General features: G+C 53.0%; 203 protein-coding genes, 5 tRNA genes, 1 other RNA gene and 13 pseudogenes (2 of these 222 cut by a window edge). 104 read left to right on the forward strand and 118 right to left on the reverse strand.

Translation table 11 applies throughout. The annotated features are described in order from the left end of the window. Both A4S02_RS10885 and htpG read left to right on the forward strand, forming a co-directional pair. Nucleotides 1-238: the 3' portion of an N-formylglutamate amidohydrolase gene (locus A4S02_RS10885; RefSeq protein WP_070323788.1), read on the forward strand. 689 nt of this gene lie to the left of the window's left edge; only the last 238 of its 927 coding nucleotides appear in the window; its start codon lies beyond the left edge, outside the window; its stop codon occupies nt 236-238. Nucleotides 239-343: 105 nt separating this feature from the next. Continuing rightward, nucleotides 344-2,221 carry a molecular chaperone HtpG gene (gene htpG, locus A4S02_RS10890; protein WP_070323789.1) on the forward strand — a complete coding sequence of 626 codons (1,878 nt, stop codon included), beginning with the start codon at nt 344-346 and terminating at the stop codon, nt 2,219-2,221. Between the two features lie 264 nt (nt 2,222-2,485). Here htpG and A4S02_RS15300 read toward each other — a convergent pair. From A4S02_RS15300 to A4S02_RS15305, 4 genes and pseudogenes are all read right to left on the reverse strand, one after another. Beyond that, a pseudogene (locus tag A4S02_RS15300) lies at nt 2,486-2,608 on the reverse strand (transposase); the annotation flags it as partial. 184 nt (nt 2,609-2,792) lie between these two features. Next, entirely contained in the window at nt 2,793-4,178 is a 1,386-nt protein-coding gene (locus tag A4S02_RS10895) for an IS1380-like element IS1380A family transposase (protein WP_070323790.1), read from the reverse strand. 283 nt (nt 4,179-4,461) lie between these two features. Next, on the reverse strand, nt 4,462-5,847 hold the full coding sequence (locus A4S02_RS10900; protein WP_070323791.1) for an IS1380-like element IS1380A family transposase: 1,386 nt from the start codon (nt 5,845-5,847) through the stop codon (nt 4,462-4,464). 93 nt (nt 5,848-5,940) lie between these two features. Then, a pseudogene (locus tag A4S02_RS15305) lies at nt 5,941-6,620 on the reverse strand (IS5 family transposase); the annotation flags it as partial. A gap of 158 nt (nt 6,621-6,778) precedes the next feature. Here A4S02_RS15305 and A4S02_RS10915 point away from each other — a divergent pair. Next, nucleotides 6,779-7,603: an IS5-like element IS12528 family transposase gene (locus A4S02_RS10915; RefSeq protein ID WP_082246791.1), complete on the forward strand. Its 825-nt coding sequence runs from the start codon at nt 6,779-6,781 to the stop codon at nt 7,601-7,603. Then, entirely contained in the window at nt 7,604-8,098 is a 495-nt protein-coding gene (locus A4S02_RS10920) for a DUF2501 domain-containing protein (RefSeq protein WP_070323711.1), read from the forward strand. A 76-nt stretch (nt 8,099-8,174) separates the two neighbouring features. Here A4S02_RS10920 and mazG read toward each other — a convergent pair whose 3' ends face one another. Beyond that, complete coding sequence (mazG, locus tag A4S02_RS10925) at nt 8,175-9,152, reverse strand: nucleoside triphosphate pyrophosphohydrolase (RefSeq protein ID WP_070323792.1); 978 nt, start codon at nt 9,150-9,152, stop codon at nt 8,175-8,177. A gap of 72 nt (nt 9,153-9,224) precedes the next feature. Here mazG and argC point away from each other — a divergent pair, with 72 nt between their 5' ends. Next, nucleotides 9,225-10,145 (forward strand): N-acetyl-gamma-glutamyl-phosphate reductase, encoded by a 921-nt coding sequence (gene argC, locus A4S02_RS10930; RefSeq protein ID WP_070323793.1) that lies wholly within the window; start codon nt 9,225-9,227, stop codon nt 10,143-10,145. Between the two features lie 37 nt (nt 10,146-10,182). Continuing rightward, complete coding sequence (locus A4S02_RS10935; RefSeq protein WP_070323794.1) at nt 10,183-10,914, forward strand: SDR family NAD(P)-dependent oxidoreductase; 732 nt, start codon at nt 10,183-10,185, stop codon at nt 10,912-10,914. 103 nt (nt 10,915-11,017) lie between these two features. On the opposite strand, the gene A4S02_RS10940 is transcribed toward A4S02_RS10935, so the two are convergent. Further along, nucleotides 11,018-12,436: a Hint domain-containing protein gene (locus A4S02_RS10940; RefSeq protein WP_070324252.1), complete on the reverse strand. Its 1,419-nt coding sequence runs from the start codon at nt 12,434-12,436 to the stop codon at nt 11,018-11,020. Nucleotides 12,437-12,705: 269 nt separating this feature from the next. On the opposite strand from A4S02_RS10940, the gene A4S02_RS10945 reads away from it, so the two are divergent. The 3 genes from A4S02_RS10945 (at nt 12,706) to A4S02_RS10955 (ending at nt 16,521) form a co-directional block, all read left to right on the forward strand. After that, entirely contained in the window at nt 12,706-12,966 is a 261-nt protein-coding gene (locus A4S02_RS10945; protein ID WP_070323795.1) for a hypothetical protein, read from the forward strand. A 94-nt stretch (nt 12,967-13,060) separates the two neighbouring features. Then, complete coding sequence (locus tag A4S02_RS10950) at nt 13,061-14,365, forward strand: HlyD family secretion protein (protein ID WP_070323796.1); 1,305 nt, start codon at nt 13,061-13,063, stop codon at nt 14,363-14,365. Further along, nucleotides 14,365-16,521 (forward strand): peptidase domain-containing ABC transporter, encoded by a 2,157-nt coding sequence (locus A4S02_RS10955; protein WP_070323797.1) that lies wholly within the window; start codon nt 14,365-14,367, stop codon nt 16,519-16,521. The genes A4S02_RS10950 and A4S02_RS10955 overlap by 1 nt, the downstream gene beginning before the upstream one ends. Before the next feature lie 15 nt (nt 16,522-16,536). On the opposite strand, the pseudogene A4S02_RS10965 reads toward A4S02_RS10955, so the two are convergent. Next, nucleotides 16,537-17,673 (reverse strand): annotated as a pseudogene (locus A4S02_RS10965) (MDR family oxidoreductase). A 225-nt stretch (nt 17,674-17,898) separates the two neighbouring features. Between A4S02_RS10965 and A4S02_RS10970 the strand changes: the two are divergent. Both A4S02_RS10970 and A4S02_RS10975 read left to right on the forward strand, forming a co-directional pair. After that, nucleotides 17,899-19,221, forward strand: a complete 1,323-nt coding sequence (locus A4S02_RS10970) for a hemolysin family protein (protein WP_019088758.1) — start codon at nt 17,899-17,901, stop codon at nt 19,219-19,221. Further along, nucleotides 19,218-20,513, forward strand: a complete 1,296-nt coding sequence (locus A4S02_RS10975; protein ID WP_070323799.1) for a histidine-type phosphatase — start codon at nt 19,218-19,220, stop codon at nt 20,511-20,513. The genes A4S02_RS10970 and A4S02_RS10975 overlap by 4 nt, the downstream gene beginning before the upstream one ends. A 49-nt stretch (nt 20,514-20,562) precedes the next feature. Here the strand turns inward: A4S02_RS10975 and A4S02_RS10980 are convergent, their stop codons facing one another. After that, entirely contained in the window at nt 20,563-21,429 is an 867-nt protein-coding gene (locus A4S02_RS10980; protein ID WP_070323800.1) for a glycosyl transferase, read from the reverse strand. A 218-nt stretch (nt 21,430-21,647) separates the two neighbouring features. Here A4S02_RS10980 and A4S02_RS10985 point away from each other — a divergent pair, with 218 nt between their 5' ends. Beyond that, nucleotides 21,648-22,091 carry a glycine zipper family protein gene (locus A4S02_RS10985; protein ID WP_019088761.1) on the forward strand — a complete coding sequence of 148 codons (444 nt, stop codon included), beginning with the start codon at nt 21,648-21,650 and terminating at the stop codon, nt 22,089-22,091. Nucleotides 22,092-22,195: 104 nt separating this feature from the next. Here the strand turns inward: A4S02_RS10985 and A4S02_RS10990 are convergent. The 10 genes and pseudogenes from A4S02_RS10990 to trpB form a co-directional block, all read right to left on the reverse strand. Further along, nucleotides 22,196-23,864: pseudogene (locus tag A4S02_RS10990) on the reverse strand (OprO/OprP family phosphate-selective porin). Nucleotides 23,865-24,027: 163 nt separating this feature from the next. Next, a complete protein-coding gene (pstS, locus tag A4S02_RS11000; RefSeq protein WP_082246822.1) occupies nt 24,028-25,062 on the reverse strand; it encodes a phosphate ABC transporter substrate-binding protein PstS in 1,035 nt (344 codons plus the stop codon). A 73-nt stretch (nt 25,063-25,135) separates the two neighbouring features. Next, the gene (locus A4S02_RS11005; protein WP_070323802.1) at nt 25,136-26,443 is read right to left on the reverse strand and encodes a sensor histidine kinase; all 1,308 of its coding nucleotides are present in this window, start codon (nt 26,441-26,443) and stop codon (nt 25,136-25,138) included. Between the two features lie 19 nt (nt 26,444-26,462). Continuing rightward, nucleotides 26,463-27,152, reverse strand: a complete 690-nt coding sequence (gene phoB, locus A4S02_RS11010) for a phosphate regulon transcriptional regulator PhoB (protein WP_019088766.1) — start codon at nt 27,150-27,152, stop codon at nt 26,463-26,465. Nucleotides 27,153-27,374: 222 nt separating this feature from the next. Further along, on the reverse strand, nt 27,375-28,664 hold the full coding sequence (locus A4S02_RS11015) for an adenylosuccinate synthase (protein ID WP_003623768.1): 1,290 nt from the start codon (nt 28,662-28,664) through the stop codon (nt 27,375-27,377). 65 nt (nt 28,665-28,729) lie between these two features. Then, nucleotides 28,730-29,914 (reverse strand): ATP phosphoribosyltransferase regulatory subunit, encoded by a 1,185-nt coding sequence (locus tag A4S02_RS11020; protein WP_070323803.1) that lies wholly within the window; start codon nt 29,912-29,914, stop codon nt 28,730-28,732. A 52-nt stretch (nt 29,915-29,966) separates the two neighbouring features. Next, on the reverse strand, nt 29,967-31,445 hold the full coding sequence (locus A4S02_RS11025) for an ATP-binding protein (RefSeq protein WP_070323804.1): 1,479 nt from the start codon (nt 31,443-31,445) through the stop codon (nt 29,967-29,969). After that, nucleotides 31,442-32,695, reverse strand: a complete 1,254-nt coding sequence (locus tag A4S02_RS11030; RefSeq protein ID WP_070324253.1) for a TIGR03862 family flavoprotein — start codon at nt 32,693-32,695, stop codon at nt 31,442-31,444. The genes A4S02_RS11025 and A4S02_RS11030 overlap by 4 nt, the downstream gene beginning before the upstream one ends. 33 nt (nt 32,696-32,728) lie before the next feature. Then, complete coding sequence (gene trpA / locus A4S02_RS11035; RefSeq protein ID WP_070323805.1) at nt 32,729-33,562, reverse strand: tryptophan synthase subunit alpha; 834 nt, start codon at nt 33,560-33,562, stop codon at nt 32,729-32,731. Beyond that, complete coding sequence (gene trpB / locus A4S02_RS11040) at nt 33,559-34,878, reverse strand: tryptophan synthase subunit beta (protein WP_003623779.1); 1,320 nt, start codon at nt 34,876-34,878, stop codon at nt 33,559-33,561. The genes trpA and trpB overlap by 4 nt, the downstream gene beginning before the upstream one ends. A gap of 187 nt (nt 34,879-35,065) precedes the next feature. Here trpB and A4S02_RS11045 point away from each other — a divergent pair, with 187 nt between their 5' ends. The 3 genes from A4S02_RS11045 (at nt 35,066) to rho (ending at nt 38,324) form a co-directional block, all read left to right on the forward strand. Then, nucleotides 35,066-36,256: a magnesium transporter CorA family protein gene (locus A4S02_RS11045; protein ID WP_026019317.1), complete on the forward strand. Its 1,191-nt coding sequence runs from the start codon at nt 35,066-35,068 to the stop codon at nt 36,254-36,256. Between the two features lies 1 nt (nt 36,257). Next, nucleotides 36,258-36,791, forward strand: a complete 534-nt coding sequence (locus A4S02_RS11050; protein ID WP_070323806.1) for a hypothetical protein — start codon at nt 36,258-36,260, stop codon at nt 36,789-36,791. A gap of 234 nt (nt 36,792-37,025) precedes the next feature. Beyond that, nucleotides 37,026-38,324 (forward strand): transcription termination factor Rho, encoded by a 1,299-nt coding sequence (gene rho, locus A4S02_RS11055; protein WP_070323807.1) that lies wholly within the window; start codon nt 37,026-37,028, stop codon nt 38,322-38,324. A gap of 61 nt (nt 38,325-38,385) precedes the next feature. On the opposite strand, the gene A4S02_RS11060 is transcribed toward rho, so the two are convergent. Beyond that, nucleotides 38,386-38,679 carry a sulfurtransferase TusA family protein gene (locus A4S02_RS11060; RefSeq protein WP_070323808.1) on the reverse strand — a complete coding sequence of 98 codons (294 nt, stop codon included), beginning with the start codon at nt 38,677-38,679 and terminating at the stop codon, nt 38,386-38,388. A gap of 159 nt (nt 38,680-38,838) precedes the next feature. Between A4S02_RS11060 and A4S02_RS11065 the strand changes: the two genes are divergently transcribed. The 4 genes from A4S02_RS11065 to A4S02_RS11080 all read left to right on the forward strand — a co-directional run bounded on the left by A4S02_RS11065 (nt 38,839) and on the right by A4S02_RS11080 (nt 42,541). Continuing rightward, nucleotides 38,839-39,327 carry a Fur family transcriptional regulator gene (locus A4S02_RS11065; RefSeq protein ID WP_006116856.1) on the forward strand — a complete coding sequence of 163 codons (489 nt, stop codon included), beginning with the start codon at nt 38,839-38,841 and terminating at the stop codon, nt 39,325-39,327. Beyond that, nucleotides 39,324-40,172: a GNAT family N-acetyltransferase gene (locus tag A4S02_RS11070; RefSeq protein ID WP_019088774.1), complete on the forward strand. Its 849-nt coding sequence runs from the start codon at nt 39,324-39,326 to the stop codon at nt 40,170-40,172. Before A4S02_RS11065 ends, A4S02_RS11070 begins: the two co-directional genes overlap by 4 nt. Nucleotides 40,173-40,236: 64 nt before the next feature. Beyond that, the gene (gene lnt, locus A4S02_RS11075) at nt 40,237-41,883 is read left to right on the forward strand and encodes an apolipoprotein N-acyltransferase (RefSeq protein WP_070323809.1); all 1,647 of its coding nucleotides are present in this window, start codon (nt 40,237-40,239) and stop codon (nt 41,881-41,883) included. 163 nt (nt 41,884-42,046) lie between these two features. After that, a complete protein-coding gene (locus A4S02_RS11080) occupies nt 42,047-42,541 on the forward strand; it encodes a helix-turn-helix domain-containing protein (RefSeq protein WP_070323810.1) in 495 nt (164 codons plus the stop codon). A gap of 41 nt (nt 42,542-42,582) precedes the next feature. Here the strand turns inward: A4S02_RS11080 and A4S02_RS11085 are convergent, their stop codons facing one another. Beyond that, nucleotides 42,583-43,407, reverse strand: coding sequence for a DUF2076 domain-containing protein (locus A4S02_RS11085; protein ID WP_070323811.1), 825 nt, complete (start codon nt 43,405-43,407; stop codon nt 42,583-42,585). Between the two features lie 75 nt (nt 43,408-43,482). On the opposite strand from A4S02_RS11085, the gene A4S02_RS11090 reads away from it, so the two are divergent. From A4S02_RS11090 to A4S02_RS11100, 3 genes and pseudogenes are all read left to right on the forward strand, one after another. Continuing rightward, nucleotides 43,483-44,529 (forward strand): glycine--tRNA ligase subunit alpha, encoded by a 1,047-nt coding sequence (locus tag A4S02_RS11090; protein ID WP_208858884.1) that lies wholly within the window; start codon nt 43,483-43,485, stop codon nt 44,527-44,529. Between the two features lie 4 nt (nt 44,530-44,533). After that, on the forward strand, nt 44,534-46,594 hold the full coding sequence (gene glyS, locus A4S02_RS11095) for a glycine--tRNA ligase subunit beta (RefSeq protein ID WP_070323812.1): 2,061 nt from the start codon (nt 44,534-44,536) through the stop codon (nt 46,592-46,594). Nucleotides 46,595-46,816: 222 nt separating this feature from the next. After that, nucleotides 46,817-47,777, forward strand: a pseudogene (locus A4S02_RS11100) (DMT family transporter). Between the two features lie 9 nt (nt 47,778-47,786). On the opposite strand, the gene A4S02_RS15320 reads toward A4S02_RS11100, so the two are convergent. The 9 genes from A4S02_RS15320 to A4S02_RS11140 all read right to left on the reverse strand — a co-directional run bounded on the left by A4S02_RS15320 (nt 47,787) and on the right by A4S02_RS11140 (nt 57,572). Beyond that, nucleotides 47,787-47,957 carry a DUF1328 domain-containing protein gene (locus tag A4S02_RS15320; RefSeq protein WP_003623804.1) on the reverse strand — a complete coding sequence of 57 codons (171 nt, stop codon included), beginning with the start codon at nt 47,955-47,957 and terminating at the stop codon, nt 47,787-47,789. Between the two features lie 132 nt (nt 47,958-48,089). Further along, the gene (locus tag A4S02_RS11105) at nt 48,090-48,848 is read right to left on the reverse strand and encodes a hypothetical protein (RefSeq protein ID WP_019088781.1); all 759 of its coding nucleotides are present in this window, start codon (nt 48,846-48,848) and stop codon (nt 48,090-48,092) included. 121 nt (nt 48,849-48,969) lie between these two features. Further along, nucleotides 48,970-50,547 carry a bifunctional phosphoribosylaminoimidazolecarboxamide formyltransferase/IMP cyclohydrolase gene (gene purH / locus A4S02_RS11110; RefSeq protein ID WP_070324255.1) on the reverse strand — a complete coding sequence of 526 codons (1,578 nt, stop codon included), beginning with the start codon at nt 50,545-50,547 and terminating at the stop codon, nt 48,970-48,972. Nucleotides 50,548-50,645: 98 nt separating this feature from the next. After that, the gene (gene trmB, locus A4S02_RS11115; protein ID WP_019088783.1) at nt 50,646-51,383 is read right to left on the reverse strand and encodes a tRNA (guanine(46)-N(7))-methyltransferase TrmB; all 738 of its coding nucleotides are present in this window, start codon (nt 51,381-51,383) and stop codon (nt 50,646-50,648) included. Between the two features lie 18 nt (nt 51,384-51,401). Then, entirely contained in the window at nt 51,402-52,589 is a 1,188-nt protein-coding gene (metK, locus tag A4S02_RS11120; protein ID WP_070323814.1) for a methionine adenosyltransferase, read from the reverse strand. A gap of 188 nt (nt 52,590-52,777) precedes the next feature. Then, nucleotides 52,778-53,557, reverse strand: a complete 780-nt coding sequence (dapB, locus tag A4S02_RS11125; protein ID WP_070323815.1) for a 4-hydroxy-tetrahydrodipicolinate reductase — start codon at nt 53,555-53,557, stop codon at nt 52,778-52,780. Between the two features lie 6 nt (nt 53,558-53,563). Continuing rightward, nucleotides 53,564-54,706: a molecular chaperone DnaJ gene (dnaJ, locus tag A4S02_RS11130; protein WP_019088785.1), complete on the reverse strand. Its 1,143-nt coding sequence runs from the start codon at nt 54,704-54,706 to the stop codon at nt 53,564-53,566. Nucleotides 54,707-54,861: 155 nt separating this feature from the next. Further along, nucleotides 54,862-56,766 (reverse strand): molecular chaperone DnaK, encoded by a 1,905-nt coding sequence (dnaK, locus tag A4S02_RS11135; protein ID WP_070323816.1) that lies wholly within the window; start codon nt 56,764-56,766, stop codon nt 54,862-54,864. 209 nt (nt 56,767-56,975) lie between these two features. After that, the gene (locus tag A4S02_RS11140; RefSeq protein WP_070323817.1) at nt 56,976-57,572 is read right to left on the reverse strand and encodes a nucleotide exchange factor GrpE; all 597 of its coding nucleotides are present in this window, start codon (nt 57,570-57,572) and stop codon (nt 56,976-56,978) included. A gap of 194 nt (nt 57,573-57,766) precedes the next feature. Between A4S02_RS11140 and A4S02_RS11145 the strand changes: the two genes are divergently transcribed. After that, complete coding sequence (locus A4S02_RS11145) at nt 57,767-58,480, forward strand: response regulator transcription factor (protein ID WP_003623821.1); 714 nt, start codon at nt 57,767-57,769, stop codon at nt 58,478-58,480. Between the two features lie 9 nt (nt 58,481-58,489). After that, the gene (locus A4S02_RS11150) at nt 58,490-60,292 is read left to right on the forward strand and encodes an ATP-binding protein (RefSeq protein WP_070323818.1); all 1,803 of its coding nucleotides are present in this window, start codon (nt 58,490-58,492) and stop codon (nt 60,290-60,292) included. 20 nt (nt 60,293-60,312) lie between these two features. Here A4S02_RS11150 and A4S02_RS11155 read toward each other — a convergent pair whose 3' ends face one another. Further along, a complete protein-coding gene (locus A4S02_RS11155; protein ID WP_019088789.1) occupies nt 60,313-60,711 on the reverse strand; it encodes a RidA family protein in 399 nt (132 codons plus the stop codon). Between the two features lie 264 nt (nt 60,712-60,975). On the opposite strand from A4S02_RS11155, the gene rapZ reads away from it, so the two are divergent. Then, complete coding sequence (rapZ, locus tag A4S02_RS11160) at nt 60,976-61,956, forward strand: RNase adapter RapZ (RefSeq protein WP_070323819.1); 981 nt, start codon at nt 60,976-60,978, stop codon at nt 61,954-61,956. Nucleotides 61,957-61,981: 25 nt separating this feature from the next. Here the strand turns inward: rapZ and A4S02_RS11165 are convergent, their stop codons facing one another. Next, nucleotides 61,982-62,590: a YqgE/AlgH family protein gene (locus tag A4S02_RS11165; protein ID WP_070323820.1), complete on the reverse strand. Its 609-nt coding sequence runs from the start codon at nt 62,588-62,590 to the stop codon at nt 61,982-61,984. Nucleotides 62,591-62,704: 114 nt separating this feature from the next. Between A4S02_RS11165 and A4S02_RS11170 the strand changes: the two genes are divergently transcribed. Both A4S02_RS11170 and A4S02_RS11175 read left to right on the forward strand, forming a co-directional pair. Further along, on the forward strand, nt 62,705-63,622 hold the full coding sequence (locus A4S02_RS11170; protein ID WP_070323821.1) for a polyphosphate kinase 2 family protein: 918 nt from the start codon (nt 62,705-62,707) through the stop codon (nt 63,620-63,622). 6 nt (nt 63,623-63,628) lie between these two features. Then, nucleotides 63,629-64,132: a DUF3465 domain-containing protein gene (locus tag A4S02_RS11175; RefSeq protein ID WP_070323822.1), complete on the forward strand. Its 504-nt coding sequence runs from the start codon at nt 63,629-63,631 to the stop codon at nt 64,130-64,132. A 93-nt stretch (nt 64,133-64,225) separates the two neighbouring features. Here A4S02_RS11175 and clpA read toward each other — a convergent pair whose 3' ends face one another. Together clpA and clpS are read right to left on the reverse strand one after the other, a co-directional pair. Next, nucleotides 64,226-66,571 (reverse strand): ATP-dependent Clp protease ATP-binding subunit ClpA, encoded by a 2,346-nt coding sequence (gene clpA, locus A4S02_RS11180; RefSeq protein WP_019088794.1) that lies wholly within the window; start codon nt 66,569-66,571, stop codon nt 64,226-64,228. A 166-nt stretch (nt 66,572-66,737) separates the two neighbouring features. Then, nucleotides 66,738-67,115, reverse strand: coding sequence for an ATP-dependent Clp protease adapter ClpS (clpS, locus tag A4S02_RS11185; RefSeq protein WP_003623838.1), 378 nt, complete (start codon nt 67,113-67,115; stop codon nt 66,738-66,740). A 314-nt stretch (nt 67,116-67,429) separates the two neighbouring features. On the opposite strand from clpS, the gene A4S02_RS11190 reads away from it, so the two are divergent. From A4S02_RS11190 to ggt, 3 genes are all read left to right on the forward strand, one after another. Beyond that, entirely contained in the window at nt 67,430-68,578 is a 1,149-nt protein-coding gene (locus tag A4S02_RS11190; protein ID WP_070323823.1) for a D-alanyl-D-alanine carboxypeptidase family protein, read from the forward strand. 124 nt (nt 68,579-68,702) lie between these two features. Continuing rightward, nucleotides 68,703-69,503, forward strand: coding sequence for a type I methionyl aminopeptidase (gene map / locus A4S02_RS11195; protein WP_019088796.1), 801 nt, complete (start codon nt 68,703-68,705; stop codon nt 69,501-69,503). A gap of 6 nt (nt 69,504-69,509) precedes the next feature. Beyond that, nucleotides 69,510-71,330 carry a gamma-glutamyltransferase gene (gene ggt / locus A4S02_RS11200; RefSeq protein WP_070323824.1) on the forward strand — a complete coding sequence of 607 codons (1,821 nt, stop codon included), beginning with the start codon at nt 69,510-69,512 and terminating at the stop codon, nt 71,328-71,330. A gap of 2 nt (nt 71,331-71,332) precedes the next feature. Here the strand turns inward: ggt and A4S02_RS11205 are convergent, their stop codons facing one another. Then, nucleotides 71,333-72,382, reverse strand: coding sequence for a lysine-2,3-aminomutase-like protein (locus tag A4S02_RS11205; protein WP_070323825.1), 1,050 nt, complete (start codon nt 72,380-72,382; stop codon nt 71,333-71,335). A gap of 20 nt (nt 72,383-72,402) precedes the next feature. On the opposite strand from A4S02_RS11205, the gene epmA reads away from it, so the two are divergent. The 3 genes from epmA (at nt 72,403) to A4S02_RS11220 (ending at nt 74,924) form a co-directional block, all read left to right on the forward strand. Then, the gene (epmA, locus tag A4S02_RS11210) at nt 72,403-73,428 is read left to right on the forward strand and encodes an EF-P lysine aminoacylase EpmA (protein ID WP_070323826.1); all 1,026 of its coding nucleotides are present in this window, start codon (nt 72,403-72,405) and stop codon (nt 73,426-73,428) included. 91 nt (nt 73,429-73,519) lie between these two features. Beyond that, nucleotides 73,520-73,930 carry a hypothetical protein gene (locus tag A4S02_RS11215; protein ID WP_006116827.1) on the forward strand — a complete coding sequence of 137 codons (411 nt, stop codon included), beginning with the start codon at nt 73,520-73,522 and terminating at the stop codon, nt 73,928-73,930. Nucleotides 73,931-73,982: 52 nt separating this feature from the next. Then, nucleotides 73,983-74,924 carry a fasciclin domain-containing protein gene (locus A4S02_RS11220; protein WP_070323827.1) on the forward strand — a complete coding sequence of 314 codons (942 nt, stop codon included), beginning with the start codon at nt 73,983-73,985 and terminating at the stop codon, nt 74,922-74,924. A gap of 100 nt (nt 74,925-75,024) precedes the next feature. On the opposite strand, the gene A4S02_RS11225 is transcribed toward A4S02_RS11220, so the two are convergent. The 4 genes from A4S02_RS11225 to A4S02_RS11240 form a co-directional block, all read right to left on the reverse strand. Then, complete coding sequence (locus A4S02_RS11225; RefSeq protein ID WP_070324541.1) at nt 75,025-75,450, reverse strand: YjjA family protein; 426 nt, start codon at nt 75,448-75,450, stop codon at nt 75,025-75,027. 161 nt (nt 75,451-75,611) lie between these two features. Next, nucleotides 75,612-76,184, reverse strand: a complete 573-nt coding sequence (locus A4S02_RS11230) for a thiamine phosphate synthase (protein ID WP_070323829.1) — start codon at nt 76,182-76,184, stop codon at nt 75,612-75,614. A gap of 44 nt (nt 76,185-76,228) precedes the next feature. Further along, complete coding sequence (locus A4S02_RS11235; protein ID WP_019088804.1) at nt 76,229-77,143, reverse strand: class I fructose-bisphosphate aldolase; 915 nt, start codon at nt 77,141-77,143, stop codon at nt 76,229-76,231. Then, the gene (locus A4S02_RS11240; protein ID WP_019088805.1) at nt 77,140-77,670 is read right to left on the reverse strand and encodes a hypothetical protein; all 531 of its coding nucleotides are present in this window, start codon (nt 77,668-77,670) and stop codon (nt 77,140-77,142) included. Before A4S02_RS11240 ends, A4S02_RS11235 begins: the two co-directional genes overlap by 4 nt. Before the next feature lie 55 nt (nt 77,671-77,725). Here A4S02_RS11240 and A4S02_RS11245 point away from each other — a divergent pair, with 55 nt between their 5' ends. The 5 genes and pseudogenes from A4S02_RS11245 (at nt 77,726) to A4S02_RS11265 (ending at nt 79,952) form a co-directional block, all read left to right on the forward strand. Next, nucleotides 77,726-78,028 carry a hypothetical protein gene (locus A4S02_RS11245; RefSeq protein WP_019088806.1) on the forward strand — a complete coding sequence of 101 codons (303 nt, stop codon included), beginning with the start codon at nt 77,726-77,728 and terminating at the stop codon, nt 78,026-78,028. A 6-nt stretch (nt 78,029-78,034) separates the two neighbouring features. Next, nucleotides 78,035-78,361: pseudogene (locus tag A4S02_RS11250) on the forward strand (cell division protein ZapA); the annotation flags it as partial. 21 nt (nt 78,362-78,382) lie between these two features. Continuing rightward, nucleotides 78,383-78,538: non-coding RNA, 6S RNA (gene ssrS / locus A4S02_RS11255), on the forward strand. Then, nucleotides 78,525-79,112, forward strand: coding sequence for a 5-formyltetrahydrofolate cyclo-ligase (locus tag A4S02_RS11260; protein WP_070323830.1), 588 nt, complete (start codon nt 78,525-78,527; stop codon nt 79,110-79,112). Before ssrS ends, A4S02_RS11260 begins: the two co-directional genes overlap by 14 nt. A 24-nt stretch (nt 79,113-79,136) precedes the next feature. Further along, nucleotides 79,137-79,952: a TIGR00282 family metallophosphoesterase gene (locus A4S02_RS11265; RefSeq protein ID WP_070323831.1), complete on the forward strand. Its 816-nt coding sequence runs from the start codon at nt 79,137-79,139 to the stop codon at nt 79,950-79,952. 36 nt (nt 79,953-79,988) lie between these two features. Here A4S02_RS11265 and A4S02_RS11270 read toward each other — a convergent pair. From A4S02_RS11270 to A4S02_RS11285, 5 genes and pseudogenes are all read right to left on the reverse strand, one after another. Beyond that, nucleotides 79,989-80,288: pseudogene (locus A4S02_RS11270) on the reverse strand (NUDIX domain-containing protein); the annotation flags it as partial. A gap of 279 nt (nt 80,289-80,567) precedes the next feature. Next, on the reverse strand, nt 80,568-81,608 hold the full coding sequence (locus A4S02_RS11275) for an IS110 family RNA-guided transposase (RefSeq protein ID WP_012813095.1): 1,041 nt from the start codon (nt 81,606-81,608) through the stop codon (nt 80,568-80,570). A gap of 56 nt (nt 81,609-81,664) precedes the next feature. Continuing rightward, nucleotides 81,665-81,799 (reverse strand): annotated as a pseudogene (locus A4S02_RS15545) (ADP-ribose pyrophosphatase); the annotation flags it as partial. Continuing rightward, entirely contained in the window at nt 81,793-82,671 is an 879-nt protein-coding gene (locus tag A4S02_RS11280) for a TIGR01459 family HAD-type hydrolase (protein WP_019088809.1), read from the reverse strand. The pseudogene A4S02_RS15545 and the gene A4S02_RS11280, both read right to left, overlap by 7 nt. Then, nucleotides 82,668-83,741 carry a quinone-dependent dihydroorotate dehydrogenase gene (locus A4S02_RS11285; RefSeq protein WP_070323832.1) on the reverse strand — a complete coding sequence of 358 codons (1,074 nt, stop codon included), beginning with the start codon at nt 83,739-83,741 and terminating at the stop codon, nt 82,668-82,670. The genes A4S02_RS11280 and A4S02_RS11285 overlap by 4 nt, the downstream gene beginning before the upstream one ends. Before the next feature lie 177 nt (nt 83,742-83,918). On the opposite strand from A4S02_RS11285, the gene A4S02_RS11290 reads away from it, so the two are divergent. The 4 genes from A4S02_RS11290 (at nt 83,919) to A4S02_RS11305 (ending at nt 88,687) form a co-directional block, all read left to right on the forward strand. Further along, the gene (locus tag A4S02_RS11290) at nt 83,919-84,536 is read left to right on the forward strand and encodes a hypothetical protein (protein ID WP_070323833.1); all 618 of its coding nucleotides are present in this window, start codon (nt 83,919-83,921) and stop codon (nt 84,534-84,536) included. Between the two features lie 252 nt (nt 84,537-84,788). Next, nucleotides 84,789-85,868: a DNA polymerase IV gene (gene dinB / locus A4S02_RS11295; RefSeq protein WP_070323834.1), complete on the forward strand. Its 1,080-nt coding sequence runs from the start codon at nt 84,789-84,791 to the stop codon at nt 85,866-85,868. A 258-nt stretch (nt 85,869-86,126) separates the two neighbouring features. Next, nucleotides 86,127-87,620, forward strand: a complete 1,494-nt coding sequence (locus A4S02_RS11300; protein WP_070323835.1) for an amino acid permease — start codon at nt 86,127-86,129, stop codon at nt 87,618-87,620. Further along, nucleotides 87,617-88,687 (forward strand): hypothetical protein, encoded by a 1,071-nt coding sequence (locus A4S02_RS11305; RefSeq protein ID WP_070323836.1) that lies wholly within the window; start codon nt 87,617-87,619, stop codon nt 88,685-88,687. The genes A4S02_RS11300 and A4S02_RS11305 overlap by 4 nt, the downstream gene beginning before the upstream one ends. 75 nt (nt 88,688-88,762) lie before the next feature. On the opposite strand, the gene A4S02_RS11310 is transcribed toward A4S02_RS11305, so the two are convergent. Both A4S02_RS11310 and A4S02_RS11315 read right to left on the reverse strand, forming a co-directional pair. Then, nucleotides 88,763-89,533 carry a glycosyltransferase family 2 protein gene (locus tag A4S02_RS11310; protein ID WP_070323837.1) on the reverse strand — a complete coding sequence of 257 codons (771 nt, stop codon included), beginning with the start codon at nt 89,531-89,533 and terminating at the stop codon, nt 88,763-88,765. Further along, the gene (locus tag A4S02_RS11315; protein ID WP_070323838.1) at nt 89,530-91,080 is read right to left on the reverse strand and encodes a CgeB family protein; all 1,551 of its coding nucleotides are present in this window, start codon (nt 91,078-91,080) and stop codon (nt 89,530-89,532) included. The genes A4S02_RS11310 and A4S02_RS11315 overlap by 4 nt, the downstream gene beginning before the upstream one ends. Nucleotides 91,081-91,409: 329 nt before the next feature. Between A4S02_RS11315 and A4S02_RS11320 the strand changes: the two genes are divergently transcribed. Continuing rightward, nucleotides 91,410-93,260 (forward strand): HAD-IIIC family phosphatase, encoded by a 1,851-nt coding sequence (locus tag A4S02_RS11320; protein ID WP_070323839.1) that lies wholly within the window; start codon nt 91,410-91,412, stop codon nt 93,258-93,260. An 83-nt stretch (nt 93,261-93,343) separates the two neighbouring features. Here A4S02_RS11320 and A4S02_RS11325 read toward each other — a convergent pair whose 3' ends face one another. From A4S02_RS11325 to A4S02_RS11350, 6 genes are all read right to left on the reverse strand, one after another. Continuing rightward, nucleotides 93,344-93,826: a hypothetical protein gene (locus A4S02_RS11325; RefSeq protein WP_019088817.1), complete on the reverse strand. Its 483-nt coding sequence runs from the start codon at nt 93,824-93,826 to the stop codon at nt 93,344-93,346. Between the two features lie 230 nt (nt 93,827-94,056). After that, nucleotides 94,057-96,801, reverse strand: a complete 2,745-nt coding sequence (locus A4S02_RS11330) for a M16 family metallopeptidase (protein ID WP_019088818.1) — start codon at nt 96,799-96,801, stop codon at nt 94,057-94,059. 43 nt (nt 96,802-96,844) lie between these two features. Next, nucleotides 96,845-97,510 (reverse strand): 2OG-Fe(II) oxygenase family protein, encoded by a 666-nt coding sequence (locus A4S02_RS11335; RefSeq protein ID WP_019088819.1) that lies wholly within the window; start codon nt 97,508-97,510, stop codon nt 96,845-96,847. 216 nt (nt 97,511-97,726) lie between these two features. Continuing rightward, complete coding sequence (uvrB, locus tag A4S02_RS11340) at nt 97,727-99,973, reverse strand: excinuclease ABC subunit UvrB (RefSeq protein ID WP_070323840.1); 2,247 nt, start codon at nt 99,971-99,973, stop codon at nt 97,727-97,729. Between the two features lie 68 nt (nt 99,974-100,041). Beyond that, entirely contained in the window at nt 100,042-100,494 is a 453-nt protein-coding gene (locus A4S02_RS11345) for a hypothetical protein (protein WP_070323841.1), read from the reverse strand. 111 nt (nt 100,495-100,605) lie between these two features. Continuing rightward, nucleotides 100,606-101,589, reverse strand: a complete 984-nt coding sequence (locus A4S02_RS11350) for an aldo/keto reductase (protein WP_003624799.1) — start codon at nt 101,587-101,589, stop codon at nt 100,606-100,608. 132 nt (nt 101,590-101,721) lie between these two features. Between A4S02_RS11350 and A4S02_RS11355 the strand changes: the two genes are divergently transcribed. Beyond that, nucleotides 101,722-102,219, forward strand: a complete 498-nt coding sequence (locus A4S02_RS11355; protein WP_019088822.1) for an NUDIX hydrolase — start codon at nt 101,722-101,724, stop codon at nt 102,217-102,219. A gap of 15 nt (nt 102,220-102,234) precedes the next feature. Here the strand turns inward: A4S02_RS11355 and A4S02_RS11360 are convergent, their stop codons facing one another. The 8 genes from A4S02_RS11360 to A4S02_RS11395 all read right to left on the reverse strand — a co-directional run bounded on the left by A4S02_RS11360 (nt 102,235) and on the right by A4S02_RS11395 (nt 109,907). Then, a complete protein-coding gene (locus A4S02_RS11360) occupies nt 102,235-105,192 on the reverse strand; it encodes a glycosyltransferase (protein ID WP_070323842.1) in 2,958 nt (985 codons plus the stop codon). 106 nt (nt 105,193-105,298) lie between these two features. Next, nucleotides 105,299-105,814: a disulfide bond formation protein B gene (locus A4S02_RS11365; protein WP_019088824.1), complete on the reverse strand. Its 516-nt coding sequence runs from the start codon at nt 105,812-105,814 to the stop codon at nt 105,299-105,301. Continuing rightward, a complete protein-coding gene (locus A4S02_RS11370; protein ID WP_070323843.1) occupies nt 105,811-107,157 on the reverse strand; it encodes an alpha,alpha-trehalose-phosphate synthase (UDP-forming) in 1,347 nt (448 codons plus the stop codon). The genes A4S02_RS11365 and A4S02_RS11370 overlap by 4 nt, the downstream gene beginning before the upstream one ends. A gap of 3 nt (nt 107,158-107,160) precedes the next feature. Continuing rightward, nucleotides 107,161-107,904, reverse strand: coding sequence for a trehalose-phosphatase (gene otsB, locus A4S02_RS11375; RefSeq protein WP_019088826.1), 744 nt, complete (start codon nt 107,902-107,904; stop codon nt 107,161-107,163). A gap of 184 nt (nt 107,905-108,088) precedes the next feature. Beyond that, nucleotides 108,089-108,676 (reverse strand): DUF2155 domain-containing protein, encoded by a 588-nt coding sequence (locus A4S02_RS11380; protein WP_070323844.1) that lies wholly within the window; start codon nt 108,674-108,676, stop codon nt 108,089-108,091. Then, on the reverse strand, nt 108,673-108,894 hold the full coding sequence (locus A4S02_RS11385; RefSeq protein WP_019088828.1) for a hypothetical protein: 222 nt from the start codon (nt 108,892-108,894) through the stop codon (nt 108,673-108,675). The genes A4S02_RS11380 and A4S02_RS11385 overlap by 4 nt, the downstream gene beginning before the upstream one ends. A 50-nt stretch (nt 108,895-108,944) precedes the next feature. Continuing rightward, entirely contained in the window at nt 108,945-109,490 is a 546-nt protein-coding gene (gene mlaD, locus A4S02_RS11390; protein WP_070323845.1) for an outer membrane lipid asymmetry maintenance protein MlaD, read from the reverse strand. Between the two features lie 48 nt (nt 109,491-109,538). Further along, nucleotides 109,539-109,907, reverse strand: coding sequence for an NADH:ubiquinone oxidoreductase subunit NDUFA12 (locus A4S02_RS11395; RefSeq protein ID WP_019088830.1), 369 nt, complete (start codon nt 109,905-109,907; stop codon nt 109,539-109,541). 209 nt (nt 109,908-110,116) lie between these two features. Between A4S02_RS11395 and A4S02_RS11400 the strand changes: the two genes are divergently transcribed. From A4S02_RS11400 to A4S02_RS11425, 6 genes are all read left to right on the forward strand, one after another. Next, entirely contained in the window at nt 110,117-111,673 is a 1,557-nt protein-coding gene (locus A4S02_RS11400) for a TSCPD domain-containing protein (protein WP_070323846.1), read from the forward strand. A gap of 76 nt (nt 111,674-111,749) precedes the next feature. Further along, nucleotides 111,750-112,214: a RidA family protein gene (locus A4S02_RS11405; protein WP_003624824.1), complete on the forward strand. Its 465-nt coding sequence runs from the start codon at nt 111,750-111,752 to the stop codon at nt 112,212-112,214. A gap of 19 nt (nt 112,215-112,233) precedes the next feature. Further along, nucleotides 112,234-113,382 (forward strand): GNAT family N-acetyltransferase, encoded by a 1,149-nt coding sequence (locus A4S02_RS11410; protein WP_070323847.1) that lies wholly within the window; start codon nt 112,234-112,236, stop codon nt 113,380-113,382. Between the two features lie 118 nt (nt 113,383-113,500). Then, entirely contained in the window at nt 113,501-114,415 is a 915-nt protein-coding gene (locus tag A4S02_RS11415) for a bifunctional methylenetetrahydrofolate dehydrogenase/methenyltetrahydrofolate cyclohydrolase (protein WP_070323848.1), read from the forward strand. Then, a complete protein-coding gene (locus A4S02_RS11420) occupies nt 114,412-115,161 on the forward strand; it encodes a methylenetetrahydrofolate reductase (RefSeq protein WP_019088834.1) in 750 nt (249 codons plus the stop codon). The genes A4S02_RS11415 and A4S02_RS11420 overlap by 4 nt, the downstream gene beginning before the upstream one ends. A 60-nt stretch (nt 115,162-115,221) precedes the next feature. Then, entirely contained in the window at nt 115,222-117,324 is a 2,103-nt protein-coding gene (locus A4S02_RS11425; protein WP_070323849.1) for a hypothetical protein, read from the forward strand. A 65-nt stretch (nt 117,325-117,389) separates the two neighbouring features. Here A4S02_RS11425 and A4S02_RS11430 read toward each other — a convergent pair whose 3' ends face one another. Together A4S02_RS11430 and A4S02_RS11435 are read right to left on the reverse strand one after the other, a co-directional pair. Continuing rightward, nucleotides 117,390-117,887, reverse strand: coding sequence for a kinase inhibitor (locus tag A4S02_RS11430; protein WP_019088836.1), 498 nt, complete (start codon nt 117,885-117,887; stop codon nt 117,390-117,392). A gap of 19 nt (nt 117,888-117,906) precedes the next feature. Next, complete coding sequence (locus tag A4S02_RS11435; RefSeq protein WP_003624836.1) at nt 117,907-118,119, reverse strand: hypothetical protein; 213 nt, start codon at nt 118,117-118,119, stop codon at nt 117,907-117,909. Nucleotides 118,120-118,288: 169 nt separating this feature from the next. Here A4S02_RS11435 and queA point away from each other — a divergent pair, with 169 nt between their 5' ends. From queA to A4S02_RS11470, 7 genes are all read left to right on the forward strand, one after another. Beyond that, entirely contained in the window at nt 118,289-119,371 is a 1,083-nt protein-coding gene (gene queA / locus A4S02_RS11440) for a tRNA preQ1(34) S-adenosylmethionine ribosyltransferase-isomerase QueA (RefSeq protein ID WP_019088837.1), read from the forward strand. Next, nucleotides 119,368-120,528: a tRNA guanosine(34) transglycosylase Tgt gene (gene tgt / locus A4S02_RS11445; protein ID WP_070323850.1), complete on the forward strand. Its 1,161-nt coding sequence runs from the start codon at nt 119,368-119,370 to the stop codon at nt 120,526-120,528. The genes queA and tgt overlap by 4 nt, the downstream gene beginning before the upstream one ends. Before the next feature lie 12 nt (nt 120,529-120,540). After that, complete coding sequence (gene queG / locus A4S02_RS11450) at nt 120,541-121,641, forward strand: tRNA epoxyqueuosine(34) reductase QueG (protein WP_070323851.1); 1,101 nt, start codon at nt 120,541-120,543, stop codon at nt 121,639-121,641. Further along, nucleotides 121,638-121,883 carry a ribbon-helix-helix domain-containing protein gene (locus tag A4S02_RS11455; RefSeq protein ID WP_019088840.1) on the forward strand — a complete coding sequence of 82 codons (246 nt, stop codon included), beginning with the start codon at nt 121,638-121,640 and terminating at the stop codon, nt 121,881-121,883. The genes queG and A4S02_RS11455 overlap by 4 nt, the downstream gene beginning before the upstream one ends. Before the next feature lie 79 nt (nt 121,884-121,962). Beyond that, a complete protein-coding gene (locus tag A4S02_RS11460) occupies nt 121,963-122,790 on the forward strand; it encodes a TerB family tellurite resistance protein (protein WP_070323852.1) in 828 nt (275 codons plus the stop codon). 244 nt (nt 122,791-123,034) lie between these two features. After that, nucleotides 123,035-123,883, forward strand: coding sequence for an MlaA family lipoprotein (locus A4S02_RS11465; protein ID WP_070324256.1), 849 nt, complete (start codon nt 123,035-123,037; stop codon nt 123,881-123,883). 27 nt (nt 123,884-123,910) lie between these two features. Then, a complete protein-coding gene (locus A4S02_RS11470) occupies nt 123,911-124,537 on the forward strand; it encodes an MlaC/ttg2D family ABC transporter substrate-binding protein (protein WP_070323853.1) in 627 nt (208 codons plus the stop codon). Nucleotides 124,538-124,594: 57 nt separating this feature from the next. On the opposite strand, the gene A4S02_RS11475 is transcribed toward A4S02_RS11470, so the two are convergent. The 3 genes from A4S02_RS11475 to A4S02_RS11485 form a co-directional block, all read right to left on the reverse strand. After that, complete coding sequence (locus A4S02_RS11475; RefSeq protein WP_019088844.1) at nt 124,595-125,098, reverse strand: GNAT family N-acetyltransferase; 504 nt, start codon at nt 125,096-125,098, stop codon at nt 124,595-124,597. A 122-nt stretch (nt 125,099-125,220) separates the two neighbouring features. Then, nucleotides 125,221-126,900 (reverse strand): energy-dependent translational throttle protein EttA, encoded by a 1,680-nt coding sequence (gene ettA, locus A4S02_RS11480; protein WP_070323854.1) that lies wholly within the window; start codon nt 126,898-126,900, stop codon nt 125,221-125,223. Nucleotides 126,901-126,979: 79 nt separating this feature from the next. Beyond that, nucleotides 126,980-127,053, reverse strand: a tRNA-Ile gene (locus tag A4S02_RS11485). Between the two features lie 156 nt (nt 127,054-127,209). Between A4S02_RS11485 and ppa the strand changes: the two genes are divergently transcribed. From ppa to A4S02_RS11505, 4 genes are all read left to right on the forward strand, one after another. Then, the gene (gene ppa, locus A4S02_RS11490) at nt 127,210-127,737 is read left to right on the forward strand and encodes an inorganic diphosphatase (protein ID WP_019088846.1); all 528 of its coding nucleotides are present in this window, start codon (nt 127,210-127,212) and stop codon (nt 127,735-127,737) included. 158 nt (nt 127,738-127,895) lie between these two features. Then, on the forward strand, nt 127,896-128,714 hold the full coding sequence (locus A4S02_RS11495) for a DODA-type extradiol aromatic ring-opening family dioxygenase (protein WP_070324257.1): 819 nt from the start codon (nt 127,896-127,898) through the stop codon (nt 128,712-128,714). 82 nt (nt 128,715-128,796) lie between these two features. Beyond that, entirely contained in the window at nt 128,797-129,405 is a 609-nt protein-coding gene (locus A4S02_RS11500; protein WP_019088848.1) for a YceI family protein, read from the forward strand. Nucleotides 129,406-129,554: 149 nt separating this feature from the next. Then, nucleotides 129,555-129,631, forward strand: a tRNA-Asp gene (locus tag A4S02_RS11505). Nucleotides 129,632-129,730: 99 nt separating this feature from the next. On the opposite strand, the gene A4S02_RS11510 is transcribed toward A4S02_RS11505, so the two are convergent. Both A4S02_RS11510 and A4S02_RS11515 read right to left on the reverse strand, forming a co-directional pair. Next, nucleotides 129,731-130,258 (reverse strand): carboxymuconolactone decarboxylase family protein, encoded by a 528-nt coding sequence (locus A4S02_RS11510; RefSeq protein WP_003625645.1) that lies wholly within the window; start codon nt 130,256-130,258, stop codon nt 129,731-129,733. 203 nt (nt 130,259-130,461) lie between these two features. Further along, a complete protein-coding gene (locus A4S02_RS11515) occupies nt 130,462-131,004 on the reverse strand; it encodes a peroxiredoxin (RefSeq protein ID WP_019088849.1) in 543 nt (180 codons plus the stop codon). 180 nt (nt 131,005-131,184) lie between these two features. Between A4S02_RS11515 and A4S02_RS11520 the strand changes: the two genes are divergently transcribed. The 3 genes from A4S02_RS11520 to A4S02_RS11525 all read left to right on the forward strand — a co-directional run bounded on the left by A4S02_RS11520 (nt 131,185) and on the right by A4S02_RS11525 (nt 133,075). Beyond that, complete coding sequence (locus A4S02_RS11520) at nt 131,185-132,147, forward strand: hydrogen peroxide-inducible genes activator (protein ID WP_070323855.1); 963 nt, start codon at nt 131,185-131,187, stop codon at nt 132,145-132,147. A gap of 108 nt (nt 132,148-132,255) precedes the next feature. Further along, nucleotides 132,256-132,381, forward strand: a complete 126-nt coding sequence (gene ykgO, locus A4S02_RS15325; RefSeq protein WP_003625637.1) for a type B 50S ribosomal protein L36 — start codon at nt 132,256-132,258, stop codon at nt 132,379-132,381. 4 nt (nt 132,382-132,385) lie between these two features. After that, nucleotides 132,386-133,075: a tetratricopeptide repeat protein gene (locus tag A4S02_RS11525; protein WP_070323856.1), complete on the forward strand. Its 690-nt coding sequence runs from the start codon at nt 132,386-132,388 to the stop codon at nt 133,073-133,075. A 15-nt stretch (nt 133,076-133,090) separates the two neighbouring features. On the opposite strand, the gene A4S02_RS11530 is transcribed toward A4S02_RS11525, so the two are convergent. After that, a complete protein-coding gene (locus tag A4S02_RS11530) occupies nt 133,091-133,972 on the reverse strand; it encodes a prephenate/arogenate dehydrogenase family protein (protein WP_204251365.1) in 882 nt (293 codons plus the stop codon). Nucleotides 133,973-133,979: 7 nt separating this feature from the next. Further along, entirely contained in the window at nt 133,980-135,071 is a 1,092-nt protein-coding gene (locus A4S02_RS11535) for a flippase-like domain-containing protein (protein WP_082246823.1), read from the reverse strand. A 191-nt stretch (nt 135,072-135,262) separates the two neighbouring features. On the opposite strand from A4S02_RS11535, the gene hpnA reads away from it, so the two are divergent. The 7 genes from hpnA to A4S02_RS11570 all read left to right on the forward strand — a co-directional run bounded on the left by hpnA (nt 135,263) and on the right by A4S02_RS11570 (nt 143,489). After that, a complete protein-coding gene (gene hpnA / locus A4S02_RS11540; protein ID WP_070323858.1) occupies nt 135,263-136,258 on the forward strand; it encodes a hopanoid-associated sugar epimerase in 996 nt (331 codons plus the stop codon). A 10-nt stretch (nt 136,259-136,268) separates the two neighbouring features. Then, nucleotides 136,269-137,465: a glycosyltransferase gene (locus A4S02_RS11545; RefSeq protein WP_070323859.1), complete on the forward strand. Its 1,197-nt coding sequence runs from the start codon at nt 136,269-136,271 to the stop codon at nt 137,463-137,465. 113 nt (nt 137,466-137,578) lie between these two features. After that, entirely contained in the window at nt 137,579-138,439 is an 861-nt protein-coding gene (hpnC, locus tag A4S02_RS11550) for a squalene synthase HpnC (protein ID WP_070323860.1), read from the forward strand. 98 nt (nt 138,440-138,537) lie between these two features. Continuing rightward, a complete protein-coding gene (gene hpnD, locus A4S02_RS11555; RefSeq protein WP_070323861.1) occupies nt 138,538-139,416 on the forward strand; it encodes a presqualene diphosphate synthase HpnD in 879 nt (292 codons plus the stop codon). A 21-nt stretch (nt 139,417-139,437) separates the two neighbouring features. Beyond that, nucleotides 139,438-140,736 carry a hydroxysqualene dehydroxylase HpnE gene (gene hpnE, locus A4S02_RS11560; RefSeq protein WP_070323862.1) on the forward strand — a complete coding sequence of 433 codons (1,299 nt, stop codon included), beginning with the start codon at nt 139,438-139,440 and terminating at the stop codon, nt 140,734-140,736. Nucleotides 140,737-140,803: 67 nt separating this feature from the next. Continuing rightward, on the forward strand, nt 140,804-142,774 hold the full coding sequence (shc, locus tag A4S02_RS11565; protein WP_070323863.1) for a squalene--hopene cyclase: 1,971 nt from the start codon (nt 140,804-140,806) through the stop codon (nt 142,772-142,774). Between the two features lie 4 nt (nt 142,775-142,778). Further along, nucleotides 142,779-143,489, forward strand: coding sequence for a phosphorylase family protein (locus tag A4S02_RS11570; RefSeq protein ID WP_070323864.1), 711 nt, complete (start codon nt 142,779-142,781; stop codon nt 143,487-143,489). 7 nt (nt 143,490-143,496) lie between these two features. Here A4S02_RS11570 and A4S02_RS11575 read toward each other — a convergent pair whose 3' ends face one another. The 7 genes from A4S02_RS11575 to A4S02_RS11605 form a co-directional block, all read right to left on the reverse strand. Continuing rightward, complete coding sequence (locus tag A4S02_RS11575) at nt 143,497-143,823, reverse strand: hypothetical protein (RefSeq protein WP_228142383.1); 327 nt, start codon at nt 143,821-143,823, stop codon at nt 143,497-143,499. Beyond that, a complete protein-coding gene (locus A4S02_RS11580) occupies nt 143,801-145,330 on the reverse strand; it encodes an efflux transporter outer membrane subunit (RefSeq protein ID WP_019088862.1) in 1,530 nt (509 codons plus the stop codon). The genes A4S02_RS11575 and A4S02_RS11580 overlap by 23 nt, the downstream gene beginning before the upstream one ends. Nucleotides 145,331-145,339: 9 nt before the next feature. Then, nucleotides 145,340-146,251 (reverse strand): HlyD family efflux transporter periplasmic adaptor subunit, encoded by a 912-nt coding sequence (locus A4S02_RS11585; protein ID WP_003625609.1) that lies wholly within the window; start codon nt 146,249-146,251, stop codon nt 145,340-145,342. A gap of 26 nt (nt 146,252-146,277) precedes the next feature. After that, nucleotides 146,278-146,472, reverse strand: coding sequence for a DUF1656 domain-containing protein (locus A4S02_RS11590; protein WP_070324259.1), 195 nt, complete (start codon nt 146,470-146,472; stop codon nt 146,278-146,280). Nucleotides 146,473-146,494: 22 nt separating this feature from the next. Continuing rightward, nucleotides 146,495-146,989: a MarR family winged helix-turn-helix transcriptional regulator gene (locus A4S02_RS11595; protein WP_070323865.1), complete on the reverse strand. Its 495-nt coding sequence runs from the start codon at nt 146,987-146,989 to the stop codon at nt 146,495-146,497. 133 nt (nt 146,990-147,122) lie between these two features. Beyond that, nucleotides 147,123-147,548, reverse strand: coding sequence for a phage holin family protein (locus A4S02_RS11600; protein WP_003629184.1), 426 nt, complete (start codon nt 147,546-147,548; stop codon nt 147,123-147,125). A gap of 39 nt (nt 147,549-147,587) precedes the next feature. Next, nucleotides 147,588-147,890: a hypothetical protein gene (locus A4S02_RS11605; RefSeq protein ID WP_070323866.1), complete on the reverse strand. Its 303-nt coding sequence runs from the start codon at nt 147,888-147,890 to the stop codon at nt 147,588-147,590. 74 nt (nt 147,891-147,964) lie between these two features. Here A4S02_RS11605 and A4S02_RS11610 point away from each other — a divergent pair, with 74 nt between their 5' ends. The 10 genes and pseudogenes from A4S02_RS11610 to A4S02_RS11660 all read left to right on the forward strand — a co-directional run bounded on the left by A4S02_RS11610 (nt 147,965) and on the right by A4S02_RS11660 (nt 158,242). After that, nucleotides 147,965-149,080 (forward strand): ATP-binding cassette domain-containing protein, encoded by a 1,116-nt coding sequence (locus A4S02_RS11610; RefSeq protein WP_019088865.1) that lies wholly within the window; start codon nt 147,965-147,967, stop codon nt 149,078-149,080. Nucleotides 149,081-149,115: 35 nt separating this feature from the next. Next, nucleotides 149,116-150,225: an extracellular solute-binding protein gene (locus A4S02_RS11615; RefSeq protein WP_070323867.1), complete on the forward strand. Its 1,110-nt coding sequence runs from the start codon at nt 149,116-149,118 to the stop codon at nt 150,223-150,225. Further along, nucleotides 150,207-150,644 (forward strand): spermidine/putrescine ABC transporter permease, encoded by a 438-nt coding sequence (locus A4S02_RS11620; RefSeq protein ID WP_070323868.1) that lies wholly within the window; start codon nt 150,207-150,209, stop codon nt 150,642-150,644. The genes A4S02_RS11615 and A4S02_RS11620 overlap by 19 nt, the downstream gene beginning before the upstream one ends. Next, nucleotides 150,641-151,096, forward strand: coding sequence for a YcgN family cysteine cluster protein (locus A4S02_RS11625; protein ID WP_070323869.1), 456 nt, complete (start codon nt 150,641-150,643; stop codon nt 151,094-151,096). The genes A4S02_RS11620 and A4S02_RS11625 overlap by 4 nt, the downstream gene beginning before the upstream one ends. A gap of 65 nt (nt 151,097-151,161) precedes the next feature. Then, a complete protein-coding gene (locus A4S02_RS11630; RefSeq protein WP_019088869.1) occupies nt 151,162-151,839 on the forward strand; it encodes a M48 family metallopeptidase in 678 nt (225 codons plus the stop codon). A 71-nt stretch (nt 151,840-151,910) separates the two neighbouring features. After that, a tRNA-Leu gene (locus A4S02_RS11635) sits at nt 151,911-151,997 on the forward strand. Between the two features lie 87 nt (nt 151,998-152,084). After that, nucleotides 152,085-153,410, forward strand: coding sequence for a DUF6538 domain-containing protein (locus tag A4S02_RS11640; RefSeq protein WP_157885557.1), 1,326 nt, complete (start codon nt 152,085-152,087; stop codon nt 153,408-153,410). Nucleotides 153,411-153,467: 57 nt separating this feature from the next. After that, a pseudogene (locus tag A4S02_RS11650) lies at nt 153,468-154,756 on the forward strand (IS1380 family transposase). Nucleotides 154,757-155,102: 346 nt separating this feature from the next. Further along, nucleotides 155,103-157,511 carry a type I restriction endonuclease subunit R gene (locus tag A4S02_RS11655; protein WP_265733685.1) on the forward strand — a complete coding sequence of 803 codons (2,409 nt, stop codon included), beginning with the start codon at nt 155,103-155,105 and terminating at the stop codon, nt 157,509-157,511. Between the two features lie 2 nt (nt 157,512-157,513). Next, a complete protein-coding gene (locus A4S02_RS11660) occupies nt 157,514-158,242 on the forward strand; it encodes a M48 family metallopeptidase (RefSeq protein WP_070323872.1) in 729 nt (242 codons plus the stop codon). Nucleotides 158,243-158,399: 157 nt separating this feature from the next. Here A4S02_RS11660 and A4S02_RS11665 read toward each other — a convergent pair whose 3' ends face one another. Next, nucleotides 158,400-159,323, reverse strand: a complete 924-nt coding sequence (locus A4S02_RS11665; protein WP_157885558.1) for a hypothetical protein — start codon at nt 159,321-159,323, stop codon at nt 158,400-158,402. Between the two features lie 153 nt (nt 159,324-159,476). Here A4S02_RS11665 and A4S02_RS15330 point away from each other — a divergent pair. After that, nucleotides 159,477-159,713 (forward strand): annotated as a pseudogene (locus tag A4S02_RS15330) (transposase); the annotation flags it as partial. A gap of 83 nt (nt 159,714-159,796) precedes the next feature. Continuing rightward, the gene (locus A4S02_RS11675) at nt 159,797-160,837 is read left to right on the forward strand and encodes an IS110 family RNA-guided transposase (RefSeq protein ID WP_012813095.1); all 1,041 of its coding nucleotides are present in this window, start codon (nt 159,797-159,799) and stop codon (nt 160,835-160,837) included. Between the two features lie 562 nt (nt 160,838-161,399). Here A4S02_RS11675 and A4S02_RS11680 read toward each other — a convergent pair. From A4S02_RS11680 to A4S02_RS11690, 3 genes and pseudogenes are all read right to left on the reverse strand, one after another. Continuing rightward, nucleotides 161,400-162,422: an IS110 family RNA-guided transposase gene (locus A4S02_RS11680; RefSeq protein ID WP_070323524.1), complete on the reverse strand. Its 1,023-nt coding sequence runs from the start codon at nt 162,420-162,422 to the stop codon at nt 161,400-161,402. 261 nt (nt 162,423-162,683) lie between these two features. After that, a complete protein-coding gene (locus tag A4S02_RS11685) occupies nt 162,684-164,069 on the reverse strand; it encodes an IS1380-like element IS1380A family transposase (protein WP_082246824.1) in 1,386 nt (461 codons plus the stop codon). Nucleotides 164,070-164,162: 93 nt separating this feature from the next. After that, nucleotides 164,163-164,390: pseudogene (locus tag A4S02_RS11690) on the reverse strand (transposase); the annotation flags it as partial. Nucleotides 164,391-164,556: 166 nt separating this feature from the next. On the opposite strand from A4S02_RS11690, the gene A4S02_RS11695 reads away from it, so the two are divergent. The 5 genes and pseudogenes from A4S02_RS11695 to A4S02_RS15345 all read left to right on the forward strand — a co-directional run bounded on the left by A4S02_RS11695 (nt 164,557) and on the right by A4S02_RS15345 (nt 168,145). Beyond that, a complete protein-coding gene (locus A4S02_RS11695) occupies nt 164,557-165,381 on the forward strand; it encodes an IS5-like element IS12528 family transposase (RefSeq protein WP_011251455.1) in 825 nt (274 codons plus the stop codon). Nucleotides 165,382-165,606: 225 nt separating this feature from the next. Beyond that, nucleotides 165,607-166,020 (forward strand): RNA polymerase-binding protein DksA, encoded by a 414-nt coding sequence (gene dksA / locus A4S02_RS11700; RefSeq protein WP_070323874.1) that lies wholly within the window; start codon nt 165,607-165,609, stop codon nt 166,018-166,020. Between the two features lie 71 nt (nt 166,021-166,091). After that, nucleotides 166,092-166,166, forward strand: a tRNA-Thr gene (locus tag A4S02_RS11705). Nucleotides 166,167-166,475: 309 nt separating this feature from the next. Then, nucleotides 166,476-167,234, forward strand: a pseudogene (locus A4S02_RS15340) (IS5 family transposase). Nucleotides 167,235-167,389: 155 nt separating this feature from the next. Next, a pseudogene (locus A4S02_RS15345) lies at nt 167,390-168,145 on the forward strand (IS5 family transposase). A gap of 275 nt (nt 168,146-168,420) precedes the next feature. Here the strand turns inward: A4S02_RS15345 and A4S02_RS11730 are convergent. The 6 genes from A4S02_RS11730 to A4S02_RS11755 all read right to left on the reverse strand — a co-directional run bounded on the left by A4S02_RS11730 (nt 168,421) and on the right by A4S02_RS11755 (nt 175,880). After that, on the reverse strand, nt 168,421-169,512 hold the full coding sequence (locus A4S02_RS11730; RefSeq protein ID WP_070323875.1) for a glycosyltransferase family 4 protein: 1,092 nt from the start codon (nt 169,510-169,512) through the stop codon (nt 168,421-168,423). Nucleotides 169,513-169,608: 96 nt separating this feature from the next. Next, on the reverse strand, nt 169,609-169,863 hold the full coding sequence (locus A4S02_RS15960) for a hypothetical protein (RefSeq protein ID WP_208858885.1): 255 nt from the start codon (nt 169,861-169,863) through the stop codon (nt 169,609-169,611). A gap of 148 nt (nt 169,864-170,011) precedes the next feature. Continuing rightward, the gene (gene tyrS / locus A4S02_RS11740) at nt 170,012-171,280 is read right to left on the reverse strand and encodes a tyrosine--tRNA ligase (RefSeq protein ID WP_070323877.1); all 1,269 of its coding nucleotides are present in this window, start codon (nt 171,278-171,280) and stop codon (nt 170,012-170,014) included. Nucleotides 171,281-171,399: 119 nt separating this feature from the next. Continuing rightward, nucleotides 171,400-172,857, reverse strand: coding sequence for a metalloprotease TldD (tldD, locus tag A4S02_RS11745; RefSeq protein ID WP_070323878.1), 1,458 nt, complete (start codon nt 172,855-172,857; stop codon nt 171,400-171,402). A gap of 125 nt (nt 172,858-172,982) precedes the next feature. After that, nucleotides 172,983-173,678: a histidine phosphatase family protein gene (locus A4S02_RS11750; RefSeq protein WP_070323879.1), complete on the reverse strand. Its 696-nt coding sequence runs from the start codon at nt 173,676-173,678 to the stop codon at nt 172,983-172,985. Nucleotides 173,679-173,732: 54 nt separating this feature from the next. Then, a complete protein-coding gene (locus tag A4S02_RS11755; RefSeq protein ID WP_070323880.1) occupies nt 173,733-175,880 on the reverse strand; it encodes a GMP reductase in 2,148 nt (715 codons plus the stop codon). 201 nt (nt 175,881-176,081) lie between these two features. Between A4S02_RS11755 and rfbB the strand changes: the two genes are divergently transcribed. The 7 genes from rfbB to A4S02_RS11790 all read left to right on the forward strand — a co-directional run bounded on the left by rfbB (nt 176,082) and on the right by A4S02_RS11790 (nt 184,187). Then, nucleotides 176,082-177,140, forward strand: a complete 1,059-nt coding sequence (gene rfbB, locus A4S02_RS11760) for a dTDP-glucose 4,6-dehydratase (RefSeq protein WP_070323881.1) — start codon at nt 176,082-176,084, stop codon at nt 177,138-177,140. Continuing rightward, entirely contained in the window at nt 177,137-178,048 is a 912-nt protein-coding gene (gene rfbA / locus A4S02_RS11765) for a glucose-1-phosphate thymidylyltransferase RfbA (RefSeq protein ID WP_070323882.1), read from the forward strand. Before rfbB ends, rfbA begins: the two co-directional genes overlap by 4 nt. A gap of 48 nt (nt 178,049-178,096) precedes the next feature. Then, nucleotides 178,097-178,669: a dTDP-4-dehydrorhamnose 3,5-epimerase gene (gene rfbC / locus A4S02_RS11770; protein ID WP_019089127.1), complete on the forward strand. Its 573-nt coding sequence runs from the start codon at nt 178,097-178,099 to the stop codon at nt 178,667-178,669. 2 nt (nt 178,670-178,671) lie between these two features. Then, nucleotides 178,672-179,577, forward strand: a complete 906-nt coding sequence (gene rfbD, locus A4S02_RS11775; RefSeq protein ID WP_070323883.1) for a dTDP-4-dehydrorhamnose reductase — start codon at nt 178,672-178,674, stop codon at nt 179,575-179,577. Nucleotides 179,578-179,658: 81 nt separating this feature from the next. Then, nucleotides 179,659-180,633: a glycosyltransferase family 2 protein gene (locus A4S02_RS11780; protein ID WP_208858886.1), complete on the forward strand. Its 975-nt coding sequence runs from the start codon at nt 179,659-179,661 to the stop codon at nt 180,631-180,633. 234 nt (nt 180,634-180,867) lie between these two features. Then, entirely contained in the window at nt 180,868-183,513 is a 2,646-nt protein-coding gene (locus A4S02_RS11785) for an FtsK/SpoIIIE family DNA translocase (RefSeq protein ID WP_208858887.1), read from the forward strand. A gap of 71 nt (nt 183,514-183,584) precedes the next feature. Beyond that, nucleotides 183,585-184,187, forward strand: coding sequence for an RluA family pseudouridine synthase (locus A4S02_RS11790; RefSeq protein ID WP_249023656.1), 603 nt, complete (start codon nt 183,585-183,587; stop codon nt 184,185-184,187). Nucleotides 184,188-184,208: 21 nt separating this feature from the next. Here A4S02_RS11790 and A4S02_RS11795 read toward each other — a convergent pair whose 3' ends face one another. The 6 genes from A4S02_RS11795 to A4S02_RS11820 form a co-directional block, all read right to left on the reverse strand. After that, nucleotides 184,209-185,303 carry a glycosyltransferase family 4 protein gene (locus A4S02_RS11795; RefSeq protein ID WP_070323886.1) on the reverse strand — a complete coding sequence of 365 codons (1,095 nt, stop codon included), beginning with the start codon at nt 185,301-185,303 and terminating at the stop codon, nt 184,209-184,211. Between the two features lie 56 nt (nt 185,304-185,359). Then, a complete protein-coding gene (locus A4S02_RS11800) occupies nt 185,360-186,031 on the reverse strand; it encodes a glutathione S-transferase (protein ID WP_070323887.1) in 672 nt (223 codons plus the stop codon). A gap of 24 nt (nt 186,032-186,055) precedes the next feature. Next, a complete protein-coding gene (mnmA, locus tag A4S02_RS11805) occupies nt 186,056-187,138 on the reverse strand; it encodes a tRNA 2-thiouridine(34) synthase MnmA (protein WP_070323888.1) in 1,083 nt (360 codons plus the stop codon). Between the two features lie 27 nt (nt 187,139-187,165). After that, the gene (locus A4S02_RS11810) at nt 187,166-187,480 is read right to left on the reverse strand and encodes a ferredoxin family 2Fe-2S iron-sulfur cluster binding protein (protein WP_070323889.1); all 315 of its coding nucleotides are present in this window, start codon (nt 187,478-187,480) and stop codon (nt 187,166-187,168) included. A gap of 77 nt (nt 187,481-187,557) precedes the next feature. Beyond that, entirely contained in the window at nt 187,558-188,721 is a 1,164-nt protein-coding gene (locus A4S02_RS11815; protein WP_070323890.1) for a cysteine desulfurase family protein, read from the reverse strand. A 7-nt stretch (nt 188,722-188,728) separates the two neighbouring features. Continuing rightward, nucleotides 188,729-189,913: a cysteine desulfurase family protein gene (locus A4S02_RS11820; RefSeq protein ID WP_082246830.1), complete on the reverse strand. Its 1,185-nt coding sequence runs from the start codon at nt 189,911-189,913 to the stop codon at nt 188,729-188,731. A gap of 447 nt (nt 189,914-190,360) precedes the next feature. On the opposite strand from A4S02_RS11820, the gene A4S02_RS11825 reads away from it, so the two are divergent. Continuing rightward, the gene (locus A4S02_RS11825; RefSeq protein WP_003623374.1) at nt 190,361-191,026 is read left to right on the forward strand and encodes an alpha/beta hydrolase; all 666 of its coding nucleotides are present in this window, start codon (nt 190,361-190,363) and stop codon (nt 191,024-191,026) included. Nucleotides 191,027-191,094: 68 nt separating this feature from the next. Here the strand turns inward: A4S02_RS11825 and A4S02_RS11830 are convergent, their stop codons facing one another. Further along, nucleotides 191,095-191,865 (reverse strand): RNA methyltransferase, encoded by a 771-nt coding sequence (locus A4S02_RS11830; RefSeq protein ID WP_070323892.1) that lies wholly within the window; start codon nt 191,863-191,865, stop codon nt 191,095-191,097. Further along, complete coding sequence (cysS, locus tag A4S02_RS11835) at nt 191,862-193,232, reverse strand: cysteine--tRNA ligase (protein WP_070324263.1); 1,371 nt, start codon at nt 193,230-193,232, stop codon at nt 191,862-191,864. Before cysS ends, A4S02_RS11830 begins: the two co-directional genes overlap by 4 nt. A 136-nt stretch (nt 193,233-193,368) precedes the next feature. On the opposite strand from cysS, the gene A4S02_RS11840 reads away from it, so the two are divergent. Next, nucleotides 193,369-193,443 (forward strand) — tRNA-Thr (locus tag A4S02_RS11840). 45 nt (nt 193,444-193,488) lie between these two features. On the opposite strand, the gene A4S02_RS11845 is transcribed toward A4S02_RS11840, so the two are convergent. The 6 genes from A4S02_RS11845 to tsaE all read right to left on the reverse strand — a co-directional run bounded on the left by A4S02_RS11845 (nt 193,489) and on the right by tsaE (nt 203,505). Further along, nucleotides 193,489-194,826 carry a bifunctional folylpolyglutamate synthase/dihydrofolate synthase gene (locus A4S02_RS11845; protein ID WP_070323893.1) on the reverse strand — a complete coding sequence of 446 codons (1,338 nt, stop codon included), beginning with the start codon at nt 194,824-194,826 and terminating at the stop codon, nt 193,489-193,491. 7 nt (nt 194,827-194,833) lie between these two features. Continuing rightward, entirely contained in the window at nt 194,834-195,739 is a 906-nt protein-coding gene (gene accD, locus A4S02_RS11850; RefSeq protein WP_070323894.1) for an acetyl-CoA carboxylase, carboxyltransferase subunit beta, read from the reverse strand. A gap of 183 nt (nt 195,740-195,922) precedes the next feature. Beyond that, nucleotides 195,923-196,249, reverse strand: a complete 327-nt coding sequence (gene trxA, locus A4S02_RS11855) for a thioredoxin TrxA (protein ID WP_019089112.1) — start codon at nt 196,247-196,249, stop codon at nt 195,923-195,925. A gap of 127 nt (nt 196,250-196,376) precedes the next feature. After that, a complete protein-coding gene (addA, locus tag A4S02_RS11860; RefSeq protein WP_070323895.1) occupies nt 196,377-199,952 on the reverse strand; it encodes a double-strand break repair helicase AddA in 3,576 nt (1,191 codons plus the stop codon). After that, nucleotides 199,949-203,038: a double-strand break repair protein AddB gene (gene addB, locus A4S02_RS11865; RefSeq protein ID WP_070323896.1), complete on the reverse strand. Its 3,090-nt coding sequence runs from the start codon at nt 203,036-203,038 to the stop codon at nt 199,949-199,951. The genes addA and addB overlap by 4 nt, the downstream gene beginning before the upstream one ends. After that, the gene (tsaE, locus tag A4S02_RS11870) at nt 203,035-203,505 is read right to left on the reverse strand and encodes a tRNA (adenosine(37)-N6)-threonylcarbamoyltransferase complex ATPase subunit type 1 TsaE (protein ID WP_070324264.1); all 471 of its coding nucleotides are present in this window, start codon (nt 203,503-203,505) and stop codon (nt 203,035-203,037) included. Before tsaE ends, addB begins: the two co-directional genes overlap by 4 nt. 378 nt (nt 203,506-203,883) lie before the next feature. Between tsaE and A4S02_RS11875 the strand changes: the two genes are divergently transcribed. Then, nucleotides 203,884-204,666, forward strand: a complete 783-nt coding sequence (locus A4S02_RS11875; protein ID WP_019089109.1) for a response regulator transcription factor — start codon at nt 203,884-203,886, stop codon at nt 204,664-204,666. 120 nt (nt 204,667-204,786) lie between these two features. Here A4S02_RS11875 and glmM read toward each other — a convergent pair whose 3' ends face one another. The 16 genes from glmM to secA all read right to left on the reverse strand — a co-directional run bounded on the left by glmM (nt 204,787) and on the right by secA (nt 222,292). Further along, nucleotides 204,787-206,145: a phosphoglucosamine mutase gene (glmM, locus tag A4S02_RS11880; RefSeq protein WP_070323897.1), complete on the reverse strand. Its 1,359-nt coding sequence runs from the start codon at nt 206,143-206,145 to the stop codon at nt 204,787-204,789. Between the two features lie 133 nt (nt 206,146-206,278). After that, on the reverse strand, nt 206,279-207,313 hold the full coding sequence (gene folP, locus A4S02_RS11885) for a dihydropteroate synthase (RefSeq protein WP_070324265.1): 1,035 nt from the start codon (nt 207,311-207,313) through the stop codon (nt 206,279-206,281). Between the two features lie 76 nt (nt 207,314-207,389). After that, nucleotides 207,390-209,327: an ATP-dependent zinc metalloprotease FtsH gene (ftsH, locus tag A4S02_RS11890; protein ID WP_070323898.1), complete on the reverse strand. Its 1,938-nt coding sequence runs from the start codon at nt 209,325-209,327 to the stop codon at nt 207,390-207,392. A 137-nt stretch (nt 209,328-209,464) separates the two neighbouring features. Continuing rightward, nucleotides 209,465-210,778, reverse strand: coding sequence for a tRNA lysidine(34) synthetase TilS (gene tilS / locus A4S02_RS11895; RefSeq protein ID WP_070323899.1), 1,314 nt, complete (start codon nt 210,776-210,778; stop codon nt 209,465-209,467). Nucleotides 210,779-210,786: 8 nt separating this feature from the next. Further along, nucleotides 210,787-211,551, reverse strand: a complete 765-nt coding sequence (locus A4S02_RS11900) for a tol-pal system YbgF family protein (RefSeq protein WP_070323900.1) — start codon at nt 211,549-211,551, stop codon at nt 210,787-210,789. A gap of 117 nt (nt 211,552-211,668) precedes the next feature. Then, nucleotides 211,669-212,151 carry a peptidoglycan-associated lipoprotein Pal gene (gene pal / locus A4S02_RS11905; protein ID WP_019089103.1) on the reverse strand — a complete coding sequence of 161 codons (483 nt, stop codon included), beginning with the start codon at nt 212,149-212,151 and terminating at the stop codon, nt 211,669-211,671. Between the two features lie 323 nt (nt 212,152-212,474). Beyond that, nucleotides 212,475-213,839: a Tol-Pal system beta propeller repeat protein TolB gene (gene tolB, locus A4S02_RS11910; RefSeq protein ID WP_070323901.1), complete on the reverse strand. Its 1,365-nt coding sequence runs from the start codon at nt 213,837-213,839 to the stop codon at nt 212,475-212,477. A gap of 23 nt (nt 213,840-213,862) precedes the next feature. Beyond that, entirely contained in the window at nt 213,863-214,870 is a 1,008-nt protein-coding gene (locus A4S02_RS11915; protein ID WP_019089101.1) for a hypothetical protein, read from the reverse strand. A gap of 31 nt (nt 214,871-214,901) precedes the next feature. After that, nucleotides 214,902-215,333 carry a protein TolR gene (gene tolR / locus A4S02_RS11920; RefSeq protein ID WP_006115643.1) on the reverse strand — a complete coding sequence of 144 codons (432 nt, stop codon included), beginning with the start codon at nt 215,331-215,333 and terminating at the stop codon, nt 214,902-214,904. A 3-nt stretch (nt 215,334-215,336) separates the two neighbouring features. Next, a complete protein-coding gene (gene tolQ, locus A4S02_RS11925) occupies nt 215,337-216,077 on the reverse strand; it encodes a protein TolQ (RefSeq protein ID WP_099046897.1) in 741 nt (246 codons plus the stop codon). 98 nt (nt 216,078-216,175) lie between these two features. After that, nucleotides 216,176-216,589 (reverse strand): tol-pal system-associated acyl-CoA thioesterase, encoded by a 414-nt coding sequence (gene ybgC / locus A4S02_RS11930; protein ID WP_019089099.1) that lies wholly within the window; start codon nt 216,587-216,589, stop codon nt 216,176-216,178. Then, entirely contained in the window at nt 216,586-217,662 is a 1,077-nt protein-coding gene (ruvB, locus tag A4S02_RS11935; RefSeq protein WP_019089098.1) for a Holliday junction branch migration DNA helicase RuvB, read from the reverse strand. Before ruvB ends, ybgC begins: the two co-directional genes overlap by 4 nt. After that, a complete protein-coding gene (ruvA, locus tag A4S02_RS11940) occupies nt 217,659-218,267 on the reverse strand; it encodes a Holliday junction branch migration protein RuvA (protein ID WP_070323902.1) in 609 nt (202 codons plus the stop codon). The genes ruvB and ruvA overlap by 4 nt, the downstream gene beginning before the upstream one ends. Next, entirely contained in the window at nt 218,264-218,770 is a 507-nt protein-coding gene (gene ruvC / locus A4S02_RS11945; RefSeq protein ID WP_003623340.1) for a crossover junction endodeoxyribonuclease RuvC, read from the reverse strand. The genes ruvA and ruvC overlap by 4 nt, the downstream gene beginning before the upstream one ends. 6 nt (nt 218,771-218,776) lie before the next feature. Next, nucleotides 218,777-219,526, reverse strand: coding sequence for a YebC/PmpR family DNA-binding transcriptional regulator (locus tag A4S02_RS11950; protein WP_019089096.1), 750 nt, complete (start codon nt 219,524-219,526; stop codon nt 218,777-218,779). Between the two features lie 39 nt (nt 219,527-219,565). Further along, the gene (gene secA / locus A4S02_RS11955) at nt 219,566-222,292 is read right to left on the reverse strand and encodes a preprotein translocase subunit SecA (RefSeq protein WP_070323903.1); all 2,727 of its coding nucleotides are present in this window, start codon (nt 222,290-222,292) and stop codon (nt 219,566-219,568) included. A 226-nt stretch (nt 222,293-222,518) separates the two neighbouring features. On the opposite strand from secA, the gene A4S02_RS11960 reads away from it, so the two are divergent. The 5 genes from A4S02_RS11960 (at nt 222,519) to A4S02_RS11980 (ending at nt 228,875) form a co-directional block, all read left to right on the forward strand. Next, on the forward strand, nt 222,519-223,439 hold the full coding sequence (locus tag A4S02_RS11960; RefSeq protein WP_070324266.1) for a peptidylprolyl isomerase: 921 nt from the start codon (nt 222,519-222,521) through the stop codon (nt 223,437-223,439). Between the two features lie 75 nt (nt 223,440-223,514). Further along, complete coding sequence (gene argJ / locus A4S02_RS11965; RefSeq protein WP_070323904.1) at nt 223,515-224,762, forward strand: bifunctional glutamate N-acetyltransferase/amino-acid acetyltransferase ArgJ; 1,248 nt, start codon at nt 223,515-223,517, stop codon at nt 224,760-224,762. Between the two features lie 60 nt (nt 224,763-224,822). Further along, nucleotides 224,823-225,452 carry an RDD family protein gene (locus tag A4S02_RS11970; protein WP_026019354.1) on the forward strand — a complete coding sequence of 210 codons (630 nt, stop codon included), beginning with the start codon at nt 224,823-224,825 and terminating at the stop codon, nt 225,450-225,452. Between the two features lie 47 nt (nt 225,453-225,499). After that, nucleotides 225,500-228,130, forward strand: a complete 2,631-nt coding sequence (locus A4S02_RS11975) for a mechanosensitive ion channel family protein (protein WP_070323905.1) — start codon at nt 225,500-225,502, stop codon at nt 228,128-228,130. Next, nucleotides 228,123-228,875, forward strand: a complete 753-nt coding sequence (locus A4S02_RS11980; RefSeq protein ID WP_070323906.1) for a 2OG-Fe dioxygenase family protein — start codon at nt 228,123-228,125, stop codon at nt 228,873-228,875. Before A4S02_RS11975 ends, A4S02_RS11980 begins: the two co-directional genes overlap by 8 nt. Nucleotides 228,876-228,904: 29 nt before the next feature. Here the strand turns inward: A4S02_RS11980 and A4S02_RS15870 are convergent, their stop codons facing one another. After that, nucleotides 228,905-229,069, reverse strand: coding sequence for a hypothetical protein (locus A4S02_RS15870; protein ID WP_167542414.1), 165 nt, complete (start codon nt 229,067-229,069; stop codon nt 228,905-228,907). 166 nt (nt 229,070-229,235) lie between these two features. On the opposite strand from A4S02_RS15870, the gene A4S02_RS11985 reads away from it, so the two are divergent. Further along, nucleotides 229,236-229,652, forward strand: a complete 417-nt coding sequence (locus tag A4S02_RS11985) for a hypothetical protein (protein WP_019089089.1) — start codon at nt 229,236-229,238, stop codon at nt 229,650-229,652. Nucleotides 229,653-229,715: 63 nt separating this feature from the next. On the opposite strand, the gene A4S02_RS11990 is transcribed toward A4S02_RS11985, so the two are convergent. Next, nucleotides 229,716-230,633: a DnaJ C-terminal domain-containing protein gene (locus A4S02_RS11990; RefSeq protein WP_070323907.1), complete on the reverse strand. Its 918-nt coding sequence runs from the start codon at nt 230,631-230,633 to the stop codon at nt 229,716-229,718. Continuing rightward, on the reverse strand, nt 230,630-230,686 hold the final stretch of the coding sequence (locus A4S02_RS15875) for a hypothetical protein (RefSeq protein WP_019089087.1). Its footprint extends 114 nt past the window's final position; 57 of the gene's 171 nt are visible here — the last part of the coding sequence; its start codon lies beyond the right edge, outside the window; its stop codon occupies nt 230,630-230,632. Before A4S02_RS15875 ends, A4S02_RS11990 begins: the two co-directional genes overlap by 4 nt.

Below are 230,686 nucleotides of genomic sequence, written 5' to 3' on the forward strand. Positions count from 1 at the left end.
GTTGCAGAGCTTGGGCTTTCGCACTACGCGCAACCACCCTTATGCCGGTGGTTATATTACCCGCCATTACGGCAGACCACAGCATAACTTGCATGCCCTACAAATTGAAATGCGCAAAAGCTTGTACATGGAAGAAGAAACCCATATCTGCCACGAAGGCTTTGCACCGCTCTCCAACACGCTGGCAACACTTACGGAAAAACTTCTGAAACTCTTTCCTGCTTCCCACGGTTTATAGAAAAGAAGCATGCGTATTATCTAATGGGGTAGATATTGAAAACACGGCGCAACCACCACATCTGATAGTCACATAAAAGCAAACAATGCATTACAGGACGTAAACATGACAGAAACAACCCAGAACACCACACCCAATGCCGAAACGCGGGAGTTTAGTGCAGAAGTCGGGCGGATGCTGGATCTGGTTGTCCACTCTCTCTATTCTGAAAGAGAAATTTTCCTGCGCGAACTTGTGGCCAACGCAGCAGACGCTACAGACCGCAGACGCTTTGAGGCCCTGACAGACGGTGCCCGCGCCCTGCCAGAAGATGCTAAAATTCATATCAACCCGGATAAAGATGCCCGCCTGCTGACCATTACTGATGATGGTTCGGGCATGACCAAGGAAGAACTTATTAACAACCTTGGCACCATTGCGCGTTCTGGCACCCGCGCCTTTGGCCAGCAGCTTGAAAACGCTAAACCGGAAGATCGCCCTAGCCTGATTGGTCAGTTTGGTGTGGGCTTTTACGCTGCCTTCATGGTGGCGGATAAAGTGGATGTTGTATCCCGCCGCGCTGGATCTGATGAAGCATGGCGCTGGACTTCTGATGGGCGTGGTTCTTACACACTGGAACCCGCCACGCGTGATAAGCCGGGCACGGATATTACCCTACACATCAAGTCCGACGCTGAAGAGTTTCTGGACCCTACCCGTCTGCAAACCATTATTCGCAAATGGTCAGATAACATTGCATGGCCTGTCACTATCCTGCATGACGGCAAGGAAGAAACAGCCAATGAAGGTAAAGCACTTTGGTTAAAGCCCAAAAGTGAAGTTACAGAAGAACAGCTTGAAGAATTCTATCGCCATCTGACCCACAACTTCGACAAACCGTGGGATACGTTGCACTGGCGCGCGGAAGGCACCATTGAATTTGCGGCCTTGCTGTTTATTCCTTCCATGCGGCCTTTTGAATTTGCGGAACAAACACGTGAAAGCAAGTTGCGCCTACATGTGCGCCGCATGTTTATTACCGATGAAGCCGAAATTCTGCCGCCGTGGTTACGCTTTGTACAAGGCGTTGTAGATACGGAAGATCTGCCGCTTAATGTTTCGCGCGAAATGTTGCAGGCCACCCCTGTTCTGGCCCGTATCCGCAAGGCTGTCACCAGCAAGGTGATGGGTGAACTCAAAACCCGCGCCAAGGATGCTGAAAGCTACGCCGAATTTTGGGAAAACTTTGGCCCGGTTCTGAAAGAAGGCATGTGGGATGATCCCGCACACCGCACGGAAGTTGCCGCACTCAGCCGCTTCCGCTCTAGTGCTATAGATGGTCTGATATCTCTGGATGACTATATCAGCCGCATGAAGCCGGAACAGGATGCCATTTACTATGTAACGGGTGATAGCGCAGAAGTGCTGGCGGCATCTCCGCAGATTGAGGGCTTCAAGGCACGCGGGGTGGAAGTGCTGCTGCTGTCTGATCCAGTTGATTCTTTCTGGCCAGAACGTCTGGGCACGTATGAGGGCAAAGCCCTGCGCAACGTGGCACAGGGCATGACTGATCTGGAAAAATTTGGTGCGCCAGAAGAAACGTCTGCCGAAAAGGCAGACATGGAAGCCCTGATTCCAGCCCTGAAAGACGCGCTGGGCGAAGATGTTTCAGACATATGCGCAACAGACCGTCTGGTTTCCAGCGCAATGGTGCTGAGTGCGCCAGAAGGTGGGCCGGATCTGCAACTGCGCAAACTGTTGCAGCGCAGCGGACAGAATATGCCAGAAGCTGCACCTATTCTGGAACTCAACCCAGCACATCCTATCGTGCATACACTGGCACAAAAGGTAAAAGCTGGTGAAAAAGTGGATGCCTTAGCCCATATTCTGCTGGATGTTGCCAGCATCCAGAATGGTGACACACCTAAGGATGTAAATGCCTTTTCTCGCCGCCTGATGGAATATCTGGCGCAGGGCACACAGCCAGAAGGCCCAAAGGCCTAAGGTAACCGCTTCACAAAATATTTATATGTTTCAAAAAGGCCCGGTTCTGCCGGGCCTTTCCTTTTTATAAAACAAGATTTTCAAAAACTTTTTTACAATAACAGCTCAACAAGATCTGGCCGATTACAGTAGAACAGAACTTTTCCCGCTCTGGCGCATTCTAGTAGGCAGAACCCGCTATTGAGCTTTTATTACAAAAAATAGCGGCACTTTTTGAATAAGACCTGTTGTATGGAAAATTTTGAAAGGGCTATCTAGGGCCTGTTAGCACTTGATCCAGTCTGCGGCTGCAGCGATGTGTATGACGGCCAGGAACGACGCTGCGGTTTTCTCGTATCTGGTTGCAACAGCACGCCACTCCTTGAGACGGGCCCAGAGGTTCTCGACGCGGATTTCTCACACTTGAGGCAATTTCGGGTCATTTTGTAGAATTCAGTCATCCCACAGGAGCCCGATCTGGAATATTGACGATATTCTGCTTCTGGCGGCGGGTTCTGAACGCAGTGAGGGTGTCACGGCCTGAGAAGGCAGTGTTGGTGGAAGCTATGTGGTCTGTGCACTGTCTGTTTCTTCAGATGGCCTGCCGGAGCCTTCGCAATCGTGCATGAGCGAGGGCGAATTCATGCTGACAGAGGAACATGTCCGGCATGGACAGGACAATCCGACGGACGCTGAGCGTGACACGTGTCGCGATTTTGAGCAGTCGTGCGCGTATGGTGCCACAGGTCGCCGTCTCCAGGCTGGTCTGGCCAAGGGCCAGTCTTTGCAGAGCGGTCAGCAGGACATAGGCTGCGGCCGAGAACCACAGCCGGAGCTGGTTGGCCCGGATGGTGTGGGACGAGGTCCTGTCTGAGAACAGATCCATCTGGCATTCCTTGATGCGGTTTTCCATATCCCCGCGTGCGCAGTAAATCTGTTCGTAGAGATGGCGGGGGTCGGACATTCCCTGCGGTAGCGTGGTGACAATAAAGCGATGATAGCGGTTGCCGTGGCGCCATTCGGCCTTGGCCACGACCCGCCTGCGGCGCGTCCAGCTGTCCTTTGTGATCCAGTCAAAGGAGGCAAAGCCGCGCGCCGCTTTGCCTGTCGTGGCGGCTTCGTCACGAACCTCAGCGGACAAAGAGGCAATCCGGTCATACAGGCGGGTGTTGCCTGCAAGCCCAAACAGGAAGTCAACGTGGTTGTCTTCGCACCATGTCATCAGACTGTCCCGGGCGAAACCGCTGTCCCCACGCACCAGGATACGCACCCGGGGCCAGCGGCTCCTGATCTGCTCCACGATCCGGCGGATGTCTGCCAGTGCTTCCTTCCCCGGGTCCCTGTCTGCCGTGCGCAGGGTAGCGCTGAGGAGATGGTCCCCGCAGAAGATGTATAACGGCAGATAGCAGTTATGGCCGTAATATCCATGAAAGGCCCGGCCTTCCTGATGGCCATGGATACGGTCATCGGTGGCATCCACATCCAGAACGATCCGGGCGGGTGCGCGCTCATGCTGGTCCATGAAAAGCGTCACGAACAGGGTAGCCAGGGCCTCATGATCAGCAATGATGCGGCAGTAACGATCTGCCTGCTGCCCACTGCGCTCTAGCCGGTTCAGCGTGGATTTTCCTGCCAGTGCCGCACAGTTGGCCCGGCTTCCTGACAGACGTCCCGATACCAGACCAAAGATCAGGTCATGCCGCAGGGCATCGTGATCATTGAGATCTTCATAGCCCAGTGCCAGGCCCATGATCCGCTGACGAACAAGGTCTTCAACCCGGTATTCCACAAAGCCGGGATGCCGCTTATCGCGAAAACAGGCAGCAAAGCGGCGGCTGAGACCCAGAATGTCATCAGCCTGCTTCACCAGAATGACGCCCCCATCCGAACTCATGCGACCCCCGTCAAAACGGGCCACAACACGCCGTCCACAGGAGGCTGGAAACTCATACGCGCCTGCGCTACACTCTGTCTGCATCGGGTTCGTTTATTGCTTATGAAAAATTATTTTGTACAAAACAGACTTTTTCATAATCTAACCCGATGTACAACCCTTCTGTGAGATTTCCGCGTCGACGCGGATTTCTCACACTTGAGGCAATTTCGGTTCATTTTGTAGAATTCAGTCATCCCACAGGAGCCCGATCTGGAATATTGACGATATTCTGCTTCTGGCGGCGGGTTCTGAACGCAGTGAGGGTGTCACGGCCTGAGAAGGCAGTGTTGGTGGAAGCTATGTGGTCTGTGCACTGTCTGTTTCTTCAGATGGCCTGCCGGAGCCTTCGCAATCGTGCATGAGCGAGGGCGAATTCATGCTGACAGGGGAACATGTCCGGCATGGACAGGACAATCCGACGGACGCTGAGCGTTACACGTGTCGCGATTTTGAGCAGTCGTGCGCGTATGGTGCCACAGGTCGCCGTCTCCAGGCTGGTCTGGCCAAGGGCCAGTCTTTGCAGAGCGGTCAGCAGGACATAGGCTGCGGCCGAGAACCACAGCCGGAGCTGGTTGGCCCGGATGGTGTGGGACGAGGTCCTGTCTGAGAACAGATCCATCTGGCATTCCTTGATGCGGTTTTCCATATCCCCGCGTGCGCAGTAAATCTGTTCGTAGAGATGGCGGGGGTCGGACATTCCCTGCGGTAGCGTGGTGACAATAAAGCGATGATAGCGGTTGCCATGGCGCCATTCGGCCTTGGCCACGACCCGCCTGCGGCGCGTCCAGCTGTCCTTTGTGATCCAGTCAAAGGAGGCAAAGCCGCGCGCCGCTTTGCCTGTCGTGGCGGCTTCGTCACGAACCTCAGCGGACAAAGAGGCAATCCGGTCATACAGGCGGGTGTTGCCTGCAAGCCCAAACAGGAAGTCAACGTGGTTGTCTTCGCACCATGTCATCAGACTGTCCCGGGCGAAACCGCTGTCCCCACGCACCAGGATACGCACCCGGGGCCAGCGGCTCCTGATCTGCTCCACGATCCGGCGGATGTCTGCCAGTGCTTCCTTCCCCGGGTCCCTGTCTGCCGTGCGCAGGGTAGCGCTAAGGAGATGGTCCCCGCAGAAGATGTATAACGGCAGATAGCAGTTATGGCCGTAATATCCATGAAAGGCCCGGCCTTCCTGATGGCCATGGATACGGTCATCGGTGGCATCCACATCCAGAACGATCCGGGCGGGTGCGCGCTCATGCTGGTCCATGAAAAGCATCACGAACAGGGTAGCCAGGGCCTCATGATCAGCAATGATGCGGCAGTAACGATCTGCCTGCTGCCCACTGCGCTCCAACCGGTTCAGCGTGGATTTGCCAGCCAATGCTGCGCAGTTTGCCCGGCCTCCTGACAGACGGCCCGAGGCCAGACCAAAGATCAGGTCATGCCGCAGGGCATCGTGATCATTGAGATCTTCATAGCCCAGTGCCAGGCCCATGATCCGCTGACGGACAAGGTCTTCAACCCGGTATTCCACAAAGCCGGGATGCCGCTTATCGCGAAAACAGGCAGCAAAGCGGCGGCTGAGACCCAGAATGTCATCAGCCTGCTTCACCAGAATGACGCCCCCATCCGAACTCATGCGACCCCCGTCAAAACGGGCCACAACACGCCGTCCACAGGAGGCTGGAAACTCATACGCGCCTGCGCTACACTCTGTCTGCATCGGGTTTTCTTATAGCTTACGAAAATTTCTTTTACACAAAATAGACTTTTTCATAATCTAACCCGATGTACAACCCTTCTGTGAGATTTCCGCGTCGACCAGGTGCCGACACCGATAGACCCATCTGGGGCAGGCAACCGGCGCATCGCGTCGTTTTGCGGGAATGGCCGGTCGGGCTCCCATGTCCCAGATACGTTCACGGAAGGCGTCCGAGGCATAGCCCTTGTCCGCCACCACCCACAAAGGAATGGCGGGAAGGCTATCGAGCATATCTGGAGCCAGCGGCAGTTCATGGGCCTGGCCGGGCGCCAGGGCAAAACCAACAGCCTTTCCATGCCCGTCTGCTATCACGCAGACTTTTGTGCCATAGCCGCCGCGAGAGCGGCCAAGTGCTTCACGATGGTCTCGCTCTTCAAAAGAGCCCCCTTTTTTGGGGCTCCCGCCGCCTTGTGGTGAGCTCTGATATTCGTGCCATCCAGAAAAGTCATGCCGAGTGCTACTCCCTGTTGTTCCTGAACCAGTGCGAGCAGGCGTTCCCACACACCCAGCTTCGCCCAGCGGATGAAAAGCTGCGCCGCTCGCCACCATGGACCCAGTTCAGCGGGGATGCTCCGCCATTTCGCGCCATTCTCATGACGCCAGAAAATTGCTGCTATCGTACGCCGCAGATCATGTGGCGGCGTCTTGCCCCTTGGGCGAACCGCCTCAATCAGAGGTTCCCAGATCGCCCATGTCTCGTCCGTAAAGGTGCCTGTTCTGTCTCCTTCTTCCATCCCTACAATATGGGAAGAAATTCAAGATCTAACAGGCCCTAAATGTTCTCCACCAAAAAAACAATAATGGCTGCAAGCTGTATTCTGGGGCTTAGAGCCCTTTTGGAAATTCGCTATGATAGGTTTTCAAGAGGTTTTGAGCGTGATTCAAAGGCAGGATGTGGACGCCAGCACAACGAGGCCGCATGGCCGGAATTACACGCAAGACGAAACGCTATCCGTCTGATCTGACAGATGAGGAATGGGAGCGCATAGCGCCTCTGATGCCCCCTGCGAACCGGCGTGGTCGGAAACGGACAACCGATTTCCGTGAGATCATCAATGCTCTGCGCTATCTCGTGCGCTCAGGCTGCGGTTGGGAGATGCTTCCGGTTCATTTTGGCCCATGTCAAACGGTTTACTGGTGGTTCCGCAGGCTGATGCGCCGTTTCCTGTTCCAGACCATTCATGATGTCTGTCTGATGCTCGATCGTGAAGCGACAGGACGCGAAACCAGTCCATCGGGTGGTGTCATTGATAGCCAGAGTATCAAGGCACCCCACGCAAAGACACGTGGTTATGACGCAGGCAAGAAGATCGTCGGTCGGAAACGTCACATCGCAGTTGATACGGATGGCCGCCTTCTCCTGGTCCAGCTGACAACAGCCGATATTTCGGACAGTGCAGGAGGACAGATGATCCTTGATGCCATTCGCAAACGCTGGCCTTGGGTGAAGCACCTGTTTGCCGATGGAGCCTATGACCGCCTCCAGTTGATGGATAAGGCCACTTTTCTCGACTTCACAGTCGAGATCATCCGGCGGTCAGAGACAGCAAAAGGGTTTGAAATCCTGCCGCGTCGGTGGGTTGTGGAACGGACCTTCGGTTGGATGATCCGCTGGCGTCGCCTTGTGAAGGACTACGAACAGCGGATCGACGTCGCAGAGGCCATGATCCACATCGCCATGGGAAGCCTCATGCTACGCCGAAACGCTCATCCGTGAATTTCCAAAAGGGCTCTAAGTGCTGCAGGTATGGCACAAGCACAGAACACGCCTTCCCACCTTCCAGCAGGCACCACATTTCCGACCGCTCCTGCAGATGCCCTTCCGGTAACAGATCCGGCTCATCCGGCTTCTGCCCCTACTTATGGCGCACAGGTTGTGGGGAATGTTTCGGGCACCTCTACCACAGCCACCCCCGGCGTTTTGGGAGAAGGCGGCCTGCCATCAATAGAAAACGCAAGCACTGGCAATGTGGCTGGTCTACTTTCCTATTGCGTGCATAAAAATTATGCCTCTGGCACAACACCACGCAGTGTAGCCCGCAATCTTTCCAAACGCCCAGATGTGCGGAACGATCAGGGATATTCTTTAGGGGGGCAAGGGTTGCTACAAAACAGCACATCCAAACCCTTTGATATTGCCACGCTTGAGCTTTCCAAGCGTGTAAAGTTGTGCAGCGACCTTACAAAAAAAGGCCAAAGCCTGACAGACTAACATCCTTCCATGCTTGGGGGCAGGTATAACTGCTTGCCCCACTTTGATGGATACGCCAGGCGTTTCCTCGCTGGCGTTACTTTTTGTTTTCTACTTTTTTGATATCCTTCCAAATACCATCAAGCATTTCCACGCTTTGGTCTGGCATGGAAAGTCCCTGTTCCGCCAGAACGGCCTCTACCCCTTCAAACCTGCGGGTGAATTTGTCACACGCTTGGCGCAAGCAGGCTTCCGGGTCTAGCTTCAGCCGCCGTGCCAGACTGGCAATAGAAAACAGAACATCACCCAGTTCATCCTGCATGCGCTCACGGTTGCCAGCTTCCAGTTCAACAGAAAACTCTTCAATCTCTTCATGAACCTTGGCTACCACACCAGAAAGATCTGGCCAGTCAAACCCCACGCGTGCAGCGCGCGCTGCCAATTTGGAGGCACGCAATAATGCAGGCAATGCTGGCGGCACACCCGCCAAGGCACCCGGCACTGCTGCCCCTTTGCCATTTTGCCCGACATTACGCTGCCGTTCCTTCTCCTTCAACGTTTCCCACAGGCCGGGAATGTCCTGCTTTGGTTGCTGCGCATCCGCTACGGCATGATCTTCCAGAACATCGGCACCAAACACCACATGAGGGTGGCGGCGGATCATCTTTCCCGTAATCATGCGGGCTACGGTTGCAAAATCAAACCGCCCCTCTTCCTGCGCAAGCTGGGCTTGATACACAACCTGTAGCAGCAGGTCCCCCAATTCATCGGGAAACGCATTCCAATCCTTTTTCTGAATGGCATCTAGCACTTCATACGCTTCTTCAATGGCGTAGGGTGCTATGGTTTCATGCGTTTGCTCTCTATCCCACGGGCAGCCTTCCTTAGGGTCTCGCAAGCGGGCCATAAGGGCTAGCAGACGTTGCAGCTCATATGCCGCCTGTTGGCTGTTGTTCTGTTTTACGCTTTCTGCCGGTTGGCTGGATGCAGGGGAAGTGGTCATGCTTGTTTCTGCCTTTGGTTTGCATACATACACCGCTACCCGGTGCAAAAAGATATGATGGCATTTTGCCATAAACAGCCACGTCGTCTATGCGGCAGCACCCAGAAAGCCTAATCTGACGCCAGAACCAGAATGAGGTAAGGCATGACACAAAAACCCGTAGTCTTTATTGATGGTGAAGCCGGCACAACAGGGCTTGAAATTCGCGAACGCCTTGCCCCTTTGCCTGTTACGCTCCATTCCGTAGATCATGCACACCGTAAGGACCCAGCCGCCCGTAAGGAGGCCATGCAGGCAGCAGATCTGGTTGTGCTGTGCCTGCCTGATGATGCCTCCCGCGAGGCTGTTGAAATGGCCGCAGAATTAGGCGATGCCTCCCCCCGCATTCTGGATGCCAGCACGGCTTTCCGCACGGCACCCGGTTGGGTTTATGGCTTTCCCGAACTGGAAGCCGGACAGGCTGAAGCTATTGCCATTGCCCCCTGCGTAGCTAACCCCGGCTGTTACCCTACAGGTGCCATTGCCCTGTTGCGCCCGCTGGTGGAAGCTGGCGTGATGGACGCGCATTATCCGGTGTGTATCAACGCCATTAGCGGATACTCCGGCGGTGGCCGCAGCATGATTGAAGCGCATGAGCGCGATGGGAGCCCAGCATTTGAACTGTATGGCCTAAAGCTTGAGCACAAACACGTGCCCGAAATTCATCAACATGCAGGCCTTAAGCGCAGACCGGTTTTTGTGCCTTCTGTTGGGCACTTTGCGCGCGGCATGATTGTGTCCATCCCGCTGCATCTGGATGATCTGAACGGAAACGTGAGCGGGGAAGACCTGCACAACATTCTAGAAAAACGCTACGCAGGGCAAGACCATGTGCGTGTGCTGGCCGCAGAGCCAAAACTTTCTGCCGAAGCCCTTGCGGGAAGCGACAGGATGGAACTGCGCGTACATGCCAATACCCAGAACCGGCAGGCGCTGCTTACGGCCCGCTTGGATAATCTGGGCAAAGGGGCATCTGGCGCCGCGTTGCAGAACATCCGGCTGATGCTGGGCCTGAACGCCGCCTAAGCCCTGCCTACGCAAAACAAAAGAAAGGTTAAAGACTATGAGCAACCGTGTTGCACTTGTAACCGGCGGGAGCCGAGGCATTGGTGCCGCTATTGTTGAGGCTCTGGCAAAAGATGGGTACGATATTGCCCTTTCTTACGCCAACAGCGCAGATGCTGCCGAAAAGATTGCCCAGAAAGTGCGCGCACTGGGCCGCAAGGCCGTCACCATTAAAGCCAATGGCGCTACGGTAGAAGGCAACAAGGCTGTTATTGCCAAAACCATTGCAGATTTTGGCCGAATTGATGCACTGGTGTGCAATGCGGGCATGTTTCCTTATGGCCCAATCAATGAAACCAGTGTTGAAGATATTGAAAAAGTTCTTAACTTGAATGTGCGGGCTGTTATGATTGAAACAGCAGAAGCCACAAAGCACATGCAAAAAGGAGGGCGCCTTATTTTTATAGGTTCTGCTTTTGGTGCGCGTGCGCCTTTCCCCGGCATTTCCCTGTACGCCACAACCAAAGCGGCACTGCGCGGCTTTGCCAAAGGCGTTGCGCGTGATCTGGGGCCAAAAGGCATTACTGCCAACGTGGTGGAACCCGGCCCGATTGACACGGACATGAACCCAGCTGAAGGCGAAGTTGCCAAACTGATCAGCAGCTTTGTGGCTACCGGCGCTTATGGCACGGTGGCAGATATTGCTTCTACCGTTGCCTTTCTTGCCAGCCCGCAGGCTGAATACATTACAGGTGCGGCTATTCCGGTAGATGGCGGACTGGAAGCTTAAAGTCTTCCGATTTTTCTAATGGAATTTTATTTAAAGCCCCAACATCCTGAAAACGGATGTTGGGGGTTTTTCTATTTAACTGAACAAAACCCCGCCACAGAAATTATGCTGACAACGCCACATATTCCTGTTGATCGGCATGCACAACATATGGGCCAGCTGCCCGGATTTCTAAGCTGAGAATACCCATTTTGCTTGTTACGATATTATGCAGCGGCAAAAAAGCGTTGCCATCTGTCCATGCGCAATCTTGCCACCCCATATCATGCCAACCTTCTGGCTTGGATGGTGACAGGTGCTCCATAACCTGCTGCGACACCCGGATAGAACCAAAATGGATTTTGCCAACAGCAACACCCATTTGGCGACGGTCATCCACAAACGGTCCGATAGCATCACTGGGACGGCTGGAGCGAGATACCACACGCACACTTTCCACACCTGCGGGGAGCATGAAGCTGTAAGTGTTCTCGGATTTTTTGAAGGGATAAATGGTTGCCCCACGGCTTGTGATCAGCTTGAGATCTGGATCTTCAATAAGAGCTTTTGGTGCTGTGCGATTCCCAATCCCCAGATCTTTTGCTCTTTCTTCTAATTTTTGAAAAATTGGCTCAACAAACTCACGCTGAACACCCAATGGTGCAGCGGCATCTTTCTGCCAGTTTTTCTGCTTTCCACCAATTCTGACAACTTTGCCAGCCTGCTGGAAGTTACGACGGTTTCCTGTATCCAGATAGCTTTCAGTCAGCATACCATCTGCCATAATGACTGAATGTTTTTCCGTTTCAATATGGTAGTAATCATAAGATGTCATGGTGGTATCATAATAAATGGAACGACCATTTACCAACATACGTGCAGGAACAAACCTTCCTTCCACAAACAGACAATGTTCGGGTGTTATCAACATATCTTTAAAAGGTACGTTTTCTGCAATAGAATTTTTTAGAATCCGTATAGGATATCCAGCTTGATCTTCTGGCAAATTGGCATTGACAACAACATGTGCTGTTCCTGCCCATACCACTTCTTTTTGTTCTTCTGTACCATCAATAAAAACAGAAACCTTTTCACCGGGAGCAATATCCTGCACCGGCATATATCCATCTTGCGTTTTTATTAAAGAATCTTTTAAAAAACATGAAAATGTATCACTATAAACTCCATTTGTTGTAATAGTTGTAACTGAATACACCCCATCCAAGCTATGCCCAATGTTTAATGGATTAATAACTGTAGCTGTATCCGGTATCACGACGTAAAGTCTCTGATTTGTATAACCACTGCCTTCATTAAGATCTGTACTGATAATTGTTTCTTTAGTTGTTGGATCATACGTTGCATATAGATCTGATGTAGAAATAGAAAGATCTAATGTGAAATGGTAATCATATGGATTACTGATTTCATAATAATTGGAACCTGTCAGTCCGGATGCACCCGAAAGAGATACATCCTGATTTGATGAGGTAATTTCTATAGTATTTGAATCTGACATTTGAGAATCACCATATAATTTCATGAAAAATTTCATGAAAACATGGCAAAACGTAAGGGCTTTTGAAGCACGCCCATGAATGCAAAAATCGCATACCTGGTTTGATTATTTATTTTTGATAGGCATTAATGAACAAAATAAATACACAGCGTATAATATAAATTCCTTTATTTAATTATTTAGTTACGTGTTCTGTTATGAGTTACTTTACTATAATATTGTCAGAAAATATATTTTGCCAGAATATAGGTCTGCCACAATGGCACAACTTTCTTAGTCTAAGGTGAAAACCTATGAAAACTCTGAACGATTCCGAAATCTCTATGGTTGCAGGCGGCACGCTGGGCGATGCTCTGGGCACCACACTGACAGACACGCTGGCTGGTCTGGATGATGGCCTGGCCACCATTCTTGGCGGCGTGAACAGCACGGTTAATACTCTGGTTCCTGCTGTAACTGGTGGCGTAACCACAATTGCTGATGGCCTGCTGACCGGTCTGGATGCCACGACCAATGGCGTGACCTCCCTGCTGGGTGACGTTCTGAAAGTTTAATTTCAGGAATTTCCAGGCGGTTTTCAAAAACCGCCTGGTTATTTTGCAAATATACTTAAAGTGGTAAAACCTTGCACCCTTCAAAAAAGCCTGCATGAGTTCCGACCTTTTTAGGCGCGAGGTTCTGGAAGCTCGGCGTCAATCGTGGCTTGGGCAGGTTCAGGCCTCTCAACCGCTTTCCATACGGATTGCGGCGTGGTTCACGCTCGCCCTCGTGGCACTGGCCATTCTCTACACTATTTGGGGTGTTTATACCCGCCGCGTGCATGCCACCGGATTGATGGTTCCCCCTTCAGGCCTAATTACCGTTAACGCCAACACAACAGGCACCATAGCCCAGCAAAATGCCATAGAAGGCCGCCACGTTAAAAAAGGTGATGTGCTGTTCACCATAGATCTGGAAGCCACATCCTCATCAGGCCCTACGCAGGAACATATTCTCTCCCAATTGCGCCATCAGCGTGATCTGTTGCAGCAGCAAAAAGAAATTCGCGCTAAGGATGCTCCCGTAGAAAAACAATCCATGGTGACCCAGATCCGTTACCTCAACCAGCAACATCAACATATCGGGCATCAGCTTGATAATGATGCCCATGTGCTGCCCGTGGTGGAAGCTGCCGTACGCCGTATGCAAACAGCACAATCCGCACATTTGGTGACAGAAACACAATTCCAGAGCCAACTTTATACCTATGCCCAACTGCTCAGCAGTCATGCACAGTTTTTGCAAAGCTATACAGATACAGAAGGCAAGATTGCAGACCTTACCACAAAGCTTATCCGTTATGATGGCCAACTGGCGCATGATCTGAATGATCTGGATAAGCAGACTGCCCAGATTGACCAACAAATTGCCGAAAGCGAAGGCCACCGTAGCAGTATTATACTTGCGCCGGACGATGGCACCCTCACAGCCATCCGCGTTAATCCGGGCCAGCAGGTTTCTTCCGGCACACCCCTGCTTACCCTGTTGCCTACAGGGCATGCTTTGGAAGCCGAACTGTATGTTAGCTCTGCCTCTATAGGGTTTTTGCATGAGGGCGAACCCGTTCTGCTGCGCTATGCCGCCTTCCCTTATCAGCGTTTTGGTTTGTATCGTGGCCATGTCAGCGAGATCACGCGCGCACCCGTAACCGCAACAGATGGCACAGGCCAAAAAGCTGCGCCTTCGGACAAAGAGAAAACGCAATCTCAAAATCCGGGACAAGACATTTACCGCATTCGCGTACGCCCTGATCAGCAGTTTGTTGAAGCCTATGGCCAACACAAACCCCTTGAAGCCGGTATGGAAGTGGAAGCCGATATCGCTATTGATACACGTAGGCTCTACCAGTGGATTTTTGATCCTGTTATCAGCATGCGAGATGATTTTTATGCCGTAAGCGGAGGATTGAGGTAATGGGCATGACCCTCAAATCCCTTGAGTTCGGATGGCGCTCGCGCACGCCTGTTATTTTGCAGGTAGAGGCTGCAGAATGTGGTTTGGCATGTCTGGCCATGATTATGGGCCATTACGGCAACCAGATTGACTTGGCGACATTACGCAGGCGTTATTCCATTTCCGTTAAAGGCGTTACACTGCGCGATCTTATTGCCACGGCGGATACAGTAGGCCTTTCCACCCGCGCTGTGCGGCTGGAGCTGGAAGACCTACCCAACCTGCGTATGCCCTGCATTTTGCACTGGAGCATGAACCACTTTGTGGTGCTTACGCAGGTTAAAGGCAATAAAGTTACTATTCATGACCCAGCCGTGGGCCGCCGCACGCTTAGTATGGGCGAAGTTTCGCGCGAGTTTACGGGTATTGCTCTAGAAGCCACCCCTAATGACAGCTTCCGCCGCGAGGATGACCGAGAAACCTTGCGCCTGCGCGATCTGTTCCGCCATGTAGCAGGGCTACGACCGGCACTAATGGTGCTGGGTGCGCTTTCCCTTGGGCTGGAAGTTATTGCGCTGATCATGCCTATGGTCTCGCAGGTGGTGATTGATGAAGTAGTGGTAACGGCTGATCACGAACTGCTCATTACCATTGCCTGCGGCATGGCCCTGCTTCTGCTCTTACAGATGCTCATTGGGTGCGTGCGCCAATGGGCGGTACTGTTACTGAGCACACGGGTTGGCCTGCAATGGAACACCAGCCTGTTCGACCACCTCTCCCGCTTGCCGCTGGATTACTTTTCCAAACGCCATGTGGGCGATGTACTCTCACGCTTTAACTCACTGGGTACCATCCAAAAAACCATCACCACCGATATGGTACAAACAGTTATGGATGGATTGATGGCCGTGGGGATGGCCGTCATGTTGTTCATTTATGGTGGCTGGCTGGGCATGGTGGCTATGGTGGCTACGGGGCTGGATGTGCTGTTGCGGCTAATGACCTACCGCATCTACAGAGAGGCCTCTGAAGAACAGATTGTAATTGATGCACGCCAGCAAAGCCATTTTATAGAAACCTTGCGCGGCATGGCCAGCGTGAAGCTTTTGGGCCTGCGTGAGCGCCGCCGCACCACATGGCTGAACCTGCTGGTAGATAGCATTAACATCCGCCTACGCCTGCAACGGTATGATCTCATTTACGGCCGCATGGGTGATCTAATTTTTGGCGCTGACAGACTGATCATGATGGTGCTGGGTGCAGGGGCAGTGATGAGCGGCCACATGACTGTGGGTATGCTGGTAGCTTTCCTGTCCTACAAAGATCAGTTTGCCACACGTATTGGCAACCTGATTAGCAGTGGCTTCCAGATACGTATGCTGAATGTGCAGACAGACCGCCTGTCCGACATTGTGATGACAGACCCGGAAGCCACAAGCATCACGGCTACTGTGCTCCCACCTCGTTTGGATGAACAGCCCATCAGTGGCACGCTCAGTTGCTCTGGCCTGTCTGCCCGCTATGGCTCTCAAGACCCGTGGATTTTCCGCAACATTTCGCTGGAAGTGCCTGCGGGCAGCAGTGTTGCCATTGTCGGCCCTTCAGGCTGTGGCAAGACCACATTTCTGAAGGCCCTGATGGGGCTGATGGAAACGCAGGAAGGCAGCATCCGGCTAGATGGCGCAGATCTGGAAAGCCTGACTCTTGAAGGCTATCGCAACCGCATTGCCGGGGTATTGCAAGATGATGGCCTGTTTTCTGGCTCTATTGCTGACAATATCAGCGGATTTTCCGAACAGGTGGATGAGGCATGGCTAGTGGAATGCGCCACGCGCGCCGCCATTATTGATGATATCAAACGCATGCCTATGGGGTTTGAAACCTTGGTAGGTGATATGGGCAGCGGGCTTTCTGGTGGGCAAAAGCAGCGTGTCATTCTGGCACGCGCGCTCTACCGCAAACCCGAAATCCTGTTTCTGGATGAAGCCACCAGCCATCTGGATGAACTGACCGAACACAAGGTGGCCGAAGCCCTGCGCGATATGAACGTCACCCGCATTATGGTTGCACATCGCCCGGCAACCATCGCGCATGCTGATACCATCTATATCTTTCAGCCCGGTGGCGTGCTGACACAATACCAACCACCCAATAAGCAAAACAGGGCGGCATCTTAATCTTTTCCTTTTAACTTAAGGAATACGTACAACCAGCCGCCCCCGTACGTGGCCTGCCAGAAGCATATCTGCGGCCTGCGGCGTTTCTGCCAGATCAATTTCACGCACCATGTCATCAAGCTGCCGCGGGTTGATAAGTTCAGCAAGGCGCGCCCATGCATCCTGACGCTCTCGCCGGGGGCATTGCACGCTATCAATGCCTACCAATGTAAGAGCCCTTTTGGAAAATCGTAATCTGACGCCAAATCAGCCTCACTGAGCGCACATATAGCATCAGGAAATAACGGATTTCCGTCATTCTCGTGTTAATGTAGAGGTCTCGTCCATACTTATTTCGGCGTCATCGGCCTTTTCCAAAAGGGCTCTAACGCCTCGCAAAATAAACGGGGCCACTGTTGCGGGAAAATCCATCCCTCCGGCCAACCCACATGCCGTTACCACCCCTTGTGGGCGCATACTTGCACAAACAGAAGCCAAAACCTGCCCACCCACAACATCAACCGCACCAGCCCAATGAGCTTTTTCCAACGGGCGGGATGGCGTGGTAAAGTGCGCGCGCGGCAATACTTCAGCAGCCCCTAAACTGTGCAGGTAAGGTTGTTCCTCCAACCGCCCAGTTACGGCCACAACCTGATACCCCAACCGCGACAGCAGCATGATAGCCACGCTGCCCACCCCACCACTGGCACCGGTTACCAGCACTGGCCCACTTGCAGGTTCCACCCCTTCGCGCTGAAGGGCCTGCACACATAGCATGGCTGTAAAACCAGCCGTGCCAAGCGCCATGGCCTGCCGCCCGTTCAACCCCAAGGGTTGGGGCACAGCCCATACGCCCGGCACACGGGCCAATTGAGCAAAACCGCCCCAGCGGCTTTCCCCCAAACCGTGGCCAGTTACAATAACATCCTGCCCGACAGGCACTGCCGGATGCGCAGATGCCTCTACTCGGCCTGCCAGATCAATACCCGGCACCATAGGCCAGTTACGTATGATCGGGCCTTTGCCTGTAAGTGCTAACGCATCTTTGTAATTCAGGGATGACCACTGCACCCGGATTGTTACATCCCCTTCTGGCAGGTCTACTTCTGCCAGTTCGCGCAGCGTAACCTGCTGGCCAGTTTCTGTTTTTTCTACATACAGGGCTTTGAACATGTTTTTTTCACCGCTGGTTAAGCTTTTGCCACCCATCAACCGGCCAAAATCTGGGGCACGGTACGCAGTACACCAACGCCTACAAAGCCCATCTGTGCCTGCATGACAGTATTTTGAAGTTTCTTCTCATTCCGGTTGGGAACAAAAATTAAACTAGGTATCTGTTCGGCCTGCGGGTATAGATGAAGCCACCATTACAGGTTTCACTTTATTTCGGACGTTCTCTTGTTCCTGTTTATTATGGGTCTGCTGACCCTTGTCCTGCTGATTGCTGTCAGCATTCTGATTTCACTTTCCGAGATATCCTTCGCAGCCGCGCGGGAGGTCAGGCTTCGCAGTCGTGCGGAAGCAGGAGACAAACGCGCCCAAGCCTTTTTGGCCCTGCGCCGTAATAGCGGGCAGGTTATGACTGCTATCCAGATCTGCCTGAACGGTGTGGGCATTTTGGGCGGTATTGCCAGTTCCGAAATGTTTACCCCGCCTGTAACCGAATTTCTAAGCCGCTGGGGTATGTCAGACTGGTGGGCACAAAATCTGGCCTCCACCTTCAGCTTTATTTTTGTAACCGGCGCCTTTGTTCTGTTTGCTGATCTGCTACCCAAGCGCGTGGCCATGAACAACCCGGACAAAGTGGCCATGGCGGTTGGATGGTTCCCCCGCGTGGCCCTGCGGGTGCTGTATCCGTTTGTATGGATTTTTTCTAAAATTTCCGATGCCATTTTGCATGCGCTTAAAATCCCGGCAGCTTCTGCGGTGGAACCCATAACGCCGGAAGACCTTCACGCTATTCTAGCCGCAGGCACGGCATCCGGCGTGCTGCTGCAACAGGAACACCAGATGATTGAGAACGTGCTGGCCCTGCAGGCACGTTCCGTTACCTCCGCCATGACGCCGCGTGATGAAATCATCTTTCTGGATATTCAGGACACGCCCGAACACAACCACGAAAAGGTACGCACCAACCCTTATTCCCGTTATCCACTGTGCAATGGTGGGTTGGATAGAGTTATCGGCTCCATCCGTGCGGAAGACGTGCTAGCATCTGTGGTGGACCCTTCTATTGCACCTTCTGGCCGCCCCCACAGCAACCCCATTGCCCGGATGCGGCGTGAAGTGCTTTCTGTTCCCGAAACGTTAAACCTTTGGGATACACTCGCCCAGTTTGATACGCACGGCACCGGCTTTGCCCTGATTGTCAATGAATACGGGCTGGTTGTAGGGTTGATTACCTTTAAAGACATCATGGGCGTGCTGATGGATGGGCTGGCCAGCCCGTTTGAAGAACAAGCCATTGTAAAGCGTGATGAGAACTCATGGTTGGTGGATGGCGCGGCCCCAATTGGTGATGTTATCCGAGAACTGCATGTGTTGGATTTGCCCGATAGTGAGCAGTTTGACACAATTGGCGGCTTTATTATGCACCGTCTGCGCCGCATGGCCCGCAAGGCAGACCGAGTAGATGCAGCGGGTTTCCGCTTTGAAGTGGTGGATGTGGAAGGTTTCCGTATCAATCAGCTACTTGTGACACGTATGACCGAGACCTCATGAATTTTTCCTGCTCCCGTTCCTCCGCTTTTCTTCTTATCTGCCTTTTGGGCACGTCCCTTTCAGTTTTTTCCCCCGCAATTGCGGCCCCAGAAGCATCTGCGGCACAGACGGAAGGGGCTGAGCCTATGTTGGAACGGGTTGTGCTGGTTTCCCGCCACGGAATCCGCAGCCCAACCAAACCTTTGGACAAGCTGGAAAAAAAGACTCGCCATACATGGACACCATGGCCCGTTCCCCCAGGTGAGATGACAGCACATGGCCAGTTTGATCTGGGCCTGATGGGGCAGTTTTTAAAAAGCTATTACCACGTTGCCAGCAGAGATAGCTCGGCCCGCTGCTTGCCAGAACAACCAGCTTTTATCTGGGCGGATTCCGCCAGCAGCCGTACGCAACGCAGTGGTGATATTCTGGCCGCAGCCTTAAGCGATGGGTGCCAAACACAGGCGCGCTCCATGCCTGCCAAAACGCATGACCCTCTGTTTAACGCTTTGGCCGCAAAAAAGACGACGCTGGATGCAGATGACGTTGAAAAAACCTTAAACTCGGAACTCATCCCGGATACGGAATTGCCACCACCTGTGCAATCCGGCGTTCAAACCTTGCAGGCTCTATTCGCCCCGAACGCATGCACCACAGGCACAACACCATGTTTTTCCAAGCGCGCGCCTTTGTCATGGAAAAAGGGCACGCCCCATGCAGAAAACGGAATGGCGTTAGGATCTACTGTTTCAGAGGCCCTGTTGCTGGAATATGTAGAGGGGCTGCCACCCTCCGTAACCGCAGGTAATACGGATACCGTGCATACGCTCAACAGCGTTCTGCCTGTGCACAATTATCAAAGCGCACGTATGCGGCGTACTCCAGCCATTGCTATTCCGCGTGGTGGCAAGCTGGCCCAAGCCATTCTAACGCTGTTGGATGAACAGCCCTTTACCTTACCAGATGGCAACGTGCTGCTTACGCAGGCCCATGTGGTGATGTTTGCCGGGCATGATACCACGCTGGATATGCTGACAACTCTGTTTGGGCTGGACTGGACCTTTACAGACCAGCCAGACCCCACTACTCCAGATACAACTCTGGCATTTGAAACATGGAAGCACCCTGATGGCCGCAAAGAAATTCGCTTTGCTGTTTTCCATCAGTCTCTCGCCCAACTAAGAGAGGGCCTGAAGTTAGACAATGTTGCGGGGCAAGGTGTCCCTATGCCGTTAACCAGCACACTTTGCAGCCAACCCAAAAACGAAACCTGTTGGCTGGAAAATTTAAGCAAAAATATACCGCAACACTAACGTATGCTCTGCCTGTGCATTGGCTCTACACTGCACAGGCAAATACATTTTACTTCATGGGTTTAAGAAACCGAAATACCGAGCGCGTAATTTTGTTACCCTTATAACGCACCTGCGTTTTTTTGGGTAAAACGCCAAAAGGCTCTTTGACCCGATAGGTATCTAGGCTGAACCCTGCTGCTAGCGCTTCCTTGTAAAGCTCATCAAACTTCTGTTGCAAGTCTGGGCGCGGATGGTTGTATATTGTGCCATCAAACCAGTGTTTGCGATCTTCCCCCTTCAATCGCTGTAAAGAATATTTGTGGGAAAACTGCGTGCCCATATCCGAATAGTGTAGGAACTTGAGTGCTTCCAACGGCATGCCATCGCCATCCAGATTACTGAAGGCAGGATCTAGCGGCTGAATATATTCGGGATGTTTTTCAAAAAACATTTTCAGCTTTTTATGAGCCGATGCATCTTTCTTGATTTCAGCCAATGAGGGCAGCAGCTTCATTACTGCTTCGCAATCCCACATCAAGGTGCCCAAGCGCAAATCTCGCCCATGCCCAGATGCCAGCATTACCTTGCCTTCTGGAATAGGCTGGTTCCACAGCTCTGCAATATCTGAAAGGGCAAAAATATCGGCATCCATATACAGCGCACGGCCCTTGCCACCACAATAGGCAGGAATACCCCACCTAAAGCCGGAAAAAGGCGTGGGCCATTCCGTTGTATTCCAGCCTTCCTCTGGTTTAAGGCCAGAATACCAAAAGCTGGAAGGATCACGCGTAAGCTGCATAAAAGTAATATCAACCGGCAAACTACTATATTTTGTAATACTATAGTGTAACACCATTAACTGTTCTAGGTCACAATCATTTGGATCACAGCCAATAAACAGCTTAACTACGGCATTCATTCGTAGGTCTTTCATATTGATTTTTTTATTAGAATAAACGTTTGCATAACAGAAAGAGCCAACCCCTCAAACGGCGGGCAAGGCTAGTTTATTTTTTAATTAGTGTTGAACAGTTTATCTTGTAAGAAAGTTCTTTCTGATCATATTTTCATTCTTTCTTTTCCTTAAAAATGGCATGATTATCTACCATATATACGTATGTATCATGGCTTATATACGAAGGACAAATATACATGAAGCTTCATAAAGCAGCGTTTGCCTTCCTGCCGGCTCTTTTGCTTGCAGCTTGCGCTGAAACACCTATGGGCCCTACCGCACAGGTATTGCCCGGCCCCGGCAAGGATTACGGCACCTTCCTGCAGGAACAGAATTTCTGCCGCTCTCAGGCTTCTGCCGCTGTGCACGGTCAGGCTGGTAGCCAGAATCGGAAGGCCCTATATGGCGGGCTGGCAACCACTGCGCTTGGCGCTGGCTTGGGTGCTGCTGTTGGTGGTGGCACAGGTGCTGGTATTGGTGCCGCAGCAGGTGCATTGGGGGGTGGCCTTGGCGGCAGTGCTTATTCCAACAGCCAACAGGGCGGCATTCAGACCCAGTACAACAATGCGTATGTAGCCTGCATGGTTGCCTACAAAAACGTACTGCCTGCCCCTAACGCTGGTTATATGCCCCAGCAATAAGAGCTGCGCTTTATCAGCCCACGCATATAATACGTGGGCTGAGAACAGCAAAAAGGGATCGCTCCTTACGGAACGATCCCTTTTTTAGTGGCAAAATATCGGGTTTAGAATGCAGCCTGCACACGGGCAGCCACAGAGTTCCCATCACGGCCAAGAATGTTATAGGCTTGGCTATTACGCGTTACGATAAAGTGGTTGAAATCCAGCATCACACGGAAGTGGCGGTTCGGATACCAGTTCACCCCACCGGACCATACCGTCTGGCGGCCACCGCGCACACTATTTGCCGTATCATCAAAATCAGCCACACTGTAACGGCCAGAAAGTTCCAGCGCACCCCAGTAACCGTGTGCAGGATCAAATTCATGTTCCACACCCGGAGCAGAGAAAGCACCTTCTTTTTCATTATACATACGGGGCTTGCCGAACAGCGTATAGTTAGCCGCGCCATAGTAACCCTCGAACGACAGAGATGGCAGAGACTGCCCACCCTGCTGCTGATTACGGGTTACGCCGATATGGTAATATTCACCCTTCAGCACCAGCTTTTTCCAGCGGAAACCCAACTCCGGACCAGCAGACCATACGGAACCAATATTGCGTAGCGCGCCTGTGTTCAGCAATGCCGTTGTTGTCAGGTTAACTTCTGGCGCTTCCTTAAAGGTATAGGTGCGGCCATTGGTGCCATCATTCACCTTGAATGCGCTAATGGCAGAAAGCCCCAGATGCACGTCTATGTCTTTAGAAACATAGGGGCGGCCGGCAACACGGAAGGTGCCACCTGTCTGGCTATCGCCAATGTTAGTATCTTTGGCGCGGTTACCAAATGTCTGACCGGTGAAATACCCTGCAATCCACCAGCGTTTTTCATAATGCAAGCCACCAACACTAAAGCGGGCATCGCCCGCAGCAATGTTACGCACGATATCCGTGATGGCAGGACGTTCCATCATTTCGAAATCGTTGGAGCTTTCGGAATCTTCTTCCGTCACACGCGGCTGGAAGTACCCTACCGTCAGAATAGTGTTGTGCAAGCCGGTATAGTTCAGGTTGGCTTCGTACAGACCATCCGATCCATCCGCGCTGCCAGACCCGAAATCAGGCGTTATGTTTGCCACCCAGTCTTTATACCGAAAGGTAAACGGAATACGCAGGCGGCGTGCATTTTCTGTTAAGCTTGAGAAATCGCCCTTGGTTTCACCCCTTCGCGGAGACATGCCCATAAAGCCCCCAAAGTCTTCATGAAATGCCAGACCGATTGGACAGGCCATAAGCTCCATCTTCAGATGCAACTGTAAAGCGCCCTTTGGGGAAGCCAATGGTCATGCCCCCAACGTGCACGTTTTCATCCTGCTGCGTCGCTGCCTTGAAATCCTTCCATGATGTCGTCATGCCGCGGTCAGAAGGTGGCGTGCCAACACCGTTGTTCAGCAGAATATTTTTATGCGGTACCTGTTCACCAAACTTTACGTTGGGGTCTACATCGTTATCAGCATATTTTTCGGGGAACTTATATCCGTTCTGTGCCGTTGTACGTGCAGTTCGGCGTGAAACAGGGCCTTTCTGCCGTGTTTCATTTTGAGCAATCTGAGATTTAAGATGTGTGATCTGCCCCATCATTTCACGCCGCATTTCAGCCATTTCGGCTTTCAGGGCGCGGATCTGGGCATCATCTGAACTGGAAGCCTCGGCCACTGGGGCAATTCCAGACATCAAAATTGAAGCAAATGCAAAAGATGGAAGAAGCGGTGAACAACGACGCATCATGGCCATTCCGAAACAGAAGAGGAGCGATGCGTGGTGAATAACTTTATTCCAACTTTTTGTGCGTGACGCTTAGATGATGGTTTCATGACAGTTTCATGAAAAAAGCGGCCCGCAAAGGAGCCGCTTTCCATAATAAAATATATTATTGAAATAAGGGTATCTAAAAAACTTATTTGCCAGTTTGCCATGCGGCCTGGATGCTATCCTTAACAGCTTTGGGCAACGGCACGTAATCGAGCTTTGCGGCAATGGAATCACCCTTAGCAAAATCCCACATAAAGAAGCGCTTTACAGCTTCATCACGCGCAGGGTTACGTGCGGGCAGCGGCACCAGTACATAGGTAGCAGAAACAATGGGCCATGCCTGTGCACCAGAGGTGTTCAACAAATTAACAGAGAAATGCGAAGCATTTTTCCAATCTGCTGCTTCTGCTGCCTGAGAGAAACTGGCCTGAGAGGCGGCAACAGCCTGACCAGAACCATTCTGGAGACGAATGGTGGTAAGATGGTTACGGCTGGCATAGGCATATTCCACATACCCTACACCACCTTCCGTGTTTTGCACGGTAGCGGATACGCCATCGTTCCCGCGTGCGCCTAAACCGCCCGGCCAGCTGATGGATGTGCCTGCGCCATACTGATCATGCCAATTTTTGGAAGACTGATCGAGGTAAGATGTAAACACAAACGTTGTGCCAGACCCATCTGCACGATGGATAGGTGCCACTGCCGTATCTGGCAGGGAAACACCCGGGTTAAGTGCAGCAATTTTTGGATCATTCCAACTGGTAATATCGCCGGAATAGATAGAAGCCAGCACATCACCACTCAGTACCAACACATCTGCTTTAATGTCCGGAATATTCACAACCGGCACAATCCCGCCCATAACGGTGGGGAACTGAAAAAGATGTGCGCTTTCCAGCTTTTTGGCATCCATAGGTGCATCAGATGCCCCAAAATCCACCGTGCCTGCCAGAATCTGGTTCTGCCCGGCGCTGGAGCCTACAGTCTGATAATTTACATTAACACCTGTATCTGCTTTGGCGGCAGAGGCCCAAGCCTCATAAATCGGAGCAGCAAAACTGGATCCTGCACCAGTTACACTTTGTGCATGAGAAAAGGAGGGCACGGCTGCCAGCAGGCAGGCAACCGCAGCAGCACAGGTTTCAGACCGAAAAGAAAAACGCATTTTGGGGAGTATCCCTAAGCATCAACATAAAACGGCACCAGTACATGCCGCTCCTGCTTCGTAAGGGAGTGGATGCAAAAATGGGTTACGTCTGCAAGACAGTTTGGTGACAGTTTAATGAATGATCCGCCACCAACGGCAAAAGTGGCAGCCAGATATGGCAGGACGTGCCCTGCCCCACAGCACTTTCCACCACAAACCGTCCTCCATGCCGGGTGATAATATGCTGTACAATAGCAAGCCCCAACCCACTGCCCTGCACAGCAGCCGCAGTTTTGGCTACGCGATAAAACCGTTCTGTTAAGCGAGCCAGATGCCGGGCTGGAATACCGGGGCCATTATCCGTTACACTCAGCACAATACCCGGTGCAGATGGCCAACGTTTATCGGCCTCTGCCTGCTGGCAGGTTATGGCAATAAATACAGGTGTACCGGACTTTGTTTTTTCTGAAACAAGACTGTATTTTATGGCATTTTCAACAAGATTGACCACAACCTGTAAAAGCTGTGTTTCATCCCCCGCAACTTGCCAATTCTTATTTTCTGGCGTCTGCACATCAACTTTAACAGGCAAACCGGCAGCCAGAAGATCTCCCTCTATCCGGCACTGATCAAACAGATCTAGCAAACGCACCACTTCACGCGGTTTTTGGTGTTCCTGCATTTGCACACGAGAAAGATAAAGCAAACTGTTCAGAAGGTTTTGCATCCGCTTGGCCTGCTGGGCCATAATTTCTAAAAACTCTTTTTGTGCTAAAGGGTCATCCGCAGCAGGCCCTTGCAGGGTTTCTATAAACCCCAGCAAAGCAGCCAACGGTGTGCGTAGTTCGTGGCTGGCAAATGCCACAAAATCTGTGTGCTGGCGTTCAGCAACAACGGCATCTGTTTCATCATGCAAATCAACAAACACCAATGTTGTTTGCGCATTGGGGGCTGTGTTTTCCCGGCGCATACTTATTGGCAATAATGCTGCGGGAAGGCTCTGTTTTTGCAAAACAGCCTGAACCACCCGTAGCCGTGGAATATCTAGAATAACACGCACCCGGCCCGAAAGTGTATTTCCTGCTTTTTGCGCAAGCACCACATCCAATTTAGCCTGAAATGCCGGATGGCGAACTATACTACCAAGGTCTCCATCAAACTGCTGTTCAGCCATTTTGGAAACCACACACAAGCCGCGTGTCTCATTTATCACCAACATGGCGGCTGGTAAGCAGGCCATAATCTGTTCCAGACAGGGCTGAGAAACTTCCTTACTGGGGCTGCGCCGTGCAAGAACAGGCACACGGCTTGCTGGAGCACGCATACGCCCAATCACCATGCCACCCAAAGTTGCCATGGCTGCACCAACCATGGCCCCTTCCCCCATTATCAGCCATGCTTGTGCAACCATGCCGAAAATTTACCCTGTTCTAGCCCTGTGGCAGATCCAGCGCATACCCTCTGGCCCGCACTGTACGGATAAGATCCTGCTCATCCCCTTCATTCAGGGTTTGCCGCAGGCGGCGGATATGCACATCCACCGTGCGCAATTCTACAAAAGAACTGCGTTCCCAAGCATGTTTCAAAAGCTCCTCGCGCGAGAAAACTTTACCCGGATTGAGCATAAAGAATTCCAGCAAACGATATTCAGTTGGCCCCAGAGCCAGCAAACGCCCACTACGTTCTACCTTGTGGCTTACCCGATCCATTACCAACGTATCAAACCGCAAGGTTTTATCTGCTGGTGGCAAGCGGCGCAGCATGGCTTTTACGCGCGCAAACAGCGCCTCCATGCTGAAGGGTTTTACAAGATAATCATCCGCCCCTGTATCTAAACCGCGGATCGTATCTGTTTCTTCCCCTCGTGCGCTGAGCATCACAATTGGAAGTGTTGCTGTTTTGGGCTGTCCCCGTAGCTGGCGGCAAACTTCCAGACCGGAAATACCCGGCAACATCCAGTCTAGCAGCAACAGATCAGGGCGTTTTTGGCGCACTTCTTCAAGTGCGGCTTCGCCATCCCCAACAACGCGGACTGCATATCCCTGTTTTTCAAGATTGTAGCCGATAAGCCGGGAGAGTGCCGGATCATCCTCAACCACCAGAAGATCTGCCTTATTCATGCTTTCCCTGCTTTTTGTAACATGACTGAAAGATAGGGGGTTCTCACAGCAAAAAACAACGTCTCGCTACCTCGCAAGAAAGAGATCATGCGTGAAAACCGCTTATATATCGGGCAAAAAATACCCGTATGAAAGTTTTGTGAAACCCTCATAAAGTTGCAACAAAAAAAGGCCTTCCCTTATGGAGAAGGCCCTTTTGTTACAAACGCGTTGCCTGCCAGATCAATCTTCAAACGGATCACGCATCAGAATGGTATCATCACGGTCTGGGCTGGTGGAAAGCAGGGTAACAGGTGCACCCACCAGTTCTTCAATCCGGCGCACGTATTTAATAGCCTGTGCTGGTAGGTCTGCCCAGCGGCGTGCGCCGTGGGTGGTTTCCTTCCAGCCTTCCAGCGTTTCATAAACCGGGCGCACGCGCTGCTGCGCTGCCGGAGCGGACGGGAAACGTTCAATCTTCTGCCCGTCCAGTTCATACCCCACGCAAATCCGGATTTCATCCAGACCATCCAGCACGTCCAGCTTGGTCAGCGCCAAACCATTTACACCACCAACGCGCACGGCATGACGCACCAGCACGGAATCGAACCAGCCACAACGGCGCGGGCGGCCCGTGTTGGTACCAAATTCATGCCCACGTTCACCAAGGCGACGGCCTGTTTCATCATGTAGTTCTGTGGGGAACGGGCCTTCACCCACACGTGTGCAATACGCCTTGGCAATACCCAGAACAAAACCCGCAGCCGTTGGGCCCATACCTGAACCCGTACCAGCATTGGCAGCAACTGTGTTGGAGCTGGTAACAAACGGATAGGTGCCGTGGTCCACATCCAGCATTACAGCCTGCGCACCTTCAAACAGGATACGGCGGCCTGCACGGCGGGCATCATCCAGAATGTCCCAAGTAGGAGCCATATAAGGCAGCACTTTAGGGGCAATATCTGTCAAGAACTTCAGAAGTTCTTCTTTGGTGAATACAGGTGCACCCAGCCCTGCCAGCAGAGTGTTGTGGTGTAGCAGCAGTTCATCCAGCTTCCAGTCCAGCGTTTCTGGCTCAGCCAGATCACACAGGCGGATAGCGCGGCGGGCCACTTTATCTTCATACGCAGGGCCAATACCACGGCCGGTGGTGCCAATTTTACGATCACCACGCGCAGCCTCACGCGCACGATCAAGCGCACCATGCACAGGCAGAATCAGCGGTGCGTTTTCTGCAATTTTGAGCGTATCAGGGGTAACTTCCAGCCCCTGTTCCTGAATACGGCCAATTTCTGCCAGTAGCGCCTGCGGGTCCACCACCACGCCATTGCCAATAATGCCCAGCTTGTTATTCACCACGCCAGAAGGCAACAGGGAAAGCTTGTAAACCTGATTGCCGACAACCAGCGTGTGCCCGGCATTGTGCCCACCCTGAAAGCGCACAACAATATCGGCCCGACTGGCAAGCCAATCTACGATTTTGCCTTTGCCTTCATCACCCCACTGGGCGCCAATCACGGTTACGTTGGACATGGATGGTGTGCTCCTGAAAGAATCTTGCCGCTAACTGAAAGAGAAAAAGCCCCTTACGGGGAAAATCATGACAAGGCCGTGCAAACGGTGCCACGCAACACGTGGGTGCACCCTAAACGGCGCGCTTCAATCTCTGGCTCTGCGGTGAGAGAAGATGCCGCCAGCGTGGCGTAACCCTGCGTGCGCAGGCGCGCGGCTTCCCGCTTATCTGCCCCCGATGCCACATAAACACGTGGGCGTGCAGGTGTTGGCGGAATCATGCGGAACAGCACATCTGGCCGCAATGTCAGCCCGCAAGCGGGTTCATTATCATTGCACAGGTACCGGCCACCGCGCCCCAGCTCTTCCGAACGGCCAACAGCAAACAACGTAACGCATACACCTGTATGATATTTCCAGCCCCGAAACTCTACGGGGTCTACCGTCATACGCAGGTTGGGGCACTGCTCACGCAGAGCGGCCACCGTATCTACCAAACGGTCCAGAACAGCTCGCGCCTTGGGTGGAAGGGTAATTTCGGTCAACCGCGCTACTGCATGTTCGGCCAGACCTGTGGCTTCCAGCAATGCAATAAGCGTACTTGCCAACGGGCCACCCTGTTCGGCCACCGCGGCGGAATCCTTACGGTCCAACGCACGCATAAGGGCGGCGCGCTGAGCTTCGGGCACTTTGCTTTCTTCCAGCAGGGCCGGAATAAAGGGCGGCATGGTGAGATCGAAGGAAACATCCTTCACACCCAGACGCTCCAGAGCTTCCGCACCAACAGACATGACCTCTGCATCCGCCTCTGGCGAATCCGGACCTATCAGTTCGATACCCGTTTGCATAATCTGGCGGCTGCTTTCTTCCGCCGCCACGGGGGACACCACAACACACACACCGGCGTAAGAAACACGCAGCGGGCGCGGTGTGCTGGCCACACGCGTTGCCGCCATACGGGCAACCTGCGGCGTAATATCCGGGCGCAGCACCATCATGCGGCGGGTATCCGGGTCCATCACCCGAAAACTCTGTTCCGCAAGGGCCGCACCGGCACCTGCCAGATACGTGTCCTCAAACTCTATAAGAGGGGGCCGCACGCGGTCGTATCCGTGGGATGCAAACACGTCCATAAGCGTGGCAACGCCTTCTGCCTCGGTTCGGGCATCGGGCGTTAAAAAATCTACAAAGCCTGCGGGCAGCAGCGCCGGGCTGAAAGGCGGGTCTTCCGTCATGCTTCGGGCTATAGCACTGCATGGCGTGCCCGTCATGCCCGCAAAGGGGCACTTTTTGCGCTATATGCTTCTAACAGGTGTGGTTTTTTCAGCCATCTGCGTTGCCGGGCAGGGTTTCCCACCCTGTGCCAATAAAAGTCAGTACCCGGCGGCCCATGCCATCTGCACGCAATACAATTAGATTCTGATCTTCCAACCATCCCAGCAGACGGCGCGCACGCCCTTTTGAAACCGTGCCATATACCTGTGCAATAGCGGCATCAGATGGGCATGGCTGCCGGGCCAAGGCGGCACGGGCCAGAAAAAGCCCCACGGCCTGCAAATCCTCCGGCAAGGTAGAGGCCAGAGCTTCGGCTTCCTGCCACTCGGGCTGGGTGGATGTTTCTTCATCCACACCGCTGCGGGCGGTAGCCAAGGCCCGGTTAAAGCGCCGCATATCCAGCGCATTCCGCCCCAACCCGGCAATACGACACCGCACCAGAAAATCCTGATACAAAACAGGTGCCGGACGAAAGGCGGCTTCCTCATCCTCCATCATGTCACGCAGGATGGCACGCATTCGGGCTTCACGCTCGGTTTGGGTTTCAGATGTTTCTTCTGGGGCTTCCTGTTCGGCTTGAGCTGCCTGTGCCTCACCATGTGCGGCAAGTTGGGTCAGCAGATCCGGTGGTGGCGGTGCGGGAACTTTACGTGGGCGTGCAGGCATATCCTGTACGGGCACGGGAGCCAGAATAAGATCATGCACCGGGGCTGGCGGCGGCTCAAACGGTGTGAGCACCGGCCCGGCAGAGCGGCTTTCTGTTTCCACCGTGCCAATACGCACCGGCGTTGGCCTGCGGCACAAGGCCGGGCCAAGCGCTACAAAAGTGCCACGCGCCAAATCTCGGAACGATTCGGCCTGCCTGCGTTCCATCCCCAGCAGATCTGCCGCGCGGGACATATCAATATCCAGAAATGTGCGGCCCATTAAAAAGTTGGAAGCTTCTGCTGCCACGTTTTTGGCCAGCTTGGCCAAACGCTGCGTGGCAATAACCCCGGCCAGACCACGTTTACGGCCACGGCACATCAGGTTTGTCATGGCACCGAGAGATGCACGCCGGGCCTCATCCGAAACCTCACCCGCTGCGGCAGGGGCAAAAAGCTGCGCTTCGTCCACCACCACCAGCACCGGATACCAGTATTGGCGCGGCACCTCGAACATACCGCCCAAAAATGCGGCTGCCCAACGCATCTGCTGGTCTGCATCCAAACCTTCCAGATTCAGCACAACAGAAGCACGGTGCATACGCATACGCTCGCCCGCCGCATGCAGCGCCATTTCGGAATGGTCTGCACCATCAATCACCAGATGGCCGAATTTTTCCGCAAGGCTGACAAAATCCCCCTCCGGGTCAATAATCGCCTGCTGCACCATGCGGGCAGATTGCTCCAGCAACCGCCGAAGCAGGTGTGATTTACCAGACCCCGAATTGCCCTGCACCAGCAGGCGCGTAGCCAGAAGTTCGGCCAAATCTAATTGCGCCGGGCCACCCCCCGGCACTTCACCCATTATAATCATGCTGCTCATGGCTGGAGGGGATACCGCTTAGCCCCTGTATCCTGCAACCATGCCTGTAGGCCCTTTGCCGCTGCGCGCCCTGTGGCAAGGCAGGCATGCAGCAGATAGCCGCCGGTTGGGGCCTCCCAATCCAGCATTTCACCGGCCACAAATACACCGGGCACTGCACGCAGCATAAAGCCATCTGTGCAGGAGTCGGAGGTAATACCACCCGCGGTGGAAATAGCGCGGGCAAGCGGTTGCGGAGCGCTCAACACAACGGGCACAGCTTTTAACCGCGCAGCCAAGGCTTGAGGCGAGGAAGGAATATCCTGCCCCCCTTCACGCAACAGTGCTACGGCAACAGGCGGCAGACGTAATGCCTTGCGTAATTTGTTGGAAAGGCTCTCTCGCGGGCGGGTAGCGGCCAAACGGCGGGCTATTTCTTGCTCTGGCATATCCGGGCGCAAATCTACCATCACAATGGCCACACCATCTTCGGCAATGGCAGCCCGAATAGGAGCAGACAGCGCATAAATCGCGCCACCTTCTAGCCCATTAGCAGTTACCATTACTTCGCCCTGCACGCGTTGCCCTGCAAAGCTAAGTGCTACAGGTTTAAGCGGCACGCCTGCAAAACGCTCCCGAAACAGATCAGACCAAGCTGTCTCAAAACCACAATTTGCTGGCTGTAATGGCGCTATGTTTACGCCCTGCTGCGCCAGAACCGGAACCCACCCCCCTGCGCTGCCCAAACGCGGCCAGCTTGCCCCGCCTAGCGCCAGCAATGTGGCATCTGCCTGCATAGGGGCTGGCTCATCCTGCCCTTCGCGCTGAACAAGCAGATGGCCTTGTGCATCCCACCCTTTCCATGCGGTGCGAGCGTGAAACACAACACCAAGTTCTTGCAGCCGCGCCAGCCATGCACGCAGCAACGGAGATGCCTTCATGGCCGAAGGAAACACGCGGCCGGAAGACCCTGTAAAATGGGCTTGCCCCAGCCCTTCCATCCAATGCCGGATGTCCTGCGTTGTCCACGCATCCAATGCTGGGCGCAACCATGATTGCGCCACACCATAACGCCGCATCAAAGCCTCATGCGGTTCGGAATGGGTGATGTTTAACCCACCCCGCCCTGCCATAAGCAGTTTGCGGCCAACACTGGGCATACGCTCCAGCACCTGCACGCCATAACCAGCCTGCGCCAGATACTCCGCCGCAGCCAGCCCCGCAGGGCCAGCCCCGACAATAACGATGTTAGCGGCTGAAGCGTGTGTCATGGGCAAGATATTACTGGAATCGGAAAAGCGGAATCATACCGCCTTTCCGTCAGCACTGCGCACAGCTTTTGCCAGATCTTCAATCTGCGCCAACACGCGCGGAAGCGTTTCTGCCGTGGCGCGGCCTTTGTCATCCAGCGTTTCCGCCAAGGTGGACAGCAGGGCCGAGGCCACAACCGCGCCATCTGCAATGCTGGAAGCATTGGCGGCCTGCTGTGGTGTACGCACCCCAAACCCAATAGCGATCGGCAATTTGGTGACCTTACGCAGGCGTGGAATGGCGGCTTCCAGATCATGCGTAGTGGCAGAACGTGTGCCCGTAATGCCTGTAATGCTAACGTAATATACAAAGCCAGATGCGTGAGAGAGCACGTAAGGCAGGCGCTCATCCGACGTGGTGGGCGCGACAAGCCGGATGATATCTAGCCCATTGGCCTTGGCAAATGGTGCCAGCACATCGGCTTCTTCTGGCGGCAGGTCCACCAAAATTAGTCCGTCCACACCAGCGCTGGCGGCATCACGGCAGAAGCGTTCATACCCATAAGATTCTACCGGGTTCAGATATCCCATAAGGATAACGGGGGTTTCGTTATCCTGCTGACGGAAATCCGTTACCATATCCAACACGCCTGCCAGCGTAGCCCCGGCTTTCAGGCCACGGCGGGCGGCAGCCTGAATAACGGGGCCATCGGCGGAAGGATCTGAAAAAGGCACGCCAATTTCAATCAGGTCTGCGCCAGCAGCGGGCATTTTGCGCAGCAGTTCCAGCGATGTATCCCAATCTGGATCATACGCTTCCAGATATGGGATAAGCGCGCCGCGGCCTTGGGCGGCAAGTGCTTTAAAACGGGCTGCTATACGGCTCACAGCTTGACCCCCAGATGTTCGGCAACAGTGAAGATATCTTTATCACCCCGGCCAGAAAGGTTGACCACCAGCAGGGTATCCTTGGAAAGGGTAGGCGCAATTTTGGCGGCATAAGCCACGGCATGGGCAGATTCTAGCGCGGGAATAATGCCTTCCATACGTGTGCAGAACTGGAAGGCATCTAGTGCCTCATTATCCGTAATGCCTACGTATTCTGCGCGGCCAATATCATGCAGCCATGAATGCTCTGGCCCCACGCCGGGGTAATCCAGCCCGGCACTGATGGAGTGTGCTTCTTCAATCTGCCCGTCTGCGTTCTGGAGCAAATAAGTGCGGTTGCCATGCAATACACCGGGGCGCCCACGCTCAATAGAGGCAGCAGTTTTACCGCTATCCAGCCCGTGGCCAGCGGCTTCCACACCAATCAAGCGAACAGATTTATCATCCAGGAACGGGTAGAAAATACCCATAGCGTTAGAACCGCCACCAATAGCTGCCACCACAACATCTGGCAGACGGCCTTCGGCTGCCTTCATCTGGGCTTTGGTTTCCGTACCAATCACGCTCTGGAAATCACGCACCATAGCCGGATACGGATGAGGGCCTGCTACTGTGCCAATAAGCATGTAGGTATCGGCAATATTGGCCACCCAATCACGCATGGCCTCGTTCATGGCGTCCTTCAGCGTGCCTGCGCCGGAGGTAACGGGCACCACCTCCGCGCCCAGCAGACGCATACGGAACACGTTGGGCTTTTGCCGCTCCACATCGGTAGCACCCATGTAGATCACGCATTTCAGGCCGAACAGAGCACATACGGTTGCCGTGGCCACACCATGCTGGCCAGCACCGGTTTCCGCCACAATACGGGTGCGGCCCATACGCCGTGCCAGCAGAATCTGTCCCATGACGTTATTAAGCTTGTGGGAGCCCGTATGATTGAGTTCTTCACGCTTAAGAAAAATTTTAGCGCCACCCAGTTCTTCCGTCATGCGCTGTGCAAACCAGAGCGGGCTGGGGCGGCCGACATAATCTTTCAGATAATAATCCAGCTCCTTCCGGAAAGCCGGATCAGCCTTGGCAACCTTATAGGCTTCATCCAGTTCCAGAATGAGGGGCATAAGGGTTTCCGCTACAAAACGGCCCCCATGGCGCCCACCAAAATGCCCCCGCTCATCCGGCTGGTGCCGGAGGGAATTGCTATGCACCGCTGACGTGCCGTGTTCCTTCGGATCTGCCATTTCTGGTCTGCCGCTCCCATACCGCGTGAAAAACCGCGCCTGCCAGATATGTAAAAGCCTGACATCGCCTGTCATAACGAAGCCGCAGGCTTACCAGATACCGCAAGGCGTTGCACAGCCCTGCAACCACGTAACCTTGCCAGAAACGTGTAGAAGGCCGCATAATTTGTAACAGTTGAATATTTGCAGCCCATATCGCCACCTGACATTCTGTGTTCAGAAAACAGTGGCCCTGCCTGCCTTCGGTAGCGCGCGCACACAAATGGAGAATCGCATGTTCCTGGCCCACCGGCCTGGTATGCCCGCACGGGCTATTGAGACCGCAGCCGACGCCGCCGATGCCGTATGGCTGGACCTTCTAGACCCCACTCCGCAGGAACAGGCTCTGGCAACCCAATTATGCGGCCAACCTATTCCCACACTGGATGATCTGAACGAAATTGAAAGCTCATCCCGCATTAGTGTGCGCAATGGAGCGGCCTTTCTTTCCTCCCCTTTATTGCAGAAAACCGGCCCGGAATTTCAGACAACACCCGTAGGCTTTATTCTGACGCAAAACCGGCTGTTCACCATCCGCTTTCAGGCCTACCAGTCTTTTGAAACCGTGGCTTTGCTTGTGGCTGACCATGCGCAGGTTATGCCCGCCCCCCATGCCATTCCTACGCCAGAAACAACGGCTCCCACGCCGGCATCCACAGCGGCCCCCTCTGCCCCATTACACACTCAACACGATGCCACATTGCATGCCGGTGAAATTCTGGTGGCGTTGATTGAAACCATTGTGGATCGGCTGGCCGATATTCTGGAAAGCGTGGGAGACCTGCTAGATACTCTCTCGCACGATATTTTCCGTACCCGCCCATCCGGATCAGCAGTGCGCAACATAGCCTCATGGCAACGTGATCTGCTCCAGCGCGTAGGCACTTCGGGCAATCTGTGTTCACGTATGCGCGATACGCTTTTGGGCATGGAGCGCATTGCCCTGTTTTTGAGCGAAAGCCGCAAAACAGCCAGCGCTATCCCCACCCCCGGGTACATGCTGAGCACACGCCACATCACCACGGATTCTGTGCCACAAGAAGGTGAAAGCAATACTGCTGCGGCTTATGCGCTTTCCAACCCGCTGCGGATGCGCGTTACCACGGTAAGCCGAGACCTTTCCTCGTTAGATGCCTATGTTTCCCAAGCGCAGGACAAGGTGGAATTTCTGCTGGATGCCACTTTGGGCTTCATCAACATTGAACAGAACGGGGTGATGAAGGTGCTGACAGTTGTCAGCTTCATTGGTGTTGCCCCTACTTTGATTGCCGGCATTTATGGTATGAACTTTAAGAACATGCCTGAACTGAACTGGTCTTTCGGATACTGGTATTCACTCGGGCTTATGGCCTCCACCATTGTATTGCCCCTACTGTGGTTCTGGAAAAAAGGCTGGCTGGGAGGGATTAAATAAGATGCATCAGTTCTGGAAAACGGCTGTTTTGTGCGCCTCTCTTATGGGTGGTGTTGCTACGGCACATGCGGCATCTACCACACCTGCGCAGACCCCACCCCCAAATGGCTATCAGGCATTTTTTGATCATCTCAGCACCGAACCCCTGCGCTATGCCGCCATTTCTTCACGCAATGGCAAACGGCTTCTTGTTGGGCTTCATCCCTCTACAGAAGGCCACGTGGCTGGGGAGTTGATGCTGCTGGACGCCACCATGCGCCCACTGTTGACCGCGGATATAGAAGGCACAGCGCCCAACCTGCAAAGCGGGCAAACAGGCACATGCCAACTTACAACCACGCTAAAGGAAGACAGCCTACACTTGAATGGCCCGTGCTCGCAGGATCAGATTTCCGGCGGCCTTACGCGCACCATGCACCCCTCCCAACTGTGGTCTCAGGTCAACAGTTTTATTTCCCCCGATATGTCTGTTTCTGCTGTATGGCTAAACCGCGCGGGGTGGAATGCCGCCATTACCCCCTCACCATCGCCATGAAGTGCGCACCACAAGGTTATTGACGATACATCAGGCCGCCGTTATTATCCGGCTCCATAGTGCTGGCTGACTTCACCTGCCCAGTGCATCCTCCCTTTAGTCTGGATTATTCTGCCCCGGCATCACCTTCCAGCAAGGTGTTTATTTGCCATAGCCACGCGCTTTCGGCAGCCGAAGGCATGAGAAATCCTGACATATTCCTTATGAACTTTTGCCAGTCAGGGCATTTCCTAGATGCATCTTGCGGAACTCAAGGCCAAATCCCCAGCGGATCTTTTGGCCTGCGCTGAAGACCTGAATATTGAAAACGCGTCATCTCTGCGTAAGCAGGACATGATGTTTGCCATCCTGAAGGCACTGGCCGATAACGACCAGGCGATCTACGGCGAAGGCACGCTTGAGATCATGCATGACGAGTTTGGTTACCTGCGTTCCCCCGAATCAAACTACCTTCCCGGTCCGGATGATATTTATATCTCCCCCACTCAGGTGCGCCGCTTTGGCCTGCGCACGGGTGATACGGTAGAAGGCCAGATTCGCGCCCCGCGTGATGGTGAACGCTACTTCTCCATGCTCAAGATCAACACGATCAACTTTGAGCCACCGGATGCCGTACGCCACCGGATCAACTTTGATAACCTGACCCCACTTTATCCTGAACGTCGCCTTCAGATGGAAGTGGAAAGCCAGGCTACTGCCCCAGAACCGAAGGCTGAAAAAGGCAAGAAAGGCGCGCAGAAAGACTTCACACCGCGCGTTATTGATCTTGTTTCCCCCATAGGTATGGGCCAGCGCGCCCTTATTGTGGCGCCGCCCCGTTCGGGTAAAACGGTTATGCTGCAAAGCATTGCCTCGTCCATCAGCGCCAACCATCCGGAAGTTTTCCTGATTGTTCTGCTGATTGATGAACGCCCCGAAGAAGTGACCGACATGGCGCGCTCTGTGCGCGGTGAAGTAATTGCTTCCACCTTTGATGAACCCGCACACCGCCACGTGCAAGTTACAGAAATGGTGCTGGAAAAAGCCAAGCGCCTTGTTGAACACAAGCGCGATGTGGTGATTCTGCTGGATTCCATTACCCGCCTGGCCCGCGCTTACAACACTGTTGTGCCCTCATCCGGCAAGGTGCTGACCGGTGGTGTGGATGCCAACGCCCTGCAGCGGCCCAAGCGCTTTTTTGGTGCCGCCCGTAATATTGAGGAAGGTGGCTCCCTTACCATTATCGCCACGGCGCTGATTGATACCGGCAGCCGCATGGACGAAGTGATCTTTGAAGAATTCAAAGGCACGGGTAACTCGGAACTGGTGCTGGATCGTAAGCTGGCAGACAAGCGTACCTTCCCCGCTATCGACATCACCAAGAGCGGCACCCGTAAGGAAGAACTGCTGGTTGACCGGGCTACGCTGTCTAAAATGTGGGTTCTGCGCCGTATTCTGGCCCCTATGGGCACGATGGACGCCATGGACTTCCTGTTGGACAAGCTGAAATACAGCAAAACCAACAACGACTTCTTCGAAGCCATGAACAACTGACCGGGCAGGCTTCTTTCGCCTTCCCTTCTGTCAGTTCTTTTTACAGAGCGCCTGCTTCGGTTTACGAAGCAGGCGTTTCCTGTTTTTTGCGCAGTGTGAGCACCACACTGCCATCGGGCTGCGGCACATCAGACAAAATGGTATGCCCCAGCGCACGGGCAGACCGGCTGATATTTTTCAGCGGTTCCTCCCCTTTCAGGCGCACAGCCAACAAACCACCCAGTGGCAAGCCATCCAGCGCCAAGCGCGTGCGCACAAATGTCATGGGGCATTTTTCCGTTGTAATATCCAAAACGGCAATGCGCGGCTCTTCCTGCACGTTAAAATCGGGCACATAGGCAGCAGAACGAGTCATTCAGAAACTCCACAAAAGGACGAAAAACGTAAGCTCACCTGCAAAAGATAGGGGCCTGCATCGCATAAAAAAACTGCCGGCGAGTGTAAAATTGGACAAACCCTATCACTTTCGGCTACCTGAAACCTGAAACACAAATTGTAACTCAAAGCAGGATTTGTGATCTTGAAGGCACAGTCGGCAGAATCGCGGATCGAGCAGCTGTGTGTTGAACACGGCCTGAAAATGACCGGACAGCGGCGCGTAATTGCGCGTGTTCTGTCTGAAGCAGACGACCACCCTGATGTGGAAGAGCTGTACCGCCGTGCCTTGACACTGGATTCCCGCATTTCAGTGGCCACGGTGTATCGCACCGTAAGGCTTCTGGAAGAAAAAGGTATTCTGGAACGCCGAGATTTCGGCGGTGGGCGCGCACGGTACGAAGCAACGGAAAATGGGCGGCACCATTATCATCTGATAGACGTGGATAATGGGAAGGTTATAGAGTTTGAAGACCCGGAACATGAAGCCTTGATGAAAAAAGTGGCTGATCGGCTGGGCTTTGAATTTGTTTCCATGCGGCTAGAGCTGTTTGGCCGCAAAAAATCTGCTGCAAAGCCGGGCACAAAAACATCTTCTCGTGCCCGTCAGAAAGGAAATGCTGCATGAGTGCAACGCGCAACAACAAAGGGGGGCTTTCTGCGCTGGATCTGGAACGCAAAGGCTTTCCTGAACTGCGTGGTGGCACCCTGAGCGTACGCATTGCAGAAACAGAGGCCGAGCTGGAAGCAGCCCAAGCCCTGCGCTATCGTGTTTTTTATGAAGAAATGGGGGCACGCCCTGATGGCGAAACCCTGCGTCTGAAACGCGATATTGATGAATTTGACAATGTGGCAGACCACCTTTTGGTTATTGACCACGCCATTGCCTCGGACGCGCGCGGCGTGGTGGGTACATACCGGCTGGTGCAAAGTGATGCCGCAGAAAAAATCGGGCGTTTTTACTCTTCCAACGAGTATGACATTACGCCGTTGAAGGAATTCCCCGGTAAATTGCTGGAAGTGGGCCGCTCCTGCGTAGATAAAAACTACCGTGGGCGCACAGCCATGCAGTTGCTGTGGCGGGGCATTGCCTCTTACATTTTCCTGCATCAGATTGATCTGCTGTTTGGCTGCGCCAGCCTGCCGGGAACAGATCCGGATAAAATGGCAGATGAACTGACCTATCTGTACCACAACCACTTGGCCCCTCCGGCCCTGCGTGTGCGTGCATTGCCAGACCGAAAGGTAGAAATGCTGCGCACAGACCCGCACAGCCTAAATCTGCGCCGGTGCTTGGCTGGGCTACCGCCGCTTATTAAAGGCTATCTACGACTGGGTGGCTATGTGGGAGATGGCGCTGTAGTGGACCCACAGTTCAACACTACGGATGTGGCTATTCTGGTTAAAAGTGAGCTGCTGGCAGATAAATATTACAGGCACTACGAACGCCGCCTGCGCGATGCGCTGGACTGATAACGGACAGCTTTTTCAACGTCCGTTTTCTTTTTCTGTCAGTCAGTAAACTAAGGTTCGCGCCGTGGTAAAACTGCCCGCGTTTTTTCAAACGGCGCACAACCGCCTGCGCCGATGCTGGCGGGAAAATTGGCGTTTTATGGGGTTCATGCTGGGAGTTGGCGCTCTTTCTGCGCTAGCTCTGCCCCCTTTGCACTTTTTACCCATATTGCTGCTCACCTTTGGCATATTGGGGCGGATACTCAATACCACAAAAAGTTGGAAACATGCTGCATGGGCTGGTTGCCTGTTTGGCTTCGGTTTTTACACAGCCGGCCTTTACTGGCTGGTCAATGCAGTGCTGATCCGTGCAGATGAATTTTGGTGGTTTGTACCCTTTCCTTCCATGGGATGCGCCCTGATTCTTGCGCCAATGGTTGGCGTGCCAGCAGCACTCAGCACATTCGTGCTCGCTGGGTTGCGGCGTCTGGCATTTTTTGCCGGTGCGTGGACTGTATTTGATATGGGCCGCACATTTTTATTCAGCGGCTTTACGTGGAATGCACTGGGCAGTTGCCTTGCCATACCCGGCCCTGTTGGGGACATGCTCATTCAGCCTGCCGCATGGATGGGGGAAGATGGGCTCACGTTGGCGCTTGTATTGGCAAGCCTACTATGTGGCAGTGCCTTATTGGACAGCTTGCATCTGTACACGCCGTTTACACCACAATCGGCGGCTCCATGTTGCTCACCTACAGCGCGGCGCAGAATTTATATGGGCTATATAGCTGCCTCTGTGCTGTGGCTTGGTGTGGGCGCAGCACGTTTTTATAACATTCACCCTCAGGGCGAATCCGGCCCAATAGCCATTATGGTGCAAGGTAATGTGCCGGAAACTGAAAAAGTAGGCAGATTACGCCCCAGAGATATCTTTTTGCGTTACCTACGCCTAACAGCCCAAGGCGTACAACAAGCCCGGCAGTTACAAATTCAGCAGGCAGCTTCTGGCACACCTTACCGCCCTATTGTGTTTTTGTGGCCAGAAACCTCTTTCCCCGGCTATGATCTATTGCAGGATACGCCCAAAGCCCGCGAAGTTATTATGGATTGGGCGCTGGGGGCGGATGCAGGAATTATTGGGGCGCTCCGCCAAGATGATAATGGGCGTTATCGCAATTCCGTTTTGGCGTTGGCTCCCGATGGTGCCGTAAGTGCTATATATGACAAAGCACGCCTTGTTCCTTTTGGAGAGTACCAACCCTCGTTCATCCCTTTGCAGATTGTACCACAGGGCGGATTGGCTGCTGGCCCTGGCCCACAAACATGGCATTTGGCCAACATTCCACCTGTAGGCCCATTGATCTGTTACGAGGTGATTTTTTCGGGCGATGTCACCAACTCTCATGATCGGCCCCGTTGGCTTGCCAATGTCACGAATGATGGGTGGTTTGGGAACAGCGCAGGCCCGCGCCAACATTTGGAATCCGTGCGCTTACGCGCCGTAGAAGAAGGGCTGCCAATTGTAAGAGCTGCCAATACAGGTATTTCTGCAGCCTTTGATGGCAGAGGCCATCTTCTTGCCAAATTAGGGTGGGACAAAACAGGTGTACTTGTTTCTGCTGTGCCTGCTGCCCTCCCTCGCACGTTTTTCGGGCATTACGGGCAGGCTGTTCCTTTACTACTCTGTGCGTTGCTGATGTTGGGAGCATGTATCCGGCGCAGCAAAGCCTAATTTTTCTTAATTTCCTGTTTACCGTTTTTTCAGTTTTATGGCGCAGTTCCCTTTTAAACAGGTATCTGCGCTGTTTTTCTTTTGGAGGAGACGGCAAACATCTTTCTAAAATGTTAACCTTCTTAAGCATATTCCCTCGTGAAAGCAGGAAAAGTTTCGGGGCGTGAAACATACGGAGCAGGAACCGATCGACACCACCATGATCCAGCCTCTTGCTGCTGCCAGTGCTATTGATGCCCATGTTGGCAAGCGCATAAGACTACGCCGCACATTGTTGGGACTTTCTCAGGAAAAACTGGGGGAAGCTTTAGGGATTACCTTCCAGCAGATCCAGAAATATGAACGTGGAGCAAACCGTGTTGGTGCTTCGCGATTGTATCATATTGCCTGTGCGTTGGATGTGCCGATCAGCTTCTTTTTTGATGATATGCATCCTGCGGAAGCTGCTTCCAACAAACAGGCACATTTTTCGGAAACCCGCAAAAGCTTTGGTACAACATCGGATAAGAGTGTTACCGCTGCACCCGCAGCAGATGCAAAAACCATATTCAAAAAGCAGGAGACGCTGGAACTGGTGCGCGCGTATTACAGTATTCCAGACGCCCAAATGCGCCGAAAAATTCTTGAGCTCATGCAAACAATGAGCGGCTCCAGATAAACAAAGGGCGGCCTTTAAGGCCGCCCTTTTTAATGCGTGGATCAGAAGCTCTGATCGTCTCCGCCACCCCAATCTCCACCAGCGTCTCCGGCATCTCCGCCCCAGTCAGAACTGTTTGCGTCAAAATTCGGATCAGCGCTGGTGCCAGCACCACCAAACGGATCTGCGCCCGGTGCGCCTGCTGCCCCGGCTCCCGCATCACCATAATAATTGTTAATGGTTTCTGTAGGGGCTGCACCGCCGCCCCATCCGGCATCACCGCCAGCCGCACCGGCATCATGATGCCCACTGAAAAGGCTGGTCAGCGCATTGGCTGCCATCATGCCGCCCGCAACACCTGTTGCTGTGGAGAGTGCGCTGCCCAAAAAGCCCGAACCACCCTGAAACATGGAAGGGCGCATACCATAAGGCATAGGCTGTGGCTGATACTGCGGCGGCATAGGTGCTGCAGCAGGGCGGCCACCCCACCCCGGAGGAGCAGAGGTTGGTTGCGGTTGCGGCTGTGACTGCGGATTCTGCCCGCCACCAAATAGGCCACTAAAGAAGCCGCCAGATTTCTGCTGCCCGGCACCTTGCTGCTGTTGTGCCTGTTGCAAAGCCTGTTGGGCCTGCTGCAACTGGAACTGAAGTTGCTGAATACGATTTTGCGCTTCTACCAACGCGACTTCCTGCACAACTGCCATCTGAGTGATGCGGTAACGCGCTTCCGGGTATTTCTGGAATTCCTGCGCAATAAACTGGTCTGCTTCCGGGTCTATCGGGGGCAGGTTGGGCCGCGTAGAGGGTACACTGGCAAAACCGCCCTGTGGTGCGCCGCTTACACGCGCAAAGAATTTTTCGATCAGATCGCGTTCGTCGTTATTCATCCCATACCTTCCCTGCCCTTTAGGGCCTAACACTGGCGGCTATAGCTTTTATTTTACGCCAACACTCTGTCCAAGATGTGGCGCGGATACAAGCGTGATGCAAGAAGCCCTGCGCAGGAAGAATTGCACCATGGCCTGCCTTCTCTTCCGGTTCGGCGCATGGGGCTGTATGGTGTGCCCGCACGCAGTATGTATGAGCTGTATTATAACCTAACCTACCGGAGTAGCACCCTGATCATGGACCCGGCGTCTCCCCGCCCCACTGAGCGGCCTCTTTCCTTTCAGGATCTTATCCTGACCCTTCACCAGTTCTGGTCCAAACAGGGATGCGCCATTCTCCAGCCCTATGATCAGGAAATTGGCGCGGGCACCCTTTCCCCCCACACCACCTTGCGTGCACTTGGCAGCAAGCCGTGGAAAGCGGCCTATGTACAGCCCTGCCGCCGCCCGTCTGATGGCCGGTATGGGGAAAACCCAAACCGCTTGCAGCACTATTATCAGTATCAGGTTCTGCTTAAGCCCTCGCCGGAAGAAAGCCAGAAACTGCTGCTGGACAGCTACCGCGCTATCGGGATTGACCCGGAACTGCACGATATCCGCTTTGTGGAAGATGACTGGGAAAACCCCACCATCGGCGCATGGGGCCTTGGCTGGGAAGTCTGGTGCGATGGCATGGAAGTCACGCAGTTTACGTACTTCCAGCAGGTCGGCGGTATTCCCGTAACCCTGCCTTCTACCGAACTGACATACGGGCTGGAACGTCTGGCCATGTATGTGCAGGGCGTAGAGAACGTGTACGATCTGGATTACAATGGCGCGGGCCTGACCTACGGAGATGTATTCCTGCGGGCCGAGAAAGATTATTCCCGCCATAATTTTGAGCTGGCAAATACAGACCTGCTGTTCCAGCATTTTACAGATGCGGAAAAAGAAAGCGTTGCGCTGGCCGAAGCCGGTGTGGCCCAGCCTGCATATGACCAGTGCCTGAAGGCCAGCCATCTGTTCAATCTGCTGGATGCGCGCGGCGTTATCAGCGTGAGCGAACGTGCCGCCTATATTGCCCGAGTGCGTAATCTGGCCAAGCTATGCTGTGAAACCTGGCTGGCTGGCGAGGACAAGTAAGATAATGCCCGAACTGCTGATAGAACTGTTCTCTGAAGAAATTCCGGCCCGCATGCAAAGTCAGGCAGGGGAAAACCTCCTGCGTTTGCTGACAGAAGCTTTGGCCCCACTGCATCCGCAGAATGCTGTGGCTGCCACTGGCCCGCGCCGTATTGCCGCCAGCCTGAACATTGATGCCACCGTACCCGGTCGCACGGTTTCTGAACGTGGCCCACGTGAAGGAGCGCCAGACAAGGCGCTTGATGGCTTTACCCGCAAGCACGGCGTAACGCGCGATGCGCTCACGCTACAGAACGGGTTCTGGATTCTGGAACGTGAAGAGCCAGCCGTAAGCGCACAGGCCCATATTGCGGCTGTGCTGCCTGATCTGCTGCGGCGCTTCCCTTGGCCTAAATCCATGCGTTGGGGAGCAGGCAGCAGCTTTACATGGGTGCGCCCGCTGCGCCGTATTTTGTGCATTCTGGATGGTGAAACCGTGCCGTTCTCCCTCGCTCAGGGTGAAGATAACGGCCACAATCTGGTGGCTGCCAACCTTACGGAAGGCCATCGCTTCCTCAACCCCGGTGCTGTGGCTGTTTCTAGCGCTGTGGAATGGCGGAAAACCCTACATGATCGCCATGTGATGGTGGATGCCGCAGAACGCCGCAAAACCATTACAGAAGGACTGAACACACTCGCAGCCTCCGAAGGATTGCAGATTGTGCCAGATGCCGGGCTAGTGGATGAAGTAGCTGGTTTGGTGGAATGGCCTGTGCCGTTCCTTGGCCAGATTGATGCGCAGTTTATGGAACTGCCTGCTGAAGTGATGCAGGTTTCCATGCGTGTGAACCAGCGCTACTTTGCCCTGCGCAACAGCGATGGTACGGCCGCGCCGCGCTTTGCTTTTGTGGCCAACATTGTACCGGCAGATGATGGCACGCTTATTGTTACCGGTAATGAACGCGTGCTACGTGCCCGCTTTGCAGATGCCCGCCACTTCTGGGATCTGGACCGCAAGCAAACACTAGCTTCCCGCCTGAAGGCACTGGATTCCATCACCTTCCATGCCAGCCTAGGCTCTCAGGGGGATCGCACGCGCCGCATGGTGCGTCTGGCCGGCATTCTGGCCGACATGGTGGGTGCCCCAAAGGCCGATTGCGAACGCGCAGCCGAGCTGAGTAAAACAGACCTGACAACCGGCATGGTTGGGGAGTTCCCTGAACTTCAGGGCGTGATGGGGGGCTACTACGCCAAGCATGATGGCGAAAGCGCTGCTGTGGCGCAGGCCATTAGCGAGCAATACACCCCACGCGGCCTCGGTGATTCGGTGCCGACTGCGCCGGTTTCCGTTGTGCTGGGGCTGGCTGACCGCATTGATATGCTGGTGGCTTTCTTTGCCGCTGGTGAAAAACCTTCCGGTTCGGGAGATCCGTTCGGTCTGCGCCGCGCAGCCTTGGGTGTTATCCGCCTGATCCGTGAAAACAATCTACGGCTTGATCTGGTGCACCTGTTTGTTCTGGCCGCCGAAGCTCTGCCTGCTGATTTGCAGGATGCGCCTGATCTGGATCTGCTGCCTCAGTTCATTGCCGAACGTCTGCGCGTGCAGGTGCGCTCTGAAGGTGCGCGGCATGATTGTCTGGCCGCCATTTCCGTTGATAATTCCGATACGGACATCGTGCGCCTGCTGGCCCGTGCCCATGCCTTGCAAGACATGCTGGAAACGGAAGACGGCAAAAACCTGCTGGCCGCCACGCGCCGCGCTGCCAACATTCTGCGGATTGAAGACAAGAAAGACGGCCCGCACGAAGATACTCCAGACCCCGCCCTGTTCACGCAGGATGAGGAACGCGCCCTGTTTGATGCGCTGGAACGTGTGGAACCCGCCGTGGAAAAGGACTTTGCCGCCGAACGCTTTACCGATGCCATGCGTGAAGCCGCCAGCCTGCGTGAACCGCTGGATAAGTTCTTTGAAGTGGTAACGGTAAATTCCCCAGAGCCAGAACTACGGCTTAACCGCCTAAAGCTGCTTTCCCGCGTTGTGCGTATGATGCGGCTGATTGCAGATTTCAGCCAGATTGAGGGCTAATCCCTCACATCTCTTTAACGTGGCTTGCTGCATGTAACCGCAACAAGTCACGTTAAATTCTGCCCGCAAAAACCCCACACAATGCGTTGCACGCAGGCGTGTAGCTGATACCTGCAAAAAGCATAGTGTCTGCTCCAATACTCTTTTAGACAGGCATTAACCTTTCTCCGGCAAGATAAAGCCGGAACTGGTTTTTTCCGGTTTTTTGCATGGTAGAATAGAATGACGTCTTCCCGCTCTCTCACACTTGGTGTGCTTAATGGTATGGGAAGCGGTGCATTATGGGGCACTGTATTTATTGTTCCCCTGCTTCTGCATGATTTTACATCACTACAAATGACAGCCGGGCGTTACATTGTTTACGGCCTGATCTCTCTGGCCTTGCTGTTGCCCCGCTGGAACATTCTTAAAAACATTCTGGGAAAAGCCGAGTGGATTGCGCTCATCCGCTTATCCGTTCTGGGCAATGTTCTGTATTACATTCTGCTTTCCACCGCCATTACAACCGTAGGCGGCCCCGTAACCACGCTTATTATTGGATTTCTACCCATTGCTGTGCTGGTTATGGGTATCCGGGCAGGCAGCAGTATCCATATTAAACAGATTGCCGCCCCGATGAGCTTAAGCGTTATTGGCATTCTGCTTATTGTTTCACGCAGTTTTACGGCTCATGCAGCAGCTACTCCGGCGCATTCGGTTGCTTTTTCCACTCAGGTTATTGGATTGTTGTGTGCTGTAGGGGCTTTGGCATCATGGACATTGTATGCTGTTGAAAACACACGCTGGCTGTTAAAAACCTCTACCGTGAGCGACCATGACTGGTCTCTGCTTACAGGCGTTGTTACTGGCGCACTGGCCCTTGTGCTGGTTATTCCCGCTTTTGTTTTTCAGGCTGCGCCCCATGCTTGGCTAGATTGGGCACGTTTTTGGGGAGTATGCAGCACTACGGCTCTTTTGGCTTCTGTGGTGGCCAACGGGTTATGGAACCGAGCCTCCCGCCTGCTGCCGCTAACGCTTTCTGGGCAAATGATTATTTTTGAAACGCTGTTTGCCCTGCTTTACAGCTTTGTATGGGCGCACCGTTGGCCCAGCCTTGTAGAATTTTGTGCTATTATCTGCCTGATAACAGGTGTGCTGTGGTGCACGGCAGCCCACCGCAACACCACACAACACATCTGAATAAAGGCTAAAATCAGGTTCGGGGCGTGCGGCCAAAAAAGAGGCTGATCACCAGCAGCACTACAAACACAAACAGCAGAATTTTAGCTATTTCTGTAAAGTTACCTGCCGCGCCAGAAAACCCGAATATGGATGCCAGAAGGGCAAAAATTAGAAAAATCAGAACCCAGCGTAAAATAGCCATCTACTTTCTCCCTTCCGCCACACGTCAACACGTATGACTGTTAGTGCCCTGTAGTAGAAAGGCTAACGCACAAAAGCGGCAACAGTTTGCTATTACCGCTTTGAGCTTAAGCTATACGCCTATAGGGCGGCTTTAGTGTTCTTCTGCTCCGGGAATAATATCGTAAGCAGGGCTACCGGCAGGCGGCCCGGGTGGCGGGGCATCACCCACAGCAATGCCCACCATTTTTTCGGTTGAAGCACCAATTTCTCGCGCATCAATAGCTGTGCCCAGTTCACCACTGCTGCCTGTGCCAACAGCATAGAGCATTTGCCCCGGTGTAAGCAGGTTAGCCACACGCGCTGCTTCACGCGGGGCAATGCAGACAACGGAGTGATCCTTAAGAATCACGCCCGAAAGCTCCCCGTTGGCATTGTAAAGCTGCTGCCAGATTTCGCCATGCAGCACCAAATCTGGACCAGCAATCATTTCTGTAGAATGCACGGGCATGGCAATAAAGTTATCCTGCATGCCACGGCCACGCGGACTGGTAATTCCAAATGCCCGGATAATAGGCAGTGTACGGCCTTTTAACCCGCGGATGGAAATAGCATCCCCCGGTTTAACCAGCCCAGCCAATGCGTGCGTTTGTTCAGGAGAAACAAAAACCTGCGTGCCATCTTCCAGCACCAGCCCAAACACACCACCATGCGGAGAAGGCAGAAACTGCGCGACCTTGCCGCTAAAGGAAGGCAAGCCAGAAAGATCATACACACCATCTGCCTGCTTTTCTGTGTGTGTCTGCCTAGCAGAAAAGGACTCTGCCTTGGTGGCAGGCGTTTTATGTGCTGGCGCGGCTACAGCCACGGAAGACACGAATAATGCAGCAGACAAAGAAAGCAGATAGCGCATAGCCCAACCGATTATGAAACGCTGCCCCCGCCCATATGTGCACGGGGGACAGCATTGCGTGAGATTCGTGGCCCTATTCTTTGCCACGAACTGTCATTCCCGCAAGAGCGGGAAAAGCGTGTCAGTGGCGGAAATGGCGCATACCAGTAAACACCATGGCAATACCGGCGGCATCTGCAGCGGCAATCACCTCATTATCACGGATGGAACCACCGGGCTGGATAACTGCTGTGGCCCCAGCGGCAACAATGGTTTCCAGACCATCTGCAAACGGGAAGAACGCATCAGATGCTGCAACAGAACCCTGCGTAAGCGGTGTGTCCTGCCCGGCTGCCTTTGCGGCCTCACCACTTTTGGAAGCGGCAATACGAGCAGAATCCACGCGGCTCATCTGGCCAGCGCCAATGCCCACCGTAGCGCCGCCCTTGGCATACACAATGGCGTTAGACTTAACGTGTTTGGCCACGCGGAATGCAAAAATCAGATCCTGCATTTCCTGTTCTGTCGGGGCGCGCTTTGTCACCACCTTCAGGCCTTCACGGCTGATCTGTCCGTTATCACGCGTTTGGGCCAGAAAACCACCGGCTACGGAACGCACCACAATGCCTTCTGCCGCAGGGTTAGGCAGACCACCGGTCAGCAGCAGGCGCAGGTTCTTTTTGCGGGACAGAAGCGCCTTGGCATCTTCTTCCGCATCCGGAGCCACAATTACTTCCGTAAAGATGGTGGAAATCTTTTCTGCCGTAGCTGCATCCAGCGTGCGGTTAAGGGCCACAATGCCCCCAAAAGCAGAAACCGGATCGCACCGCAGGGCCTGATCCCACGCTGCTGTCAGTGAAGGTGCAACAGCCACGCCGCAGGGGTTGGCATGCTTTACAATCACAACGGCCGGGCTATCAAATTCGGCAACAGCCTCAAACGCAGCATCGGTATCATTGATGTTGTTGTAGGAGAGAGACTTGCCCTGCACCTGCTCAGCCGTCGCCACACCGGGGCGCACTGTGCCATCACGATAGAAAGCGGCCTTCTGGTGCGGGTTTTCACCGTAGCGCAGAATTTCTGCACGCTGGCCAGCCATAATAAAGCGTTCAGGGAAAGGCTGCTGAGCCTGCTTGGCAAACCATGCGGCAATAGCGGCATCGTAAGCTGCAGTACGGGCATACGCAGCACCAGCATAGGCACGGCGTGTTTCCAGCGTGGTGCCACCATCGCCCAACGCATTAATCAGCCCTTCATACTGGGCTGGGTCTGTCAGCACCACCACATGAGCGTGATTTTTGGCTGCAGCGCGAATAAGTGCCGTGCCGCCGATATCAATGTTTTCAATGCAGGTGTCTGCATCTGCGCCAGAGGCAACCGTTTTTTCAAACGGGTACAAATTTACAGCCACCAGATCGATCGGGCTAATGCCGTGCTCTTCCATCTGGGCTACATGGGCAGGCAGATCACGCCGGCCCAGAATGCCACCATGAATTTTGGGCACCAGTGTTTTCACCCGGCCATCCAGAATTTCGGGAAAGCCTGTGTAATCCGAAACTTCCGTAACAGGGATACCCGCATCGCGCAGCGCCTTGGCAGACCCCCCGGTAGAAAGAATTTCTGCCCCCTGCGCTGCAAGAGCACGGGCAAGATCAAGCAGACCCGTTTTATCGGAAACAGAAACAAGGGCACGACGGATAGGCAGCGTCGTCTGGCTCATAGCGGACCTTTCGCATGGCAAAAACGTAATGCGAGCTGATGAACCCACATGCCACATGCGGACCATCAACCGAGGGGTGAAAAACGACAAAACCCGCCTTAACGGCGGGTAAATGTCCAGTACATAGGCTGGCGGCCAGCAGCAATGGCCTTGGCCTCATACCGAGTGGGGAACCAGCCTTCTGGCCGGGTTAAAACGGGTTCGGGCGCTTCAAAGTAATCCTGTGCCGCCATCACTTCCTGCACCCACGCTTGATAGGTGGGATCATCACTGGCAACGCGCCACACGGCACCGGGCTTAAGCACGCGGGCAGCCAGCGCCACATTTTGTGGATGCACAAAGCGCCGCTTAGCATGGCGTGCCTTGGGCCACGGATCTGGAAACATCAGGAACAACCTGTCCAGACACGCATCAGGCAGCACATTTAGCACCTGCCGGGCATCATCATCCCACAGCCGCAGCATTTCTGGCACGGGAGCAGTTGCTTCTTCCCCTACCGGCACAAGGCGGCTTAACAGGGAGCACAAACCGTTATGGAAAACTTCGGAGGCAATATACCCCACTTCGGGGTGTGCATTGGTTTGGGCAAGTACGTGCTCCCCCCCACCAAAGCCAACCTCAAACCAGATCTGTTCTGGCTTGTGGCCAAAAACAGAAGCCGGATCTGCCGCACGTTCTAGCGGAAAACGCATACGCGGCAGGGTTTCATCCAGCAGCCGTTCCTGACGGGGACGCAACGGATGCCCACGCTGGCGGCCATACAGCCGCTCTGGCGGGGGTTTAACATCTGTTACCACAGGCTGAGCATTTTCAGCCGAACCTTTTGCCTCCGCCATGAACAGAACGCCCTAAACTTAGCGGTTCAGCGCGCTACGCAGGGCATCAACCAGATCGGTCTGTTCCCACGTAAAGGTGTCCAGCTTTGCATCTGGCTTGCGGCCAAAGTGACCATAAGCAGATGTAACAGCATAAATCGGGCGGTTCAGACGCAGGTGCTTACGGATACCACGCGGGGTAAGATCCATAACTTCACGCAGCACATCACCCAGACGGTTTTCATCTACGTCCTTGCCGGTTTCATCCAGATCCACATAGACGGACAGCGGATGAGACACGCCAATGGCGTAGGAAAGCTGAATGGTGCAACGGTCTGCCAACCCAGCGGCCACAACGTTTTTGGCCAGATAACGGCAGGCATAAGCTGCAGAACGGTCAACCTTCGTGGGGTCCTTACCAGAGAATGCACCGCCACCATGCGGGGCTGCACCACCATAGGTATCCACAATAATCTTACGGCCTGTTAGCCCGCAGTCACCATCCGGGCCGCCAATTACGAACACACCCGTGGGGTTAACGTAGAATTCTTTTTCCGGCGGCACCCAGCCTTCGGGCAGCACATTCTTAACCACCTGACCCAGACGGCCACGCAGTTCTTCCTGATTGATGCCTTCATCATGCTGGGTGGAGATCACCACCGAGGTAGCACCAACCGGACGGCCATTTACATAACGCAGGGTAACCTGGCTTTTGGCATCCGGCTGCAGGCCAGCCACAATCGGGTCACCCGCACGGCGCAGATCACGCATTTCATGCAGAATGCGGTGCGCATAGTAGATGGGGGCTGGCATAAGGGTATCGGTTTCGTTCGAGGCGTACCCGAACATGATCCCCTGATCGCCTGCGCCTTCATCTTTCTCGGCTGCGCTATCAACGCCTACCGCAATATCGGCAGACTGCGCATGCAGATAATTGGCTGCTTCCGCACGGCGCCAGGAAAAACCTTCCTGATCGTAACCGATATCTTTGACAGCTTCGCGCGCCAGTTCAATCAGCTTGTCCGATGTAACGGAAGATGGGCCACGCACTTCACCCGCAAGAATGATGCGGTTGGTGGTTACCAGCGTTTCACAGGCAACGCGGGCTTCCGGATCTGCCGCAAGATAAGCGTCCAGAACGGTATCGCTGATCCGGTCAGCAACTTTATCGGGATGGCCTTCGGAAACAGACTCCGAAGTAAACAGAAAATCGCCGTCTTTACGCATGATGGTGCCGTTTGCCCCACGCACTGTGAAAAAGGAAACAGAAGCCCGCCCTAAAAAAGGGGGACGAGGTCGTATGAAGGGATAGAAAGCAGCGGTCAAGAGTATTGGCCAAACAGGCCACCCAGAAACGCCGTTTTCAGCCTTGCGCCCAACGCGGGGCGGACACTGCCCGCCCCTTTAAGTTGGCATTATAGCGGGGGCAGGCCCAGCACATCTTCCATGCTGTAAAGGCCGGGTTTGTGCCCTTTTACCCACTTGGCAGCACGTACCGCACCTGTGGCAAAAATGCGCCGATCAAACGCACGATGGCCCAGAACAATCTGCTCATCGGCTGATGTGAACAATACTTCATGTTCGCCCACAATCTGCCCACCGCGCAGGGCTGCAAAGCCAATGGCCCCTTCCTTACGGGGGCCAGTATGGCCATCACGCCCACTTTCGCGCACGTCTGCCAGCTTTACACCACGCCCTTGCGCCACGGCCTCACCAATAGCCAAGGCTGTACCTGATGGCGCATCCACTTTCTGCCTATGGTGCATTTCCACAATTTCAGCATCGTAGGAGTCTGCCGGCAGCACGCGTGCCATCATCTGCGCCAAACGCTGTACCAATGTGACACCGGGAGAGTAATTGGCAGCATGCACCACAGCAATTTTTTCTGCTGCTTTGTTTACGGCTGCCTGTTGCTCTGCTGAAAGGCCAGTTGTGCCTAGCACCCATGCCGTACCTGCTGCTGCTAATGCCTGTGCGTTCGGGATAACCGTATCAGCGTGGGTGAAATCGATCACCACATCGCTGTTGGCTGCAAGCTCAGCCATATCCTTAAACAGCGCCACCCCTTGGGGCAGGCCACTGGCAGCTTCTGGCTTACGTGTTGTGCCACCAGAAAGAATTGCCCCTGCAGCTTGCACTTCTTCTACTAAAAGACGGCCCACGCGCCCCGTTATGCCTGCAATACCGATACGCATGAGCGCTTATTCCTTCCCTTCAAAAAAGTCCCGCACGCGGCGGAAGAAGCCAGTATGTTCGGGGCTTTGCTTCACATCCTCACCGGCTTCTTTTTCAAATTCTTCCAGCAGTTCACGCTGACGCTTGCTGAGGTTTTGTGGTGTTTCCACCGCAACCTGAATGTACATATCGCCACGGGCGGTGGAACGCAGAACCGAGAACCCTTTACCACGCAGGCGGAAATGCGCGCCTGTTTGCGTGCCAGCCGGAATTTTCACCTTGGTGCGAGAGCCATCAATAACAGGCACTTCAATTTCTGTACCCAAAGCAGCTTGCGCCATGCGCAACGGCACACGGCAATAGATATTGGCACCATCGCGCTGGAAGATACCGTGTTCATCTATGGAAATCTGAATATACAGATCACCCGGCGGAACACCGTTACCCCCAGCCTCTCCTTCGCCAGAAAGGCGGATGCGGGTGCCCTCTTCCACCCCGGCAGGAATCTGCACTTCAACCGTGCGTTCTTTTTCTATGGTGCCTTCACCGTGGCAAACCTTGCAGGGGTTTTTCACCACCTTGCCAGCGCCATGACAGGTTGGGCATGGGCGTTCCACCACAAAGAAACCCTGCTGCGCCCGCACTTTGCCTGCGCCGTGGCAGCTTGGGCAAACTTCAACACCCGATGCACCATCGTTAGAGCCTGTGCCGTGGCAGGATTCGCACGCTACACGGGTAATTACCCGCACATCTTTCTTTACGCCGGCAAAAGCTTCTTCCAGCGTGATTTCAACATGAGTCTGGATATCATTACCGGTGCGGGCACGGCCACCACGGCGACCGCCCATCATGTCACCAAACATCTGTTCGAAAATATCGCCCAGACCACCGCCACCAAAGCCACCGCTAAAGTCAAACCCGCCGGGGCCAGGGCCACCACCTTCAAACGCCGCATGGCCGTACTGGTCATACGCAGCGCGCTTTTGTTCGTCCTTCAGGATATCGTAGGCTTGGTTGATTTCCTTAAATTTAGCTTCTGCTGCATCATCCCCCGGGTTCCGGTCGGGATGATACTTCATGGCCAGCCTGCGATAAGATTTCTTGAGTTCATCAGCCGTGGCTGTCCGGGAAACTTCAAGAATTGCGTAATAATCGAGCTGAGTGGCCATGGAAGTCCTCTTGTCGGGGGCTGCCTCTAAAGCATGAGCACAGCATTTGTCCGAAACAACAAAAAGCGCCCGCCTTACAATGAAGCGCGGACGCCAGTAATAAAGTAAAGGGTGACTATGTTTGTCACATAGTCACCCTTGTGCATAGCGTCCGATCAGGACTTCTTGCTGTCGTTCACGTCTTCAAAGTCAGCGTCAACGATCTCTTTTTCGTCCGGCTTTGCAGCTTCTGCTTCCGGAGCTGCTTCACCAGCCTGACCAGCCTTGTAAGCGGCTTCACCCACCTTCATAGCTGCCTGTGTCAGGCGTTCGGTTGCGCTTTTCAGAGCTTCTGCATCGGCGCCTTCCATCGCGGCCTTAACAGCAGCAATGGCGCTTTCTGCTTCGCTCTTTTCTGCGGCCGGAACCTTGTCACCAGCTTCAGTCAGAGACTTTTCAGTCTGGTGCACCAAAGCTTCAGCATTGTTGCGCAGTTCTACCTGCTCACGCTTGGCTTTATCGGCTTCAGCGTTGGCTTCAGCGTCTTTCACCATTTTGTCGATATCGGTATCGGACAGACCACCAGAAGCCTGGATCTTGATCTGCTGTTCCTTACCGGTTGCCTTATCCTTAGCGGACACGGACACAATGCCGTTGGCATCAATATCGAAGGTCACTTCAATCTGTGGCACGCCACGCGGAGCTGCGGGAATACCCGTAAGGTCAAAGTTACCAAGCAGCTTGTTATCGGCTGCCATTTCGCGCTCGCCCTGATAGACCTTAATGGTCACGGCGTTCTGGTTATCTTCCGCCGTGGAGAACACCTGGCTCTTTTTGGTCGGAATAGTTGTGTTGCGGTCGATCAGACGGGTGAACACACCACCCAGCGTTTCAATACCCAGAGAAAGCGGGGTTACGTCCAGCAGCAGAACGTCTTTCACATCACCCTTCAGAACGGCACCCTGAATAGCGGCACCAATAGCCACAACTTCATCGGGGTTCACGTTACGAGCAGGGTCTTTGCCAAAGAAGCCTTTAACCGTTTCGATAACCTTGGGCATACGGGTCATACCGCCAATCAGAATGACTTCGTCAATCTGAGAAGCAGACAGGCCAGCATCCTTCAGCGCTGCCTTACAGGGTTCCAGCGTACGCTGCACCAGATCGTCCACAAGGCTTTCCAGCTTAGCGCGGGTCAGCTTCAGAACAAGGTGTTTCGGGCCAGACGCATCGGCCGTGATGAACGGCAGGTTGATTTCTGTTTCCTTGGAGGAAGACAGTTCGATCTTGGCTTTTTCTGCCGCTTCTTTCAGACGCTGCAGAGCCAGCTTGTCAGACCGCAGATCAATACCCTGTTCGCGTTTGAACTCGTCTGCCAGATAACCGATGATGCGGTTATCAAAGTCTTCACCACCCAGGAACGTATCGCCATTGGTGGATTTGACTTCAATCACACCATCAGAAATTTCCAGAACGGAAACGTCAAACGTGCCACCACCAAGGTCATACACAGCCACGGTGCCGCCGCTTTTCTTTTCCAGCCCGTAAGCCAGAGCAGCTGCTGTGGGTTCGTTGATAATACGCAGCACTTCAAGGCCTGCAATCTTACCTGCATCCTTGGTTGCCTGACGCTGGGCATCGTTAAAGTAAGCCGGAACGGTAATAACGGCCTGAGAAACTTTTTCGCCCAGATAGGATTCAGCCGTTTCCTTCATTTTGCCCAGAACGAAGGCGGAAATCTGTGAGGGGGCATATTTTTTGCCGCGCGCCTCAACCCATGCATCGCCATTTTCACCCTGGACGATGGCATAGGGCACCATTTCCTTGTCTTTCTGGACAGTCGGATCATCAAAACGACGACCGATCAGACGCTTAACAGCGTAGAAAGTGTTAGCTGGGTTGGTAACTGCCTGACGCTTTGCAGCCTGCCCCACCAGCATTTCACCACCTTCGGTGAAAGCCACCATTGACGGGGTGGTGCGTGCGCCTTCGCTGTTTTCGATAACCTTAGTTTCGTTACCTTCACGCACTGCAACGCAGGAGTTGGTAGTACCAAGGTCGATACCAATAACTTTACTCATTATATATTCCCTTTCAGCGACCTTATTTGGCCCGAAGCACCACAAAAGGCCCTTGCTTTCATTTACTTACCTATTCCTGCCCTTAATTGGGTTCAAGAAACAGGCTTGAATGATAAACCTGATGTATGGTGGCGCTTTCTCTTTTTCAAGAAGGGAAAACACCTTGGCAGGCAGGATTTTTCACCTGCCGCCATGCCGTAACCTCCTGATCAGGAAGCCTTGGCAACCACCACCATGGCTGGCTTAAGCAGGCGCCCGTGCAGCGTCCATGTTGGCGTCCAAGCCTGCATGACCGTACCGGGTTCGTGCTCAGCGCTCGGCTGTTCTGCCATAGCCTGATGCAGGTTGGCATCAAACGGCTTACCTGCTGGGTCATCACACTTGATACCGTGACGCTCCAGAATGGAAATAAAGGAGCGTTCCGTGCTTTCAATGCCTTCACGCATTTTGGTCAGCACAGAATCTTCGCCTTCCTGCGCAGGTGGCAGGCTAGCCAGCGCACGACGCAGGTTTTCTGCGGCTTCCACCACATCACGCGCAAATTTTTGCACGGCGTACTGGCGGGCATCATCCAGATCACGCTTGGCGCGGGCGCGCAGGTTCTGGTTTTCAGCCTCTGAACGCAGCCACTTTTCCTTAAATTCGGCAGCGCTCTGCTCAAGTTCATGAATACGCGCTTCCGGGTCTTCTGGCTGACCGTTCTGCGCAGCTTCAGCAGCAGCTTCGTGTTCTGGAGCCGTCTGCTCGGCCGGGGCCGGCTGTGCTGCCGGCGTTTCGACCTGTGTGGGATCTGTATCTTGGGTCATGCCTTTTGAAGTAAGCAACACAATCGCCGCCGACAAGACCCGCCACCCCTGCCATGTGCATGATTTTATGCCCTAACTACACAATGCTGAAAAAAGCTGGCCGAATTCTGGACAGGGGCACTTGGCAGGATAGGATGGCAGGGCCTAGTCTATAGGGCTTGCTCGCATGGCAGCAGGGAAGGACAACGCAGACAATGACAGAGCGCACCAAGCAGACAATTGCGCTGGTGGATGATGACCGCAATATCCTGACATCGGTGCAGATGACGCTGGAGGCAGAAGGCTTCAATGTTCGCACATATACAGATGGCGAATCGGCCTTACAGGGTTTAACGGCTTATCCGGTTGATCTGGCTGTTCTGGATATCAAAATGCCCCGCATGGATGGCATGGAACTTCTGCAACGGTTACGCACCCGCTCCAACCTGCCTGTCATTTTCCTGTCCTCCAAGAACGAGGAAGTTGACCAGCTTATGGGGCTGCGCCTTGGGGCGGATGATTACATCACCAAACCGTTCTCCCAACGCCTGCTGCTAGAGCGTATTCGTGCCCTTCTGCGCCGGAATGAAGTGAGCCGTGCAGAAGCCAATGGTGAACCTACAGGCGGCGCACTGGTGCGTGGCAACCTTTCCTTGGATGAGCTGCGCCACAAATGCACATGGAAAGGGGAAGATGTGCCCCTGACCGTAACGGAATTTCTGTTGGTAAAAACACTCGCCCAGCGCCCCGGACTGGTGAAATCCCGCGATCAACTGATTGATGCTGCGTATGGAGACACCGTCTATGTGGATGACCGCACCATTGATAGCCATATCAAACGTGTGCGCAAAAAATTCCGCCAAGTGGATGACGAGTTCAACCAGATCGAAACCCTATACGGTATCGGTTACCGATATCGGGAAGACTGATCGCGGTTCATGACCAGCCAGCCCGCCTCTTCTTTTTTCAAGGCGCTGGCAGGCCGCATTAGTGGCCTGCATTATCTGTCCATGCCGGGCAACAAGCCCCGCAAAGGTAGCATAGAAGCCACAGCGGCTTATCAGGCATCCCGCACGCGGCTGATTTCTCCGCTGATGCGGCGGGTCTTGCTGGTTAACATTTTGCCGATTGCCCTGCTGGGCGTGACCATTCTGTTTCTGAACCAGTTTCGGAACGGCTTGCTGGCAACAGAAGTAACGGCGCTGCGTGAACAAGCCCGAATTTATGCGGGGGCATTGGGGCAAAGTGCCGTACGCGCATCGCACCCACACGCCACTAACCCGCAAGACCGTGCCTATGTGCTAGAAGAAACTCTGGCCCGCCCACTGCTGCTGCGGCTTACGGAACCAAGCCCCAACGCCCATGCCCGCCTGTTTGGGCCAGATGGCCGCCTTGTGGCTGACAATCTGGCAGATTGGCCTGAAACGGCAGAGCCCACCCCAGCTACACCGCGCAATGAACAGCGTGTCAAAACCATTCCTTTTCCACCAGTCACGCAGCCCGGCATTTATGAACGGTTTCTGACATGGCTATGGGGGAGCCATAATTCGGGCATTGTCACGCTGAATACGGATGAGGAAGACATTCCTGCCCGGCCCTCCGGCACAGCCATCGGCACAAAAGGCGCCCCGCCGCCGCCTCCACTGGAAGCGCCGCCCTATATCCGGCGCACCGCGCGGGGGCGCCTGATTATTACGGTGGCTGAACCCGTAATGCACGATGGCAGCACTATTGGCATTATTCAGCTTACCCGCGTGGCCTCACAGGTTGATCGTTCCCTATTTGCCATTCGGTCTTCCATTCTGTCTGTCTTTCTGATGGCACTTGTGCTGACGGTACTGCTTTCGTGGTACCTCTCACTCACCATTGCGCGGCCACTGTTGCGGCTGGCGGCATCGGCACAGGTTATGCGAGATGCAACTGGCCGCACGGGCACCGTGCCTGCCCGCTTGCTGGCCCGACGTGATGAAATTGGCGATGTGGCTCGCGCCCTGCAAGCCAGTGCACAAGCGCTCTGGAAGCGGATGGACGCCATTGAACGCTTTGCCGCAGATGTCAGTCACGAAATCAAAAATCCGCTGTCTTCCATCCGCTCGGCGATTGAAACACTGTTGCGTATTGAAGACCTGAACCAGCAGCGCCGCTTGCTGACCATTATCAACGATGATGTGCGCAGGCTGGACAGGCTAATTACCGATATTTCAGACGCCAGCCGTCTGGATGCAGAAATGTCTCGTGCAAAGGCCGAACCTGTTGCCATTGCACCACTGCTTTCTGTTCTGGCGGAAATTCAGCAGGCCACCCGGCAAGATGGGCAACCCATTGTGCAAACAAATGTGCAAGGGGATACGCCAGAAAGCCCGCTAGAAGTTCTGGCGGTAGAAGACCGGCTTGTGCAGGTTTTGCGCAACCTGATTGGTAATGCCATTTCCTTTTCTCCACCCAATGGTCACATCACCCTTTCGGCTATGCCAACAGGTAAGATGGTGATCATTTCTGTGGCAGATGAAGGCCCAGGCATTCCACAGGCTAAGCTGGATTCGATTTTTGACCGCTTTTATTCCGAGCGCCCGAAGAATGAAAACTTCGGCCAACACTCGGGCTTAGGGCTTTCTATCAGTCGGCAGATTATAGAAGCCCTGCACGGCACGATTTCTGTTGATAATCTGCACAACCAGAATGGGCAGGTTATTGGGGCCTGTTTTACCATTCAGCTTCCCCGGGTCATTGTAACCCGTTAGCCCGACACAACCGGGCACATTCAGAAAGCGTAATTTTCTTCCTCCGCTTCAGCCATTTCTTCCTGCACAACCAGCTCAAAAATAATTTTGGGCTGGGAAGAAGGTGCATCCTTCAACCACATCAGTGTCATGATTGGGGAAATGGAAGGGAAAAACTGCCGAAAAACGGGAAAACAGGAAGGGAAATTTTCGGCATCAGCAACTGTGCAGAGAATATGAGTGACATCATGCAAGGCATGCCCCTGCTTGGCCAGAAGCTCTACGCCTTGCTCCAGTGCTGCACGGCACTGCTCAGCCATCTCCAGCCCTTTGATATGCGGAGCCGTTATGCCTGAAAGAACAAATCCACCCGTTATATGTTTAAGATGCGGTGTATACTGTTTCACCAAAGCCCGATCTGCCTGTTGTTTTTGCGTCATGACAATGTCAGGACGTAAGGCAAGAACGAACGAACCGCAATTTTCTCTTTCGTAACAAACGCCTTGTTTTACGTCACAAAACGCAACGATGTGTTACGAAGTGATGCCTGCCTTGAGGATAATGCCTTCTCACAACCAGCCAAACTGCAGTAAAGTGGCTAAGCAAAGCACTTAACAGGTTTACTGGCTGATTCCGGGTTCTGGCACCTTTGTGCATTATCAATCAGCACCTACCAGCCTCAAGATGGAGAGGAAAAGCCGTTCATGGTTACGGCAGATGATACGCCTGCACCACGCCGCATTCTGCTGGTGTCCGGCCTATCTGGGGCGGGCAAATCCTCCATCCTGCGGATTCTGGAAGATCTGGAACACGAAGTTATCGACAACCCGCCACTTGGGATGTTGGATGATATTGTAGCCCGTGCAGAACGCCCGGTTGCCATTGGGGTAGATTCTCGCACCCGTGGGTTTGATGCTTCTGCCGTGTTGGAAGCCATGGCCCGCCTCCGCATGAACCCACACCTGCGTGTTGAACTGATTTATGCCACAGCAGATGAAAGCGTGCTGCTACGCCGCTATACGGCAACACGCCGCCGCCATCCGCTGGCACCACATGGCAGTATCAAAGAAGGCATTGAAGAAGAAATAGCCCTTACGGCTCCCCTACGGACTGCGGCTGATCTGGTTATTGATACAACAGATATGCCCCCGCCAGAGCTGCGACAATTTGTAGAAAGCCGCTTTAGCCCGTGGACAGGTGGCGCGCAGGAAGGCCTAACCGTAGCTTTGATGTCCTTCGCTTATCCAGCGGGCCTGCCGCGTGAAGCTGATATTGTTTTTGATGCCCGCTTCCTGCGCAACCCGCATTATGTGCCCGAACTGGCCCCAAAAACCGGGTTGGATGCTGATGTTGCGGAATATGTGGCAGAAGATCAGGATTACCTCCCCTTCCTCAACCAAATTCACGCCATGCTGCAACTGGTTCTACCCCGTTTTGTGCAGGAAGGTAAGAAATACGCCACCATTGCTATCGGATGTTCAGGCGGGCGACATCGCTCCGTAACCATTGTAGAAGCCTTGGCCAAAAAACTTTCCGCCCCGGATGGGATGGGAAGCTATGAAGGTGCAGGACAATGGCCCATTATGGTCATGCACCGTGAACTGGCCCGGCAGGGCATTACATCTTGGCGTTGGGCCAGAAAGCCTGTGGAGCCTGCCTTATCTGACCAATCACGGTCTCTCTAAAACCTAAAGCGTCAGCACACTGCCATCAGGCATGGCCCACCTGCCCGCTTAAGCGCAACGGATCAATATTGATAGAAGCCAATGCACGCCGCCACTTGGCTGCATGGTCACTTCCAAAAACAATATCCCGCGTGGCGGGCGCTACCAGCCATGCATCCTGCTGAAGAATTTCCTCTTCAAGTTGTCCGGCTGTCCAACTGGCGTGGCCCATCGCCAACAAGGCTTCTTGTGGGCCTTTGCCTGCGGCAATCTCCTTCAGCACATCCACACTGCCGGTTAACGCAACATTCGGACTGACAGATAGACTACTCTCCCCTTCCCATTCCGCAGAATGCAGCACAAGACCACGTCCCGCATCTACCGGGCCACCTGCGCATAAACCAATCCGCCGGACCGGGGGCATGGGCTGAATATCAAGTTGGGCTAACAACTCATCAAAGCTGGCCACAGCCAGACGCTTGTTCACCACAATTCCCATTGTGCCGGTATCTGGCGCATGTGCGCATATATAAATCACATTCTGAGCAAAAGGGGTTTGCGCCAACATGGGGGAAGCCACCAGCAACATACCTGCAAGAGAGTGTGCCTCTTCTGGCTCGGATGGCGCAGAAATAGAAGAATTTACGGATATCATACTAAGAATATGAGAAGTGCCCCTTTTTTTGACAAGATTGAACCTGCCTTTATGACTGACATATGCCCCACCACACTCCGTGAAGGGCAAATATTTTTGTAAGGCAATTATAGCATGAATACTCTTTCGCGCTTTCTGGATGCGCTAGACAGCTATCATGTTACGGATGGCAGCAAGTTTAAACTGAGCGCACATAATCCGAACGATGACGGCAATCTGGGCCTGACAAAAGCAGATGGAAAACTTCTGCTACGCAAAGTTAAAAGCCTTTTGCAAACATTGCAGGAACTTCTTTACGCCAACCAGACACACTCTCTACTGATTATTTTGCAAGGTATGGATGCCGCAGGCAAAGATGGCACCATCAAGCATGTAATGTCTGGCGTGAACCCTCAGGGGGTTTCCGTAACCTCTTTCAAACAACCCGGCCCGACTGAACTGCAACACGGTTTTTTATGGCGTATCCATACCGCCGCACCGCAGGCAGGGCGTATCGTTATTTTCAATCGCAGCCAGTATGAAGATGTGCTGGTTACCCGCGTGCACCCGGAATTGCTTCAGAACGCCCATCTGACAGGGGAAGTGAACACCCCTGAATTCTGGCAAGGCCGCTTTAGTGATATCCGCCATCTGGAACACTATTTCAGCCGCCAAGGCACTGTGGTGCTCAAATTTTTCCTGAACATCTCGCCCGAAGAACAGCGTAAACGCTTGCTGGCCCGGCTGGATATTCCAGAAAAGCGCTGGAAATTCTCACCTTCCGATTTGAAGGAACGTGAATTCTGGAAAGAATATGCCACCGCTTATCAAGATGCCATTTCTGAGACAGCACGCCCTTATGCGCCGTGGATTATCGTGCCTTCCAACCACAAATGGTATGCGCGCCTTGTAGTGATTAGCACCATTATTCGTGCCCTTAGAAACCTGCATCAGGTTACACCCAAGCCTGTGCCAGAAGTTGAACACTTTCTGGATGAATACCGCGCTCATCTTCTGGCTGAAAAAGGCCAGATCCCCACACCACAGAACTGAATTTTCATGACATCTTCACGTTTTCCCGCACTTATGCTGGCAGGCCTTACGGGTTTGGCAGCCTCTTTCCTCCCCTCTCCGGCACAAGCCCGATGGGGCTGGAAGCAGGAAGCTCCTGCGGCATCCTCTATGCCCGCAACCTGCAATAATCAGGATTTTCTGAGTAAACAGCAGGATTATGAAAACGGTGGCGCCAAAGGGGATACACCCGTCCATATCTGCGGCACCGTGCGTACTGTCAGCGCCAAGGCGCGCCATACCCGCAGCGGGTGGCATGGATATTTTTACGTAACCGTCGCTCCCAACATTTCCATCCGTATTGTGACCAATCTGGATGAAATGCACACGCCCTCATGGCCGTGGGTTAATAAGGGAGACCAAGTGGAAGTGGTAGGCCGTTATTACTACGATTCCTACCGCAAGCAGGGCATTGACTGGACCCACCGCGGCACTGGCAAATCCTGGCCAATTCCGGGCTCCGTTACAGTTAACGGTACAAAATACGACTGATCTTTTTACATTCCATGCAGCACATACAAACAGGGCCGCCAGATATTTTTTTCTGGCGGCCCTGCTGTTATTTACGCACGTGGCAGACATTCATCAGCCCGTTGCTTCTTCCTCATGCTCGCTGCCGTGGGTATCTTCCCCATTGCTGGAAGAGCTATTGCTGCTTTCAACAATATCAAACGCCAGTTCACCATTCTTCAGGCCGATTTTAACGGCTCCACCTTTTGCCAGCTTGCCAAACAACAGTTCTTCGGCCAGCGGCTTCTTGATGGATTCCTGAATAACACGCCCCAGAGGCCGTGCACCATACAGCCTGTCATACCCGCGCTCTGCCAGCCATTCCTTGGCAGCGGAAGATAGTTCGATGGTCACGTTGCGGTCTGCAAGCTGTGCTTCCAACTGCAGCACAAATTTTTCGACCACCTGCCCCACAATTTCAGGCGAGAGATGTGCAAACGGGATAATGGCATCCAAGCGATTGCGGAATTCTGGCGTGAACAGACGTTTGATGGCCTCTTCATCCTCACCTTCACGCACCTGACGGCCAAAGCCTACGGCTTCCTTGCTCATATCCGACGCACCAGCATTGGTGGTCATGATCAGGATGACATTACGGAAATCGACCGTCTTGCCGTTATGGTCCGTCAGCTTTCCATTATCCATCACCTGCAACAACACGTTGTACAGATCTGGATGTGCCTTTTCGATTTCATCCAGAAGCAGCACTGCATGTGGATGCTGATCAATGGCATCTGTCAGCAAACCACCCTGATCGAACCCAACATACCCCGGAGGTGCCCCCAACAAACGAGAGATGGAATGCCGCTCCATGTATTCGGACATATCGAAGCGAACCAGCTCAATCCCCAGCGCCGTTGCCAGTTGGCGCGCCACTTCTGTTTTACCAACCCCGGTAGGGCCAGAAAACAGATAGTTGCCAATCGGCTTTTCTGCATCACGCAGGCCAGCACGTGCCAGCTTAATAGCCGCTGACAAGGCATCAATGGCCTGATCCTGCCCGAACACCATGCCCTTCAGATCGCGTTCCAGAGAGCGCAGCACTTCCTTGTCATCCGCAGAAATGCTTTTGGGCGGAATGCGGGCAATACGCGCGATAATGTCTTCCACATCCTTCAGGTTCACCGTCTTGCGGCGGCGGCCTTCTGGCTGAAGCATGCGAGAAGCGCCTACCTCATCAATCACGTCAATCGCCTTATCGGGCAGCTTGCGGTCATGAATATACTTGGCAGACAGTTCCACTGCCGCGCGAATGGCTTCTTCTGTGTAACGCACCTTGTGGTGTTTTTCGTAGCTGCCTTTCAGGCCGCGCAGAATCTTCACCGCATCATCAATGGTGGGTTCAGGCACATCAATCTTCTGGAAGCGCCGCACAAGCGCACGGTCTTTTTCGAAGTGCTGCCGGAATTCCTTGTACGTTGTGGACCCAATGCAGCGCAGAGTGCCCGCTGCCAAAGCGGGTTTAAGCAGGTTGGAAGCATCCATCGCGCCGCCTGATGTTGCCCCGGCACCAATAACGGTGTGGATTTCATCAATAAACAGGATGGCGTGCGGGTCCTGATCCAGCTCTGTCACCACAGCTTTCAGGCGTTCTTCAAAATCACCGCGGTAACGTGTGCCCGCCAGCAATGCGCCCATATCCAACGAATAGATGGTGGATTTTAGAAGCACTTCTGGCACGTTACCTTCCACAATACGGCGAGCAAGCCCTTCCGCAATGGCGGTTTTACCTACACCCGGATCCCCCACATAAAGCGGGTTGTTCTTGGTGCGACGGCACAGAATCTGAATGGTACGCTCAATTTCCGTATCGCGCCCGATAAGCGGATCCACCTTACCGGCAATCGCCTTATCGTTCAGATTGACGCAATAGGTAGAAAGCGCATCCTGGTTGCCTTTCTGGCTCTTGCTTTCAGCCCGTTCGGGTTCTTCACCCTTTTCTGCATTGGATTCCGTACCCGCAACCGGGCGGCGCGTGGAACGATCCGGTGCTTTGGCAATACCGTGAGACAGAAAATTAACGGCATCCAGCCGTGTCATATCCTGCAACTGCAGGAAATACACTGCATGGCTTTCCCGTTCTGCAAACAGGGCCACAAGCACGTTTGCGCCTGTTACCTCATCCCGTCCGGTAGATTGCACATGAATAGCCGCCCGCTGAATAACACGCTGGAACGCGGCGGTGGGTTTTGGTTCTGTTGGCCGATCAGATGCCAGCCCGGCCAAATCCTTATCCAGAAAACCTGTCAGATCCGTGCGCAGGCGATCTAGATCCACCCCGCACGCCCGGAACACCGTAACGGCGTCCGCATCATCAACCAGGGCAAGAAGCAGATGCTCAAGCGTGGCGTATTCATGATGCCGTTCACCGGCCAGAATGAGCGCCCGATGTAGAGTCTGTTCGAGATTGCGTGACAACATGACGAGACGCTCCTTTCCCCAGACATTGCAGGCACGGTAGCAACGCTACCCACCATACCCGCAGCCCTTGTTATCATATTTGGCTGCTTCTTCAGGAAATGCGAGTCTTATTCCGCGTAAAAAACGCGTACCATGCCGTTTTTTGGCAATAACGTTGCAGAAGTGATCAGTCTTTTTCGATCGTGCACTGTAGTGGGTGCTGGTTTTGCCGTGCCAGATCCATAACTTGCGCCACCTTGGTTTCTGCTACTTCATAAGTGAACACACCACACACACCAACACCACGCCGATGCACATTGAGCATGATGTCTGTGGCCTCTTCCCGATTCTTCTGAAAAAAGCGTTCGAGCACGTACACCACAAATTCCATTGGGGTGTAATCATCATTCAGCATCAGCACTTTGTACATGGCAGGTTTGCGGGTTTTAGGCTTAGCCCGCACCACCACGCCAATATCAGCGCCATCATCTGAAGAATCCGTGCCTCCGCCACGGCGCAAAGGCCCATTACCCGTATGCAAAACAGGATCGCGATGCAGAACCATTATGGGCAAACTCCGGCAGCAGGTCAGACAAAATTATAAAGCTGTATCTTCCACCATATTGGTTACGGCAACCCCATATGGAAGAGGACATACCACGCCATACCTTTATAACGTGCCTCTGCCCTGCACGCTGCCATATTTGTGCCACATAGGCAGAACACACGAAAATATACACACTACCACGCCGCTAAAACTGAAACCCTGATTCGGATTTTTTCAGATTTATGCAGACGTGGGCTTGCGATCTTAAGCGGCAGACGGAATAGTAACCCTGCAGAAAGCAGGTGGGGGTGGCAGTGGCAAACAGGACAGTAATGCGGCACGCAAGAACGGCAGAAAATAATAAACTGCCCAAGCTGAAACGTAAAAAAACGCCCTCTTTGCGCAAATGGGTTGGCCTGCTGGCAGGATTAGCCATTGGCACCACAGCCACTTACGGTAAAGCACATGCACAGTATGCGGGGCAGTTAAGCTCTATTGTGGTGGATGCACGTACTGGCGCTGTTCTTTCGCAAGATGATCCAGACCTCCGCCGCTACCCGGCCAGCCTGACAAAGCTGATGACCCTGTACATGACATTCAACGCCCTGCGCGCTGGTGCCATCTCACTGGATCAGGCTGTGCCTGTTTCCATCCATGCCTCTACTATGGAACCCTCCAAACTCGGATTGGTTCCCGGCTCCCACCTTACGGTTGAGCAGGCCATTCTGGCTCTTGTTACCAAATCCGCCAACGATGCTGCCTGCGCATTGGGCGAACTGATTGGTGGCGGCAGCGAACCCCAGTTTGCCGCAATGATGACACAGCAGGCCCACTACTTGGGCATGAGCAACACCACCTTCCGCAATGCCTCTGGCCTGCCAGACCCGGACCAGATGACAACAGCGCGCGACTTGTCCACCCTAGGGCGCCGTCTGATTTCTGATTTCCCGGAATATTATCACTATTTTTCAACACCTTACTTCAGCTTCCATCGTCGCGTTATTCCCAACCATAACCCCATGCTGAAAGTGTATGCAGGGGCGGATGGCATGAAAACCGGTTACACGCAGGAAGCCGGGCGTAATCTGGTTACCTCCGCCATTCGCGATAACGTGCGGCTTGTGGGTGTCGTCATGGGGGCTTCCAGCAATACCCAGCGCTCATTAGTCATGGCTGATCAGCTAGACCGTGGGTTTGATGCAGAAGGTGTGGCTCCTGTTACTCGCCCCCTTATGTTGGCCCGTGCCCAAATTGGCACACGCACAACCCGCGGCCATCATGCACTTGTTATGGCAGCATCTGCCCACCGCCGCGTGGTAGAAGTGGCCTCAGCCCCTGCGGCACGGCGTGGCAGGCATGTTCTGGCCATGCCTGTTTCCGGTGGCCACCATGTACGGCTGATTGGTGCCAAGGTGCGGCCTGCAACGGCCACATCCTCCAAAAGTGCAGCCAAACACCATACAGCGCATAACCACACCTAAGTTTTTCTGCAGATTCTTCAGGCTTAGGCAATCCGCAACAGCATAAGCGGGTTGCCTTTGCTGCCTGCTAGCTCCATCTTGCGGCTGACGCGTTTAACGCCTGCAAAATTTAGGGAGCACCATTATGGCCGGCAGAGGCGGAATTATTCTGCATACTGAAGAAGATTTTAAAATGTTGCGTGCTGCCGGCCGTCTGGCAGCTTCTACGCTGGATATGATTACCCCTTACGTCAAACCCGGCGTAACCACAGGGGAGCTCGATCGTATTATTCATGAATACACGCTTGCGCATGACGCCGTGCCCGGCCCGCTGAATTATCGCGGGTACCCCAAAGCCTGCTGTATTTCCGTTAACCATGTTGTGTGCCACGGCATTCCCGGTGATCGCGTTCTGCAGGAAGGGGATATCGTTAACATTGATGTCACCCCAAAACTGAACGGCTGGTTCGGCGATAGCAGCCGCATGTACACGGTAGGCAAAGTATCCATCAAAGCTGCCAAGCTGATTACCGCAACCTATGAAAGCATGATGCGCGGGATTGAAGCCGTACGCCCTGGCGCCACGCTGGGTGATATTGGGTACGCCATTCAGAGCTATGCAGAAAAACACCGCTATTCCATTGTAGAAGACTTCTGCGGCCACGGCATTGGTCAGACCTTTCATACCGAGCCCAACATTCTGCACTACGGCCGCCCCGGCGAAGGTATGAAGCTGAAGGCAGGCATGGTCTTTACCATTGAACCCATGCTGAATATTGGCAAAGCGGATGTGAAAATTCTGGAAGATGGGTGGACGGCTGTCACGCGTGACCGCTCCCTTTCCGCCCAGTTTGAACACATGCTGGCCGTAACCGAAAAAGGTTATGAAATTTTCACACTTTCACCCGCTGGCTATACCTGCCCACCCTACCCTGTAAAAGGATAAGCCCCTATGCCTGCTCCCATACAGCGTTTCTCCCTCCCGTCCCGTTTGGTGGCGATGGCAGTGCTTTGTATGGGAGTGGGGGCTACCACCATACAGCCGCTATGGGCAGCGGCCCCCGTGGCATCGGCACCAGACCCTCTGGCATTCAGCACCACACAGCCTGATCAACTCCCACCTTTAGCCCCCGTACGTGGGGCGCATGGTATGGCCGTTTCTGCCCAACGCCTTGCATCCGAGGCCGGAGCGCACATTCTGGCCCAAGGCGGCAACGCAGCAGATGCGGCCGTGGCCATGGGGTACGCATTGGCTGTTGTTTACCCTGCCGCAGGCAATTTAGGCGGTGGTGGCTTTATGCTGCTGCGCCCTCCGGGCAAACAGCAGAGTGTTTTTCTGGATTTTCGGGAAAAGGCCCCCGCTGCTGCTGCTCCCACAATGTTTTTGGATGAGCACGGCAATGTGCTGCCTGATCAATCCGTAACGGGTTGGAAAGCTGTTGCTATTCCCGGCACCGTTGCGGGGCTGGAGGAAGTTCATAAACGCTGGGGCAAATTGCCGCGTCAAGCTGTGCTGGCTCCCGCCATTCGGCTAGCGCGTGAAGGCTTTGTGCTGGAAGCCGGAGATGTGGCATTACTGAACACCTCAACAGAGGCTTTTCGTAAAGACCCTTACGCGCGGGTTATTTTCCTGCGCCCAGATGGCTTTCCCCTACAGGTGGGAGACAAACTGGTGCAAAAAGACCTTGCCCGCTCACTTGAACAAATTGCCCGCCACGGTGCGGATGCCTTTTACAAAGGCCCCATTGCCCACACTATTGTAGAAACATCGCGCAAGAATGGTGGCATTCTTACCCTTGCAGATTTTGCGCATTACGCACCACGCGAACTCCCTCCGCTCACCTGCGCCTATCGCGGGTTGGAAGTGGAAACAGCGCCGCCCCCAAGTGCAGGTGGCGTTGCCTTATGTGAAATGCTGAACATTCTTGGCGGCTACAACATGCAAACCCTTGGTTTGCACACAGCGCCAGCTTTGCAGCGTGAAATAGAAGCCATGCGCCACGCTTATTCTGATAGGCGTGATCTGGGTGATCCGGCTTTTGTGCCCAACCCCAGCCAGCATTTGCTAGACCCAACCTACGCAGCCGAAATACGGGCGCATATTCCCACAGATCATGCAGTGCCTTCTACATCCTTGAAAGCTGGAGATGCTTCTGCCGAAAAACCCGAAACCACGCAGTTTTCTGTAATGGACAAAAATGGCTTTGCCATTTCCACTACGTACACACTAAACGGATGGTTTGGGGCCAAGGTAATTGGCGGCAATACCGGCATTTTCATGAATGATGAGATGGATGATTTTTCCATCAAACCCGGCGCACCCAATATGTTTGGTATTCCCGGTAGCACGGCCAATGCCATTGCTCCGGGCAAAACGCCTCTTTCTTCCATGACACCCACCATTCTCTCCCGCAATGGAAAGCCCATTATGGTGATAGGCAGCCCAGGGGGCTCTCGCATTCCCACCATTGTGCTGTCTGTTATTCTGGGTGTTGTGGATTACGGATTGGATATCCAGCAGGCCATTGATCTTCCGCGCCTGCATGAACAGTGGATGCCCGATGCAGTGGAAATAGAAGCCGGCGCGGTTTCCTCATCTGTAGAACGCACGCTGGAGCATGAGGGCTACCATTTTGCCCCGCATGCACCGTGGGGTATACCGGAGGGCATTCTGGCAGGTAGCCCGCGTTTAACAAACCAAACCACAGGTGCTCCGCCTTACTTTGGCGGGTATGACAGACGCCACCCCGGAGGTGCCGCTATAGGCGAGTAAACCTATAGTCTATCTAGCTTATGGGTTTCTCCCTTAGGGTCTTTCACCTGCCGGGGGCCTTGCACATATTCAGGCCCCAACGGCACCTTGCCGTAACCACCGGGAATATCCAGCACATAGAGCGGCCACGCCAAACCGGTTACGCGCCCGCGCAACCCTGCAAGCAGGCGCTGCCCTTCCTCTACCGGCACATGAAAATGCGCCGTGCCGGGGGCTGGGTCCAACTGGTGCAGGTAATACGGGCGCATGCGGGTTTCCACCATAGCGCGGAACAGGTCTTCCAGCGCCTGCTCGCTATCATTCACACCACGCAGCAGAACAGACTGCCCCAGTAGCGGAATACCCCTGCGCACAATGCGTTTAAGGCACGCCCGTGCAGGTTCCGACATTTCCCACGCGTGGTTGATGTGCACGGCCATCCACATGGCCTTGTCTGTTTCTAGCGCATCCAACAGAGCATCTGTTACCCGCTCCGGGTCCGCCACAGGCACGCGGCTATGCACACGAATAGTCGTCACATGCGGCATGGCTGAAAGCGCTGCCACAATATGCCCAAGCCGCCGAGGAGAAAGCATCAGCGGATCTCCCCCTGTTAGAATCACTTCGCGAATCTGCTCATGCGTGCGCAGCCACTCCAACGCCTGTTCCAACGCGGCATCATCTAATACGCCACCATCTGGCCCCACATGCTCGCGCCTAAAGCAGAATCGGCAATAAAGCGGGCAAATCAACAAGGGCTTCAATAACGCCCGATCTGCATAGCGATGCACAATGCCAGGAACGGGTGAAAGCGCGTTATCTCCAATAGGGTCAGAGCGTTCCTCCGGCGCAATTTCCAGTTCCTGCGCAGAGGGCACAACCTGCACGCCTATCGGATCATCCGGCGTGGTGATTAAATCCAGAAAAGCTGGCGGAATGGCCGTGGCATAATGCTGAGCCACATCAGCCAGCATCTCATGCTGTTTGGGAGGCACCAAACCGGCTGCTATCAGATCATCCGGGGTGCGCAGTGTTTTGCGCCGCGAAAAAGAGGGCTTGACCGGGAAAGACATGTCACGCCTCTACTCCCCTCATGTCAGACTCTGCAACTGTTCAGCCTGATCCGGGTATGAAAGACCCCGATCATATTCTTGACCGGCTCCCCTTTCTGCTGCGCCGCAATCTTGTCTTGCGCGGGGCACGTGCTTTTTTGGAAGCGCGCGGCTGTGTGGAAGTGGAAACCCCTTACGCCGTACCCACACCGGGGGAAGAAGTGCATCTCCAGCCCTTCCATACCGTGCGAGAAGCCCCTGATGGCGTGCAACAAAACCTGTTCCTGCACACCAGCCCGGAATTTGCCATGAAGCGTATTGTGGCCGCCACCGGGTTGCCTGTTTTTCAGTTTGCGCGTGTCTGGCGGAATGGTGAGGGTAGTAACCTCCATGCCCCCGAGTTTACCATGCTGGAATGGTACCAACCCAATATGACACTGGAAGGGATGATGGATGAAACCGAAGCCCTTTTACAAGCCGTGTTGCCACCGATTCTCCACCATTCGGGCCACAACCTGAACATATCTGGCCCATTTGAACGGTTGACCATGCAAGAAGCCTTCCATCGCCATGCCGGTGTCGACCTTCTGCCCACAGAAGGAAACGCACAGGCATTGGCAAACGCGGCAGGCTGTACATTGCGTGAGGGTGAAACGTGGGAGGACCTGTTCTTCCGCCTGCTGATGGAGCGCATAGAACCAGCCATTGGGCGCACGCGCCCCACGTTTCTCACCCATTGGCCCGCCAGCCAAGCCGCATTGGCGCGCAAAAGCCCACAAGACCCGCGCGTAGCCCTACGGTTTGAGCTTTATGCTGCGGGCATGGAGTTAGCGAACGCTTTTGAAGAGCTGACAGACGCCACAGAACAACGCTCCCGCTTTGAGGCCGACCGCCACCAGCGCAAAACTCTTTACCCCAATCGGGCAGATTGGCCGATGGATGAAAAATTGCTCAGCGCCCTGCCCCATATGCCTATCTGCGCGGGCATTGCGTTGGGGTTTGATAGATTGGTTATGCTGGCTTGTGGCACAACACGCATACAGAACGTCTTGTGGATAAACGGTTAGTCTGCAACATTTGGCGCAACCATAATATGTTGTTCAACATTTATCCGTATGATGCCCGGTTACAATACTACCGGCGGGAGCCAGAGCTGCCATGATGCATAAAAGATTTATCCTGCTGCTGGGCGCTCTGGCCCTAACAGGTTGCCAAGTGCCTAGCAAAAAGGAACGGCGCCAGCTTGATTCCATGATTGGCAAACAAACAACCGATGTCGTGCGTACATTTGGCGTGCCTACGCGGCAGTTTGTTTCTGGCAACCATACCTTTTTGGCCTATATCAACCAGCAAACAGATTACACCATGCCCATGAGCGGTTGGGGATGGGATGGCGGTTGGGGTGGCTGGGGCGGATACGGCCCCGGCTGGGGTATGGGCGGCTGGGATGGTGGCTGGGGCGGCATGGGTGGTGGTATGGGCACAGCTTATACTTATACCTGCCAGACCACGTTTGAGCTGGTAAACGGTATTGTAACAGCCTGGACAATGCGAGGAGACGGGTGCTGAGTATGCCCGGTGCAGTCTTCTACTTCATGAAGCCAGTCTTTCTTTTAGCGGCATGATCTTTTGGGAGACATCCATGCACCCTAAGCGTGTTCTGCACAGAACAGCCTTTAACTCTCGTATGCTGGCCCCGGCAGCCATCGGCATTGCCGCGTTGGTGCTTGGTGGCTGCACGCAAAGCCGTGCTCGGCAGGATACGTATAAAGTTGCCAATTCAACCTGTTCGTACATGATGCCAACAGTTTCGGGCACACGCACTTACGCACCTGCCAAACCGAGCACAAGCTCAGAGGCAGAGCCAAAAAGCGCCCCAGATAGCCAGATAGCCTACCCTAACCCAGAAACACCGGCTTTTTGTGACCGCCCCCTGTCAGACACGCTCCCAAGTTCTCTGGAAATGGCAGATTATACCCACCTGCTTAATGCAACGGGGTTACTTGCTATCCTCCAACAGGATGGACCATTTACCGTTTTTGGCATTCCGAATTCCGCGCTAGAAACTTATGATGCCCAGACAGGCAACAAGCTGACAAGCCCAGATAATAAGGCAGTTATCAAGGAAATGCTGTCTTACACCATTGTAAAAGGGCGCTGGCCGCTTGCCAAAATAAAACAGGCTGCTCTGGCTTCTCCCACCCAGTCTGTCGGGCTTCCAACCCTGAATGGCCAGTTGCTTTCAGCGTGGGTGGATGGTCAGTCTGGTCAGGTTGTTATTGGTAATGGACAGGGCATGGTATCTCACCTGTGGGTTACGGGTATTCCGCAATCCAATGGTGTGCTGTACTTCATACAGGATCTGGTGCTCCCACCTATTGCGCAACAAAACGCGGGAACCAGCACGCCTGTTTCTGCCGCACCTTCTGTAAGTCCTGTTCCCCCGGTGTCCAAGGCACAGGCACAGGCCAGCACGGTTGCCGCTCGTACGCAACCTGCCACAGCCACCTACACATCCCGCAAGGGAAACCTTACAACACCGCCTGTTTTACAACTGCCTTAAAAACAGTTTGAAACATGCAAAAAGCCCCTGCCAGTGCGGAACTGGCAGGGGCTTTTTTATGGATAAAGCAGGCGAAAAGCCTGCTCACATCACTGCAAAATTAGAGTGCAGACTGCGCTTTATCCAGCACCATGCTGCACAGTTTGGTTTTGAGTTCGCCCTTCAGGTTAGCCAAGGAGAACATCTGGTTATTGCCAGTCTGAAGCAGCCCCTGCTGGCCAGCTTCGTATGCGCTAGAAGATGTAACACCCGGTTTCTGTGTGAGGCTCCCCAGCACTGACTGGGCCGTGGAAGAACCCTGCTGAAGCACGTTGTTCTGCACACAATACCCAAGGATACCAGCCAGATTGCCCGTGCTGGCAGAAGAAAGGCTTGGCAGCATGCTGGATGCCATGCTTGTGCCCTGACTTGCCACGCCGCTTTCAGCACCAGACAGGGCACTTTTACCAATAGAGCCCAGTCCACCACCAAACCCCTGTGCGTGCACAGCCGGAGCAGCAACAACACCAGGAGCCATAGCCAGCATCAGGAATGTTTTTTTATTCAGCATGGAAAATATCCAGTTCTCGATAATCGTGCCGCTTCCTTCATCTGCAGGTCAGCATGACCTGTTTGATCAGAAAGCGCGTTCTGATACTTAGCATCACCTTCAAACATGGCAAAAACCCGTATCAAACCCGACAAAAATCAGCCTTGCCACGCATCCGGCTGCAGCCACCACTGTTCGGAGGGCATAACAAAATCTGCCCCACTGGCATTTAATACCGCCAGATCAGACGGTGTTTGCGCCTGCGCCACCACGGGCAGTTCCATCATCAAAGACCACCAGCGCGTGAGAGCAGAAACAGTTTCAAGCGCTGCGTCATCTTCTGCCCCAAAGCAGATATAATCTGCGCCATCTTCACCGGCACACATGGCGGCATCACGGCTTTCTCCAACCGCAACACCAAGCTGGAGATCCGGCCCGATAATACGCCGCACATCCTTTACAGAATCCGCTGTATATGAAGGAGAAAGGTGCACGCCATCACACCCCGTTTGCTGCGCAAGAGTGGGGGCGTTCTCCAGAATCAGGGCAATATCTCGCGCCTGAATAACCGGTTTAAGAAGCAACACGGCCTGCCGTGCCGCAGAAGCAGGCATATCCGCCAGCCGCAGCAACAAGGCTGCGGGCTGGTGGTGAGCTAAACCTGCCTCAAGGACAGGTAAAAAAGCCTGCGCATCAGACACAGCAGGCGTGACAAGATAAAGATCAGACATAGCGTTCCTTATCTCATGCCCGCTGCGCAGATACTACGGCTGTTTTAGCCTTTGAAAATGGTGGTGATTTTGTCCAGCAGAGCCAGAGCTTCTGCCTTCGGACGCTGGAACACGTTACGGCCGATAATGGAACCAAAGCCGCCACCATCCTGAATACCCTGAATGGTCTGCAGCAGTTCATCCGTGCTGGTATGTGCACCACCGGAGAAGATCACGATACGGCGGCCAGCAAAGCAGGACTGCACAACGTGCTGCACGCGGGCAGCCAGAGTGGTAACGTCAATCTTGTTCTGCTCATACGCTGGCTTGTTGGCATCCAGCGCAACAACTTCCGTTGGCGGCTTCACTTTAATGATGTGCGCACCGGTCAGTGCAGCCATATGTGCGGCATAGGCGCAAACATCCACTGCGGTTTCAGCTTTTTTGTCCAGCACGGGGCCACGTGGGTAGCTCCATACAATAACGGCCAAGCCAGCAGCTTTAGCTTCTGCTGCCAGTTCGCGCAGTTCTTCCATCTGCTCGAAGCAGTATTCGGAACCCGGATAAATGGTGAAACCAATACCGGAGCAACCCAGACGCAGCGCATCAGCCACTGTACCCGTTACAGCCTGATCTTTTTCTGTCGCAAGGCTGTTGGAGCTGTTGCACTTTAGAATCAGCGGAATTTCGCCAGCATATGTTGCTGCGCCGCATTCCAGCATGCCCAGCGGGGCTGCATAACCACTCAGACCAGCTTCAATCGCCAGTTCAAAGTGATAATGCGGATCATACGCTGCCGGATTAGCTGCAAAGGAACGGGCTGGGCCATGCTCAAACCCCTGATCAACCGGCAGAATCACCAGCTTGCCCGTGCCACCCAGCTTACCTGCGTTAAGCAGCCGTGCCAGATTCATCTTGGTGCCGGGATTATCGCTCTCGTACTGGTCGAGAATAGCCTTAACCTTGGGGGTAAGTGTCATGGGTAACAATCCTTTTTTTGCCTTGTGTCCGGCAGTTTATTTTCCGGATCTGAGGATTGGCAATAACCGTCGGTGAAATACCCGACAAGAGAAGACGTGTGACATAATGATGGTATAAGGTGAAATGATGGCGGACGAGCACTCAACAGCGCGCCAAATTCCTGCATATAAACCGCTTTTACCGCCTTAAACTGGGCTGTAGGCGCCTGCAACACAGCATATTTTTGGCCCATGCGCACGGCACCCAATGCATAAGCTGCGCTGCCACCGCAATCCAGCGCATGCCAAAATGCACAGCCTACCGAATCCTCCAGCGCCGCAATAAGTGCCAACCACCAACCTGCTCCCATAAACCCTGCCGCACCCGGAGCAGAAAGAAAACCAAAACGCGCACTTGTGCCGTCTATCATGCCCTCTACTTCACGCGCAGCACGACAGACAGCCATACCAGATTCGTATCCATCAATCGTAAACAGCCTGCCTGGCTGCAATTTTGGCAAGAAAAATGAAGCGTTTTTGGTTAGCATGCTTGACGCCATCGCGTTTGCGGGTGATTCCTGAGCGTAGTTGACAAAAACAAGAATGCAGGATCAAGCCGTGGAGCCGTCTTTGCCCCAGACTGACGAACACGCTGGTAAACAGCACCCGGCCACACAGCCACCGGCTGGGCAAGACCCTATAGCCCGGCTGGATCGTGCCTTGCAACGCATTTCCTTTGCTGTTGAAAAAGGGCTGCAACAGCAAACCCGCACGGGCACGGAAAAGCAGGAACTGGTGGCTAATGTAGATGCCCTTCTCTCCCGCGTGCGTGATGCGTTGGAACGGGCAGACAAGCCATCTTCCCTTACTTTTTACAACCCGGCAGAACACGAACAGGGAAACTGATAGAGCATGGCACTTGTTTCGGTTCGGATTAACGGCCACAGCTATACGGTAGGGTGCGATAACGGGCAGGAACGCCACGTTCAGGCCATGGCCCAACAGGTAGAACGCCGCGTGCAGCGTGTGCGCGACATGGGCTTTAGCGGAGATGCCCGGGTGCTGGTGCTGGCCGCCCTTTTAATGGCGGATGAGATACAGGATCTATCTGGCAGCCGCGTTCCAGATGCCACCATTCAAGCTGCAAAAGATGCCGAACGCCTGCGGGCAGAGCAGGCTCTTACAGCCAGCCGTTTGGCAGATTTGGCCGAACGTGCAGAATCTCTTGCAGCGGAGCTTGAGCGCGCCTACATAGATGAGGCGGGGCTGCCCAACGCGTGAGGCAAGTCATCCCCTGGGCCGATAAGCACTTCCTAGGGAGCTGGCTCTGTTGTGGCCCTGGTCACATTACCCGGCGCCCACCTGCACTCGCAGGTCCTGGAGGTTGAAAGACCCACGGTTCATGGTGGCTCCGCACATTTCTTCCCCACAAGGTGATCCGTCTGCTGTTGCCGCGCGCAAAAAAGAATTGCGCCAGCACTGCATGGCTACGCTAAAGGCGCGTGATGAGGCGCTGGACAGCGGTATCCTCACCCATTTGCATACACTTCTGCGCCCCCTGTTGCCTGCTGTTGTTGCTGGCGTGTGGCCATTGCCGCATGAAGTAAATTTATGCCCGCTATGCCACGCATTGGTGGATGCAGGCGCGACCATTGTGCTGCCTGAAACACCGCCACGCGGGGAACCCCTTATTTTTCGGCGCTGGACGCCTCACGCCCCCATGATGCAAGGCCGTTTTGGCACAGAATTTCCCGATGGCCCAATTGTGCAACCTGCTATCATATTGGTGCCTTTGCTGGGGTTTGACCGCACAGGCAACCGGCTGGGATATGGCGGCGGATATTATGATCGCACTCTGGCTGCCCTGCCCAATGCATGCAGTGTTGGATATGCGCCATCTTGCCAAGAATTAGACAGTCTTCCTGCTGGCCCGTATGACAAGCCACTTTCCTGTATTGTGACTGAAAAGGAGATCCTTCGTTTTGACTAACTGCAAACACAGGAAACCTTTGGCGTGAGACTCCTTTTTCTGGGTGACATTGTAGGCCGTACGGGCCGCGAAGCTGTTTTAAGCCGTCTGCCCGCCCTGCGTGAAAAATTGGCGCTGGATCTGGTTGTGGTAAATGCTGAAAATGCCAGCCACGGCTTTGGCCTTTCCCCCGCTATTGCCACATCCCTACTGCAAGGCGGCGTAGATGTGCTCACCCTAGGCAACCATGCGTGGGACAGACGTGATCTGATCGGGCATATTACTTCCGAACCCCGCATTGTGCGCCCACTCAACTACCCTCCCGGCACGCCCGGCCAAGGGAGTGTGGTGGTAGAACTGGCAGATGGCCGCAAAGCTCTGGTGGTCAACGTCATGGGCCGTTTGTTTATGGACCCGCTGGATGACCCCTTCCGGTGCATGAATGAACTGCTGAACAAGCACCGCCTTGGCACCACCATACAAGCTGCCATTGTGGATGTGCATGCAGAAGCCACGAGTGAGAAGTGGGCTATGGGCCACATGCTGGATGGCCGCGTTTCTTTGGTAGTGGGCACTCATACACATACCCCCACAGCAGACCATCGGATTCTGGCAGCAGGCACTGCGTTCCAGACAGATGCAGGCATGTGTGGAGATTACGACAGCGTTATTGGCATGACGAAGGAACCGGCCGTTACCCGCTTTGTGCGCAAAATGCCGGGCGAACGCCTGCAACCTGCTGAAGGCGAAGCCACAATATGCGGGATTATGGTGGAAACAGAAGATGCCACCGGCCTTGCCCGCCGTGTGGCTCCTCTACGCCAAGGCGGCTTGTTGGCCCAGACGCTGCCTGATTTTTAAATCAGGCTTCGCATTTGTGGCGCTGTTTTAGGCTGCCTAATCTTTCAAGGCAGCCACAGCTTGCTGTGTTGCAATGGTAAGTGGCTGGGGTAGCGCATCCAGTGCAAACCATTCCAGCCCATCATGTTTATGTGGCTCGCAAATATGGGGCTGTCCGGTGTAGTGCTGCACCCTGTAAACTGGAGCAACCCAGTGCGCGCCAGCTACCGGATCAATCTGATCCACCACGCAAAGCAGCGCCCCTAATTGCACGGTTAAGCCGGTTTCTTCCTGCACTTCACGGATAACGGCTGCGGGTACGGTTTCAAACGGATCAACCTTACCACCCGGCAACCCCTATGTGGACGGCTCCCCCTTGCAAGGGGCTAGGCAAGAAAATGATCGGATCTTTGCTTCCATATGTCCGGCCTGTTGATGCGGCCATAGGGTCGCTGGCCAAGATGGCTTCCGCAGCGTGAGCCCCAAACACAGAAGCGGTCTTTGATGACCACTGGTTGCCACGGGTTTTCTCACGCCATGGATCGATCGATCACACCATCTGCTCTATTACTTGCAAGCCACGACCTCAGCTCGGCACGAGAGCGTCAAATGTCAGCGCATCGTGCCAGGCTAAGCTCAAACAGCAGCTGCGCCGGGTTGCTGCAGAAGGCGCTTATAGTGTTCGCCGCTGACCATCAGTTTCCAGGCAATCCGCGCAATCTTATTGGCAAGGGCCACCGCTGCGAGTTTCGGTTTTTTGCGCTCCAGCAATTCACGTAACCAAGATGAGGCATTCTTCCCATTGGTCCGCCGGGCATGCGACACGACTGCGGTCGCGCCAACCACCAGCGTGCTTCGCAAGACCTCATCGCCAGCGCGTGTGATTCTGCCAAGCCTTGTTTTTCCACCGGTTGAGTGATCCCTGGGCGTCAATCCGATCCAGGCCGCAAAGGCTCGACCCGATTTGAACAGATGCGGATCAGGCGTTTTCATCATCAGCAGCGCTGCGCCGATCGGGCCAACGCCCGGAATTTTCGCAAGACGCTGACTGCATTCGTTGGCGCGGTGCCATGCCATCACCTTGCCCTCAAGCTGTTCGATTTCACCTTGCAATTCAGCATATTCCTTTGCGTGAAGGGCAAACAACTCGCGCGTCAATGTGGGCAGGCTTTCGTCCGCAGCGATCCGATCAAGGAGTGCCTCAATCCGGCACATGCCTTTGGGCGCCGTGATCCCAAACTCGGCAGCATATCCCCGGATCGTATTGGCGAGCTGTGTGCGGTTCCGGATAAGTCGTGCCCGCATTCCAATCAGCATCAACGCTGCCTGCTCTTCCTCGCTCTTGAGCGGGACGAACCGCATTGTAGGCCGACTCATCGCTTCACAGAGGGCTTCCGCGTCGGCGGCATCGTTTTTCCCGCGCTTGACATAAGGCTTCACGAGCTGCGGCGCGATCAGCTTCACTGTGTGTCCCAGACACGAGAGCACCCGCCCCCAGTAATGGGAGGCGCCACAGGCCTCAATCGCGATTTCAATCGGGGGCAGTTTCTCAAAAAACTTTACCATCTCCCGGCGGGATAGCTTCCTGCGCAAAACAGGCTGCTCCTTCGCGTTTACACCGTGCAATTGGAAAACACTTTTTGACGTGTCCATGCCAATACGGATAATTTGTTCCATGGGTGGCCTCCTCTGTGAATTCTGCAACGACTTCACCTTGGCACATCGCGATGCCGTTGGGAGCCGTCCACCCCATCACAGAAGCCTGCCTCTGGCTGCTTGAGGCGACGTAGCAGTAGAATCTGGCCAGCATCATTCAAAATAGCTGCGCCACATCCTACTGCTGGTAGCGTTGGGTGGGCGCTCACCACACCAATCTTTTAATAGCGGCAACCGGAGCCAAACCTACGGCCTTGGCTTCTTCTTTTGCCAACTGGATGTCATCCCCGATCATTTCCTGATGGATGCCGCCCAGAATCCATAGCCCTGCCACATCTACAGCAGTTGCACCGCGCATATCGGTAGCCAATGCATCGCCAATAGCCAAAATACGCTGGCGGGGCACATTCAGCATCTCAAAAACAGGCTCGTACACACGGGGGTATGGCTTGCCAATCCAGCTCACCTTGCCGCCCTGTTCTGCATAAAAGGCCGCAAGCGCACCGGCGCAAATCTGCCGTTTGCCACCTTTTACCACCACCATATCCGGGTTGGCGCATACCATTGGCAGGCCACGCTCCAAACAAGCACGTAGTTCTGGCAGATATGGATCTAATGACCCCACGCCACGCTCGGCATCTGGCCCGGTGTTCATAATAAAATCGGCATCAGCAGGCTGCGCTACACGCTGCACGTCCAGCCCATCATACAAGCCAAGATCATGCGTGCCGCCAATATGCAGCACTTTGGACCCCAGATTGGCAAACCATGGATCTGTCCGGGCTTTTAACAAACGGCGGGTTTCTTCACCGCTTGTCATCACCCCATCATGCAATTCACGCGAAATGCCAAAAACTTCAAGCTGCGCACACACCACATCTGCCGGACGCGGCGCATTGGAAAGCATGACAATTTTTTTGCCTGATGCACGCAGGGCCTGCAAACATTCCACAGCCCCGGGGTATGGCTGCACACCATCATGCACCGTACCCCATAGATCTATGATGTAGCCATCGTACTGATCTGCCAGCGCGGCAAGGCCTGTAATCTGCTGCATATCTTCTACAGTTTGCTGCGCTGTCATAGATCTTTGCCCCGAATATCATCCAACGTTTCAATACCCTGTGCGCGCATGATGTGCTGCATTTCACGTTTTAGCCGCCCAACCAATGCGGGGCCTTCATAGGCAAACGCTGTGTAAACCTGCACCAGATCAGCCCCAAGGCGGATTCGGGTAAGAATGTCTTCCCCACTTTCAATGCCACCACAAGCCACCAATGCCAGACGGCCAGCCGCAGCCTGCGCAACCAGACGCAGCATTTCCGTAGCGCGTGGTTTCAGCGGACGGCCAGAAAGCCCTCCGGCTTCTGTGCGATACGGGCTTTGCAGGGAATCGGGGCGTGCCAGCGTGGTATTGGTGACAATCAGCCCCTGTGCACCACCGGCTACGGCAGCTTCTACAATCGGGCCAACGGCATCATCTTCCAGATCTGGCGCCAGCTTAATCAGCAACGGTGGCCGTTCTGTATGACGAGCCGAAATAGCATCCAAAATCCCTCGCAGGCGGGCCGCATCCTGCAAACCACGCAGGCCCGGCGTGTTAGGGGAAGAGACATTCAGCACAATGTAATTAACGTACGGCTTAACGCGGGCCACCAGTTCTGGATAATCGCGCTCCGGGTCTGCGCCGTTTTTGTTAATGCCGATATTGGCACCTACTGGTACCCCGGCCCCACCACCCCGGCCGGATGGCAACGGGCGGGACAGACGCGCCAGACGCACCGCAAACTTGTCGATACCCTGGTTATTAAAGCCCATACGGTTAATAACCGCCCGATCTTCCGTAAGGCGGAAAAGGCGGGGCTTGGGGTTACCAGCCTGCGGGCGTGGTGTAACGGTTCCGGCTTCTACAAACCCGAATCCCAATTGCGCCAAGGGGCGCAGAACACGGGCGTTCTTATCAAACCCGGCGGCAATGCCGATAGGGTTGGAAAACCGCATACCGAGCGCGCGCGTGGCAAGGGCAGGATCATCCTTGGGCCGTTTTATGGGCACAGATACGCCCAGTGTCAGGGCATCCAAAGCCAGTTCATGGGCCTGTTCCGGATCTAACCGGCGCAGGAATGGGAGAGAGTGTGAGGCAAGCACAGACATGCCTTGTGTACTGCCTCAAGCCCAGCCTCAAGAAAAGCAGAAAAAACAGTGCCGCCACACAAGCGTGAGAAAAGTTGATGCATTTTTATCTTGATAATGAGAATTATTCTCATCTAAATAGAGTTATCGCACACATGCCACACAAAGGATGAAGGCATCTGCCTTCAGGAATGCGCCATGACACGTTCACCTGTTTACCTGACGGATCTTGCCTGCAGCGAACGGCTGACACTTTGGACCATTCGTCGCCTTGCAGGAATACAAACAACCCCGCGTACGCCCACAACTGGGCCATCAGGCGGCTTGTTTTTGCCCTGCTTCAGGCAGGAATTTCTGGCTGTTGCACAAACCTTTCATGATGCCCTAACAGATATGGCCGCGCTGGAAATGCCTGCGCTGGACATTCGGGTCGGCTGCGCTCTTTCTGTTACCACCACAGAATACAGCCTTCTACTGGCCACAGAAGCCGCACAGAACGAACGCAATGCAGATATGGAAGCCTTACTTAAGCCGCTGGTGCCGTTTGCTGGCCTACGCGCACGCCTCGCTTCCGCCATTACAACGCTAGGGGCCTGTCTTGCTGGAGCGGGATATTGGCTCTCTCACAGTTCCAGCCGTGTTGTGCCCACCAAGGCCTCGGAACGTACATCTGCTTATGGGGCCTATCCGGCCACGGCAGCACTTTCCCTTGCGCGCTGGCATGATCTGGACATGCAACCTAAGCAACTTGTGGCGCATTGGCAGGAGCGTGCCACCTCAAAATACCAGCATTCACAAGGGTTTCCGGTATCTTGAGCAACATCAATAATTTTTCTACGGGAAAACGTGACTTCAAATATCAAAAAGCGTTTTCCCCTTTAACTTAGGATAGAGACCCTCTGCTTTTGCTCAAAATACTCAGCACAACATTTCCCTCTAGAACCAACTTCAGGGCACAATAAAAGGTACCTGATTTTCTGATTTACAACCTCGGCAAGCAGAATTTTCAGCCGGATATGTTTTCTGTTTGTTCCCTTTTATAGTGCTCTCTGCTACCATACGCTGGTGATGACAGCAGTTGTACGCCGCATTATCCATATTGATATGGATGCTTTTTATGCATCTGTTGAGCAACGGGACAATCCAGCGCTTAAAGGCCAGCCTGTAGCAGTGGGCCGATGCCAGGAACGCGGTGTGGTTGCCGCCGCCAGTTATGAAGCCCGAAAATTTGGTGTGCGTTCGGCCATGCCATCAGTACAGGCGCAGCGCAAATGCCCACACCTTATTTTTATGCCACCACGTTTTGATGTTTATCGTGCTGTTTCTGCCCAGATTCACGCCATTTTTGCGCGTTATACGCCCCTTATTCAGCCTCTTTCGTTAGATGAAGCCTATCTGGATGTTACGCATCCGTTGCTCCCCCGCCCCTCTGCCACAGCAATTGCAGAAGAAATACGCGCCGCCATTTTGCGTGAAACAGGGCTGACGGCTTCAGCAGGTGTGTCTTACAACAAGTTTCTGGCCAAGCTGGCCTCAGATTACCGCAAACCCAATGGGCAATTTGTGATTCCACCCAACCGTGGAGAAGAATTTGTAGCTAGCCTGCCCGTAAATGCTTTTCATGGTGTAGGACCTGCCACGGCCCGGCGTATGCACACACTGGGCATTCATACAGGCGCAGATTTACGCCGTTTTTCATTGGATATTTTGCGCCAGCATTTTGGCAAAGCGTCTGCTTTTTACTATGGCATTGCCCGCGGCAAAGATGACCGGCCAGTAGAGCCGAATAGGCCACGCAAATCACTCGGCAAGGAAGTAACGTTTGAGCAGGATTTGCGCACTCCAGCCGAATTACATACGGCGTTGCGTGAACTGGCGAGTAAAGTGTGGACCGGGTGCCAGAAACGAAACCTGACAGGTCGCACGATAACTCTGAAATTACGCTATACAGATTTCAACCAATGCACGCGCAGCCTCTCTCTGGCCGATCCGGTGCAAGATCAAGAAATTCTGGCCGAGATGGCGTGCCGGTTACTTGCGCCATTGCTGCCTGTACGCGCCCCAGTAAGACTTCTAAGTGTTACACTTTCAACTCTTTTAAGTCCGCAAGATCAAGAAGCCACCACACAACTCTCTTTACTTTCATAGATAATAAATGAATAACATTTTTATCCTTGATCACAGTACTTATATTCAAATTATTTCTATATCAAAACAAAATGTTTGTGTTTCTCTTTTCTGATATTAATATGGATTCTGCATATTCCTTATACGATTCAACTTCATTCTTGCTCACTATTCGTATTTAATTGCGATTATTTAACGGTTTCATCTTTACAACCTGCAAAATCCAATGCACCCGATACCAATCGGTTTTGACATAATTTTGTAATCAAGGTTGACGAGATGACTGCTTCCCCCACCTCAGACGGGCATGCACCTGCCAATGCAGGCGCACGTACTGAAGATGGTTACCACCGCGGTTTGGGTAAGCGTCAGATCCAAATGATCTCTCTGGGAGGGGCTATTGGCACCGGGCTATTTCTGGGGGCTGGATCTCGCCTTCAGGCAGTTGGCCCGTCTCTCGCCTTGGTTTATCTGGTGTGTGGTGTTTTTGCTTTTCTGATGCTGCGTGCATTGGGAGAACTGGTGATGTACCGCCCCACCAGTGGCAGCTTTGTTTCCTACACGCGGGAATTTTTAGGCCCCAAAGCCTCTTATGTTGCAGGCACCATGGCCTTTTTTAACTGGGCCGTAACGGGCATTGTGGATATTACAGCCGTGGCGCTTTACATGCGTTTTTGGCCCGTTTTTTCCAGCGTACCACAATGGCTTTTTGCCCTGCTGGCCCTTGTGCTGATAACCGGCATGAACCTGACCGGCGTAAAATGGTTTGGTGAGCTGGAGTTCTGGCTTTCTTTGGTCAAAGTGTTGGCCTTGGGCGGTTTTCTGGTCATCGCGCTGGTTATTCTGGCCTTACGCTATCCCGTAGATGGACATACAACCGGGCTGCATCTGATTACCGAAAATGGCGGCATGTTTCCCCACGGCTTTTTGCCGGCACTGGTATTGGTACAAGGCGTTGTATTTGCCTATGCCAGTATTGAGCTGATTGGCACCGCAGCGGGAGAATGTGAGGATGTTAAATCCGTTCTGCCACAGGCCATTAACAACGTTATCTGGCGCATTGCCATTTTTTACGTAGGCACCATTACGCTGCTTGTGCTGCTGCTGCCGTGGAACACGTATCAAGCTGGTGTTAGCCCCTTTGTCACCTTTCTCTCCAAATTAGGGGTGCCAGGCATAGACAGTGTGATGAACGTTGTGGTGCTTACCGCAGCTCTCTCCAGCTTAAACTCTGGCCTCTATTCTACTGGCCGCGTGTTGCGTGCACTGGCGCTAGATGGCGCGGCCCCACGTTATCTGGCCCGCATGAACAAACAGGCTGTGCCTTCTGCGGCCATTCTTTCCACCGTGGCCATTTATCTGGTGGGCGTGGTGCTGAATTACTTCATCCCCAGCCAGATTTTTGAAATTATGCTGAGTTTGGCTTCCCTAGGCATCCTCAGCACGTGGTGTTTTATTGTGCTGTGCCAGATTCAACTGCGCAAAAAAATTCGCTGTGGAGAAATTGCTCCTACCTCTTTTCCGATGCCGGGCGCGCCATTTACCTCTTGGCTGGCTCTCGCCTTCTTTATTGGCATCGTTGGACTGATGGCGTTTGATTACCCAACCGGAACGGCAACGATATGCGCCATTCCCCTGCTGGCTTTGGCGCTGGCATGGGGTTGGCGCCGTATTCGTTCTGCTCCGGAACATGACGCCGTGCCACAAACCGTTCCTTCTGTTGTGTTAACGGAAGATTTTTTGGTTCCCCATGAAGGGTCAGACAGATCATGATTCAGGCAGCCAGTGTGTTTTCCTCCCTCCAGCCGCGTACAGGCGTTAAGTGTTGTCCTGTTGTTTGTCGCTCTCTGGTAGGCACATTGTTGCTTTCTGTCAGCCTTTCTACAGCGCATGCAGCAGATACAGGCAATAGTGCCGCTGCGGGGTCTCAAGCTCCGGGGGAAGCCCGGCCGCAATGGTATACCGGGTCTCTCGTTTCACCTTCTGGCGCGCTTTCCAAGGCAGGTGTGTTCGCGTGGGAACCTTACGTCAGCTACAATCTGCCTGTGGGATATCTGGATGCAAATGGCAATAGTCATCCGCTTCACCCACGCCAGCAATCTGTTTCCAATTTTACGCTGTATAAATACTCCATCACTGATTCCATCAGTATTCAGGTTACTCCTACAATCAGTTACTTGTGGAAGAAGAAAGCAGGCACCAGCAGCGGGCTTAAATTTGGAGATCTGCCGGTTGATTTAATGTGGCGTTATCTGGATGCAGACCCTGCACGCTATATTCCAGCACTTAGTGTATTTGCCGGGGTTGGTTTTCCCACAGGCAATTATCAGAGACTGGGGCGAGCCGAAGATGGTGTTGGCTCTGGCGTTTATACGTTCCGCTTAGCCTTTACGGAACAATCCACTTACACACTGCCAGGCCAGCATGAACTGCGCTTGCGTATGTGGGGCACCTTCCGCCGCGCGCTTACAACCGCGCATCTGCATAATGTCAGCAGTTACGGCACTGAAGTTGGGTTCCGTGGCACAGCGCAACCTGGAATGTACGGAGAAAGTGGGTTTTCTTTGGAATTTGGCATAAACCAGAAATGGGTTTTAGCCATGGATTTGGCGCGAGACTGGGCTGATGGATCTCATATTAAAGGTCGCACGCCCACAAGTGGCAAAATTGAACGGATAGACCGTATCAACAGCTCTTCGGGGGACTGGTTGATAGCCCCTGCGGTTGAATACAACTGGTCCCCTCGTTTTGGGGTTATTGCGGGTGTTTCAACCTATTTTGCAGGCCACAATACCGGGTTTTCAGTTTCACCGCAGGTTGCGTTTAACAGCGTATTTTAGCCGTTGCGTGTTGAAAACAAAAAAGAGCGGAATTTCATCCGCTCTTTTTTATAACACCGTATCTGAAAGCTCTGGTTATTCAGCCAGTTCTGGGTGACGGAACTCCATCACCAATTCCAGATCATAATGTGCGGCCAATGCTTCTGTTGCTGTGCGCGAAGAATTATGGACGCGATAGCGGCACAGAATTTCTGGCAGGTATCCGGGCTCTAGCCCTGCATCAATAAATTTCAGCCAGAAATCATAATCTTCCCAGCCTTCTTCAATGTGAGAGAAGCCGCCAACCTTTTCCCATGCACTTTTACGAATAAGCGCCATCACATCCACATAGTTATTCTTGCGCATGCGTGCAGCGTCCCAGATATCGGCATGGCCAATACCTTTGCGGTCTCCAAACTCTTCAATCTGGGTATAAACTGCCGGGAATTTACCCTGCAAAAGAGCCGCGTAGATTTTTTCCAGCGCGGTTGGGTAAATGGTATTATCAGCATCGATAATAAACACGTACTCAGACTGCGCATGCTCAAACGCCATATTGCGCGAAAATGATGGCCCCTGATTACGCGGGTTAGTCAAACACTGCAGGCTATAAAAACGCTGCTTGTTTTCTTCCATCCATTCCGCAATCACCTCAAGGGAATCATCGCGCTGGGAGCAATCATCAACAACCACAATTTCCAGATCAGTATGCGTTTGATCTGCAATGCTATCCAGACATTCTTCAATAACAGAAGCATAATTGAAGTTGGTAACGCAGACCGTGATCAGGTTTTTGGGCTTCCGGGATTTTTTCTTATAGGAAAAAACAACTTCCGGGCTGGGGTCCCATGGCTTGATAACGCTCATTTCACAGTGCTCCACACAGCAGAAATATAGTTTTTAAGATCGATATTCTTGGAATTGAATATTTTCTCATCTTGCAGAAGGTCAAAAATATTCTGCTGAATTCTGGCAGCCTCTTTTTGCCCGTCTTCAGTCTGGATCAACCATTCTATCAGGTTAGGCATATGCCGCGGCGTTTCAGCCAAGAAATGCTCACCTTCCTTGTATAGCGGATGAGGGAAGCATTCTTCTGTTACAACAATGGTACCGGAAGCCATGCCCTGCTTGACGATACGGTGCCATTCAAAAAAGCAGTTATCATCACGGTGAATATTCAACGCCACCTTGGAATTTTCCGCAACATAGCGCGGCAGGCGTGAAAGGATATCGTAAACACCGGAGGATGGAATAGGCCCATCTGCCTTACGGTAATAGAAGAAGCTCTGATAGTTGGAGAAGAAGGCCGCTGAACGTGAGAAGAACTTTTCACGCTTGCGGGAAGCGTTCCCAAAAAAGCTTACATCAATATCGCGTTCGGCAATCGGCCGGAATGGAGTGGAACCTGTTTTGGCCCCTTCTGGCAAAATCCGGAACAGCGGATGCTTTCTGTCTGCATCAGCAAGCTTGCAAGCTTCTATTTTTACCGGCGGATCAAAGTGGAATACCGGCAACCCAACATCGGAAAAGGATTTGAGGTTCTGATAACACAGATCCATCACCCCGGCTGACATGAGAATGTACAGAATCCCACGTGTAAACCACAGTGTTTGAGGCTGCTCTGTATTAAACATGATGGATTTTCTAATAATCTCATCACGTTTCCAGATTTCGTTTCCATCCAAGAAGAAGAACTCATGCGGCGCACAGAAAATGCAAAGTTCAGGCGTTTCTTCTTCTGGTGTTTTTTCAGTAAGTACCTTGGCATTCAGGCCAGCATCACACAGATATTCGCTGAGGCACTCTGCCAGTTCCTGAATAAAGGAATTACCTTCGGAATGGTAGAATACCCCAATTGTTTTAGGGAAATTCTTGCCGTAAACCTTATCGGTAATCTTATAATTAACGTCGTGCTTACACTCATTACCTAAAAAGCGAACAATTGAGCGCTTGGAAAAAATTTCGCGCCCTTCGCCAATACCATAAAGTAATGCATGACGTGCTGTTGGCATACTTGCGGATGAAACATCGCTGTTCATACGCACGTAATCATCTTCATTAAAGAACGGATATTTCTTTAATCTGTTTAGAGCATTCGTAATAGAAACATACGAATATTCCTGCAAAAGACCTTTTTTAAAGAAAAACAGATGGTCATTATTTCTTATATAATGTGCAAAGGAGTTTTCGTTTTTCCCGATAACATTTTTATAAAGATTATAATATATTTCTGTATTGAAATTATCATTAGGATTACGGTTTTCATGTACACCGTAAAGAACATAATGTATAACAGGATCAAGGCCAGATTTTTTTACATCGGGGTTTTCTTCAAGATAAAATTCAGTATCGAATTTTCCCGAATCAATTATTGATTTTATATCTTTTTTATTCCAGGCGGTCAAACTTACCATTGCATTTTCCGTTTGAATGCTATCACTATTTACAGGTACTTATAGCAAATATAAAATTTATGCTGAAAAACACAACAGTTAACTATTCCTCTACATAAAATTATTATGCCTATCTACGCTTTTCGCAAACCTTCCCCCTTGATTAATTGCTTGAAAATACTTTCTTTCAATGCGCCGGGGGATTATAAAGATGTTAATCGTGTTTCCTGAATTAAATTTTTTCAAACTCTTAGCAAGGCCCCATTCTCTTACCCATTCCTTATTGCTGAATAAGCAATCCCTCCATCGTGAACCCAAACAGAATAAGAGCTATCTTGGCGGAGTTCTTTATGTCCACAACAACAAAAAATAATACTTCTCTTACATCTCCGCATTTTCTATTCCCGACAGATCTCGAAAGAACAGAACGCAAGATCAATCGCATTCTTCTTGTTGGTTCATGCCTAACTTCTTTATATCTGGAAGCCTTTAAAGGATATTATCCAGATATAGATTTTGATTATATCCCTTACAATTTTGTAAGCATCTTACCAAAAACGCCACCAGCACCAGTAGATCAGTACGATCTACAATATGTGCAAATTCCATTGCGCACCGTTTTAAGTGATCGTGTGGTAGAAGGCTTCCAACTGAATGATCCGGCTTTTGCAGAAAGCATCCTGCACGATGCTTTGAACACGCTGGATGTCATGCTGGATGCCGCCCTGCTTTACAACCGCGAACATGGATTGCTGACATTTGTCTCCAATTTCATCGTTCCGCAGATGGCCACAGCTTCCAGCCTGCTTTCACAAGGCACAGAAACAGATATTACCTATATGGTAAGATGCCTGAACATGCATCTGGCCCGAAAAATTTCCAGTTATAAAAACGCTTATGTACTAGATGTTGATTCTGTTGTGTCATCCTTGGGCAAACGTTATGTGCTGGATGATGTTATTTACTTCCATACCCATGGCGGCCTGTCTTTTCAGGATTGGGACGATTTTGGTGCGATTGAGCGCAATGAACCCATCCCTGAGTTGGAAACCATTTATCCGATTCATCGGGAAGAATTTGTTAAAACCATCTTTCGCCAAATTGTTGCAGCTTACCGCACCGTGCATCAGGTAGATCAGGTCAAAGCCGTTATTTTTGATCTGGATAACACCCTATGGCGCGGCCAAATAGCTGAACACTATCGGCCAGAAGTACAGCCTTGGCCCCGCACAGATGGCTGGCCCGTAGGGTTGTGGGAAACTGTTCATACCTTGCGTGCACGTGGCATTTTGGTGGCCATCTGCTCCAAGAATGATGAAGCCTACGTGCGCGAACGGTGGGATGACATTATCAACCCCCAGTTTATCAAATTGGAAGATTTTGCCTCTGTTAAAATCAATTGGGCCCCCAAGCCGGAAAACATTGCCGCTATCTGTCAGGAATTCAATATCAAGCCTAAAAGCGTTGTGTTTGTAGATGACAATCCTGTAGAACGCGCCTCTGTTAACACGGCTTTTCCTGAAATTCGCACAATTGGCGGCAATCCGTATCTCACACGCCGGATCCTTTTGTGGTCACCCGAAACACAGGTTGCACGTCTGACGCAGGAATCTGCCCAGCGGGAAACCATGATTCGAGGACAAATTGCCCGTGAGGAAACACGCGCCAGCCTGAACCGTGAAGAATTTTTGGCATCCTTGGAATGTACGGTTTCCCTCACCTATATTACAGATGCAGAACAACCGGAACTGGCACGTGCACTAGAACTGACCAACAAGACCAACCAATTCAATACTTCTGGCACGCGTTGGACATTTCAGGAACTCACACGCTTTTTGAGTGAAGGCGGAGAGATCATTGTTGCAACTGTTCAGGACAAATTCACCAGTTACGGATTGGTAAGCGTGCTTTACCTGCGCAATAATGAAATTGTGCAGTTTGTTATGAGCTGCCGCGTTTTGGGCATGGAGGTAGAAAAAAGTATTGTTGCTGATGTTGTCAGCCATGTTCGGGAAAAACAAGGAGATGTTCGCGTAACAGCTTCTATTCATGATCTTCCGGATAATACACCGTGCCGTAACATTTATAAGGATTGCGGCTTCCGGGAAGACTGGGTTTCTGAAAAGATTCACTATTACATTCTGGATGAGACTAAAGAAGTAGAATTCCCATCTCATATAGAGGTCATAGAAGAAGTCTGACACTTTTATTAAAACAGCATAAATAAAAAAAGGGGCGCATGGTTTTTAAAGCCATACGCCCCTTTTTTAAAATTTAGAGCCTATTAGCGCAGTGGGCGCCCTTCCTGAAAACCATAACAAACATAATGGATAAAAGGCCCTGGGCCAAATCCAGCCACATCAGGGTTTACGCGCAGATAGGAAAGACTATCAAACAGCGCGTTAGGGTTTCTGCCTTCCTTAGCGCCATAATCCAGAAAATGCTCAAGCGGATCTACACCCGCATCACGGATATCTGGGTAAGCATTAAGGTACCACTGGCTATCAAAGAAGATAGCGGCCCGACGTTCTTTTTCAGCTTCTTGTTCCACAATACCCGCCTGAGACTGAAGTGCCAATGCAATCTGTTCTGCTGCCGGAGCCTTTACAGGCTCTGCCACAGGAGCTGCTGCTTCTACTTGTTCTGTAACCTGAGGCTCCGCATCTGGTCCATGTGTTTCTGACACTACGGGAGCCGCAACCTTTTTGCGTGCCACTTTTACACGAGAAGAACGAACCTTACCTACAGGCTTTTTTTCACCAGACACCGCAACACTCCCTCGTGGCCTTTTGCATATCAAGAACTTCGGCAGGTAAATGATTTTCTGACAGACCTAATACAAGCATAATTATTTTTCTGTCCAGAAAATACTGATACCAAATTCCCTCGTAATATTCTTAGTTTCTAAACACGAGAAAAACAAACATGATTTACAATGTATCCGTAAAATGCATATGAAGCACCCTTCATAAAACATTTACGAATACATGTAATCCATCACCACGTTGGCGTTGGCCCTTTTACAATAACAGCAAGATCATCCGGCCTGATCCACTTACGGAATGCGGCCTGTACTTCTGCACCAGTTGCCTTGTAGTAAGCTTTTGCCCCACGGTCTGCATTATCAAGCGGCAAATCTAAATCTGCCAAATACAGGTACTGCGCAGCAATCCGGCCCAAGCTGGCTCTGGCAAGAGGCAAGCTCCGCAATAGTGAGGCTTTAGCCAAAGAAAGTTCTTCTGCTGTAGGCGGTGCAGACTGCATGGCCTTTAGGTCTTTCATGACAACACTTTGCGCTTTGCCAACTTTATCTGGATCTGCACCATAGTTGACAGTATAGGCCCCGCGGGTACGCCCCCAATCAAAGGAACTACTTACAGAATAAACATAACCTGTCTTCACCCGCATATCTCTATACAGACGTGAGGAAAACAGGCCGCCCCCAAGCACTTCATTACCCAACTGCAGCAAAAAATGATCAGGGTTTTGTGCTGTCAGCCCCAATGTTTCTGCCAACACAACATCATTCTGCACGCTGCTTTTATCAGGCACCGTTGCACGGGATGTTTTGCTAAGTGGTACGGTAGGCAGATTAACATTTGGGGCTGCCCCTTCTGCTTTCCAGCTACCAAAAGCTTTTTCTAATACAGCCTGTGCTTTTTCTGGCGAGATATCGCCTGTTACAACAATAGTTGTCAGATCCGGGCGCCATGCGCTTTGGTAATAATGCAGTACATCATCACGAGTTATGCTCATAATAGATTCAGGCGTTGCATCACGCTGTGTCGGATCTGTTTCCGGCAAAATGGCAGCCTTGATAGCTTTATCAAACAGATGCCCGGGAGATACCAGTTCCCCAGCCTGGGCCTGCGCCAACTGCGTGCGCACAACCGTAAAATCTTTTTCCGGAAATGCTGGATGCAATTCATTTTCTGCAAGCAAATCCACGCCCTTTTCAAAATCAGGCGTAAGAACCTGCAAGGAGAAATTGCCCCCCGCATCTTCCCATGCAGGCACATCATCTAGCGCTTTCTGGAAAGCAAGACGATCATGCTGCGTTGTGCCATAGGAGAACAGAGCTTCCGTCAGGCTATGCACGCCCTCCTTGCCCTTGGGTTCCTGCAATTCGGGCGTCTGGCGGATTTGGCCAGAAAGCTGAATGGTATGGCTTACATGAGACGGCCAGACAATCAGCTTGATACCGTTAGACAAAGTGCTAACCGCGGGCTGCGGTGTAGGTTTGGGTTCTTCCAATTTGGCCAGAGCTTTTTCGGCCCATTGCGGCAGTTTTACTGGCTTATCCGGGGTTGTTGCAAAAGATTCTGCCCCTCCAAAGCCTTTGCCAGAAACTGCCTTGCCAGATGCTTCCGGGGTCAAAATGGCCGACACTGCATGTGCTGGGTCAAGCAGCTTTGCAGCTAGATCATTCACGGCCTGTGGCGTAACAGCCTGATACGCAGCCACCAGATCACCCGGGCTATCTAGGTTTTGAAATGCCAAGGCGTTGGACCAGATAGATGCCAAACCACTTACAGAATTGGCAGAAAACTGAAGCTGGGCAATTTCTTTTTGCTTGGCGGCTTCAACCAGTTCTGCTGGCACGCCTTCCTTACGGATTTTTTCCAACACAGCTTTCATGGCGTTCATGGGGCCAGAAGCATCTGCACCTTTGGGGAAAGCCGCAAGCGCCAAGCCAAAACCAGCTTCTTTTTTAGGGGCGTATTCAAACCCTGCGTACAATGCCTTGCCCTGCGGCACCAGATCATACAGAGCACCACGCTGGCTGGAAAGCACATCTGATAGAATGTCAGCCGTTGCAAAATCTGCTGAAGAACTACCCGCCATAGGGAACGCAAGCGTTGCAAACCCAACCGGATAATCTGTGGAAAGCGTTAGCGTTTTGGCTGGTGGAGCAACGGGAGTTACCTTGTGGCGCTGTGGCAGATCCTTACGCGGGATATCGGCAAACGTATCCTGCACCAACTGCAAAGTAGAAACCGGGTTAATGTCACCCACAATAACCAGCACGGCATTGTTGGGGCCATACCACTTCTGGTAAAAATCTCTCAGATCAGCGGCCGTGGTTTTATCAAAAGAAGGCCGCGTGCCCAGTGCATCGTGTTCGTAAGGCGTGCCGGCAAACAGAATACCTTGCAACTGTTCCAGATACCGATAGGCCGGGCTGGAAAGATCACGCGCAACTTCCTGCTCAATTGCGCCACGCTCTTTTTCCCAATCCGCTTCAGACAGGGTTAAGCCGTTCATGCGCAGGGCTTCAATTTTCAGCAAAACAGGCAAATCCTGCGCCTGCGCTGTATAGAAATACTGCGTTACATCTTCTGTTGTATCTGCATTATAACTACCGCCCAAACGCGTGCCTATAGCAGCAAGCTGATCCTTATCTAACCCCTTGCTGCCACGGAACATCATATGTTCTAGCGCATGTGCCGTGCCGGGAAAGCCATCTGGCACTTCTGCCGAGCCAACAAGATAGTTGATTTCCGTGGTAACAACCGGAGCCAGCCGGTTAGGTACAATAACAACCTTGAGACCGTTAGGAAGCGTTGCACGCACAACTTGCGCACTGCTCAGGCTGGGGGGCACAAGAGCAGACGGCATACCCGGCGCGGCATCCTGAGCATGAGCCAATGTTGGAGAAAGAGCCGTTCCCCCCAACAGAGCCAGCGTTATGGCCAGTAGTGAAAAGCGTGTACGGGCAGCAGACGGCTTACGGAAAATCATTCAGGCTTCCTGTTCAATGCTGAAACAGATCAAAAAAGAAAAGTTACTGCCCCAACTGAGGCAAAGGCAACTTTTTAACCAATGCAGAAAGTTTATGCCGCCGGAGTTCAGACCGGGCGCGTGCATCTTCTGTCATGTAATTTAATTGGATGGTATAGCGCTGCCCCACAAACTGCTTATGCCCATGCCATGTGGTTGGGCCGTTGGGAAAAATCAGCAAAGTGCCATCTACCGGCGGCACTTCCTTGGCGTAATCCTCTATATCATGCGGACCGCGTAAAAGGCGCAAACAGCCTTCCTGCCGTTCCCATGCTTCACCTGCCCCTGATGGATTAAGGTACAGCAAAATGGTTACGCGCTTGGCCAAGGAATCTGTGTGGATACGACCATCTTTTTCTCGCGTGCGCCCACGAATGGTGAGCATAGAAGGTGCATGATCAAGATTGAGGTGAAATTTTTCCGCCACGATTGCCTTTAGCCGTGTGCCTTCCAGTTCTTCTACCAGATGTTCCATAAGGGGAGAAAGCTGCAAGGAATCTGGGGGAAAAGATCCTCCAGACACAATATGCGGCCGATGCGCAAACAAACGCTCCAGATCTTCTGAACGGATAAAATGCGGCACCACCACATGCGGGAAAGGATCTGGCGCAACAGCGGCCTGTTCCAGTGCTGTATAATCCGGCTGGATAAAGGTATCTGACGTTGTCATGCCGTAATGTCCGCACAAATGAGGGTTTGCTATGCGGACGGTAGAAGGGATAAGCGGCAGAAACAAGGCCTGCCGTAATACTTACGGTGTTTCGCTATATTTTTGTGGGTAGCACAAGGTGTGCATTCAAATTCTAAAACATGCACTTACAATAAAACCGGAAAAGCTTTTCCTTTCCGGTTTTATCCAAGCCAATACTTGCCGCCTTTTTTCTAGTTACCGCTTTTTCCGTCTGGCTGCCGGATCATATCCGCCCCCGCCCGGCCCCAGTGGCCGCGGTACTTTATCTTTTTTGGGTTTGCGGCCACTTGTCTGGGCTTTTCCCGCAGTTGAAACTGCTACCGGAGGCGGCTCCAACCCAAGCTGTAAGGCTTCCAACCGCTGAATTTCATCTCGCAGGCGGGCAGCCGTTTCAAACTCCAGCTCGGCTGCGGCAGAACGCATGCGTTTTTCCAACCCGGCAATGGCTGCTCCCAAATCCTGCCCAACAAATTCTGCAACGCCCGTATCTTCATCCGGCGCAATAGTGACGTAATCCTGCTCGAACACAGAAGAAACAATATCACTAATATGCTTGCGCACGCTTTGTGGCGTAATACCGTGCTCTGTGTTCCACGCTATCTGTTTTTCACGCCTGCGGGCTGTTTCTTCTACGGCATATGTAAGGGAATCCGTCATTTTATCTGCGTAAAGCAGAACCCGGCCCTCTACATTTCGGGCCGCGCGGCCAATGGTCTGGATAAGAGATGTGCGCGAACGCAGGAAGCCTTCTTTATCCGCATCCAAAATGGCTACCAGCGAACATTCTGGAATATCCAAACCTTCTCGCAGCAAGTTAATACCGATGAGCACATCAAATGCGCCCATGCGCAGGTCTCGGATAATTTCTATGCGTTCCAGTGTATCTACATCGGAATGCAGATATCTTACCCGAATACCGGCTTCGTTCATGTAATCGGTTAAGTCTTCCGCCATGCGTTTGGTAAGCGTTGTCACCAACACGCGGCCACCCTTGCCAATGGTGGTACGACATTCTGCCAGCAGATCATCCACCTGATGCTCAACAGGCCGGATAATTGTAATGGGGTCCACCAACCCAGTGGGGCGAATAACCTGTTCAGCAAACACGCCGCCTGTGCGTTCCATTTCCCACGGGCCGGGCGTGGCACTTACAAAAATGCTTTGAGGGCGAAACTTATCCCACTCCGCAAAATTCAAAGGTCGGTTATCCAGACAGGAAGGAAGCCGAAAACCAAACTCTGCAAGAACGGATTTGCGCGCATGGTCCCCTCGTTCCATGCCGCCAATCTGCGGCACAGTTACGTGGCTTTCATCTACAATCAACAGCGCATCTTCTGGCAGATATTCAAACAAGGTTGGCGGTGGATCCCCCGGTTTGCGGCCTGAAAGATAGCGGGAATAGTTTTCGATCCCCTTACACACACCTGTTGTTTCCAGCATTTCCAGATCAAAGGTGGTGCGTTGGTCCAGCCGTTCTGCTTCCAGCAGCTTGCCAGCCTTTGTAAACACATCAAGCTGTTCGCGCAGTTCCTGCTTGATGCCTTTAATAGCCTGATTCAACGTAGGACGTGGTGTTACGTAGTGGCTATTTGCGTAAATGGTAACTTCCTGCAGATCAGCCGTTTTTTCACCCGTTAGCGGGTCAAACTCTATCAGTCCGTCAACCTCATCGCCAAACAGGGAAACACGCCAGGCTCTGTCCTCATTCTGCACAGGAAAAATATCTATTGTTTCACCCCGCACCCGGAACGTACCACGCGCAAACGCAGCATCATTCCGACGGTACTGCAACTCAACAAGACTTTTTATCAGCTTGTCGCGGTCTATCTCTCCGCCTAGCTCCAGCTTCACCACCATGCGGGAATAGGTTTCCACAGACCCGATGCCGTAAATGCAGGAGACAGAGGCTACGATAATCACATCGTTCCGTTCCAGCAGTGCCTGTGTGGCGGCATGGCGCATACGGTCGATCTGTTCGTTTATCTGGCTGTCTTTTTCAATATACGTATCAGAACGTGGCACATAGGCTTCTGGCTGGTAGTAATCGTAATAACTCACAAAGTATTCTACAGCGTTATTAGGGAAAAACTGCTTCATTTCTCCATAAAGCTGGGCTGCCAATGTTTTGTTGGGTGCCAAAATAAGTGTTGGCTTTTGCGTAGCCTCAATAATTTTCGCCATAGAAAAGGTTTTACCAGAGCCCGTAACCCCCAGCAGAACCTGATCGCGTTCTCCACCATCCACCCCTGCCACCAGTTCACTGATAGCTTGCGGCTGATCACCTGCCGGTTCGTATTCCGACACCACTTCCATACGCTTGAGGCGAGGACGAGGAGCCTGCTTTTCCGGCTCGAACAGAACGGGGGGAAGACTGGCGGCTCGCTCGCTTAATGAAGGGCGCTTTTTGCCACGTGCCGCAGAGGAAGAAGTTTTGGAAGCCATTGCCCAAACATGGGCTGCCACAGCCCCTTACGCAAGATATGAAAGGTACAGACCGCGACAAAACAGCCCTAACGCACCACATGAAACAGAATGCGGGAAAGCGGTGTATGAGAAAGAACAATCACAACCAGCCCCAGCCCAATACCAACACGCCCACCAATATAGGTGCATGCCTGAGAAAGCTCATCCCGGCTGGCCATATCCATAAACGGATCAAGCCCTTTATAATCAGCCAGCGCCCGCATACTCCGATAGCGGGAAAGTGCATCCGCTCCTAATCCGGCACGGCTAAACTGCTCGGCGCTATAAATGTCCAGATCTTCCTTACGAAACTGGATAGCCCCTGCGCGGTGGGAAACAGCTTTGGGCCCACAGCCCAACATTTCAAGGAATCTGAGCCTTCGGGCAGGAATACCCAAATATTCCGCAGCCTCTGCACGCCCCAACACCTGCTGAAGCGGAAACATACAGACTGTCGCCTGCTCAGGCTCAGTCTGATAAGGGGGATGCGGCTCTTTCATAACTTAACAGAGTGCGAAAAAAGCCGCATCTGAGTCAATGCGTATGGGCCACCGCCAGCCTTGCGGGAAGAACAGGGCTGGATAAGCCAGCCCTGTGCCTGTTACGCCAGATTACGCCCGCAATGGCGGAGCCATAAACTCTGGCCCTACCGGATCTTTGATATCCTTGGCCAAAATGGCATCAATGGCTTTCATGTCTTCTGCATCCAGCTTCCAGCCAAAGGCATCATCCACGCCTGCAATCTGCTCTGGCTTGCGTGCGCCCCACAGCGCAATAGTTGGGCCACGATCCAGCACCCAGCGAATAGCCAGTGCCAACATGCTTTTACCGTACTTATTGGCAATGGCTTTAAGATCTTCCACCGCCTGCAGATACTGGCCAAAACGCGGCTGCTGGAATTTGGGATCTGTTTTACGCAGATCATCCCCTTCAAACTTCCGGTCTGCCGTCATGCGGCCAGAAAGCAAACCACGGCACAACGGGCCATAAGCCAACACCACCAGATTATTTTTTTCTGCATATGGCAGCACATCGCGCTCAATTTCGCGCTCAAACAGGTTGTATGGCGGCTGCACGGCAGAAACAGGAGCAAACTTACGGAATTCATCCATCTGCGCAGGCGAGAAGTTGCTCAACCCCAAGGCTTTTACCTTGCCGCTTTTTACCAGATTTTCTAAAGCGCGAGCTGTTTCTTCAAACGGTGTGCGTGTATCGGGCCAATGAACCTGATACAGATCAATATAATCTGTACGTAGGCGGCTTAGAGATTTTTCAACTTCTTCTTCAATCCGTGCAGGTCGGCTATCCCTAAAAACCTTGCCGTCCTGCCAGTTCAGCCCAACCTTGGTGGCCAGAATAACACGGCCACGCCGGCCTTCCAGAGCCTTGCCAATAACTTCTTCAGAATGCCCAAATCCATAGACTGGTGCTGTATCAATCATGTTGATACCAAGCTCCAGAGCTTCATCTATCGTCTTGCTGGCGTTTGCATCATCTGCACCCCCCCACATGGAACCACCAATGGCCCATGTACCTAGCGCAATGCGGGACGCAGGCTTGGCTATACCCGGAATGGCAATTGTATCTGCCGACATAAGATGCGCTCCTTGATAGCTGATTTGTATTTTCCGTACGCAACATCCGCACGGTTATAGCTGTATTTAACACGCATTTTCTACATTTGGGCAAAGAGAAAAATGGCCAAACCCCTTTTGCGCAGATAAGGGTTGACCAGCATTCATGACCTTCTACACTTCTCGATCATGAAAACATCATGCCATTCCTGCCTTCCTCGTTCCGGTGTTCTTGCTATTGTGCGAAGACAAAATAATTTTCTGCTTGTCCGCCGTGCCAATGCACCAGATGCCGGACTATGGGGTTTTCCGGGAGGACGGATTGAACCGGGGGAAACCATTTTTCATGCTGCAGCGCGCGAACTTTTAGAAGAAACATCCTTACCAGCAAAAGGAATTTCTGTAATAGATGCATTTGACAGCTTGCATTATGATAGCAATGGAAAGCTGGAATTCCATTACATCATTCTTGCCGTAAGGTGTGAGGAACAAGAACACACCCAAAACCCCGTGCAAGCTGGTGATGATGCCTTGGAAGCTCGCTGGTTTTCCTACCAAGAAATCTGTGCATTAGGTGCGCGTGCCAGCGCACGGCTGCATAGTCTGGCACGTCAGACTCTGAAAATGGAAGACCCCACGTACCTTGTCTGACGTGCTGGTATTATTTTAGAGAATTTCTAAAATATCCTTTATTGTTTTCACATAATTCTCTTGCGTGTTTTCTGTAGAAATCCGCTTGAGTTCATGTGCATGCACTTTTTCCCATAGCTGCTTGTCTTCATACAGCCGGACAATGGCATCTGCAAAACCCTGTGCGTCTGAGATACTGGCGCACAGCATATCTTCACCCGGTTCCCATCCAACCTGCTCACACAAGATATCCGTGGCCACAACAGGGATTCCGTGCGCTGCGGCTTCATGGAGCTTATAGGGGATACCACCCGCATACCGGGTTGGTGCCACAAACACCCGGTGGCTGTTGTAAACAGGCGTTACGTCCTCTACCCGCCCTGTCACCACAACACGTGGGTTGTTGATAAGCGGTGTCAGATCAACACGCGGGTTTATATAGCCACACACTGTAAACTTAACGTCTTCTGGCAAACGACCATCCAGTAATGGCAGCACTTCTCCACTAAACCATGCAAGAGAATCCACATTTGGTGAATCCTGATCGTGCATGGCCCCCAGAAAGAGAAGATTTCGACGATCTTCCCACCCGGGAGACCACGTTGAAGCATTTTGCAAATGGCCAAGAACATGAACATTCGAAAAGCCATGTGAATTAAGTATTTTCGAATCCTTACTGTTTACTGCAATAATTTTTTCAGCCATGAACAGATGTCTGAATTCGTGCTTCAGAAGATCATCCACCGTTTTTTCTGGCGTTTGCCCGCGCAATTCCATTTTACTATGTTCGCGCGGTGCAGATACAGCTTCGGTATCTATAATCACCATCGTACCTGTTAGAGCATCAGCACAATCCATCAGCACAGGGGCCAGACGGTCTGCATTATGCGTGCGTGCAATCCAGATAGCATCATAATAGCCAGCGCGAGATTTAATAAAATCTTCCAGTTCTGGCAGTTCTCGATCCCACATCACCTCTGCCCGATCCGGAAAAGCCATGCAGATATCTTCCTGAGATTCCGTTGGCCTAAATACCGGGTACACCGTTACCTGACATCCGGCAGCAATCATGCTGCGCACAATATCGTTTGAACGGGTAAAGCCAGACCCCAAAAACCGATAGGGCAACCTGTCTTCAATAAATAAAACGCGCTTCTGATCCTGCTTGCTAAAACGGGCCTTTGTCAGCATTCTTGGGTTGTTCAGGCTTTTCTGGCGCAAATATGCCGTATGCTTACGGCGGAACACATCCTGATTGCGCGCTATCATGGATGCGCCACTCATGAAACTGGATGTACCATACTCATAATGCACCACAACCACAGAGGGATCGTACACCACATCAAACCCAGCTTCATGAATGCGCAGGCACAGATCTGTTTCTTCAAAATACGCAGGGGCATAATCTGTATCAAAGCCCCCCAATGTGCGTAGCAGAGGCGTGCGCACCATCAGGAATGCACCAGCGCAATAATCTACAGATCTTACAAAATTGGCTTCTGGCACATCAGGGCGCTGGTCACGCAGATAACCGCACACTGATCCATCGCGCCAGACAATACTGCCCGCTTCCTGCAACAAGCCATTCGTGCGTATAAGTTTGGCGCCAACAGCCCCAATTTTTATTTCATGCCGTAAACGTGCCACAGCATTGCCAATGGCTTCTGGCATCAGCTCTGTATCGTTGTTCAGATAAAGCGTGAATGGACCACGCACTTTTTCCAATGCAGCATTACATCCCAACAGGAAACCAACATTACCGGGAAAACGCACAACATCCAGTCCGCGCACATAACGTTCAATATGGCGCACACCATCGGTAGAACCGGAATCCACCACAATAACCTGCATTTGCCCATTATAGTTGGCACGTAACGAAGCCAATGCGCTCATGGTCATGGCAAACAGATTATGTGCTACAATAATAACGCTTAAATCTGGCACATCGTATGTAAAATCTAGCGTCTGATTTAAAAGAACAGGCAATCGGATCTGGCACATTTCATGATAGAGCTTTTTGGAAAGAGCTTCACTTTCCTTCAGCCCTTCCACATCATCTTCTAACCTACCATTATGGGCAATATAATGTGCAAACGCATCTGGGAAATCACCACGGGTAACTTCCTTTTGCACAACGGCATTACGGTAGTAGGATTCAAGATCAACATTAGCGCTTGGTTTGCGCAGTTCATGCACACCATAGCGCAGAAAATGTTCATAAAAATTACGGAAGTTTCCGCTTTCAACTGCACCACTTACATCATGATTAACGCTGCCATAAAACTCTTCAGAGAAATAGGCATTCGGGTTGTAATCTGTTGGTGTGGAATTAGACAGATAATGGTGCAAAGCCGAGAGCCAACGCCCTGAATCCAGTTCCTTTCTGACATGCGGATAGGTTTCCAGATACCATTCAGGATCAAAATACCAAGACAGACGCTGACCATACCCCTGCTCAGGCTTTAAGTTTCGTACGCATTGGGCAAATGCGCCCAAACCTTCAATACGCGCAAGGCCGCTTTTAAGGTACGCTGTTGCGTTAAAAAACCATGATCCCGTCAAAAACTGTTCATCACCTACATTCAGATAGTGATCATAGAGATTTCGGAACCCCGCCTCTTCTAACGCTGCGGGCTGAAGTGTTGCATGCTGCTTGAAATAAAATTCACGATCAAAAAGCCAATGAGGATTGTGGGAAGAAAATCCTGCTCGGCAATAATGGTCGAACCCAGATTGCCATTCGCCTTTCCCCACAGCGTCGGCAACCGCCGGATAACGCCGCAGATACCAATCTTCATCAAAATACGGGTTGGGTGAATGGCGTAACGCTGGCCCTTTTTCCCGATAAAATTCTTCTAATGCTTCTGCGCCTTCAATACCCAGAAATTTCAGAACATCTCCATATTTTTCTGCGTACCATGTTGCGTCAAATACGCTCCAATCGATTTTTTTAATATCGCCACTTAAAGACATAGAGAGATCCTGACATTTCATTCAGGCACACAGTATAAGATTTATACGCGGTGCTTCAACCGCTACAATACGGCAATGAAGTTAGCGCGCCTTCAACAATAAAAACCTAACACTCAAAATATGACAGTTAATGGAAAATACGGCGCGTCACACGTTCCAGCTTTTTGCGCCAAACCATAAACACCCACAACACGGCAACGGCATACAGGCCGCCCATTGCCGCCATAGAAACCGGAACACCCGGCACCAGATAAGTGGCTGCATCACAGGGTTTGGAAGGCAGCAAAGGCATAGAAGCAAGGCGTTCCGCCATTGTGTGGCCAGATATATGGGGTGCATGGCATGCCGGCAGCGGGCTTGGCCACCATTGCCACTCTACCCCTACATGGCAAATAGAAAGCCCAATATCTGCCACCATAAAAGGCACCGCTAACCACAAAAGCTGCCGTGCCACCTTATCTGGCAACACAGCGGCCACAATGGCTGTGCCAAGCAGCAAGCGCCACGGCCAGCGTTCCCACAGGCACAATTCACATGGCATAATTTGCAAGACATGTTGGGTGTACCACACCACCCCCAGCGCCAATAGCGCCGCCCCTGCCAAAAATATTGCCAAGGGGCGAGATGCGTGGCTCCCCCTCATTCAGACCGCACCTCTGCCAACGCCATAATAAAGGAACGTGCCCAACTGCCAGCCGTAACACGCCAGACATCTGGCTTCAGCCGCTTCCACCGTGCCTGTCTTTCAGAGAGAGACATGCTGAGTGATTTATGCAAGGCATCCGCCACTTCATCTGCATCATGCGGGTTCACCAAAAGCGCATCTTCCATTTCTGGCGCAGCACCAGCAAAGCGGGAAAGAATAAGTACGCCGGGATCTTCCTCATCCTGAGCTGCTACGTATTCCTTGGCAACCAGATTCATGCCATCCCGCAAGGGTGTTACCAACGCTGCGCGGGAAAGGCGGAAAAATGGTGCCAATAGTTCACGCGGTACGGGGTGCGTAAGGTAACGGATAGGAACCCAGTCAAAATCTCCATATGTGCCGTTAATATGGCCAACCACACCGTCCAGTTCTTCCCGCAGCACTTTGTATTCTGGCACACTGCCACGAGAAACCGGGGTAATCTGCAGATAAATAACCTTACCGCGATATTCTGGATATTTACGCAAGAACACTTCATAGGCCCGAAAGCGCTCCGGCAAGCCTTTGGAGTAATCCATACGGTCCACACCGATAATCAACGGTAGGCCCCTCAGGCTTTTTTCAAGCTTCTGCACCTCTAGGTTATCTAATCCGGAAGTGGCCTGCTGCTGAAAACTTTCTGGGTCTATTCCGATCGGGAACACGCGGGCTTGTGCTGGCACACCAACAACGGAAAAGCCTTCGTTGACATTTCGCGCATCATCTTCCGTCTGCACACCCATCACATCATAGGCACGCAAAGCTCGCATCAGCTTTTCCGCGTCCGGCAAAGCCCGCATCAGGCTCCATGGTGGGAACGGAATATGCAGGAAAAACCCAATACGGCACTTTATACCCAGTTCACGCAGCGCCAACCCAAGCGGGAACAGGTGATAATCATGCACCCATATTAGATCATCAGGTTTCAGCAGCGGGGCAAGCTTCTGCGCAAACATGAGGTTTACGGCATGATATGTATGCCTGTCCTGCCGACTATAATTCATTAACCCGGCGCGATAATGGCAGAGAGGCCAGAGGATTCCGTTGGAATATCCTTCGTAAAATCCATTATATTCTGATTTTGTCAGATCTACGGTGGCGTAGGTTACGTTATCCACCGTGTCTATGCTTACGCGCCGATCTTCCCCTTCATCATCTGGAATTTGTTGGCCAGACCACCCAAACCAGAGGCATTCTTGCCCTTGCACGGCATCTCGCAGGGCAACAGCCAGCCCTCCGGCGGGTTGAGCACGATCGCGCACAGCCGGAACGCGATTGGAAACAATAACAAGGCGCCCCATCCCTTACCGGCTCCCGCCTGTAAGGGATCCCAACCAAGCCCGAAAAATAGAAGGGGTTGGGAAATCAGATGGAATACGTAGCCCCACGCCCCCCATTCTGCGCACGGCAGCTATGGCATCTTCATCCGTTACGTCATCCCCTACAAATACGGGCTTTCTGCCGGTAAAGGGAGGACTTTCCATTAACAAGGAGACCGCATAGCCTTTATCAATTCCGGCGGGGCGTATTTCCCAGGCCATTTTGGCGGGCAGAAGCAAAAATGTCCCTTTAGATTGCTGAACCCATTCGCTAGCTGCCTGACGCAACGTTTCTGCGGCTTCTGGTGCGGCACGGTAATGCAGGACAAACCCACCTTCTTTGTGCTCCAACCGTGTACCCGGCAATGTTGCCAACAAATCCCGCGCCTGAGCCAGCCATTCAAGCGGCAAAGAGGGCAATGCCGCGCGTTCAATCGGGCCACCGGGACGATGCCGAATAGCTACCCCGTGCTCACCAGCAACGGCAAAAGGCACGTCACCCAAAAAATGATCTATCTGATCAATGGGGCGGCCAGAAACAACAGCCAAGGCATCTCCACATGCTTCACGCAAGTGGCGCAGGCTATCAAGAAGCCCATTTGGTACCACAACAGATTCTGGCGTGGGAGCAATATCAACCAGAGTACCGTCAAAATCGAGCAGAAAGGCAGTTTCGTTCAACGGGGGTAGATGAAAACGGAAATCCTGCGCACCGAGAGAACCTAGCACGTTTGCACCTCAATTCTTGTTGTGATGGCCGGCCCTGATAACCTGATAACAAGACTGCTAGGCACTTGCAGCCAGACCACTGTATTTTAACACGTTGCCGAACACCCCCTGCTTCGACAACCACCGATCTTACAGACCTGCCGCGCGGAACCGGCACAAAACTGAAACGGTTCCTTACCCAACGCTAATAAACGCCACCGGTTTCTTGCTTGTCTGGTATGGCATCGGGAATATCCGGGCTGCCCGCATGGCTAGAAGATGACGTATCCCCTGTAGGTGCTGGTGCCGTGTCTGAACCAGATGCGGGCGGTGCAGCAGGTGCCACAGGTTTAGGTAATGGGGGAAGCATAGGGTCTGTATCTGTGCCCTCGCACCGCACCATCCGCACATCGTAAACCGGGCTTTCAAACACGCCCAATGCAGGCTCCGCCGCTAACATCCAGCCCTGAAAAGTGGCTCCGTTAGGATGTTTATCCTGTAAGGCTAACCATGCAGCAGCATCGGGCGAAAGTGTGGGCGGGCGTTGCAAACAACGTGAGGGGGTAATATCCAGACTTTTATAATGTGCTGTTGTGCCTATCGGAACTGAGAGCACCTCTACATGGGCATCTAATCTGTCCAGCACCCGCACAACGGCCGTATTTTTACCTTGCCACGTATCTGGCGCATACACTGCCGGGGGCGCCAAAGCAGTACCTGCGGCCTGCGCAAGCACAGGCACTCCGGCCAAAATAGCCCCACAAGCCACGGCTTGATACAGTGCGCGCTTCATGCTGCTTGCCCTCCGTTTTTAGGAGAGGCGAGACTATCAACCATATCTTTCAAACGCGCCCGCATAAACTGTTCACTCACCCCCATCAGCATGGCATCCTCAAACGCATCGCGCATAATATCCTGCACTTCCTGCCAGTTTTCTTCCAAAACACGCAGTTTTTCATGGCAGGTTATGGGGTTTCCATCATCCTGCGGCCAGAAGCGTGGCTTTTCCATGCTGTTGTTTCCCGGCTTCAATCTTAAATTAACGGATTTTTATGTCTGTTTCAGGGCAGATCATTCCCGCCTGTGCCACCACCATTTGTAGGTGCTGCCTTGTTGGCACGTGTGAGGGTATCCGTAACCGAGAAAATGAATTTGCTGAGCAACTGTTCCAAACTGATGGAACCCTGTGTCTGCCCAACTGTTCCACCGGGTTTAAGGGTTTTGTCATCCCCACCCGGAGAGAGGGCAATATACTTGCCGCCCAGCAAACTATCACTGGTGATAATGGCTGCTGTATCATCTGAAAGATGAATATCAGGCCGCACAGTAAAGGTCACATGCGCCTTAAAGGTGTGTGGATCTACGGTCTCACGCACCACCTGCCCAACTGTCACGCCTGCCAGCCGCACATCAGAGCCAATATCCAGCCCATCTATGTGCGTGAAATCTGCATTAAGCTGGTAACCGGTTGTGTCTGTTTTGCGGCCTTCGCCCACTACAGCAGCCACCAGCATGCCGCTAATAGCCACCAACACAAAAGTGCCAGTAAGCAGTTCTGTAAGACTACGCCGAGATTTTTCTGCCATTGCTGAAGCCATAAGCCGCATCGCACTCCCTGTATTGCCTGTTCGGTTTAGCAGGAAATGCGCGGCAGATCACGCATCAGGTGTCCATGCCTCGTAATCTCCCGTCGCAGGTGGGTGCTGGCCCGTGGAATACAGACTTCCCGGCGGCCTGTAAGCTTGTACCGTGCCTGTCATATTGGGCTGATGCGGAAGCTGCCAAGGCTTGCGTTCTTCTGCCGGAATAGGGGCATCCAGCGTGTGGTGCAGCCATCCCCACCATTCTGGTGGTACGGCAGAAGGATCTTCCCCTTTCAGGTAAATCACCCAGCGTTCGGGGCGTTCCACCCCACCACCCTGACGGGCCGGACCTGTTGATTCGTAATAGCAGCGGCCATCGGCATCCTTGCCAACCAGCCGCCCCTTCCGGCGCGTATGCAGCCATGTTCCAAAGTTTGCCATGTTGTGGATGATAGGACTCCGCACCACGCCCGGTCTATGAAATATGCACGCACTGCCGATCAACTGCGCTCGAGCACGCGGTATTCGGGCAGGAAACGCAACTTCACAAAAAGTTATCCCCCATATCCTCATTATGCAGAGTGTTAACAGCCTTTTGGCGGCACGATTCCGGGTTCCGACGCGATAGGCGGAAACGATAAACTGCCCGCATGAACGCAACAGCCAGACGCCACTGGAATGGCGTGCTGATGAGCACGCTAGAGGCCGCAGCAGACCCGGACGCTCCCCTTCGCTCCGTTACGCTGCCCGCAGAATGGGATACAGATGCCGCAACGGCATTGGCCCAGCTTGTACCAGGAGATGAAGCGCTGGATCTGCCCAGCCTTGCCTCCCGCTGGATTGATGCGCTGGCACCAGATGATGCCACGGCCCGATCTTTGGTGTGGATGCTGCTTACGCGGCAGGCTGCCCCAACAGAGGCCGTATGGCATTGCCGTTTTGACCGCCCGCCGGGCTTTATAGTTAATCTGGCGGCTTTTGTTTCCCCCGGTGAAGGGCTTGCTGCGCGCACATTTGTTGCGGCTCTGCGGCTGATCTGTTCCGTATTGCGCCATGCCGCCAGCACACTGGCCAGCCAGCGCAATGGGGAACTGCCGCTGCCAGATTTATTTGCACCAGAACAAACAGAAGCAGCCCCCGCTGCGCCAGCCGATACACTTGCCCCTACCCCATTGGCTGGTGATATTCTGCTCACCAATCTGGATGCCTGCCTTGCTGGCGTTGGGCTGGATTACGATAGCGAAGATGGCCGCGCCGCCGCGTGCGCCATAGCTGCCTTGGCCACACTAACCGCACATGCTGGCCGGGGGCCGGAATCTCTCCCGCTGCCACCTGTGCGCACCGTTCTGCCCGGATTGGGGGAAACCCTGCGTGCTGTCTGGAACGAAGCGGCAGTGGAGACAGAAACGCCGTTAGCTCCGATTGAAACCGGCTTTTCTTCCTCCAACCCGATAGACGGGCTTTTGGGTGTGGAAGCTTGTGGGCTGGCCCCGGCTTTTTCCATGCTGCGGTCGGATGGCAAACTTTCCAGAAGCGCCTTGCTGCGGTTGGAAGCACGTGGCTTTACGGTTGAAACTGCTTTAGCTGCCGCGCTGGCAGGTGAAACTGTTCTACCTCAGCCCGGCCCTAATGCACATTTAGCCATGTATCGTGCCCTGACTGGTTTTGTGGACCGCATGCCCGCACGGCCAGAAGTGCAGAACCAGCCAATTCGCAATAAGCTGGAACGTGGCATACGCCGCACTTTGCCCCCACGGCATGGTGGCTTTACGCAAAAAACCACCATTGGTGGCCATCGCCTATTCCTGCGCACGGGGGAATATGAAGATGGCACGCTGGGTGAACTAGCCCTTACCCCCACGCGGGAAAGCGGCATGGTACGCGGGCTGATGGAAAGCTTGGGTGAAGCTGTTAGCATTGGCTTGCAATACGGTGCCCCACTGGAAGCCTTTGTAGAAAACTTTGCCTATACTTGCTTTGGCCCGGCTGGCACGGTGGAGGGAGACCCGGTTGCATCCTACGCCACATCCATGTTGGACTACGCCTTCCGCGCCTTATCAGACACGTATCTGGGTGAGCGACTGCCAGATGGCCCGCACCAAGATACACAATCTGACCCAGACCCACTTCTGCCGCTGGATCTGCCAGAAGCAGATGATACGCCGCCCACTGGGCGCAAGCGCCGTAATCTGCGGCTTGTCTGCTAAAGGCATACGGTCCATTCTGCTGGGCAAGAGGCAAGTTTCTGCTTCTTGCCCAGCTTTTTAACACAAGGAATACAGCGTGATGAGCACTCCTGAATCCCGTCTGGCTGAACTTGGTATCGAACTTCCTACACCTGCCGCACCTGTTGCTAACTACGTAGCCTGCGTTCAAACTGGCTCTCTTTTGGTGGTTTCCGGCCAGTTGCCCCTTAAAGATGGCAAACTGTTTGCGACCGGCAAGCTGGGAGATGCCGTTTCTGTTGAAACAGCGGTTGAGGCTGCGCGTTACAGCATGATCAATGTGATCGCACAGGTACGCGCCGCGGTGGGCGACCTTTCCCGCGTGAAGCGCGTGGTGCGGTTGGGTGGCTTTATTGCCTGCACACCAGAATTCACTTCGCACGCAGCTGCCATGAATGGTGCATCTGATCTGGCCGTGGCTGTATTTGGTGATGCCGGACGCCATGCGCGCTCCACCGTTGGCGTACCTTCCCTGCCGCTGGATGCACCGGTAGAAGTAGAAGGGTTGTTCGAAATCGGCTGAGTTTGCAGGAAAGACAGACATGCCTGACTGGTCCGTATCTCTGCACGACAGTATCCATGCCATTCCGGCAACGGAGTGGGATGCCTGTGCAGGGGTGGACAACCCATTTGTCAGTCATGCCTTTCTTTCTGCATTAGAAGACAGCGATTCCGTACGCCGAGAAACAGGCTGGCTGCCACAGCATGTCAGCCTGCACGCACCTGATGGGCAACTGGCCGCTACGTGCCCTGCCTATATTAAAGGCCATTCATGGGGCGAGTATGTGTTCGACCAAGGGTGGGCACGTGCGTTTGAGGCCGCTGGTGGGCGCTATTACCCCAAACTGCAAATTGCCGTCCCCTTTACCCCAGCACCTGGCCCGCGCCTTTTAACGCGCCCCGATGCACCAGCGGAAACCCAAGCAGTTATGGCCGATGCCCTGCGCCAGATCTGCCATGATACAGGGCTTTCCTCCGCCCATGTGACATTCTGCACCGAGCGGGAAAGTAATGTTCTGGCGGAGCGAGGATGGCTCCCGCGCCTTGGCTTACAGTATCACTGGCACAATCAGAATTACGCCTGTTTTGATGATTTTCTGGAAACACTTTCATCACGCAAGCGCAAAGCCATCCGACGTGAGCGGCGTGATGCCAATGCCGCTGGCCTGAGCTTTCATACCCTGCGCGGATCAGACATTACGCCGGAAGACTGGCAAGCCTCTTATACGTTTTACCAGAACACAATTGATAAAAAGTGGGGCAATGCCTACCTGACGCCCGATTTTTTCCCGCTGCTTTCTGAACGTTTGCAAGACCGTGTTGTGCTGATGACAGCACGACATGAGGGCACACCCGTTGCCGCAGCCCTAAACCTTTTGGGAGGCGATACATTGTATGGTCGTAACTGGGGTTGTGTTGGCAACTGGCCGTTCCTGCATTTTGAGCTGTGCTATTACCGTGCCATAGATTTTGCCATTGCCCACGGCCTCAAACGGGTAGAAGCCGGAGCGCAGGGTGAACATAAAATCCAGCGTGGCTATTTGCCTGCCCTCACACATTCTGCCCATTGGCTAGAAAACCCCTCACTCCGCAACGGTGTCGGGGCTTTCCTTCAGGCAGAACGCCCCGCCATATTGGCGGAAGCCGAAGCCCTTAACGTGCTTTCTCCCTATCGGCAGGGTGAAACATGACCTGAAATTTCTTATACATACCGGGCATATATGGGTGAAAACGTTGTCGTTTGGCGTTTTTTTGCGTATGCCCCAGCTTGAAACTCCACACGCTTCTGCATGATCAACTGGCAGCTCCATGACCAACGCACCTTCATCATCCCTTCCCTCCGATCATCAGGCTTCTCTGATTGATGGCAAAGGCTTTGCCGCCAAAATGCGCCAGCATATCCGTGAGGATGTCCTGGCGTTTCACGAGAAACATGGCGTAACGCCCGGTCTGGCCGTTATTCTGGTTGGGAATGACCCTGCCAGCGAAGTGTATGTACGCAACAAGGCTGTGCAGACCCATCATGCCGGCATGCGCTCCTTCATGCACATGCTGCCCGAAAACACATCGGAAGCTGAACTTCTGGCGCTGATAGACCGCCTGAACAAAGACCCCGAAATTCACGGCATTCTCGTGCAGCTTCCCTTGCCCAACGGGCTGGATGGACGCCGCGTAACCAACGCCATTCTGCCTGAAAAGGATGTGGATGGTCTGGGTGAAATTAACGCTGGCCGTCTGGCTGTGGGCCTGCCCTCGCTCATCCCCTGCACGCCACTGGGTTGCCTGCTACTGCTGCGTGACCAGTTGGGGGATATGAAAGGCCAGCACGCCGTGATTATTGGGGCCTCCAACCTTGTGGGCAAACCCATGGCCCTGTTGCTGCTGGCAGAAGGCTGCACGGTTTCTATCGCGCATATCCATACGCGCGATACGGCGGCACTTGCGCGCCAAGCCGATATTCTGGTGGTGGCCACCGGTTGCCGTGAACTGGTGCGTGGGGACTGGATTAAACTCGGCGCCACCGTGATTGACGTTGGCATTACCCGTATCAAAACCGATGATGGTAAAACCCGTCTTGTGGGTGACGTTGCGTTTGATGAAGCTGTTAAAGTAGCGGGCCGCATTACGCCGGTGCCCGGTGGCGTTGGCCCGGTGACCATTGCCTGCCTGCTGAAAAACACACTAACCGCAGCTAAATTACAGCTTGAGGGGAATGCGGAATGAGCCTTTCCCGCCTTTCGGTTGAGCTAATTCCGCGTTCTGCTGAAGCTCTGGCTGCAGATGTGGCTACGGTTAAAGCCCATTTTCCCGCAGCAGATACGCTGAACATTCCTGACCTAATGCGCTTTCCCCTCCGCAGTTGGGATGCTGCGGCACTTGTGCGTCCTCAGTTCGGAAACGTTATTCCGCACATCCGGGCCATAGATATTGCGCCGGATGCGCCTCTCCCCGGAGCAGATCAACCGGGATTGGAAGAAATTCTGGTTGTGCATGGTGATCCTCCGGCAGATCTCAGCCACCGCACCTACCCCAACAGCACGGAAAGTATTATCCGCCGCTACCGGCGTGAAGCGCCGCATCTCAAAGTCTATGCGGCGTTTGACCCTTACCGCCGCGCCCCGTGGAAAGAACTGGAAGACGTGGCCCGCAAGAAAGAAGCTGGAGCTATTGGTTTTTTCACGCAGCCTGTATTTGACCTGAAGCTGTTTGACCTGTGCCGGGAATGGATGCAGGGCGAATGCGTGTTCTGGGGGCTTTCCCCCGTTATTGGCCCCAAATCACGCTCTTATTGGGAAACAACAAATCACATTGTTTTCCCCCGTGATTTTTCTCCTACGCTGGAAGCCAATATCCAGTTTGCACAAACGGTGCTTAAAGAACTGGCGCAGGAAAAAGGCAAAGCCTACCTCATGCCGGTGCGCATCAAGCTAGAGCAGTATCTTCCCGCTCTGTTGGATGCCGTGGCATAACAAGCCGTGCAATTTGCCTGTATAATTCCCACCTATCCGATCGTTTTATAGGATCAGCCCATGCCGTTCTATCTTCTCTCCTGGCATGGTGCACTGGCGGGGTATACAGGCTTACGCCTGCATCCGGCATCCTTTGCGCAATCCCTTATGCGTGGTACAACCCCCGCCACGTTGGATGAGCAGTCTGGGGCATTAAATCCCGGTGGAATGTTTGCCAAAGCAGAAGCAGTCGAAAATTTTGCTGGCCGCCCGCTTGTGTCTATCCGGGCAGGCAAAGGCTATCTTTCTAGCAGAGACCAAAATGTGTTCGACGTTGTGCCGCTTTGCGCCACGTGGGAGCACTTTCTACTTCTACCACCCGAGTTGCTTTCCATCCTGCGCGATCTTACGGAACAGGAATGGTATCAGGGCACACGCTTTGTTGGCCGTGCCACCTGTGCAGAACATCATTTACAATTGGGTGGCCACAAATGGCCAGCGGAACAACTGCAGGCCGATCGCACAAAAGACACCATAACGCTGTGGAGCGAAGCCGCACCAGAAAAGGTCACCTTTACTCTGTGCCCTTCCCACGTTTTGTCTGGGTTAATGGAAGATGTGCTGCATCTTCTGCAAACAAACACATTGCGCCCTGCCACAACGCCGTGGGCCACATTGGATGATCTGCGCGAACAGATTTTGCGCTTAAGTGTTACCCCGCGTGATACAAGCACATGCGTGCAATTGGCACGTTTGGGTGCACTTTTTGGGCAATGGGAACTGGCAGATGGCTTTTTAACCATCGCCCGCCAGCACGATACACGCCCTGAACTGCAATGGATGGCCGCCATTCTGGCCTTGCGCACAAAAAATTACGATAGCGCTGCCACGTTAATGGAGCAGGCCCTTACCACCCGGTATCCTGATCGGGATCTGGGCACACTGCTTGCTCCATTAGTGGCACGCCAAAAGGCAGGAGAAAGCGCTCTTTTGCTGGCACCTAGCACTTTAAACAGTGTTGGCCTTCCGCCTTTTGAAACGCCTTTTGATGCACTGCTGGTGCCTATGCGCCTTTCATCCCAAAATGGCCCGGATATCCGGCGCATCTATAGCTCTCTGTTTGAACGGGCCTTCCAACAACCGAACACAGAAAACCGCTTGCGCCTGCTAACGGCGGAAGCCCGGTTAAATGGCCTGAGTTGGTGGGAAGAACTGGGCTTAGGCCACACAAGCTGGTTGGCTGGCCTACAGGCCGAAGCAGATGAACATTACGCCATTGCCCGCAAACTGGCCTTGCAGGATAACATGACCCCAGCCCTGTATGATCAAGGTGTGTTTTCATGGCTAAGCACGCAGGAATGTGGACGCTTGGCCAGCCGCGCCATACCGGATGTAACGGGTGTGGCAAACTGGCAATGGCACTTCAGCATGCCAGAAGAACAGCCTTCCACCTGCTTGGCCTTTGCCTGCACGGGGCACCATTTTGATCTGCTTCCGGGGCTTGTGCTTTCCCTTATCCATGCATGCCGGGAAGATCGTTCTGCTGGCAAAATTCAGCTCTGCCTTGGTGTTGCAAACCCAACTGTGGATCAGCTTACCTTTCTTTCCACCGTTTCAGAATGGTTGGAAAACCATGCCACAACATTGCGGCTCAGCTTTGGGCACGGAGAAACCAAATCAGACGCCACCATGCTGGAACCCGCATTACGCTATCTGATCCTACCCGATATTGCCGCCCAGTTTAGGGTGCCCGTTTTGATAGGAGATTGCGCAGGTTATTTCCCTGCCAATTTTGTTAGCCTGCTGCGGGACATGAAAGCCCATGCAACATATGGCTTTGACCTGACCGAGTTTGATGACAACGGCCAGCAGCGATATGGCACACCGTGGAGCATGAACACGACTTTGGCCTATTTTGGCGAAGCCGAACTTGTACCCGCCATTGCCGCCTTTATGAGCGATTATCTGAATACAGTCTGCTCTCCCAACAATCCTTACCATACAGACATAGACCGCTGCGCATTGGCTCAAGTCTTTCGTCGCTTTGTCCGGTCTCGCTGGGCGCAACTTTCCATCCGGTTCTTAAATGATGGTCCACCCCTTTTGGTTATGCCGCAACATGGGCAAACAGGGCTTGTGACACCGGATGATGTTTTAAACGATCTTAAAGCCTATGCACGCTAGGCCATTTTAACCATCGCTACAGCTATTTCCCTGAACCTTTTTATCCGGTTCAGGGAAATCAAAGGTTAGTCGCGGGAGCCACCACCATATAGGGCGGTCAGGCTGGCAGAAGCCAACTTATGGTGGTTCACCATGAAACCAACCAATGCCGGGCTGGAATCTTCCTGCACATCCAGCGTCGGCACATCCAACGCGTAAACCGTAAAGACATAACGGTGCACGCGCCCCGGCGGAGGGGCAGCCCCACCATAACCAGGCACGCCAAAATCTGTGCGCACTTGCAAGGCACCTTTTGGCAGCTTATCCCCTGCCGAACCTGCGCCCGTTGGCAGTGCTGTAATAGTAGCGGGAATATTCACCACCACCCAATGCCACCAGCCCGAACCGGTTGGTGCATCTGGGTCATATACCGTTACCACAAAGCTTTTGGTGCCTGCAGGTGCATCTTTCCATTCCAACGCCGGGGAAAGATTCTGCCCATGTTGCCCCATGCCGTTGTAAACCTGCTCTTGTGGTAGTGTATCACCATTTACAAAGGCAGGGCTTGTAAGAACAAATGCCATAAGAGCGGCTCCCGTGCTGTTACCAGTTACGGCTGATCAACCAGAATTCTTCGGATGTCAGCGTAACGCCTGCTTTGGATTCTGCTGCTGCTTTGGCCAGAGCTTCAATCCGTTCAATCATAATAACCTTACGCTGATGCGCTTCTGTGGTTTCATCGCTGGTTTTCAGCACACCCAAAGAAACTTCAGCGGCCTTGGCAACACGTGCTGCATCCAGAAGTGCGTAAGACATAAATTGTCATCCTTTAAATATCTGTGCACCGGAATACCCTCCGGCGTTACTGAAAGGGAAATCTGGCCCCTAAGCGCGCGCTCTTCAACCCCTACAGGCTGCATGCCACCTGCAGAACTGCGCCTTTGCCTCTGGCCTTGGCCCAGCCTATTGCGTAAACGGTGCCATCATGAGCAGTGACCGCACCGAAGATTTTGATTTTCACCTTCCAGAAAGCCTGATCGCGCAGGAACCCGCCCGCCCGCGAGAAGCCGCGCGCCTTCTGGATGCCACACAGCCCGACATGTTTGCTGATAGGCATATTCGTGATCTGCCCTCGCTTTTGAAGCGGGAAGATTTGCTGGTTGCAAACAATACGGCAGTTATTCGTGCCCAGCTTCATGGTCTGCGCGGAGAAGCCAAAATTGGCATCACGCTGGACCAGATTCAGCCAGATGGCAGTTGGCATGTGTTGGTGCGCAATGCGCGCAGGCTCAAGGTGGGCGATAGTATTGCATTCCCCGGTGTGCAGGATACAGCCCGCGTGCAGGCGTTAGAACCCGGCGGAGGGGCGATCCTTCGGTTCAGTGCGGAAGGGAATGATTTTGATGCGTTCCTGCAAAAAGCAGGCGCATTGGCATTGCCGCCCTATATTCATCGTCCGAAAGGGCCAACAGCGCAAGATACCAGTGATTACGCCACCATTTTTGAGCGTAACAAAGGTGCCGTGGCAGCACCCACTGCCGGGCTGCATTTTACGCCAGCACTGCTGAAAGCCATAGATGCCACAGGCGCGCAGCGCTGCACGCTCACTTTGCATGTGGGCGCAGGCACCTTTTTGCCTGTGCGGGAAGCCGAAATTTCTGAACACAAAATGCATTCAGAACGCGGCATCATTACCCCGGAAACGGCAGAACGTATTAACGCCACCCGTAAGGCTGGCGGGCGTATTATTGCCATTGGCACCACCAGCCTACGCCTGCTGGAAACTGCAACCGATGAAAACGGTATTGTGCATCCGTTTGATGGCACAACCTCCATTTTCATTCGGCCCGGCTATAAATTCCGCGCTGTGGATATGCTGCTCACCAATTTCCACCTGCCACGCTCTACGCTGTTCATGTTGGTTTCCGCTTTTGCTGGCGTAGAACGTGCCCGGCAGATTTATGCCCATGCCGTTGCCAGTGGTTACCGCTTTTATTCCTACGGCGATGCCTGCCTGCTGCGCTGCGCCCACTCCATCCATGCCCACCACCTTGGAACAGTAGAATGACCCGCTTTAACTGGACTTGTGAAAGCACAGATGGCGCCGCACGCGCTGGCATGCTGCACACAGCCCACGGCCCTGTGGCCACCCCTACCTTTATGCCAGTTGGCACAGTTGGCACGGTAAAGGCCATGACCATGGATGCCGTGCGCTCTACAGGGGCAGGCATTGTTCTGGGTAATACCTATCACCTCATGCTGCGGCCGGGGGCAGAACGCATACGCGCCTTGGGCGGCCTCCATAAATTTATGGATTGGTCCGGCCCGATTCTAACAGATTCCGGAGGCTTTCAGGTTATGTCCCTTGGCGCACTGCGGCGGTTAGATCAGGATGGCGTCACCTTCCGCTCCCATATTGATGGCTCTGAACATCGGCTCACGCCTGAAAGTTCAACAGACATCCAGCACGCACTGGATGCCACCATCACCATGTGTTTTGATGAATGCCCTGCCCTGCCCGCACCGCCAGAAGCCATTGCGGCTTCCATGCGGCTTTCCATGCGCTGGGCCGCGCGTTCTCGCCAAGCTTATGTGCAGCGTGAAGGATATGGGCAGTTCGGTATTGTACAAGGCGGTACGGAACCTGAACTGCGAGCAGAAAGCGTAAAAGCGCTCACCGATATCGGATTTGAAGGCTACGCCATTGGGGGCTTGGCTGTTGGCGAAGGGCAAGAGCTCATGTTCGCTACGCTGGATACCACCACCCCCATCATGCCGCAGGACAAGCCGCGCTACCTGATGGGCGTAGGCACACCTAATGATCTGCTGGGCAGCGTGCAACGCGGCGTGGATATGTTTGACTGCGTAATGCCCACCCGCGCAGGCCGTACCGCCCGCGCCTATACCGAGCGCGGCACACTCAACCTGCGCAATGCACGCCATGCTACAGATGCACGCCCTATTTCTCCGCACTGTAACTGTCTGGCCTGTTCACGCCATAGCCGTGCCTATCTGCACCATTTGTTCCGCGCCAATGAAATACTCGGCCCTATGCTGCTAACATGGCATAATATTGCCTATTATCAGCGCCTAATGCGTGAAATCCGGCAGGCTATTGTTGAAAAACGGCTGGATGCATTGGCCGCCACTTTGCGTGCAGAATGGGCAGCAGAAGATTGGACGGAAGATGAAATGCCGCAACCCACCATTCCGCCCGTTCCCTGAATAAGTAATTCCATGACTGCACCTTCCGCGCATCCCTCACAACCTGCTGCACCAGCGGCAAAACTGGCGGAAAAAATACGCATAAAGGCGCTGGAACTAGGGTTTGATGCTATTGGCTTCTGCCCTGCTCATCTGGGGCCAGAAGTGCGTGCGCGGCTGAAAGATTTTTTGGCCGAAGGGTATCATGGTGAAATGGGCTGGTTGGCAGACCGAACAGAGCAACGTAACCAGCCTATCGCTCTATGGCCCGAAGCCCGCAGTGTTATTGCGTTAGGCCTGAACTACGCACCGGCAGAGAATCCGTTAAGCACGCTGCAGAATCGCACATGCGGCAATATTTCCGTTTATGCGCGCCACCGTGATTATCACGATATTGTTAAGGGGATGCTCAAGCATCTGGCCCAGTTTGTCGTGCGTGAAGCCCGCATGATGCTGAATACAGCCCCAGATGTGAAAGTGTTTGTTGATACAGCCCCCGTGGCAGAAAAACCCTTGGCTGCACAGGCGGGGCTAGGCTGGCAAGGCAAACACACCAATCTGGTTTCCCGCCAACATGGAAGCTGGCTCTTTCTGGGTGAAATTTACACCACGCTGGAACTGCCAACCTCTGCCGATTCTGGGGGCAGTTGCGGAAGCTGCACCCGCTGCCTGAACGCATGCCCCACACAAGCTTTTCCTGCACCTTATCAAATGGATGCACGCAAGTGCATTTCCTACCTGACCATTGAACATGCAGGGCCTATCCCTACTCCGCTGCGTAAAGCCATTGGCACACATATTTATGGTTGCGATGATTGCCTGGCCGTATGCCCATGGAACCGCTTTGCCCAAATATCCCGCCATATCAAGCTACAACCTCGGCCAGATTTAATAGCACCAGAACTGGCAACTCTCAGCCAACTGGATGATGCCGCTTTCCGTACCATGTTTTCTGGCTCTCCCATCAAACGCATTGGACGCAACCGGTTTATACGGAATGTGCTGATAGCTATTGGCAATTCTGGCCACCCGGAATTGCTGCCCTATGCACAAAGTTTGCTGCAAGACCCAGATACCGTGGTGGCGGAAGCCGCAGATTGGGCCACGCAGTGCCTGATGGGAGATGCAGCTTGAGCCGCCATTTACGCAAACGCAGCCTGATTCTGGCAGGCCATGATACCAGCGTGGCGTTAGAATCCACTTTTTGGGATGTGCTAGAAGATATAGCAAACCAGCAAAAGCAAACGCTGCCGCAACTGGTTACAAAAGTGGATGCAGCACGTTCCCCCGAGCAATCACTGGCCTCTGCCTTGCGGGTTTATGCGTTGGAATGGCTGAAACAACAGCTTGCCACAAGCACGACTCCCTGCACCTGAGAACAACGCAGAACTGCTGTGTCTGCTTTAAAGCATCAGGTTGTTTGGGCACGCTGCCAGAACGTGATAAACTGCTGTTATGGCGATCTGGGGTAAAATTTTTGGTGGCGTAGCCGGTTTTGCCGTAGGCGGCCCGGTTGGCGCAGCAGTTGGCACAGCACTGGGCCACGCAGCAGATACAGGTGCGATTCTTCAGCCCCCCACAGGTGGTTGGAGCGATAAATGGGCTGCGCGTGCAAGGCCAGACCCGAATGGTGCAGCCACCTTTGTGGCCGCCAAGCTGGCCGCCGCCCTTGGCAAGAAGGAACAGCTTTACGGGCTTTCCTGCGTTATTCTCAGCGCCAAATTGGCCAAGTGCGATGCGCCCGTTAACCGGCGTGAAATCAACGCCTTTAAATCTCGTTTTCGCGTGCCTGATGAAAATATGCGTGAAGTTGGCCGTCTGTTTGATATGGCGCGCCAACGCACGGATGATTACGAGGCCTTTGCGCGCGAATTGGGGCAGGTTTACGCAACAGACAAACGCCCGTTGGAAGATCTGATGGGGATTCTGTTTACGATTGCCCGCGCTGATCTGGGCGCAGATGAACCGCTAGCCCCAGAAGAAGAGCGTTTTCTCAAACGCGTGCATGCCTTGTTCGGCCTGAGTCGTGGCGCTTGGGAACGCGCAGCCCATGGGCGGTCCACTCCAGCCATGGCTGAAGATGATGCCTATGCTGTGATGGGGGCCTCGCCTGATCTTTCAAATGAAGAACTGCGTGCTTTATGGAAAAAACTGGTGCGGCAGTATCACCCAGATATTCTTCTGGCCCGGAATGCCAGCGCCGTTGAAATTGAAGCCGCATCCGTCAAGATTTCACGCATTAACGCTGCGTGGGATATCATCAAGCGAGATCGTGGTCTCTGATTTCAGGATTCTCTTTTCTTTTTGAAGCAAGATAGGAAGTGCGACTTTCTGGCAACAGGTTGCACAAAAATCTCTCACTCTGCTGTCAAAGATCGCGCGCACAGGTCTATTTTACGCCCCTGTTTGTTATGCAAGTAAGCCCTGCCATTGCGCCGCTGGTTTCTCGTGGTAGAGAAAGCGACAGCAATTGGCCTGCATGCAGCATGGGCCAGACGGTCGTCACAGAGCAAAGGTAAAGGTGGCAATGATTTCAGGACGGAACGGCTCAAGGCTCCGCCCTCGCGCGCAGGCAAAAAAAAGTCAGACGCGGGAAGGTTCCTCGGCACAGCGCCGTTTTCGTCTGGGCACATTCTGCCTAGCCGCCACTTTGCTGGGTACAGCAGGATGCAGCGCTATCAAGGCACCCGTACCCAAAGACCCGGATGCTCTGGCTGAATACAAGGCGGCGAACGACCCCTACGAACCGTTGAACCGCAAGATGCTCAACTTAACCATGAAGTTCGATAAATGGAGCCTGCGCCCCATGGCCAAAGCTTATGTCTGGGCTGTACCGCGCCCGGTGCGTAATTCATTGGGCAACCTTGTCAGAACCATGAACGAACCCTCCGTTTTCTTTAACGATGTAGGGGCCGGAAAACCACGCCGCGCAGGCGATATGTTTGTGCGCTGGTGCGTGAACATGACCGTGGGCTTAGGCGGTTTGATTGACGTGGCCAAAATGGCCGGGTTCCCCCACCACGATAACGATGCCGGCATGACATTGGCCAACTGGGGCATTCCCGCTGGGCCATATCTGTTCCTGCCAATGGGACCATCTTCTATCCGTGATGGCATTGGCTACGCCATTGACCAAGGCCTTTCCCCATGGGACTATGTGCCACGCGGATACGGGTTGGTCAGCTTCAACTGGGCGTATAACCTGTTTGGGGTGGTTCATGCCCGTTCTGAGCATCTGGATGAGCTTGATGCGCTGGAACGTGATGCGCTGGATCCTTACGCCACCATCCGTAGTGCCTATCAGCAACAGCGGCGGGCGCAGGCCGAAGCCATCAAGAATGATAACCGTGCGACCGTGCCAGACTGGTACCATTAAGAAAAACAGCCAAAAGGGTACACAGACATGAAATTTCTTTCAAGCCGCCGTGTTGTTCTGGGTGCCTTTGCCCTGCTTTGCGCTGGTGGCCTTTTTTCCGCTCCTGCCCGTGCTGCGGAAAATGCAAAACAGTTTATTCAGGTGTTTGGCAACCAACTTGTTGCCATCGTCAACAGCCCTATTCCGTTGGCTGAAAAGAAAGAAAAAGTTCTGCCTTTGGTGCAGAAAAACGTCGATATTGATGGAATCGGTCGCTACTGCCTGGGCCGTTACTGGAAGACAGCTTCCCCAGATCAGCAACAGCGTTATCTGGGTCTGTTTCATCAGGTTCTGGTTAACGCCATTACAGATAAGCTGGGCGAATACCGCGGCGTAAACTTTACGCTGGGTAATGTTACCAGCACTGGCGCAGATGAATACGCCGTGGACAGCACGCTCGTACGCCCACAGCAGCCTGCGGCTGCCATGCAGTGGATTGTAAGTGAAGCCTCTGGCAGCCCTAAAGTGGTGGACGTTATTGGTGAAGGTGCAAGCCTGCGCCTGACACAGCGGAATGACTATTCCTCCTACATCGCACGCAATGGCGGTAGTGTAGGCGCCCTACTGGATGCCTTGCAGCGCCAGCTTAGCCACCACAACGCACCAGCTAACTAAAGTAAGCGGTCATCGTTCTGGTTTTGTAAAAAAGGCGTTCCATATGGAACGCCTTTTTTATGGTTTGGGCCAAACGCTTTCATAAACCAGCATTGTCTGACCATCTCTCTCAAATGTTTCTTCCACCCGCATCCCAATGCCACCCAGAATAGTACGGGATGCCACATTGCTTTCCGCCGCAACGGCTATCACTTTGTTAATTCCGGCATCATGCGCAAAATTAAGAGCAGCACCTGCGGCCTCTCGCGCAATGCCACGGCCACTGGCCCACGGAAAAAGTGCAAAGCGCAGCGCAAAACCACGCCCATCTGGCCGGTCGTGAATACCGGTCATGCCGACAAAGCGACCTTGTTCATGAATAGTGAAAATACCTACCCGGTGGCAGGCCCAGAAAGCGATATCATCCGCCATTTCCAGTTCTGCCTGTTGGCGGCTGCGCACCCCACCCAGCATGCGGCCAAAAGCACCGCCATCTGTTTTAAGGCGCACCATATCTTCCATATCCCGCCAAGTTACGGGCTTAAGCAGCAGGCGCGGAGTTCTAACAGAACGCGAATCCAAAATTCACGCTTTGCAGCAAAGGAAAGGCAAGTACCCTTCCTTTAAGTGCGCATGCTGCTGATAATGCATAGTGTCTTCATTAAGGTAGGAGCCCAATAAATGAGGACTCCTATTAACCTTACTTAGCGGGCTAAAGGTTTGTACTGGATACGGCCAGGTTCTGTAGCATCTGGCCCCAAACGGCGGCGCTTATCTTCTTCATATGCCTGGAAGTTCCCTTCAAACCATTCCACGTGGGAATCACCTTCAAAGGCCAGAATATGCGTCGCCAGACGATCTAGGAACCAGCGATCATGCGAGATTACCACAGCGCAACCGGGGAATTCTGCTAGCGCATCTTCCAACGCACGCAGGGTATCCACGTCCAAATCGTTGGTCGGTTCATCCAACAGGATAACGTTGCTTTCCTGCCGAAGCATTTTGGCCAGATGCACGCGATTGCGCTCACCACCAGAAAGCACGCCTACCTTCTTCTGCTGGTCAGACCCTTTGAAGTTAAAGGCCCCCACATAGGCGCGTGAAGGCACAGCACGCTTACCCAGATAGATAACATCCGTGCCGCCGGAAATTTCTTCCCACACGTTTTTGTCTGCATCGAGATCATCACGAGACTGATCAACGTAACCAAGTTTTACGGTTTCACCAATCTTCAGATCACCCGCATCCGGCTTTTCCTGCCCGATAATCATTTTGAACAGGGTGGATTTACCAGCACCGTTCGGGCCGATAACCCCCACAATACCACCCGGCGGCAGCTTGAAGTTGAGATTATCAATCAGCAGGCGCTCACCAAAACCCTTGGTAAGGTTTTCGGCTTCAATAACAGTGCCACCAAGGCGTGGGCCGGGCGGAATAACAATGTCTGCAACACCGCCAACTTTTTCAGCACTAGCAGCCAGCATTTCCTCATATTTGGTAATACGGGCCTTGCTTTTGGTCTGCCGTGCTTTGGGGCTGGCGTTAATCCATTCTTGTTCCGCTGCCAATGCACGCTGGCGGGAACTTTCTTCCTTTTCTTCCTGTGCCAGACGCTTACGCTTCTGTTCCAGCCAGGAGGAATAGTTGCCTTCAAACGGAATACCACGGCCACGCTCGATTTCCAGAATCCAGTTGGTCACGTTGTCCAGGAAGTAACGGTCATGGGTAATGACCATTACAGTACCATCGTAATCCTTCAGCGTGCGTTCAAGCCACGCAACGCTTTCAGCATCCAAATGGTTGGTTGGTTCGTCCAACAGCAAAAGGTCAGGCTTTTCCAGCAACAGGCGGCACAGTGCCACGCGGCGGCGCTCACCACCAGAAAGCTTATCTACCGGGCTGTCTGCAGGGGGGCAGCGCAGGGCATCCAGCGCAATATCCAGCTTACGGTCCAGCTCCCAGCCATCACCGGCATCAATTTTTTCCTGCAATTCGGCCTGTTCGGCCAGCAGGGCATTCATTTCCTCATCTTCCATGGGCTCGGCAAAGCGGGCAGAAATCTCGTTAAACCGATCTACGGCCTTTTTAAGATCACCAAAGCCCAGAGCCACGTTCTCACCCACGGTCAGCTTGGGGTCTAGCTGCGGTTCCTGCTCCAGATAGCCAACACGCACACCTTCTGCTGCCCATGCCTCACCACCGAATTCCTTATCGATGCCGGCCATGATTTTCAGCAGAGTAGACTTACCAGCACCGTTCACACCCAGAATGCCGATTTTGGCACCCGGCATGAAAGACAGCGTAATGCCTTTGAACACTTCACGCCCGCCGGGATAGGACTTTGCCAGATCCTTCATGACATAAACGTATTGATAGGATGCCATGATAATGAACTCCCGTAATGCGGATGGGTAAGATAAAAGTGCGGGTGCGACCACATCGGCGCAGCAAGCTGTTATCGCCTGCGCCCGGCAGGACTTGAACCCGCAACCAAGCCGTTATGAGCGGCCCGCTCTAACCAATTGAGCTACGGGCGCGCAGGCGGGTTCCTGATTACGCAACCTGAGCGATTTGGCAAGAGTTTCTATGCTGAAAACTGCCACTTGGCATGAAAAACGCATTACTCTTGGCAAGCGGGCATCGGCCAGATAGGGTTTGCCGCCTTTAATTTTTCAGCTCTGGAGCAGTCTTCAATGGACGTTTCAAAACTTTCCCCCGGCAAAGATGTGCCGTTTGATATTAACGTCGTGATCGAAATTCCGCAGGGTTCTTCTGTCAAATACGAAATCGACAAAGAAAGCGGCGCCCTTGTGGTGGATCGTTTCCTGTTCACGCCCATGGCTTACCCCACGGCTTACGGCTTTATCCCCAACACGCTGGCTGCTGATGGCGACCCGACAGACGCTCTGGTGCTGACCCCGCACAATGTTGTGCCCGGCTGCGTGATTCGCGCTCGCCCGATTGGCGTTCTGAAGATGGAAGACGAATCCGGTCAGGACGAAAAAATCATCTGCGTGCCGCACGACAAAGTGCACCCGCAGTTCACCAAAGTGGAAAGCGTGAGCGATCTGCCAGAAATTACCGTGCAGGCCATTGAACACTTCTTCACCCGTTATAAAGACCTTGAAAAAGGTAAATGGGTGAAAGTGACCGGTTGGGGCACGAAGGAAGAAGCAGGCGCGTTCATTGTGAAAGCTCTGGAAGCCGCAAAAGGTAAATAAGCAGCCTTTGCACTCTGCTTACAAAAAGCTGCGGCGGCTTCTGCCCCGCAGCTTTTTTCTTGCCCCATACCCTGCGTAAAAAGAGTTCTTCCAGAAAACGGCTTATCAAGCGTGCCCTTCCTCTCCAATATGAAGCACGGATATTGGAGAAAACCAGCATGCCCATTCTGAGGTCTTCCCTTCCCTCACGCCAGCCTGTTCTCTTTCTCCCTCATGGTGGCGGTCCCTGCTTTTTTATGGATTGGCCCAATACGTGGGATCGAATGGCAGACTATCTCCGCAGCACGCAAAGCACCCTGCCCCACAAACCCGATGCCATTGTGGTGGTATCTGGCCACTGGGAAAAAGATATTCCCACCGTTACGGCTGCGCTCAATCCACCCCTGATTTATGATTACTATGGCTTTCCGCCACACACTTACCATCTGCAATACCCTGCACCGGGCAGCCCTGCGCTTGCCAGCACCGTTTGTAACCTTTTGCATGAAGCTGGCATGCCGTGCACCACAGATAACCAACGCGGATTTGACCACGGCGTTTTCATCCCCTTCATGCTTGCGTTTGAAGACGCCGACATTCCGATTGTGGAGTTATCCCTACTGAAAAGTATGGATCCCGCAGCCCATATTGCCCTTGGGGCTGCTCTGGAACCTCTGCGTGCCCAGAATGTGCTGATTATTGGCACGGGCATGACCTATCATAACCTACGCCACTTCATGAACGGCTCCCCTGCCACCAATCAGGCCGCACAAGAATTTGATACATGGCTGGAGAGAGCGGTTACCGCCCCACCAATTGAGCGTAATGCCCAACTCGCACATTGGGCCGCTGCCCCTGGCGCACGTATCTGCCACCCACGTGAAGAACATTTACTGCCTCTGATGGTGGCCGCAGGTGCCGCCGGGCAGGATGAAGGCATGCGCACTTATAGCGATACGGTTTTAGGTAAAGCGCTATCCGGGTTCCGCTTCGGTTAGAGGCAGAAAGAAACTTACCGGCAACTTTCTGTTTGCTCAGGAGCTATCCCTCTAAACGCTCTCGTTTTTGAAGGAATAGCTTATGAGCACTCTTTTCCCGCGCCCTCTTCTTACAATTGTGGGATTAACTTTTGTTCTCTCCACAGCTCAAGCTGCTCCAGCTTTTTCCGCTGTTGAACAGGGAAACTACGCCGTAGATCCCAATCATACACAGATAGTGTTTTCTGTGCTTCATTTGGGCTTTACCAATTATTCCGGTTTTTTTTCAAACGCATCGGGCACACTTGCGCTTGATCCGGTACAGCCAGAAGCCTCTCGGCTGAGTATCTCCATCCCTGTTGGCAGTATCCTGACCCCCAGCACCAAGCTGAATGACGAGCTCAAAACCGCTGAATGGTTTGATGTCGCCCACTACCCCAAAGCGGAATTTGTTTCCTCCAAAATCACGCCCACCGGAACAGACACGGCTGATATTGCAGGGCAGTTCACACTTCATGGTGTGACACAGCCGCTTATCTTGCACGCACGCTTTATAGGCGCGGGGCAAAACCCTATGAACAAAACCTATACTGTGGGCTTTCAGGCCACGGGGGAACTCAAGCGCAGCGCTTATGGCATAAAAACCTATGTGCCTATGGTGGCAGACAAAGTGATGCTTTCCATTGCCGGAGCGTTTGAAAAGGCAAAATAACCCGTTCCATTCAAAAGAAATTGCCAATTTTCTGCACGTAGCGAGAGAAAATTTTCCTGAAATGAATTTTTTTATGAAAACCCTGTTGCCAAACGCGAAAACATCGCTATAAAGCGCGACATACCAACGCACGAAAGCGCGTTGAAACTGCGGGTGTAGCTCAGTTGGTTAGAGCGCCGGCCTGTCACGCCGGAGGTCGCGGGTTCGAGCCCCGTCACTCGCGCCACTTTATTTCCTTAAAAAATTTATCTCTTTTTGGAACACAAAAGTGGTGCGGCCTGCTTTTGTCCGGCTGCTAGGCAGCCGGAAGCAAGGCTTTTCAGCTTTAATCACCTAAAGCGCTAGCGCCCTGCAGAATAACTGCAACGGCATGCACTGTTGCCGCAATGCGTGCGGCCGTTTGCACAGCAGATGCCCCAAGCGCTTCCCGCACAATCTTTTCATGACTGGTCACGCACAGATCGCACCCGTTGATCACGGAAACAGCCAGACACCACAGCTCAAAATCAGCTTTTTCTACGCCGGGCTTAGCAATAACGCTCATGCGTAGCTGTGCTGGCATCTTGGAATATTCGCCACCCGCCATGTGCACAAAACGGTAATAAATATTGTTCATAGCCATAATGGCGTTGGCAGATTTGGCCGCTGTGAGTGCTTCTGGTGAAAGTGTCGAAGCAAACTGCGCCACAATGGCTGACGTGACTTCATCATTCCGGGCGGCCAGTGCAGATGCCACAAATGTGCCTGCAAGCTGCTGCGGTGTCAGCGTAACATCGTTAGCCAAGGAGCTGAGATTAAGCCGCAGATCCTTAGCATAATCGGGAATACGATCCTTGATTGCATCAATGGACATAGCGTTTTCCAGTCTTCAGGTTATTTGGAAAAATCAGACGCATAGCGCCACCACGGCTTTTGCCGCGTAAACCACACCATTTGTCTGGCGCAGTTGGTAACCACATTAAGGCTACCGCCTCCCCCTTATGGAAGAAGGCAACGGGTGGCATATGCCACCCGCACCGCCTCATCCGCCCCGTAGGCCGGATGAAATTTTAAGGCTCAGACTTTAATAAAGTCGTCGCCCTTCTTCCAGTTACATGGGCACAGTTCGTCGCTCTGCAGGCCATCCAGAATACGCAGGATTTCCTGCGGGTTACGACCAACGGACAGATCGTTGACGGACACGTGGCGAATCACGCCATGCGGGTCCACAACAAAGGTTGCGCGCAGGGCAACGCCAGCTTCCTTAGCCAGAACGCCTGTGCCTTCTGTCAACTCACGCTTGAGGTCAGCCAGCATCGGAATCGGAAGATCCTTCAGATCATCATGATTCAGGCGCCAGTTAAGGTGCACGAACTGGCTGTCGATGGACACACCGTATACAACGGCATCACGATCAGCGAAGTCTTTGGCCAGCTTACCGAAAGCCACGATTTCTGTCGGGCAGACGAACGTGAAGTCCATCGGCCAGAAGAATACGATCTTCCACTTACCGGCATCGCTCTTGTCAGAAATCTGAACGAATTCGCCCTTCAGGCCTTCCGGGCCACCAGGAACGGCGGTCAGATCAAAGCTTGGAAATTTATCGCCAACTGTCAGCATAATCTTGCTCCTTATAGCTTGGCACACGCCACGCAGCACCAACGCACCGCCGGCTGTGGTATCCTGTATGACGCGGCTTTTTCATTTAAGCCAATGAATATTTTATATCAAAATCATTGAAGTATTCGATGAAATGCCGAACATTTCCCTCTCAGATACACTGCATCAGGAAATCATGCCGTGCTGCCGCTGCCTTCTGCCCAGCAATTACGTTATCTGATCACGCTTTCAGAACTGCGCCATTTCGGGCGAGCTGCAGCTGCTTGTGCAGTTACACAATCCACTCTTTCCGCCGGCATTATGGCGCTAGAACGCCAGCTTGACGCCCCTTTGTTAGACCGCACCGTGGGCAAAAAAGTGGTGTTCACCCCGTTGGGGCACGAAATTGCACTTAAGGCCCGGCAGGCATTGGCCGCGCTGGAAGCTGTGCCACAACTGGCCGCTGCCGCCCGCACGCCACTGACTGGGCCATTACGAGTCGGGATTATTCCAACCATTGGGCCGTTTCTGATTCCGCAGCTTGTGCGCAATCTGCGTGAGCATTTTCCGCGCCTTTTGCTCTCCATTACGGAAGACACCACCGAGCATCTGCTTGAAAAACTCTCACTTGGCCAATTGGACATATTGGTGTTGGCTATGCCCTGCCTATGTGATGGAACGGAAACGCACCCATTATGGCAAGACCCTTTCCGGGTGATTGTGCCACCTGATCACCCATTCTCTGCCTTACCTGCCGTTCCCGCCTCTCAATTATCCGAACACAGCATGATCATGATGGAGGATGGGCACTGCCTACGCGATCAAACTCTGGCCATTTGCCGCCAAAGCCCAAGCCGCAGCGGATCTGAAGGCGAAAGCGACTCCACCTTTACCGCCATGTCTCTCCATTCCATGGCAGAAATGGTGGAACTGGGGTTGGGCATTGCCATCATGCCAGAACTGGCCATTCATGCTGGCATTCTGCATGGGCGCAACCTTGTAGCCCGCCCCCTGACAAGTGATCTGGCACAGCGCACCATTGGGCTGGCATGGCGGCCAAGATCACCCCGCGTGGCAGATTTTCAGACACTCGCCGCAACCTTTGCAGCACTAGCTCCATCTGTATCCACCTCTCGCAAAACAAATAAAGCCGTTAAATTGTAAGAAAATGCGCCCGAAACTGCGAGAAATATTGACTCTAACGCACGCACCCGGTATGTGCCGAGCCAACTTATTTTGTACGTCCATCAGCATCGGCGGAGAAAACGGGCCATGAAAATCAGAAACAGCCTGAAGTCGGCCAAAGTGCGCGATAAAGACTGCCGTGTAGTGCGTCGTCGCGGCCGGGTTTATGTTATCAACAAGAAGAACCCTCGCATGAAAGCTCGTCAGGGCTAATTTCATGCGTCATCCGGCCCTTTTTGGCTGGCTGAACACGCATGTCATGCGTAAAACCCGTTTTTCCGCTTGCCGGAGGAACGGGTTTTTGTTTGTCAGCCTCTGCGCAATACATGTGGGCCTTCCTGCTACGGGATGGGCGCAAACCAGTACGCCACCAGCCCCCTCCGCTCCCTTGCAAGCAAATACGGCAGCACAGCATTCCAGCAGTGTTGCAGAACAAATAAAGCAGCTTTCCACAGCATTGGCTCATGCCAAAACGCCAGAAGAGGCTCATGGTCTGCAAGAAAAGCTGGAAGTTCTCCGTTCTGCCAAACTCTCACCCACCACGCAGCTTTTGGTCCGGCGGGCTGAAAAAGACCTAACAACCGATAAACCAGATGATGCGGTGGAAGACATAGGCGATGCACTAGCCCTGCAACCCGAGCAAGCCGTTTTGTGGCGCACCCGCGCACAAATGCGCCTTGTGGCTGGAGACCTAAAAGGTGCTATCGCAGATATAGGCGAAGCCTTGCAGCGTGATCCGCTGGATGCAGAAAGCTGGAGCCTTTTGGCCAGTGTTGAAGAACATCGGAATGATGGCAAAGCAGCCCTAAAAGCTTGGCAAAAAGTGCTGGAACTCAGCCCCATGACAGATCGCAACCACAAGCGGCTGGATGCACTGCACATCAAGGCTTACGGGCAACCTACCTGATAGAAAAACGGGCCGTTAGGCCTGCTTGTTCTCAATCAGGCTTTTGCGGATTGCGCGGCCCCGTTCAATCCGATCCACAATGTAATCGGAGTCTTCCCAACGGATAGCACGCGCCATGGCCTGTGCATCTTCCATAAACCGGCCCAGCATTTCCAGCAGTGCTTCGCGATTGGAAAGAAAGATATCCCGCCACATAATGGGGTCGGATGCCGCAATACGCGTAAAGTCCCGGAACCCAGACGCAGCAAAATCCAACACTTCAGACCGGGTTTCGCTCGCCAGATCATCTGCTGTGCCGCAAATAGTAAAGGCCAGCAAATGAGGCAAATGGCTGACAATGGCGCAAACACGATCATGATGCGCGGGTGTCATTTCCCGCAAGCGGGCACCACAGCGCTCCCACAAGGTGCGCACTTTTTCCAGTGCCTCTGCTGTTGTGCAGTCTAACGGCGTAATCAGGCACCAGCGATTCTCAAACAAATCTGCCAGCCCCGCATCTGGGCCAGAAAATTCTGTACCTGCCATTGGGTGCGTAGGCACATATGGCACATCAGCCCGGAGTGAAGGGCTGATAGCTTCAATCACAGATACCTTTGTAGAACCCACATCAGTCAACACAGCGCCGGGCTTCATGGCCGGGACAACTTGCGCGGCCACTGCCCCCATAGCGCCTACTGGCACGCACAGCATTACACAGTCTGCCTGCGCGGCGGCTGCGGCTGCGTCTGTTGTGACTTCATCTGCAATACCCAGCTCTGCCACACGGGCACACACATCTGGGCTTTTATCCACCGCTATAATCTTGCGGGCCAGATTTCCCTCCGCCTGCGCGCGCCGCAGCACGGAAGATCCAATAAGCCCCGGCCCAATAACAGCCAGCGTATCAAAAACAGGCACAGTGTCCTCAGCCAAGGTGGGTGTCCTTCACCACTGAAGAAGATGGGGAATAAGCTGCCTTGTCCCCGTCATTTTTGTCATTGCTGCGCAGGCTGTGCATTTCCATGAACTGCCATGCCAGCAGAACGGGAATGCCGATAATGATCTCACGCCCACGGCGCAGCAGAGAAAGCCCAAGTGCTACAGAAGGATCAATACCAAAGGCATGGCCCAGTGCCATATAGGCCCCTTCCTGCACACCCAAACTACCGGGCACCAAAAAGCCCAAAGACATGATGGCGCAGGTTACGCCTTCCACAGCAATGGCATTGGGAAAGGTAAGATGCGCACCCAAAAAACGTGCCGTCAGCCAAAGCATGGCCGCACTGCCCAGCCAGCCCACAAAATGGTACAGCGCAGAGCGGCAGATATGCCACGGGCGGCTCCATGCGGCTTCCATCTGCTCTTGCAGATCATCCGCGCCTTGGGTGAGGTTTTCATGCCACTGGGAGGCAAGACTACGGGTAAATTTTCCACCAAATTTGCGGAACAGATTACCACCGTGCCGCTGAGTCCAGATAAATCCGACCGTACCTACAATCAGGAACACTGCGCCACAAACTACGGGCACAACAAACGGGCTGGAACGCTGATGCGCCACCAAAAAAGCAACGGCCAGCAGCACAAACGCCACCTGCCCCATAACTTCCGTGGTGATATCTACCAAATTGGCGCAAGCTGCCTCTGGCAATGCCACTTCGCGCTTATCGCCTTTATAAAGGCCGTGCGATGAGCAGGTGGCCCGAATCCCGATAACGATGCCACCGAGCTGAGAAAAAGGCAGACATGTAGCTGCGGCATCGCGCACCATACGGGCGGACAGCAGCCTGAAATAGCCCAGTTCGGGAAAAGCCGCATGCCAGGCCAGCCCTAGAACGCCATCTACCAGCAATTGGCAGCATACCATTACAAGAAAGCCGCCCAGACCTATACGCATAACGGCATGCAAAACGGAATCGAAACCACTCCATGCCATTGCTGCCGTAACGGCCACAAGCCCGAGAAAAGTAAGAAAAACCGTAAGCTTCTTCAAGGCCCCAGCTCTGTCTGTCCAGCACACCCAAGGCCTTTTGCCATGTGGTAAAAAGCAACCGGCGCATCAGTGTGTGTGTGATTGGTCCGTCCCCTTACACCACCACGGGGTCTGGCGCCACCTCGGACAGCAGGATAAAGAAACAGACCTGCCGTTCGGGATTAACGTCCTTACCACTTTTATTTACGTATCGTACCTCTGGGGGAGCGTATATTCTCATGACTGCCCATACCCTCGTAACCGGCGCAACAGGCTTTGTTGGTTCCGCCGTAGCCCGCACTTTGCTGGAACGGGGGCATTCCCTGCTGCTAATGGTGCGCGACGGCAGCGATAGACGCAATATTGCGGACATTCCTGCCGATTTGGTGGACGGTGACCTTTCTCGCCCCGAAACCTTTGCCCGTGCGGTAGAAGGCTGCCGCTACGTGTTTCACGTTGCGGCTGATTACCGCCTATGGGTGCCAGACCCCGCCCCTATGATGACGGCAAACGTAGAAGGCACACGCCAACTTATGCTTGCGGCAAAAGCGGCTGGTGTTGAAAAAATTGTGTATTGTTCCTCTGTCGCGGCATTGGGCCTGATTGGTGACGGCTCCATTGCCGATGAAAATACCCCTGTGCAGGAACATGCCGTTATTGGCATTTACAAGCGCTCCAAATACCGGGCCGAGCAGGAAGTGCTGCAACTGGTGCGTGATCAGGGACTCCCTGCGGTTATCGTTAACCCCTCTACCCCCGTTGGCCCACGAGACATCAAACCCACCCCCACCGGGCAGATGATTCTGGATTGCGCCGCCGGCCGCATGCCCGCCTATGTGGATACAGGCGTGAACATTGTGCATGTAGATGACGTAGCAGAAGGCCATGCGCTGGCGCTGGAACGTGGCACGATTGGCGAAAAATATATTCTGGGTGGAGAAAACTACCTACTGGGCGATCTGTTCGCCATGGTTTCAGAAATTGCTCACGTTCCGCCACCAAAAATCCGGCTGCCGCAGGAAGTGATCTGGCCCGTGGCTATTGTATCCGAATGGCTTTCCCGCTCCTTTGGCATCAACCCACGTGTTACGCGTGAGATGCTGGCCATGTCCCGCAAAAAAATGTTCTTCTCATCTGATAAAGCCAAGCGTGAGCTGGGGTATAACCCGCGCCCGGCACGCAAGGCCGTAGAAGATGCCATTACATGGTTCCGCAATAATGGCATGCTAAAATAGGAGCGCAGCAGTGATACTGGCTCTGGCTATTTTATGCGCCATTATCTGGATCGGGCTGATATTTTTTCATGGAAAGTTCTGGCAGGCTGGCCCCATTCTGCGCCCCGCAGAAGCTGGCCGAACGCACATGGACATTGCACCACATGTTACGGTGGTTGTGCCTGCCCGAGATGAAGCTGACTCCATTCAACCAGCCCTTTCCTCCCTGTTGGCGCAGGATTACGTGGGGCGCCTTTCCGTTATTTTGGTAAATGACCGCAGCACGGATAATACCGGTGCATTGGCCCGCGCCCTGCCAGACCCCCATAACCGGCTGACAGTTGTAGATGGGGCAGACCCTTCTGCCGGGTGGAGCGGTAAACTATGGGCCGTTGCCCAAGGTGTGGCAGAAGCCGAACGCCAATGTGCAGATGGCAGCGGGTACATGCTGTTTACAGATGCAGATATCCTTCATGCACCTGCGCATGTTTCCACCTTGGTGGCCAAGGCGCAAACAGACCGCCTGCACATGGTTTCCGAAATGGTGGAACTCCAGTGCGAAAGCCTTGCCGAACGCGCTTTGGTGCCAGCTTTTGTGTTCTTTTTTGCCCTGCTTTACCCGTTTGCCAAGGTAAACAACCCTAAGGATAAAACAGCCGGAGCCGCAGGAGGCACCATTTTGTTGCGCCGCGATATGCTCCGCCAGATTGGTGGTATTGAAGCCCTGCGTGGCGCCCTGATAGATGACTGCACTCTGGCAAGCTGCGTTAAACAGGCGGGGGGGCATTTGTATCTGGGGCATTCCTGCTTGGCCAAATCTGTCCGTCCCTATCCAACGGCTGGTGATATCTGGCGTATGATTGCGCGCACGGCTTATGTGCAATTGCGCTTTTCTCCCGCACTATTGGTACTGACAGTATTGGCCATGATTGTGGTGTGGCTTGCCCCTGCGGCTCTTGCTTTTCTGGCGCATGGGCCTGCACAATGGATGGGAGCAGCCACGCTTGTGGTTTCTCTTTGCTCCTTTATGCCCACGTTAGGGCGCTTTCGCCTTTCGCCCTTATGGGCATTGGCATTGCCATTTATTGCACTGTTTTATACAGCCGCCACAATCGGGTCTGCCTTTAACCATCACCGGGGCAAAGGTGTGGTTTGGAAAGACCGTGCCTACACCGAAGCCATACCCAATGATGGGCGCGCGCTGGAGCAAAAAAGCCGGCGCGCCTAAAATATATCTTAAGGCCTCCCTCTGGGCAGGACCGCAGTTAAGGGATAGGCATTCCCGGCGGCCTCATGTAAATCACGGGGCTGCCCTTACCGCGCAATCATATTGAGCCAGGCATGACCAACACAACCAGCGTATGGGGAACAGCAGACGTTTCATCCGGGAAGGGAGCTTCGGATGAAAATTTTCCCGTCGGTTCCCTGCTAATCAGCAAAAAGCTGCGCCCGCACGTGCATGCCTATTATGATTACGCGCGTGTTATTGATGATATTGCAGACAGTGAAACCCTTGCCCCCGATGACAAGATTACACGCCTGAATGCAATGGAAGAGGTTCTGCTAGGTAAGCGCGAACCTATCAACCGGCCCAATGCCCAAAGTGCAGCAACGTTGCGCCAGTCTCTCCTGCAAACGCATGTTCCGTTTGAAACAGCAACCGATCTGCTGATTGCCTTCCGCGACGATTCGCGCGGGCATGTCTATCAGACATGGGGGGATCTGCTGCAATACTGCCGGTATTCCGCCAACCCTGTAGGCCGTTACCTGATTGGCCTGCATGAAGAATCTTCCGCAGCCTTTGCGCCCTCCGATGCTCTTTGCACATCATTGCAAATTCTGAATCACCTGCAGGATTGCGCGGGCGATCTTAAACGCCTGAAACGCTGCTATATCCCGGCAGACCTCATGCAACGCTGCGGTACATCGCAGGATGACCTGCTGGCCGGCAGTGCCTCACCCGCAATGCGGCGCGTCTTCAATACCATGCTAGATGGCGTGGATGCGCTGAACCAACAGGCATCCGCCTTAGCTGCCCATATCCGTGACCGTCGGTTCCGTATGGAATGCGCTGCTATTGTAGAACTGGCGCACTGCCTTACCCGCCGCCTGCGGCGTGAAGATCCACTGGCAGGACGTGTGGCCTTGCGCCGGGCAGACGGCATGCATGCAGCCATTGCGGCCCTGCGGGCATGGGCATGACCTTTCCGAATGGCAGAACTTCTGTAAAAAGAGCCTGACCAAATAACTTTGACAATCGAACAACAAGTGAGAAGCGCGTGACAACCCCAGACATCCAGATGCATGACGAGCCGACCCCCCTTGGGTGTGATCCTGCTGATCTTGCCTGGGTGGAAAGCACGGTCAAACAGGCGGGAACTTCCTTTGCTGCTGGCATGCGCATCCTGCCGCCCATGCGCCGCTACGGCATGTATGCCATTTACGCTTTCTGCCGTGTGGTGGACGATATTGCCGATGGGCTAGCCCCGCTGGCAGAACGCACGCAGGCATTAGAAGAATGGCACAAAAAAATTGCCCACCTGTATCAGGACAGGCTTGAAACCCCACATGAGCCGCTAGAACGTGTTCTGCTGGCTGCTATTCCGTTCTTTGCCCTGCAACAGGCAGATTTTGATGCCATCATTGATGGCATGCTAATGGATACAGCCAGCCCGATTGTGGCGCCGGATGAAAAAACGCTGGATCTTTATTGTGATCGCGTAGCCGCTGCCGTTGGCCGTTTGTCTGTGCGTATCTTTGGTGAATGCTCTGATGAAGGCAATAAAGTGGCCTATCATCTGGGCCGCGCCCTGCAGCTCACAAACATTCTGCGTGATTTGCCTGAAGATGCCGCACGTGGCCGCCTGTACATGCCATCCGATCTGCTAGACCGGTTTAATGTGCCGCATGATCCGGTAAAAGCCCTGACAGCCCCAGGCCTGCAGGAAGTTACCAAAATTATAGCTGCCCGTGCGCAGGACCACTTCACCACGGCATTTGTTACCATGAAGCTTTGCCGCCCCCGTACCATGCTGCCTGCCCGCATTATGGGGGCCAGCTATGAAACGGTGCTGAAAAACCTGCGCAAACGCGGCTGGGGGCCAGATGTGCTACGCCAGCGGCCCGAAAGCTCCACCGTGGGCAAGGTTTACGCACTTGCCTGTTCTTATCTTCCCTGATCGCACGATAAGGAAACGGTGATGACAGGCACTTTGCATATTATTGGCGCGGGCATGGCCGGTTTAGCCGCTGCGGTGGAAGCCGCTGGCTCCGGCCCACGTATTATCGTGCACGAAGCTGGCCGTGCCTGTGGTGGGCGCGCACGCTCTTATATGGACCGTCAGCTTGGTTGCCGGATTGATAACGGCAACCACCTACTGCTTTCTGCCAACAAAACCGTTTTCCGTTACCTGGGGCTTACTGGCGCGCTGGATACCTTAACCGGTCCCCACGCGCCGCTTTTCCCCTTTATCGATCTGGCCGAAGATGCCCGCTGGACATTAAACCTCTCCCGCGGGCGTATGCCGTGGTGGGTGTTTCAACCGCATCGGCGGGTGCCGGATATGCGCCTGCCAGATTTGCGCAGCCTGTACCGCCTGATGAATGCCGGCGAAAACGAAACCGTTGCTGATTGCCTGCTACCCGGTGCCTTGGCCCGGCGGCTTTTAGAACCGTTTGCTATTTCTGCCCTCAATACACTTACCGATACCGGAAGTGCTGCATTGCTGGGCGCTGTTATCCGTGAATCCCTTTCTTTGGGTGGTACGGCCTGTATTCCGTGGTTTGCCAAGGATGGCCTTTCCGAAACCTTGGTAGATCCGGCCCTCAAGCACCTGCAGGATATGAATGTAGAAGTGCGCACCCAAAGCCGCATTACCGGTATGGAAGAAGCACGCGGCCGCATTACAACCCTGCATACGCCCGAAGAAGACATTACCTTGGGGGCTGATGATTCCATCATCATGGCTGTGCCCGCCCCTGTGGCGCAGACTCTGTTGGCCAACAAGATTGCTGGCATAACTACCCCAACAGAATTTGAAAGCATTCTGAACCTGCATTTCCGGTTGAATGAACGCCCTATTCCACAGGGGTCTTTTGCCCAATGTGGGTTTATGGGCGTTATTGGCGGCATAACAGAATGGGTTTTCCTGCGTGAAAACATTCTGTCTGTCACCGTAAGTGCCGCCAACCGCTATGCAAACCAGAATCAGGATGATCTGGCCCGTACCATCTGGCAGGAAGTCTGCCGCGCTTGTGATGCCGTGCTGGAACAACCTCTCCCGGCCACACCAGCAGCTCAACGTGTTGTGTGGGAAAAACGCGCAACCTTTGCTGCCACGCCAGAACAAAACCGCCTGCGCTGCGGCCCGGCTACACCTTTGGTAAATTTGACTTTGGCCGGAGACTGGACAAACACGGGGCTGCCCGCAACCCTTGAAGGGGCCATGCGGTCTGGCGTGCAGGCTGTTCATACTCTGGGTATCAAACACCCACGGTAAAATGACCCTTTAAAACACACTGCGCTCTAAACAGCTTTACGCTTGCAAGCAGAAAGGATTTTCTGACATGGCCGCCGATGGGAGTGCTTTTTCCGAATCACGCCTTTCTTCAGAGGCTCTGGATCGTGCGGTCCTTAGTGCGCATACAGCACTCAGTCAGGCCCAGAAAGATGATGGGCATTGGGTTTATGAACTAGAAGCTGATGCCACCATTCCTGCCGAATATATCCTGCTCGAACACTTCATGGACAGGATTGACGATGCGCTGGAACAGAAAATTGCCATCTATCTGCGCCGTATCCAAAGCGAAGAGCATGGCGGCTGGCCCCTTTACCACAATGGCAAGTTCGACCTTTCAGCCACTGTAAAAGCCTATTTCGCACTGAAAGCTGTGGGGGATGATATTAACGCCCCCCATATGCAGCGTGCGCGAGAAGCCATTCTGGATCATGGTGGCGCAGAACGCTCAAACGTATTCACACGCTCCCAACTTGCTCTGTTTGGGGAGGTGCCGTGGCGTGCAACCCCGGTTATGCCGGTGGAATTGATGCTCCTACCTGCCAAGGCATTCTTTTCCGTATGGAATATGTCTTACTGGTCCCGCACGGTTATTGCCCCGCTTCTGGTGCTGGCGGCCCTACGCCCTGTGGCGGCAAACCCGCGCCAAATCCATGTGCGGGAGTTGTTTGTAACTCCGCCAGAAAAAGTGCAAGATTGGATCCGCGGCCCTTATCGCTCTGCGTGGGGATATGTTTTTAAAGGGCTGGATAGCGTTTTGCGGCCAGTTGTGCCGTTTATTCCCGAAAAAACGCATAAAAAGGCCATTCAGGCCGCTCTTGATTTTATCGAACCTCGTCTAAATGGCAAAGATGGACTAGGGGCCATTTACCCCGCCATGGCCAATGTGGTGATGATGTATCGGGCCATGGGCGTGCCAGATGAAGACCCACGTGCAAAAACGGCATGGGAAGCCGTGCAGGCTCTCATCGTTGAAAAAGATGATGAAGCTTACTGCCAGCCGTGTGTTTCCCCCATTTGGGACACCGGCCTTTCTGGCCATGCCATGATTGAGGCAGCCTCCGGCCCCAATGGAATCGCACCAGAAAAAACTGTTGCTGAGCTGAAAAAAGCCTCTGCATGGCTCCGCAGTAAGCAAATCCTGAACGTGAAGGGAGATTGGGCTGTTCGTAACCCCAATCTGGCTCCCGGTGGGTGGGCTTTCCAATACGGAAACGACTATTACCCGGATGTGGATGATACAGCCGTAGTAGGCATGTTGCTGCACCGTGAAGGTGACCTTGCAAATGCCGAAGCCATTGAGCGCGCACGCACATGGATTGTGGGCATGCAAAGCACAGATGGTGGCTGGGGTGCTTTTGATATCGATAACAACAAGAATGTGCTCAATCACATTCCCTTTGCCGATCACGGTGCCTTGCTAGATCCGCCTACCGCAGATGTAACCGCCCGGTGCATCTCCTTTCTGGCCCAGTTACGAAACCCAGAAGACGAGTCGGTTATTAACCGCGGGCTGGAATATCTGCGCAAAGAGCAGGAAAAAGATGGTTCCTGGTTTGGGCGGTGGGGCACAAACTACATTTACGGCACATGGTCTGCCCTATGCGCCCTGAATGCTGCTGGCGTTTCCCACGATGACCCTGCCGTGGTGAAAGCTGTGGAATGGCTACGTTCTGTACAACGTGCAGATGGTGGCTGGGGTGAAGGTTGCGAATCTTATGAAGGTGGCCCACACGGCACATATGATGAAAGCCTGCCCTCACAAACCGCATGGGCTGTTCTGGGCTTGATGGCCGCAGGACGGAGGGATGATCCGGCTGTAACGCGCGGCATTACATGGTTGGCTGACCAGCAGGATGCCAATGGGGAATGGCATGAAGACCCCTATAATGCTGTCGGCTTTCCTAAAGTGTTTTACCTTCGCTACCACGGCTACAAGCAATTCTTCCCGCTTATGGCTTTAGCTCGCTATCGCAACCTTGAAAGCAGCAATACGCGCCGGGTTTCCTTTGGGTTCTAAATCAATGACATCAGCTTTTGCTCAACCTTCCCCATCTCGCCCCGGTATTCTGGTCGGCTTAAAAGCGGAAGCACGCCTTATTCGCTCTATTTTCCCTCATGCTGCCATTGCGGCCAGCGGCGCCACACATGCAGGGGCAAAGCGAGAAGCAGCTAGGTTGGTTGCCAGCGGGACTGATTGCCTGCTCTCCTTTGGTTTGGCTGCGGGGCTAAACCCAGCATTGTCTGCTGGCACCATTGTTATTCCCGAAAAGGTTTCCTGCTGGGGCACAGATACCGTATGCGATGCCACCCTCCGCCATATTTTGGGTGGAGATCAGGCTGGTGTGCAGGGCGGCACATTGCTGCACAGTGATACTGTTGTAATGGATGCCGCCCATAAGGCAGAGCTTTTTGCACAGTCTCATTGCCCTGCATTGGATATGGAAAGTGGTTTCTTAGCCAAGGCAGCAGAAGACGCTGGCTTACCTTTTGCTGTATTGCGGGTTGTGTGCGATCCGGCAGACCGTTCCTTGCCCCCTATTGCAGGGTCTGTTCTTTCCCCTGAAGGGGGGCTGCAAATCGGCAAGTTGATATGTGATGTAATACGCCACCCAACACAGATTGGGGGGCTTATTCATCTTGGGCAGGATGCTGCTTTGGCACGTAAGGGCATGATCTCATTTTTGATGGCACAGGCACAAACCCCTGCCTTCAAACGCCTTGCGAGCAGCTAAATTCTGCCTAGCGCCCATCCATATTAGAGACAATTTCATCTGCGTCCTCATCATCTGAGGATGCTTCAAAATTTTCCCAGACATTTCCTACTGGCCGGTTGAGGAATACAAATCCGGCCACAACCATTACGGCCCCTATCACAGGGAACAACCAGCGGAACGCAACCATAGCCCAGCTATCTTGCACGTGACTATGCGTCACTGCCAGCCAGCCGGTAAAACACATCAGCGTAAAACCACCTATCAGCAACAAAGCAACCAATAGGATGCGCCTGACATAAGGTGATGCCAAAGCGCTTTTCTGATGTGGATTACTGTTTGAAGGCACGGGCAAGGAAATTCTGTGTTTCAAGCGAAACAGGTAAGGTGGTGTTGGTAAGGGCAACACCTTTCCATCCAGCACCCAGAGCCGTGTACAGATTTACCGCATCACGCAGACGCTCTAACTTGGCGAGAGCTTCCATATTCTGCGCGTTCAAGGTTGTACGTTCAGTTGTCAGCACTTCCAAAAAGCCTACTAGACCAGCACCATACAGTTTACGCGCACGCTCACTGGCAGTTGCACTATCTTCTGCGGCTTTATGCAGTTGTTCGGCATATTCAATGTCATCATGCCATGCAGCCATGGCATCTTCCACTTCCTTAAAGCCTTGCAGAACCGTCTGACGATAGGTCAAACGCGCGGCTTCAGCGGCTGCTTGTGCAGCACGCACTTCTGAGGTCATTTTGCCGCCGTGCATCAATGGCATGCTGGCCATCAGCAGGAACTGCCAGCTCATGGCATTTGCCTGAAACGCCTGATACATGGCTGAAGCATTGGGGTTAAAGGTTAGCGGCACCACAAAATGCGGATACAGGTTGGCAACAGCCACACCAATCTGGGCCGTAGCCACAGCATATTGCCGCTCTGCCATACGGATATCTGGGCGATTGGCAATAACAATGGATGGCAGTGTGGCAGGAAATTCCGGCACAATTGGCAGAGGCCGCGGTATCTTCAGTTCCTCCTCCAACTCACCCGGCATTTTACCCAACAGCACAGCAATGGCGTGCGTTACCTGCGAAACACGTGTTTTAAGCGGCTCACGCGCAGCAATCTGCGCATCCATTTCTGCCTGAGCCTGTGCAATCTGCAAGGTGTTGCCCACACCTTCCAGATACAGCTTGTTGGTTAGGTCCAGCGCATCCTTGGCAACGCGAATGTTATCTGTGGCAATCTTGATCTGAAGCTGTGTTACGCGCAGCAACATATAGTCGGACGCAAGTTCGGACAGCAGGCCCATCAGCAGTGCGCGGCGGCCTTCAATATTGGCTTCAACCTGATGTTCATGCGCTTCTACATCACGGCGGATACGCCCGAACATATCCAGCTCCCACGATGCCATCACACCATAGGTGAGCATGGAAGCTTCTGGTCGGTTAGCTGCATTGCCAGGACGAAGTGGCCAGTTATCAATATTGATGGAATAGCGCACATCACCACCGCCCATATTGGCATCCATTTGTGGATACCACTGTGCAGCAGACCGATCACGAATGGCCCGTTCAGCCAGAATACGCTGCCCGGCAATCTGCAGATCGTAGTTGCCCGTAATGGCATCATTAACCAAGCGCGTGAGGATGGGATCTTTGAACAAAGACCACCACTCTGTCATTTCCTTATTGGTGCGTTCGATCTCTTCAGGTGTAGCCGGATGCTCTTCTTCCTCCGTCTCCTTGAACGCTGCCGGAACCTTCATACGATCTGGCTGATAATTTGGCCCTACGGTACAGGCTGACAACAGCATGGATGTTGCCAGAAACAGCCCAAGGCGACGACGACCCTTCATGTTCTGTCTCATGTCCTGCGCTTACAGATGATCTTGAAGCCAGGTCGTCAACTTTCCGCGGCGGCCTCTGGGTTCAGGGCCTACGCTCACAGTTGCCGTCATACCTGCTGCCAGCGTGACACTATCGGGCACGTGGTCAATGTGAATACGTACGGGAATACGCTGTGCCAGACGCACCCAGGTAAAGATTGGGTTTACATCCTGCAGCCCAAGCTTATCCGGTGTGCCGTTGGTATCGTTAATACCACGTGCGATGCTGACAACGTGGCCTGTAAGAATAGGCTTGTAACCCATCAGCTTAACGCGGGCTTCATCACCCACGTGCACGCCCCACATCTTTGTTTCTTCGAAATACCCGTAAACCCAATAGGAGTCGGAATCGATAACGGCCATACGTGCCTGCCCGGCAGAGGCGTAATCACCTACTCGCAGATTCAGGTTGGTAATGTAGCCGTTTACCGGAGAATACAGAACAGAACGCTGCAAGTTCAGTTTAGCCACATCCAAAGCAGCACGAGCTGCATCCACAGATGCAATCTGCGTGGCCACATTGGAGTTAAAGACTTCCTGTTCTTCGGCCGACACAATGCCACCCAAGCCCATACGGCGGCGGGCATCGTTGCGTTTCAGCTTCAAATCTTCCAATGCGCCATCAAGCCGGGCCTGTGCCTCACGGATAGCAAGACGGAAACGCACCGGATCAAGCACAAACAGGGGGTCCCCCTTATGCACAAACTGGTTATCCACAATGGGAATCTGCACCACGGTGCCGGAAACTTCAGGCGCTACGTCCACAACGTAAACACGCACACGGCCATCTCGGGTCCAGGGTGCAATCATATACACGTTCCACAGGGTAATCCCCAGAACGATGGCCAGTGAGACGACCGCAAGGGTCAGAACAACTCGTATCAGGGTGCGCAGAAGGGGCATTGCGGAGACTCAAAAGCCTTTTCGGGTCAGACGTAGAGGATCAGCAGGCAAAGGATACTGACGTATAACGATATTTCAAACAACGCGATATGCCAGAACCAGCCCAGAAGGCCGCTCCACCACAACACGAAGCGAACAAACATTGTAATCGGCAGCGCCGCTAGGGCGTACACGACAATAGGTGCAATAAAAACACCAAAAATATTGAATTCAGCTAGCATGGCACTGTTCTGGAAACTGGCATTACCGCATGCCTCTTTTATCATCACCAACGGTATCCCGGTGGTTTTGGACGGCTTGCTCAACCCGGTCAAGAACGCCGCAGCATTCTTCCAGCTCTTCGGTTGAAACATCTTCGGTCAGGCGGGCGGTCACTTCATCAGCCACGCGGCTGACAAGGGCGGCAACACTGCGCCCTTCTTCCGTAATGCTTACCAGTTTGGAGCGGCGATCTTCTTCATCCGTTTCACGCACCACGTAGCCACGCTTTTCCAGCACATCCAAAAGCCGCACCAGTGAAGGGGCTTCTAAGGAGAGGGAGCGGGCCAGATCTGTCTGGCGCATGGGTGTTTTGGAGAAGTTAAGATAATAAATGGGCCGCCATGTGGCGTCTGTCAGGCCAAAGGCCCGCAGATCGGCATCAATCTCCCGCCGCCACACAGCAGCAAGACGCGCCAGCCGGTATCCAAAGAAACGGCGGGGCTCATTGGCCATAACGGGATGATGATTCGGTTCCATTCCCTACCCACACTAGTGAGCGTGCAAACAATTTGCACACTCACGAAAGACAGCGCCATCATTTACAGAAAAAATCCTGCGCGCCAATGCAAATTTGGAATGGAACCTATGGTTTCGTCCAGAGTGGACGATTTCAGTCCTTTTTCCGCCGCACAACGTCCCATACTTTACGAGATCCACCGCGTCCCATAGCTGTTGCAACGGTTGCTGTTACAGCTGCCATGGTCATGGAGTCGCGCATCATGGTGATGTTGCGGTCGCGGGCAATGCGGGCTTCTACTTCCTGCACTGTAAGGTAAGAGCGGCGGCCAAACAGTACGCATACCAGAGCTACAAAAAGATCCAGCCCAAATACCGTAAATGCCGCACCTACTGGGCCAAAATGCCCTACAAAAACCAGAAGCACCCAAAGGAGCCCATGCCCTGTAATCAGGGCAAATAGTCCAAATACTGCCGCCATTGCCAACAATACGGCCTGCTTGCCGTATCGTATGGCCATCTGTTGCATCAGGTTAGACTGAGCATTCAGGGCGGATTTACCAAGATCAAAGATACGCATGGGCTCCGAGGCTACCTTTGTTCAGATGACGCACAAGCGTCAGCGTGACAGACGCCCAAGGATAAAGCCCACCACGCCGGAAATGGCAATGGACAACCAGGAAGACTGACCACGATTACGCTTAGCAAGATCGCTTTGTGCATGATCGGCCAGTTCGCGCGCATTGGCAACCGCCTGCCCCTTCAGCGTGCCGGCTTTATCCCCTGCACGGCCCAATGCAGGCACCAGATGCTGGGTCACAAGGCGTTCAAGATGCGCTTTTACGACTTCCAATTCGTCCCGCGCTGTGTCGGCTGCGGCTTCACCTGCTGCTTTTACTTCTTTGATTTTATCTGAAGACATGAAAGAAACCTCCGTTTACCTGCCTGAAATATAGTGCACTTTAACTTCTAACCCACGGGAAGGGACATAGTTGCATGCACACCACGCATGGCTCATCCACAGCACTGGCGGTTCACAATCTAGCGTTCTTTCAGAACGCACAACCCCTCACGCTTTCTCTACCGGCGGAAAGCTGCACAGCCATACTGGGAATCGGGCAGAACAATGAGGATCTGACCTGTTTGGCAGAAACATTGGCCGGCAGACGCCCCTATACGGTTGAGCAGATAGAAATAAACAGCACACCATATAACTTAGGCACATCTGGTCATAAAAAACTGGCAACAATAGGCCCACATGCGCCCTTGTTTCCGCATATTTCCGTTTTGGACAATATCCTTCTGCCCCTCCGCGCCAGTGGTACACTCCATAAAGCTGAGGTCTCACATCGCGGAGCGGAAATACTAGCCCTAATAGGATTGGAAGCCCTGCGCGCCCAACCGGCACGCACACTTAATGCGGAACAGATATTTCGCACGCAATTAGCCCGCGCCCTGATTACCCAGCCTGACGTTGTGGTTCTTAATCAGCCTTTTGAAAAAATGGATCAGCCGACCATCCGGCGTGCAATCACGTTTCTGGACCGGTTACGCCATGCCATAGGATTGAGCATTCTACTGCTTTCACGACAGAAGCAGGATTGTATGATGGCGGCAGACCAGATTGGCGTTATGCAAAATGGCACTCTGTTACAGATAGGAGATGTTGCCACCCTCCTAAACCGCCCTGCGTGCCTCAGCGTGGCGGAACAGTTTGGCGATGCCAATGTTATCAGCGGCAAGGTACTTCTTATAGAAGATGACATTGCCGAATTGCGCCTCCCATCGGGCGAGACAGTGGAAGCCATGGCCGATTACAATCTGGAAGAAAATGACCTTGCCAGCATTTGCATTCTGCCTGATCGTCTTTCCGTTCTATTCCCTCGCTCTGGCGGCATGGAGATAGAAGATAAGACAGATATTGCCTGCACTCTGGTTTCCGCCCACCATATTGGCCACGCCATTGCCATGCGGTTTCGCACCTTGGATGGCACGGAAATTATAGCTCACCGGCCATTGGTTCATTTGCCGCGTGAACTCCGCCCCGGCAACAAGGCTATATTGGCTTGGCAACCACAGAACGCTATCGCCTTTCCGATGGATGCAAAATAAGGCTAAACTAGCCTGTCTTTATCTGGCTGCACTATATGCGCGAGGTCACCCTGTTTTCTTTTTCTTTCCTGCACGGTCGCTCCAGCGGGACTCCGTCACCCCACTCTCAGAAACAAGAGCCTTCTGCCGGGACCATTTCCCGACGGAAAGCCCTATTGGCTGGGTTGGGCGGTGGCTTCATCTCTCTTACCCCTCAAATGGCTCTGGCCCGGCCTACGCGTAAGCGTACGGTTGCACATACAGATGCCTTACGGGTCCTGACATTCTCGGGCAGGATTTGTGACATACAGAAAAAAATCCTTTTTGCCGGATATACGCACCAGACACATCACCGCATCACCACCTCTGGGTGGGATGGTTCTCTAACTGCCCTTCAACAGCAGGAAAAAGCCAACCCCAAACACTGGGCTGCGGTCATGATGGAAAATAGCAACCTTGCTATAGGTGGCACCGCAGGCTTGCTTGCCCCCCTGCCTGAAGATGCAGCACAACCCAATTATTCAACCAGCATTGATTACGCCATTGCGTGGGATAGCTCACGTTTTGACACCCCCCCCAACTGGGCTGATTTTTGGGACGTTGCGCGCCATCCGGGACGGCGCAGCCTGCGACGTGACCCTCGCACCACGCTGGAAATTGCCCTACTGGCTGATGGCGTGCCATCTGAAATGGTGTACCGCACACTCAACACCCAAGAAGGGCTAAGGCGCGCCTTTCGGAAACTAGATCAGCTGCGCCCTTATATTGTGTGGTGGTCTACCCCCGAAGAAGCCGGACAGATCTTAAAAAGCGGCGGCGCCCTTATGGGGCTTGCGCCTACGGGGGAAATGTTGAACTCAGCCAGCGGAGATACCAAACGGTTTGGTATCTGTTGGCAGCAACGCCTACAAGTGCGTTACGGATGGGGCGTGCCACATAGTTCTGCCACCACAGATGCCGCACTCAGTTTTGTATCATGGCTTGATCAAGCCCAGCAGCAGCAAGCTTTTTCCAACGCATGGCCATCTCTGCCATCCATGAGAGATATGGCAGTGGATAACAACTTACGCCACTTGGCTGCTCCGCTTGTTGTTGATGATATCTTTTGGATAAATCACTTAAACATCATTGCAGAACATTTTGAACAATGGGCACTCCGCAAGTGATCCCTTCTTTAATGCATATCCCATTGCCTTATTCCTTTTTATGGGGATTTGCCTGTATCAGCATAGCAAGCATATTTCTTGTATTTGTTCTGCTCATGCTGGCATTTGCCACACATGCTGGGCGCATTTTTTATATTTCGTTCTTTATGTTGTTCATTCCAACATCAGTTCTTGGTATTTTTTTGCCTGTTGTTATCAACACACCTTATACCCCCTTTTTACAGGGGATTTTAAGCCTACCTCTGCTTGCCTTATGGCCGCTTGCTAAGCTCGAAACCCTACCAGAATCATGGGGCGCGACAGCACGTGAATTAGGAGCCAACCAAAGCACATGCCTACAGCTCATTATCTGGCCTCTTCTTAAAAAGCCTTTAATTGCAAGCTTTTTTCTCTCCCTCTTTTTTGGCATCGCACAATGACAGCACCTTTTTGGGAAACAACCCCACTTACAGAAATGACCACAGAGCAATGGGAAAGTCTGTGCGATGGATGCGGGCGCTGCTGTTTGCACAAACTGCGTGATGATGACACAGAAGAACTGCATTATACGTCTGTTGCATGTCGCCTTCTGGATGTTAAAACCTGCCAATGCACAGATTACGCACAACGCCGCCGCAAAGTACAAGATTGCATTACCTTAACACCAAAGATGATTCCTGAACTCGATTGGTTGCCACCAGACTGCGCATATCGCCGCCTATCAGAAGGGCGTGGCCTGCCACAGTGGCACCCGTTACTGACACATACTTCTCAATCAGTTATCACTGCTGGTGAATCTGCCGCAGGACGCTGCATAAGTGAAAGACGCGCAGGCGCACTGGAAGATTACATTGTCAGTTGGCCCGGCCTTCCTGCTGAGGAATCTCACTAAAAACTTCTGTTTAGAAAGATGTTTTCTTGAATTGTAAAGAAAATCCCTCCTGGCCAGACACTGTTATGTTGGAAGGGTATGGTGCTGCCAAAATAATCTGGCGTATTTCAACAAAAGCCAAACGCTGCATCATACGGATTTCTGCAAAAGAACAGGCGGTTCTTGTTACTTTACCAAAAAGATTCCCTTACACGCAGGCATTGATATTTGTGCAGAAACAGGCGCAATGGATTACAACACGCCTTGAAAAATTAGTGCAAACGCCGCGCTTTGCTATTGGCTCCAATATCCTCATTCAAGATAAGAACTATACAATTCGCCATGCACCTGACCACAAAGGCGGTGCATGGCTAGAAAATGATTGTCTGCTAGTAAGCGGAGATCCCTCTTTTCTTGCAAGACGCGTAGAAGACTTTCTTAAGCGACACGCAACAAAAGTTCTCACTCAAGAAATGCACCATCTAGCCCACACTGTTGGGCTAGCCCCTAAACGGTTAGATGTGCGCGATACATCAAGCCGCTGGGGCAGTTGTTCATCTTCTGGGCGTATAATGTTGTCTTGGCGCCTAATAATGGCACCATTTTTCGTGCGCCATTATTTGATTGCCCATGAATTAAGCCATCTGCAGCATATGAACCATAGTATCCAATTCTGGAAAATGGTCGACACATTAACCCCTCACAGACAGCAAGCAGAGAGTTGGCTGCGCCACTTTGGACCTATTTTACAAGCTGTTCGATAAACATGCTGTTGCAGTTATCTCCGACCATGCTAAAACGCTTTCAACCATCTCAGATACACCACTGTATCTGCGCGAACTTGGCGGAATGGTAGACGCAGGAGACTTAAAATCTCCAGCCTGTAATAGGCGTGCGGGTTCGAGTCCCGCAGTTCGCACCACTAACCTATTGAAAATATTGAATAAAGTACCTGCTTGGCAGGACAAAAGGACCGTGTCCCGTTCACCTTCCCATAATGGGAACCGACATGCTCCGTCTGCTTGGCTCACACTACCACTTCCGCCGTGCCATTCCCCACACCCTTCGCCCCCTGCTGGGCCGCACAGAAATCTCGCTCTCTCTCCAGACCAACAGCAAACGGGTTGCACGCGAACGCGCAGCCGGGCTTTATGCCAGAACAGGACTGTTCTTTAGTAAAGCCAAAGCCATGTACGAAGACGCCTCTCCAGAAGAACTGAGAAAGCTTCTTGCCCACTATGAGGACCTCATACGCGATACAGACCGTATGATTGCTATTGAAGAAAAGAAAGTGAGACTCGAACGCACTTATGAAAAGGCAAGGCTCTACCTCGACAAGGCGCACAGCCTGAAGCAACTGCAAGAGTTTATTAAGATATCCAATGACGGCATAGACAGGCTGATGGCAGGCTTCAAAAAACTGCACGCCACGGCCTCCAAGGACTATCTACGCAACGCCACAGAAAAAACCATGCTGCGCGAGCAGATTGCCAACCTGAGCAGCATCGTGGTGTCTATCAAAAACTCAGCGCAGGAAACGGAGGCCGCCTTCATGCCTGTGCAGGCGGAGCCCTCAGCCCGCACAGCTCCCAACAAAGCCACACCCAACGCTAAGAAGACGACAGCGCCGACCATCACGGAAATGGCTGAGCAGTTCATTTACCGTGATAAAACCAAAAGCCCCGGCATTATTCGCGATACCGGCAAGACCATCGGTCTTTTTGTAGAAGCCTTTGGCGACAAGCCTGTTGACCAGATTACCGGCGGGGTGGCTGGGGAGTTCCGGGATATGCTCTTCGCCCTGCCCTCTACGCATGGCAAACATAAGAACTCTCCTGGCATTCATGACGCAATTGTGCGCGCCAAGGAGCAAGAGCTGGAAACCCTCAGCGGTAAGACGGTCAAAAACCATTTCTCACGCCTCTCCGCCCTCTGGGGGCACCTGGTACAACGCGAAATCGTGACCCGTAATCCCTGGGCCGGGTGGAGCTATGATGTCACCCAGAAGATTGACCGCCGGGACTGGACAGACCTCGAACTAGCCCAGCTTTCCACAGCACGCTGGACAAGCACCACAACATCCTTACGCAGTTATGTCGGGATGATTACCATCGCCCTGTATACCGGCATGCGCCTTGGGGAACTCTGCAACCTGCGCACGCAGGACATTGTGACCGTCAATGGTATTCGCTGCTTCCATGTCCGCCCTCATCCGGAGGATAACTGGTCACCCAAAACAGCAGCCGGAACGCGGCTTATTCCTATCCATAGTCATCTTTTGCAATGGGGTGTGCTCGACGCGGAAATCTCACAGAAGGGTTGTACATCGGGTTAGATTATGAAAAAGTCTGTTTTGTACAAAATAATTTTTCATAAGCAATAAACGAACCCGATGCAGACAGAGTGTAGCGCAGGCGCGTATGAGTTTCCAGCCTCCTGTGGACGGCGTGTTGTGGCCCGTTTTGACGGGGGTCGCATGAGTTCGGATGGGGGCGTCATTCTGGTGAAACAGGCTGATGACATTCTGGGGCTCAGCCGCCGCTTTGCTGCCTGTTTTCGCGATAAGCGGCATCCCGGCTTTGTGGAATACCGGGTTGAAGACCTTGTCCGTCAGGAAGCCGGGCCAACTGTACGGCACTGGCAGGAAAATCCACGCTGAACCGGCTAGAGCGCAGTGGGCAGCAGGCAGATCGTTACTGCCGCATCATTGCTGATCATGAGGCCCTGGCTACCCTGTTCGTGACGCTTTTCATGGACCAGCATGAGCGCGCACCCGCCCGGATCGTTCTGGATGTGGATGCCACCGATGACCGTATCCATGGCCATCAGGAAGGCCGGGCCTTTCATGGATATTACGGCCATAACTGCTATCTTCCCCTGTATGTCTTCTGCGGGGACCATCTCCTCAGCGCTACCCTGCGCACGGCAGACAGGGACCCGGGGAAGGAAGCACTGGCAGACATCCGCCGGATCGTGGAGCAGATCAGGAGCCGCTGGCCCCGGGTGCGTATCCTGGTGCGTGGGGACAGCGGTTTCGCCCGGGACAGTCTGATGACATGGTGCGAAGACAACCACGTTGACTTCCTGTTTGGGCTTGCAGGCAACACCCGCCTGTATGACCGGATTGCCTCTTTGTCCGCTGAGGTTCGTGACGAAGCCGCCACGACAGGCAAAGCGGCGCGCGGCTTTGCCTCCTTTGACTGGATCACAAAGGACAGCTGGACGCGCCGCAGGCGGGTCGTGGCCAAGGCCGAATGGCGCCACGGCAACCGCTATCATCGCTTTATTGTCACCACGCTACCGCAGGGAATGTCCGACCCCCGCCATCTCTACGAACAGATTTACTGCGCACGCGGGGATATGGAAAACCGCATCAAGGAATGCCAGATGGATCTGTTCTCAGACAGGACCTCGTCCCACACCATCCGGGCCAACCAGCTCCGGCTGTGGTTCTCGGCCGCAGCCTATGTCCTGCTGACCGCTCTGCAAAGACTGGCCCTTGGCCAGACCAGCCTGGAGACGGCGACCTGTGGCACCATACGCGCACGACTGCTCAAAATCGCGACACGTGTCACGCTCAGCGTCCGTCGGATTGTCCTGTCCATGCCGGACATGTTCCCCTGTCAGCATGAATTCGCCCTCGCTCATGCACGATTGCGAAGGCTCCGGCAGGCCATCTGAAGAAACAGACAGTGCACAGACCACATAGCTTCCACCAACACTGCCTTCTCAGGCCGTGACACCCTCACTGCGTTCAGAACCCGCCGCCAGAAGCAGAATATCGTCAATATTCCAGATCGGGCTCCTGTGGGATGACTGAATTCTACAAAATGACCCGAAATTGCCTCAAGTGTGAGAAATCCGCGTCAAGAACGCACCGCTTTCGGGTACCCAGAAAGACGCGCTGTTTGCCGATCGAAAGCCCCCGGCCCGGATATGGTTCGAGGACTGGGCCTCCCGCCCGCTGCATGTCACGGATCAGGATCGGCTGCTGATCGGCCTACTCTCGCCCGAGCGTCTGCTGGAGATGGCGCGGTTCTTCACGCTGGTCGACCGCAAGGCGGGCAAGATCGTGGCCCGCTATCAGCAGGTCTTTGGCATCAAGCGTCTGTTGGAACGCATCAAGTCCCGCCGCAGCGATGGCGGACGTGAGGGCGGCGTGGTCTGGCACACCACGGGGTCGGGCAAGTCCTTCACCATGGTGTTCCTCAGCCGCGCCCTTATTCTGGATGAGGATCTCAAGCAATGCCGCATTCTGGTGGTGACAGACCGCAAGGATCTGGAACGCCAGTTGAGCACGACCTTCTCCATCGGCGGCGAACTGGCGGACAAGAAGGACAAGGAAGAGGCACTGGCCACATCAGGTCGCCGTCTGGCGCAGCAGATCGGGCATGGGCAGGAGCGGATCATCTTCTCGCTCATCAACAAGTTCCACACCGCCACCACTCTGCCCGAATGCCATAACGACAGTGCAGACATTATTGTGCTGGTGGATGAAGGCCACCGCAGCCAAGGCGGAGAAAACCATGCCCGCATGAAGCACGCTTTGCCCAATGCAGCCTTTATTGCCTTTACTGGCACACCACTGCTTAAAGGTAGCGAGACCACCAACCGTTTTGGTAAAATTGTTCACTCCTACACCATGCAGCAGGCGGTAGCAGACGGCACGGTAACACCCTTGCTGTATGAAGAACGTAAGCCTGACCTTGATGTCAATGACCGCGCTATTGATGCTTGGTTTGAACGCATTACGCAGGGGCTAACAGAAGAACAAATAACAGACCTTAAAAAACGCTTTGCCCGTGCTAACCAGGTTTACAAGGCCGATGACCGTATTCGACTTATTGCCATGGATTTAGCCACCCATTTTGATAATAACATTGATAAAGACCTCAAAGGCATGTTGGCGTGTGACAGCAAACTCTCCGCCATACGCTACAAGCAGTATCTGGATGAGGTCGGGCTTTTTGAAAGCGCCATTGTTATGAGCCCACCCGACACGCGAGAAGGCCATACAGAAGTTGACGAGCGCAAACAGCCCGAAATTCAAACATGGTGGAAAAACAATGTCGGCACCCAAAGCGAGGACGACTACACGCGCGGGGTTATTGACCGCTTTGAGAAAGACCCCGACCTCAAGCTGATTATTGTTGTTGATAAGCTGCTGACGGGTTTTGACGAACCCAAAAATGCCGTGCTCTATATCGACAAGCCTTTAAAGCAGCATAACCTGCTGCAAGCCATTGCCCGCGTAAACCGCCTGCACGACCAGAAAAAGCATGGCCTGCTTATTGATTATCGCGGCATTTTAGCAGAGCTGGACACCACACTGGCCCGCTATGACGAACTGGCCGCTGAAAATGTTGGTGGGTATGACCCCAAAGACATTGCCGGGCTGTATAGCCAAATGAGCACAGAATACCGGGAACTCCCTGCCCTACACAAAGCCCTCTGGGCCATATTTGACGGCGTAAAGAACAAAAGCGACCCCGAGCAGCTGCGTACCGTGCTGATGCCGCGTATGGTGGAAGAACACGGCCAGATGGTGGACGTAAACCTCAAACGCCGGGATGACTTCTATGAGGCACTCACAAAGTTTGCCGCCTGCCTAAAAGTTGCCCTGCAATCCGTGGCATTTTTTGCAGATACCAGCTTTACCGAACCAGACCGCACCACCTACAAAGAAACACTCAAACAACTTACCAGCCTGCGCCAGATGGTGCTGCAAGATACAGGTGAGACCGTAGACTTTGACCACTATGCCGAACAGGTTAAAAAACTGCTCGACCGGCATGTGGCAGGCGTAAAAGTGCATGAGTCTGGCGGCCTGTATGCTGTTGGCAAAATGGGCCAAAAACCTGAAGACGAAAAACCAGAAAACTGGACAGAAGAAAAAACCCGTAACGAGACAGACCTTATTCGCACCCGCATTACAAAGGTTATTGACCATGAGATGCAGGATGACCCCTATGCCAAAGAGGCCTTCTCCGCCCTGCTGCGCAAGGTTATTGAAGAAGCAGAAAGCCTGTTTGACCACCCTTTAAAGCAACTCATGCTGTTTAAGGAGTTTGAGGAACAGGTTACAGAACGCAAACTCGATACTATTCCGGCAATTTTTGAAGGCCACCGCCATGCACAGGCTTACTATGGGGTGTTCCTCAAAACCTTTGCAGCAATTTTTAACCATAAACAAACAGAAGAAGAGCAGCAAAGCTGGATTGATCTGGCCTTTCAAATTGACAGCATTGTCAGCAAAGCCGTGCGGGAAAACTCTCTGAGCCGTCCGGACATGGAAAAAACTGTTACACTGGCGCTCATCTCCCTTCTTTTTCCTGTTGGGCAAAAAATAGGATTTGGTCTGGATAAAATTACCGAAATTACCACACAGGTTATTCAGATTATGCGGGCAGGCCCTGCTGATACCTTACGCGGCTGAGCATGGCAGAGCGCATTTTAACCTATGGGGGAGACACTATCCGTGTGGAGTTGTTGCCACGCCCCCGCCTTGGCTCAACACTACGCCTTAAAGTCTACCCAGACCTGAGCGTGCAGGCTTTTGTACCTGAGGGAACCTCTGACACTGCTCTAGAGCAGGCGTTACACCAGAAAACCCGCTGGATATGGCAAAAACTGCGTGACTTCCGTGCTGTGCAGGAACAGGCCACACCACGCGCTTATGTGAGTGGCGAGAGCCATTTCTATCTCGGGCGACGGCATCTGCTTAAAGTGCACCATCAGCCTAACACCCCAGAAACCGTGCGTATGCTGCGTGGGCGGCTAGACGTTTGCGTGCAAGAGCCCCACCCCTTACGTATTCAAAAGCTATTAGAGCTTTGGTATTTTAAGCGGGCACAACAGGTGTTTCAGGCACGGCTGCAAGCCTTACTGCCCTCCACATTGTGGGTTACACAGATCCCGGCCCTAAAACTTCAGGTTATGCAAACCCAATGGGGTAATTGTTCACCAGGCGGCACCATTACACTCAACCCCCATCCGGTCAAAGCGCCAAGAGACTGCATTGACTATGTGCTTTTGCATGAACTGTGCCACCTCAAAGAACGCAACCATAGCCCTGCCTTCTGGGCACTCCTTGAACGCGTTATGCCCGACTGGGAGCGACATAAGGTACGGCTAGACAATATGGCAGAACTGCTCCTCACACGCTGATGCGGCAGATATGGGGGGGGGGGGGGAGCGGAAGGTCAGTTATCGAGAAGGCATGACCGAAAGCGGGCATTCATTCGCGCATGCCTCAGACGAATTGAACTAACAATTGGCTTCCGACGCCCCGATCTGAAACTCTGAATATCTGTTCTGACGGCGGTCAGTAAACATAGTCAGACCAGCCGAATTCAAAGCCGCGGGCGGCTCGCAACGCGAGCTTCGTCTGATCGCGCAAGCGCGAATAGCAGTCATGTAAGAAGCAGGTCTGCTCAACACTCAGCGTGGGGGTGCTGACATGAAACTCGGCGCAATCCTCGCCTGTCATTACCAGTGGACCCGGTGCAATTAGCGGCGCCGGCCACATCCGTAGCTCATCGAAGTTGCGTCGGTAGAGCACGGTCAACCCCGCATCGACTAGCCGTTCCCGGATGACGCGAAGCTCAGGTGATAACAGCTCAGTCTTGCGCTTGCGCTCGATCGCTACGCGCGCTTGCGCCAGAAGTTCGTCTAGCGGGCGTAATCCCGCGCGAGTCAGTGCAGTCTGGATCGCCGCCTCTGAAGCGACATCGGTAACCAACCCGCGAAGGTGGAACAATAATGTCGTAAACGCATAGCCGCGATCACGCTGAACACGAAATCCACGCAGTCGTTCTCGCGGCAAATTGGTGCCCATTGCTGGCGGATGTACCAGTTTGTTGAAGGCGTTCGCCGTCAGGTTGAGCGCAATGTCCGCCACCTTGAAGCCGGCATCAGTCATGGCAACCACATCTGAACTCCCAAGGGCATAAGCGGCAACATGGGATGAAACTGAGTAGGTTGTCATCGACGGATCGTAAAGGAATGCCATTGTATCCCGTGAGCGGATCGCCTTAGACACCACGGCTTCATCGGCGGGGCGGGTTTTGTTCCACAGCGTGAAGGCGCCGAACTCAACTCCGAACGCGCGCATTTCCAGTAACGACCCGACTGTAATCGGCTGACGGGCGACGTGTTTAGCGCCTTTGTCGAACCGCACAAACAGGATTGGCAATCTCTCGTCGCTTCGACCGTCGGGCTGGAATCGTGTGCCAGTGGTGAACGACATGCTCCAACGATCGGTGGCGCTGCCATGCGGGGCACTAGGCATCACGTATTTGTACGGCGTGTCGTCAGTTAAGCCCTGAGAGTGGCACGTGAGGGTTGTACTTTGTGTCTGCGTGTGCTGACTGTTTTCCCGTTTTTTTGGGGAGACAGACAGATGCGGCGCTATAGTTTACGCGATGACCAGTGGGAGCGGATAAAGGATCTTCTTCCTGGTCGAGAAGGCTATGTCGGCGGCACTGCGGTGAACAACCGTCTGTTCGTGGAGGCGGTGCTGTATCGCTATCGCGCGGGTATTCCATGGCGCGACCTTCCTGCCCGTTTCGGTGACTGGAAAAACGTGCACCGGCGTCTGCGCCGCTGGTGTGAAAGCGGCGTCATCGACGCGGATTTCTTCTGTGATGGGGTGGACGGCTCCCAACGGCATCGCGATGTGCCAAGGTGAAGTCGTTGCAGAATTCACAGAGGAGGCCACCCATGGAACAAATTATCCGTATTGGCATGGACACGTCAAAAAGTGTTTTCCAATTGCACGGTGTAAACGCGAAGGAGCAGCCTGTTTTGCGCAGGAAGCTATCCCGCCGGGAGATGGTAAAGTTTTTTGAGAAACTGCCCCCGATTGAAATCGCGATTGAGGCCTGTGGCGCCTCCCATTACTGGGGGCGGGTGCTCTCGTGTCTGGGACACACAGTGAAGCTGATCGCGCCGCAGCTCGTGAAGCCTTATGTCAAGCGCGGGAAAAACGATGCCGCCGACGCGGAAGCCCTCTGTGAAGCGATGAGTCGGCCTACAATGCGGTTCGTCCCGCTCAAGAGCGAGGAAGAGCAGGCAGCGTTGATGCTGATTGGAATGCGGGCACGACTTATCCGGAACCGCACACAGCTCGCCAATACGATCCGGGGATATGCTGCCGAGTTTGGGATCACGGCGCCCAAAGGCATGTGCCGGATTGAGGCACTCCTTGATCGGATCGCTGCGGACGAAAGCCTGCCCACATTGACGCGCGAGTTGTTTGCCCTTCACGCAAAGGAATATGCTGAATTGCAAGGTGAAATCGAACAGCTTGAGGGCAAGGTGATGGCATGGCACCGCGCCAACGAATGCAGTCAGCGTCTTGCGAAAATTCCGGGCGTTGGCCCGATCGGCGCAGCGCTGCTGATGATGAAAACGCCTGATCCGCATCTGTTCAAATCGGGTCGAGCCTTTGCGGCCTGGATCGGATTGACGCCCAGGGATCACTCAACCGGTGGAAAAACAAGGCTTGGCAGAATCACACGCGCTGGCGATGAGGTCTTGCGAAGCACGCTGGTGGTTGGCGCGACCGCAGTCGTGTCGCATGCCCGGCGGACCAATGGGAAGAATGCCTCATCTTGGTTACGTGAATTGCTGGAGCGCAAAAAACCGAAACTCGCAGCGGTGGCCCTTGCCAATAAGATTGCGCGGATTGCCTGGAAACTGATGGTCAGCGGCGAACACTATAAGCGCCTTCTGCAGCAACCCGGCGCAGCTGCTGTTTGAGCTTAGCCTGGCACGATGCGCTGACATTTGACGCTCTCGTGCCGAGCTGAGGTCGTGGCTTGCAAGTAATAGAGCAGATGGTGTGATCGATCGATCCATGGCGTGAGAAAACCCGTGGCAACCAGTGGTCATCAAAGACCGCTTCTGTGTTTGGGGCTCACGCTGCGGAAGCCATCTTGGCCAGCGACCCTATGGCCGCATCAACAGGCCGGACATATGGAAGCAAAGATCCGATCATTTTCTTGCCTAGCCCCTTGCAAGGGGGAGCCGTCCACATAAGGGGGAGCCGTCCACATATGGTTGCCGTCCGTTATGCAAGAGTTTTCTGACCCATATTGACGTGTGATCGTGTGCGGTCTTCTGTAAGGCCTGTTGATGTGGCCTTTCAGAAGCCACTGGCCAGTATGGTGATCAGCGGATCAGATCCAAATCTCACAGGCGTGCTTTAAAGCACAGAGAAATCCACTGGTTTTTCCGATCCGGATCAGACGATCATGCGCCCATTCAGGTCATCGCCCTCTCACACCCCTACCGGTTCCATCCGCGGGAGCCGAGCCATCGCTCAGGCTGCCACGGACAGGGCCGGATCCCGATAATCCTCCTGTTTTGTTGCCATGGCCCAGATGGCTCGTGCCATCCTGTTGGCCAGCGCAATGGCTACCAGCATACGGGGCTTGCGGGCCAGCATCCGTGCCAGCCAGCTTCCCGGTGCAGGGGCCTTACGGCTGGCCCAGTTCACCTGGGTCATGGCGCCCATGATGAGAAGCCTGCGGATATCAGCCTGCCCGGCTTTTGATATCTTCCCCAGCCTTTCCTTTCCGCCAGATGAGAACTGACGGGGCACCAGCCCCAGCCACGCAGCAAAGTCGCGCCCGCGCCGGAAGCTCTGCAGGTCAGGCGCAAAAGCTTCAATCGCAAGAGCGGTCAGAGGACCCACTCCAGGCATGCTCTGCAATCTGCAGGTGTTTTCACTTTCCTGGGCAAGCATCCTGATCTTCTTTGTTCTGACATCAATCCGCACACTCTGCTCCGAAATCTGTCGCAGCGGATCAAGGCATTCCTGCTTCACAGCCTCTGGCAGAACCGCCTCATCCAGCATGGCTTCAATGTGTCTGATATGCGCAATCCCCTGTGGCACGACGAGACCGAATTCATACAGAACGGCACGCAGGGCATTCACCAGTTCCGTGCGCTGGTGCACCAGACGCTGCCGGGCCCGGAAAAGAACGCCACGCGCCTGCTGCGCTTCAGTGCGTGGTTCGACAAAGCGCATTTCCGGCTGACGGGCCGCAATGACAATCGCTTCCGCATCAGCAGCATCGTTCTTCTGGCGCTTCACGAAAGGCTTCACATACTGCGGAGCGATCAGTCTGACCTCGTGACCAGCTCCTGCCAGTTCGCGAGCCCAGTAATGCGCGCTCCCGCACGCTTCAAGAACGACCAGAGCAGGCGGCTGCGTGGCCATGAACTGCATAAACTGCTGACGACGCAGCTTTTTGCGAAACATCACCTCGCCCGCACGCGAAGCTCCATGAACCTGGAAAATGTTCTTTGCCAGATCAACGCCTATCACTGTATCCTTCATCTGCCGTCCTTTCGCGCAGTCGTTTCTTCCAACGACCATTCTGGCACATTGCGATGCCGTGCGGGGAGGACGGCAACCACCCCATCTCACACTTGAGGCAATTTCAGGTCATTTTGTAGAGTTCAGTCATCCCACAGGAGCCCGATCTGGAATATTGACGATATTCTGCTTCTGGCGGCGGGTTCTGAACGCAGTGAGGGTGTCACGGCCTGAGAAGGCAGTGTTGGTGGAAGCTATGTGGTCTGTGCACTGTCTGTTTCTTCAGATGGCCTGCCGGAGCCTTCGCAATCGTGCATGAGCGAGGGCGAATTCATGCTGACAGGGGAACATGTCCGGCATGGACAGGACAATCCGACGGACGCTGAGCGTTACACGTGTCGCGATTTTGAGCAGTCGTGCGCGTATGGTGCCACAGGTCGCCGTCTCCAGGCTGGTCTGGCCAAGGGCCATCTTTTGCAGAGCGGTGAGCAGGACATAGGCTGCGGCCGAGAACCACAGCCGGAGCTGGTTGGCCCGGATGGTGTGGGACGAGGTCCTGTCTGAGAACAGATCCATCTGGCATTCCTTGATGCGGTTTTCCATATCCCCGCGTGCGCAGTAAATCTGTTCGTAGAGATGGCGGGGGTCGGACATTCCCTGCGGTAGCGTGGTGACAATAAAGCGATGATAGCGGTTGCCGTGGCGCCATTCGGCCTTGGCCACGACCCGCCTGCGGTGCGTCCAGCTGTCCTTTGTGATCCAGTCAAAGGAGGCGAAACCGCGCGCCGCTCTGCCTGTCGTGGCGGCTTCGTCACGAACCTCAGCGGACAAAGAGGCAATCCGGTCATACAGGCGGGTGTTGCCTGCAAGCCCAAACAGGAAGTCAACGTGGTTGTCTTCGCACCATGTCATCAGACTGTCCCGGGCGAAACCGCTGTCCCCACGCACCAGGATACGCACCCGGGGCCAGCGGCTCCTGATCTGCTCCACGATCCGGCGGATGTCTGCCAGTGCTTCCTTCCCCGGGTCCCTGTCTGCCGTGCGCAGGGTAGCGCTGAGGAGATGGTCCCCGCAGAAGACATACAGGGGAAGATAGCAGTTATGGCCGTAATATCCATGAAAGGCCCGGCCTTCCTGATGGCCATGGATACGATCATCGGTGGCATCCACATCCAGAACGATCCGGGCGGGTGCGTGCTCATGCTGGTCAAGGAAGAGCGTGACGAACAGGGTAGCCAGGGCCTCATGATCAGCAATGATCCGACAGTAACGATCTGCCTTGTGCCCACTGCGCTCTAGCCGGTTCAGCGTGGATTTTCCTGCCAGTGCCGCACAGTTGGCCCGGCTTCCTGACAGACGTCCCGATACCAGACCCATGACAGGATCATGACGTAAAGCGTCATGGTCATTAAGGTCTTCATAGCCCAGTGCCAGGCCCATGATCCGCTGACGGACAAGGTCTTCAACCCGGTATTCCACAAAGGCAGGATGCCGCTTATCGCGAAAACAGGCAGCAAAGCGGCGGCTGAGCCCCAGAATGTCATCAGCCTGCTTCACCAGAATGACGCCCCCATCCGAACTCATGCGACCCCCGTCAAAACGGGCCACAACACGCCGTCCACAGGAGGCTGGAAACTCATACGCGCCTGCGCTACACTCTGTCTGCATCGGGTTTTCTTATAGCTTACGAAAATTTCTTTTGTGCAAAACAGACTTTTTCATAATCTAACCCGATGTACAACCCTTCCGTGAGATTTCCGCGTCGATGACGCCGCTTTCACACCAGCGGCGCAGACGCCGGTGCACGTTTTTCCAGTCACCGAAACGGGCAGGAAGGTCGCGCCATGGAATACCCGCGCGATAGCGATACAGCACCGCCTCCACGAACAGACGGTTGTTCACCGCAGTGCCGCCGACATAGCCTTCTCGACCAGGAAGAAGATCCTTTATCCGCTCCCACTGGTCATCGCGTAAACTATAGCGCCGCATCTGTCTGTCTCCCCAAAAAAACAGGAAAACAGTCAGCACACGCAGACACAAAGTACAACCCTCACGTGCCACTCTCAGGACTTAACTGACGACACGCCGTAAGAGCCCTTTTGGAAATTCGCTATGATAGGTTTTCAAGAGGTTTTGAGCGTGATTCAAAGGCAGGATGTGGACGCCAGCACAACGAGGCCGCATGGCCGGAATTACACGCAAGACGAAACGCTATCCGTCTGATCTGACAGATGAGGAATGGGAGCGCATAGCGCCTCTGATGCCCCCTGCGAACCGGCGTGGTCGGAAACGGACAACCGATTTCCGTGAGATCATCAATGCTCTGCGCTATCTCGTGCGCTCAGGCTGCGGTTGGGAGATGCTTCCGGTTCATTTTGGCCCATGGCAAACGGTTTACTGGTGGTTCCGCAGGCTGATGCGCCGTTTCCTGTTCCAGACCATTCATGATGTCTGTCTGATGCTCGATCGTGAAGCGGCAGGACGCGAAACCAGTCCATCGGGTGGTGTCATTGATAGCCAGAGTATCAAGGCACCCCACGCAAAGACACGTGGTTATGACGCAGGCAAGAAGATCGTCGGTCGGAAACGTCACATCGCAGTTGATACGGATGGCCGCCTTCTCCTGGTCCAGCTGACAACAGCCGATATTTCGGACAGTGCAGGAGGACAGATGATCCTTGATGCCATTCGCAAACGCTGGCCTTGGGTGAAGCACCTGTTTGCCGATGGAGCCTATGACCGCCTCCAGTTGATGGATAAGGCCACTTTTCTCGACTTCACAGTCGAGATCATCCGGCGGTCAGAGACAGCAAAAGGGTTTGAAATCCTGCCGCGTCGGTGGGTTGTGGAACGGACCTTCGGTTGGATGATCCGCTGGCGTCGCCTTGTGAAGGACTACGAACAGCGGATCGACGTCGCAGAGGCCATGATCCACATCGCCATGGGAAGCCTCATGCTACGCCGAAACGCTCATCCGTGAATTTCCAAAAGGGCTCTAAGAAAGTGTTTATAAAACAGGGAACTTTCTTAAAATATTTTTTCATTACTCATTTTAAATGTAGTCTTTTCTTACTCTTACTTTATCCTTTGTCTTTTTTCTGCGTTTTTGCCTCATAAAATTGTTGGCGGGTGAGCGGGATGCCGCTATAAGCCGCGTCATTCTTTCAAGGCAGGCTGCCTGTCATTGCAAAGGCTGACGACAGACATGATTACCTTACCGCCAGATTATCGCCCCTCTGAAGATGAAGAGTTCATGAATCCCCTTCAGACGGAGTACTTCCGGCAGAAATTGCTTAAATGGCGCGCCTACCTTCTCAAAGAAGCAGGAGATACGCTTGCCAGCCTTTCCGAAGGCGGCATCCATGAAGCTGACATTACTGACCGTGCCAGCGTGGAAACTGACCGCGCACTGGAACTGCGTACGCGAGACCGCGCCCGCAAGCTGATTGGCAAAATCAACCTTGCTTTGCAGCGGGTTGAAAACGGCACATATGGTTACTGTGAAGAAACGGGTGAGCCTATTGGCCTGAAACGGCTGGAAGCACGCCCAATTGCCACGCTTTCCATTGAAGCGCAGGAACAGCACGAGCGCATGGAAAAAACCCACCGGGACGATTAATTTTTTCGTCTTTTTTACCGTATCTGGTCTTGCGGCGTTCCGCGCGAACAGCTAGAACGCCCGCAGACTACGCTGCTGTAGCTCAGTGGTAGAGCACTCCCTTGGTAAGGGAGAGGTCGACAGTTCAATCCTGTCCAGCAGCACCAGTCTTCCTTGTTTTTCAATGACTTGCAGAATCTGGCAATGTCTGTGACTGCTAGCATAACCCTAGCATAGTCACCGAAAACTAAGGATTTTTGGGGTGAATAAGCATAGTCCTAGCTTAGCTTCCGCACCATATAATGTGTTTCAACAGAAGGGTTCTGCTAACTGGTCGATTCGTTTTTCGATTCCAGGGCAAGGACAAATCCGCAAATCACTAGGCACAAGTGATCGTAAGCTAGCAGAGACACTAGGCTCAGGACCCATTGATTTGATTGCGGAAATCTGATTCAGCCTCTGTGAGGAGACTGAAGATGAGTGACCTGTATTGGCTGACCGAGGAACAGATGGATCGTCTGCGGCCCTTTTTCCCGAAGAGCCATGGCAAACCTCGCGTTGATGACCGTCGTGTGTTGAGTGGGATCATTTTCGTGAACAGAAATGGTCTGCGCTGGCGTGATGCCCCCCCGGGAATACGGTCCACACAAGACGCTCTACAACCGCTGGAAGCGCTGGAGTGCTATGGGGATCTTCATCCGCATGATGGTGGGATTGGCTACTGGCAAGGCAGAGCCTCAGACAATCATGATTGATGCGACCTATCTCAAGGCCCATCGCACGGCTTCGAGCCTGCGGTTAAAAAAGGGGGCCCAGGCCGTTTGATCGGGCGGACCAAAGGCGGGATGAATACGAAGCTGCATGCTGTCACTGACCGGAACGGACGTCCGCTCGACTTCTTCATGACAGCAGGTCAGATCAGTGATTATACTGGTGCCGCTGCCCTTCTGGACAGTCTCCCATCAGCCGAATGGATGCTGGCAGACCGGGGCTACGACGCTGACTGGTTCAGAGAGGCCCTGGAGGAGAAAGGGATCAAACCCTGTATTCCTGGTCGAAAATCTCGCGCAAAACCGGTCAAATACGACAAACGGAAATACAAAAGACGCAACCGTATCGAGATCATGTTCGGCAGGCTCAAGGACTGGAGACGGGTCGCAACACGCTATGACAGATGCCCGACCGTCTTCTTCTCCGCAGTCTGCCTCGCCGCAACCGTCTTGTTCTGGCTATGAGTCCTGAGCCTAGAATGGGCGTTCGCAAAAAACGTCAAAAAGTTTTCACCCCTCTACGGCGTGTCGTCAGTTAAGCCCTGAGAGTGGCACGTGAGGGTTGTACTTTGTGTCTGCGTGTGCTGACTGTTTTCCTGTTTTTTTGGGGAGACAGACAGATGCGGCGCTATAGTTTACGCGATGACCAGTGGGAGCGGATAAAGGATCTTCTTCCTGGTCGAGAAGGCTATGTCGGCGGCACTGCGGTGAACAACCGTCTGTTCGTGGAGGCGGTGCTGTATCGCTATCGCGCGGGTATTCCATGGCGCGACCTTCCTGCCCGTTTCGGTGACTGGAAAAACGTGCACCGGCGTCTGCGCCGCTGGTGTGAAAGCGGCGTCATCGACGCGGATATTTCGTTATCTGGCCGCTGATTACGACAACGAATACATGATGATCGACAGCACAATTGTCCGAGCGCATCAGCATAGTGCCGGAGCTCTCAAAAAAGGGGCACGGATCAGGCCATCGGACGATCACGAGGCGGGCTAACTACAAAGATCCATGCCATCTGCGACGCTCTGGGCAATCCAGTGGAACTCGGCATCACACCGGGACAGGATGCCGATATCACCCAGGCAGAACCACTTCTGGAAAACATCGAACCGGATGCTTTCCTTGCTGACAAGGCGTATGACGCGGACAGGTTGATCGATCGGCTGATACAGCGCGGGATTACCCCGGTCATCCCGCCAAAACGCAACAGAACGACACGACGGAAAACCGATTTTTCTCTCTACCGCGAACGGAACCTTGTTGAGAGGTTCTTCAATAAACTCAAGCAGTTTCGCGCTATCGCAACCCGCTACGATAAACTGAAATCGACCTTCCTCGCAGCCGTGCAGTTCGCCTCAATCATCATCCTGCTTAACTGACGACACGCCGTAGCACATAACACAAAAAAGCTCTTGAAAATCTAGCATAGTCCTAGCACAGTATGCTTTCGTGTTCTGTAAGTTACTGATTAAAATAATGTTTTCTGATTCCGTTGCTTCCTTGGTAAGGGAGAGGTCGACAGTTCAATCCTGTCCAGCAGCACCAGTCTTTCCTCTACATTTTGTAAGAATCGCTTTTTTGTGCTGCGTTGTGCAAAACAGAAATGTGGTTGCCACTTTATATGCCCAGGTCTGCCTGCTGTGCTTGAGGCATTTTAAATCTGCCTTGCCAGATGCCGGAAGATGGCATCACCATTTTCACAAAATTTTTCCTTGCTGAATTTTTCCAACACAAATTGTCTGGCATTCTGACCAACGTCAGAAAGCCTCTCTGGCTGCGCAAGAACTGCTGCCAATGTATCGGCCAGCATAATTGGGTCTTCTGGTTGCACCTTCCACCCAGTTACGTTTTCTACAATAGACCGATCCATTTCCCCCACATCACTGCCAATTACGGGTAAGCCTGCCTGCATAGCCTCATGCATAGCAATGCAGAATCCTTCCCGCCGCGATGGCTGAAGATAAAGATGCTGGTTATGCAAAAAATTCTGGGATGAAGACGCAAAGCCTGAAAAACGAATATTCGTCAGCTTTAATTCTTTTGCCACCCGTTCAAGATGGGCACGTTCTTGTCCCTCTCCTGCTATCGTCACTTCAAACGCTGGCAAGGATGTATAGGCCTGAAGGCGTTGAAAAGCTGTGCATAGAATATCGTATCCCTTGGCCATATGCAGCCGCCCAAGAGAGCCTGCGCGAATCACCTCTCCCGGCTTCCAAGGCTTTGCAGGCTTAATATCCGGCGAAGCCTGAAAAACCGGCCAAGACATGACTTTATTTGCAGGGAGTTTAAGCCGTTCGCGCGTAATATCTGCCACGCATTCCGAATCACACACCCACAATTTTGAAAGAGATTTGGCTGCCCGTAAAAGACGAATATTCCCCGGCTTCAAAAACGCGTTGTGCTGCCAACTGATAACCGGAACCCTTAAACCGCGCCCAACCTGCTGCCCGATCAGAGTAGAACGGGTTAAGGACGTCCAAATCTGAGTGGGCTGCCACGCTACCAATTTACGGCGCAGCCATAAGTAGGCCTGAAGGTGATCGCTTTCTCCACCTTCTCTGATATGTATGTCCAACCCTGCTGCTTGAAGCGCAGGTTCTGCCCGTCTATCCCGCGGGGTCAGCACAAATACGCCAACATCACACCCACGCGCCCGAAAGAAGCCGGTAATGGAAGGCACCATTGCGCCCGTGCCACCACCTTCTAACGAGTTAATAACATATGCAATTTTTTTAGGGTACAGCACGTCATCAGCCCCTGCGCAGAGAAACGATAAAACCCATCTGTTCAGAACTGATTAGGTACGCAAAAAAAACCGTTTCCGGAAAAAAGGCAGCACCCTTCAAACTTTGAAACATGCTGCCTTGGCAAAATTATCGGTGACCACCGCCACCATGACCGCCCCCGCCGGGACCACCATGACCACCCGGACCGCCGCCGCCTCCAAGACCACCGCCGGGATGACCGCCACCTCCAGGCCCGCCGGGACCTCCACCTGGTGGGCGACCACCTCCGCCACCACCAGGGCCAAAACCCGGCCGTGGGCGCGGGCCTCGGCCACCGCCGCCCCAAACGCCGTAGCCATAATAATCATCATATACGGGGCTATACCCTGAATATCCGTAAGGATAGTACAGGCCACCATCGCCATAATAGGGGCCACCGCATGCGCTCAGGCTGCACAACAACCCCAGAGCAGACAGTTTTAACGCCAGTTTTTTCACGGTAGCCTCCTTATGGGTTTATCAGGCTGAAACCCCAACCTTCACCAGAACATGGTGTTTTTTGCCAGCAGAAAGTTTGATGGCTCCATCAACCATATCCTGCTGCGTGATCAGCTTATTTTCATCCTGTATCACATCATTATTCAGGCGCGCCCCGCCACCACGTACCAAACGTCGGGCCTCTCCATTTGTTTTAACCAACCCTACTTCTGCAAACAGGCGAAAAACCGGAATACCTGCCGCCATATCGGCCTCTGCCACTTCATGCACCGGCAAATCTGCTGCAGCTACGCGGCCTTCTTCAAACGTCTGACGGGCGGCTTCTGCCGCAGCCAAAGCTGCACTCCGCCCATGGCACAAGGCTGTTGCTTCTGTTGCCAGAACTTTCTTGGCTTCATTAATTTCGGCACCCTGCAAGGCTTCCAGACGTGCGCATTCTTCAAGCGGCAACTCAGTAAACAGACGCAGAAAACGGCCTACATCCGCATCTTCCGTATTCCGCCAGAACTGCCAGTAATCAAACACCGGCAAACGTTTTTCAGAAAGCCACACAGCACCGTTGGCTGTTTTGCCCATTTTGGCGCCAGATGCCGTTGTAAGCAGCGGTGTGGTAAGCCCCATAACGCTTTTCTGATCCGTACGGCGCACCAGTTCCACGCCAGAAATAATGTTGCCCCATTGGTCTGAACCACCAAGCTGCAACACCACATCCATGCGACGATTCAGTTCACGGAAATCGTAGGACTGAAGAATGGAATAGTTGAATTCCAGAAATGTCAGCCCCTGTTCACGCTCAAGACGATTTTTTACGGAATCAAATGCCAGCATGCGATTGATGGAAAAATGCACGCCCACATCACGCAGCAGATCAATATAAGCCAGCTTATCCAGCCAATCTGCATTATTCACAAGCGCGGCTTCTGATGCACCAGAACCAAAGGTAAGAAACTGGCGCAAACAGCCTTCAATACCAGCCAAATTGGTCTGGATGATATCTTCCGTCATCAACCGCCGGGCTTCTTCCCGGAAGGAGGGATCACCAATACGGGCTGTGCCACCACCCACCAGCGCTATTGGCCGGTGGCCGTGCTTTTGCAACAACCGTAACATCATAATCTGGATAAGGCTTCCCACGTGCAAGCTATCTGCCGTAGGATCAAACCCGATATAGGCCGCCACGGATTTTTCTGCCATCAGCGCATCCAGCGCATCGGCATCCGTGCACTGGAAAATAAAGCCGCGTGCAGCGGCTTCCCGCATGAAAGAACTCTTAAACCCGTTCTCGACCATTTATCCTGTCCCTTCTCTCCGGCCCCTGTCTGCAGGGCAGAACCAGCAGACAGACGCTCTAGCATGAGAGAGCAGAGAACAGAAACACTCAGCCCAACAGCATTTGGCTGAAAAAAGCCTTACGCCGTACCACCCACTGTCAGGCCGGTCATTTTAAGGGCGGGCTGGCCAACCCCAACAGGCACGCCCTGCCCGGCTTTACCGCAGGTGCCAATACCGGGGTCCAGTTCCAGATTACCACCAATCATGGAAACCTGTGTCATAGCCTCTGCCCCGCTTCCAATCAGGGTGGCACCTTTTACGGGGACCGTTACGCGGCCATTTTCGATCAGATAAGCTTCAGATGCAGCAAAAACGAACTTACCCGAGGTAATATCCACCTGTCCTCCGCCAAAGTGCACTGCATACAGGCCGCGCTTTACAGAAGAAATCATTTCCTCCGTAGTAGAAGATCCGGGCTGCATGATGGTGTTGGTCATGCGCGGTAAGGGCATATGTGCATAAGACTGGCGACGCCCATTCCCTGTAGGTGTCACACCCATAAGGCGGGCATTCAGCCTATCCTGTAGATACCCCTGCAAAATACCATCTTCAATCAACACCGTGCGGCCTGTGGGCGTGCCTTCGTCATCAATGGTTAGGCTCCCGCGCCGATCGGGCAGAGATCCATCATCCACCACCGTAACGCCGGGGGATGCCACACGCTTGCCAATACGCCCAGCAAATACGGATGTGCCTTTGCGGTTGAAATCACCTTCCAGTCCGTGGCCAACAGCTTCATGCAGCAAAATGCCAGGCCAACCAGCACCTAGAACTACCTCCATAGCACCGGCTGGCGCAGGCTGGGCTTCCAGCGCAACCAATGCCTGCCGCAAAGCTTCGTCCACAGCGCCCTGCCATGTTTCTTCATTCAGCAAGCGGTTGATCTCATACCGCCCGCCTAGCCCGTAACTTCCGCTTTCGCGCTTGCCATCATGTTCCACCACAACAGATACATTCAGCCGCACCAAGGGGCGTAAATCTGCTGCGCGCGTGCCATCGGCCCGCATGATCTGCACAGCCTGCCATTCCCCCGAAAGAGAAGCCATAACCTGCACCACGCGGCTATCTTTGCCCCGTGCATAGGCATCTATTTTTGAAAGCAGGCCAGAACGTGTTGCAAAATCGCTATCACCTAGCGGATTGGCATCTGTGTAAAGCCGCTGGTTGGTCGTCCGCGGCGGTGCAGCCATCTGGCCAGAACGCCCAGCACGCACAGCACTTACGGCATCTACGGCTCGCAGCAAAGAAGACCGGCTGAGCTCATCCGAATGAGCAAAACCCGTTTCTTCCTCCAATACAGCACGCAAGCCAAACCCGCTGCTGGTATTAAAGGATGCCGAACGGATAACGCCATCATCCAGAGCAATGCCTTCGCTTTCTCTGTATTCCAGAAAAAGTTCACCATCCTCCATTCCGGCCAATGCCGTTTTTGTCAGCTTTTCCGCATCATCTTTATGCAGTTGTGCATCAGGACGATGAAAAAACAGCTGGTCCGTAACGGCGAGAGCACCCGGATGCTGAGAGGAAGAAGACATGCACGACAACCCTTCAGGAAGAAATGGCCATACCGTAATGGCTCATACACAAAACATAGGAAGTTAAACCGCCACGTAAACCCGGCATGGTAGGCTTTTACGTAGTAAATTTGGCTAGGCTCGGCTTATACGCCGGGCAATTCATTAACAGTTACAACGCGCCAGCCTACATCCAAACGTTCCAGAATGGTCAACGCCAGATTCTGCACGGAAAAATGAAGTGCCGTTTCCGCATGAATCCGCAAGGCATGGGCCAAAGCCGCACGCACCACACCGCCATGTGTTACCGCCACAATATCTTGCTGCGCATATTTTTCTGCCAGCCTGTCCAGCAAACGGCCCACGCGAGCGCAAACATCAATCATGCTTTCACCTTCGGGGGGGCATTCCGTTGCCCCAACAGCCCAGAATGGATGCGGTGCAAGATTAAGATACTGTGGCAGCTCCTCATAAGGCAGCCCCTGCCATGAGCCCAGATTCTGCTCGATTAAATCTGGCTCCACTGTCAGCTTGGCAGGACCATACCCCGCTTCCTGCACAGCTTGTGCTGTGCGTTGTGTGCGGGATAACGGGCTGACAAGCCAATGCGCAGGCTTGGGTAAGCGTTCTGCCAGTGCCCGATACATGGGACGTTGCGCAATAAGGCTATCCGGGCACAACGGCACATCCATTGCGCCGTACATGCACATGCGGGCATTTTCTTCCACCAATGCGTGGCGGATCAGCCAAAAGCGCGTAATACCCGGAGCCAATTTGGGGCCATCCAGAAAATGATCCTGAGATGAGGTTAAAACTTTGGGAAGGTCTCTTATTTCATTCATAGAGTGTGTTGTGCGGCCAGCCAACCGACGACGCAAGAGCCGAAATAGCCACCCCTACAATGCAACAGGAAGCAATGCTTCTGCCTCAACATCCACCAGGCTTTCTGACTGCGCAGAAGCCACCTTTTCCTCCGCTTTGTGCAAAAATGGCCAATAGCGCAGGATCAGGGAAACCTTTTCCAGCGCATACTGAACATTTTGTATCTCCTGCTCCAAATACGTTTGATACGCCATGCCTGCAGGCATATCTGACCCAGAAATATGGCGCGCACTAACAGAAATTCTTAAAGCACCAGCCATTTGCCCACGCACCCGAGCATAGGGCACAGCAACAGGCTGCCCGAGCTGATAACTTCTGGCCATAATCTGGTGCGCAGTATCTGGGCAGCCAAACGGCAAATAGCCAGAAATATCCTGCTTTAACCACACATGCAGTTGGCGACATTCCGCAAGATTTAGAACGGGGGTCATGTCACTGTTGCCCCCACCATGTATCAGGAAAGAAAAAATGGTTTGCTGCTGGTCCCACGCGTTGGGCAGAGCATCCCGTTTTTCCAAAGTATCTGGCAGCAGTTCTATTGTCTGATCCTGTTCCAGAATATGGCGTATGCCGCCCAGAAACTGCTCCAAACGACCAATTTTTTCTGAAGCAGGCACATCGGAGAAACGTTTAATTTCAGCACATGCACCAACCCAGCGCAGCAATAGCCCCAAATTAAACTCATTATTTAAAAAAGCCGTTGCCTTACAGGCTGGCCATTCTGCCTGATTGAAATAAGCCACCAACCCCGATGGCAACACAGCATGATCCAGCCGTTGCCGCCATGTTTCTGGCAATAAAAGCGCCCCACAAAACGCCGGGCCTGTATAAAATTTGGAACCCGTAACCATTACAGCCCAGTCTTGCTGCAAATAGGCCTTTATACGTTCAGGCATCAGGCGCGCTTGGCAAGCATCCACCACAACATCAATCTGGCCCAGATATGTATGGCATAGCGCCTGCACCACCTGCATATCGGGAACAAGCTGGCCTGTTTTGGAGGTATCCAGCAAATAGAGCAGCACGCGTTGCCCGGCCTGTGTGGCTTTATGAATCTGTTGCTGGCAAATATGGAAAATATTTTGCCGCGAATTCAGCTCCCCGTTTTCGGTGCGCAATGGAGCTGTCACCAACTGCGTACTTGCCGGAAACCCAGCTATTTTCTCGCTTTTGCGAACGCGGAATCCCAATGCTGTTGTGTTGGCAAAATGCCGACCCTGTGTGGCCAATGGCACACCGCTACCGGTTTCTTCCACCCCAGCCAAAATCACACCCACGGCAGGGTTCACCACCAAAGAAAGAGCTAACGCTGCCAGCACGGAATCTGTGCCTGATGGGGCCAAAATACAGTTATCGGGTTTCTCAACCCCATAGTATTGCGCCAAAAAGGCCTTGATATCCGCTTCCAGCGCAAGCAACGCCCCCTCTGGGGACTGCACCAGCATATCCCGCACCAGCTCTAACCGCTGTTGCTCCACAGCATTATACGCATGCAAAGATGGTGATGATGCCGTGGAAGAGGAATACTGGCCGCCTGTTACGGAAGGACTATAGGTGCAACCGTAACGATTCTGATGGGTTTGTGGGTTAAGGCCGAGTCTTTCATCCCCACCTTCTGCCATAAGCACATCAGAAGACCCAAGATAGGGCCAAGCGCGCTGCACCCATTGGCAAAAATCATTATCATTTTCTGTTTGAACGGAAAAAACCTGCTGATCGTTTGCTGACAACAATACTGAGGAAAGCTGCTGTTGGCATAACTTCTGCAACCATTCCATCTCAGGCAGCCTATCTGCGGCCAGAGCCTCAACCCATACTTCAGGACAGCTCTCTACAGCGCCGCCAGAAGCTTTCCACCAGCGTGCGGCACTTCGTGCGCAGGCTACCCAAATACAATTTAAATATTTCTTCACATCCTGCGCGGGCAGGCCATTTAGAAGAAAAGCCATTTCCAGCGCCATGCGCCCATAAAAAGAAGCCGTCTCTTCATTTTCAAGAAACGGTTTGCCAAAAACAGGCGTCCAGACTCCGCTGCGCTGCTCACAAACAAACGGATTTGATTGCTCTGCTTTTCCAATAACAGGTGAGGAATCAGCCAGAAATGCCAGTTCCGGAACCATATGCACCCATTGCATTGGATCTGTTTGGCGGGTTCCTGTCATTGAATTAAAAACACCCTCATTTATAGAAGTTCTACCTCAATCAGACCATGTATATTTTTGTCTAACGGGTGAGATATCCTTCTCTATCCAGATTTGCATAGAAAAAACGTAAGAATGCTGGAGAATTGCTTTCTTCTCCCATATGACTGATAAGCTGTTATCAGGCAATTATATCATTCTGGTCTTGAAGAACGACATAGCATGCGCATCTTATTAACTGGTGGTTGTGGGTTTATCGGATCTGCCGTTATTCGCCACATCATACACAATACCTCACATTCTGTCCTGAATGTTGACTGCATGACCTATGCAGCCTCTCCTGAGACAGTTGAAGACGCCCCAGAGAGCGAACGCTATACGTTCTCACAGACCAACATCACAGATACATCTGCGCTGGAAAAGCTGTTCAACAGCTTTAAACCAGACGCAGTTATGCATCTGGCGGCGGAAAGCCATGTTGATCGCTCCATTGATGGACCGGGTGTCTTTATCCAGACAAATGTGGTGGGCACATACTCCATGCTGGAGGCCGCCCGCAAATACTGGATGAATCTGGAGAAGGAAGCGCAAGAAGCCTTCCGCTTTCATCACATCTCTACGGATGAAGTTTTTGGTGCCCTCGGCCCCAACGATCCGCCGTTTACCGAAACAACACCGTATGACCCGCGCAGCCCATATTCTGCCAGCAAAGCCTCTTCCGATCATCTGGTTCGGGCTTGGTATCACACCTTTGGGCTGCCCACCTTTGTCACCAACACGACAAATAACTACGGCATCTGGCATTTCCCCGAAAAACTGATCCCACTTATCACCATCAATGCCATTGAGAGCAAAGAACTGCCCGTATACGGCAAGGGTGACAATGTGCGTGACTGGTTGTTTGTGGAAGATCACGCTGAAGCTCTGGTGAAAGCCGTTGAAAAAGGCAAACCGGGCGAAACCTACGCCATTGGTGCACGCCAGCCGCGCACTAATCTGGAAGTTGTGCAGACAATCTGCCGTATTCTGGATGAGCTTTCCCCAGATTCAGCAGGCCCGCGTGAACGGCTGATCCGTTACGTAACAGATCGCCCCGGCCATGATTTCCGTTACGAAATTGATCCCTCCCACGCCGAACAGGCGTTGGACTGGAAAGCCAAACATAATTTTGAAACCGGCATCCGCCGCACTGTCCAGTGGTATCTGGACAACCGCGCATGGTGGGAAAGCATTCGCGCCCGCCGCTATACTGGCCAGAGACTGGGAACCACTGCTCCATGATTCAGAAACCTGCTACTCCTACCCCCATGAAGGGCATTCTGCTGGCTGGCGGATCTGGCACGCGGCTGTACCCCATGACACTGGCGGCGAGCAAACAGTTGCTGCCAGTTTATGATAAACCAATGGTTTATTATCCGCTTTCCACACTGATGCTGGCAGGTATCAAGGATATCATGATCATCAGCACCCCGCTGGATCTGCCGCAGTTTAAGCGCCTGCTGGGAGATGGTTCTCAGTTTGGTGTAAACTTTGAATACCGTGTTCAACCTTCACCCGATGGTATTCCGCAGGCCTTCCTGATTGCTGAAGACTGGCTGCAGGGCGCTCCTTGCGCATTGGCTCTGGGTGATAACCTGATTTTTGCTGATCACCTCAGCGCTTCCTTGCAGAAAGCAGCTGCACGCCCACAAGGCGCTACAGTTTTTGCTTATCAAGTCCGTGATCCCGAACGTTATGGGGTTGTTTCCTTTGATGAAACAGACCGTGCGCTTGATATTGTAGAAAAGCCAACCAACCCGCCTTCAAACTGGGCCGTAACAGGCCTGTATTTCTATGATAACCGTGTGCTGGATTTTGCCAAAAAGGTGAAACCTTCCGCACGTGGTGAGCTGGAAATTACAGATCTGAACCGTTTTTACCTGGAAGAAGGTAATCTACAGGTTGAGCGTCTGGGCCGTGGTTGTGCTTGGTTGGATGCTGGTATTCCTGACAGCCTGCTGGAAGCAAGCCAGTTTGTGCACACCATTCAGGCCCGTCAGGGCATGCTAGTCGGCTCCCCTGCAGAAGTGGCCTTCCGTATGGGGTATATTTCTGCCGATCATCTTAAAGAACATGCCAAGCGCATGGGTAAAACAGAGCTGGGGCGGGTGTTGTTCAACCTAGCTTCATCTGAAGGTACAGGCCACTAAGGCCTGCTTTTTCTTTTTCCCCCATAGCAACGCAGGAGTTTCCCGCGCATGAAATCCGAACGCCTTGCCATTCCCGATGTTATTCTGATTACGCCACCACGCTTTGGTGACAATCGTGGGTTCTTTTCAGAAACCTACAATATCGAACGCATGCGCGAAGCAGGCATTACGGAACCTTTCGTGCAGGATAACCAGAGCCTTTCCCGCCAGAAAGGCGTTATTCGCGGCCTGCACTGCCAGCTTGATCCGTTTGCACAGGGCAAGCTGGTGCGCTGCACGCGTGGTGCTATCTGGGATGTGGCTGTAGATGCCCGCACAGGCTCCCCCACTTATGGGAAATGGGTTGCGGCTGAACTGTCCGAAGAAAATTGGTCTCAGCTCTGGATTCCGCCAGGCTTCCTGCACGGCTTCTGCACTCTGACTGAAAATGCAGAAGTGCAATACAAATGCACGGCTCTTTACAGCAAAGCATCTGAACGTGCCGTTATCTGGAACAGCGCGGAACTTAACATCGATTGGCCCGTTAAGGCCGAGGACGCCGTATTGTCTGAAAAAGACTTGCTGGCCCCAGAATTTTCGGCTGCCAAAGGGTGGTTCCAGTATGCAGGGAAAGAAGGCTGAGCATGAGCATTCTGTCTGAAACTGGCGGCCCTGTTCTGGTAACTGGCGGAAAAGGCCAGCTTGCTACATCTCTGGTAAATCTTGGCGGACCGCGCATCTGTTGTGTTGGCCGTCCGGGTTTTGACTTTGACCGCCCCGAAACACTTAAGGAGACGCTAGAGGCCATCAAACCTGTTGCTGTGGTAAATGCTGCCGCATGGACAGCCGTTGATCTGGCAGAAAGTGAGCCTGAAGCCGCAGCCCGCGCCAACACAACCGGGCCAGAACTACTGGCACGCCTGTGTGCAGAACACGGGATACCTTTTATTCATGTTTCCACAGATTATGTTTTTGCTGGAGACAAGGGTGCACCTTATGTGGAAACAGACCCTGTTTCCCCTCAGACTGTTTACGGTAGCACCAAAGCAGAAGGCGAAAGCCGTATTCTGGCGGCTGATCCACGCAGCATTATCCTGCGCACCTCTTGGGTTTATTCAGCGCATGGAAAAAACTTTGTGCGCACAATGCTGAATGTTGGTGCCAAAAACGCAGCCCTAAAAGTTGTGGGGGATCAACGTGGCAACCCAACCTGCTCCGATGATCTGGCGCAGGCTATTCTTTCCATTCTGGCCACTATTGAAAAAACTGGCTGGAAAGACGAATACGCAGGTATTTACCACGCCTGTGGCACTGGTGAGACAACATGGCACGGTCTGGCCGATGCAGCACTGCAAAAAGCATCTGAATATGGCCAAGCCAAACCCACCATTACAGCCATTCGTACAGAAGATTGGCCAACACCTGCCAAGCGTCCCGCCGATTCCCGCATGGATAACGGTAAACTCGCACGCGTATTTGGCGTGCAAATGCCGCAATGGCAGGAAAGCGTGAACAAGGTAGTACACCAGATCTTCACTGCACCTTCCTAACACCTCTCTGGGGGAGCAGGCGGCCCCAGAAGGTTATCTCAATCAATAACCGCCTGACAAAATACAGAAGTGAACAGTCAGGTGCAGACACCAAACGTGCAACACGGGATGGATCTTCCCCAACATCAGGAAACTGTTCCTGTTGCCGTTTTACTTTCTGTTTACAATGGTGCTGCATTTTTAAATGATCTGCTAACATCTCTTAAACAGCAAACGCATACAAACTGGGTTCTGCTCTGGCGGGATGATGGATCTACAGATGCAAGTATAAAATGCATGCATCAGTTTGCGTTGGATGTTGGTATTCAACGTTGCAGGCAAATTACATCATCCCCCGCGCATCTGGGGGTTGTGCTTTCTTACGCTACACTGCTGAAAGATGTGCCCGCAGGCTTTTTTGTCGCCTTCTGCGATCAGGATGATGTCTGGTTTCCAGATAAACTAGAACGTGGACTTAAAGCGCTTACAGTTACCCAAAAACCTGCACTTTATTGCTCCCGGCAACGCTTAACAGATACCAAGCTGCGCCCTATCAGCATTTCACCGCAGTTACCGCCAAATCCGTGCTTTCAAATGGCATTAACGCAGAATATTGCCACGGGCTGCACCATTATGCTCTCCCCTGCGGCGGTCTCGCTCTTGCAAGCCAATTTTCCACCGCCCAACCATATTTTGCATGATTGGTGGGCGTATTTGGTTATTACTGGCGCAGACGGCACAGTTATTACGGATAATCGGCCCACACTGTTTTATCGCCAACATGATAACAACGCTGTAGGGGCACCTGCCTTATTTACGCAGCGTGCGTTAGCCGCTATCCGGCGCGGGCCGTGGCAGTTTATGTTCATCTTTCGGGATAATCTGGCCTATCTTGGCAAACAACCTTATCTTTCAACAAACAACAGGCACTTTGTAGATGCATTACACAGAGTGCTGTCACAATCGGGCCTGATGGGAAGATGGCACAGATGGCGTATGCTGCAACACTCCCCCAAACTGCGTAGATATACTTGGCCGGAACAAATTATTTTCAGGCTGTGGTTTCTGCTGGGCTAAATAGTACGTTGTGCTTTTTAGAAGGCTTTGCTCTTTTCCATCACCTACAACGTGCAAATAAAACATTATGAGCAAGATTATGTGCTCAACACCTACATTTTCTCTGCATATCCCTTAACAAAACCACGTTCCAGTGCTTCTGCTATAAAGCTGTTCACGATAGATTACCGCTACTGCTAAAACCGAATCATTCTCATCAATCACCCGCAAACATTTTTCCGGCATGCTGGAAATGTGTTTCGGCTTCTGGAGTCAGGATCAACACCCTTGGCGCGCATAAGCCCTACGCAATCCGATCAGTATCCCCCATCCTCACACAAAAGCACATTGCGTTTGCGCCTAGAGGAAGGTGGTGGGCTCGCGCTATGCGTTCTGGCCTGCGCTCTATTAGCTGCTCTTGTCAGCTATAATCCCAATGATCCGTCTTTCAACACGGCAACAGGGCAACCACCTACCAACCTGTTAGGCATAAGCGGGGCCTTTTTTGCCGATACGCTACTGCAAGGCGTGGGGCTGGCAGCCATTTTGCCCGCATTAATTCTGATTGCATGGGGCTGGCGGTTTATGAGCCATCGGCTACTGGGCCACGAATCATGGCCTGTATTTGGCATGCGTGTTGTTGCTATTCTGTGCTTATTACCCGTTTCTGGCGCACTGCTGGCTGCTATTCCTCTGCTCTTTACAGCCTTGCCTGCCATTAACTGGCCAACCCAAGCTGGTATTGGCGGGGGCATTGGCCATTCCATCGCTCAAACATCTATTGCTGCTGGCATGGCGGCCATTGGCCCGGCCGGTGGCATGGTGCTGTGGCTACTTGGGCTGCTACTGGCTTTTCTGCTTATGGCTTTGGCCACAGGCCTACGGCGGGAGGAATGGTTTGCCATCTGGCGGGTAACACTGATGTTGCTCCGCTTGCCGGGCAAACTTGGGGTGCGCTTTGTGCGTTACTATGCCAGCCGCAAACCTCAGGCAGATACGTATACTTCTACGGAAACGGCTGATCTTTATAAAACCCGGCCTCAGACGTCCTCACAATCTCTCTTTGCTCATGGTGAACCAGAGGTAGAGGAAGTTACCCACGCAGCACCAACAGCTACACCTTCTGGTACAGCCTTGGTGCTACACAATGAAGAAGACAGCAAAAAACCTGCGTCTTCTTCATTGGAACTAACACATCATACGCCTGATCCCGCGCCCGTAGCTACGCCGGCTCCTGTTGTCACTCAAGCGCCCCCTCCGCCGCCGCCTGCCCCAGAAAAACCGGCCAAATCGGGCATTCTGGGCCGCCTGTTTTCTGGAAGTGCAAATCAGGAAGGTAGCACCGGCCCTACGGTACGTGCTGGTGCCACTGTACGTAAGGGTGGCTGGGAGCTGCCTTCTCTCAGCCTTCTTAAACCGGCTCCGAGCAATACGCGTACAGGCCCTTCCCCAGAAGCGCTAAATGCAACAGCACGCCTTCTGGAACAGGTGCTGGCCGATTATGGTGTGCAGGGTAAAATTGTGGGCATGAGCGCAGGCCCCGTTGTTACCCTCTATGAATTGGAGCCTGCACCGGGCATTCGTTCTGCCCGTATTATTGGCCTTTCAGATGATGTGGCACGCTCTCTTTCTGTGCTGAGTGTGCGTATTGCCACTGTGCCCGGCCGCAACGTGATGGGCATTGAAGTGCCCAACCAAACGCGTGAAACGGTTTACCTTTCCGAACTCCTCAATCAGCCCACATGGCGAGATGATCCGGGCCAGCTTCCTTTGGCTCTGGGTAAAGATATTGCTGGTGAACCGGTATTCAGTGATCTGGCGCGTATGCCGCACTTGCTGGTAGCCGGCACCACGGGTTCGGGTAAATCCGTTGGTGTTAACGCCATGATTCTTTCGCTGCTTTATCGGCTTTCCCCCGATGAGTGCCGCCTGATCATGATTGATCCTAAGGTGCTTGAACTCTCCATCTATGATGGCATTCCGCATCTGCTCACACCGGTGGTGACGGAACCACCAAAAGCCGTAAATGCCCTTAAATGGGTTGTGCGCGAAATGGACCGCCGTTACCGCACCATGGCGCATATGCAGGTGCGTAATATTGCTGGCTATAATGCCCGCGCAGCTGAAGCCCGGGCCGATGGTGAAGTGGTTGTGCGTCGGGTGCAAACTGGTTTTGACCCCGAAACCGGTAATCCGGTTTTTGAGGAACAATCTGTCACGCTAGACCCCATGCCCTATATCGTCGTGATTATTGACGAAATGGCTGACCTGATGATGACGGCAGGGAAAGAAATTGATGCCTGTGTGCAGCGTCTGGCCCAAAAAGCCCGCGCCGCTGGTATTCATGTTATTATGGCCACGCAGCGTCCTTCTGTGGATGTCATTACCGGCACCATTAAAGCCAACTTTCCCACCCGTATTTCCTTTCAGGTTATCAGCAAGTTTGATAGCCGGACCATCTTGGGCGAACAGGGGGCTGAACAGCTTTTGGGCCAAGGTGATATGCTGTTCATGCAAGGGGGCGGCCGCATTACCCGTGTGCACGGCCCATTTGTGGCTGATAGCGAAGTGGAGCAGGTGGTTAACTTCCTGAAAGAACAGGGAGAACCTGTTTACGATGATGACGTGCTGGCAGAACCTGTGGATGAAACAGCATCCTCTAATAGTGGTTCCGGCCGTTCTGGAGGCGGTGATAACGGCGAATCAGAAATGTATGATGAAGCCGTTTCTATTGTGACCAGTGAAGGCAAAGCCTCTACCTCGTTCATTCAGCGTAAGCTTTCCATCGGCTATAACCGCGCCGCCAAACTGATTGAGCAGATGGAAAAAGAAGGCATTATCAGCCGGGCTGACCATGTTGGCCGCCGCAAGGTATTGGTTGGCGCCAATAGGGAGGATTAAACATTTCTTTCTCCCTACCCTCTATCCTTTATCAGGATCATCATCTGGTTATCCTGAACAAGCCTGCTGGTTTGCCTGTTCATGCAGGTCCAGCCGGTGGCCCAAGCGTTGAAGACTGGTTTCCCCTACTTTCTCGCCGCAAAGATGGGCCGTGGCTGGCACATAGACTGGATACAGATACATCGGGCTGCTTGGCCATTGCCTTACGCAAGCAGCCTCTTCTAGCTTTGCAACACGCCTTTGCCACCAAAACAGCACAGAAAACCTACTGGGCGATTGTACAAACCGGCCCACAGGCAAATGCTGGCCGTATAAACCTACCGCTTGAAAAACAGTCCTCTAAAACGGGCTGGCGTATGGTTACATCTCCTTCTGGCGCACCTGCGGCCACAAGATGGAAGGTGCTTGGCCGCAGTAAGGATTTATGCTGGCTGGAGCTTACTCTTGAAACCGGGCGCACACATCAGGCCCGTGTGCATTGTGCCGCCATGAATTGGCCTATTGTGGGTGACCCTCTTTATGGCACTCCGCACCCTCAAGGATTGCACCTTCTAGCCAGAAGTTTGACCCTACCTTTTGCTCTCCCCATTACAGCAATTGCACCACCACGGCCCGGCATGATGCCAGCCTTGCAAGCTTGCGGGTGGATACCTGACGAGGACACCAAACTTTAATCCTCTCATGAGAGCCGGTGTTTATTCCTTCTGCCGCCATGCTTTTACAATTTCCTCATGTAAAAGCTGTCGTTTCTTGCGAATAACTTCTGCATCAAATTTGCGGGCTTGCTGCTGCCCTGCAACAGACATTCGGTTGCGCCTGTCTGGATCATGCATCAGATCACGCAAGATATTTGCCAAAGCAGGAACATCATCCGGGTTAGCATATACCCCGGCATTTCCAACCACTTCTGGCAAACCGCCACGAGGGGAAACAACCACCGATGCCCCCATACCCATGGCCTCCAATGCCACCATACCAAAAGGTTCTGGCCAACGGCTGGGGATAACAACAATGGCCGCTCGCCCCATAGCTTCCAACACGTTATGATGGGGCTGATATCCAACCATTGCCACATGGGCGGCTTGGGCTTGCACACACAACTGCTTTAAAAAAGGCGTTTGCGGAGAATCCGGGCCAAACCTGTCTGCCCCAATAATTTCAGCATGCCATGCAGGAGCAGAAGGCAAGACCTCAGCACAAGCAGCGACAAAGGAATCCACACCTTTATCGGCTACAACACGACCAGCAAACAGCAACAAATTCTCGCGCGTTTGAAGGGCTTCAGGCAGAGCTGAAAAATCCAGACAGTTGGGCAGCACATATACATCTGCTGCGGTTCCTGAACTGTTAAAGCGTTTTTGCACCCATTCAGATACAGCAACCACTGCCACCTTGCGGGCCAGCGTTTCTCGTTCTGCCGCTGTGCGCGCCTTTTTCATGCCGCATGGATCATTATGCAGCACCAAAGAAACAGGAAGATTAGGGAAATGCTTGCGCAGCCCCAGCGCAATATCTGGCCGGTTATGAACCTCAACAAGTTCCGGCTGAAGCTGCCAAATTGTTTTGGCCACCCCAGCTATATATCGGCCTATCCGCCCCAATAGGTACAAAACGGAAGAAACAGGCTGAAAAGCAACACCCTGAAAACTTGGAACAGACAAAGGTGACCCTACAACGGTTTCACCTTCTAACGCTGCGCGATGCACCAGTAACGCAATGGCCCCAGCCTGTTGTGGTGCAAATCTTTCTCGGGGGGGTAAAACTGTTAGAACCCGTAAGGCGCGCGCCATTTTACCCCTCCGGTATCATACGCTCTGTGATGCACACTGCACAACGTCACACCGTATCAGGGGATGGATTCATACATATCCAGTTGCCACTCTACCGGTTCATCTGCGGCCTCTTTATACCATTCCTGCATCAGCGGATGCTGGCGCACGGCATCCATATACGCGCGGGAAACATCAGATAATCCTGTAACACCGTAGGATAGGAACCGGCAGACAATCGGGGCAAACATGGCATCTGCATTCCCAAAAGATGCACCAAACAGATATGGACCATCAGCCCCATAACGGGTTCTGGCATCTGTCCAAATCGCATCAATCCGGGCGATATCCTTCAGCACATCTTCCGTTAGTTCTTCTGCCAGCGGGCGGGCATCTCGCCCCAGATTCATAGGCAGAGCAGAACGCACCCCGCGAAAGCCGGAATGCATTTCTGCTGATATGGAGCGCGCTATCGCACGTTCACTCCGTTTGGATGGCCAAAGAGTCGGTTGATATTCTGCGCAGTATTCCGCGATTGAAAGCGAATCCCACACCACAGCGCCTTCATGCTCCAGATACGGCACGCACCCGTTGGGAGACAGCGTTTTAAGCACTGTGGTTTTGCCACCACCAGCCAATGGCACAACGTCTATATCTATGTTCAGTTGTGCCAGCTTGACCATCAACCAGCCCCGCAAAGACCACGAAGAATACCGCTGTGTACCAATAACAAGCCGACCATCAGCCATCATTCGTGCCCTTTACTCAAAAACTTACGCTGGAACAGTTTCTTCCATACGGCGGATAAACCCACCACCCAAAATGCGCGTGCCCTGATAGAACACACAGGCCTGCCCCGGTGCGGGCATGGCGGGTTCTTCTAGATACACCATGGCACCATTTGGCGTAGGCACCACACGGGCGGCCCGAGGCTCTTCACGCGCACGCATTTGCACACGACAAACCAAGCCTTCTGGTGGCGCATCTACCAACCAGTTCACATCCCGCACAGAAAGCGCTGTGACAAAAGATTTTTCCCGCGGGCCAATAATCACACGCCTGCGGCCCGGTTCTACGCCAACCACCATTTGGCGTTCGCCATTTAAGCGGGCAGCATTCCCCAGCTTTTTGCTTTGCCCCACGGTAAAACGCATAACGCCTTCGTGCTGGCCTACAATCCGCCCCTGCTGATCCACAATTTCACCAGGCCCAGTCATTTCCGGATGCATCTTTTCTACCAGATCCACGTAGGAGCCATCGCTTACAAAGCACAGATCCTGACTGTCTGGTTTGCCTGCAACCACCAGACCAAAGCGCTCGGCTTCTTTTCTAACGGCGGCCTTATCTGGCATATCGCCTAGCGGAAAACGCAAAAACTCAAGCTGATCCCGCGTGGTGGCAAACAGGAACCAGCTCTGATCCCGGTCTTCATCACATGGGCGGTGCAGTTCTGCACCATCTGGCCCTTCCACACGGCGGACGTAATGGCCTGTTGCCATAGCATCTGCGCCAATTTCACGCGCAAGGCCCAGCAAATCTGTAAACTTCACGCCCTGATTACACGCCACACAGGGCACTGGCGTTTCACCCGATGCATAAGCATCTGCAAAACGCTCTATAACGCTATCCTTAAAACGGCGTTCCGCATCAATAACGTAATGCGGAAAGCCCAGAAGGTCCGCCACTGCGCGGGCATCACGAATATCCTGCCCCGCACAGCACGCACCTTTTTTTGCAGCCCCGCGCGAATCGTAAAGCTGCAAGGTAGCACCCACAACTTCATGCCCTTCTTCCAGAAGGCGAGCAGCTACAACAGAGCTATCCACCCCACCAGACATGGCAACAAGTATACGCATGAGCGCTATATCCTTTTAAAAACGGCTTCAGGCCTTGCTAGGCAGGCGTACAACCAAACCATCCAGCGCATCTGTCATGACAATCTGACAGCCCAAACGAGATGTCTTTTCCAGCCCGAAAGCTAGATCCAGCATATCTTCTTCATCATCGGTAGGCGCTGGCAGCTTGGGTGCCCAAGTTGGGTCTACAATCACATGGCATGTTGCGCAGGCCAAAGAACCCTCACATGCGCCTTCAAGGTCAATGCCATGCTTATGGGCAATTTCCAGCACGGAAAGGCCAACCGGCGCATCCACTTTATGTTCTGTTCCGTCCTGTTCAACAAATGTCATCTGGGGCATTGGTTTCCATCCTGCCTAAGGCTGTTTCATAGCGGCATGTGGGGTTATGGCGTTCTGTTGGGCTGCAACTTGGTAACTTACGTTACACTTCGCACCCGCAAGACAGCCTGCGCCAAATTGTCTGCCGCGCGTTCTGCTTCGGCGGCTGAGGTAAAACGTCCGGGAGACAGACGCAAGCTTCTTCCCGCTTCTTCCCTACTCAATCCCATTGCTTCCAACACATAAGATGGGGCCAGTTCTGCCGAAGAACAGGCTGATCCCAAAGAAACAGCAAGATCAGGCATAACAGCCACAACATCCAACGCTGAAACTCCTGCGGGCAAACGCAGATTAAAAATGCCCGGTAAGCGTGATGCCGCGGCTGCGTTAACCTCATACCCCGGCAACACAGCATTCAGCTTGTTTAGAAAAACACGCTGCAACATGGATAAATGTTCAAAGCCGGTATCCAACTCCTGCTTTGCGATCTGGCAGGCCTCCCCAAAGGCAGCCACCAGAAAACCGGGTACGGTGCCTGAGCGCACACCACGTTCCTGCCCTCCGCCAGAAAACAGGGGGGCCAAACGCACCCGTGGCCGACGCCGCACAAACAATGCCCCAGCACCCTTAGGGCCATACAGCTTGTGGCTTGAAACAGAAGCCAGAGCCAAGCCCCATGCGTGTGCATCCACAGGAATCTTTCCAGCCGCCTGCGCCAGATCGGAATGTAATAAAGCGCCTGCTTCATTCACTAAAGCGCTTAAACCGGACATGTCTTGCAGCACACCTGTTTCATTATTGGCCGCCATAATGGAAACAAGAGCTGTGGGCACTTTTAGTGCTTCGTACAACACGGCAGGATCAAGCAAGCCGTTAGCATCCACTGGCAGCACAACAGGTTCAAACCCCTCCTGCGCCAGATCCTGCACGCTTTCCAAAACACATTTATGCTCTGTTGCTACAGTTATAATGCGCTTACGCGGGCTACCCTGTAGGGCCAGATGGCGCACAGCCCCTTTAATTGCCAGATTATTGGCTTCCGTGGCACCCGATGTGAAAATAATTTCCTTGCCATCGGCCCCTATAAGGCTGGCAACCTGGTTACGCGCATGTGCTACTCTGTCTGCTGCACGCATACCCGCTTCGTGCGTTGTGCTGTGCGGATTACCATTTTCATGGTCCAGAACATCTAGCAACACCGCACGCACACGCGGGTCACACGGTGTAGTGGCTGCATGATCAAAGTAAATGGATAAGGCCATGATCGAATTACACCACAGAGTCCACGAGCCCAATAGCCGTCGGGCTTTGCGCCATACGGGTGTAAGAATCTATAAAATGGGCAATATCTTGCTCTGTCACATTCCACGGCAAGGAAACGCGTAAAGCTTGCCCGGCCATATCTCCTGCGCCCATAGCTTCCAGCACGTGTGAAAACGCCACTTTGCCCGAAGAACAGGCCGAGCCAGCCGAAACGCAAATACCGTCCAGATCCAACCGCATAAGCTGTGCCTGTGCGCGCTTACCGGGCAATGCCAGAGAGACAGTGTTGTTCAGACGCGGCACATCTGCCCCAAACACTTTTGCACCTGCGGCTACTGCCGCCTGCTCAATACTATTCCGCAGCAGGGCCAGATCTCGCGGTTGTTCCAGCGCTGCGCCCAAGGCTGCGGCCAATCCTGCAATAGCAGGTAGCGAAGGTGTGCCACCACGACGCCCCTGTTCCTGCCCTCCGCCTTCAAATATTGGCAACAAACGTGCAGGTGCTGGGCCACGCAGCAACAAAGCCCCTGCCCCTTTTGGCCCACCCATTTTGTGGCCTGAGCACGCAAAGCTATCGATTCCACTATTCTCAACAGAGAGTGGCAAACGTCCGGCTGCCTGCACTGCATCGACGTGTAAATGCGCCCCATACTTCCGGCACAGCAAAACCACATCATCAAGTGGATGCAGCACGCCTGTTTCATTATTTGCCAGCATCAAGCACACAAAAGCAGGTGCTTCTTCCTGTGCCAGTGCTTGTTCCAGTTTCTCCAACTGCACCTGGCCATTGGTATCCACATCCAACCATGCCACGTGTGCATCTTCTGGCGCACCTTTGCGCACGGCATCATGTTCTGTGCGACCGATCAGGAACCGGCGCCCTTGGCCGAGTCCCCTCATCGCCAGCACGTTGGCTTCTGTGCCGCCTGATGTGAAAATACAGTTCAGTGGTGCCACATCCAGATAATGTGCAACTGTATTACGGGCTTGTTCCAACAAAGCGCGGGCTTTGCGGCCAGCCCGATGCACGGAAGATGGGTTTCCTGTTAAATCAGCAGCTTCCAGCAAGGCTTCCCGCGCTTGGGGGCGCAACGGCTCTGTTGCATTGGCGTCCAGATAAACCACATCTGAACTACTGTTGTTTCTTTCTATTCTGCTTGTCATGATGCCCCGAATCAGATCGCCTGCCACACAGACATGCCATACCCAAAAGGGCGAAAAACAGCCATTATAACGATTTATGTGGAAATCTTGGCCGCACAGCCGCTATAGAAAGCCGCATGGTCAACACCACGAGGTGCAGCATGCCCCATCACGCTGGGAGAAAAAACTTCCCCCACGCATTACGATCTCCACGGAATCTTGGTGCATGATTATGCCTGTGTCTTCCCCCAGGTCAACGGCAGAAAACATCTTCTGCTATTTTCTCTACACATCAGAGACACCATATACCTGAAAGACCTTTCTTTTCCGTTTTCACCCCACAAACGGAAAAGAAAGGTGTGTTGAACATTTAACTGCGCGGCCTCTGCCCCGCATGGCCTGATTGGAAACGCGGCATCGTTTTTAACCAAGCCTGTTTACAGAACCCGGAAACGTCATGCCCACGGACGTTTTCCATGATCAAGCGGAACCCGAATGCCAGAGGTTATGTTTGCCGGCCCTGATGGTCGTCTTGAAGGGCGCTATCACCATTCAAACGAGCCCAACGCCCCGCTTGCCCTCGTGCTGCACCCTCACCCGTTGCACGGCGGCACTATGAACAACCGCATTACCTATGCGCTGTATCGCACGTTCGAAAAGATGGGCTTTTCCGTCATGCGTTACAATTCGCGCGGGGTTGGCCGTTCTCAGGGGCGGTTTGATGGCGGTATTGGCGAAATTTCAGATGCCGCCGCAGCGTTAGACTGGATGCAGATGGTTAACCCCAATGCCAGTGGTCTGTGGATTGCCGGTTATTCTTTTGGTGCTTTTGTTGGCATGCAGTTGCTGATGCGCCGCCCGGAAATTACCGGTTGGATCAGCATTGCACCACCTGCTGCGCATTATGATTTCGGCTTTTTGGCACCATGCCCCTGCGGCGGCCTGATGATTGCTGGCGGCAAGGATGATATGGCCCCAGAGCCTGCCATTCATAAGCTGGTGGATAAACTGAACACCCAAAAAGGTGTAACGGTTGATTACCGAGTTTTCCCCGAAGCGGATCATATTTTTGCCAAGCAGGTAGATAAGATCACCAACGCGGTGGAAGACCACGTAACCAAGGCCATGGCACACCACAACATGCCTTTGGCGGCAGACTAAAAAGCCGCTTTACTGCTGCCAGCCGTTTCTTATGGGCTGGCAGCAGATGCCATTTCCTTTAAAAAATATCAGTCTTTCCGGCGTGGATGCGCTAGTTCTCGCACTACGCCATGCAGCGTGCGTAGTTCTTGCTCTGTTACCTCACCACGTGTGAAAAAGTGGCGAAGGTTACGCACCATACCGGGCCGTTTCTGCTCATTCCGCAAAAAACCGCAGTCATCCAGCTCACGCTCCAGATGTTGCAGAAAATTCTCCAGCTCCCCTTTGGTGGCCACATGCGTCTCATTCGTCATGAGTTCACGCGGGGGTGTCTGATCCTCTGCCATCCACCATTCATACGCCATGATCATGACGGCCTGCGCCAGATTAAGCGACATGAAAGCCGGATTGAGCGGATAGCGAATAAGCGCATCTGCCCGCGCCATATCTTCATTATCAAGGCCAGCGCGTTCGGGGCCAAACATTAGGCCCACCTTTAACCCGCGCCCTGTTGCCGCGCGTAACTCTGCGGCACCACCTCGGGCTGTTAACACAGGTTTGATGATATGCCGTGGCCGGGGGCATGTTGCATAGACATGATGCAAGTCTGCCACCGCATCATCTACGTTCTCGTGCACCGTTGCGGCTTCCAGAATCCGGTCTGCCCCGGAAGAGGTACGCCATGCGCGCTCTTGCGGCCATCCATCCCGTGGGCTGACAAGCCGCAGATGGAAAAGACCGCCATTGGCCATGGCGCGTGCTGTGGTGCCAATATTTTCCGCCATCTGCGGACGCACCAGAATAACAATAAGCGTATTGCCTATTGGTTCCAAAGGCGCACCCCCATCCCGACCGGTCATGCTCGCCTCCAGCTTGTGCCGTCTTTGGCATCTTCCAGCACAATGCCCTGAGCCTGAAGCTGATCACGCAGCGCATCTGCCTTTGCAAAATCCCGCGCTTTGCGGGCAGCCAGACGTTCGTTAATCAGGGCTTCAATTGCGGCATCTTCATCAGATGCATCACCTTTAAACCACTGCTCTGGGTCTCCCTGCAAAAGCCCCAGTATTCCTGCCCCCGCTTTAAGGGCTCCTGCGGCCTGCCTGTCTCCTGCAAGTGCCTGCGCGGCAAGAGCGTGCAGTTCTGCAATGGCTTTAGGTGTGTTCAGATCATCCGCCAGAGCCTGCAAAACGCCCTCCGGCACATCTGTTTCTGGCACAGGCCCCGCAGCGAGCGCGCGGTAGAACCGATCCAGCGTTTTGCGTGCCTCCTGCAAACCGGCCTGCGTATAATTTAGTGTAGAGCGATAATGCGCCCCCAACAGCAGCAACCGTAGAGCTTCTGCCGGAGCCTGCGCCAGCACATCCCGAATGGTAAGAAAATTGCCCAAAGACTTGGACATTTTCTCACCCTCAACCAGCAGCATGGCATTATGCACCCAGTAATTGGCAAACTTGCCATGTGGGAAGCAGCACAGGCTCTGGGCGCGTTCGTTTTCATGATGTGGGAACAACAGGTCTGATCCGCCACCATGAATATCAAAGCTATCTCCCAGATACCGGTGAGACATAGCTGAACATTCAATATGCCAGCCCGGCCGCCCACGGCCCCAAGGGCTATCCCACCCCGGCTGGTCTGCATCCGATGGTTTCCACAGCACAAAATCGCCCGGTGCTTTTTTGTAAGGGGCAACCTCTACACGTGCGCCGGCTTCAAGCTCTTCCGGGTTTCGGCCTGAAAGTGCGCCATAGGACGGGAATGAACCAACGGAAAACAGTACATGGCCTTCGGCTTCATACGCGTGACCATTTTTAATGAGCCGCGCGATCATGGCCTGCATTTCACCAATATTATGTGTGGCCCGTGGCTCTATATCCGGCGGCAGCACATTCATGGATGCCAGATCCTGATGGAACTCTTCCGTTGTACGTTGGGTGAGAGAACCAATATCCTCCCCATTCGCGCGGGCTCGTGCGGTAATTTTGTCATCAACATCCGTGATGTTCCGCACAAATGTCACGCGCGGATAAACATGCCGCAGCAAGCGCACCAGCACATCTGCCGTAAGCATGGCCCGCAAATTACCAATATGGGCCAAGTCATACACTGTTGGTCCACAGTAATAGACTTTTACGTGTGCCGGATCGATTGGCGTAAACGGCACCGTGGCACGACTTTGGCTATCGTGCAGGGATAGAACTGGGTGAGGAGGAAGATGAGAGTGCGGCATGCAGCCTAGATGCGCCAGCAGCGGTTTGGATGCAATATCCTGCTGCCCCAAAAAAACCTTTCATCAACACAAAAACAAGTCTTGACGAGTGGGGGTGGTTTCAGCTTAATTCTGCCCCTGCGAAATACGCATCAGTGCCCTTATAGCTCAGTGGTAGAGCAACCGCCTTGTAAGCGGTAGGTCGTGGGTTCAAATCCTACTGGGGGCACCACTTTTTCCCATTAAAAATTTGGCGATAAATGGCCGGCAGCCGGTTTTACGCAGCCACCCATCCCTCTTGCTTGAGCGCAACGCCAGCCAGATACAAGCTGCCACAAATCAGCACTCTTGCATGCTGTTGTGGGTTTTGAGCCACTAGCGCATCAAGCGCTTCAACCAGCGTTGGCCCTACCTGAGCCTTTCCGCCAGAAGTCTCCACAATAGCTTCTACCGGCAATGCCAAATGCTGCTGAGGCTCGCAAATGGCCCACACGCTAGACGCAAAGGGCAGCACCGGATTTAAAAAGCCCGTGGCATCCTTGGTCTGCTTCATCCCTACCAGCACATGCAGGGGCTGATCTTTCCAGTGTACCAGTTCCTGCGCCAATGCATTGCCTGCACCGGGGTTATGGCCACCATCCAGCCAGAGTTCCCAGCCTTTAGGTAGATGAGATGCCAATTTACCGTGGAGTTGCTGCATACGCGCAGGCCAATTCACACGGCCAATGCCATGCCATGCCTGTTCCGGCACATGCAAACCAGAAACACGCAACGCTTCTACGGCAAGACCTACATTTTCAACCTGCCACGCCCCAACCAATGCTGGCTGCGGCAATGCGAGTTCTCCGGCCTTATCTGTAAACGTCAGCCCAGTCGTGTCCGACTCCGCATCATTCTGCGGATAAATCGACCATTCAGCCCCACGCCGATACAGTGGTGCACCCACCTTATCAGCCTGTGCTTGCAAAACTTTTATAACCGCTTCTGGCTGATTACCTGTTACGGCCGGCACGCCCGGCTTGAAAATACCGGCTTTTTCTGCGGCAATAGCTTCCAGCGTGTCGCCCAGAAACGCCTCGTGATCACGCGAGACGGAGGTGACAATACAGGCCGCAGGCTTACGCAGCACATTGGTGGCATCACACCGGCCACCCAGCCCTACTTCGATAATAGCCAGATCTGCCGGGTGGCGGGAAAAAAGCAGAAAACCAGCGGCTGTCAGAACTTCAAATACGGTAATGGGCGCACCATCATTCACCCGCTCGATTTCTTCAAGCGTGGCAACCAATTCCGATTCGCTAACCAGTTTACCAGCGATCCGAAACCGCTCTGTAACATCCACCAAATGAGGGGATGTCATGACATGCACGCGCCAGCCAGCGGCCTCACCAATGGCGCGTAGAGTCGCGCATGTGCTGCCCTTCCCGTTTGTGCCTGCAACATGGATAACCGGAGGCAGCTTTTCTTCCGGATGCCCCAGCTTTGCCAGCAGCGCTTCCAGCCGCCCCAAGGAAAGATCAATCAGTGCTGGATACAGGTTATTCAGCCGTTCCAGCACCGCGCCTGTCCGGCCCGTAAATTCTGCTGTCGGGCTAGAAGCTGCTGCTTTTGTCATGGAAAGATTACTCTGCAGCGGCGGGAGCCGGTGCCTGCGGGCGCGGCGGTGGTGCTTTTACATCTGCTGGTGCATGCATCAGCAGCCCGATCACGCGGGCCAATGTTGCGGGCACATCCTTACGCTGTACCACCATATCCAACATGCCATGATCCAGCAGGTATTCGGACCGCTGGAAGCCTTCTGGCAGCTTTTCGCGCACCGTATCCTGAATAACGCGCGGGCCAGCAAAACCGATCAACGCATTGGGTTCAGCCATCTGCACATCACCCAACATGGCAAAGGAGGCCGTAACCCCACCTGTAGTCGGGTTGGTAAGCACCACAATATAAGGCAGCCCGGCTTCTTTAAGCATCTCAACAGCTAAAGTAGTACGAGGCATCTGCATCAGACTGATAACGCCTTCCTGCATCCGCGCGCCACCAGAAGCGGTGAAGATAACCAGAGGAGCTTTTTGGAGAATGGCCAGACGTGCAGCAGCCACAAAGCGTTCACCAAAAGCAGCCCCCATGGTGCCTGCCATGAATTCAAACGCCATTACGCCCACGACAGCCTGATGGCCACCAATGGTGCCGTGAGCCACAACCAGCGATTCGTCCAGATGGCTTTTTGCACGCGCATCCTTAAGGCGATCTGTATATTTTTTCTGATCACGGAACCCGAGCGGATCAACCGGAGCAGATGGCAGCTCAATACGGGTGAAGTCCCCGTTATCAAACGTCCATTTCAGACGGTCCATAACTGGTGCACGCATGTGGTGCCCACAATGAGGGCACACATTCAATGCCTTGTGCAGCTCTTTGGTCAGAATCATCTGGCTGCATGAGTCACAGGTCGTCCACAGATTATCCGGCACATCCCGACGCAGCAGGCCGCGAATTTTGGGACGAACATATTCGGTGATCCAGCTCATTTTGAACCCTGTGACTGCACAATACAAATTGCAGGGACAAATATATGGCCCAGCACGCGTTGCATTACGCTGGCTGAACCTATCTGCCAAGTTTTATGAGAACCTACAGGCCAGATGCCCCTGCGGAAAATAAGCCTGAAGCTTGCGGTTTACCTTAAGCCTCAGGCCACATTGAAGCTCTGCTTACAGAGCGCTTTCAACCCATGCCTTCAACTGGCTTTTGGGCAGGGCGCCCACTTTTTTATCTACAACTTTACCATCACGCACCAGCATAAGAGTAGGAATGCTGCGCACCTGATACGCATTAGGTGTTTCGGGATTATCGTCAATATTCACTTTGGCAACGGTCACCTTACCGGCAAACTCTTTGCCAATTTCTTCCAGTGCTGGACCAATCATCTTGCAGGGGCCGCACCATTCTGCCCAGAAATCTACCAGCACAAGGCCAGACGCCTTGAGAACATCTTTATCAAAGCTGGAATCGCTGACAGCAAGCGTGTGTTCACTCATTTTCTGGTTCCTTAAACTCTCCGGCACGCGCCTGCATGCCATGAACTGCCTTTACCAATGCAGGGTAACTAGCTGAAACGGCTTTCTACCCAACTCTTCCTAACACTTAAGGTTGCGCTTGCTGCGGTCAAGATACAGCTGCAGGCAAAATGCCGGGGGCGTACTTATCCAGCAATGCATCTGGCAAAACATCCGCACGTGGCATTTCTGTCCAAACCAAAACACACACCACAGGCCGATCGGGCCATATGCCTTGCAGAAGGGCACGATAAGCCGCCATCTGCCGGAGATATAGAACGGGTGTATCTTGCACCTTACTGGGTGCATGGCGGCCGGTTTTAAAATCACACACCAGCACTTTGTCTGGCAGTATACGCAAACGGTCAACCTGCCCCACAATAACCTGCCCGCCTGCCACACCGGCCAAGCGCTGTTCCGCCCGTGCAGCAGGGTCAAACAAATCTACCAGTTCTGGTAGGCTCAAAACCGCAATAACCTGCTGTGCAAGCTCGGTAGCTTCATGCGATGACAAACCACTTGCTGGTCGTGCCAACCATTGATGCGCCATGGCGGGTTGCTGTTCTACGGGGCAAGCCGGCAAAAACTGCAACAAAGAGTGTACCAGATTACCACGCCGAAAAGCTGCCTCACGCGCTTTGGCTGGTGTTACAGCAGCAATATCTAGCGGTGAACGAACAGGTGGTAGCGGCCCCAGCATGGCATCATCTGGTTTACTTGGGGCCAACGGGCGCGCTAGCGGGCTTTCAGCTTCTGGCAAAGTAGGTTTCCACAACGGAGCCGTTCCCATCCATTGCGGCAGCAAGGCTGTGTCCGCGCTCTTCTCAACATCTGAAGTCGGGACAGATTTTTTGGGATTAGCTTCTTCCTGCGGCGTTTCTTCTAGTAGCAACATAGAACCAGACCATCCACCTTCCTGAAAGTCTACTTCTGTTGCACCTGCTTTTTCAAAACCAATCCGGCATCTTTCATACCAACTTTCTGCTGGCACATTGCGTCCTGGCTTCCAGCCACAAACAACCAGTCGATCCGCTGCACGTGTAAGCGCTACGTAAAGCAGCCGATTATATTCCTCCACCACACGACCACGCATCACGTCTTTTAAACCACGCGTTAAGCCAACAGACAAAGCATTACGTGGCACATACAAAGGCACGTCTATATTTTGTTTTTTATCATGCGCCCAAAATAACCTATCCTCAAAACGAGGAAGACCAACTGTATCTGGCAAAATTACCAGACGAGCCTGTAACCCTTTAGAACCATGAACTGTCATGATTCTTACAGAATTTCCGCCAGCTTCAGCTTCTCGCTTCACGGTTTCTTCGGAATGACGCATCCAATGCAGAAAACCCTGCAAAGAAGGCGGATGCTGATCCTGATACCTTATTGCTGCAGAAAGAAGTTCATCAATTGGCTCTGCTGCTTCTGGCCCCAATCGTGCAAGAAACCGTGCACGAGCCCCACCCGGCCCTAATGCAGCAGAAAGAAACTCATACGGTGTTAAATAATCTACCTGCCTGAACAAACCATTCAGAAAATTCCAAGCCAGCTTCCAATCTGGCTGCTCAGCATGACGCTCACGGAGTGCTGACCATAATAGTTCTCCTTTTTCACGCCCTGTAGCCAAAGCCATCAAGCTATTATCCGACACACCACCTAGCGGAGATGTAAGCACACAAGCTAATGTTAAATCATCTTGTGGCAACAGGAGTGCTGCACACAAAGAAAGCATATCCTGTACAGCAAGATGCTCGGCCAACCCTGTACGCACAAGCGTAACCACAGGAATGTTATGGCCTTTCAACGCACGCACAAGCATCCCCACAAAGGGTGAGCGACGTGGCACAAGAACCAAAACATCACCGGCCGTTAAAGAATTTTTCCCATGAAAATGTTTTTTGTTTAACTGTCTAGAGATATATCCTGCCACAGCATCTGCCAACTTTTGGCGTGGGCTCTGTCGTGTCGCATTATCTTGGGCTGGCGCCCACGGGCTAATATCATCTTCTTCATCTTCAGACTCAACCAATGGCCATAGTTCCACACGCCCACCTTCACCAGGACGCGCGGTAATATGCTCCATGATCTGCCCGGGTTCTTCGACAACCCCTTTAGCTGCATCAGATTCTGAAAAAACAGCATCAACCAGTTTAAGGATTGGCGCGGTTGATCTAAAAGAAACTGTTAGTTCAGGTTCACGCCACAATAAATGAGCATCCTGAACACGCGCTTTGAACCTTTGACGCCACTCTCGGAAAGAATCAGGGTCTGCGCCCTGAAATCCATAAATGGACTGCTTATAATCCCCTACGGCAAAAATAGTCCTGGGCGGCGCATCTTCACTCCGCCCACCAAGGCCTGCAAAAAATTCTTCTGTAAGATCACCGGCAATACGCCATTGTTCAGGAGAGGTATCTTGCACCTCATCCAGCAACAAATGGTCTATGCCTCCATCTAACTTATACATTACCCAGGCAGCTCCGGGCTCTCGCAAAAGCCCTAATGCACGCTGGATAAGATCATCATATTCAATTTGGCCATGCCGTGCTTTTTGCGTTGTATAGAGGCTAGAAACAGCCGCTGCCATTTTAAGCAATGCACTTCCCATTTCAGCCAGTTTTCGAGCGCGCTGCTGTTCCTCCACCTTGGAAATACGTTCAGCCTCTTTCTGAATATAAATTGAAATATCAGAATATTTTTCAGAAAGTTTTTTAGAAATCAAGCCAACAGATCGTAGTTTTCCCTCTTTTGTAAGAAAACCATTTCTCCACACAGACCATTGAGCCGCACGTTCTGATACAGGCAAGGTAAGCCAATCCAAAAGAGAAAAAGCATTCCTTTTAATTGCCTCGGCCCCCTCCTTAGAAAGAAGCTGAAACCCTTCTCTTAAATTCTGTTCTTCTGGAAAATTAGAACATGATTTTTCAAGAAATTCAGCAGTGCTTCCATGTAATATATCGGGCGACAACCCTAGTATCTGGCATAATACAGTCTCAGCTTTATGGGAGTCTTCCACAACGAGTTTTAACAAAGAAGATGATCTCTCATCTTTTCTCAAAACTCCTAAAATAAAAATAAAATCTCCCAATGAAATCTGACCAGCCAGTGGGGAAATAACACCTTCTTTTTGCTGCCCTAAAATAGCTTCTACACACGCCTGCAAAGCCAAGGAGGCATCTGTTTCTTCCATAACCGTAAAGTGCGGGTTCATGGAAGCTTCCAGCGGAAAACGCCGCAACAGAGATTGGCAAAACGCATGGATTGTTCCAATACGCATGCCTCCTGGAAGATCAAGAACTTCTGCAAACAATGCCCGTGCACGCCGCCGTGTTTCATCTGTGCACGGAACATACAACCCTGCTAACTCTTTATCTAACTCCTCATCTGGTAATGTGACCCAACGACCAAGACGCTTTTGCAGACGAATAGACATTTCCGCCGCGGCTGCCTTGGTAAAAGTCAGACACAAAATACGGGCAGGTGAACTTCCGGGCTGGATAGAACCATCTTCTGCCAAGCGCGGCAACATCAAGCGCAAAAGGCGATCAATAAGCAGTTTGGTTTTACCGCTTCCCGCAGAAGCTGAAACAAAAACCGAAGCTGAAGGATCCGATGCCAGAGCCTGCTGCGCATTGGCCTGAGAAATGGCTTTTTGTAAAGCTTTCTGTGCAGATATGCTCATTCGTCATTCTCCTTACGGGCCGAGTTCCACTCGGGCACACGCGCCAGACGTGCATAATCGGCAAATCGTGGTTCTCTACCCGGATGAGGATGAGAAAGATAAGGCTGATCTGGTTGATCGTATGCAGCTATCCGCAATAGCAAATTTTCCCAAGTTTGTTCGGCCAGGTCTGTAAGGCTGAGCGCTTCACGGGTCTTCACAACCACCTCTTCTCCCGGCTCTGCACCTCCAGTTAGACGCCAATAAATAAGATTCGATATTTCTCTTGAATGTTCAGGAACTTCCTTAAAACCACCCCGTATAATCATAGCCGCTTCAAGCGGTAGCTGCGGGCTCCAACCCGCCAAAACATCTTTGGCAGATGGTAAGGTGCCTGTTTTATAATCCTGCACAATCACGTGCCCATCAGTATTTAATTCTATACGATCTGCTCGACCAACAATGTCAAACTTGCCGCCTGGGGCGTCCATAATGCTCACACGGCCACGAATTTCTGTAAGAATAGCGCGCGGCACACCGTGTTCATTGCGCCGCTTTTCTTCAGCCTGCACTACCCATTGGGCAATACGCGTTAACCTAGGAGCCCACCATGCACGCAGTGCTGGGCGCAAAACATGCTCCTGTAAACTTGCAGAAAATAAATCACATAATTTCTTTTCTGCATTCTCAGGCCATGCCACACCATAAGCCTTCACCCAACGCTCTAATGCTTTATGCACAATCATACCGTAATCGGATGCATCTGCTGCTTCTTCCAATTCAGGCAAAACTTCAATTCGCAAAACGTGTTTTGCGTAAATAGCGTATGGATCTCTTATCCAAGTCTCTATTTCTGTCACACTCAAACGACGTGGCCGCAGCGCAACAGGTGGCATGGGCTGCGGCGGTACAACAGGTGTTGCAGGCCCTAATGGCTGATCTAACTTATTCAACCAAAACAAGGCAGGATGATTAGGAATATGCCCGTTACGTCCTGCCAAAAAAGCATCTAGCCGCGTAAGCCATCTGGCCGGCACAACTGGCGCTCCCTCTCGTCGCCGTGCGCTGGAAAGAATAACTGTACCTGCGGCAGCCGCACTGGCAAAAAAATCATGCGCTGCCTGCCCGACTGCTTGCTCTGGAGATGGCAACCCCATTCTTTGTCGCATAGGGCGGCTCATCCACGGGCCAGCATCCACTACGGGCGGCCAGACACCTTCGGAAAGGCCGCCTAAGATAACTGTTTCTGCTGTTTGCAGGCGCGATTCAAACAATCCCCAGATGAGAACACGTGGATGTAAAGATTTGGGGTCCCCCCCCCGGCGCATAGCAACGCGTTCAGGAGCCAGAACCGCTGTTAGTAAGCCATCTAAAACAACAGGAGGTTGAGGTGGCAAAACGTCTGATGCCAACATTAATTCTGTCAACTGGCTGGCAAGCATATTGCCTTCCTCACCACGCCACAAACGTTCTGATGCACTTTCTTCATCAGTGGCGACCAAACGCTCTACTGTGGCAATTAATGCTGCCAACAAATCTGGCACAGGCGCACAATGCTGCTCTAAACCTTGTGCTGTCTGCATACTTGCTTCTGCAGCATCAAGCTCCCACCCAAGAATTGGCTCCAGACAAAATGCCAGACGTTCCATAAAAACAGATAATGCAACCGGACCAAAAGGCCGATCAGCCGTAACGCCCCCTTCTAGCTTGGCTTTTGCTCTTTCATTTGGGTTTTCTAAAGCATTATCCACCACTTGGCATAAAGCGGCAAAACCAGGTGGAGGTGCTGGACCTCGTAATATAGCACGTTCTAAAAGTCGTGCTGTTGCACGGCAAACACCTGTTGCAAAACCACATGCAACCAAAGGATGTTTTAAAACACTTAAAAGAGAAACTGGCGAAAACCTACTATCCACCATTTGCGCGACAAGGCGCAACAGAACAGCCGCAGGTGTATCCACCAAGGATGAACCTGCACTATCATCCGCCAGCACGCCCCATCGCGCCAGTTCTGTGGCCACACGTGCAGCCAATACACGATCAGGTGTGACAAGGGCGACACGATGCGCTGGCTTTTCAATAGCCTCACGCATGATCATACTAATTGCAACAGCTTCTTCCTGTTGATCTGCTGTATCTAGCCTGTAAACATTTTCTAACTCTGCACCACCCGGATGAGACCAATCATCCAAAGCTTCTGCTGGAAGAAGAATGCGTGAAAGGATAGCTGCCCGCTCAGCGCCTTTCCCTGCACTTTCCCAAACTTCAACTGTATTTCGTGTGATTTCTAAATTTTTTAGTAAAGCGCTTAACCCAGCCTGAGGATGACTATCTGGCAAGGAAAGAAAGGTTTCTTCTGCCATCATCATATCCAAGCCAGGCAATATAACCTTGCCAGCAGGACATTCCAGAACAGCTTGCAACACTTTTACTGTAGGCTGCATAACATGCGTAAACCCTGCGGCCCATATAGGTGTATTATCACCTTGTTGCGCAAATTTATGCCATAAATCAGCCTGTGCTTCCAGCAAAGCCACTTGTCTGGCCACAGGGTTCATTACCCCGTTTTCCTTTAGCCATTCAGGCCATGCCTGTGTCACAATTTCTAGAAATCTTAAAATAATTTGCCAATGTTCTGCAAAATTTTCCTGTACAGCTTCTGGCAATCGCTCTGCTAGATTGACCCCAGACCACTCAGCTTCATCCATTAAATCCGCCAGAGCTTTTGCCAGAGACCATGCCTGATCTAACGTTGGGCGGGTGCCAAATGCTTTATCTGCCTGCAAAACCAGCCGAGCCAACACAGCCAGCCTTGTCATGCCTGCAACAGCAGGAGGCAAGTCCAATGCCAGTTCACTGCCTATACCAGCAGATAATCCTAGTTCTGCTTCATCCAGAGTACCGATAGGTACAATGCGTGGCAGCAATACGCTCTGCCCATCCATATGGCGCAAAAAGGCTTCTGTTAATGCACGCGCAGCACGCCTGCCGGGCAGTACAATAATACCCTCACCTATGACTTCTACATCATGATTTGCGGCTTGAATCCAACGTAAAGCAAGTTGATCAAGAAAAGGAAGATGTGCAGGGATTGTTGTAAGTTTCATATGCCAGCCCCACAGCCAGCCAGATCCACCTTTTGCAATCTTTCTTCCCATCCTGATAATCTAGCTTGGCGTTGCCCATCAGCCAGAACATGTATTTCAAGATTCAAGGCATCTTCAGGCAACAAGTCTTCTAGTTTTTGTGGCCATTCAACAAGCACCACACCTTCTCGTGCTTCATCCCACCCAAGCTCTTCAAGTTCGTCTGGGCCACCCAATCGCCATAGGTCAAAATGAGACACAACGCATAAAGGGGATTCGTAAGATTGCACTAAGGTATAGGTAGGGCTTGGCACCTCCAGATTAGGCACTTGGCAAAATGCTCGCAAAAAAGCACGTGCAAAAAGGCTTTTCCCGGCCCCAAGCGGACCTGAAAGCAAAATAGCATCTCCTGCTTGCGCATATTCTGCCAGCTTTGTGGCCAGCTTTATTGTCGCACCTTCATTTTGCAGAATTATATCTCTGGCCATCTTAACCTTTTCCATTCATTGCCTAGCCATTTGCCACAAATCACAAAAATGAGAGGTTTTTTGTTACATTAGCTCCGATATCACAAAGAAGTGTACCACATACTAAACAAACAAATATTTCCTACATCCACTTGTTTTAGAAATATTTTTTTTGAAATTTCACAAATAAAATCTAACACTTCTTATCTGTTTCTTAATCTTCACTCCTTATTATATTCCTTTCGATATGCATCACATGCATGATTGGTGTGCGCAAAAGAGAACATCTGAACGAAATATTGTTTGTTTCTTTTTGAAACACGTATAGGTTTAGTTGTAGCAATAAAATGCAACCCAAGGATACATTTTTGATTCTCTGAACCATAATGAGGTTCCACCATGCGTATTTTACTTTTAGAAAATAATTTCACCTCAAGCCGGGCAATATTTTCGGCATTAACAAAAGCCTCTTTTTCGGTGGATATGGTTCGATGTGATCAGGAAGTTATAGAATTACTTAGAAACTATGATTATGGCCTTGCCATTCTTCACCTGCAACACCCTGATATTGATGGGTACAACATCCTTAGCACATTACGATCTTTAAAACTCGCTACGCCTGTTATCGTCATCTCTCCAGTCAACAATCCGGAAGTGAAAACACAAGCTTTTGCCGCAGGCGCAGACGATTATCTGACGGACCCTTTTGATTCGACCGAACTTACAGCGCGCATACAAGCTATTTTACGACGCGCACATGGGTATGCCCACCCTATTGCACATATTGGCGACCTTACAGTTAACCTCAATAGTCATGCTGTAACTGTAAAAAATCAGCCTATTCACCTTACCGGGAAAGAATTTTCCATTCTTGAGCTACTTGTATTGCGTAAAGGCATTGCCCAAACAAAGGAAACCTTTCTCAACCATCTTTATGGAGGAAGGGATGAACCAGATATAAAAATTATAGATGTTTTTATCTGCAAACTTCGCAAAAAACTTCAGGCTGCTGGTGCGGGAAATCTTATTTCTACCGTATGGGGTAGAGGCTACATTTTGAATGACCCGCAAGCAGCCAAAGCATGCACATCCATGCCTACTCTTGGTAAACACCTTCAACAATCCCAATCAATGTCTGGCCTACATGTCTCCCACCCACATGCTGCGGAGAGTAGCGCCTGAATTACCAAAATAAATTTAAATTATAATAGACTTTTAAATCTGGGAACGCAGAAGGCTTTAAATTCACAATGAAAATTCTAGGAAAAGAGATTTCAAAAAATCCTTTTCCTACATTTTATTTTACGCAGGCACACGCACCTGCTCAAGCACATCGCACATCTGATCAACAACTTCATCAACCAGATTTGCATCTTCTGCTTCTGCCATCACACGCACCAAAGGTTCTGTACCGCTTTTGCGCAGCACCAAACGCCCTCGGCCTGCTAGTTTGCGCTCTACATCAGCCTGACGGCTTTTGACTTCATCCATATCAAGCGGACAGGCACCTTTGTATCGAACATTTTTTAGCTTTTGGGGAAACGGCTGAAATAACCGGCAAACTTCACTAGCTGGACGACCATCCTGCACCAAAACTGCCAGGATCTGCAAAGCTGCAATCAGCCCATCGCCTGTTGTTGCAAAGTCTGTCAGTACCATATGCCCGGATTGCTCACCGCCAATGTTAGCCTGCCGTTCTAGCATGCGCTCGACAACGTAGCGATCACCCACTGCCGTACGTTCTAAGCTTAGGCCCAGATTTTCAAGAAACCGTTCCAATCCCATATTGGACATAACGGTTGCCACAACGGAATTGCCCATCAAGCGTCCCTCACGCACCCAAGACTGAGCAATAAGAGCGAGAATCTGATCACCATCAATCAGGCGGCCAGTTTCATCTGCAATTAACACACGGTCTGCATCACCATCCAGAGCAATGCCCAAATCCGCCTTATGTTTTACAACTGCGGCACACAGGGCCTCAGGATGTGTTGAACCACACTTTTCATTAATATTTACGCCGTTAGGCTCACAACCTATCCGGATTACTTCTGCTCCCAGCTCCCACAATGCAGTTGGGGCAACCCGATAGGCAGAGCCATTGGCACAATCAATCACAATCTTCATGCCATCCAGCCGCAATTTACGCGGGAAAGAAGCTTTAGCACTTTCTATATAACGGCCCGCCGCATCATTCAGTCGGGATGCTCTACCGATATGCTCTGGCTTTGCCAGATATGCGGTAAGATCTTTTTCCATCAAGGCTTCAATTTCGCTTTCATCGTGATCAGAAAGTTTGAAGCCATCTGGGCCAAACAGCTTGATGCCGTTATCCCCAAAAGGATTGTGAGAGGCGGAAATCATAACACCCAGATCTGCCCTGAGAGAACGCGTCAGCATGGCAATTGCAGGCGTTGGCAATGGGCCTACCAACGTGACGTCCATACCAGCAGAAAGAAAACCCGCAACCATGGCGCTTTCAATCATATACCCAGAAAGCCGCGTGTCTTTTCCTAACAGAACGCTATGCCGATGGTCCCCCCGCTTGAAATGCAACCCGGCAGCCTGCCCCAGTTTTTGGGCCACTTCCACCGTCATCGGCGCAACGTTAGCAGTGCCACGAATACCGTCTGTTCCGAAAAAACGCTTCATTCTGCTCATTCCATTCTGTCCGCCTCAGACAGAAAAAGCCCATCCTGCATAAAGAACGGAACTGCCTTCTTGCGGTTTTCTTTTATTTCCTAAAACGGTTTCAGGCTGGAAGAAACCTTGTTCAGCCCGGAAACTTACTTTTTTAGTTCTGATATATTTCCCGCCATACGTTTACAGCCTGCATCATGCCTTTAACATCATGCACGCGCAAAAGCGGGTTACCCAAAGCCATAGCAGGAAAAGAGGCCGCCTGCGTTCCGGCATCACGCAAATGTGGCGTGGTTTCACCGGTAAGGTTGCCAATCATCCGCTTGCGGGAAACACCAAATACAACCCGGCACCCCAAGTTGACCAGCAGCAGAATATGCCGCAGCAACTCCTTATTCTGCTCAAAGTTTTTTGCAAAACCAAATCCCGGATCGACCATAATCCGATGTCGTGCAATGCCACCTTTTACAGCGACCTCAATCCGTTGTGCGAGTTCACGCACCACATCTATGCTCACATCTTCATACACGGCATGCTGCGCCATAGTTTGTGGTGTGCCACGCATATGCATCAGCACAACACCACAATCTTGCACGGCCAGAAGCGGCAAAGCTACTTTATCATACGCAAGAGCTGTCACATCATTGATAATATGCGCCCCAGCAGCCAAAGCTTGCTGCATGACATAACTGTTCCGCGTATCTACAGAAATAGCCACATTTGGCAGCTCTGCCTTTAACGCAATAAGAACCGGGCCAATGCGCTCCCATTCTTCTTCTGGCGTTACCGAGGCTGAACCGGGGCGTGTGCTTTCCCCCCCTATATCCAACACGGTTGCGCCACTGCGCACCATTTCGTGCGCCTTGACAACTGCCTGATCAATATTTGCCAGTTTACCGCCATCGCTAAAGCTATCTGGCGTGATATTCAGGATACCCATAATCTGGGGGCCTACTGGCACTCCAACAGACGGTACAGAACACGTTATCCGCTCTAGCTCCAGCGCCCATTCCTGCGGCACTTTCTGCACAGGCATTAGGCCAACTGTTTGATATCCCGTAATCAAACGCACAAACGTAAATGCCACCGGGCCGCCACATAAGGGTAAAGCATCACCCTGCCTGATAGCTGCTTGCGCTATGTTGCCATAGACAAGCCCCAATGGTTCAATCAGCCGCACATACGTCATCTTCTCAGCCCATCCCAAACAAAAAAGAGGCGGCATTTCTGCCGCCTCTTTCCACTCTATATCTTTAATTTGAAAGTTAGCTTGGCTGAGGCACAGGAGCAGGACCCCCGTTTTCATTTTCCGGTTTATCGGAACCCTGCGCATCCGGCCCACCAACCTGCGGCACGGAAGAGCGCCGATTAACCGGACCACTTTCTTCCTCTTCCTTACGCTCGATCGGCTGGCCCCGCATGATCTGGCGAATTTCTTCACCACTCAGGGTTTCATATTCCAGCAGCGCTTCTGCCAGACGGCGCAGCTCATCAATATGATCATGCAGATAGTTCCGGGCCTGCACATATGCTTCGTCTACAAGCCGGCGCACTTCCTCATCGATCTCACGAGCAGTTTCTTCCGAGAAATTACGCGAGGCCCCGGCAAAGAAACCGCCATTCTGATCATCATCCGCGTAGGCAATCATGCCCAGCTTGTCACTCATGCCCCATTCAGTCACCATGCTGCGGGCCACACGGGTTGCCATTTTAATGTCACCCATAGCGCCATTGCAGACGTTATCCTTACCGTAGATAACTTCTTCCGCAACACGGCCACCCATAGCCACCACAAGATGCGCAAACGCGTTTTTCTTGCTCATGGACAAACGATCGTCTTCTGGCAGACGCATCACCATACCCAATGCGCGGCCACGCGGAACAATGGTTGCCTTATGGATAGGTTCACTTTCGGGAACGAGAACAGCGGTAATGGCATGTCCTGCTTCATGATACGCTGTGCGGCGCTTTTCATCATCGCTCATAATAAGGGAGCGACGTTCAACACCCATCAGCACCTTGTCTTTTGCGTCTTCAAACTCACGCATAGAAACAGTGCGGCGTCCCAAACGTGCGGCAGACAATGCAGCTTCGTTCACCAAGTTGGCAAGATCAGCACCGGAGAAACCGGGAGTGCCACGGGCGATAATGCGAGGGTCCACATCAGATGCCAGCGGTACCTTGCGCATATGCACACGCAAAATTTTCTCACGGCCAGACACATCCGGGTTCGGCACCACAACCTGACGGTCAAAACGACCGGGGCGCAGCAATGCCGGATCAAGCACATCTGGGCGGTTGGTAGCAGCAATCAGGATAACACCCTCATTGCTTTCAAAACCATCCATCTCAACCAGCATCTGGTTTAGGGTCTGCTCGCGTTCATCATTACCGCCACCCATGCCAGCACCACGATGGCGCCCAACGGCATCAATTTCGTCAATGAAGATAATGCAAGGCGCGGCTTTTTTGCCCTGTTCGAACATATCACGCACACGGGATGCGCCAACACCTACGAACATTTCAACAAAGTCGGAACCAGAGATAGTAAAGAATGGCACATTGGCTTCACCAGCAATGGCGCGTGCCAACAGGGTTTTACCGGTGCCCGGAGGGCCAACAAGCAGCACACCTTTGGGGATTTTACCCCCCAAACGGGTGAACTTTTGCGGGTCCTTCAGAAAATCTACGATTTCCTGTAGCTCCCCTTTGGCTTCATCAATCCCAGCCACATCATCAAACGTGACGCGACCGTGCTTTTCCGTCAGCATCTTGGCGCGAGATTTGCCAAAGCCCATGGCTCGACCGCCAGCACCCTGCATCTGCCGCATCATAAACAGCCATGCGGCCACCAACAGAATAATGGGCAAGGAATTCAGGAAATAACGCAGCAGCGGGCTGCCTTCCTGCTCCTGTGGTTTGGCCACAACCTCTACCCCTTTGCCCACCATGCGAGTGACAAGGGAAGGATCAAGCGGCGCATAGGTTTCAAATGCCGTGCCATCAGTTAGCGTGCCAGAGATGTTATGATTTTGCATCACAACAGACCGAACATGCCCTGTATCCACATCGGCAATGAAGTCCGAATATGCCAGTTGCTGTGCAGCGTGCTGCGTGCTCCCCGGCTGGAACATGTTCACAAGCAACAGCAGCAGCAGGATAATGCTGACCCACAGCGCCAGATTGCGGCCTAAATTGTTCATCTTGCCCGTATATCCATACCTAGTGCGAGAATGCCGGAAGAGTTTTTATCTGACCGGCTGCCGCAGAAAAAAGCAACCTCTCCCTTTATTAAATGGGAGGTCACCTACGTATTCCTAGTCTGCGAACGACACATATTTTAAGAATCTTGTGCAATTGCACCATACACGTTGCTGCTGCTAACCGAAACTGTCGGGCGGAAAATGAACTCTGCCCCATGCAAATCCGGCTCATTTTCTGCTACCCAGCCCAGATGCGGCACAGCAACGCGTTTGCCCGCACGCCATAATGCAGGCAACACAGCACAAAACTTTGCTTGTTGCCCATTACGGATTTTGCGTGCCAGCCCATACCCTGCTCCGGCTATCATCAGCCCCTCTTTTTGAACTGATACGGGAAGGTACAATACAAACCGGTTATCCCATACGGTGCCATTTTCCGCTTGCTGCGCAGGAGCCATTGCAGCTTCTTCCCGCATGAGCATCCATTGCTGTTTATGATAGATAAACCGTGTTCCAGCCAACGTGGCTTCTGTTGCCATATCTTTCAAGCGCACTACAGCAGATTGAGCTGGTGGATATTCAGCCCCGCCTACACTGCGGATAAGAGCCGCAAGCACATCAACATCTGGCAATTCTGACCCCAACATAGCCCAACCTTCCGGGCACATCACAGCATGCTGGGCAAGCTGTGCGGCGCGTTCGCGCTCCTTGCACATCCGAAGCTGGCCGGATTGCATGCCCAATTTCCAGAAATGCGCACGTTGATCGTTTTCTTGCAGCAGAAAACGCAAACGCAAACGCACACGCTCCGCCCGCTGATCCTGATTGGAAGGATCATCCACCCATTCAACACACGCTTGTCGTAAGGTATTGCGCAATGCCAGCCGAGAAAACCCGAGCAAGGGGCGAATAAGCCGTATATCCGGCCGCACAGTTATCCAACCCATGCCCGCCAGCCCTTCCGGCCCACTGCTGGAATTTTGGCGCATCCAGACTGTTTCAGCCAGATCGTCCGCCTGATGGCCCAACAAAAGGTCCGTACACCCATATTCCTGACAGGCGGCTATCAGGCGTGCATAGCGGGCCTCTCTGGCTCTGTGCGCCATGGCCGAACCTTTTTTAAGGTCTGTGAGCACCAGCAACTGCGCCGGAATATTCATTGCCTGCAAACGCGCAATGGTCTGTTGCGCTTCCTGCCCAGATTCTGGGCGCAAGCCATGATCTACCACTAAAGCCAACAGGTTTTTCCGCCAGAAAGACGCCAGCCACGCAAGGCATAGGCTATCTCCGCCGCCAGAAACAGCCATAGCAATAGGAGGATAATCTGATTGATCAGGAAAAAACGGCCCTAACTGGGCCATACATTGCGCAAAACACGCCAGCGAAACGGGCTGATCGGAAAAAACATCACGCCCAAAAAAGACAGGAGCAGACACTTTTTCCGATACCACGCTAACCGTTATTCGCAGTTGCCTCGTTTGGCGTATACTTCTGCTGCATGTGCAACACGGGTGGAAGGTGTGGGGAATTCTGCTTTCAGCTTGGAAAGCGCTTCACATGATGCCTTTTTATCCCCCAATGCCAGCAGGGAAGCAGAAACACCCAGCAACGCATCTGGTGCACGCCCACTTTTAGGAGCCTGACGGTAAGCATCATAATACGCTACAGCAGACTGACGATACTGCTTTTGGCCCGCCAAAGACTGCGCCAGCAGAAACTGTGCATCTACCTTAAAAGCACCTTTGGCGTTCTTAAGCGCTGATTCGGCATCAGACTGCGCTTCTGCATAATCTTTCTTCTGCAAAGCAGCTTTCCCGCTAGCGAGCATCCCATCTGGTGTTGTGGGCTTTGCTGCATCCTTGGGCGTTGTATCTGTTGAAGCAGCGGCAGCCGTGGAAGCGCCTGCTGCACCAGCATTTGCCTGAGCCGCAAACTGGTTATCTGCTATCTGTTTGGAAAGAGCTGCGGTTTTTTGCTGCAGTTCATTGGTTAGCTGATCAATTTCACCGCGCATATCACGCTGCTGCTGCTCCAACGTGCTCACACGGTCCAGCAACTGGGCAATGAGATCATTCGTGCCTGAATTTGCAGTATCCCGCGCCCATGCAACTGGCACGCACACACTGCTTATTGCGGTTGCCATTGCCAACGCCACAAGCCCTGTGCGGACATGCCGCGATGCTTTGAAGCAGACTTTCATCAGGTTCTTACCCTTCCACAACATATAGGCACAAACATCATACCACTTTTTCTGTAAGACAAGTGCTTACAATACAAAACAGGCCGGGCTTTAACACCCGGCCTGTATTTGCTCTGTCAGCTTTCAGAAAAATCTGAAATCTTATTTAACAGAGGTAATGGCATTACGGTTCTGAGCCCATGCATCTTCATCATCACCCAGAGCGGTCGGACGATCTTTACCGTAGGAGATGGTAGAAATGCGGGAAGAAGCTACGCCCTTGGCTACCAGGTAATCACGCGCTGCATTGGCGCGGCGCTGGCCCAGAGCAATGTTGTATTCTTCGGTGCCGCGGTCATCGCAGTTACCTGCAACTTCAACGTTAACCTGCGGATATTTTGCCAGCCAGTCAGCCTGCTTCTGCAGGGTATCTTTGGCATCATCACGCAGGCCGCTTTTGTTCAGGTCGTAGAAAACGCGGTCACCCACGTTTGCAACCAGATCAGCTTCACTGCCGGGAACGGGGCCGCTAATGGTCGGCTGCGTGGTAGCAGCACTGTTAGAGGCACCAGTGTTTGCATTATCGTGGGCGCAGGCTGACAGCAGGGCAACCATACCAAGCGCGGCAACTACTTTTAGTCTCATGTGTCGGATCCTGAGAATTGGTTCCTTGCGGAACTATTCGGGAGAAAAGAGTTCTAACCTTGTATCCCCGCGTCTTCTTCTGCTCCTCTCCGAACCCTTCGAAGAGCCGACGAATTTTGGAGACCAACTTGCCCTAAGCCATAGCTTATTCTGTGGGTCAAGTTGCATCTCTCTATCTCATACCTGCCATACACTTAGTGAGACGAAAAAGACACAGTTCTGCTTATTGCCTGTATCTGCCTTTATTGCGGCCAAATTATGAACAGCAAAAACCCTGCATCACATTTTTGTGATACAGGGTTTTGTTCACAAACAGCCAATTTTTAGCCGTTTAAAGGAGACCATGCTGGGTCTGACGCAGCTTCTGGAGTAGGCAGAACGCGGTCATTAAAGCCCGTAATATCCACCATTCCGATGGTGGAGCTAAAGCCCGCACCACCAGCCCCTGCACGGCTCTGGCGGCAATATGCCAACACGCGGCCATTGGGGCAGAAGCTTGGGCTTTCTACCGTAAAGCCCTGTGTCATGATTCGCTCACCAGTGCCATCCGGTGCCATAACACCAAGCGAGAACATACCTTCGGCAATACGTGTAAACGCAATCAGATCCCCACGCGGAGACCACACTGGAGACCCATACGTGCCCTGACCGTAAGAAATACGGCGCGCACCACCACCGGAAGCCGGCATGATGTAAATCTGCGGGCTGCCACCACGATCCGAGTTGAAGACAATCTGTGATCCATCCGGGCTGAAGCACGGGCTGGTATCAATAGCACCAGAAGACGTGATCTGACGGCGAGAACCAGATGCCAGATCTACAATATATAGATCAGACCCACCATTACGGGTGACTGACAGCACAACAGAACGCCCATCTGGTGAGAAACGCGGCGCGAAGGAAATACCTTCAAACTCACCCAGAATCTGCTGGCGGCCGCTGGTCAAATCAAACAGATAAACCCGTGGGCGGTTGTTGGCGTAGGACATAAAGGCAATCTGATCCTTCACTGGGCTGAAACGCGGTGTCAGCGTCAGCCACTTGCCAGTTGTCAGCATCCGAGCATTTGCACCGTCCTGATCCATAACGGCCAAACGTGTGCGCTGATGGCCACGCGGGCCAGAGCGGGAAATAAAGGCAATACGGGTATCAAAATACCCTTTTTCGCCCAACATCCGCTGGTAAATAACATCGCCCACAATATGGGCAATTCGGCGCCAGTTTGCCGCAGACGTTGTATAGGCTGTGCCCTGAATCTGCTGATGGCTCAGCACATCCCACAGGCGCATTTCTACCCGCACAGAAGACCCGCCGCCAGAAACAGAACCTGTTACCTGCGCATGTGCGCCCATGCTTTTGGAGGTTGCAAAATCTGGCGTACCAGATGTTGTGCTACCCGGCATAACCTTGAACAGGCCTGTATTGTTCAGGTCATTCGTCAGCACTTCGGCAATTTTCTCGCCCAAGCCACCACCAAAATTGGGAATGATGATGGGAATAGGCGCCGTGCGGGCCTGATCAACCGTAATTTCAGCTTCTGGAGCGCTGGCAGCCGCAAATGCTCCAACAGGCATGGCCATAATACCGCCAGCAGCCACACTGGCCCCCAGCAGGCTACGCCGACGCAGCGCGCCAGCCAGCACATCGGCTTCCTGATCGGAAATAAGGGGGCGGGTACTCATCACCATGTGTTTTTCTCCCTAAGGCCTGCTTAAGGCCTGAATACAAACTTCAGTTGCCGTGGCTGCCCCAGCAATTCCTTGGGGATTGGCAGCTTGGCACATGTTGGACTTAGAACAGCGGCCCGGGCTCTTTCAGCCAGCGCACGATACGAAGAATCCGCATTCATGCGGGCCTGTGTTTCTGGCGCAAACTGCACAATGCGGGCTTCACCCGTTCCATCTACCGTAACCACCAAATGCGCCACAAAGCTGGCATAATCCTTGGCGGCAGTATCTTCTGTGTAGCAGCGCCTTACCGCAGCCCCGATAGCTTTTTGCTGGCCAGCACTCAGGCTGCCCGTAATGTTACTGCCCACAGGTGAACCACCCCCTTTGGGCGAACCACCAGCAACCGGATTGGCACGTGCCTTGGGCGCATGCGTCTGCTTTTGATCCGACCGGAACGTATCCAGCGTTTCCAGCAAGGAATGAGACTCTGCCTGACTCTTCTGCGCCTTGTTCGGCTGCGTGATATGAGACGGGATTGCCGCATCCGGCAACGTATCCGTTGGCTGCGTAATGGGTGAAGGTGGGGCCACACTATTCGTCGGCTGCACCGGAGAAGGTGGAGACGGCGGCGTTTTCACAACCTCAGGAGACGGCTCTTCCGCCTTGGGGGGCAAAGGCACATCTGGCAGCTTTTCAGATTCCGGCACAGGCGGCGGCGGAACAGGCTGTGGCGGCGGAGGTGGCGGCGGGGCCTCCTCATTCGGCACATCCTTCGGAGGCTCTGGCGTAGGCGGAGCCTCCTTTTCTTCCGGGGCTGGGGGCTTAGGTTCAGCCGCAGCCTTTTCTGCCTTAGCGGCAGGGCCACCTTCTTGTGCGTCCGACTGCTCGAACTGCATTTCAATCGTAGGCTGTGGGGGCTCTTCCGGCGGCTTGGGCGGCGGAAGAGTAATCAGCAGTGCCAGCAAAAGCGCGACATGCGCGCCCCCTGACAGATAAAGCGATCGCCGGAGTATAATCTGATCAGACCGGCGTGGCCTTGCCATGGGCATTGTTCGTACCTCTCCACCCTATCCGGATGGCTTAATGCCCACTGCTGGCAGGTTGCTGCGCCAGCAGAGCCACATGCGTAAAGCCGCCTTCCGTAATCTGCCCCATAACCTGCATGACCTGCCCGTAATCAATATGGGCATCCCCACGTACAAAAATACGGTGGGAAGGATCATTGTTGGAAGCAGCCTTCAGCTGGGCCACAAGTTGATCTGCTGTAACGGGGTTATCCCCCAAATACAGCGTGCCATCAGACTTGATGGAAACGGTAATAGGCTTGCTGTCTGAATTAACCGGGCGCGCATCTGTTTTGGGCAGATCAACATTTACACCGCTGGTCATCATTGGAGATGTCACCATAAAGATGATCAGCAGCACCAACATCACGTCCACCATGGGAGTGACATTAATTTCGGCCATCGGACGCCTGCGGCGGCGTCCGCTTCCTCCCGACGGCATTGCCATATCTCAGGTCCTCTCTTCGGACTGGCGAGAAAGAATGGCAGCAAACTCGGTGCCAAAGCCTTCCAGACGATCCTGAAAAAGATCCATGCTGTTGCTGATGACGTTATACGCCACATAAGCCGGAATAGCCGTTAACAGGCCAATAGCCGTTGCAAACAGGGCTTCGGAAATACCGGGGGCTACAACGCTCAGGTTGGTGTTGTGTTCAGCAGCAATGGAGCTGAAGGAGTGCATGATACCCCACACCGTGCCAAACAGGCCGACAAACGGTGCAACAGGTGCAACGGTAGCCAGAAAAATCACCCAGCGGCGCAGGCGGTCCATTTCACGCGTGATAGTAATGCCAATAGCGCGGTCAACACGTTCCTTAACGCCGCCACGCACCAGATCAACACCGGGAATACGGGCGGAACGCCGCCATTCCCCCATGGCCGCACCAAATACGGCAGACATTGGGTTGGTTGGCTTGGCGCCATCACTTTCATACAGATCATCAAGGCTGCCACCAGACCAGAAGCGATCTTCAAACCCTGTGGCTTCACGATTGATGCGACGCAACGTGACAAACTTGTCTAAAATAATTGCCCATACCATTACGCTGCAAACAAGCAGCCCAAGCATGACAATTTTGACAACAAGCGAGGCGTGCATGAACAACGCCCATACTGACAAATCTCCCGCCGCACTTACGCCGAGATTTGCCGCATCAACCGCACGATCCAATAATACCTCCTGCCTCTGCACCCCTTACGGGCGATCTGTCTCCGACTCGGTCGAGACACATGCTTTGCCCGACGCTTCTGCTTCTTACTTGGTTCCTCAAAAAAGCAGAAGAGGCGCTTTCATCCCTTCGGTGCCAATTTCTGCAACAAATCACGCCATAACGGCGGAAATCGGGCAGGACGCCCATCTGATACCTTCACACAGGCCAGACCAACTTCAACCTGAGCGCATATATCCTCACCGCGCGTGCAAAGCTGATCCAACCGGCAACTGGCCGCTCTCAGGTCAATCAAGCGGGTGGTAACTGTTACAATATCATCCAGTTTCAGGGGCATTTTGTAGGCAAGGCGGGCATCACGCACCACAAAAACGAGCCCATATTCTTCCTGCAAACTGGATGCTGGCATACCCAAGCTCCGAATCGCCTCGGTGCGCGCACGTTCTGCAAAAGCAAGATATCGTGCATGGTAAACAATACCGCCCGCATCTGTATCTTCGTAATAGATTCTAAAATCTATGGAGTGGGTGGTCATTCTTCCCCCTCATCCTCGCCTGCAAGAAAATCCATCTGCTGGTTGCCCCCGGTAGCCGAAGCCGGCGGAGTAAGCCCCAGATGCCGCCAACCGCGTTCACCAAGAACACGACCGCGAGTGGTACGCAGAACCAGACCTTCCTGGATTAGGTAAGGTTCAATGACATCTTCCAATGTATCGCGCGATTCAGCCAGAGCTGCCGCCAGCGTTTCCACCCCAACCGGGCCACCATGATGATATTCGGCAATCCGGCGTAGGTAACGCCTATCCATGGCATCCAACCCAAGCGCATCGACCTCTAGCCGCTTGAGGGCTGCATCTGCCACTTCTGTTTCTACCGGCACACCAGCAGGCACAGTTACAGACGCAAAATCCCGCACCCGGCGCAACAGCCGCCCGGCAATACGTGGTGTGCCGCGTGAGCGACGGGCAATTTCCATTGCACCACCTAAGGTGAGAGCAAAATCCAGTTTTTCTGCACCTCGGGCTACAATTTTACACAGTTCTTCGGGTGTATAAAAAACCAGCCTAAGGGGAATCCCAAATCTGTCCCGCAATGGCGTGGCCAAAAGCCCTGCCCGCGTTGTAGCTGCCACAAGCGTAAAGGGCGGCAAATCAATACGGACAGACCGTGCAGCAGGACCTTCCCCAATAATCAGATCAAGTTGGAAATCTTCCATCGCAGGATAGAGAATTTCCTCAATGGCGGGCTGAAGGCGGTGAATTTCATCAATAAACAGCACATCACGAGGCTGTAAATTGGTAAGAATTGCTGCCAGATCACCCGCGCGCTGGATAACAGGGCCAGACGTGGCCCGAAAACCCACCCCTAGTTCGCGCGCAACAATCTGGGCCAAGGTTGTTTTACCCAACCCCGGCGGCCCATGCAGCAGAACATGATCTAAGGCATCACCACGTTGTTTGGCTGCCTTGATAAAGATAGAAAGGTTTTCCCGGCTAGCCTTCTGGCCCGTAAAATCATGCAGAGTTTGCGGACGAAGTGTGGATTCGCCAACATCTTCTTCCCGCCGAGCCGCATCAATTTCCCGGTCAGGCGTAAACTCCGCACTCATCGGGCAAGGTCTTTCAGGCTATCACGAATCACCAGATCCAGTGTGGCAGCCGCCCCATGTGCATCCATTACTTTCCGGACCACAGGAGCTGCTTCTGCCCGGCGGAAACCCAAGCCAGCCAACGCCATAAGCGCATCTGCTTCTATACTGCCAGCAGGGGTTGCCATAGCCGGAATGGTAATACCGCCACCACCACCGGGCATTTTGCCGGCTTTATCACGCAGTTCTGTCAGAATCCGTTCTGCCAGCCTACCGCCTACACCCGGCGCACGTGTAAGACTGGCTTTATCTGATGTCATCAGCGCAGCTACCAACTCCCCTGGAGAAAGGGTGGAGAGAATACCAAGAGCAACCTTTGCCCCTACCCCCTGCACGCTTGTTAACAGCCGGAACCACTCACGCTCTGCACTTTCCATAAAACCGTACAGAAGAATGGCATCTTCGCGCACAACGGTTTCTACCATAATCCGTGCTTTTTCTGGTGGGTTCGGTAAGGCTGCCAAAGTGCGTGTAGAAGCCGCAACAAGATAGCCCACACCATTTACGTCTATAACGCAGCTTCCCAGATCAACTTGAATGACCAATCCGCATAAAAACGCAATCATGCCATTCTTACCCCGGCTGCAATATGGCGTGCACTGGCACGATGATGCGCGTGGCAAATAGCAACCGCCAGCGCATCCGACGCATCTGCACGGATAATTTCTGCTCCGGGCAAAAGCCGCCGCACCATCATTTCCACCTGTTTTTTATCTGCTGATCCGGTGCCAACAACCGATTTTTTAACAGAAAGCGCGCCGTATTCCGCCACACTTACTCCAGCCAATGCAGGCACAAGCAACGCCACGCCGCGCGCATAACCCAGCTTAAGAGTGGCCGAACCATTACGGTTTACGTAAGTTTCTTCAACGGCAGATTCTTGTGGTGCCAACCTGTCTATCAGCATCAGCAGGTTATCATGCAGCACCTTTAAGCGGTCTGGCACGCTATCAGCGCTATTGGTTGCAATAACGCCATTTTCAACATGCCGGAGCCGATTGCCCTCGACATCAATCACGCCCCATCCTGTAAATCGCAGGCCGGGATCAATGCCGAGCAGACGTACCATTATAATTTATGCCGAAAGTTTTTCGGCCAGATCATCCGGCAGGTCAAAATTGGCGTACACATTTTGCACGTCATCGTGGTCTTCAAGCGTATCAAGCAGCTTGAACAGGCTGCGAGCTTTGTCTTCATCCAGCGTTACGGTGTTTTCGGGGCGCCAGTCCAGCTTGGCACTTTCCGGCTCACCAAAGCGCGCTTCCAGCGCATCTTTCACGGCAAAGAAGGATTCCACTTCACATGTCACTTCATGCGCCGTTTCTGTAGAGACAACATTTTCCGCACCAGCTTCAATAGCCGCTTCCAGCATTTCATCTTCAGAAGCAACAGAAGCAGGGTATGTCATCACACCCAACCGGCGGAACATGAAAGAAACGGAGTTTGTTTCCCCCATAGAGCCCCCGTGCTTAGAAAATGCCGCACGCACATCAGATGCTGTACGATTGCGGTTATCGGTTAGCCCTTCAACAATAACGGCCACACCGGCAGGGCCATAGCCCTCGTACCGCACTTCCACATAGTCATCACTACCCGCAGCACCAGATGCCTTTTTAATGGCACGTTCAATAGTGTCTTTGGGCATGTTCACTTCACGCGCAGCAGAAATGGCTGCACGCAAACGTGGGTTAGCTGCCGGATCAGGCAAGCCTGAACGCGTGGCCACCGTAAGTTCACGAATAACCTTACCGAACTGCTTGGAGCGTTTTGCATCCTGCGCACCTTTCCGGTGCATAATGTTCTTAAACTGGGAATGACCAGCCATCTTCCTTACCTTGTCGTCTGCAACAGTGCCGGGCAGGCTTTAAACAAGCCGCCCATGACAATGCTTGTATTTCTGGCCCGAGCCACATGGGCAGGGCGCGTTACGAGGTGTTTCACCCCAGCTTGAAGGATCATCCGGCATAATAGCGCTGCCACCAATAGGCGTGGCCATTTCCGGCGATGCACCAGGTGAAAGGCCCGGCCCCGGTTCCGAGGCGTATCCCTGCACTTCTGGATCAGCATGGATTTCTGCCGTATCAGCAAACGGATCAGCCGCCGCTGGCGGAGGTGTCACTTCCACCCGCGCCATCAGCCCCACCACACGCTGGCGCATTTCTTCCAGCATGAATGTAAATAGCTGGAAGGCTTCGTGCTTATATTCGTTTAGTGGATCTTTCTGGCCATAAGCACGTAGCCCAATACCTTGCCGCAACTGATCCAATGCATGCAGATGCTCTTTCCACACCGCATCATATGTTGTTAGCAGGATCTGCTTTTCAATAAAGCGCATCAAATCTGGGCCGATATTGGCGGCTCGGGCTGCCTGCGCCTGTGTGGCAGCCTGACTGATCCGGTCAGCTACAGCCTCGGCGTCCATACCGTCTTCCTTGGCCCAAGCTGCTATTGGCAGGTCCAAGCCAAAGGTTTTCTGCACATCTTCCGTAAGGCCAGCCACATCCCACTGTTCTGCAAAGGATTTTTCCGGAATACGACGTGCCACCATTGCATCAATGACATCTTCCTGCGCTTCCGTCACAATGGAAGATACATCTTCAGTCGCCATGAACTCACGGCGCTGGGCATACACTTCCTTGCGCTGATCATTCATCACGTCATCATATTTGAGCGTGTTTTTGCGCATATCGAAGTTGCGTGCTTCGACTTTTCTCTGCGCCCGCTCCAGCGCCTTGCTCAACCACGGATGAACAATGGCCTCGCCTTGCTTCATACCCATTTTCTGGAACATTCCGCTCATGCGGTCTGAACCAAAAATACGCATCAGGTCATCTTGAAGCGAGATAAAGAACTTGGAATTGCCGGGGTCACCCTGACGCCCGGCACGACCACGCAACTGGTTATCAATCCGGCGGCTTTCATGCCGTTCCGTGCCCACAACATACAAGCCACCTGCTTGCTGTACAATGTCATGATCCCGTGCAACGCGGTCACGAATTTCCTTCTCAGCCACATCACGCTCTGGAGAGTCTTCCATATCCCCCAAAGTCTGGGAGATCAGCATTTCCACATGGCCGCCGAGCTTAATATCCGTGCCTCGACCAGCCATGTTGGTGGCAATGGTAATGGCACCCGGTGCACCCGCCTGCGCCACAATTTTCGCTTCCATTTCATGGAAACGAGCATTCAGCACATTATGCGGAATAGCTTCACGCTTCAGTAGGTCTGAAAGCGCTTCACTTTTTTCAATGGACGTGGTGCCAACCAGAATCGGCTGGCCACGTTCGTGCACATCCCGGATGAGTTTGACAACAGCAGCAAACTTTTCCTGCTCTGTCAGATAAATTTCGTCGTCTTCATCCTTACGGGCAACCGGACGGTTGGTAGGAATGGCTACCACATCCAGATTGTAAATTTCTGCAAACTCATCCGCCTCTGTCATGGCGGTGCCGGTCATGCCGGAAAGCTTGGGATAAAGGCGGAAATAGTTCTGGAAGGTAATGGAGGCCAGCGTCTGGTTTTCCTGCTGAACTTCCACGTGCTCTTTGGCTTCCAGCGCCTGATGCAGGCCATCGGAATACCGGCGGCCTTCCATCATACGTCCGGTGAATTCGTCAATAATCACCACTTTGCCATCACGCACGATGTAATCCACATCGCGCGAGAACAATGTATGCGCACGCAAAGATTGCTGAACATGATGCACCACAGCCACATGCTGCAGATCGTAAAGCCCACCTTCATCCAGCACACCGGCCTGACGCAGCAGGTTTTCCACATGATCTGAGCCGGAATCGGTCAAGATGACGGTGCAGAATTTTTCATCTTTTTCAAAAGTCGTCGGATCCTGCACAAGCTGGGCAACCACGGCATCCACTGCGCGATATAGATTTGAACTATCTTCTGCGGGCCCGGAAATGATCAACGGAGTCCGGGCTTCGTCAATCAGGATCGAATCCACTTCGTCCACAATCGCGTGGTAGAAGGGGCGCTGCACCATTTCGCCCAACTGGTACTTCATATTATCGCGCAGATAATCGAAGCCGAATTCGTTGTTCGTGCCGTACGTAATATCAGACGCATAAGCCTGACGGCGCGCATCATCAGGCATATTGGGCACGATCACGCCCGTTGTCAGACCCAGAAAGCTGTAAAGCCGCCCCATCTCTGCTGCGTCACGCGCTGCAAGATAATCGTTCACAGTGACAACATGCACACCCTTGCCTGCCAACGCGCTGAGATACACAGCCAGCGTGGCCACCAGGGTTTTACCTTCCCCGGTGCGCATTTCTGCAATTCGGCCAGAATGAAGCACCATGCCGCCAATCAGCTGCACGTCAAAATGCCGCATCCCCAACACCCTGCGTGAGGCCTCACGACACACAGCAAAGGCTTCGGGCAGCAGATCATCCAGACTTTCGCCTTTGGCGATCCGGTCTCGGAATTCCTGCGTTTTGCCAGAAAGGGCGGTATCATCCAGCGCCTGTACCTGTGGTTCAAGCGCGTTGATCTCCGGCACCCGGCGTTGAAATATCTTAAGCGTCCGGTCGTTGGCGGTGCCGAACAGGGCGCGGACAAAGCGTGAAAGCATGAACACCTTTCCGGAACAATGCGGCCCCTTACCCCTGCACTACCCCAAATGGTAATGCAGCAAGGGACACTGGCATGGCTGGCTTGCCGTGCAAAATAGGACCGGGGCGGGTTGCGGTCAACCAACCGTACCGGTGGAAGCAGGATTGAAACAGGGGTTGCCGGGTGGAAAGCCCTCCTTCATACAGGATAAATAGGTTTTAATGGCTTTAAAGGTTTTAATACACATGCGGCTTATTCCCCACGCGTTTGGACTGGCAGCAGCAGCTCTTTTTGCTACCACCACCCTTTGCACGCCCTCCTTTGCAGCAGACCCGGCTCCCGCAACTGCGGCCGCTCCTGCAAAGCCGGCAGACCCCAACGCTGTGGTAGCCACCGTGAATGGTGAAAAAATCACGCTGTCTGATGTGCAGACTGCCATGATCTTTCTGCCACCGCAGATGCGTCAACTGCCCCCGAACCTTATTTTCCCTATGCTGGTCAATCAATTAGCAGATCAGAAAGCCATTCTGATTACAGCACAGAAAGAAGGCTTGGACAAAAAGCCCGAAACCCAACAGATGATGGTCAACGCTTCCAACATTGCATTGCAGAATGCATGGTTGTCTGAGCAGGTTATGCCACATCTGAATGATGATGCCGTTAAGCAGTATTATGATCAGAATTACGCAGGCAAGCCAGCTGAAAAAGAAGTGCATGCCCGCCACATTCTGGTAAAAACCGAAGCTGAAGCCAATGATGTTATCAAAAAACTGAAGGCTGGCGCAGATTTTGGTAAACTGGCCGCTGAAGTTTCCACCGACAAGGGCAGTGCCCAGCAGAACGGTGGTGACCTAGGCTGGTTCAAGAAAACAGACATGATCCCGGCCTTCTCCGATGCAGCCTTCGCCATGAAAAAGGGGGAAATCAGCAGCACTCCGGTGAAAAGCCAGTATGGCTACCATGTCATTCAGGTACTGGACACACGCACAGACCCGGTTCCCACACTGGACGCCGTGCGGGACAAAATCCGCCAGGCCCTTATCCAGAAATACGTGCGTGAAGCCGTGGATAAAGCCACCAACCAGGTCAAGATCGTGCGTTTTGACCCGAACACTGGCAAGCCATTGGCTGATGCGCCCGCACCTGCTGCCGCACCTAAGAAATAAGACCATTAAACCGCAAACCTCGCCCTTTATTTAGGGCGAGGTTTTTGCACAGATACCCCTTAAGGATACCGCCAGATGGCGCAGACAATCCCCGTTTCCCCCCTGGCCCTGCCAATGCCGGAACTTGGTGTTGTGCGTGGGATTCGCCTTGGCGCTATTGCAGCTGGTATTCGCTACAAGGGGCGCACAGATCTGGTTCTGGCTGAAATGGCCCCCGGCACCACCGTTGCGGGCGTATTTACCAAATCCAAATGCCCCGGTGCACCTGTAGATTGGTGCCGTGCCATTCTGCCCAAGGGTGAAGCCCGCGCACTGGTTGTAAACGCCGGGAACGCCAACGTATTTACCGGTCAAGCCGGACGCAAAACATGCGAAGCCACAGCAGAGGCCGCTGCCAAGCTAGCAGACTGTTCTGCCGAGAATGTTTATTTGGCTTCTACCGGCGTTATTGGGGAAATTCTGCCTGCTGAACGCATTACCTCTGCGCTTCCGGCACTGCATACCGCCCTTTCGGAAAACGGGTGGGAAGATGCCGCACGCGGGATCATGACCACGGATACCTTCCCCAAAGTTGCCGTGCGCAAAGCCACTATCAAAGGCACGGAAGTTATTATTCAAGGTATTGCCAAAGGCAGTGGCATGATTGCGCCAGACATGGCCACCATGCTTGCTTTTGTGGCAACGGATGCAAAGCTGCCGGCCTCCGTGCTGCAAACCCTGTTAAGCGCAGGTATTCAGAAAACATTCAATTGCATTACGGTGGACTCGGATACCTCAACCTCCGACATGGTGCTTCTGTTTGCAACCGGAGCAGCGCAGAATCCCGATATTGTCACCACTACAGATGTTCTGACAGACCCAGAACTGGCTGATTTCCGCACCGCGTTGAACGTCGTTCTACATGATCTCGCCCTACTGGTTATTCGGGATGGTGAGGGCATTACCAAGCTGATGAGCATTAAGGTGAGCGGAGCTGTATCCGATCAATCTGCATGGCGCGTTGCCATGGCTATTGGTAATTCCCCACTGGTAAAAACCGCCGTGGCGGGGGAAGATGCCAATTGGGGCCGCGTTGTTATGGCCGTTGGCAAATGTGGGGAACCTGCAGACCGCGATACGCTTTCTGTTTCTATTGGTGGTGTCTGCATAGCCCGCAACGGCACCGTTGTAGATGGGTATGATGAAACCCCCGTGGTGGCACATATGAAGGGGCAGGAAATCGACATTGCTGTTGATCTCGGCCTTGGCACAGGCATCGCTCAAGCTTGGAGCTGTGATCTGACCCACGGCTACATTGATATCAATGGGTCTTACCGCAGCTAACCGCCACCATCTGCCCTCTGTTTATTTACTTATCTTATCTTTCCTGCGGAGCAGGTTCTTATGTCCAATTCGGCACCACCCCCTGGCTGGGGGGCACCTTCTGGCGATTTTTATGGAATGCAGCCCGGCACTCCCGCTCCTGTATGGATTTACGCCGGTTTCTGGTGGCGGGTATGGGCCTTTCTGATTGATGGCATTATTCTTGGAGCCATAGAAACCGTTCTGGGGTTTTTTGTTGCGCCCAATGTCTCCGTGGATTGGCAGGAACTGCCTATTGATGGTTCTGGGCAAAGCATGAACGTGGTGGATGTTGCCTCCTTCGTGCAGCCTGAAAACATCTCTGTTCTTATCCCGCACATTCACACAGGGCCGTGGCCTCTCGCCAGCCTACTGCTCGCCCTTATTCCGGCAATCTATTACGTGTTGTTTGAGGCCTCTTCCCTCCGTGGCACACCCGGTAAACGGGTATGCAGGTTGGAAGTGGTAACACTTGCTGGAGGGCAGATTAGTTTGGCACAGGCCATTCTGCGCTTTGTCATCAAGGCCTTTATCTCTTTTCCGCTGCTGTATATCGGCGTCATCATGGTTGCGTTTACACGGCGCAAGCAGGGGCTTCATGATCTTATAGCTGGCACATTGGTTATACGGGCAGAAACACAGCAAGTTGCGCCCTTCCAACCACATCGCTAACGCGCCCGTTCCTTTCTGAACAACTGCTATCAACACGCATCATCTTGATGCCGCCCAATTTGCCTCCTACCCTAGAGGCAGATTGGGCGTGGCTGTTGCATGCCCTCGTATATTTTTACCCGTTCAGCAAAGGATGCAGCGCCCCCATGGCGGCCAATAGTCCGGATCAGAGTCTATCCTTTTCACCCTCTCCGCCTCAGTCGCCTTCTTGGGCTGCATGGCTTTGTCGTCTTTTTTGTCTGTTTGCGTTGGGGCTGGGCTTTCTTTTCCCTGTTACGCATGCTCAGGCAGATACGGCAGCAACGGTTCCTCAAACCAATGGTTTGACACAACAGGACGCACAGCAATTGCTGAACGTTCTGAATAATCCACAAAAGCGGGAAGAGTTTTCCAAGACCCTTTCCCTTATGGCCAAGGGTTTGCCCGCCGCACAACCAGCAGCACCTAAAGCAACGCCAGCGCCTGCTGCTGCCAAACCACAGGCAGATAACGCAGTTATAGACAGCGATGTTCATTCAGAATTGGATACGCTGCAAAGCTCAATTCATGGCTATCTGAACAACTTCACCAGCCTTTTCAAAGACTTGAGTGTTGTTGGCCCATGGTTTAAAAACGAAATTCGCAATCCGGCTTCTCGGCAGACCCTGATTGATGCGTTTAGCCGTGCCTTGCTGATTATTGGCCTCGCCCTAGTTCTGGAGCGCGCCACCAGCATTGCAATGCGCAAACCGCTGAACTCTGTAACGCAGCATGCAAAAAACCGGGAAAAACGGCTGGAAGCTTCTGCCGAATCTGTCGCCGCAGCCGATAGCAGTGATGCCGCAGCGGCAAATGATGCAGATACCACCCAAACGCGTGAAAACGACCAACGGCGCGGCACCGAAGTACTCCATTATTTAGTACGCGTGCCGTATAATGTGCTGCATTTTCTTATCAAGCTGCTACCGGTTGCGGTATGCTTGCTTGTTGGCTATTTGGGCGCAGAATTTCTAACGACTACAGCGCAAGCCCACACTGTTGCTCTCACCCTTATTAATGCTTACGCCATTGCACGTGGGCTTTATCTAGTTGTTGAAACAACACTGGCACCACGCTCCTACGCTATCCGCCTTATTCCTGCATCGGATGAAACAGCCCGCTTGCTAACACGCTGGTGGAATGTGCTGGTGGCTGCCCCGTCCATTGTGATCTGCCTTTCCACTTTGGGAAGTGAGTTCGATCTCAGCCCACGCGGTGTAGATGCCATGCAGCGCGCTGTGGTGCTGATCCAGCATTTGATTATTGCAGCCTTTATCTGGCATCTCCGCCACATTGTGGCGCGGGCACTGCAACCCTCCCCCAACATGCGTAAAAATGCCCTGTGGGCTTTTGCTGGCACGCTAGCCCATGTGTGGTGGGTGCCTGTGATGTTTCTGGACATGGCACTATGGTTTGTCTGGGCCGCGCATCTTAAGGGCGGCTATCAGTGGATTCTGCGTGGAACACTGCTTACCTTCCTGTGCTTAGTGCTTTCCCGCGTTATTGCCTTGTTAGCATATGGTTTGCAGGACAGACTGTTCCGTATCAGCCCTACGTTGGAAGCCAGTTATCCGGGCATGCAAAAACGTGCGGATTTCTATTATCCGTTCGTGCGCCGGATTATCACAATTGCAATTATTTTTATTACCATTGTTTGCCTTGCCCAAAGCTGGAGCATTCCCAGCTTCCGCTTCTTCTTTGATTCAGCCCTTGGTGGCCGCCTGATTGGCGCTGCTATCTGTCTGCTTATCGGCATGACAGTTGCCGCTGTGGCGTGGGAAGTGGTGAACGGTCTGCTGGAAAAACAGATTACCCGTTACACCTCCAGCGCACAGTCTGCGCGCGCGGCACGGCTGCGCACAGTGCTGCCTATTATCCGCACTGTCTTACTGGCGGTTATTATTATCTTTGTGGCGGTTACCACGCTCTCCCAAATTGGTATTAACGTCACGCCCTTGCTAACCGGTGCCGGTATTTTGGGTGTTGGTCTTTCCTTTGGTTCTCAGAGCTTGGTTAAAGACATTATCACCGGCTTCTTCATGTTGGCGGAAGACGCCATTCAGGTAGGAGATTGGGTAACCACCGGAGGGATTGCCGGTATTGTGGAGCATCTTTCCATCCGTACATTGCGCGTGCGCTCTGTGGATGGTGACCTACACATTATTCCCTTCTCGTCCGTAACCTCCATTGCCAATACGGCACGTGGGTTTAACCAGGTTATTGTGCATCAGACGGTAGATCTGACCGAAAGCAGCGAACGCGTTGCCAAGATCATGCAAGACACCGTTCAGGAAATGCGCAAGGAAGATGCTTACAAGAACATCATCCTGTCCGATTATGTTGATCTGGGTGTTGATAGTTCGGACGGAAACGGTGCTGTGCTGGTAGGCTCCATCAAAACTGCACCTATGATGAAGTGGAAAGTACAGCGTGAATTCTACCGCCGCATTGCAAACCGCATGGCGGCTCAGGGTGTGAAATTCTATACACCAACATCTTACTCCACCACACCGCCCGGCACGCCTGTCCATTTGGCAATGGACACAATGCCGCCGGAACTGCTTGAAAAAATCAACCAGCGTGCAGCTCAGGTGCAGAAAGAAGCTACTCCCCCTGCCCCAGAAGCACCGCCTGCAGCAAAAGAACCACCACATGCCTGAAACCGGGTTAGACCTTTCAGGGGGTGCAATATCCCTTGATTGTATTGAAAAACCGCTGGCGCAGGAGGGCTTTGCCTTCCTGCAAGCGGCAAGCATGGACCCTATCCTGCAAGGTTTTGGGTTAGCTGATTGGGATCAGTTTGCCGCAAGCTGGAATGATCTGGGATGTGACCGGTATATGGCGGATGGCGGCCGGTATCGCCGCCGCCGCTATGCCACGTTCTCTCTTTCTGATCAGGAAATCCTGCGCAAACCACATCAGCCCCATTACCAAAGCCGAGATTACAATACGTTGAATGGGGGTATTGAACGGTGGTTTCAGCCTGTGCTGCCAGAAATTGGCAGAAATCCGGCTTTAATATCCATTCTAAAGCTTATGCATCGGTTGGCGGTGGATATGACTCCTGCCAAACAACGCCCTTCGGCATGGCATGCAGAAATTCATCAGTTCCGCATTGAAGCCAGCAAAGATGCCGCCGGGCAGCCAACCCCAGAAGGCTTGCATAGAGATGGGGTAGATTGGGTATGTGTTGTGATGATTCGCAGAGAAAATATTGCGCGCGGAGAAACATCCATTCACGATCTTAACCGCCAACGCGTGGGCGGTTTTACGCTAACCAACCCACTGGATACTGCTTTTGTAAACGATAGCCGCGTGTATCATGGGGTAACGCCTGTACAGGCTGTAAACCCCGCCTTACCCGCTTATCGTGATGTATTGGTTGTGACACTTCGCCACGAGTGAAATAAAAAGGCCGGTTTATCCGGTCTTTTTTAATAGCCTGCGTAATAAATAGCATGCAGGCCTAATGCCAGACAGGCAAATACAAAAAACATGGCGCCGGCCATCTGGCAGCATTCTTTAAAAGAAATGGTATCATAAGCAGAAACTGCAGAAGCAGAAGAAACCACACTGTTTTGCTGTTCTGCTTCACTCATACTTGTGCCCTTTTCATTTTATGCAATGCTGGTTTGTTTGTAGCACTTATCTGGCTACGATTGTCCCTTTCGTCAAGAGCAGTGAGATTGCCCCATGTCCTAAAATGGGTGGACGCCACCCCTACCGGGGGTTCACATAAGAAGAATTTCATTTGGAGTTTCAGACTTGAAACAGATTGCTTCGGCACTGCTTGCCACCAGCCTCCTTGTCTCCCCCGTGTTTGCCCAAACCCCGGATAAGCCTACCGCAACAGAAAAAACTGCGCCGTCCCAGCCTTATTCCATTGCAAGTTTTATGGGTAAATGGGCTGTCACAATGGTTATGGAACCCATTACCATTATGGGTAACCGCGCTGTTGGCCCCGCAGCACGTTTATTGGTTGTTGTACCTGACAACATCAGCAAAGTTGTAAAGCAAAACCACTTTGCCCTGGCACGTAAATCCAACGAAGTATGGGAAGGACAGCAAGAAGACGTAACCGCTACGCTAACACGTCTTTCAGAAAATACTGCTCAATTGGTTCTGCTTAAAAAAGACGGGCATAAAATGGAAGTTCCTCTTTACCGCGATGACGGTGAATAACTGAAATTCCACACCTTTCCCCGCCCGAAATAAATGGGCGAGGAAAGATTTTATCGGCCTGCATTACTTTTCTTCTGCAGGCTTCCAGTTTTTCAGGAATTCCTGCAAAGCGGCATCTGGCTTGCCAATTTTTACTTGCAACGTCACGTACAGATTACCTGCGGGCCGCGATCCATGCGCCTGCACGCCTTTACCGCGTAACCGCAATACACTTCCTGTATCTGAACCTGCAGGCACGTTCATCTTCACCGTTCCTGTTGGAGTTGGCACCATGATAGCCCCACCAAGCGCAGCGGTTTTAAGATCTACATCCAAATTTTCCCGCAGATCATTCCCTTCCCGCGTGTATGTAGGATCAGGCATCACGGTAACAGTAATTAGTGCATCCCCGTCTGGACCACCCTGCACACCGGGCGCCCCCTTACCGCGCAGGCGCAACACTTTGCCATCTTCTATCCCCGGGGGGATTGTCACATTAAGCGTGCTGCCTTCCGGCAAAGTAATGCGCGATTTGCCGCCGTTAACCGCATCCAGAAAGCTGACCTTAAGCGTATAAGAACGATCTGCCCCTTTGCGTGGGCCAGACCGACGCGCCCGTGCACCTCCGCCAAACATGCCACCAAAAAGATCGCTCAGATCTTCTTCAGTAAAGCCACTTGCGCCACCTGGGCCACCACTGTAGCGGAAGCCACCGGCGCCTCCGCCAAAATCATTAAACCCGCCGCCTCCGCCACCAAAACCGGGATGACGTTCCTGCCCAGCGGCATCAATTTCACCCCGGTCAAAACGCGCACGCTTTTCTGAATCTGAGAGCAGATCATTCGCCTGATTAACGGCCTTGAACTCTTCTTCCGCTTTTTTGTCATCCGGATTTAGGTCCGGATGATATTTTTTGGCTAATTTGCGGTAGGCCTTGCGAATATCATCTTGGCTGGCGTTTTTGGAAATGCCCAGCACGTCATACGGGTCACGCACGCTCATGCAGCGCCTCCCTGCCTAGCTGGGCTGGAATCGGAAAAATTATCCGTATCCAG

It is taken from the genome of Acetobacter ascendens, assembly GCF_001766235.1.
In the GTDB taxonomy this organism is placed as follows: Bacteria; Pseudomonadota; Alphaproteobacteria; order Acetobacterales; family Acetobacteraceae; genus Acetobacter; species Acetobacter ascendens.

What these genes read in the sequence shown, in the direction of transcription:
- htpG (WP_070323789.1), top strand. Translation starts at nt 344, where the DNA reads ATGACAGAAACAACCCAGAACACCACACCCAATGCCGAAACGCGGGAG.
- A4S02_RS10895 (WP_070323790.1), bottom strand. Translation starts at nt 4,178, where the DNA reads ATGCAGACAGAGTGTAGCGCAGGCGCGTATGAGTTTCCAGCCTCCTGT.
- A4S02_RS10900 (WP_070323791.1), bottom strand. Translation starts at nt 5,847, where the DNA reads ATGCAGACAGAGTGTAGCGCAGGCGCGTATGAGTTTCCAGCCTCCTGT.
- A4S02_RS10915 (WP_082246791.1), top strand. Translation starts at nt 6,779, where the DNA reads ATGTGGACGCCAGCACAACGAGGCCGCATGGCCGGAATTACACGCAAG.
- mazG (WP_070323792.1), bottom strand. Translation starts at nt 9,152, where the DNA reads ATGGCAAAATGCCATCATATCTTTTTGCACCGGGTAGCGGTGTATGTA.
- argC (WP_070323793.1), top strand. Translation starts at nt 9,225, where the DNA reads ATGACACAAAAACCCGTAGTCTTTATTGATGGTGAAGCCGGCACAACA.
- A4S02_RS10935 (WP_070323794.1), top strand. Translation starts at nt 10,183, where the DNA reads ATGAGCAACCGTGTTGCACTTGTAACCGGCGGGAGCCGAGGCATTGGT.
- A4S02_RS10940 (WP_070324252.1), bottom strand. Translation starts at nt 12,436, where the DNA reads ATGAAATTATATGGTGATTCTCAAATGTCAGATTCAAATACTATAGAA.
- A4S02_RS10945 (WP_070323795.1), top strand. Translation starts at nt 12,706, where the DNA reads ATGAAAACTCTGAACGATTCCGAAATCTCTATGGTTGCAGGCGGCACG.
- A4S02_RS10950 (WP_070323796.1), top strand. Translation starts at nt 13,061, where the DNA reads ATGAGTTCCGACCTTTTTAGGCGCGAGGTTCTGGAAGCTCGGCGTCAA.
- A4S02_RS10955 (WP_070323797.1), top strand. Translation starts at nt 14,365, where the DNA reads ATGGGCATGACCCTCAAATCCCTTGAGTTCGGATGGCGCTCGCGCACG.
- A4S02_RS10975 (WP_070323799.1), top strand. Translation starts at nt 19,218, where the DNA reads ATGAATTTTTCCTGCTCCCGTTCCTCCGCTTTTCTTCTTATCTGCCTT.
- A4S02_RS10980 (WP_070323800.1), bottom strand. Translation starts at nt 21,429, where the DNA reads ATGAAAGACCTACGAATGAATGCCGTAGTTAAGCTGTTTATTGGCTGT.
- A4S02_RS10985 (WP_019088761.1), top strand. Translation starts at nt 21,648, where the DNA reads ATGAAGCTTCATAAAGCAGCGTTTGCCTTCCTGCCGGCTCTTTTGCTT.
- A4S02_RS11005 (WP_070323802.1), bottom strand. Translation starts at nt 26,443, where the DNA reads ATGGTTGCACAAGCATGGCTGATAATGGGGGAAGGGGCCATGGTTGGT.
- phoB (WP_019088766.1), bottom strand. Translation starts at nt 27,152, where the DNA reads ATGAATAAGGCAGATCTTCTGGTGGTTGAGGATGATCCGGCACTCTCC.
- A4S02_RS11015 (WP_003623768.1), bottom strand. Translation starts at nt 28,664, where the DNA reads ATGTCCAACGTAACCGTGATTGGCGCCCAGTGGGGTGATGAAGGCAAA.
- A4S02_RS11020 (WP_070323803.1), bottom strand. Translation starts at nt 29,914, where the DNA reads ATGACGGGCACGCCATGCAGTGCTATAGCCCGAAGCATGACGGAAGAC.
- A4S02_RS11025 (WP_070323804.1), bottom strand. Translation starts at nt 31,445, where the DNA reads ATGAGCAGCATGATTATAATGGGTGAAGTGCCGGGGGGTGGCCCGGCG.
- A4S02_RS11030 (WP_070324253.1), bottom strand. Translation starts at nt 32,695, where the DNA reads ATGACACACGCTTCAGCCGCTAACATCGTTATTGTCGGGGCTGGCCCT.
- trpB (WP_003623779.1), bottom strand. Translation starts at nt 34,878, where the DNA reads ATGACAGGCGATGTCAGGCTTTTACATATCTGGCAGGCGCGGTTTTTC.
- A4S02_RS11045 (WP_026019317.1), top strand. Translation starts at nt 35,066, where the DNA reads ATGGAGAATCGCATGTTCCTGGCCCACCGGCCTGGTATGCCCGCACGG.
- A4S02_RS11050 (WP_070323806.1), top strand. Translation starts at nt 36,258, where the DNA reads ATGCATCAGTTCTGGAAAACGGCTGTTTTGTGCGCCTCTCTTATGGGT.
- rho (WP_070323807.1), top strand. Translation starts at nt 37,026, where the DNA reads ATGCATCTTGCGGAACTCAAGGCCAAATCCCCAGCGGATCTTTTGGCC.
- A4S02_RS11060 (WP_070323808.1), bottom strand. Translation starts at nt 38,679, where the DNA reads ATGACTCGTTCTGCTGCCTATGTGCCCGATTTTAACGTGCAGGAAGAG.
- A4S02_RS11070 (WP_019088774.1), top strand. Translation starts at nt 39,324, where the DNA reads ATGAGTGCAACGCGCAACAACAAAGGGGGGCTTTCTGCGCTGGATCTG.
- A4S02_RS11085 (WP_070323811.1), bottom strand. Translation starts at nt 43,407, where the DNA reads ATGAATAACGACGAACGCGATCTGATCGAAAAATTCTTTGCGCGTGTA.
- A4S02_RS11090 (WP_208858884.1), top strand. Translation starts at nt 43,483, where the DNA reads ATGTGGCGCGGATACAAGCGTGATGCAAGAAGCCCTGCGCAGGAAGAA.
- glyS (WP_070323812.1), top strand. Translation starts at nt 44,534, where the DNA reads ATGCCCGAACTGCTGATAGAACTGTTCTCTGAAGAAATTCCGGCCCGC.
- A4S02_RS15320 (WP_003623804.1), bottom strand. Translation starts at nt 47,957, where the DNA reads ATGGCTATTTTACGCTGGGTTCTGATTTTTCTAATTTTTGCCCTTCTG.
- A4S02_RS11105 (WP_019088781.1), bottom strand. Translation starts at nt 48,848, where the DNA reads ATGCGCTATCTGCTTTCTTTGTCTGCTGCATTATTCGTGTCTTCCGTG.
- purH (WP_070324255.1), bottom strand. Translation starts at nt 50,547, where the DNA reads ATGAGCCAGACGACGCTGCCTATCCGTCGTGCCCTTGTTTCTGTTTCC.
- trmB (WP_019088783.1), bottom strand. Translation starts at nt 51,383, where the DNA reads ATGGCGGAGGCAAAAGGTTCGGCTGAAAATGCTCAGCCTGTGGTAACA.
- metK (WP_070323814.1), bottom strand. Translation starts at nt 52,589, where the DNA reads ATGCGTAAAGACGGCGATTTTCTGTTTACTTCGGAGTCTGTTTCCGAA.
- dapB (WP_070323815.1), bottom strand. Translation starts at nt 53,557, where the DNA reads ATGCGTATCGGTATTGCAGGCATAACGGGGCGCGTGGGCCGTCTTTTA.
- dnaJ (WP_019088785.1), bottom strand. Translation starts at nt 54,706, where the DNA reads ATGGCCACTCAGCTCGATTATTACGCAATTCTTGAAGTTTCCCGGACA.
- dnaK (WP_070323816.1), bottom strand. Translation starts at nt 56,766, where the DNA reads ATGAGTAAAGTTATTGGTATCGACCTTGGTACTACCAACTCCTGCGTT.
- A4S02_RS11140 (WP_070323817.1), bottom strand. Translation starts at nt 57,572, where the DNA reads ATGACCCAAGATACAGATCCCACACAGGTCGAAACGCCGGCAGCACAG.
- A4S02_RS11145 (WP_003623821.1), top strand. Translation starts at nt 57,767, where the DNA reads ATGACAGAGCGCACCAAGCAGACAATTGCGCTGGTGGATGATGACCGC.
- A4S02_RS11150 (WP_070323818.1), top strand. Translation starts at nt 58,490, where the DNA reads ATGACCAGCCAGCCCGCCTCTTCTTTTTTCAAGGCGCTGGCAGGCCGC.
- A4S02_RS11155 (WP_019088789.1), bottom strand. Translation starts at nt 60,711, where the DNA reads ATGACGCAAAAACAACAGGCAGATCGGGCTTTGGTGAAACAGTATACA.
- rapZ (WP_070323819.1), top strand. Translation starts at nt 60,976, where the DNA reads ATGGTTACGGCAGATGATACGCCTGCACCACGCCGCATTCTGCTGGTG.
- A4S02_RS11165 (WP_070323820.1), bottom strand. Translation starts at nt 62,590, where the DNA reads ATGATATCCGTAAATTCTTCTATTTCTGCGCCATCCGAGCCAGAAGAG.
- A4S02_RS11170 (WP_070323821.1), top strand. Translation starts at nt 62,705, where the DNA reads ATGAATACTCTTTCGCGCTTTCTGGATGCGCTAGACAGCTATCATGTT.
- A4S02_RS11175 (WP_070323822.1), top strand. Translation starts at nt 63,629, where the DNA reads ATGACATCTTCACGTTTTCCCGCACTTATGCTGGCAGGCCTTACGGGT.
- clpA (WP_019088794.1), bottom strand. Translation starts at nt 66,571, where the DNA reads ATGTTGTCACGCAATCTCGAACAGACTCTACATCGGGCGCTCATTCTG.
- clpS (WP_003623838.1), bottom strand. Translation starts at nt 67,115, where the DNA reads ATGGTTCTGCATCGCGATCCTGTTTTGCATACGGGTAATGGGCCTTTG.
- A4S02_RS11190 (WP_070323823.1), top strand. Translation starts at nt 67,430, where the DNA reads ATGCGGCACGCAAGAACGGCAGAAAATAATAAACTGCCCAAGCTGAAA.
- map (WP_019088796.1), top strand. Translation starts at nt 68,703, where the DNA reads ATGGCCGGCAGAGGCGGAATTATTCTGCATACTGAAGAAGATTTTAAA.
- ggt (WP_070323824.1), top strand. Translation starts at nt 69,510, where the DNA reads ATGCCTGCTCCCATACAGCGTTTCTCCCTCCCGTCCCGTTTGGTGGCG.
- A4S02_RS11205 (WP_070323825.1), bottom strand. Translation starts at nt 72,382, where the DNA reads ATGTCTTTCCCGGTCAAGCCCTCTTTTTCGCGGCGCAAAACACTGCGC.
- epmA (WP_070323826.1), top strand. Translation starts at nt 72,403, where the DNA reads ATGTCAGACTCTGCAACTGTTCAGCCTGATCCGGGTATGAAAGACCCC.
- A4S02_RS11215 (WP_006116827.1), top strand. Translation starts at nt 73,520, where the DNA reads ATGATGCATAAAAGATTTATCCTGCTGCTGGGCGCTCTGGCCCTAACA.
- A4S02_RS11220 (WP_070323827.1), top strand. Translation starts at nt 73,983, where the DNA reads ATGATCTTTTGGGAGACATCCATGCACCCTAAGCGTGTTCTGCACAGA.
- A4S02_RS11225 (WP_070324541.1), bottom strand. Translation starts at nt 75,450, where the DNA reads ATGCTGGCTATGGCTCCTGGTGTTGTTGCTGCTCCGGCTGTGCACGCA.
- A4S02_RS11230 (WP_070323829.1), bottom strand. Translation starts at nt 76,184, where the DNA reads ATGTCTGATCTTTATCTTGTCACGCCTGCTGTGTCTGATGCGCAGGCT.
- A4S02_RS11235 (WP_019088804.1), bottom strand. Translation starts at nt 77,143, where the DNA reads ATGACACTTACCCCCAAGGTTAAGGCTATTCTCGACCAGTACGAGAGC.
- A4S02_RS11240 (WP_019088805.1), bottom strand. Translation starts at nt 77,670, where the DNA reads ATGCTAACCAAAAACGCTTCATTTTTCTTGCCAAAATTGCAGCCAGGC.
- A4S02_RS11245 (WP_019088806.1), top strand. Translation starts at nt 77,726, where the DNA reads ATGCAGGATCAAGCCGTGGAGCCGTCTTTGCCCCAGACTGACGAACAC.
- A4S02_RS11260 (WP_070323830.1), top strand. Translation starts at nt 78,525, where the DNA reads ATGGTGGCTCCGCACATTTCTTCCCCACAAGGTGATCCGTCTGCTGTT.
- A4S02_RS11275 (WP_012813095.1), bottom strand. Translation starts at nt 81,608, where the DNA reads ATGGAACAAATTATCCGTATTGGCATGGACACGTCAAAAAGTGTTTTC.
- A4S02_RS11280 (WP_019088809.1), bottom strand. Translation starts at nt 82,671, where the DNA reads ATGACAGCGCAGCAAACTGTAGAAGATATGCAGCAGATTACAGGCCTT.
- A4S02_RS11285 (WP_070323832.1), bottom strand. Translation starts at nt 83,741, where the DNA reads ATGTCTGTGCTTGCCTCACACTCTCTCCCATTCCTGCGCCGGTTAGAT.
- A4S02_RS11290 (WP_070323833.1), top strand. Translation starts at nt 83,919, where the DNA reads ATGACACGTTCACCTGTTTACCTGACGGATCTTGCCTGCAGCGAACGG.
- dinB (WP_070323834.1), top strand. Translation starts at nt 84,789, where the DNA reads ATGACAGCAGTTGTACGCCGCATTATCCATATTGATATGGATGCTTTT.
- A4S02_RS11300 (WP_070323835.1), top strand. Translation starts at nt 86,127, where the DNA reads ATGACTGCTTCCCCCACCTCAGACGGGCATGCACCTGCCAATGCAGGC.
- A4S02_RS11305 (WP_070323836.1), top strand. Translation starts at nt 87,617, where the DNA reads ATGATTCAGGCAGCCAGTGTGTTTTCCTCCCTCCAGCCGCGTACAGGC.
- A4S02_RS11310 (WP_070323837.1), bottom strand. Translation starts at nt 89,533, where the DNA reads ATGAGCGTTATCAAGCCATGGGACCCCAGCCCGGAAGTTGTTTTTTCC.
- A4S02_RS11315 (WP_070323838.1), bottom strand. Translation starts at nt 91,080, where the DNA reads ATGGTAAGTTTGACCGCCTGGAATAAAAAAGATATAAAATCAATAATT.
- A4S02_RS11320 (WP_070323839.1), top strand. Translation starts at nt 91,410, where the DNA reads ATGTCCACAACAACAAAAAATAATACTTCTCTTACATCTCCGCATTTT.
- A4S02_RS11330 (WP_019088818.1), bottom strand. Translation starts at nt 96,801, where the DNA reads ATGATTTTCCGTAAGCCGTCTGCTGCCCGTACACGCTTTTCACTACTG.
- A4S02_RS11335 (WP_019088819.1), bottom strand. Translation starts at nt 97,510, where the DNA reads ATGACAACGTCAGATACCTTTATCCAGCCGGATTATACAGCACTGGAA.
- uvrB (WP_070323840.1), bottom strand. Translation starts at nt 99,973, where the DNA reads ATGGCTTCCAAAACTTCTTCCTCTGCGGCACGTGGCAAAAAGCGCCCT.
- A4S02_RS11345 (WP_070323841.1), bottom strand. Translation starts at nt 100,494, where the DNA reads ATGAAAGAGCCGCATCCCCCTTATCAGACTGAGCCTGAGCAGGCGACA.
- A4S02_RS11350 (WP_003624799.1), bottom strand. Translation starts at nt 101,589, where the DNA reads ATGTCGGCAGATACAATTGCCATTCCGGGTATAGCCAAGCCTGCGTCC.
- A4S02_RS11360 (WP_070323842.1), bottom strand. Translation starts at nt 105,192, where the DNA reads ATGAAATGTCAGGATCTCTCTATGTCTTTAAGTGGCGATATTAAAAAA.
- A4S02_RS11365 (WP_019088824.1), bottom strand. Translation starts at nt 105,814, where the DNA reads ATGAGGGGGAGCCACGCATCTCGCCCCTTGGCAATATTTTTGGCAGGG.
- A4S02_RS11370 (WP_070323843.1), bottom strand. Translation starts at nt 107,157, where the DNA reads ATGGGGCGCCTTGTTATTGTTTCCAATCGCGTTCCGGCTGTGCGCGAT.
- A4S02_RS11380 (WP_070323844.1), bottom strand. Translation starts at nt 108,676, where the DNA reads ATGAAGCGCGCACTGTATCAAGCCGTGGCTTGTGGGGCTATTTTGGCC.
- A4S02_RS11385 (WP_019088828.1), bottom strand. Translation starts at nt 108,894, where the DNA reads ATGGAAAAGCCACGCTTCTGGCCGCAGGATGATGGAAACCCCATAACC.
- mlaD (WP_070323845.1), bottom strand. Translation starts at nt 109,490, where the DNA reads ATGCGGCTTATGGCTTCAGCAATGGCAGAAAAATCTCGGCGTAGTCTT.
- A4S02_RS11395 (WP_019088830.1), bottom strand. Translation starts at nt 109,907, where the DNA reads ATGGCAAACTTTGGAACATGGCTGCATACGCGCCGGAAGGGGCGGCTG.
- A4S02_RS11400 (WP_070323846.1), top strand. Translation starts at nt 110,117, where the DNA reads ATGAACGCAACAGCCAGACGCCACTGGAATGGCGTGCTGATGAGCACG.
- A4S02_RS11410 (WP_070323847.1), top strand. Translation starts at nt 112,234, where the DNA reads ATGCCTGACTGGTCCGTATCTCTGCACGACAGTATCCATGCCATTCCG.
- A4S02_RS11415 (WP_070323848.1), top strand. Translation starts at nt 113,501, where the DNA reads ATGACCAACGCACCTTCATCATCCCTTCCCTCCGATCATCAGGCTTCT.
- A4S02_RS11420 (WP_019088834.1), top strand. Translation starts at nt 114,412, where the DNA reads ATGAGCCTTTCCCGCCTTTCGGTTGAGCTAATTCCGCGTTCTGCTGAA.
- A4S02_RS11425 (WP_070323849.1), top strand. Translation starts at nt 115,222, where the DNA reads ATGCCGTTCTATCTTCTCTCCTGGCATGGTGCACTGGCGGGGTATACA.
- A4S02_RS11430 (WP_019088836.1), bottom strand. Translation starts at nt 117,887, where the DNA reads ATGGCATTTGTTCTTACAAGCCCTGCCTTTGTAAATGGTGATACACTA.
- A4S02_RS11435 (WP_003624836.1), bottom strand. Translation starts at nt 118,119, where the DNA reads ATGTCTTACGCACTTCTGGATGCAGCACGTGTTGCCAAGGCCGCTGAA.
- queA (WP_019088837.1), top strand. Translation starts at nt 118,289, where the DNA reads ATGAGCAGTGACCGCACCGAAGATTTTGATTTTCACCTTCCAGAAAGC.
- tgt (WP_070323850.1), top strand. Translation starts at nt 119,368, where the DNA reads ATGACCCGCTTTAACTGGACTTGTGAAAGCACAGATGGCGCCGCACGC.
- queG (WP_070323851.1), top strand. Translation starts at nt 120,541, where the DNA reads ATGACTGCACCTTCCGCGCATCCCTCACAACCTGCTGCACCAGCGGCA.
- A4S02_RS11460 (WP_070323852.1), top strand. Translation starts at nt 121,963, where the DNA reads ATGGCGATCTGGGGTAAAATTTTTGGTGGCGTAGCCGGTTTTGCCGTA.
- A4S02_RS11465 (WP_070324256.1), top strand. Translation starts at nt 123,035, where the DNA reads ATGATTTCAGGACGGAACGGCTCAAGGCTCCGCCCTCGCGCGCAGGCA.
- A4S02_RS11470 (WP_070323853.1), top strand. Translation starts at nt 123,911, where the DNA reads ATGAAATTTCTTTCAAGCCGCCGTGTTGTTCTGGGTGCCTTTGCCCTG.
- ettA (WP_070323854.1), bottom strand. Translation starts at nt 126,900, where the DNA reads ATGGCATCCTATCAATACGTTTATGTCATGAAGGATCTGGCAAAGTCC.
- ppa (WP_019088846.1), top strand. Translation starts at nt 127,210, where the DNA reads ATGGACGTTTCAAAACTTTCCCCCGGCAAAGATGTGCCGTTTGATATT.
- A4S02_RS11495 (WP_070324257.1), top strand. Translation starts at nt 127,896, where the DNA reads ATGCCCATTCTGAGGTCTTCCCTTCCCTCACGCCAGCCTGTTCTCTTT.
- A4S02_RS11500 (WP_019088848.1), top strand. Translation starts at nt 128,797, where the DNA reads ATGAGCACTCTTTTCCCGCGCCCTCTTCTTACAATTGTGGGATTAACT.
- A4S02_RS11510 (WP_003625645.1), bottom strand. Translation starts at nt 130,258, where the DNA reads ATGTCCATTGATGCAATCAAGGATCGTATTCCCGATTATGCTAAGGAT.
- A4S02_RS11515 (WP_019088849.1), bottom strand. Translation starts at nt 131,004, where the DNA reads ATGCTGACAGTTGGCGATAAATTTCCAAGCTTTGATCTGACCGCCGTT.
- ykgO (WP_003625637.1), top strand. Translation starts at nt 132,256, where the DNA reads ATGAAAATCAGAAACAGCCTGAAGTCGGCCAAAGTGCGCGATAAAGAC.
- A4S02_RS11525 (WP_070323856.1), top strand. Translation starts at nt 132,386, where the DNA reads ATGCGTCATCCGGCCCTTTTTGGCTGGCTGAACACGCATGTCATGCGT.
- hpnA (WP_070323858.1), top strand. Translation starts at nt 135,263, where the DNA reads ATGACTGCCCATACCCTCGTAACCGGCGCAACAGGCTTTGTTGGTTCC.
- hpnC (WP_070323860.1), top strand. Translation starts at nt 137,579, where the DNA reads ATGACCAACACAACCAGCGTATGGGGAACAGCAGACGTTTCATCCGGG.
- hpnD (WP_070323861.1), top strand. Translation starts at nt 138,538, where the DNA reads ATGCATGACGAGCCGACCCCCCTTGGGTGTGATCCTGCTGATCTTGCC.
- hpnE (WP_070323862.1), top strand. Translation starts at nt 139,438, where the DNA reads ATGACAGGCACTTTGCATATTATTGGCGCGGGCATGGCCGGTTTAGCC.
- shc (WP_070323863.1), top strand. Translation starts at nt 140,804, where the DNA reads ATGGCCGCCGATGGGAGTGCTTTTTCCGAATCACGCCTTTCTTCAGAG.
- A4S02_RS11570 (WP_070323864.1), top strand. Translation starts at nt 142,779, where the DNA reads ATGACATCAGCTTTTGCTCAACCTTCCCCATCTCGCCCCGGTATTCTG.
- A4S02_RS11580 (WP_019088862.1), bottom strand. Translation starts at nt 145,330, where the DNA reads ATGAGACAGAACATGAAGGGTCGTCGTCGCCTTGGGCTGTTTCTGGCA.
- A4S02_RS11585 (WP_003625609.1), bottom strand. Translation starts at nt 146,251, where the DNA reads ATGCCCCTTCTGCGCACCCTGATACGAGTTGTTCTGACCCTTGCGGTC.
- A4S02_RS11590 (WP_070324259.1), bottom strand. Translation starts at nt 146,472, where the DNA reads ATGCTAGCTGAATTCAATATTTTTGGTGTTTTTATTGCACCTATTGTC.
- A4S02_RS11595 (WP_070323865.1), bottom strand. Translation starts at nt 146,989, where the DNA reads ATGGAACCGAATCATCATCCCGTTATGGCCAATGAGCCCCGCCGTTTC.
- A4S02_RS11600 (WP_003629184.1), bottom strand. Translation starts at nt 147,548, where the DNA reads ATGCGTATCTTTGATCTTGGTAAATCCGCCCTGAATGCTCAGTCTAAC.
- A4S02_RS11605 (WP_070323866.1), bottom strand. Translation starts at nt 147,890, where the DNA reads ATGTCTTCAGATAAAATCAAAGAAGTAAAAGCAGCAGGTGAAGCCGCA.
- A4S02_RS11610 (WP_019088865.1), top strand. Translation starts at nt 147,965, where the DNA reads ATGCACACCACGCATGGCTCATCCACAGCACTGGCGGTTCACAATCTA.
- A4S02_RS11615 (WP_070323867.1), top strand. Translation starts at nt 149,116, where the DNA reads ATGCGCGAGGTCACCCTGTTTTCTTTTTCTTTCCTGCACGGTCGCTCC.
- A4S02_RS11620 (WP_070323868.1), top strand. Translation starts at nt 150,207, where the DNA reads ATGGGCACTCCGCAAGTGATCCCTTCTTTAATGCATATCCCATTGCCT.
- A4S02_RS11625 (WP_070323869.1), top strand. Translation starts at nt 150,641, where the DNA reads ATGACAGCACCTTTTTGGGAAACAACCCCACTTACAGAAATGACCACA.
- A4S02_RS11630 (WP_019088869.1), top strand. Translation starts at nt 151,162, where the DNA reads ATGTTGGAAGGGTATGGTGCTGCCAAAATAATCTGGCGTATTTCAACA.
- A4S02_RS11640 (WP_157885557.1), top strand. Translation starts at nt 152,085, where the DNA reads ATGCTCCGTCTGCTTGGCTCACACTACCACTTCCGCCGTGCCATTCCC.
- A4S02_RS11655 (WP_265733685.1), top strand. Translation starts at nt 155,103, where the DNA reads ATGGCGCGGTTCTTCACGCTGGTCGACCGCAAGGCGGGCAAGATCGTG.
- A4S02_RS11660 (WP_070323872.1), top strand. Translation starts at nt 157,514, where the DNA reads ATGGCAGAGCGCATTTTAACCTATGGGGGAGACACTATCCGTGTGGAG.
- A4S02_RS11665 (WP_157885558.1), bottom strand. Translation starts at nt 159,323, where the DNA reads ATGTCGTTCACCACTGGCACACGATTCCAGCCCGACGGTCGAAGCGAC.
- A4S02_RS11675 (WP_012813095.1), top strand. Translation starts at nt 159,797, where the DNA reads ATGGAACAAATTATCCGTATTGGCATGGACACGTCAAAAAGTGTTTTC.
- A4S02_RS11680 (WP_070323524.1), bottom strand. Translation starts at nt 162,422, where the DNA reads ATGAAGGATACAGTGATAGGCGTTGATCTGGCAAAGAACATTTTCCAG.
- A4S02_RS11685 (WP_082246824.1), bottom strand. Translation starts at nt 164,069, where the DNA reads ATGCAGACAGAGTGTAGCGCAGGCGCGTATGAGTTTCCAGCCTCCTGT.
- A4S02_RS11695 (WP_011251455.1), top strand. Translation starts at nt 164,557, where the DNA reads ATGTGGACGCCAGCACAACGAGGCCGCATGGCCGGAATTACACGCAAG.
- dksA (WP_070323874.1), top strand. Translation starts at nt 165,607, where the DNA reads ATGATTACCTTACCGCCAGATTATCGCCCCTCTGAAGATGAAGAGTTC.
- A4S02_RS15960 (WP_208858885.1), bottom strand. Translation starts at nt 169,863, where the DNA reads ATGATGATTATTATGGCTACGGCGTTTGGGGCGGCGGTGGCCGAGGCC.
- tyrS (WP_070323877.1), bottom strand. Translation starts at nt 171,280, where the DNA reads ATGGTCGAGAACGGGTTTAAGAGTTCTTTCATGCGGGAAGCCGCTGCA.
- tldD (WP_070323878.1), bottom strand. Translation starts at nt 172,857, where the DNA reads ATGTCTTCTTCCTCTCAGCATCCGGGTGCTCTCGCCGTTACGGACCAG.
- A4S02_RS11750 (WP_070323879.1), bottom strand. Translation starts at nt 173,678, where the DNA reads ATGAATGAAATAAGAGACCTTCCCAAAGTTTTAACCTCATCTCAGGAT.
- A4S02_RS11755 (WP_070323880.1), bottom strand. Translation starts at nt 175,880, where the DNA reads ATGACAGGAACCCGCCAAACAGATCCAATGCAATGGGTGCATATGGTT.
- rfbB (WP_070323881.1), top strand. Translation starts at nt 176,082, where the DNA reads ATGCGCATCTTATTAACTGGTGGTTGTGGGTTTATCGGATCTGCCGTT.
- rfbA (WP_070323882.1), top strand. Translation starts at nt 177,137, where the DNA reads ATGATTCAGAAACCTGCTACTCCTACCCCCATGAAGGGCATTCTGCTG.
- rfbC (WP_019089127.1), top strand. Translation starts at nt 178,097, where the DNA reads ATGAAATCCGAACGCCTTGCCATTCCCGATGTTATTCTGATTACGCCA.
- rfbD (WP_070323883.1), top strand. Translation starts at nt 178,672, where the DNA reads ATGAGCATTCTGTCTGAAACTGGCGGCCCTGTTCTGGTAACTGGCGGA.
- A4S02_RS11795 (WP_070323886.1), bottom strand. Translation starts at nt 185,303, where the DNA reads ATGGCGCGCGCCTTACGGGTTCTAACAGTTTTACCCCCCCGAGAAAGA.
- A4S02_RS11800 (WP_070323887.1), bottom strand. Translation starts at nt 186,031, where the DNA reads ATGGCTGATGGTCGGCTTGTTATTGGTACACAGCGGTATTCTTCGTGG.
- mnmA (WP_070323888.1), bottom strand. Translation starts at nt 187,138, where the DNA reads ATGCGTATACTTGTTGCCATGTCTGGTGGGGTGGATAGCTCTGTTGTA.
- A4S02_RS11810 (WP_070323889.1), bottom strand. Translation starts at nt 187,480, where the DNA reads ATGCCCCAGATGACATTTGTTGAACAGGACGGAACAGAACATAAAGTG.
- A4S02_RS11815 (WP_070323890.1), bottom strand. Translation starts at nt 188,721, where the DNA reads ATGGCCTTATCCATTTACTTTGATCATGCAGCCACTACACCGTGTGAC.
- A4S02_RS11825 (WP_003623374.1), top strand. Translation starts at nt 190,361, where the DNA reads ATGCCAGAGGTTATGTTTGCCGGCCCTGATGGTCGTCTTGAAGGGCGC.
- A4S02_RS11830 (WP_070323892.1), bottom strand. Translation starts at nt 191,865, where the DNA reads ATGACCGGTCGGGATGGGGGTGCGCCTTTGGAACCAATAGGCAATACG.
- cysS (WP_070324263.1), bottom strand. Translation starts at nt 193,232, where the DNA reads ATGCCGCACTCTCATCTTCCTCCTCACCCAGTTCTATCCCTGCACGAT.
- A4S02_RS11845 (WP_070323893.1), bottom strand. Translation starts at nt 194,826, where the DNA reads ATGACAAAAGCAGCAGCTTCTAGCCCGACAGCAGAATTTACGGGCCGG.
- accD (WP_070323894.1), bottom strand. Translation starts at nt 195,739, where the DNA reads ATGAGCTGGATCACCGAATATGTTCGTCCCAAAATTCGCGGCCTGCTG.
- trxA (WP_019089112.1), bottom strand. Translation starts at nt 196,249, where the DNA reads ATGAGTGAACACACGCTTGCTGTCAGCGATTCCAGCTTTGATAAAGAT.
- addA (WP_070323895.1), bottom strand. Translation starts at nt 199,952, where the DNA reads ATGAGCATATCTGCACAGAAAGCTTTACAAAAAGCCATTTCTCAGGCC.
- addB (WP_070323896.1), bottom strand. Translation starts at nt 203,038, where the DNA reads ATGAAACTTACAACAATCCCTGCACATCTTCCTTTTCTTGATCAACTT.
- tsaE (WP_070324264.1), bottom strand. Translation starts at nt 203,505, where the DNA reads ATGGCCAGAGATATAATTCTGCAAAATGAAGGTGCGACAATAAAGCTG.
- A4S02_RS11875 (WP_019089109.1), top strand. Translation starts at nt 203,884, where the DNA reads ATGCGTATTTTACTTTTAGAAAATAATTTCACCTCAAGCCGGGCAATA.
- glmM (WP_070323897.1), bottom strand. Translation starts at nt 206,145, where the DNA reads ATGAGCAGAATGAAGCGTTTTTTCGGAACAGACGGTATTCGTGGCACT.
- folP (WP_070324265.1), bottom strand. Translation starts at nt 207,313, where the DNA reads ATGACGTATGTGCGGCTGATTGAACCATTGGGGCTTGTCTATGGCAAC.
- ftsH (WP_070323898.1), bottom strand. Translation starts at nt 209,327, where the DNA reads ATGAACAATTTAGGCCGCAATCTGGCGCTGTGGGTCAGCATTATCCTG.
- A4S02_RS11900 (WP_070323900.1), bottom strand. Translation starts at nt 211,551, where the DNA reads ATGTTGTGGAAGGGTAAGAACCTGATGAAAGTCTGCTTCAAAGCATCG.
- pal (WP_019089103.1), bottom strand. Translation starts at nt 212,151, where the DNA reads ATGAGACTAAAAGTAGTTGCCGCGCTTGGTATGGTTGCCCTGCTGTCA.
- tolB (WP_070323901.1), bottom strand. Translation starts at nt 213,839, where the DNA reads ATGGTGATGAGTACCCGCCCCCTTATTTCCGATCAGGAAGCCGATGTG.
- A4S02_RS11915 (WP_019089101.1), bottom strand. Translation starts at nt 214,870, where the DNA reads ATGCCCATGGCAAGGCCACGCCGGTCTGATCAGATTATACTCCGGCGA.
- tolR (WP_006115643.1), bottom strand. Translation starts at nt 215,333, where the DNA reads ATGGCAATGCCGTCGGGAGGAAGCGGACGCCGCCGCAGGCGTCCGATG.
- ybgC (WP_019089099.1), bottom strand. Translation starts at nt 216,589, where the DNA reads ATGACCACCCACTCCATAGATTTTAGAATCTATTACGAAGATACAGAT.
- ruvB (WP_019089098.1), bottom strand. Translation starts at nt 217,662, where the DNA reads ATGAGTGCGGAGTTTACGCCTGACCGGGAAATTGATGCGGCTCGGCGG.
- ruvA (WP_070323902.1), bottom strand. Translation starts at nt 218,267, where the DNA reads ATGATTGCGTTTTTATGCGGATTGGTCATTCAAGTTGATCTGGGAAGC.
- ruvC (WP_003623340.1), bottom strand. Translation starts at nt 218,770, where the DNA reads ATGGTACGTCTGCTCGGCATTGATCCCGGCCTGCGATTTACAGGATGG.
- A4S02_RS11950 (WP_019089096.1), bottom strand. Translation starts at nt 219,526, where the DNA reads ATGGCTGGTCATTCCCAGTTTAAGAACATTATGCACCGGAAAGGTGCG.
- secA (WP_070323903.1), bottom strand. Translation starts at nt 222,292, where the DNA reads ATGCTTTCACGCTTTGTCCGCGCCCTGTTCGGCACCGCCAACGACCGG.
- A4S02_RS11960 (WP_070324266.1), top strand. Translation starts at nt 222,519, where the DNA reads ATGCGGCTTATTCCCCACGCGTTTGGACTGGCAGCAGCAGCTCTTTTT.
- argJ (WP_070323904.1), top strand. Translation starts at nt 223,515, where the DNA reads ATGGCGCAGACAATCCCCGTTTCCCCCCTGGCCCTGCCAATGCCGGAA.
- A4S02_RS11970 (WP_026019354.1), top strand. Translation starts at nt 224,823, where the DNA reads ATGTCCAATTCGGCACCACCCCCTGGCTGGGGGGCACCTTCTGGCGAT.
- A4S02_RS11975 (WP_070323905.1), top strand. Translation starts at nt 225,500, where the DNA reads ATGCCGCCCAATTTGCCTCCTACCCTAGAGGCAGATTGGGCGTGGCTG.
- A4S02_RS11980 (WP_070323906.1), top strand. Translation starts at nt 228,123, where the DNA reads ATGCCTGAAACCGGGTTAGACCTTTCAGGGGGTGCAATATCCCTTGAT.
- A4S02_RS15870 (WP_167542414.1), bottom strand. Translation starts at nt 229,069, where the DNA reads ATGAGTGAAGCAGAACAGCAAAACAGTGTGGTTTCTTCTGCTTCTGCA.
- A4S02_RS11990 (WP_070323907.1), bottom strand. Translation starts at nt 230,633, where the DNA reads ATGAGCGTGCGTGACCCGTATGACGTGCTGGGCATTTCCAAAAACGCC.